Source organism: Heyndrickxia sp. FSL W8-0423, from assembly GCF_038009395.1.
Classification (GTDB): domain Bacteria; phylum Bacillota; class Bacilli; order Bacillales; family Bacillaceae_C; genus Heyndrickxia; species Heyndrickxia sporothermodurans.
This window is the reverse complement of the sequence record NZ_JBBPBE010000001.1, coordinates 2,937,298-3,167,983: the sequence shown is the minus strand read 5'-3', so window position 1 is coordinate 3,167,983 and position 230,686 is coordinate 2,937,298. Positions and strand designations below refer to the sequence as shown.

Sequence of the window (230,686 nt, the reverse complement as noted above, 5' to 3'; positions counted from 1 at the left end):
TTCTACAAATGAGAATGTTTTTATAACGAATAAGGACAATGTAGATAGGCAACAAATAATTGATCAGTTGATGATGGAAGCAGAAAAGCAATCATATGAAAAATTCGGCAGAAAAATTACACCGGTTATTGAGGATGAATTTCGGGAAATTATTCTTCCAAAAATACAAGAAGCTATTGAAATGACCATTGCTCAATATCCGAAAGAAGAGTTGTCATCATTAGCCATCACAGAAACACCAAGTGCAGGGGTTAGTGAAAAAATCTTTCATATTTATAATGTGAAAACAAGGGAAGACATTATTCGTTTCCATGTAAGAAGAGATCACCCGCCAATGGATGGATACTATTTTAATTTTCATTATCATACACGTTTTGATGAATACCAAACACATCACGATTTGGGAGAAATCTATTGGGATAAAAATACTCCCCCAAAATGGATGTCTATGTAATAGATAATAGATTCATTAAAAGTCGGCGATTCAGCCGATTTTTTTTATGCTACTCGTAACCTATGATATAATTTAATAAAAAAATTAGTTTTCGAGGAAGTGCAACCGATGAGACAATATTTAAATCTTTGTAAGCATGTACTAGAACATGGTGTAAAAAAAGAAGACCGTACCGGTACGGGAACCTACAGTATATTTGGCTATCAAATGCGTTTTGACTTGCAAAAGGGTTTCCCGCTTCTAACAACAAAGAAGCTTCATATGAAGTCGATTATTTATGAGTTGCTTTGGATGTTAAATGGGGACACGAATGTTCGTTATCTCCAGGATAATGGTGTGAGAATTTGGAATGAATGGGCAGATGATAATGGGGATTTAGGTCCTGTATATGGACATCAATGGCGTTCTTGGACGGCTCAAAATGGGGAGACGATTGATCAAATTTCTAACGTTATTCATCAAATTAAAACTAATCCCGATTCTCGAAGGCTAATTGTTAATGCATGGAATGTTGCTGAAATAGAGGATATGGCACTTCCACCTTGTCATTGCTTTTTTCAATTTTATGTTGCTGATGGAAAGCTTTCATGTCAATTATATCAACGTTCTGCAGATATATTTCTCGGTGTGCCTTTTAATATCGCTTCATATGCTTTATTAACAATGATGATTGCACAAGTTTGTGATCTTGAACCAGGAGAATTTGTTCATACACTGGGTGACGCGCATATATATACAAACCATATTGAACAAGTGAAACTACAATTAACACGAGAACCGAAAGATTTACCAAAAATGTTGATTAATCCCGAAGTTAAAGATATATTTAATTTTAAATTTACCGATTTCGAAATTCATGATTATAATCCACATCCACATATTAAAGGAGTAGTAAGTGTATGATCTCTTTTCTCTGGGCACAAGATGAAAAAGGTGTAATAGGTCGAAACAACCAACTTCCATGGTATATTCCCGAAGATCTAAAATATTTTAAAAAAACAACTATGGGCCATCCAATCGTAATGGGAAGAAAAACGTTTGAATCAATCGGTAAACCTTTACCAGGAAGACAAAATATTATCATAACACGAGATGAAAATTTTCATGCAAAAGATTGTCTTGTATTCCAATCAAAGCATCAATTATTAAACTGGGCTGATCAACAAGATAAAGAAGTTTTCATTACAGGTGGTGCCGAAATCTTTGGTTTACTTATGGATAAAGTTGATCGACTGTATGTAACGAAAATATTTGCAAATATTGAAGGAGATACGTATTTTCCAATTATCGATTGGTCGGAATGGGAATTAATATCTAGTGAAAAAGGCCCTAAAAATGAAGAAAATCCTTATGACTACGAATTTCAAGTCTACGAAAGAAAATAAACAGTTATACTTTTTGTGAAGAAATGTTAGCTCCCATTATGGAGCTTTTTTTTATAGACAAACTTTAAAATGTTCTCTTCTTACATAAATGTAAGTAAGGAGATGATGAAATGGCTAAAAGGAAGAAAATCCTCTTTTTTAGTGATTTTGGTGTAGATGATATGGTTGCGGGGTTGTTTAGCTATTATAGTAAAGAATTAGAGTTTGTCGGTGTTGTTGCGGATTATGGCAATATTTCTAAAGAGGATGCCTTGCGAAACGTTGAGTTTTTTAAAAATTTAACAGGGATTTACGATATCCCAGTTTTCGGAGGGGCAGAAATTCCTCTAACTGGCGATTTGCCGACATATTATCCCGAAATTCATGGTCCGTCCGGATTAGGCCCTATTATTCCTGAATTTTATACGGATGGTACATTAGAAAATTTTAATAATATTAATGATTTAATTAAAAAATATGAAAATGAAATTATTATTTTTAGTGCTGGAAGATTAACTTCTTTAGCTACTATGTTTATTTTGTATCCCGAGATGATGAAAAAAGTAAAGGATATCTATTTAATGGGAGGGGCATTTCTTACTGCAGGGAATGTAACTCCTGTTGCCGAGGCGAATTTCTTCAGTGATCCTTACGCTGCAAATCTTGTCATGCAATTGTCACCCAAAAAAATTCATATCGTTCCATTAGATGTTTCAAAACATGCAGTCTTAACACCAGATTTCGTTAATAAACTAAACGAGCATTATTTAAAAACAAATGATAAAGTAGGTCAAATTATTAAACCGATGATTGATTATTACTATAAATTCTACAAAAAAATGAATCCAAATTTAATAGGGAGTCCCATTCATGATTTACTTGCTATGTGGGCAGTTAGCGATCAAAGTAATATGGAATATATTGAAGTGCCCGTCAAAATTTCAGTTGAAAAAGGAGAATCGTTTGGACAGAGTATGGGGGATTTCCGGGAAACGATTATGAAGGCCCCGTGGCCCGTCCACCGTCTTGCATATCAATTTGATTATTCATTATTTATTAATCAAATATATACGACACTTACTAGTAAAAAAGTAAGATGATCGTTTTATTGGAAGTAAAAAAATGTTTGCCCCTTAATATTACGTGTTATAATAAAAAGAATGTAAAAGCGGGGTGACAAAAAATGAAAAAAATCCTCACTTTACTTTTGGGAATTTTGCTTTTCTGCAGCGGATGTACGTTCGGAATAAAAGAACATACAATGAAAGAATTGAATGTTACGAATAAACCTGTTCCTAAGGATTTAGCGATCGTATCTGTCGGTGATTCACTAACACAAGGTATTGGAGACAGTACAAATAAAGGTGGATATATTCCTTATTTAGCAAAAGATCTTGAAACGATGCGTATGATAAAGAAAGTAAATTTTCAAAATTTCGGAGTTAGAGGAAATAGAACAGATCAATTATTAAAAAGACTTCAGCAAAAAGAGCTAGGTGCATCGATTTCTAAAGCAGATTTAGTCATTATTACAATCGGTGGCAATGATATTATGAAAGTATTTAAAGATAATTTCTCTAAATTAGAAATGTCAAAATTTAATCAAGCTCTAATCGGTTACAAACAAAGGTTAAACAATATAATCAAAACTATACGAAAGAAAAATCCGCATGCTGGAATCGTTTTAATAGGGTTATACAATCCATTTATTAAGTGGTTTTCCGACATAAAAGAAGTGGATGAAATTATTTATGAATGGAATAATACAAGTAAACAATTAATAAATAACTATAAAAAAACAATGTTTGTACCTGTTGCTGATATATTTGCTAATCAAGAAGAAAATTTGCTTTACTCAGATAATTTTCACCCGAACGATCACGGATATGAACTCATTGCAAAAAGAATTTATAGCTTTTTAAATAATGAGAGGAAACTTAAAAATTTAATTGAGTAAAGTGCAATGGGAGAAGGGCGGCAATGAAAAATCAACATTGGAAAATTGCATTTTTTAGTCTATTAGCTATAAACATTATAATTGTATTTACTATATGTTACTTTATATTTATACCAGGCACTTCGACCATTCATAAACAACCTTCGAACGGTGGTAAAGTAAATTTTAAAATAAACACCGATAAAAATAATTTAACAAAATTAATTAATCATTATATTCAAAAAGAAGGTTTAAATGGTCCAATTGACTATAGTGTTCAATTGAGCGACGAAGTGGAATTATATGGTATAATTAAAGTTTTCTCACAAGATGTCCAATTAAAAATGACTTTTGAACCAGAAGCACAAAAAAACGGGGATTTACTGTTAAAACAGAAATCGATTTTAATTGGAAATCTGAATCTCCCTGTAGAATTTGTATTAAAATTTATTCAAAAATCATATAAATTTCCTGATTGGGTAACGATTCAACCGAATAAAAAAACAATCTATGTTGCTTTGCAAAGCATGAAAATAAATAATGAAATGATCGTTCATGCAGATCGTTTTGATCTAAAAAATGATGATATTTCCTTCACTTTACAAATTCCAACAGAATAACAAGATTGAGGATACCTAATGAGGTATCCTTTTATAATATTGCAACGTTTTTAAAAAAACTTTAACTAAATAACAATAGTGAGCCATCAATTAATACGAGACTATAGGCTAAATTCGGTTTAAGAGTGATGTTTGGATAGGTTTTTATTATTTCTTTTGTTATTGAATCCATTATTTCGATCGTACCTGTCATAGGGGTTAATGATATATAGTCAGTTGCTTGCATATATGCGACATTCGTAAAAAGTGTCTTGTCATTTTTAATTTTTACATCGACATGTTGATGAGGTCTTCGGAGATTAATAAAGCGAACAGATGTAATCGGGGATTCGATGGCTTTCTTATCGAAATATTGTATGAGTTGATATTTATTATTTGAACCGACAATTGTTAAGGTATAGTAAGTATTTGGTTTAAAATCCACTGTTTTATTAATAAGAGTGGATAACTGTGTACCTGCTGGATAAATGTCAATATGATATTTTCCTGTTGGCAATGTAATATATTGACTAATTTTTTTGAAATCGATATCCTTTAAAACTCTTTTTCCGTTTAAGTAAATATCAATTTTGCCAATATGGTCCGTTGCACAAAGAAAACGAACATACGAAGGTTGTTTATATATTTTTTCTCTTTTCATTTTATTAGCTAAGTTTAAATAATGTACATGCTTTTGATAGCATTGTAGATGTTTTTCCGGATCTATATGTTTATAAAAATTAGTTAATAACTCGTATTTTGCAGCCTTTTGGAAATACCTCCAAATATCTGTCATTATTTTCGCTCCCTTTTTCTATAAACTTCATCATTATATGCGTCCAACTAGTGCTTTGTGAGATAATGTATTAAAATACTTTAATAAAGCCAATAGGGAAGTGAAAAAATGAAAGTAGAAAAGGCAACATTTGCAGGTGGCTGTTTTTGGTGTATGGTTAAACCTTTTGATGAGCAACCCGGGATTGAAAAGGTAATTTCCGGTTATATAGGTGGGACAAAAGAAAATCCGACGTATGAAGAGGTCTGTTCCGGTACAACTGGACATACAGAAGCAGTTCAAATTACTTTTAACCCCGAAGTTTTTCCGTATGAGCGATTATTAGATGTTTATTGGCAACAAATCGATCCGACGGATGCTAACGGTCAATTTTTTGATCGAGGGGTATCATATAAACCGGCCATTTATTATCATGATGAAAATCAGCGGCAAACAGCATTAAAATCGAAAAAACAGTTACAAGAGAGTGGACGTTTTCAAAAACCTATTGTTGTCGAAATAATCCCGGCTACGACCTTTTATCCAGCAGAAGATTATCATCAACATTATTACAAAAAAAATGCTCTGCACTATAATGCCTATAATGAAGGATCAGGTAGGGCTTCGTTTATTAGAAAACATTGGAGTGATATATATGAAAAATAATGAATTGAAAATAAAATTAAATCCTTTGCAATATGAAGTAACTCAAAACAACGCTACAGAACCTCCATACCATAATGAATATTGGAATCAATTTGCTGATGGGATATATGTTGATATCGTATCCGGAAAACCATTGTTTAGTTCAAAGGATAAATTTGATGCAGGTTGTGGCTGGCCAAGCTTTACTAAACCAATCGAGGAGCAAGAAATAATAGAAAATACAGATACAAGTCATGGAATGGTGCGAACAGAGGTACGTAGTAAAACAGCAAATTCCCATTTAGGCCATGTGTTTAATGATGGTCCAGGTCCTACGAAGCTTCGATATTGCATCAATTCGGCATCTTTGAGATTTATTCCTAAGTTTAAAATGGAAGAAGAAGGGTATGGTCATTTATTATCTCTATTTAACGAAAGTGAAAATGAAAGATAATTTACTTAAAAATAATAAAAGGGTGGATAAAATCCACCTTTTTATATTTTAAAGTTTGATATAAGTTCTCGTAAGTTTTCAGCTTGTTTTGATAGTTCAGATGCTGAGGCTGTAACTTCTTCCATTGCAGCGGATCCTTCTTCTGAAGCTGCGGCCGTCGTTTCTGTATGTCCAGCAGTAATCTCCGCAATTTCACTTACTGAAGTAAAAGAGGATGTTACTTCATTACTTAGCAATAGAGTTTGTTCAATCTGTGAAACCATTTCTGCGATAACATTACTTGTATCGTTAGATTGTTGAACTATTTTTTGCAGAGATTTATTCGTATCATTGGATATTTCAACCCCGGATAATATTGCTTGAACACCTTGTTTGTTTTGCTCAATAATTTTTTGAACCTCGTCTTGAATGGAATGAATAATTTTTGTTACTTCCTTCGCCGCAGTTTGGGATTGTTCTGCTAGTTTTCTAACCTCATCGGCAACAACAGCAAAGCCTCTACCATGTTCACCGGCACGGGCAGCTTCAATCGCTGCATTTAATGCTAATAAATTTGTTTGTTCTGAAATACCGGTGATTGTATTGATGATTTTTGTAATATCTTCTGATTTTTTTCCTAATGCATTAACAGTAGTGCTAGTATTTGCCATCGTTTTTTCAATACCCATAATTTCGTTGGACGCATCCAAAACGGACAAGCTTCCTTCCTCAGCAGCACGTTGCATATTTAACGCAGACGCCTTTACTTTATCTGCATGAATATTTAATGTTTTTACAACATTTTCCAAAGACTTCATTTTTTCTAACGATTCTTCCATTTGGGAGGAAGTTTGCTCACTACCTGCAGCAATTTCACTCGAAGTCTCGGCTATTGACATAATTGTTTTTGATGTTTCTTCCGCTGAAGCTAATAGTTCTTCACTACTTGCAGAAACATTCTCCGACATCATTGATACCTTCTTGACTAAGTTTGCTATTCCTTCGATTAAAATATTTGTATCGCGAGCAAGACCTGAAAGTTCATCATTCGCTTTTACTTCAATCCGCTTCGTTAAATCTCCACCCGCATTTGCAATATCAAGTATGGAAGTACTGATTTTCCTAACACTAGTTTTGATATTTTTGGATAAAATGATTGCAAGCAGGATTGATAAGATTAGTGCAAATAATGAAAATCCAATTGTTACTGATTTAGCGATAGTAGCTTGAACATGTAAATTTTTGATTCTTTCATTCGTTGAAGCAGTTTCCGAATCTATAAATAACTGAATATTATTCGTCATTTGTTTTATATAATCTTGACCTCTTGCGGATTGGACTTCCTTACCAGCTTCAGCAATGGACCAAAAATCTCTAATTTCCACTACCTTTTTAATCCATCCTACCCAAAAATGATAAGCATTTTCAATACCGTCCAATTTTTTTAATTGTGAATTGTTACCTTTGAGCAACGACTTCAAATCCTTCACCGTTTGATCGACATGATCCGTTTCTTTTTCTAACGATTTTAGGAAGGATTTGTCTGCAGTTAAAACATAACTTAGTTCTGCTTTTTCAATCATGAGTGAAGAATTTTTAATATTATTCACTTTCTCATGAACGACTAAATCTTGCTTTACAACTCTATTAATTTCTGACTCTAGTTTTGTCATATTAACATAGGATGTTATTGTTAATCCGATTAACAAAACGGTAAGTATACCAAAAGAAATAATAACTTTTCCCCTAATCGTTTGAAAATAATTAAAAACCTTACCCTTTCTCTTTAGATTATTTGAATTTCGAAAAAGGTCCGTTTTCTTAGCTTTTTCTTTTTTTGATTTAGCTGTTTTTCCTTTCTCGGTAGTATTCTTTCCTTTTATCAAACCTTTTCCCCCTTATATGTACAGAATTATGTAATTATTACTAATTATTATTCTAACCGTACTTCGCTGAATTATCTACAAATAATTAAAAATTTTGTCGAAAAAATAGAAGTTTTATACGATAAAAGTAATAGAACCTTTATCACGTATTCCATTAAAATCGGAGTTGAAATATAATTAATAGAGAAAGGTATAGATAAACCATTAGAAAGGCGTGATTAAATGAATAAATCCTTTTACCATTACTTAATGAAATTTCGCGACCCAAAGCCTAAAGATAGTATTTCTGAATTTGCTAATCACGCGTACAAAGACCATTCTTTTCCAAAAGGACTATCGACTTACAATGAACTAAGTACCTATTTAGAACTTAATGGAGATTATCTAACATCAATGACAGTCTTCGACCAAGTTTGGGAATTATATATAGAAGAGAAAAACTATAATAGTTGATAAAATAATCAAAACTATTTTGATGACAAACAAACGGTTCAAAACAGCATTTTAATCAAAACCCTTCACCTTGAAATTGCATATACTAACTAATAATACTTAGGTTGTGTTTCAAGGAGACGGGAGGAAATGAAAAATCACAAAAATCCAAAGTATGAAATAGGTGATATTGTAGTAATAACGAAGTATGGATCGGTAGGGAAAATTACAAATATTAAACTTATTGATGGACAATATTTATACGAAGTAAATGATAGCGGTGGATTATTTAAAGAAAATGGAATTATGTTACTTACTGATTATAAAGGTGAATTGTTTGATAAAGAACAAATCGATATCGAGTATAAATTCTTTTTTGGCGATTTAGTTCAAGTAAAGGGTTATAAAGACGAATTATTTAAAGTGGTTGGTTTTCGGACTGAAATTTGGCGTTATCAAGAGGATGCCTGGGAAGATATAATTTATGAGCTTACAAGGATACATGATGGGGAATGGCTTGAGGCTGATGAAGCAGAACTCATACTAATTGCAGATTCCGAGCATGCAGACGCGTTTTTAAGGAAATTTGGCTTTGTCTATCCAGCAATAAAAACAAACAAACCATTATTAATCCCTCCACCAAATGAACAATTAGGTCATAAAATTGATTGCCTACTAGATAAATACAATGATTACAAAACATTATACTTAATGTTTCACGATGAAAATTATGTTTCGACCCTTCGAACAATTGAAAGGCAACTGTTAAATCTATCGTATTTTTTGAATGGCAATTTAGAAAAAGACAATGTAGATCCCTAACATGATAAAAGAAATAATGAAGGCTGTAAATAAGATAGATAAGATGTTTTCCATTGCATGTACAATTTTTTGTTCAAATAATTCGGAATGTATCCACGTTTTTAATCCGTGTATGCGGCCCATAATCATACTTCCCTTCAAATTAATTGTGATTAATAAATCAATATGCTTGTCCCGCAAAAATGATGACATTAAATTTCGATTGCTTAATATTTATTTAAATAACATACATTTTTAAACTAAGGAGGCGATTTTTATGAAAGAAATTGAAGTGTTTATTGACACTGAGGAGATAGCTGAATTTTTCTTTCAAGAATTAATTAAAAGAGGGTATGCTCCGAATGAAGAAGAGGTTGAAGAAATCGCCGACATTACATTTGATTACTTAATTGCAAAATCAATTATTGATGAGGAACCAGAGGAAGACACATATTAAGCAAAAAAGCTTTCCAAATGAGGAAGGCTTTTTTGCTTATTTGAAAACAATATCATCTTTTTCGTTCTTTAGCAGAGAATTCCTTTTCATGAGCTATTTGTTCGGCAACAATTTGGTCTTCAGGAATATGATTATTTTTCTTTTGTCCATTGATTCGATTGCGATTTTTCTTGCCCAAAGAGTATCCCTCCTTCTTACGTTTATACTATATATAGTGCCCAAAAAGAGATTAGACATGACTTTCAAGAATTTATTTGCATCCTAATAAGGAAAACAGTAAAATTAAAATACTTGATTTTAGAGGAGGAATATTATGAGTGTCCATATTAATGCGAAAGAGAATGCAATTGCTGAAACCGTACTACTGCCGGGTGATCCGCTTCGTGCAAAATACATTGCAGAAACATTTTTAGAAGATGTTACATGTTACAATGAAGTTCGTAATATGTATGGATTTACCGGAACATATAATGGGAAGAAAGTGTCTGTTCAAGGAACAGGAATGGGAGTCCCATCAATATCTATTTACATAAATGAATTAATGCAAAGTTATAATGTGCAGAATCTAATTCGGGTCGGTACATGCGGTGCTATTCAAAAAGATGTGAGAGTACGTGACGTTATTTTAGCTATGACCGCCTCAACTGATTCGCAAATGAACCGTCTGACATTTGGTGGAATTGATTATGCACCAACTGCCAATTTCGATTTGCTGAAAAAGGCTTATGATGGTGGTGTTGCTAAAGGACTGAACTTAAAAGTCGGAAGCGTGTTTACTGCAGATATGTTTTATAATGATAATGCAGAACATGAAAAATGGGCAAAGTATGGTATTTTAGCAATCGAAATGGAAACAGCAGCATTATATACACTTGCAGCTAAATTTGATCGTAAAGCATTATCTGTATTAACTGTTAGTGACCACCTGCTAACTGGTGAAGAAACCACAGCAGAAGAAAGACAAACGACGTTTAATGAAATGATTGAAGTTGCTTTATCTACTTTGGTTTAACGGCTATAATATAAAGAGTGAGCTTTTAGAGGCTAGCACCCTGTTAGTCTCTATTTTATTTTGCGACTACGTTGATTAAAGAAGAAAGGTGAAAATATGAAGCGAATTATTACGATAACATCAGTGCTTCTACTACTTAGTGGTTGTAGTTGGGGACAGAACGATCATACAATATCTAAGGATAAAAATGAGTCTATTCAAACGAACAATAAAACACCTGAAAAGAAGGTTGAAGGAAATTTATTGCTAGAATCGAAGTACTTTAATCACATTAAAGACGTGAATGGACAGAAATTAATAGAAAATAATTCGAACATCTTAGCTCTTGTTAATAAGACCTATTCAATTGGTAATTATATTCCTAATGATTTAGTTCGTCCAAAAGTACTATTTTCTTTTGGTGATCAAGATATTGAAAAAAGTTATATGAGAAAAGAAGCAGCTGGTGCTTTGGAAAAAATGTTCCAAAATGCGAAATCAGATGGCATCGATTTATATGCTTCCTCCGGATACCGATCATACAAACGGCAAAAAGAAGTACTGAATGCTGAAATTGCAAATGTCGGAAAAGAAAAGGCGGTTCAAGCGGTGGCTATTCCGGGTCAAAGTGAACATCAAACCGGATTAGCAATGGATATCACAAGTAAAAGTGTGAATTTTCTCCTAACAGAATCATTTGAAAAACAAAAAGAAGGGATATGGCTTCGAGAACATGCCCATGAATATGGGTTTATCCTCAGATATCCGAAGGGAAAAGAGAAGATTACCGGATATGAGTATGAGCCATGGCATTTCCGCTATGTTGGTAAAAAGGTTGCGACAATAATTTATAAAAATAACTGGACTTTAGAAGAGTACTTTAAGCATGTAAAGAAAGCATAAAGCAGGCGCAGCCTGCTTTTTTTACCCGTAATGCAGACAAAAAAGCTTTTCTTTCTTAAAAAGGTAAAAGCTGATAAAATAAAGAAGTTAGTATTTCGATTTGTAAACCTCGTAATGTAAATGGGTATGAAAGTGGTGAAGCTCTTTGGATAAAGAAGAAAATAAAGATTTCGATTCAAAAGAAGATCAAACTAATGGCTACATAAGAATTAGAAAATTTAAATTTGTTATGCTTATTTTTGTGCTTATTTTTGCAACTGCAGGTATAACCACCTTTGCTTTAGCTTTTGGGGATGAAAAGGCTGTAAAGGTAGGTGTTAATCAGAGGACGGAGTTTAATAAATTATATGATACGTATGATGAATTAAACAAAAAATATTATAAAGATATAGATAAAGAAAAATTAATTAATGGTGCGATAAATGGAATGCTGGATTCATTAGATGATCCATATTCTGACTATATGACCAAGGAAGAAGCAGAGAAATTTCATGAAAGCATTTCATCATCGTTTCAAGGAATAGGTGCTGAAATACAGGAGAAAGATGGAAATATAGTAGTAGTATCTCCAATAAAAGGTTCACCTGCTGAGAAAGTTGGCATTAAACCTAATGACAAAATATTAGCGGTTGACGGAAAAAGTATTCGTGGGATGAGTGCAAACGAAGCTGTTCTATTAATACGAGGTGAGAAAGGGACAAAAGTGACCCTAACTATTCAACGAGCAGGCTCCCATGATACGACACAAATGACCATCACTAGGGATGAAATCCCGGTAAACACTGTATACGCTGAAATGTTGAAAGACGGTATTGCTAAGATTCAAATTACAAGCTTTTCAGAGAACACATATAATGAGCTATTAACTGCATTGAATGAAATGGATTCAAAAGGCATGAAATCACTCATTATTGATCTTCGTCAAAATCCTGGTGGCCTTCTTGACCAAGCGATTGAAATTTCTAATCTATTTATTCCAGAAGGAAAGACAATACTTCAGGTGGAAGATAAAAATGGAAAGCGCGAAGTTATAACTGCCAAAGACGGTAAAAAAATTAAAGTACCATTAGCAGTCGTAATCGATAAGGGAAGTGCTAGTGCTTCGGAAATCTTTGCCGCAGCAGTAAGTGAATCCGCTGGAATACCTTTAGTTGGAGAAAAATCCTTCGGTAAAGGGACTGTTCAAACAGCTACTGATTTTAAGGATGGTTCCAATATGAAATTCACAACGGCAAAATGGCTAACACCAAATGCTAATTGGATACATCAAAAAGGGATCGTACCAAATTATCAAGTAAAAATGCCGAAATATGCTGAATTACCGCTAATCAATCCGGATTCTAAATATAAAGTTTCATCATTATCGAATGAAGTTAAAGCTGCTGAAGAAATGTTGAAAGCTCTTGGTTACAATCCTGGAAAAATAGATGGATATTTCGATGAACATACTAAAAAGGCAGTAATGAATTTCCAAAAAGACACGAAATTAAAAGCTAACGGAAATTTACAAGGGGATACTACGATTCAATTAATGAATAAGATAAGGGAAAAAATCATTAAAAATGATACACAAGTAAATAAAGCGATAGAATTATTAAAAAAATAAAAAGAAAAGAAACTGACATTAATTATATGTCAGTTTCTTTTCTTTTATAGCGGTTTCATTTAAATTTTATTTATAGTAGAATAAAATGAATGGGGGAAAAGAAAGGAACGCAAATGGATGGATAATGAACTATACAAACTTGAATTAATATTCCGAAATATATATAGAAAGATGAAGGAGCAATTTAATTCAAGAATGAATGAGTATGTAACGACAAATGAATATATGGTTTTAAAATTGATGTATAACGGAAAAATGCGTGTAACTGATCTTTCTAAAACTTTGGAAGTATCAGCAAGCCATATTACAAGTATAACTGACTCCTTAGTACAAAAAAATTTAATTGAAAGAAGTCGTTCAAGTAAGGATCGCAGGGTTGTGGATTTAGAATTAACAACTGAGGGAAGAGCACTAATTAAAAATCTTAATCAAATTACTTCAAATTATATGCAGGAAATGTTCGGTGTATTTACAGATGATGAAAAAAAAGAATTAATCACACTTTTACATAAGCTTGAAAATCAATTATTCAATGAAACGAAAGAATAAATACTTTGCAAAATGAAAAAGGAAATTCCAATAGTAAAGATACCAAACTTTCTTAAAAAAGCATGTTTGAAAATGGATACGATTCGATACTTTTGGAACATCCTTTTTAGTTTATTTAATGTTTTCGCCAAACTTTAAAAACGTCATCTCATCTTCCACAAGTCCACATGCGCCACATTGCACTCTGTATTCAGGCCCTTTATAAGAAATGTGGAAAAGATCGGATGAATGATTTCCATAATCTTCAATAATTTCTCCTGATTTCGGATCCATTTTTACAGCTTGTGGAACTTGTTGTATGATATTAAATCGAGTTCGGTTTGTTTTGCAATTCGGACAGCAATATGGACCGTGCATAAATACAACCTCCAATATTATATATTTTAAGTTCAAGTGGTTTTAACTTTATCATAACCAATTTACAATCTATTTATGTCTACAATTAAAGGATGAGAATTAGTGGATTATTCAAAACTATTAGAAGCTTATTTAAGCATTTGGAACAATAGAATCGATTCCGACGATACACTTTCACCTAAAGAAAAACTCCATGAATTAATAATAATGGAGCTTCATGACGAGCAAACCCACCCTCGAACAAGAAAAACAAAAGAAGTGAAATTTTACCTTGCGATCAAACGAGTAGCGAATTCATCGTTAACAGACTCTGAAAAAATCGCATTAATTCGATATTATACTGAGGTAATGGAAGAAATCAGTCATTAGTAATCCTAATGGCTTTTTTTTATGAGATAAAAATTATTGAAATCTATTTGAAATAATTGATATATAAAAACGTGGAAATAAAATTTGTCAATAGCTAATCTTTGTTATTATGTGGAAGCAACTAAGAAAATATGGAAATTTAGCTAATGAAAGTTAGTGCTATATTTAAATTAGAAAACCGATAAAATAAGGATATTAGTAGAATACAGTTTTTGAAAATTAATAGTTAAAATTAATTTCTACGATTTTAGTATTCTCTTCCAAAATTATTACAAAAAACATATGATATGATTTTCTTGCAAGACAAAATCAGACATTGTAGATAACAAGGAGGAGACTTACATCCATGAAAAAAACATTCATTACTACAGCAACTGCATTAACACTTCTTGCAGCACCATTGATGAATAAAGCAGACGCTGCTACAATTCAAAATGATTCAAATAAATCTATTAAAATCGCACAATATCAGTATAAAGTTAATAATATAGATGAAGCACAATCAATAATTAATCAACTATTGGCTAAATACAATGTTAATGGCAAACATACGAATAATATTAAAAATGAAGTAAATCAATCCAAACAAAATGTACAAAAGAAGGCAACACCGGCTGATCATTCTACAACAACAGCGAAAAAACCTACGGAAAATGCAAAACATGCTAATCAAAACAAACCAAAAACTGGAGAATCAAGCAATACAACTCCAGCAAAATCAACAACACCGACTACTTCAACTACACAAAAAGCTGATTATAGTTTAAACGCTTTTGAAAAGCAAGTAGTAGATTTAACAAATAAAGAACGTGCGAAAAATGGTCTTCCTGCACTTAAGATTGATACGGAATTAAGTAAAGTAGCTCGAACAAAATCTAATGATATGGCAAAAAATAAATACTTTGATCATACAAGTCCAACATATGGTTCACCATTTGATATGATGAAGAAATTTGGTATTTCCTATCGTTCTGCAGGTGAAAATATTGCAATGGGTCAACGTTCACCTGAAGAGGTAGTTAATGCTTGGATGAACAGTGCAGGTCACCGTGCAAATATTTTAAACAAAAACTATACACATATTGGTGTTGGATATGTAGAAAATGGGAACTATTGGACTCAAGAATTCATTGGTAAATAATGTATTTATCAAAAAAACCTTCTTTTCAAGAAGGTTTTTTTGTCTTTTGAATCTAAAAGGCATCATATTTCGCAAAATTAGCGCATATAGTTTAGGGACAAGTACTAATTTTGGGGGATTGATATTATGGCATATAAATATTCTAAAGGATGGTATGTTCAGAAGTTAAAAGAAAAAGGAATCCGCTATCACCCAATAGGAAGAAAAAAACTAGAGTTATACAAAACATGGGTAGTACGGAATCTTTATAATGAGCAATTAAAGAAAAATTAATATAAAAAAAAGAACTCGCTTTTTGCGAGTTCTTTATGCTTCAAGGGCATGTGTTTCATCGTTAGCTGTTTGCTGCCGCATCATATAGAGTGAATAAAGATCTTTTGAAATTTCATATAAATCATATATATATTCTTTTGCATTTAATTGATCAAATACAACTTTGCGAGATTCATTCGCTTTTATTACATATGGAAGTTTTTCTGCAGCTTTTATAGAACGAATATTTTCTTTACGAATTCGCATGAAAATCGTTTCAATACCTAATTCATAAAATACCTCGTTAAAAAATGCCTCTTTTGCATGTTTATTATACCCTTTCCCATGATACGGTTTTCCGATCCATGTACCTAAAAATCCAGCACCATTTTCAATATCGTATAAATTAATCGTGCCTATAGGATTTCCCCATTCATCAATTATTGTTCGCGAAATGAGTTCTCCTTTTTCTTCAGCTTCTATTGTATGTTTCGTTAAAAATAGAAACTCGTCATGGGAATTTGCTTTATGACGAACAAAAGGAAAGACTTCCGGGTGTACCATCAAATCGAATAGAATGTGGCTTTCTTGACCAATTAATTCGCGTTTCTTGAGCATGACGATCCCTCCAATGAGGGCAGTTTTCCCCTAAGTAGGAAGATCCACCCTCGAAATTTTTTAAAGTTGCGTAAAAAATTTCGGGGTGGGAATCGAACCCACTAGGACCAGTCAAGAAACTTTTCTGGTGGCGCACCATTTGCCTTCCCTAAATGCTGTATATAAACTTGTGTAATTATTTTCTGATTGTATATTACAATAAATTTCAGCAATTGAAAATAGGTTTTTTATTAATTTTTTTTGACTATTTATCCCTCGTTTCGACAAATTATTTTTACTTCTTCTTTTTGATAAAGTAATGATAACTAAAGTAAAGTAATAAAGAAAAACAAGCAATTAATATAATTGGTTTTATGTAGGCAGACGCTACGACACTTATCGAATTCCAATGCTGGTTTAATTGCATCCCTATTAAAAGAAAAAGAATGGTCCAAGGCAGCATAGCCGCAATCGTATAGATTAAAAATTGATGAAAGGGCATCCTTGCAATGCCTGCTGGAATTGAAATCGCATGGCGTACGATAGGAATAAATCTCGCCGTAAAAATAACGATCGTTCCATATTTATTAAACCATAATTCAGCAGCATCTAAATGACTACGTTTTATTAACAAAAACTTTCCGTATTTTTCAAAAAAAGGACGTCCGCCATACACACCGAGCCAATAAAGAAAAAGTTGGGCGATCGTTCCCCCAATTATTCCCGCAAGTAAGGCAGCAAAAAAGGATATGTCCCCATTAGAAATTAAATAGCCACCATATCCTAAAACGACTTCGCTTGGTATAACTTCAATCATTAAAGCAATAGTAATACCGAAAAAACCATATTGACCAAGTAGTTCAAGTATATTTGTGACCCAGTCAGCAGTCATATTATTCAACTCCAATTAAAAAATTCCTAAAGTTTGTAATAGAATAATCGAGATTCCAAGAATCCAAACATAATAGGCAAAGATTTTAAGAGATCGCTTCTTTAAAAAATTCACCATTCCAACAATTGCTAAATAGCCAAAAATAGCTGAAGCAACTGTCCCAAAAAGAAGTCCAGTAAGTGTTACAGACTCTACTTGTCCAGAAAAAATATCTTTCCCTTGTAACACGATCCCACCTAGAATGGCTGGTGTAGATAATAAAAATGAAAAATATGCTGCCGTTTCCCTATCTAATTTTCTAAATAGTCCTGCTGCAATCGTCAAACCTGATCGAGACAATGCTGGGAAGATTGCTGCTGCTTGAAATGATCCAATGATAAAAGCATCTGAATAACGTATATCTTCTAAATTTTTTTCGCCTTTTTTTGCTTTTTCTGCAAACCAGAGGACGAAACCAGTAACTAGAAATTCCCAACCTATTGTGCTGCCAGTCTTCGATATTTCATCAAAATAATCTTTAAATAAAAGACCGATAACAACAGCTGGTATTGTACCGACTATCATTACAAGTGATAATTTACTAAAAGGATTGCAAATCATTTTCCATAATTCACTTTTATAAACGACAATAATGGCTAATAATGTCCCCACATGTAGCATCGTATCAAGAAAAAGTCCTGCCTCATCCAACCCAAATAAATGTCTGCCGATATACAAATGCCCGGTACTCGAGATTGGTAAAAACTCGGTTAAACCTTGGATAATTCCTAATATGAACGCTTGAATATTCGATAACAAAAAATCACCTACTTTATGTATTGTAAATTTGGACAACTATTAAATACATATGCAAAGCATTCTAAGAAAATAATGAAAAAAATTATTTAGAAAAAGAAATTAATAAGTTGTTTAAATGTGAATAAACTCTATCAATTTTCATATAATAGACTGATACTTCTTGGATAGGGTGAAAAGAAATGAATATAAAAGAGTATTATTCCTCTTTGAAGAATGTGTATTTTAATCAATTAGTTATTATTGGCGTTTCGGCAACAATCTGCATATTTATTATGATCTATTTTGAAATAACGATATTTCATAAATTGATTTTTATTTCGATCGGTACATTATTAGTCTATTTCTATAGTAAATACTTTTATTTTTCATATCGAGAATCAAAAGCATCGAACCTTTTAAACTCGCAAGAAAAAGTATTGCAACATAATCAATTTTTATTATTCCAGGAAACAAACCCTAGTTTTCAATTAAAACTTTTTAAAAGTAATGGGATTTGTGAATGGGAAATTTCTGAAGTTAAAAAAGGCTCAATGATGAAAACAAAGTATCGGTCCCATTTATTTGAGTTAAAAAAACGGGATGGAAGTACACTAGCACTATTTAAAATCCCTCGTTTTCAAAAATCAGAATTAGAAATAATCGCTTCGGGTAAAAAAATGAGACTTAATTTCGTTACCAAAGGGAAAGGCAAAGAAATTTTTTCCTTAAATCAACAACAATTCTCAATCGATAAAAATTCTTCAATCCTTCAACTGTTAAAAGATGGAACTGTGTTAATGAAAAGTGAAATCGGGTTAATGCCGCTTAATTGGCAAAAGCAGTTTGCGCCCAATACGCCAATTATTGAAATGAACGAAAAAGTTGAATTGCTAGATTTTTATATTGCTGTTTGTCTACTTATCTATTGCCTACAAAAGTATAAAAAGTTGTAACTCACATCTATAGGTTTTAATTTTGTTGCTCCTATAGATTTTTTTATGGACTTTAAACCTAGTTCTTTGGTATTATTTCTTTGTGATTTCACATTAATAGGAATAATTTACATCGAATAAGGGGAGAATTTCATGGAAGTTTTTGTTGCACGACAACCAATTTTTAATGAGAATGAAAAAGTAATATCGTACGAATTACTTTACCGTAATAATAAAGTAAATGCATTTCCTAATATTGACGGAGATCAAGCAACAGCTGATGTCATCATAAATAGTTTTTTAAATATCGGTATTGATAACCTTTCATCCGGATTACCTTGTTTTATAAACTTTACAGAAAATCTACTTCAACAAAAAGTTCCCACCTATTTCCCCCCGAGAGAAATCGTTGTTGAAATACTAGAAAATATTTTACCGTCCCCCGAACTTCTTACCATTTGTATGGAGTTAAAAAATCAAGGTTATCGAATCGCTTTAGATGATTACATATTCCATGAGAAGAATATTTATTCGTTGGAATTATTAAAAGTAGTCGATATTGTGAAAATAGATTTTTTGAATACAGATACAGTGAATCGAAAAAAGATTGAAACGATTGTTAAACAGTTTAATCTAAAATTATTAGCGGAAAAGGTTGAGACTCGAGAACAATTTGAACTTGCAAAAAGAAGCGGGTACAGCTATTTTCAAGGTTATTTTTTTAGTAAACCTGTAATTGTTTCAACATTTGATATTCCCGCGTCATTTAACTCTTATTTTCAAATTATAAATAAATTATCTTATGAAGACGTAAGTTTTGAAGCTGTAAGTCAAATCATTGAACAAGACTTATCTTTATCGTATAAATTGCTAAAATTAATCAATTCCCCCGCATATCGACCAAAACATAAGATTCATTCCATACCTCAAGCAATAATATTATTAGGTTTAATTGAGATTAAAAGGTGGATTTACGTGTTAGCCGTCAGAGAAAATGCTGGATGGCGTCAACAGCTTTCAGATGAGGTAAAAACTATTTGCTTAACAAGAGCTAAATGTTGTGAAATTATTGCGGAAAAATATATCGGAAGGGGCCAGTCGCCAAGTTATTTTTTATTGGGCCTTTTTTCCTTAATGGATACTATTTTATCCATTCCGATGGAAACGATATTAGATAAACTTCCACTTGAAGACACGATTTATAATGCTTTATGTGGGGAAGAAAATGAAATGAGAGAAGTACTGGAATTGGTTATTTCAATTGAAAAAGGGGAATGGGAACTCATGGAGCGATTATTAAATAAAAGCGGTATAGATTCTAGTAAGCTACCATCTATTTATCAACAGGCATTGCAGTGGAGTGTGAATGTATTAAATGAAGACTATTTAGATTGAATCTTGATTGAATTCTTTTTTTGTGGCACCCTTAATAAATAAGAAGTAAAGTACTGTTTTGTGGGGGATTAAATATGAATATACAAATTAGAAAATGCCACGGTTCGGGAAATGATTTTTTACTAATTGATGAAATGTCCTCTCAGTATCATTTTAGCGAGAAGGACCGACAAAATTTAGCTATCGCTTTATGTGATAGAAAGTCATTATTAGGTGCGGATGGTATTCTTTTTACGATGAATAGTGATCATGCAGATGCAAAAATGCGTGTATTTAATGCAGATGGCTCCGAAGCTTCGATGTGTGGAAACGGTTTACGTTGCGTAGGAAGGTACGTTTGTGAGTTGCTCCAAAAAGATGAGATCGCTATTGAAACGATGAAAGCAACACTTTTAGTAAGTAAAGCTGAACCAATCTTTAATGAAATTCCAACTTATTGTGTTGAAATTTCTCCGGTTCTATTTTCTTTGTCTGCCTTACCGATGAATATGGATAAAAATCATCTAATAAATGAGAAAATTGTTGAATTGTCGGATCAATTATTATTTTCCGCTGTAGCTGTCCCTAATCCGCACTTAATTAGTTTTGTGGATAAAGATGTGCTGCGTGCTAATACGCAAGAAACGATTGCAAAATATGTTAACGGTCCGAATCCATTATTTCCGGATGGAGTCAATGTGAGTTTTGTTAAAGAGTTGGAAAAGGGAGAAATTTTTGTTCGTACGTATGAAAGAGGGGTTGGTTTTACGAATGCGTGTGGAACCGCGATGTCTTCATCCTCGCTTATTTCTTGTCTACTTTCAATGAATGAATTTGAAAGTAGTATAGAAGTTTATAATAATGGCGGAAAAGTTCGATGTGTCGTACATAAGCTTGAAGATCAATATAAAATTGATTTAATTGGAAATGCTACCTATATTTACGATGCTGAAATTAAACTAGACCGACTAAATCCCGAGTTGTTTCAATTGATCCATAAATCAAGTTTTGATGAGCAAAAGTATTATGAAGAGCTTGAAACATATGCTAATAAACGAATTGAAAAGGTACTATTAGGATAAATAAAAAACATCGACGAGTGTCGATGTTTTTTATTTACTTCTTTTCAAAAAGTTTAAAATAGGTTCAAATGGTTGACTTTCTTTTGCTGAAAAAAAGTTTCCAAAAGGGCAAGGTAATTTTTTTATTCGTTGTAAAACCGTTTGCATTGTAAATTGTTCTGGATGAAGATGTTCATTCACTTCGTTCCAAAACAACGGTGTTGCAACAAGTGCATCTTCATGACCACGCATTGAATACGGAGCAATGATTGTTTTTCCTTCTGCATGCTGAACAAAGTCAACATATAGTCTACCTTTTCGATTTTTTTTCATTCGTTCAATAGTGAATAGATCTGGCTTTTCTGTAATTAAATAGTTTGCAATAAATTCAGTAAATAAGCGTGTGTCATCCCAAGTGAATTTCCTTTCGGGTAAAGGTATATAAACCTGTAGACCTTTATTTCCCGATGTTTTAATGAAACTTATTAAGTCTAATTGGTCAAATATTTTTTTCATCATTTGACTAGCTTTGATTGCTAGGTGGAATTCCTTTCGCGAAGGTGGGTCAAGATCAAAGACAATTTCGCTTACATATGGGTCTAATATTGTTTGAAAGGGTATATGGTATTCAATTGATAATTGGTTCGCAAGCCACATTAACGATTTTAAATCGTTGCAAACGATATAGTCGATTCCATCTTTTGCATGTGTTTGAATAAAATCAGGTGCATATTCAGGACAATTTTTTTGATAAAAAGGCTCACTAAATATTCCGTGGGGGAATCGAATGACTGTCAATGTACGATTTTGCAAAAAGGGCAGCATGAATGACGAAATCTTTCTCATATAGCGTACAAAATCTAACTTGGATATTGCATCTTTTTCCCACAACGGTTTATCCGGATGGGTAATTGATATATCTGGAATATGTGCTTCGTCTAGTAAAAATTGATCATACGTACATTCTTCCGGAGATAAATCAAAGCGAAAAGCATGAAAATGCGGTTCTCGTAGTTTTTCTTCAAACCACTCCAAATAATGTATATCAATGCAAATAGATGGGTGGATTTTAAGTAAACCATTATTATTCGCGTATGAATTCTCTTTGATTACCTTGTTTAAGACTTGTTTTTTATCCGCGTCAAGGCTAAATAAAAATAAACCAAGAGGATAAACAATTTTACCCTTGTATACACCAACATGATAATATCCGTTAGAAGAATCCAACCCTATAATAAAGCATGATACTTTTTTCCAATTTTTTAGTTTAATCCATGTTTCAGTTCTTTTCCCTTCCTCCCATTTGCTATCAATTGTTTTGGCCACAACACCTTCTCCATCAAATGATTTTACGCGATTCCATACTTTCTTAAAATCCTTTTCACTCGAAATTTGTTGGATTAACGCTGGGCTAGCATTTGTAGGATTAGTCGGTACTTCGATCTTATCGATAATGTTTTTCAGCTTTTTTTTTCTTTCTACTAATGGGTGATTTCGAATCGATAGCCCATTAATTTCTAATAAATCAAACACTAATAATTTGCATGGTCGCCTTCTTGCAAATTCTTTTATTCTGTCCTTCGATTTCATACGCCCTCTAATTTGTAATTCCCCAAAATTTGCAAGTCCTGGATTTTCTAAAACAACTAATTCTCCATCTAATATTAAAGGAAAAAAATCCTTAACACGTTCGTTAATACATGTTAAATACGCTTCTATTTCAGGAAATTGGGGAAGTAGATCCTTTTCATTGCGACTCCATAAGTGCATAACATTGTGATTCCATTCTAATATCGCGCGAAATCCATCATATTTAATTTCGTATATCCAGTTACTATTCAATGGAGCGTCGGATTTCAGCGTAGGAAGCATCGGTTTCATTGATCATCACCTTCCGTTATTATTCCCACAAAAGCTTGCAGTAGTATTTCCAAAAAATTATAAGCATGAAATTCTTAATAAATTTAATGCTTATATTAAGTAGGAATTTAGGAAGGGTGAGATAGATGCATACGATATGGAAAGGAAGTATTAGCTTCGGTTTAGTAAATATACCGATTAAATTGCATGCAGCAACAGAAGATAAGGATATTAAGTTGAGAACTCTTCACAAAAAATGTCATACACCGATAAAATATGAAAAAATATGTCCAGTTTGTGAAACAGAATTAGCGATGGATGATATTGTTAAAGGATATGAAATAACAAAGGGTAAATTCATCATATTAGACGAATCGGAATTAGATGAACTAAAAAAAGCGACAGAAGAAAAAGCCGTTGAAATAATAGACTTTATAAAAATAGAAGAAATCGATCCCATCTATTTTAATCGAAGTTATTATATGTCACCGAATGAAGGAGGAATGAAAGCCTACGGTTTATTAAGAAAGGCATTGTTGGAAACAGAAAAAGCAGGTTTAGCAAAAATCATTATGCGCTCAAAAGAGCAGCTAGCAATTATCAGAGTATATGAAAATACGCTGTTAATGGAAACCATTCATTTTCCTGATGAAGTGAGGAATGTTGGGGATGTACCGAATGTTCCGGCAGATGACCAAGTATCTAAAAAGGAAATTGACACCGCCATTTTGTTAATTGAACAATTAACAACTAAATTTGAGCCGGAAAAATATACCGATGAATATCGAACAAAACTGATGGAATTAATAAATAGTAAACAAGTAGGAAAACAAGCCGTAACTCCAAAGGAAAAAGCGCCGACGACAAATGTTACTGATTTGATGGCGGCACTTCAAGCATCCATTGATAAAACAAAACCAAAGGAAGAAAAAAAAGCGCCAACGAGAAGAAAAAAAGCTCCTGCGAAAGCAAAAAAAGCACAATAATGGACCTGTGTATAGAAAAGAAACAACCTCTAAGTATATGCTAAGATAGAAAAGAGATGCAGGAGGTTAGCTGTATGAGGAAACGAACATTAACATTAGGGATTAGTGCCATTTTTCTTATCGTAATTTTTATTTGGGCTTTTTTTGAAATTGCGACCGGATTAAACGGTACAGAAATTAGGAGTTTTGATAATCAAATTATTTCATTCGTTCAAGGAAAAATATCCGATAGACTAACATCAATTATGTTGGTTATTACTTTTTTTGGTTCGGTTAAAGGTGTAGCAACCATCACCTTCTTAGTTATCTTATTACTTTTTTTCTCTCGCCATCGATTATTATGTTTGTTTTTAGTCATAACAATTGGTATTGGTGCCGGAGTATTTAACCGGATATTAAAATTGTACTTTAAGCGTGAGCGACCGGATATTCATCCGATTATCCAAGAAAATGGTTTTAGTTTTCCGAGTGGCCATTCAATGGGATCGATGATCTTATATGGGAGTCTCGGTTATATATTAGTTAAGTTGGCCAAGCATAATTGGTCAAAAATTTTTGGATTATTAGTTGGATTGATCATTATATTTGTTGTCGGTTTAAGCCGAATTTATTTAGGTGTTCACTATCCAAGTGATGTTGTAGGGGGATATATTGCTGGAGCTTTTTGGCTGTTAATTTGTATATCTATATTTGAAATCGTTGAAAAATGGCATAAACGAAGAAAAAGAATATGATCCTTGGAATCATGTCTTTTTCAATTGTTCAAGTAGGCATTCGTCCATTTTTGCCCAAAATTAAAAATAAATATTCCCAAATACCTATATATGAATATGATGCTAGGGAAGTTTTAAATAAGGGAGGAATGACCAGATGAGCGGTGCTGTTGGTGGTGTTGGTTACGGTGGCGGCTTTGCCTTTATAGTCGTCTTGTTTATTCTTTTAGTCATTGTTGGCGCAGCGTATGTTGGCGGAGGATTCAGCGGATACGGCGGCTACGGTGTTGGACCAGGGTATGGGTACGGATACGGTTGCGTTTGTTAATAATCATGTACAGTCGTTTAGAAAACTGTTTTCCTAATAATTTCAAGCACCTTTTCATAGGTGCTTTTTTTGTCTTTGGGTCTATTTTGTTTATGAATAAGAGCGGTAAATATCCCTTATTTTTCCTTGATTTTTTTTATTGCCTGTTTTAAAATAATTAATAAATATAAAATAAAAAGCAATTATTATTTTTAAGGATGCAAATACGGTTTTAGATTCACATGTTATAAAGAGTGTCTACTTTTTTGTGTGGATATTCCTTATAATATGTGAATTTTTATTTACTTCGTAAATATAAGTAACATATTAAAAAAATATTGGAGGTTGTCTATACATGACACAAGGTACAGTTAAATGGTTTAACAGTGAAAAAGGCTTTGGTTTCATTGAAGTTGAAGGTGGGAATGACGTATTCGTACATTTCAGCGCAATTGTTGGTGAAGGCTATAAAACACTAGATGAAGGTCAACGTGTAGAATTCAATATTGTTGAAGGTCAACGTGGACCACAAGCTGACAACGTAGTAAAGCTTTAATCTTATAAACAAAAAAACTGCCAACTTGGCAGTTTTTTTATTTATAAGATTAATATAGTTTTCGCCAATTTTTGACAAGGAAATCATTTGAATATAAATATTTATCAACATTGTGTTATAATGAACATATCAATGAAATCTAAGGATAGTAACTGAAATGAAATCATTAAAATGTCGATTAACCAAAAAATTAATCGATTTTTTTATGTAGTACGGAAATACTGATTTAAATAAAAAGACTTGATTTTTTCTTAGAAAGTAATAAAATAATTGAGTATCAAATGATCTTGTGCCAATAATTAGTTTAAAAAACGTCACCTTGGGTCATTAAATGACTAATAGGAGGTATACTATGGGAAATATTAAATCTAAAATTCATAGTTTGTTAAATAAAAAGTATTCGTTATTCTATTTAATTGTAATTCTTTTTTGGTTAAAGTCTTATGCTGTGTATCAAAGTGAATTTAATCTTGATATTAAGAATAGTATGCAGGAGTTTTTATTGTTTTTTAATCCAATAAGTTCTGCATTATTCTTTTTCGCATTTGCCTTGTTCTTTAAAGGACGTGCTCGTTCTATAGCATTGGTCGTTATCGATTTAGTGTTGTCGATCCTTTTATATGCAAATGTGTGTTATTACCGCTTTTTTAATGATTTTATTACGATTCCTGTTCTTTTCCAAACGAAGAACTTTGGTGATTTGGGCGGTAGTGCGGCAGCATTGATGAAACCATATGATGTTCTTTATTTTCTTGATACAATTATTTTAATTGGATTGCTTGTCTTTAAAGTAGTTAAATCTCAATCAGAAAAAATGAATCGTCGCTCTATATTTGCAGTATTTGCAGCTGCAATTGCGTTTTTTATTATTAATTTAGGCCTTGCCGAAGCAGATAGACCTGAATTGTTAACACGTACTTTTGACAGAAACTATATCGTAAAGTATCTTGGCGCATATAATTACACCATTTATGATGCTATTCAAACGACTAAATCTTCAGCGCAACGTGCGTTTGCTGATAGTAGTGATGTTGTTGATATTGAAAACTATGTTAAAGCCAATCATGCTGAACCAAATAAAAAATATTTTGGTGCAGCAAAAGGTAGAAATGTAATTTATATTTCATTGGAATCTTTTCAAAACTTCCTAATAAATTATAAACTTGATGGGCAAGAAGTTACACCGTTCTTAAACAAATTAACACATGATAAAAATACATTTTATTTTGATAACTTCTTTCATCAAACTGGACAAGGAAAAACTTCTGATGCGGAATTTATGATGGAAAATTCATTATTCCCGTTACCAAAAGGTGCCGTATTTACAACGAAAGCAGCAAACACATATCAAGCAGCACCTGCTATTTTAGGGCAAAAAGGATATACATCAGCTGTGTTCCATGGAAATTATAAAACATTCTGGAATCGTGATGAAATGTATAAATCCTTTGGTTATGATAAATTTTTTGATGCAAATTATTACGATATGAGTCCGGAAAATACAATAAACTACGGTATGGAGGATAAGCCATTTTTTAAAGAGTCTATGCCTTATCTTGAAAAGCTTCCACAACCGTTTTATACAAAATTTATTTCTTTATCAAACCATTTTCCGTTTGAGTTAAATAACGATCCGAATTTCCCTGAAGGTGACTTTGGAGATACTATTGTTAATAAATACTTCCAAACAGCACATTATTTAGATGAATCAATTGAACAATTCTTTAATGACTTAAAAGCATCTGGTTTATATGATAATTCTATTATTGTGATGTATGGTGACCATTATGGTCTATCTGAAAATCATAATAAAGCTATGGCGAAGGTTATGGGAGTAGATGAGATTACACCTTATATCAATGCTCAATTACAAAGAGTACCATTATTCATTCATGTACCTGGTGTAAAAGGAAAAATTGATCATACGTATGGTGGAGAAGTTGATGTACGTCCTACATTAATGCATCTACTTGGTATTAATACAAAAGATTATATTACTTTTGGAACAGATTTATTGTCAAAAGAACATCATGAACTTGTTCCATTTAGAAACGGAGATTACGTTTCGAAAGAATATACACAAATTAGCGGTGAATGTTATAGTAATCCTTCAGGAGAAAAAGTAGATAACAAACTTTGCCAAGATAATGACAAAGTTGCAAAAACGGTACTTGAACTTTCGGATAAAGTCGTTTACGATGATTTACTTCGTTTCTATACGCCAAAAGGGTTTACACCGGTAAAACGTGAAAATTATGATTATACAAAAGATCAAACGATAAATGATACAAACAACAATAATAGTAGTAAATAAAAAATAATCCCCTTTATTAAAGGGGATTATTTTTTATTTGGTATAGCAGAGAGGATTCGTATGAGTAGAATGTTTTAAAAGAATAAAAGTATAATCGCTTCTTTTCCGAAATAAATTCCAAAGCCAATTAAACCTAGGCCGGAAACAAAAGATATCCACGTTAACAGACGAGAGCTTAACCATTTTCGAAAACTGCTAGCTACAACGGCCATTGTTACATCCCATAGAAATAATCCAATGAAAATGGCCATACTATGTAGGATAATATCGTGTGAATGAGCGGTTTGAATGGATTTAGCTAAAACAGAACCATAAATTCCAATCCAAAAAAGAATAGAAAGTGGATTGGATATCGACATAATAAAACCGGATGAAAAAGATTTCCGTAATGAATCTTTTGACCGATGATTAGTAGAAGAAAGGTTTTTTGCAGCAAACATACTTTCGATACCAGTGTAAATTAAAACAAAACAGCCAAATAAATAAAGAAAAATCTTTAAAATAGGTACCTCCAAAAAGTTTACGAATCCAAAATAAACACATAACATATAAAAGATATCTGCTGTCATCGCTCCGATGCCTAATACCCAAGAATGAAGGAAACCATTTTTTATTCCCTTATCCAATTGAGCAGCATTAATTGGACCAATAGGAGCTGCCAAGGATATACCTAAAATAATATAACTGAAAAAGACAGACATTCATGCAACCCTCCAAATATCATAACTAATATAGATTATTCAGAGGTGGTAGCTTGTACGACAAATTATAATTTAAAAAAATGAAAGGTGGTCTTTATGACCACCTTTTCAATTTCTCATCTATTAGTTTTCGTCTTTTGTCTCTTTTTTTTAGGTGTAATTTCCTCCGAAGCTTCCGTTGCATAATGCATTGCTGAGATCCGCCGTTTGCTTATTTGCTCTTGAGGATAAAATCTTCTAAACAGATAAATGTGAAAAAAGTACTCACAGAAAGCAATACCCAATCCACCGGTAATTGAAGCCCAAAACAATGCACGATAGTTGTCAATGTTCCCGTACGAGACGATTGACCATATGATCAGAAAGGACAAACCAAAATCGACGGAAGTTGCCACTACGTTATTGGTGCGGGGTAAAAGCAATTTATCCCCAATAATATATGAGATTACACCAATAACAGCAGTAATTAAAATGACACTTTGAATTGACATGCCGTAGAATAACCCGAGTATAACAAACAGAGCGATAAAGGAAGCAATGAACTTAATAGCTAATGCAGTTAATGTCTTCATTGTATGAACCCCTTTTAGGATGATATGCTGTTATTTTTTTATTAAATCGTTCATTTTATTCATAAAAAAACTACTTAACCAAAATGATTAAGTAGTTTTTTTAAACTAAGAATGCGTAAAACTATTCATTGTCGCTCTCAGTAATTTTATATTTTAAATAATTATAATTATCGGTAGGGACGGTTTTGTCGATCGTTCCATTTTTATTCTTATAAATTTCATATTCTCTATATGTTTCAACCACATAACCTTCCTCTTTATCTTTTTTTGAATTGACGAGTTTATATTCCAAAATAGGATTTAAATCATTCGTAATTGTTTTTTCATTTTCGATTGCATTTACAGGCAAACTCACATGAACATTATTTATTTCACTTTCGGTAATCGTATTTATATAAGCAAGAAAGACCAATACCCCTATTAAAAATATTGATGTAATTATTTTATATTTTTTTCTTTTCAAATTCTCCCACTCCTAACTTTATCGTAAAAACAGAAACTATCTATCAGAACCTATGCAAATTGACAAGTGTTTATGCAATTTTAATTTGTTCACCCTTTTCTTTTTTCATATTTCAATTAAATTCGTAAAAACTAGTGGTAAAAATTTAAAAAGGAGCCGATTATGCCAGTTGCTATTTGTGGGAATTCAAAGATATTTTATGACGATTATGGAGTAGGACCTGCTATTTTATTTGTTCATCCACCTGGAATGGGGAGGAAAACATTTATGAAACAATTAGCTCTTCAAAGCAAATTTCGTTTACTAATACCTGATTTTTCAGGGCATGGAGACAGCACCTCATCGGATGGAAGTATGACCATATCACTTTATATGAAAGAAATAGAAGCGGTACGAAAACATGCTGAAGAAAGTGCATTGTTTTTATTTGGGTATTCTGCAGGTGGTATAATTGTACAAGAATATGCAATTCAATACCCAATGAATGTAAAAGGTGTTATATTATCAAGTGGGTACCCAAAAATCGCAAATGAATTGTTGAAAGTAGAACATCAAATAGGGATTAATATGGTTATGTTTGCGCCAAAAATATTAGCCAAAATATTATCTATTAGCCATTTTAGTGAAAAAGCATTGCAATTAGAGCTATATGAACATATTTTGAAATCAAACCGGTTTACTTGGAGACAGTTTTATATTGAATCATTATACTTTAATTGTGTAGGAAGATTATCTTTATTAAATGCACCATTATTGCTAATGTATGGAACGATGTCAGATGTAATTAACCATCATGTTAAATTATATCCGAAAATTATTGACACTGAAATTCACTTTATTAAAGGAGCGGGACATCAGTTACCAACGAAAAAAGATAAAAAGGTGAATGAATTAATTACTTTGTTTATTAATAAACAAGTGAATAATAATTTGATTATGTAAACTTAATTGAAAAGTTTTCCATTTTTCTATGGACAAGTTTAAATGGTAAGAAAGGGGGGACAAAAGTGAATGATCGCCGATATAAGATTGCTCATAGGGAGGCATGGATTGGTGTTGGACTTGCTATCATCCATTTCCTTTGGTGGTTTGGATTTGCTTATGGGTTTGGAAGTGGAAAGGTAGAAGAATATACATATATTTTAGGATTACCTGCTTGGTTTTTTTATAGTTGTGTTATTGGCTTTATCGTTATTGTATTTTTAGTATTTATTGCAGTTAAGTTTTTTTTCAAGGAAGTTCCTTTTGAAAATGAGGAAAGTGGTGGAAAATGAATATTCAAGTAATTATTCCTCTAGTTATATTTTTACTATTATTTTTTATTGTAGGTTTATTAGCGTCACGTTATATAAAAAGCACTGATTCTTTTATTCAAGAATACTTTTTAGGTAGTAGACAAATGGGCGGTTTTATATTAGCGATGACAATGGTTGCGACTTATGGTAGTGGAAGCAGCTTTATCGGTGGCCCTGGGGCTGCATATAATTATGGATTAGCATGGGTGCTATTGGCTATGACACAAGTTGTTACCGGTTATTTTGTATTAATGGTTTTAGGTAAGAAGTTTGCGATTATTTCACGTAAATATAATGCGATTACACTGATTGATTTTTTAAAAGCAAGATATCAGTCAAATTGGGTTACAATCATTGCAGCCATTAGTATTGTTATCTTTCTGTTCTCATCTATGATTGCTCAGTGGGTAGGCGGAGCGAGATTAATGGAATCAATATTAGGTGTTTCCTACACGACTGCATTATTTATTTTTGCTGTATCTGTACTCATTTATGTTATTATTGGGGGATTCCGTGCCGTTGCTATAACCGATACTCTCCAAGGAATCGTCATGCTTGGAGGAACAATTCTATTATTAGTCGCTACTTTAATTGCAGGTGGCGGTATTGAAAATATTATGGCTGATTTGAAACATCAAAATCCAAATTTATTGAGTCCTTATGGCGCGGATCGATCATTAACTCCTTTGTACATCTCTAGTTTCTGGATTCTTGTAGGAGTCGGTGTCGTAGGGCTACCGCAAATTGCCGTTCGAGCAATGTCATATAAAAATGCAAAGGCGATGCATCGGGCAATACTAATCGGAACAGTTGTTATTGGAATCATTATGTTTGGGATGCATTTAATCGGAGTCCTCGCAAGAGCAATTGCACCAGGAATTGAAGACGCTGACACAGTAATGCCTATTATTACAATGAAGGTTCTACCTGCCTGGGCTGCCGGCATCGTTCTTGCAGCACCTATGGCAGCAATTATGTCAACGGTAAATTCCGTATTAATACTTGTTTCATCGGCGATCGTTAAGGATTTATACATAGGTTTTATAAATAAGGAGCCAAGCATTAAAAAAGTAAAACAAATAAGCTTTTTTACGACTTCTATTATCGGCATCGCAGTTCTAGTACTTGCCATTCATCCACCTGAACTCTTAATATGGTTAAATTTATTTTCTTTTGGTGGGTTAGAAGCTGTATTTATTTGGCCAATTGTTATGGGGCTTTATTGGAAAAACGGAAATAAGTATGGAGCCTTCTCTTCTATGATAATAGGAATGGGGTTATATATATTTTTTGATCGTTTCCATCCTAATCCGTTCGGCATGCATACGGTTGTGATCCCGATACTATGTTCGTTATTTATTTTTATAATCGTTTCCTTGTTTACAAAAAACAAAGCCACATTATAGGTGACTTTGTTTTTTTATAAACTGGAAATGAAAAAAACCATTCAATAAGAAATTATTATTTCTATAAAATATTTCTCGCATAATAGAATCATATTTTTAATATGTTAAAAAAAGGATGTTTTTTGCATTCTTTTTTTATTTAGGTAAAACATTCTGAAAATATTTTATAAAAACTATTTTCAAATAAGTTAAAAGAAGGTAGAATATTTAAAAATGACATTAAATTTATGATATTTAAATAGGACTAGCTTATTTAAGAGATTTTCTAAATTTCTAAGCTATCTTCATACAACGATGAAAACCAATTGGTGGAAAGGAGCGAAATAGTGGAAAATCCAGTCCTAGAAGTAAAGGCTTTACGTACTACGTTTATAACAGATGATGGTACGATACCTGTTGTAAACGGTATTGATTTCCAATTGCAATCGCAAGAAATTTTAGGAATAGTAGGGGAATCAGGCTGTGGTAAAAGTGTCACATCATTATCTATTATGGGATTAATTCCAACTAGTAATGGAAAAGTTGAAGGTGAAATTCTTTTTAATGAAGAAAATATAGCGAAGGCTACAGAGAAGAGAATGAGAAGTATACGCGGTAATGATATTGCGATGATATTCCAAGAGCCGATGACTAGTTTAAACCCTGTCTTTACAATCGGTGAACAATTAATAGAAGCCGTTCAAATACACCGGAAATGGCCAAAGAAAAAGGCAAAAGAGCATGCGGTACAAATGCTTAAAAAGGTGGGCCTTCCTAGGGCAGAGCAATTAATCAATGAATACCCACATCAATTATCCGGAGGGATGAGGCAGCGTGTCATGATTGCAATGGCACTTGCTTGTGAACCGATGCTTTTAATTGCTGATGAACCCACAACTGCCTTAGATGTAACTATACAAGCACAAATTTTAGATTTAATGAAAAAATTAAACAAAGAAACGAATACAGCCATTATCATGATAACTCATGATTTAGGGGTTGTTGCAGAAATGTGTCAGCGTGTTATTGTCATGTACAGCGGGAAAATTGTGGAAGAGGCAGATGTTAAAATTATTTTTAAGGAGCCCAAGCATCCTTATACAGTTGGTTTAATACAATCAGTACCTGATATGAGAGTGAAAAAGGAGCAATTATACTCGATACCAGGCAATGTTCCGAAGCCAGGTTCTATTGAAGTTGGCTGTCACTTTGCACCGCGCTGCCCACACGCGCATGCACGTTGCTATGATGAAACACCAAATTTAAAAGTACTTGATAATGGACAAAAAGTAAGGTGCTGGTTATATGAGGAAGGGAAGGTGGGCGTAGTAAATGAATGAACCACTTTTAAAAATTGAAAATTTAAAAAAGAACTTCCCTATTCGAGGAGGTGTTTTTGGTAAAAAAGTTGGCGAGGTTAAAGCTGTAGATGATATTTCTTTTGTCATCCAAAAGGGGGAAACATTGGGTCTTGTTGGTGAAAGTGGTTGTGGAAAATCAACAACAGGCAGAATGTTATTGAGATTACTCGAACCGAGTGAAGGGAAAATTATTTTCGAAGGCAATGACATTACTACTCTTTCTAAACAGGAGCTTCGGAAAATTCGCGGGCAAATGCAAATGATCTTTCAAGATCCATACGCCTCCTTGAACCCAAGACATACAATTGAACGCATATTAGAAGAGCCGTTAATCGTTCATGGGGTCAAAGAAAAATCAGCTCGCAAAAAAAAGATTCGTGAGTTGTTGGAAATCGTAGGGTTAAACAGTTATCATGCAAATCGTTATCCCCATCAATTTAGTGGTGGTCAGCGTCAAAGGATTGGAATTGCCAGAGCATTGAGCCTGAATCCAAAACTAATCGTTGCGGATGAACCGGTATCAGCTTTGGATGTATCCATTCAAGCCCAAGTTCTTAACCTGCTTAAAGACCTTCAGAAAAAGTATGATCTGACTTATCTATTTATTGCCCATGATTTAGGGGTTGTCAGGCATATTAGTGACCGTGTTGGGGTTATGTATCTTGGTAGATTAGTAGAGCTTGCTGAAAGTGAAGAATTATACCAAAATCCGAAACATCCGTATACTCAAGCATTACTTTCAGCAGTCCCTATTGCTGATGTGGATCATAAAAAAGAAAGAATTGTACTTCAAGGGGATGTTCCAAGTCCTGCAAATCCACCAAAAGGATGCTCTTTTCATACGAGATGTCCACTTGCGATGGATAAATGCTCTGTTGAAAGACCAATATTTAAAGAAGTAGATAAGGGTCACTTTGCAGCATGTCATCTACATGGATGATTTTGCATATAAATTTTTTTGATAGCTATTAAAAATTGGGGGGAAGAAGATGAAGAAAAAACTAACAGGATTACTCATTTTTGTCCTGGTACTTTCACTTGCTTTAATGGGATGTTCATCATCAAAATCAAATGGTGAAAAGGGGAAAGACGATGGAAAAGAAAAATCAGGTGGTGTATTAGTTTATGCACGTGGTGGAGATGCAGTAAAACTGGATCCTGCTACAGTAACTGACGGGGAATCATTAATTGTTGCAGAACAAATATTTGATACTCTAGTAAATTATAAAAAAGAAACAACTGAAATTGAACCAGGGTTAGCAAAATCTTGGAAAGTTTCTGACGATGGATTAACATACACATTCAATTTGGAAGAAGGTGTAAAATTCCACGACGGAACTGATTTTAATGCAGAAGCAGTCGTAAAAAACTTTGATCGCTGGGCAAATGGTAATGTTGAAAAGTTTCCGTATTACCAATCACAATTTGGAGGTTATAAAGGGGAAAAAGCCGCAGTTATTAAAGAAGTTAAAGCAATCGATCCAAAAACTGTTGAATTCACCTTATTCAGACCACAAGCGCCATTCTTGAAAAACTTAGCAATGACACCATTTGGTATTTCAAGTCCTGCAGCAATTGAGAAATATGGTGATAAATATATCGAAAATCCAGTAGGTACTGGTCCGTTTAAATTCAAAGAATGGAAAAGAAACGATACAATTACTGTCGTTAAAAATGAAAACTACTGGAAAAAAGGATTACCAAAGCTTGATACAGTTATTTTGAAAGTAATAAAAGATAACTCCGCACGTTTAAATGCGTTAATTAAAGGTGATGTCGATTTAATTGATGGTATGAATCCAAGTGACATTGAAAAAGTTAAATCCGATAAAAATCTACAAATCTTTGAAAGACCTTCTATGAATCTGGGGTATCTTGGATTTAATGTTACGAAAAAACCATTTGATAATGTAAAAGTACGTCAAGCATTAAGTCATGCAGTTAATAAAGAAGCATTAATTAAAAACTTCTATGAAGGAACTGCAGAACCGGCTAAAAATCCAATGCCACCTTCTGTAAGTGGCTATAACGACGATATTGTTGACTATGATTATGATCTTGATAAAGCGAAAAAATTATTGGAAGAAGCAGGCTATAAAGATGGATTTAGTGTAGATTTCTGGACAATGCCGGTTGTTCGTCCATACATGCCTAATGGACAAAAAGTGGCAGAAGCTATCCAAGCAGATTTCGCAAAAATCGGTGTAAAAACGAAAATCGTTACGATGGAATGGGGAACATATTTAGAGAAATTAGCTAAAGGTGAAGCGCCAATGTATATCGTTGGTTGGACTGGTGACAATGGTGATGCTGATAACTTCTTGTATGCATTACTTGATAAAGATGCAATTGGATCTAATAATAACTCCCAGTACGCAAACGATGAAGTACATGATCTTTTAATTAAAGCACAAACAGAAACAGATGAAGCGAAAAGAAATGATTACTATAAAAAAGCACAAGAAATCATCCATAATGATGCACCTTGGGTTCCACTTGCTCACTCAGTTCCACAATTAGCAGGTAAGAGTACAATTGAGGGATTCTTCCCACATCCAACTGGCTCACAAAGCTTTGTTGACACATCTGTTAAATAATTATGGGGGAGTATTTACTCCCCTTTTTCATTCGAAAAATAATACATAAATTATTGGAAGGGGTGAAGGTGTTAATGGTTGCCTACACAATACGTCGATTATTACTACTCATACCAGTTCTACTTGGAATGGTAATCATTGTTTTTTCATTAATTCACGCCATACCCGGAGATCCGGCTAGAACGATTTTAGGACAATTGGCTACAAAAGAAGCAGTTGCCGACCTTACTAAACAATTAGGGCTTGACAAACCACTTTTTGTTCAATTTTTTGATTATATTAAGGATTTACTTACTGGAAACTTAGGAACTTCGTTGAAAACGCAATCACCTATAAGTGAGGAAATTTGGCCATATTTTGGAGCTACTGTTGAATTAGCTGTTGCCGCTATGATTATTGCTATTATCATCGGAGTTAATGCAGGAATCATTTCAGCATGGTTTCAGAACTCATGGTTTGATTATATTGTTATGTTAATTGCATTAATTGGAGTTTCTATGCCTATTTTTTGGCTAGGTTTAATGGAGCAATATGTATTTTCAATTAAGTTGGATATGTTGCCGACAACGGGACGAGATGATATACGCAATCCTGTGGAAGCAATTACCCATTTATATTTGTTGGATACATTATTACAAGGAAGATTTGATCAATTTATCGATGTTATAAAGCATTTAATCCTACCAAGTCTTGCTTTAGCTACGATACCAATGGCGATTATTGCTCGTATCACTAGATCGAGTATGCTTGAGGTTATGCGTTCTGATTACATTCGAACAGCACGTGCTAAAGGAATGAAAATGTTTTGGGTAGTCTATAAGCACTCGTTAAAAAATGCGTTTATTCCGGTCCTAACAATTATTGGTTTACAAACAGGGCTCTTATTAGGTGGAGCGATATTAACCGAAACGATTTTCGGTTGGCCAGGGATGGGAACGTATATTTATGAAGCGATTGAGTTTCGAGATTACCCTGTCATACAATCAGGTATTTTGATACTTGCACTAGTGTTCGTACTAATAAATTTAATCGTGGACTTATTATATGCAGCAATTGATCCACGTATCAAGTATTGATAGGGGGTTCATCAATGCCAGAACTTTCAACAAATGTAACGCAGGCAACGGCGGTCGAAGAGCCATTGATATCTCCGTGGAAAGAAGGCTGGAGAAATTTTAAGAAAAATAAGGTCGCCTTATTCGGCCTTGGTTTAGTCATCTTTTTTATCCTTATTGCTATTTTTGCAAATATTTTAGCACCGTATGATGCTATTGAACAAAAGCTCGGGGACAAGCATTTGCCTCCTTCTGCAAAACATTGGTTTGGGACAGATGACTTCGGCCGAGATATTCTAAGCAGAGTAATCTTTGGGGCTCGTATCTCATTAAAAGTCGGGTTCTTCTCAGTAATTGGATCAGCTATTGTGGGAACTACTTTAGGTATTATTGCCGGTTATTATGGTCGATGGGTTGATGGAATTATTTCGCGGATATTTGATATTTTGTTAGCCTTTCCAAGTATTTTACTTGCTATTGCTGTTGTTGCAATGCTTGGACCATCATTACAAAATGCCTTAATCGCGATAGCTATTATTAATGTACCAACTTTCGGTCGTTTAGTTCGTTCAAGAGTGTTATCCGTAAAGGAAGAAGAATACATTACAGCAGCGAAAGCTATTGGAATGGGTGATGCAAGAATATTATTCCATCATATATTTCCAAATAGTATGGCTCCGATTATAGTACAGGGGTCACTTGCGATTGCAACAGCAATCATCGAAGCAGCTGCATTAGGTTTTCTTGGATTGGGAGCACAAGCGCCAACACCCGAGTGGGGTAAAATGCTTGCTGATTCAAAAGATTTTATCATTCAAGCACCTTGGACCGTGTTTTTTCCGGGAATTGCTATTATGTTAACCGTACTTGGTTTTAACCTTATGGGTGACGGCCTCCGTGATGCCCTTGATCCGCGGATGAAAAATTAAAAACAGCAAGGGAAAATCCCCTGCTGTTTTTGACTATAAACCATTAAAACCATTATCTACAAAGTTACATTTCTCATGAATTTCTAATGTATCTTTCATGTACCTTTAGGATTCTTTCGATACTATTAGCTATGTCCTATAAGAATAAGCCGAATAGTTGTTACCCAATACATATAACTATTGCGGAATTCTTATTAATTAACTCATTATAAAGTTCTTTCTTTAAACCCGGCCATCGTGCCGGTTATTTTTTTATCAGACATTTATATAATTTTAATCGAATTTTCATTTATTACTGATAGGATTATATTCAAAATAAAGGAGGCGCATATTCATGATGTGGGTACGATTTATTCCGATTGTATTCTTTAGTCTGACAGCGATAACTCTGTTTGCCTTCCAATCAGTTGAAATTGTTCATGCTGCACTTGATTTAATTTTATCAAAATCTCGGTTAAAATAAGATTATGAAGTAAATGAATGATTGAAGCAGGTGTGAATGTGAAACGTATATTGATAATAGAAGATGAAAAAAATTTAGCAAGATTCATTGAACTTGAACTTAAATATGAAGGGTACGAAGTAAGTGTTGCCTATGATGGGCGAGAAGGTCTTCAGTTGTCGCTTCAGGAGGATTGGGATGTAATTTTGCTGGATTTAATGTTACCAAGTTTAAATGGTTTGGAAGTTTGTCGGAGATTGCGGCAAGAAAAAGATACCCCAGTTATTATGATTACCGCTCGTGATAGTGTGATGGATCGTGTATCCGGTTTAGATCATGGTGCTGATGACTACATTGTAAAGCCGTTTGCCATTGAGGAACTATTAGCAAGACTGCGGTCGATTTTTAGAAGAATCGACATTCAAGAACCGAAATCACAGCTTACATCGTATACTTTTCGCGATCTCTTTGTAGAAAAGGAAAGTAGAATTGTAAAAAAAGGCGACAAAATAATTGATGTGACGAAACGAGAATATGATTTATTATTAACTTTATTAGAAAATAAAAATATTGTGTTAACTAGGGAAGTATTATTAAATAAAGTTTGGGGCTATGAAACAGAAGTAGAAACGAATGTAGTCGATGTGTATATTCGTTATTTAAGAAATAAGATTGATAATCAAGGTGAGGAAAGTTATATTCAAACCGTTCGTGGAACAGGGTATGTGATGCGTGAATGAAGTTTCTGCGGAATTGGTATCATACATCATCGCTTAAGGTGAAATGGTCGGTTGGAACAAGTGCGGCCATCTTTTTCACCTTCTTTCTTTTTAGTTTTAGCCAGTATCATGTGATTAATAAATGGATGCTTTATGAGGAAAAAAATAATCTTTTACAAGCACTAAATGAAATCACAATTTTTGTGAAGCAGAGTGGATCTTTAGACGAAAACCTTTCGGAAAATAAAGAGCTACAAAATCAAATTTATGAGAAGGATCAAATTATTAGGATATTATATCCGAATGGGAGTGAGTATAGAGTTTATAATGCCGATACGGATACACCAAAATATTATATTCCTTTTCAACCTGTTCATCACAAAACAGTTACTTTATTAGAAACCGATAATAAAAAAATTTATTTAGGCCGCGCTCCATTTCATATAAATGGGTTTACCGGCTATATTGAAATTATTCAGCCATTAACAAGGTACCATCAAATGATGGGGAGTTTGTTTTTTATCATGTCAATATTCGGCGGATTTGCCTTAATTCTTAGTGGATTATTCGGTTTTTTAATGGCAAAAAGTTTTTTAAAGCCATTACAAAAGCTATCTATTACGATGAAAAAAATACGCAAAAAAGGTTTCCATGAACGAATGGAACCGAGTAATTCAAAAGATGAAATGGGGGAATTAACAAGCATTTTTAATAATATGATGGATCAAATTGAGCATTCATTTAATCAGCAAAAGAGATTTGTGGAAGATGCATCTCATGAATTACGAACCCCTGTTCAAATTATGGAAGGTCATTTAAAGTTATTAAACCGATGGGGTAAAAATGACCCGATTATTTTAGATGAGTCCCTGCAGGCATCCATTCAAGAATTGGAACGAATGAAAAAATTAGTTCAAGAGCTTTTAGATTTGTCAAGAGCTGAACAAATTGAATCAAAAGGTTCTGATAGTAGCGCTTTGTTATTAAAAACAATACAACAAGTAATAAAAAACTTTGAACTGATTCATGAGGATTTTACATTTGAATTTGAAGTATATGGTGAAAATCTAGACAATCCTTTAGTACGAATTAGTGAAAATCATTTAGAGCAAATATTAATTATCATTTTAGATAACGCTGTTAAATATTCGGATCAAATTCATAAAATAGATATTAGTCTTGAAGAAGAAAATGGCATGGTGAAAATTACAGTAAGAGATTATGGTGTAGGTATACCAGATGAAGACTTAGCGAAAATCTTTCACCGTTTCTATCGTGTCGATAAAGCAAGGAGTCGGGCAAGGGGTGGAAATGGTTTAGGTTTATCAATCGCTAAACAATTAGTGGAAAGCTATTCAGGAGAAATTTATGCATCAAGTACACTTGGGAAAGGGACAAGTATTACGTTTACCTTACCATTAATCGAAAACCGATGATCCTTTCATCGGTTTTCCTTTTTATAATTTTTCCGCGACGTCCACTTCCGTATATTGCATATCTGCATTTTTTGTCATTTTAATTTCTAACATTTCATCTTTATATTGTGCGACTGTTCCTTTTTTCTTTATTAAAGATGGTAAAGTAATGACATGCCTATGACCGACTTCAGGTATATTTTCAATAATCACTTGGTTCGATGTATGGAAAATTTTCACCCGCTTTAACCATTCTTCATCTTTAATTGGAATACGAACATAAATATCGTCAAAGGTTTCGAAAACATTTACGTCAAATTCTGTAGGATTTGAAGATGGTTGCTGGTCCTGTGCAGATGAGCTTGTTGTTGAATTCGTTGTATTTTGATCTGTATTTTGAAACATTGAAGTTGCTCGTTTTAGCATCTCTTCATGATTAAACATTCCTTCCCATTTTCCCGGCATAAATTGGGATAACATATTTTGGACTTGCTTTTCTATATCTTGAGGGTTTAGTTGTTTCATAAGATTGTTTTTATTAAAAGGGAACATATTCCAAGGAAACATAAGATTGTAACCTCCCGAACTATCAACTATATAATAATGTATTCAATCTTTAAGTCGATGTTATTACAGAATAAATATTGTTAGCGACTTTTAACGAATAATAGCAATCAACAGTTGAATATTTTGTAATTCGTAGTATCATTGGAGATGAAATTGGACAATTATATAATTGAAGAAAAGTCATTGGAAATTATTAGAGTTTTCTTTGTTTGTTAATTTACCCTGCTTGAGTTTAAAGCAGAATATTATTCTTTATATCAGGTTTATTGAAGAATGAATTAGTACTCATTTTAATTTTAAAAAAGTTGGTTTTTATTCTTTATATTATTACTTTACAGTGATAGAATTGTGACTGTAAGCGTTTTGGCTTATTGAATTTTTTATTACATATCTGTTTTATCCTTTTAATAAAAATTATTAGGCTTAATTGCTGGAGGTTTTTCGAAATGAAACAACAAGCATCAAAAGGTTTTTGGGAAAGTTTTTCCGGCCCTAACCTTGGTTATGTTATGGAAGTTTACGAAAAGTACGTAAACGATCCGGAAAGTGTAGATCCAGAAATGAGAGTTCTTTTTGAAGAGTGGGGAGCACCCACTATTTCTGAAGAAGGATTATCGACACATGGGCAGGCAGATATTTCGTTCCAATTGCCAACCAACCCAACAGTATTTAGTAAAATGGTAGCTGCTGTAAAATTAGCTGATAATATTCGGACGTATGGACATTTAGCAGCAGACATTAATCCGTTAAATGACCGTAATAAAGATACACGTAGAATTGAATTATCAGAGTTTGATTTGACTGAGGAAGATTTAATCAATATTCCTGCATCCTTTATTTGTCCGGACGCACCATCAAGTGTAAAAAATGGCTTAGATGCTATAAATCATTTGAAAACGGTTTATACAAATAAAATGGCCTTTGAATTTTATCAAGTCCATAATTTAGAGGAAAAAAATTGGTTGCAACGTACAGTTGAATCTGGCAAAGTACTTTTAAATCTTTCGAAAGACCAAAAAATCGGTATTTTAAAAAGATTATCCGAAGTAGAAGGATTTGAGAAATTTCTACATCGTACCTTCGTTGGACAAAAGCGCTTTTCAATTGAAGGATTGGATACATTAGTACCGTTGATGGATCAAATTATTAGTTCTTCTGTTAAAACAGGAGCAAGAACTGTAAATATAGGTATGGCACATAGAGGACGCTTAAATGTTTTAGCTCATATTCTTGAAAAACCATATGAACTCATTTTTGCGGAATTCCAACACGCACCTAATAAGGATTTAATTCCTTCAGAAGGATCTATTGGGATTACCTACGGCTGGACGGGTGATGTTAAGTACCATCTTGGAGCTGATCGTCAAGTAAAAGCTGAAAACACGACTAGCGCACGAATCGTTTTAGCTAATAATCCAAGTCACTTAGAAGTTGCCAGTCCAATTGTCGAAGGATATACAAGAGCAGCACAAGATCAAAGAAATGTAGCAGGCTATCCTACACAGGACCATGATAACTCTTATGCAATATTAGTACACGGAGATGCGGCATTCCCTGGACAAGGAATTGTAGCTGAGACGATGAATATGAGTGGGTTGAAAGGTTTTAACACAGGTGGTTCAATTCATATTATTGCTAATAATATGATTGGTTTTACCACTGAAAGCTATGACTCACGTTCTACTAAATATGCTTCGGATACAGCAAAAGGATTTGAAATTCCAATTATCCATGTCAATGCTGATGATCCGGAAGCTGTAGTAGCCGCCGCTGCTTTTGCTTATGAATATCGCAGAAAATTTCATAAAGACTTTTTAATTGATTTAGTTGGATACCGCAGATTCGGCCATAACGAAATGGATGAACCGATGACTACTAATCCAATGATGTATCATATTGTTCATAAACATCCGACTGTTCGTGAATTGTATGCAGATCAATTGATTAATGAAGGTATTATTACTAAAGAAGAAGTTGCTTCAATGGATCAAGAAATTCAAAGTAAATTGAAAGCTGCATATGATAAAGTACCAAAGAAAGAAGAAGATCCGGATACAATCATGAATCCTCCAAAATTTGTAGTTAGCGGATTTCCAAAAGTAGCAACAGCTGTTGATATAGAGGAAATTAAAGCGATAAATTCAGAGCTATTAAATTGGCCGGAAGACTTACATGTATTTAAAAAGTTAGCGAAAATATTAAAACGACGTGAAAATGTATTTGACGGTGAAGGTAAAATTGATTGGGCGCATGCAGAAACATTGGCATTTGCTACAATTTTAAAGGATGGTACACCAATCCGCTTTACAGGTCAAGATTCGCAGCGCGGCACATTTGCTCAGCGTAATCTAGTATTACATGATGAGAAAACTGGGGAAGAATATATTCCGCTTCATCACATTAAAGATGCTAAATCATCATTTGTTGTTTATAACAGTCCATTAACTGAAGCTGCCGTTGTCGGTTATGAATATGGATACAATGTATTTTCTCCGGAAACACTTGTTATTTGGGAAGCTCAATTTGGAGATTTTGCGAATATGGCTCAAGTAATGTTTGATCAATTTATATCCGCGGGTAGAGCTAAATGGGGACAAAAATCTGGCTTGGTTATGCTTTTACCACATGGATACGAAGGTCAAGGGCCAGAACATTCAAGTGCAAGATTAGAACGGTACTTACAACTTGCAGCTGAAAATAACTGGACTGTAGCAAATCTTTCAACTGCCGGACAATACTTCCATATTCTACGTCGTCAAGCTGCGATGCTTGCGAAAGATGAAGTTCGTCCGTTAGTTATTATGACTCCGAAAAGCTTGCTACGCCACCCACTAGCATCAGTAGATGGCGTTGAACTAACTAATGGTGAATTTATGCCGGTTCTAGAGCAAAAAGGATTAGATCATAATCCGGAAAAAGTGGAAAGAATTATTTTATGCAGCGGAAAAATTGCCATTGACTTTGAAGAGCGAATTAAAGATGAAGAAATTGACTGGGCTCATATATTAAGGGTAGAAGAACTATATCCATTCCCTAAAACCGAAATCAAAGAAATCATTAGTAAGCATAAAAAATTAAAAGAACTTGTTTGGGTACAAGAAGAACCTAAAAATATGGGTGGATGGACTTTTGTAGATCCATACTTAAGAGACCTTGCTCCAAAAGGTGTAAGTGTTAAGTATGTTGGACGTCCAAGACGTTCAAGTCCTTCGGAGGGAGATCCTATCGTTCATAAGAAGGAACAAACTCGTATCATTACTGAAGCATTAACAAAATAGAAAAATAGAAAAAGGAAACACATATCAAGGGAGGACAACATTGTGGCTGAAATTAAAGTGCCGGAGTTAGCTGAATCTATTACAGAAGGAACTATTGCAGGATGGTTAAAACAACCGGGAGATCGTGTTGAAAAAGGTGAATACATTGTTGAACTAGAAACAGATAAAGTAAATGTTGAGGTAATCTCTGAGGAAGCAGGGGTTATCCAAGAGTTAAAGGCAGAGGAAGGTGATACAGTTCAAGTTGGACAAGTTATTGCCATTGTTTCCGAATCTGGTGAAGCAGCTGCCCCTGCACCAGCTAAGGAAGAAAAAGCACCAGAAGTAAAAACTGAAGCACCAAAACAAGAAACAGCAAAAGTTGAATCTTCAGATACCGATAAAAAAGATCGTCCGATTGCTTCACCCGCAGCACGAAAGCTTGCACGTGAAAAAGGAATTGATTTAAGCGCCGTTTCTACTGTTGATCCAATGGGTCGTGTGCGTGTCCAAGACGTGAATGCATATTCAAATCAACCTAAAGCCGATGCAAAACCTGCTACACCTAAACAAGCTGCACCAGTTTCACAGGAAGATGGGAAACCAGTCGAAGTAGTTCGTATGTCCCGCCGTCGTCAAACAATTGCAAAACGTTTGTTAGAAGTTAAGCAAAATACGGCAATGTTAACAACTTTTAACGAAATTGATATGACAGCAGTTATGGAACTTCGTAAACGTAAAAAAGACAAGTTCCAAGAAGAACATAATGGAACTCGTCTTGGATTCATGTCATTCTTTACTAAAGCTGTAGTTGCAGCATTAAAGAAATATCCAGCAGTAAACTCTGAAATCATCGGTACGGATCTCGTATTGAAAAAGTATTATGACATTGGTGTAGCCGTGTCTACTGACGAAGGTCTTGTTGTTCCGGTTGTTCGTGATTGCGATCGTAAAAACTTTGCGGAAATTGAAGCAGATATTGCTGGATTTGCGAAAAAAGCTAGAGACAATAAGCTATCCCTTGGAGATTTACAAGGTGGGACATTTACTATCACTAACGGTGGTGTATTTGGGTCATTGTTCTCAACGCCAATTATAAATGGTACTCAAGTTGGTATTCTTGGCATGCATACGATCCAAAAACGACCTGTTGCTGTAGGAGATAATGTTGAAATTCGCCCGATGATGTATATTGCTTTATCCTATGATCACCGCGTTATTGATGGTAGTGAAGCTGTTGGATTCTTAGTAACAGTTAAAAAATTACTTGAAAATCCAGAAGATCTTTTATTAGAAGTATAATTATCATATATGAACCCTTTCCTCTGTTATGGAAAGGGTTTTATTGTGTCCCAAGCTTGAATACTCCAAAAAAAATGTGCATTCAAATTATGAATGTACAACCAAATTTTTAAGATTATTTTTGCAATTATTTATATGGTGTTAATCCTCTTTTCAAAAGTTCGTTTTTCAAAATCTTTATCCACTCACGATCTTGACCTTTTTTTTCAGCGTCTCGATAGGCTGCTACCAACATTTCATTACTCATGATTTTCATGATACAACCTCCTAGTGGAATTTATTATTTTCTATATTTTCTAATCATTGTAACGCTTTTTATTCTAGTTGAAAAGGGTTTTGGCAAAAATATTTTAATTTCTAATTTTTAATTAAGTGATTTTATATTTGAATATTCGGAAAAAGATGATAACATAAGTATGAGTAGAGTTATCCGGAATCATCATGATTATCCTCTTTGGCCTAAGTATTGTCATTCTACTCAAATCAGTTGTTAAAGTATTGTCATTCTACTCAAATCAGTTGTTAAGGAGGATATAAAATGTCATCTTTATTAAACGTTACAGTTGGTGAGTTACTTAAGCAAAAGGCTGAATTACATCCTGACCATGAAGCAGTTGTATATGCTGATCGGAATTTACGTTTATCTTATAAAGAATTTGATGATCAATGTAATTTAGTTGCAAAGGGTTTAATGAGATTAGGAATTAATAAAAATGATCATATAGCTATTTGGGCAACGAATACACCTGAGTGGCTTACCTGTCAATTTGCCACCGGAAAAATGGGCGGGGTACTTGTAACTGTCAATACAAACTATCGTACGTCAGAACTTGAATATTTATTGCGTCAATCAGACAGTAAGACGATTATATTAATGGAAAACTATCGTACGGCATCATATATTGATATGATTTATGAAATTTGCCCTGAACTAAAAGAATCTGAAGCAGGAAATTTAACAAGTACACGCTTGCCCGAACTCAAAAATGTTATTGTTATGGGGGAAACTCGCTATCCGGGTACATATAATTGGAATGATCTATTATTATTAGGAAATGAGGTAACAGATGAAGAGTTAGAAAAACGTTTGGTGTCATTAGATCCAAATGATGTTATTAATATGCAATACACTTCAGGTACGACTGGTTTTCCGAAAGGTGTTATGCTAACTCATAATAATATTGTGAACAACGGATACAATATTGCCAACTGCATGAAACTAACAAAGGAAGACAGGCTTTGTATACCTGTGCCATTTTTCCATTGTTTCGGTTGTGTGTTAGGCACGATGGCTTGCGTTTCGGTTGGTGCTACGATGGTGCCGATTCAAGAGTTTAATCCTAAAGAGGTATTACAAACTGTCCAAGATGAAAAGTGTACTGGTTTACATGGTGTACCAACAATGTTTATCACTGAATTAAATTTAGCTGATTTTGATAAGTATGATTTATCTTCGTTGCGAACGGGAATTATGGCAGGATCAAATTGTCCAATTGAGGTCATGAAAGGCGTAATTGAAAAAATGGGGGCAACTGAAATAACGATTGCTTATGGACAAACTGAATCTTCTCCAGTAATCACACAAACTAGAACGAATGATCCAATAGAGCTAAGAGTGGAATCTGTCGGTAGAGCATTACCTAATGTAGAAGTGAAAATTGTTGACCCACTTACAAATAAAATTGTAAAAAATGGGGAACAGGGTGAATTATGCACGAGAGGTTATCACGTAATGAAAGGGTATTATAAAAATCCTGATGCAACGAAAGAAGCAATAGACGAAGAGGGATGGCTTCATACAGGTGATTTGGCGGTGATGGATGAAAATGGCTATTGTCGAATTACAGGTAGACTAAAGGATATGATCATTAGAGGGGGAGAAAATATTTATCCGAGAGAAATCGAAGAATTTCTTTACACTCATCCGAAAATATTAGATGTCCAAGTTATTGGTGTCCCTGATGAAAAATACGGGGAAGAAATAATGGCCTGGATTATTCCTAAAGAAGGGGAAAATATTTCAATTGAAGAAGTGAGGGAATATTGTAAAGATAAAATTTCCCATCATAAAATTCCACGTTATGTTGAAATAACAGATAGTTACCCTATGACAGCATCTGGTAAAATTCAAAAGTATCTTTTACGTAGGCAAGCGATAGAACTTGTTGGAAATAAAAATCATTAAAATAAAAAAGAGCCTAAGGCTCTTTTTTTATTTTAATGAAAGCCAGACGCTCTTCACTTCTGTATAATTATTTAGTGCATAGGATCCCATTTCTCGGCCAATACCAGATTGTTTAAAGCCACCGAAAGGCGAGGCTGCATCGAATACATTATAGCAATTTACCCAAACTGTACCTGCACGGAGGCGATTGGCAATATAATGAGCATTCGCTACATCTCGTGTCCATAAACCCGCTGCTAACCCATATTCACTATTGTTTGCACGATTAATCACTTCATCTAAATCTTCAAAAGGTAATGCAGCAATGACAGGACCAAATATTTCTTCCTTTGCGATTGTCATTTCATCATTAACATCCGCAAAAATAGTAGGTTCAACAAAGTAACCCTCATCACGTGGTTTTCCACCACCTGTTAGTAATTCGGCACCCTCGTTTAATCCTTTTTCAATATAATTTAATACACGACTCTGTTGTTCTGTTGAAACAAGGGGACCCATTTGTGTTTGCTGGTCTAGCCCAGCCCCTTGTTTAATATTTTTTGCGTGTGAGACCATATCAGCAACGACATTATCATAATTCTTCTTTTGAATGAATACTCTGGAACCTGCACAACATACCTGACCTTGGTTAAACATTACACCATTTAATGCTCCAGGAATAGCCTTAGATAGGTCCGCATCCGGTAAAATAATATTTGGAGATTTTCCACCCAGCTCTAGCGTTACACGTTTTAACGTTTTTGATGCTCGTTCCATGATGGACTTGCCAACGACAGTAGACCCTGTAAATGCAATTTTATCAACTAGTGGATGATCAACTAATGGTTGACCGGCAGTTTCTCCAAATCCGGGCACAATATTTATTACTCCGGGAGGGAATCCTGCTTCTTCCGCAAGTTCTGCCAAATAAAGGGCAGAAAGTGGTGTTTGTTCAGCTGGTTTTAATACGATAGTACAGCCGGTTGCCAAAGCCGCACCCATTTTCCACATTGCCATCAGTAAAGGGAAATTCCAAGGGATAATTTGACCAACGACGCCAACCGCTTCGTGTCGTGTATAATTGAAAAATGGCCCACTAACCGGAATTGTTTGACCAGTTATTTTATTTGTCCATCCCGCATAGTAACGCATATGTTCAATAGCCAGGGGCACGTCGGCATTCATTGTTTCATTTATTGGTTTTCCATTATCTAAAGTTTCTAGTTGTGCTAATGCTTCTTTATGCTCTTCCATTAAATCTGCTAATTTATACATTAGACGTCCACGAGCTGCAGCACTCATTTTTGACCATTTGCCACTATCAAAAGCTGTGCGGGCAGCTTTTACCGCACGATCAATATCTTCAGAACCGGCTTCATATACAGTAGCTAAAACCTCGCCTGTTGCAGGATTCGGTGTATCGAATGTTTTCCCTGAAGCACTTTCAACGAATTCACCATTAATATAGAGCTTTTTCTTTCCTTGTAAAAATTTTTCTACTTTTTCATTGACTCCTACTAAAACTTGACTCATTTAAATGCCCTCCTTAAAGAATTCAAAGTTTGCTAGAAGGTATGTCTTGATGCAATAATTTTTACACTATCTGCGAGCGCTTACATATTAATCCTACAAGTTTATTCGAATCATTTCAATGAATATTATTTAAAAATTGAAAAAACTTTTCTACAAAATTAGTAAAGTATCGACAAAAAGAGCGTAGATTAAAGTTAATAAAAAAGCTGACAAATAATGTTGTTATTTGTCAGCTTTTTTATTATTTAGATGCTTCTTCTTCTTTTACAGGATGAGTTTGATAGAATTTTTTAGATAAGTATGTTTGTCCTATTAAGAAGGCACCACCAACAGCCCAATAGAGTGGTAAAGCCGCCGGAGCACTAAATGATACTATCAAAATCATAATTGGCGAGAGAAGACCAAACATTTTCATTTGCTTTTGTTGATCTTCAGGTAAACCGATAAGTGACACTTTTGATTGGAAATAATACATAATACCCGCAATAATTGCCATTGGAATATCTACGTGTCCAAGATCAAACCATAAGAATGAGTGAGATGCTATTTCTTTTGAACCACGAATTGCGTAATAGAATCCCATTAAAATAGGCATTTGAATAATGAGAGGTAAACAGCCCATATTTAAAGGGTTTACATCATGTTTTTTGTAAAGTCCCATCATTTCTTGTTGTAACTTCATTTGTTCTTCTTTTGATTTTGCCTGTTTAATTTTGTTTTGGATTACTGTCATTTCAGGCTTTAACTTTTCCATTTTCACTTTCATAATTTGTTGTTTTTTGAATGTTTTCATCATAAAAGGCATTAGTATTAAGCGAATAAGGATGGTTATTAAAATGATGGCAAGTCCATAGTTACCACCGAATAATTCAGCAGTAAAATGTATAACCTTTGCAAATGGTACTACAAAATAATCATGAAAAAATCCTGAATTACCCATTCCTTTTGAAGAGTTCCCTTGACATGCCGATAGTAAAAATACAATTCCAATCATTAATAAAGAAAATTTAAATAAACGTTTCATCAATTATCCTCCTAAATTAAATTAAAAATTAAAGTCAACGGATAAATGATGGTCTGGGTCCTCATTAGGCGCATCTTTTCTTCTCACACATTTCATAATCCATATTATTAGTAAATGTTGTATTTTTAATCTATGAATTAACCGTTGCTGCGGATTTATTAATTCTTCAGCAGTTGCCTCGGTTGCTATATAAGAATAGGGATTAACGATAAAATGATTCCATATATAGGCTAGGCCAATTGTAAGTAAGATACTAACATAAAAGGAGCAGACAACGGGATCGTATGTAAGGTTCAATAAATATTCCATTAGTTTTTCATCACGCACCTTAACTACTTCGTTAGATAGCATAGTATATCTTAAATAATGTGTTTTTTCAAATACACATCTACAATATTATCATATGAAACAAACTACCGTACAAATATATTATTCATTTTATTATACTCTTTGCATTTGGGCAATTATTAGCCTAAAATACTAAAGGATGTTTATTTACATTTAGGAAGGAAATAAATATGTTATTTAATCAATTTTCATTACCAATTGAAATACAAAATAAATTAAAAAATAGAATAAGTAGTTTTACATCAGAGTATGAACAGTCAGTTAGTAAAAATGGGTATATTCCTTCAGATGACTCAATTTTGCAAGATGCTTTGATCGCCATCTTACTTGGCAAAAATATTTTATTAAAAGGACCTACTGGTTCTGGTAAAACAAAATTAGCTGAGACACTTTCATCGTTATTACATCAACCGATGCAAAGTATAAATTGTTCAATTGATTTAGATGCAGAAGGTCTCCTCGGATATAAAACAATTGCCCAAGAAAATAACCAAAGTAAGATAGAATTTGTACCAGGTCCTGTTATTAATGCAATGAAGGAAGGCCATCTTTTGTATATAGATGAAATTAATATGGCTAGACCAGAAACCCTACCAATTTTGAACGGAGTACTTGACTACCGACGTCAAATTACGAACCCTTTTACTACTGAAGTGGTAAAGGCGGATAGTAATTTTGGAGTGATTGCTGCTATTAACGAGGGATATGTCGGAACTGTTCCCTTAAATGAAGCACTTAAAAATCGATTTATCGTTATAAATGTACCTTATATTCAAGGGGAAACATTAAAAAATGTATTGCTATCTCAAAGTCAATTAAAAAATGAAGAATTAATAAATAAATTTGTAACCTTTTCTAGCGATTTAATTTCACAGGCCCAAATGGGGAAAATATCAGAAGAGGCAGCTTCGATAAGGGCATTAATTGATACATGTGATTTGGCCCTATTTTTACCGGCATTAAGAGGGATTCAAAGAGGGATAATCGATAAGCTTGAGGACGAAAGAGAGAGAGCTGCGATTAGAAATATTGCCGAAACATTGTTTGAATAGGGGGCGTTTAAATGCAACGCTTTATCCAATTTAATGATGAAAAAGTTGATTCGATGATTGTGATGGAAATGGCAGATTTAGTTACAACCTTAACGAGGAACCCTGAGTACGAAGTTGATTTTGGTGTTCACTCTTATCTAGATCAATCCATAAAAAAAATTTATGTCAGTCATTTTTGGAATCATCGGCCGCAACATCTATTAATAGATGGTATAAAAAGTGATGTGTTTTTGAGAGCAATAGGAAATTTGAAATATACTGATCCTCAACAAATTCAAAGATATATAAAAAGTTTAGATAATATGAATTTAAAAAGTTTTGCTAAACAATTATTTATTGTTACAGAAGATCTTCGAATAGAGGAATTGATAAAAAAAGAACGGCCCGGAACGAAAAAAGTATTTTATCATCGAAAAAAGGTCTATCAAAAACATTTTCAATCACAGTTAAATGTTAATCTCGTAAAAAGTGTATTTACTGATGCCTTATTTAATAATATATATCTGCTTTTACATTCGGAAACTCCGATTGAAACCATCCCACATTATAATGAATCAATTGATTTAGTGATTCCGTATGTACGCAATACGATTTCTAAGTTTTTTGAAACAAAATCAACAATGGATACGGTTTCGGTATGTTTAGAAATGCTTGAAGTACTTGATGAAGTGTTGGAAGAGGATATGCTGAATGAGTATTTTCATTTACCTGAAAAGGGATTTGCGTTAGAAGAAGAAAATGGCTTGACATTCGATGATCTAAAGCGTAAAGACCCACTTCAAAATTGTGATGTTATGGATAATAAAGCGAATGACGATGAGGAGATCATGAATGAAGAACTACGAACATGGCATCGTGAAACAAGTGAATTAAGCAATAGTTACCTACAGTTTGATTTAGATCAAGGGACAGGAACAGATCTATTAGGTGAGGGAGTTAGAGAAGGGGAAACGGGTGATCAAGCATTAGCAATCGTCCAAGGAAGTGTGCAAAAAACTAGTCGGAATGATTATTCCAAATTAGAAGCAAAAGAACAAAAAAGAAATAAGACCGGACGAAATGATAACGAATTTGGAAAGGAAAATCGCTTTGCACATCCGATTTTTCTAAGCTTAGACAACCCAAACAATGAAGAAATTAAACAATATCATTTATATAAAAAAGAGATAAGCACTTATCAAAAAAAATTAAAAAAACTCATTGAAAAAACGCTAGAACATAAAAGGATTGCTCCGAGAAATGATTTACAATTTGGAAGATTGAGTAAAAAGCTTTTACCGTATTTCACTGATACTAATCCAAGATTATTTTATAAGAAGCAGGAGCCCACGAGTGAAATCGATGCCGCCTTCGCATTATTAGTGGACTGTTCAGCCTCGATGTATGACAAGATGGAACAAACGAAGCTTGGTATTACGTTATTTCATGAGGCATTAAAATCGGTAAAAGTTTCACATGAAGTAGTCGGATTTTGGGAAGATACAAGTGATGCAACGAAGGAATATCAACCGAATTACTTTAAACCAGTTATAGATTTTCAAACATCTTTGCTCGGATTTTCCGGACCGGAAATTATGCAGTTAAAACCGGAAGAAGACAATCGGGATGGTTTTGCTATTCGATTAATGACAAACCGGCTTATTACACGCATGGAAAAACAAAAGTTTTTACTCGTATTTTCGGATGGGGAACCTGCCGCCTTCGGTTATGAGCAAAATGGAATCGTTGATACACATGAGGCAGTTTTACAAGCAAGAAAAAAAGGTATTGAAGTATTTAATATCTTTTTGTCAAACACGGATATTGAAGAAAGCCAGAAAAAAGTGTTGCAAGATATTTATGGTAATTTCAGTATATTAGTTTCAAATATCGCGGAATTACCAAATGTTTTATTTCCAATTTTAAAGAAATTGCTTTACAAAAGCATATAAAAAGAAATCGGCTATCGACCGATTTCTTTTTATATTCTTACCAAAGGTAATCAGTAATTGATTCGTGAAATAAATCAGTATCAATATTGCATGTTTTAGCATCAATTCCATATTGCCAACCATATAGCAACGAATTTTTCGGTCCAATGGGATTGAAATTTGGGGCTTTTTCTTTAGAAGAAATTCTTTTATTAGGAGCAGCTGTCCATAAAATAGTTTGATCCTTTATCTTTTTGTTATCCTTACTAGCTTTATTAAATTGATTATAAAGCTTTGCATCTTTATCAAATATTCCATAGATACCGGGATGGTAATGCGATTTTTCAATCGTATCAACCCATCCTTGTATAAATGCTGAATCGACCGGATATTTTGGTTCAATATCTGCGAAGATCACCGTTCCTTTAGGTGCATTGATTTCTTTTGCCAATTTTATTGCAGTTTCGGCTTCCTTAACTCCAGCTTTTTTTGTCGTGGCATTTGAAAAATGATTATAAATTAAAAGAATTTTTACCTTTTTTTCATGTAAAAATTTAATCTCCTTTTTTGTTAGACCTGTCGATACATTTCCATTGGACCCTAAATATCTTCCCCAAATAGCTGGTTCCCCATAATTTTCTTTTACACATTTGTACATTTCGTTAGTCGTTATATTTGCCGAATCTACTCCCCATATTATTTTTTTACCTTTTTTTTCGTTACTTTCGTTCTTTTTTGGTGCTTCTGATTTTGAGTGGTTAGATGGTTGCTTCATTTGTTGATAGGCAAGGGGAATAATAAGTGCTAGGACGATGGAGGCAAGTACAATAATAAGAATTTTCCATTTGGAGTTATTTGTTTGATTATTCACTTTTGCCACCTCCTTTGCTCGGATATATTATTCAAGCAATTGAAGGAAAGTGAGGGCAAAGTGAGCTTACATTTCACTATTTAAAAATATAAACTGTATTTTTTCATTTATATTACATTTTCAACTTTGTAGTAAAAAAGTTTGATCAATTCTGATAGAATGAAATTTGGAGAAATTTGCAGATGGATGTGTCGAATAATGAAGAAATGCGTTATGATTATGTTCGTTTTATGTTTATCTTTGCATATTAGTATGAACGTAGAGGCTGTAAGTCCAAAAAAACTGTCACTTGCAAGCAAGTCGGCGATACTAGTAGATAGTACAACCGGACGAGTATTATATGAAAAAAATGGATATGAACGGATGTACCCTGCAAGTCTAACAAAGATTGCCACAGCAATTTATGCCCTCGAAAATGGGAATTTGAATGATATTGTTACAATTAGTAAAAATGTAGAACATACCGATGGCACGAAGGTTTATTTAGTAGAAGGGGAACAAGTTACGTTAAAGCATTTAATTCAAGGTTTATTAATAAATTCAGGGAATGATGCTGGAGTTGCAATTGCGGAGCATATGAGCGGAAGTGTATCCGAGTTTGCGAAAAATCTTAATACTTTTCTCATGGATAAAGTAGGAGTATCAGCTACACATTTTGTTAACCCTCATGGATTATTTGCGAAAAATCATTATACAACAGCATATGATATAGCTAAGATCACAAATTATGCTATGAAAAATAAAACATTTCGACAAATTTTTGGAACGAAAGAACTCTCGTGGAATGGGAAGGAATGGAAAACGGTTCTAATTACCCATCATTTAATGCTAAAGGGTGAATTAGAATATAAAGAGGTAACAGGTGGCAAAACAGGTTATGTGAATGAATCAGGACAGACATTAGCAACTACAGCAGAAAATAAAAACATTCGATTAACCGTTATTACAATGGATGCAAAAACGAAATTTGAAGCTTATAATGACACAAAGAAATTACTTGATTATGGATTTAAATATTTTGTAACGTCTAGTTTACCGAAAGGAATGACATATAAAAAGGGAGAAGAAATATATATAATCCCTCATAAAATCATGTTCACAAAACTAATTAATAGTAATGTATCCGAACATGTTTCTAAAAACGGTGAACTTAAAATTACTGATAGAAAAGGCATGTCATTAGAATCTTTTCAACTGTCCCCGATCAAGGTGAAGGCCGAAGAAAAGGAAAATACACGAGATACTTTGAAGGAATCTGATAAAAAGAAATGGTATTCCTATCCACTCATAATGATCATTGTAATAGGAAGTGCGGGATCTATCATTAAGCTATTTCGCTCCAAAAGAACAAATTTTTAAGTTTTTCATACTAAAACAGGCACTAGGTTAAAAGTAGCCTAGTACCTGATTCATTGTATAGTGCAATAGATTGCGGGACAGTCTTCACAACATATCGCGTCTTTTAAAAATTGCAAATCGTGAATCGTAATTTTCCCTTTTGAATAAGAGATTACACCTTCTTTTTTTAAATCACTTAAAGCACGATTTACATTTTCACGAGAGGTACCACAAAAGTTTCCAAGAACTTGGTTTGTTATAGGCAAATCGATGAGTATACCATCCTCTTTTTTTACTCCATAACTATTTGTCATGCGAATGAGGGTAGAGTAGAGTGCACCTTTTTTGCCATGAAGGATAAGATCACGAAACATCGTTTGTGTTTTTCTATATTGGTCACTCATCCATTTCATAAATTCAAACGCTAGAGAACTATTTTTGAATAATTCATTTTCTAGAATATCTTTTCTGATGAGAGCAACTTCTCCATCTTCTATAATCTTTGCGTTTAATAAATGTTTGGGTGAATATGAGAACAAAATTGCCTCTCCGATAATGTCATTTTTACTACAAATTCTAAATGTTAATTCTTGTCCATCAGAAGTAATCTTACTTATTTGCACTTTCCCTGACAAAATTATATATATTCCCTCACCTGTCATTCCTTCTTGAAACAGGTAATCCCCTTTTGAGATATTCATTTTTTTCTCAGTAAAACAAAGTAAATCAACTATTTGAAGAGAATGTACGGTTTTTGGCGAATGTTTTAGATGGCTCATTCATCATCACCCTTCTTTGCATATCTCATTTAATCATTTTTATAAGATAATCTATCTATAAACTACGCTAAAATAAGTAAAATGTATATATGAAATTAACGCCAAGAGTATTTTCTTGTTACTTTACTGTCTTTAATCCACATTTTCAGCATAAATTTAATAGCAATAACATTTATTATGAAAGTATTAAAAATGTTATAAAAACTGCTAAACTATATGTACAGGATGTTAGATTCAGAGGAAATTTAGGAGATGAGATTATTGTCTAAAATAATTACTGATAAATTGGACCGACCGCTTCGTGATTTGCGAATTTCCGTAACAGACAAATGTAACTTCCGATGTAATTACTGTATGCCTGCTGAAATTTTTGGTCCAGATCATCCATTTCTTCCTAAAAATGAGGTGCTTACCTTCGAAGAAATCGAAAGGCTTGTTGGAATATTCGCCAATCTAGGAGTTCGGAAAATTCGATTAACAGGTGGGGAACCGTTACTGCGGAAAAATCTTTCTAAATTAATTAAAAACTTGGTAAATATAAAAGGGATAACAGATATTGGATTAACAACGAATGGAATTTTTCTCCCTAAGCAAGCCCATCATTTATATGCAGCTGGTTTAAGAAGATTAAATATTAGTCTTGATGCATTAAATGACGATATTTTTAAACGCCTTAACGGAAGGGGTGTCAGTTCAAAGACTGTTTTAAAAGCAATTGAAATGGCAAAAGATATTGGGTTTGATGTAAAAATAAATATGGTCGTTCAAAAAGGAGTCAATGATCAGGAGATTATTCCTATGGCGAAATATTTTTATGAAAACGATATTACATTACGTTTTATTGAGTTTATGGATGTAGGCAATACAAATGGATGGAATCTTGAAAAAGTGATTACAAAACGTGAAATTTTCCATTTACTTTCTAGTTCGTTTGAACTAGAAGAAGTTGAACAAGCGTATTTTGGAGAGGTAGCGAAGCGATATAAATATAAGGAAAAAAATGCAGAAGTGGGCTTTATTCCTTCCGTATCTGAGTCCTTTTGTTCAAGTTGTACAAGAGCTAGAATATCAGCTGATGGCAACTTGTATACATGCTTATTCGCGAGTAAGGGGTATGATCTTAAAAAGATACTACGTAATGAGAAGGACGATGATAAAATCAAAGATGAGATTATCTCAATTTGGAATCATCGAAAAGATCGTTATTCTGATGAAAGAATGAGTCGCCCAAAAGAAAAAAAGCAAAAAATCGAAATGTCCTATATTGGTGGCTAATCTGATATATTTTTATTTTTAAATAATTTTACAAGCAGTATTTAACATACTTCTTTTATTGTTTTGGGAGGGAGTTCGGTAAAGTGGAAAGACGCCGACCAATTTGGGTGAAAGATGCCATTGAAAAAGTAATGGAATGGAAACGTTTAGGAAGCGTTGAATGGATATCAATAAATGAGTGTGATAACCGCTTTCTTGGTGAACCATTAATTTCAGATCACGATGTACCTCATTTTGATCGATCCCCGTACGATGGATTTGCAATCCGGTCAGAAGATACACTAAATGCAACTAGTGAAAATCCGGTATGTTTTGAAGTGATAGATGAAATTGGGGCTGGACAAGTTAGTCCGCTAAAAGTCAGTCAATTTCAAGCAATTCGTATTATGACAGGAGCGGCTCTCCCGCAAGGTGCCGACTGTGTCATTATGTTAGAACTTGTTAAAGAAGAACAACAGGAAAATAAAAAAACAATTATGATCAAAAGAAAAGTAAAAACGGGAGAAAATGTTTCATTTAAAGGGGAGGACGTAAAAAAAGGAGATCGCTTAATCCCGAAAGGAACAATTATTACCCCTGGAGTAAAAGCATTGTTGGCAACTTTTGGATATAGTCGAGTTCCGGTTATTAAAAAGCCTATAATCGGAGTAATTGCAACAGGCAGCGAACTTTTGGATGTTGATGAACCATTAGAACACGGGAAAATCAGAAATAGTAATGGCTATATGATTGAATCACAAATCGTTCGAGCAGGGGCTGAAGTTAGAAAGTATGAGAATCGAGCTGATGAAATTAAGTCGCTTTGTACCGCGATTGAAACAGCATTATCAGAATGTGATTATATTATTACTACGGGTGGAGTGTCTGTAGGTGATTATGATTATCTCCCTGAAATTTATAAACGTTTAGGTGCTAATGTTCTTTTTAATAAAATCGCTATGCGACCGGGAAGTGTAACAACAGTAGCGAATTTAAATGACAAATTATTATTTGGATTATCCGGGAATCCTTCTGCGTGTTATGTCGGTTTCGAATTGTATGTCAGACCAATTATCCGTTTTTGGCTTCATTCAGAGAAACCCTACTTAACAAAAGCAAAGGCAACATTACGAACGGATTTCCCTAAACCCAATCCTTTTAATCGATTTGTTAGAAGTAGGGTCACTTTTGACATGGATAAATTAGTTGTTGAGCCTGTAGGACTTGATAAATCGAATGTCGTTTCATCGATAGCGTGGGCTAATTGTTTAATGGTTATTCCGGGGGGGACTCGGGGATATAAAGTAGGAGACGCTGTTGATGTATTATTATTCGAGGATCAAACGGGAAGTGATGAACCATGGATAGAAATCCACAAATCTTCCAAATTGTAGGGTATCAAAATAGCGGGAAAACAACGGTAATTCAAGAAATCATTCGATATTGGACTGAGCATAATTTGTCAGTGGGAACAATTAAACACCATGGACACGGGGGAACACCTAGTACAACAAACAGGTTGAAAGATTCAGATAAACATCGAATAGCTGGCTCTATGATTACTGCTGTTGAAGGCAAAGGTGAGTTATTATTACAAAATAAAGATCGAAAATGGGCTCTTCAAGATATATTAAAAATTTATGAATTATTACCGATAGACCTTATTTTGATCGAAGGATACAAATACGAATCTTATCCTAAGGCAGTAATTATACGAAATAAAGAGGATATTAAACTTCTGGACAAATTAAATAATATTAGTGCTGTACTTACATGGATTCCACTTACAATTAGACATTCATATCCGGTTTTTCCTATTACAGAATATAAAATTTTTCATGAGTGGTTGTTTGAAAATTTATCTAAAAACGAATAGATGACTTTAGAAAAAAAGTAATTCTCAAAAAAGAAACTGGTTGAATAGACCAGTTTCTTTTATTACATTTAATTAAATCAATCATTATGGAAGTTTACTTTCAACTTTATGACATATTTCATCAGCAGAAAGCCCCGTTGCATCAATAACTGATCCCTCTATAATAACATCTTGGATTCCCATTACATTATTATCTCCGCCAGTTACAACACAACAGTCGCACCCTTTTGCATCCTGTTCATTTTTCAGTTCAACAACTTCATATCCTTTTTGTCTAAGTGCTTCTGACACATTTGTAAGTGATTGTTCAACACCAATTTTAGTCATAATTGACACCTCCTCATTATAAAATGCCTAATTTATTACTGAATTATTCCTATAAATGTGTAGAAGGTTATCTTCCATGTTTTTTTCTTGATGCATCAGCCTGAACTTGGCCTGTCTCCATATTAGTTGTTCCCTGTCCTTTCACATTCGGATTACTTAATCCTGTTTTTGATGGATCTTTTTTTCTTTTACCCATACAATCACCTCCAATACTATTTTCTAACATTTTCATAATAGTATGTATGTATCAATTTTGAAAAAATTTATTTCGAGTAGCAAAAAAAGTTGTATAATCAATCTATATAAAAATGCTAATTGGAAAGAGAGATGTTTAATGGCAGTTGCGGCAAAGCAAAAAAAGCAAAATATTGGGTTAAATACGATTTACGGAATTTTGTTCGCTATTGGAACAGGGCATTTTTTTAATGATTCCATCCAAGCGGTAGTACCTGCAATGTTTCCAATACTGGAGAAAACATTAAGTTTAAGTTATTCACAAATAGGGTGGATAGCGTTTGTTGTGAATATGACTTCTTCAGTAATGCAGCCTGTATTTGGGTATTACGCGGATAAACGGCCAAGTCCATTCTTACTTCCACTAGGAATGTTTATGAGTATGATTGGGTTAATTGGGTTCGGTTTGTCTCCTAATTTCTTTGTCATATTATGCTCGGTGTTTTTTATAGGAATTGGTTCAGCTGTTTTTCACCCGGAAGGATCAAGAGTGGCATATATGGCCGCAGGAGGAAAGCGGGGATTAGCACAATCTATTTATCAAGTTGGAGGTAATTTTGGTCAATCACTGGCACCGGTATTTACTGCACTTATATTTTATCCGTATGGTCAAAAAGGAATTTTATCCTTTACTTTAGTAGCAGCTTTGGGAATTATCCTTTTAGTTTATGTATCAAAATGGTATCAGCGCCAAATTACAATAGGAGTAAAGACGAAGAAAAAGATAGTATCAAATTCCAAAAATGCAATTAATCCAAAAATTAAACTTGCAATGGCTTTACTCGTATTTATCGTTTTTGCACGCTCATGGTATTCAGCAGGGATATCAAACTTCTACCAATTTTATTTAATTGAAGATTATGGTATTAGCATAACACATGCACAATTATATATATTTATTTTTATGATTGCAGGTGTAATGGGGACATTTTTAGGCGGACCATTAGCGGATCGATTTGGAAAACGAAATATAATATTGTTTTCACTTGTCGGAGCTGCACCGTTGACACTTATTCTTCCATATATACCGTTATTCTTGGTTATTCCAATGTTTTTCTTAATAGGATTTATCGTTACGTCAAGCTTTAGTGTAACTGTTGTTTATGCTCAGGAACTTATGCCACAAAAAATTGGAATGGTTTCTGGTCTAATTGTCGGTCTTGCCTTTGGCATGGGAGCAATTGGAGCAGTCATTTACGGAAATCTAGCAGACTTGTTTAGTATAAAATTTGTGATGATTTTTTGTAGTTTACTTCCTTTATTTGGATTATTAACGTTTTTATTACCAAGTGATCAGAAAGTACGTGAGCTTAACGAAAACCACTAATTAAAGGTGCCAGTCCATTTTTTCTGCTAAAACTATGGTATATTAGACTGTACATAGTAAGAAAAGGAGTTTAAGAAAAATGGCAAAAAGTGTAGTAATAGCTGAGAAACCCTCAGTTGCTCGTGATATAGCAAGTGTATTGAAGTGTACGAAGAAAGGAAATGGATTTATCGAAGGCGACAAATATATTGTTACATGGGCACTGGGACATTTAGTGACTCTAGCAGATCCTGAGGCATATGACAATAAATATAAAACATGGAATCTTGAAGATCTGCCTATGCTTCCGGAACGCATGAAATTAGTAGTTATAAAACAAACTGGAAAACAGTTTAATGCTGTGAAAGCACAATTAAATCGCAGTGATGTGAACGAAATTATCGTGGCTACTGATGCAGGGAGAGAAGGAGAATTAGTAGCACGTTGGATAATTGATAAAGCGAAAGTGCATAAGCCTGTCAAACGACTTTGGATTTCTTCCGTAACAGATAAAGCGATTAAAGATGGTTTTAACAACTTAAAACCTGGTAAAGCGTATGAAAACTTATATGCTTCAGCGGTGGCACGTTCGGAAGCCGATTGGTATATCGGTTTAAATGCAACACGTGCCTTAACTACTAAATTTAATGCACAGTTGAATTGTGGACGGGTTCAAACACCTACTGTGGCAATGGTTGCAGCACGGGAAGAAGAAATAAAAAACTTCAAACCGCAGAACTATTATGGCATTGAAGCCCGAACAGATACTGTTAAATTAACATGGCAAGATAGGAATGGTAATAGTCGTAGTTTTAATAAAGAAAAAATCGAGAAAATCATTCAATCACTTGGACAAAAAGATGCGACTGTTATTGCCATTGATCGAAAACATAAGAAAACATTCTCACCAGCTTTATATGATTTAACAGAATTACAGCGTGACGCTAATAAAATCTTCGGCTTTTCAGCTAAAGAAACATTGAATATTATGCAAAAATTGTATGAGCAACATAAAGTATTAACCTATCCTCGAACAGACTCACGCTTTTTATCAACGGATATCGTCAGTACGCTGCCAGAACGATTAAAAGCATGTAGTGTCGGTGAATACCGTTCACTTGCAAGTAAGATTTTAAAGAAGCCTATTAAAGCGACAAAAGCATTTGTAGATGATAGTAAGGTAAGTGATCACCATGCCATCATCCCCACTGAAGGATTTGTGAAATTCTCAGCATTTACAGATAAAGAACGTAAAATTTACGATCTTGTCATAAAACGTTTCTTAGCTGTATTATTCCCTGCCTTTGAATATGAACAACTAACCGTGCAAGCCAAAATTGGCGAAGAAACGTTCATTGCGAAAGGGAAAACAGTTATTCATGCTGGGTGGAAAGAAGTATACGAAAACCGTTTTGATGATGAGGAATCTGGTGATGAAGTTAAAGAGCAATTATTGCCGCGCCTCGAAAAAGGTGATGTATTAAAAACTAAATTAATTAACGAAACATCAGGGCAAACAAAACCACCTGCACGTTTTACAGAAGCTACCCTGCTATCCGCAATGGAAAACCCTTCAAGGTTCATGGAAGCAAACGACAAGAAACTTACGGATACGTTAAAGTCAACAGGCGGGCTCGGTACAGTAGCAACTCGTGCTGATATAATTGAAAAATTATTTAATTCATTTCTAATTGAAAAACGCGGTGGGAAAGAAATCTTTATTACTTCCAAAGGCCGTCAACTGTTAGATTTAGTACCGGAAGAATTAAAATCGCCGGCGACAACTGCCCAGTGGGAACAAAAACTTGAACTGATAGCCAAAGGAAAACTGAAAAAAGCCGTTTTTATTAATGAAATGAAAGAACATACAAAAGAACTGGTAGCTGAAATAAAAGCAAGTAATAAAAAATATAAACACGACAATATCTCAACAAAGTCTTGTCCGGACTGTGGGAAACCGATGCTTGAGGTTAACGGTAAGAAAGGGAAAATGCTTGTTTGTCAAGATCGTGAATGTGGATATAGAAAGAACGTAGCACGTATAACGAATGCTCGTTGTCCACAATGTAAAAAGAAAATGGAACTTCGAGGTGAAGGAAAGGGTCAAATCTTCGCATGTAAATGTGGATATCGAGAAAAGTTATCTGCTTTTGAAGAGAGGCGCAAGAAGGAATCAGCCGGAAAAGTAGATAAACGAACCGTCCAGAAATACATGAAACAACAAAGAGAAGAAGAACCAATAAATAATGCACTTGCGGAGGCATTGAAAGGCTTTAAATTCAAGTAGGATGTGATTGATACTTAAAAACATCTTGCACGAATTACTTAATTTGTATAAAATGTACTATTGTAAGAGAAAAGTGTACAACCTAAATACATTTATATCTTGCAAATATAAATAGATAGGTGGTAGCATCGATGAGTGAAAAAACAAAACCATATCGAGTGTTATTGTATTATTTTTATACAAAAATTGAGAACCCTGAAGAATATGCAGCACAACATTTAGCCTACTGTAAGGATTTAGGCTTGAAAGGTAGAATTCTCGTTGCTGAAGAGGGGATTAACGGAACTGTATCAGGTACAGTTGAACAAACAGATCAATATATGCAGATGATGAAAAATGATCCACGATTTGACGGGATTATATTTAAAGTGGATGAAGCCGACGGACATGCATTTAAAAAAATGCATGTAAGACCAAGAAAAGAGCTTGTCACTTTACGTTTGGAAGATGATATAAATCCTAATGAACTAACAGGAAAATACTATAGTCCAAAAGAGTTTTTTGAAGCAATGCAAGACGAAGATACAGTTGTTTTAGACGCAAGAAATGATTATGAGTATGATCTTGGGCATTTCAGAGGGGCTATCCGTCCTGATATTGAAACATTTAGAGAACTTCCGGATTGGGTTCGCAAGAATAAAGATCAATTACAAGGTAAAAAAATATTAACATATTGTACTGGTGGAATTCGTTGCGAAAAATTCTCAGGCTGGTTAGTTCGAGAAGGCTTTGAAGATGTAGCACAACTTCATGGCGGAATTGTCTCTTATGGGAAGGATCCTGAAGTACAAGGTGAACTATGGGACGGACAATGCTATGTATTTGATGAACGGATTGCGGTTCCAATTAATCATAAAGAGCATGTCATTGTAGGTAAAGATTATTTTACAGGGGAACCATGTGAACGCTATGTAAATTGTGCAAACCCTGAATGTAATCGTCAAATGTTGTGTTCAGAAGAAAATGAACATAAATATTTACGCAGTTGCTCACATGAATGTCGAGTACATCCAAGAAACCTTTATATAAAAGAACACGAATTAACAAAAGAAGAAGTGGAAAGCAGACTCCAAAAGCTTGAAGAAGAGAAATCTGTTACATCATTAGGTTAAACTTAATTGGAAAAAATGCTCAAGTAGTAATACTTGGGCTATTTTTTTATACGAAAATACCTCATAGCGAATATATTTTCTTTATTTAATTAAAATACATAATGATTTTTCATGTTCAACAGCTTGTTATAATGATATTTTTTCAACGTATGAAAGATGGTGTTACCTTGAAATTAAGTAAAAAAAGGTTTATATCTTTTTTAAAAATTGCATTTCCAATTGCCCTTTTAGTGTTAATTATTTTTGAATCGAAAAAAATGGTAAAAGATATCGATATAAATTTATTGAAAAATAATATTTCTGAACTTACGCCTTCGCATATTTTATTAATTGTTATTTTAGGGTTAATAGCCATTGTTCCTATGCTATTTTATGATCTAATTTTATGCAAAATCTTAAAGTTAAATTTAAAAGCAAAGGAATTATTTTCCTATTCATGGATTGTAAATACGTTTTCGAATTTTCTAGGATTCGGCGGTGTGATCGGTCTTAGTTTACGCACTTTTTTTTATAAAAAATATTATAAAGAAAAAGATGTGATTTTAAAAAATATCGCGAAAGTGTCAATCTTCTACATTTCGGGAATATCCATTTTATGCTGGTTAGTGGCAATAGGAGTATTTAAACCGATTTTTTTAGTGGAATTGAAATGGTTGAAAATTGCCGTTTGGGCGATGGCTTTGTATATTCCATTTTTAATAATAAGCTTTCAATGGAAAAATATAAAAAATGCAAAGTTTTCCTTTAAAAATAATTATTTGATTGAACTTATGGTGATTTCACTATTTGAATGGATGAGTGCGTTATTGTTTTTTTGGGTAATTGCACTATTAGTCAATGTCCCTATAAGTTTCACACAGCTATTTCCGATTTTCGTTGTTGCGTCAACTGCAGGAATAATAAGTATGATTCCGGGTGGATTAGGTTCATTTGATTTCGTCATTTTAATGGGTCTTGAATTTTATCATATAGAGACAGAAAAAATTTTATTAGTTTTATTACTTTATCGAGTTTGTTATTATTTTATTCCGTTTATTGTTGCAATCGGTTTATTTGTAAGATATTTTTGGAAACAGTTGGATGAGCAATATAAAAAAATAATTTTTGTCATCTCAAAAAATATGAGTCACTGGATACTAACAATATTAGTATTTTTCTCCGGAATCGTTTTATTACTTTCGGCATCATTGCCAGGAGTTCTTGACCGAATTAAGTTTTTAAGAGAATTCTTATCTTCTCCATTAATGGGTTTTTCACATCAATTGACAATCGTTACCGGATTTTTATTAATTTTGTTATCTAGAGGGATAGAGTACAGAGTAAGATGGGCATATTACTCGACACTTGTACTGTTAATTTTCGCTTCCTTGCTCTGCCTTGTTAAAGGGTTTGATTATGAAGAGGCCATTTATTTAGGCTTTGTAGCGGTTATGTTAGTTGTTTCCAAGAAGCGTTTTTATCGGTTGAATTTCGTAGTTACATGGGGTAGAGCTGCATTTGATTTAATGGTCATCCTTTTCTTTACATTGTTATATGTGTTAATTGGTTATAATAATTTACCTGAGAGTAAGTTGAAAATTCCTCGTTTTATTCGAAAATATGTGATTATTGATGCGAGTGATTTAATTTTGAGTGCAATTACCGGTTTATTGATCGCCGCAATAATTATGTTAATCACCTATTTTTTTATGAGACCAAGGACACCAGGATCCTATCAAATCGATGAAAACAAGGTGATGGCTCATTTAAAAAAGTATGGAGGAACCGTTCTTTCACATTTAGTCTTTTTACATGATAAAAAAATATTTTGGAATGAAACAGGGCAAGTAATGATGATGTATGAGCAATATGCTGATAAACTAGTTGTCCTAGGTGATCCAATAGGGAAAAAGGAAGAATTTTTTCATTCCATCGAAGAATTTCATGATTTTGCAGATTTATACGGATATACACCAGCTTACTATCAAGTAACAAATGAACTAATTCCTAAATTACATGAAAATGGCTACGATTTTTTTAAATTAGGTGAGGAAGCTTTTGTGGACTTACAAACTTTTTCTCTATCGGGTAGTAAAATGAAGGGCCTTCGAGCGACGAAAAATAAATTTGAAAAAGAAGGGTATACCTTTCGGTTACTTGAACCTCCCTTTTCTAAAGAAGATTTTCAAGCATTAAAATCCATTTCTGATCAGTGGTTGAACGGGAAGAGAGAGAAAGGATTCTCACTTGGATTTTTTGATAAAAGCTATTTGGAAACAGCTCCTGTAGCAATATTATTGGATCCGGATAAAAATATTATTGCATTTGTTAGTATTATGCCGGTTTATGATAATCACACAACATTATCAATTGATTTAATGAGATATATCCCGAATGTAACATCGGGAACGATGGACTTTATTTTCATTAATTTATTTGAATGGGCAAAATTAAAAGGGTATAAGCGGTTTAATTTAGGAATGGCGCCGCTCGCAAATGTAGGACTTTCAAAGTATTCCTTTATGGGGGAAAAATTAGCATCACAAATATACACGCATGGTAATTTTGTCTATCATTTCAAAGGATTAAAGAAGTTTAAGGAAAAGTATGCAAGTTCATGGGAACCAAAATATTTAGCATATAGAAAGAAAACATCATTACCAATTACAATGATACAAATTGCTTTACTTATAGCAAAAAAGCGCTCCAATTCGTAATGGGGCGTTTTTTTATTAGGATATATTTTCTAATTATAAAATTAATCCATTTTCATAAACTAACATCGTTCAGTACGAACAAAAGTCAAACTACACCAAAAAGGGGTTATGATCATGACGGTTATTAACAATATTAAGCAAACCATTTCTGGATTGAAGAGTGCTCAAGCGAATTTAGAAAGTTTTTCTTTAGCGACAGACAATAAACAAGCAAAGCAACTTTATCAATCCTGCGCTCAACAAACACAATCAATTATTGACACACTAACACCACGAATGAATGAAGTAGAGCAAGAAGAACCACAATATAAACAACAATAAGAAAAAAAAGGATGATATGTACCATATCATCCTTTTCTAAAAGGGGTTTAAAGAAAATGACAATTGCTTCAGATATTAAGAATTGCATCGCGAGTCTTAATGGTGCTAAAAGCAATTTAAGCCGCTTCGCATTATTGAGTACAGATGCTAATGCACAGAAAGTTTTTCATGAAAGTATGTTAGAAGCAGACGAAATCATTACAGATTTACAAAATAGATTAGTCATACTTGAACGTGAGGAGCCTCAATATAAGAGTTAAGGGAAGGTGTAGAAATGGGACCGAATTGGCTCGAAGTTATTTTACGATCGATCATTACGCTAATCGTTTTATTCTTTTTAACCAAAATGCTAGGAAGAAAACAAATTAGTCAATTGTCCCTTTTTGAATATATTATCGGGATAGTAGTTGGCGGCATTGCTGCGGAGATATCCACAGGTGTGGGACAAAACTTTTTAAATGGAATGTACAGTTTACTTATTTGGGCTTTAATTCCCGTATTATTAACATATCTTTCCTTGAAGAGTAAAAAAGTTCGAGATTTTCTTGATGGTGCTCCTGTTGTTGTAATTAAGGATGGAAAAATACAGGAAGATAGTTTAACGAAAGAAAAACATACGGTCGATGACTTGGCCTCGCTTTTAAGAAAGAAAAATGCTTTTAATATAGCTGATGTGGAATTTGCTGTACTTGAACCGAGCGGTGAATTGAACGTATTGTTGAAAAAAGAAAAACAACCAATCACTCCAAAGGATATTCAATTGCAAGTTGCACCAGAAAAAGAACCTAAAACTGTCATTTCTGAAGGAATGATCTTAGATGAAGCACTTGGATTTACAGGTTATAATCGATCTTGGTTAAAAGCTGAATTAGAAAAATTAAATGTTGCTCTTGATAATGTTTTTCTTGGTCAAGTTGATGCTTATGGAAAATTAACAGTGGATATTTATGATGATAAAATTCAACTTCCTAAATCGCAGGAGAGAACATTGTTATTAGCGACTCTAAAAAAATGCCAAGCAGATCTTGAATTATTTACTTTAGCTACTGAATCAAAATCTGCCAGTGAAATGTATCAAAATAATGCACAAAGGTTGGAAATGATGGTAGAGAAATTGAAGCCTTACCTCAAAGAATAAGATTATTGATTAACTTAGAAAATCGTTTATCATCTTTACATAGGACTCCTTCGGATAACTATTGTAAAGTCCCATACCCATCCTAACTGGATCACCAAAGAAAAATCGTTCAAACTGCGTTTGTCTGGTGCCGAAGCTACTCATGCAAAGGTCCCAGGCGAGTCTGAAAATTTTTACACGATCGGTAGCATTTACGTTAGTAGCTTGTAAATAATTATCAAGATAGGAAGATATCGTTGATTGGAACTGTTCTTTAGTAGGGAGGAGGATCATTCCACTACCACCTAAAAGTTGTATAATTTCAATTAATCGGGGGTAAATTCTCGGATAATAATAAATGGCGACATTTAATGGTTTGTAATCAGGGACCATTGTATTAAAATGATCGAGTGATGAATGAACTCGAGAAGAGAGATGTAAAGACTTCATAATTTCGAGAGTAGAAATAATTTCACTAAGTTTGTCTTTTACGTGCTGATACTCAATAATATTAATAGAATGTACAATGGTCTCTGCCAATCCAAGAATAAATTCTGTTTTAACAATCATTCTTGTAATCGCTTGGTACAAAAGCATTGTATTAAACTTAGTTTCCGAAAACATATTACATGCTATATCTAAATTTTTGTATAAAAATACGCGTTCCCATGGAACGAGAACATCATCGAAAACAACAATTGAATCCATTTCTTCAAATTTAGAAGTTAACGGATAATCAAAATGAGATTCGCCATTGACGAAAGATTCTCGGCAAATAAATTTTAAACCAGGTGTATTTGAAGGGATGGAAAAGGCGTATACATAAGCGTCCTCAATAAAGTTTCCTCCAGAAGGAAGCACTAATACTTCATCGGTAATACCCCCTTGAGTAGCTAAAAGTCTCGCACCTTTTACGATGATTCCATCGCTAGTCTCACGAATAACTTTAGCTGCAATAATTTTATCGGAATCTTCATAATAGCCAATTGAACGATTTACTTGCGGATTAATAAATGTATGAGTAAAGGAGAGATCATTTTCCATTGCCATCTTGTATATGTTAAAAATATTAGTATCATAATTCTTCTTATCTTCATGAAAGATAGAATTAGCAACACCTAAAGCCATTATTCCGGTGTTTACATAATCGGGAGAACGTCCCAATAAACCTAAATTTGTTTGTGCCCATTTCTTTGTTGCCACAAATCTATTTTCCAAATCTTCTTTCGTATTTGGTTGTTGAAAAGCAAAGTTTACTTCAGAATTTACAACAGGGGATGTAAAAGTGAAAGTATCCTTATTGGAATTAGAAAGATCATATAATGCCGCTTTACTTTTTAAAACTCCTCTAAATGCAGGATGCTCCGAAATTTTTCCTTCTACCCGTTTTCCATCTATCCATACTTCATTGTGTAAGTTGTCAATTCTAGATATATACTCCTTACCAGTAACAGTCAAAGTCAATCACCTCACAAAATTTATGTCTCCAACATAAATATATGCACAATAGTAAGAGGGACAATCAAAAAAATTTTTAGACTAAATAAAAAAGGAAATCAAATCACGGTTTGATTCCCTTTTTACCAATTATTATTATTTATATAATTGTTCTAATTGCTTTTGTATATCATTATTTTCCAAGTATTCATCATAGGTCATTACTTTATCAATCATCCCATTAGGTGTAAGCTCTATGATTCGATTTGCGATCGTTTGAATGAATTGATGATCGTGTGACGCAAAAATCATTGACCCTTTGAAGCGAATCAATCCGTTATTTACCGCTGTAATTGATTCTAAGTCTAAATGGTTGGTTGGTTCATCTAATAACAGAACATTTGCACCGCTTAACATCATTTTGGAAAGCATACAACGAACCTTTTCTCCTCCAGATAATACATTTGCCTTTTTTAATACCTCTTCACCAGAGAAAAGCATTCTCCCTAAAAATCCTCTTAAAAAGCTTTCACTTTGATCATTCGGGGAGTATTGGCGCAACCAATCAACAAGATTCAAATCACCATTTTCAAAGTAACTTGAATTGTCTTTTGGGAAATAGGATTGTGAAGTTGTCACACCCCATTTAAATGATCCACTATCTGGTTCCATTTCACCAGCCAATATTTTAAATAGAGTCGTTTTTGCTAGTTCATTTTGACCAACAAGTGCAATTTTATCATCTTTATTCATGATAAAGCTTATATTATCAAGAACTTTAACGCCGTCAATTGTTTTTGTTAGCCCTTCAACACGGAGTAAGTCATTACCAATCTCACGTTCCGGCGTAAAGTGGACATAAGGATATTTTCTAGAAGATGGTTTAATATCATCTAATGAAATTTTGTCCAGCAATTTTTTACGTGAAGTGGCTTGTTTAGATTTAGAGGCATTTGCACTAAATCTGGCAATAAAGCTTTGTAATTCTTTAATTTTCTCTTCTTTTTTCTTATTAGATTCTTGGGCCATTTTTTGGGCTAGTTGACTGGACTCATACCAAAAATCATAATTTCCTACATATAGCTGAATCTTACCAAAATCTAAATCAGCAATATGTGTACAAACTTTATTTAAGAAATGTCTATCATGCGAGACAACAATTACGGTATTTTCAAAGTTTATTAGAAATTCCTCTAACCATTGAATAGCTTTTAAATCAAGATGGTTTGTAGGCTCATCTAGTAGAAGAATATCCGGTTTTCCAAATAGGGCTTGAGCAAGTAATACTTTTACTTTTTCAGCTCCTGTTAGTTCTGCCATCTTTTTCGTATGCAGTTCTTCTTCAATACCAAGCCCTTTAAGTAAAATAGCTGCTTCCGATTCAGCTTCCCAACCATTTAACTCAGCAAATTCACCTTCGAGTTCAGCAGCTCTCATCCCATCTTCATCAGAAAATTCTGCTTTCATATAGATGGCTTCCTTTTCCTGCATCACTTCAAATAAACGGGTATGTCCCATAATGACAACTTTTAGGACTTCCTCTTCTTCAAATTCAAAGTGGTTTTGCTTTAATACAGCTAGTCTTTCACCAGGAGTAACATGAACATCACCTGTTTGTGCATCTAATTCACCGGAAAGAATTTTTAGAAAGGTAGATTTACCTGCTCCATTAGCACCGATTAATCCATAACAGTTACCTGGTGTAAATTTAATATTAATATCTTCAAAAAGTTTACGTTCACCAAATCGTAAGCCAACATTGTTAACAGTAATCAAAGACAAATACCTCCAAAACAGTAATATCCTATTGATTATAACATGACTTGAACGAAAAGGGGAAAGTACACTACACAACTTATACTCAAATTATAAATTCTCGTTTTGTTGTTTAATTTCATCGCCTGTAAGGATTGTATTTGCTTCTGCTATGTTTTTATGTTCTTCAACCGATCCACCTGGATAATATGGTTTTTGATTGATCGTGCTCATAGCAGTATTTATTGTAAATTTTTTCGTTTTTGGTGTATCGGTTACCCTTTTTTCATTACTTTGATTTGTCATACTTACAACTCCTAGTATTTATTTAAAATAAATCTATTTAAGTATTATTGCAAAAAACACATGAAAATAATCCTTTGTGGTAAATATAGTTATAAATATTAATTTGGAGGATTAATAAATGTCAAACGAACAAGTGAATATGCCGCAATTTCCTAAACCCATTTGGAAAGAGGGTGTTGAGTTACCTCGTTTTTCAACTTTAAATGAAGATATTGAAGTAGATGTCGCAATTGTTGGTGGAGGCATTACTGGAATTACAACTGCCTATTTGTTAACGAAAAAAGGGTACAAAGTGGCAATTATTGAGGCGGGTGAGCTGCTAAATGGTACAACTGCGCATACAACTGCGAAAATCACTGCACAGCATGGTTTAATCTATGATGAACTAATTCAAAATAATGGAAAAGACCAAGCGAAATTATATTATGAAGCTAATATAGATGCATTCAAATTTATTAAAACGACGATTGACGAACTACAAATTGATTGCGATTTTAGTGAAGAGGATGCTTATATATATACGAATAGTGAGGATTATATTAGAAAATTAGAAGCAGAAGAAAATGCCTATAAGGAACTTGGTATTAATGGTGAATTAATCAATGAAATTCCAGTTGATTTTCCTATAAAAGCAGCTCTTATTATGAGGAATCAAGCACAATTTCACCCATTAAAATATTTAAAGCCACTACTTGATTATATACAAAAAGAGGGTGGATTGATTTTTGAAAAGACGACAGCTACAGATGTCGATTATTCAGATCAGCCAATTGTTATTACGAAAGAAGGTTTAAAAGTAAAAAGTAAATTTGTTTGCGCATGTTCACATTTTCCGTTTTATGATGGGCTAGGTTTTTATCCGACCCGAATGTATGCGGAGAGATCTTATTTAATTGCAGTTAAAACGGATAAGGATGTTCCACGGGGAATGTACATTAATGCGGAACAGCCGACAAGATCCTTCCGAACAATGACGTTGAACGGAGAAAAGGTCCTATTAGTCGGCGGTGAAAATCATAAAACAGGCCAAGGAATACCGACAATTCTTCATTATGAGGCGTTAGAAGAGTATGCGGAAAATGCATTTGGAATTAATGAATTTTTATTCAGATGGTCTGCTCAAGATTTAACTACATTGGACAAGATTCCGTACATTGGGCGGATTACGAATAATCATGATCAAGTTTTTGTAGCGACAGGATTTAGAAAATGGGGTATGACAAGCAGTACAGTTTCAGCCATTTTACTTACTGATCTTATTTCGGGAACTAAAAATAAATATGAAGATCTATTCTCCCCATCAAGATTTAATGCAAACCCAAGTGTAAAAGAATTTATCACGACAAATCTTGATGTGGCCAAACATTTAATTGAAGGTAAATTGGAGTATCCTTTGCGAGACATTAATGATTTAGCTAATGATGAAGGTTCAGTTGTCAATGTTAACGGTAAACGTGCGGGCGCGTATAAAGATGCTGACGGTAAAGTTTATGTAGTCGATACGACATGTACACATTTAGGCTGTGAAATTGAGTGGAATTCCGGTGATCGGACATGGGACTGTCCTTGTCACGGTTCACGATTTTCAATTGTCGGGGATGTGATTGAAGGACCTGCAGAAACACCATTGGGGAAAGTCGATTTAGATTAAGCAATGACCACCTAATGTTGGTGGTTCTTGTTTTTGAAAAATTTAAAATGAAACTTAAAGGAGTTTTGCAACGTAAAAATTAGTTGAAAGTTATTTTAATGAAAGAAGGTTTCTTTATGAGTGATAAAGGATGTATAAAATGTGGAAGTACGGATGCTGGAAAAAAGGAAGTGGCCATGACAGGAACTGGACTTTCGAAAATGTTTGATATCCAAAATAACCAATTTATCGTTGTTTACTGTAAAAACTGTGGCTACTCGGAATTTTACAATAAACAATCCTCGACCGCCTCGAATGTATTAGACTTTTTCTTTGGAGGCTAATAAAAAAAGGAGTTTCCTTTAACTGTTCTACAGTTAAGGAAGCTCCACTTACCTATTGATTATTTTCATACCAATCTGAGAATAACCCACTGCCATTACACCCCGGGCAATCAAAAACATTTGTTACATAAAATTCATTAAGTGCTAGAGAATTGATGCCCTTCCCATAACAATCCGGGCATATTCCTTTAGACTCCATTTTTGCAATTTTTTCTTCATATTTATTTGCTTTCCACTCTTGAAATGTATTGAATAGTCCCAACATATCCACCCCATCCTTTTATTTTTAGGATGGATAGGATTTGGGAAATTTATACGCCTATTTATTAAAGCCTAAGTTCAATTAATGGTTTAGTGTATTTTTTAATTAAATAACTTCCGAGAGTTAAACAGACGACAAATGAAAAAATGAAAAGCAAGAAATAATTTTGCGAAATTGATTCAAGTGTTTCGTCTGAGACAGCTGTTTCAATAATCTTAATAATAAAACCATGTAATAAATAAATATAAAGTGTTCGTTGTCCTATAATCGTTAATTTTGATCCGGTCGCAGGTACGAGTGCAAAAAATCCAAAAATAACGATTAATGTTAACAAGTATTGAAGCATACGGAAAAGCCCATCAAACCATTCAGCATTGCCCATATCTGCGTAAGAGGAGGAACCAAGCAACCATGGAACCGCATCCTTAGGAAAGGATAAACCAAATAGCAGAAAAGTTGACAATATGATTAAAACACCTATTACTGCTGAAAATTTCATGTTCTTTATCCAATTAATATGCTTTTGTTCAATTAAGAATCCTAATAGAAAATATGGGAAAAAGACAAAAGTTCTTGACAGACTTAAATAGTTCCCAACTTGATCCACATATCCTATTGCGATTCCTATTGCTACAGCAACTATAAGACCAATCCATTTTAACTTTGCAAAGGCATAAATAAGTACATTCCAACAAAATAAACTCAATAAAAACCATAAAGTCCAGTGTGGCTGTAAGAAATCAAATGTTAGGGATTTTTCATCGCCATTGATAAAATAAAAAAATGAATAGATGGCCTGAAAAATTAAATAGGGTAATAATATTTTTTTTACAGATTTAAGTAGATACCCTTTTTTGCGATATCCTTTCGCAAAATAGCCAGATATTAAAATGAAGGCAGGCATATGAAAGAGAAAAATGACTGTATACAAAGTGAAAAGAAGATCATCATTTCCTTTTAAAGGACTAATAACGTGTCCGAATACGACTAAGAAAATAAGGATTAACTTCGCATTGTCAAAATAAAGACTTCTCTTTGAAGTAGAAGCCATGCTAACACCTCCGAGAAATATTATTTTAAAAAATATTCTAGTGTTGTATTCTTAACTTACCATTAAAATATATAAAGTTTAGCTTGAGAATTTTTACATTGAAAAATCAACCTTTCTATAAGCAAATTTTATCATTTATATACCACAATTCAGTTACGCTAATCTAAAATCTAGATTAAAAAATATTATTGTATGATTATTTTTTTTACAAAAAGATTACATGTCTCTAAGTTAGTGAATTTAATAGTATTTCTTTCATGTGATGAAATATAGTAAAATATAGTATGAATATAATGCTAGATACCAAAAGAAAGAAGGTTTTTGGAACTAATGACTATTCCATTAATCATTGCCGAAAAGCCAGATCAAGGAATGAAACTTGCCGCCCCTTTTCCTCATAAGAAAATGAAAGGCTACATCAAAATCTCTCCAAATCAAACATTTCCAGATGGTGCTTATTTAACTTGGGCAGTTGGTCATTTATGTGAACTCATTCCTCCGGAAGAATATAACCCGAAATGGAAAAAGTGGTCCCTTGATACATTGCCTATTCTTCCTGAATCCTTTCAATATAAAGTAAAAAAGGACAAGTGGAATCAGTTTACGATCATAAAAGATTTATTAAAGCGTTCTGACATTGACGAAGTGATCATGGCGGGAGATGCGGAACGTGAAGGGGAAGCAATCATACGGATTATTTTAAAGCAATGTCATAATCGAAAGCCGGCGAAACGATTATGGATTTCCTCCCTCACTGAAAAGGCTGTAGTAAATGGTTTTCACCATTTACTAAGTGAAGAAGAAACAAGAGCTATTTACTATGAAGCAATGAGTCGTGCATGTGCTGATTGGCTAATTGGGATGAATGCATCGAGGGTCTATACATTATTGCTACAACGAAAAGGGATACGAGATGTGTTTTCAACTGGACGTGTGCAAACACCAACGTTAGCTTTAATCGTTAAAAGAGAAAAGGAGATTGAAAATTTCAAAAGTGAAACATTTTGGGAAGTCAAGGCTATTTTTCAAATGACAAATAAAAAGTATGAAGGCACATGGCATATCGATTCCGAAACGAGATTAAAAGAAGAAAAGAAAGCAATTGCCATCGCAAATTTTTGTAAAGGGAAGTCTGCTAAAATTGATGAAATAGAAAAGGAAAGAAAAGAATTTCAACCACCATTATTATTCAATTTGTCATCCCTACAAGCAACGGCGAATAAATTATTTAAGTTTTCACCAAAGAAAACATTAGATATTGCTCAAAAATTATATGTAAAAGGAATTATTTCATATCCGAGATCAGATTCGAGCTATGTTACAAAAGAAGAAGCAGCATTATTCCCTGAAATATTAAATCAAATTAGTCGTATTGAATCATATAAAGGATTTTTCCCGCTTCCTAATCAATCAGTTATGAATAATAAAAGATTCGTAAATGAAAAGAAAGTGACGGATCACTATGCAATTATTCCTACAGAGCAAGTGGTAAATCCGTTAACATTAGAAAAGGATGAAGAAAAAATCTATGATTTAATCGTTAGGAGATTAATTGCTGCTCATTTTGAAAAGAGTATTTTTGACTATACAACTGTTCATACAATTGTAGATGAGCGGGCAACATTCATTTCTAAAGGAAAACAGATGGTACAAGAAGGATGGAGAAAGGTCATCTATCAAATGGAAGAATCAAAGGAGGATAATGAGCAAGTTCTTCCTAATTTAACGAAAGATGAAACTGGTATTGTTTCGAAAGTAATGGTTAAAGATGGCAAGACACAACCTCCTAAGCGATATACGGAAGGGCAATTAATCACATTAATGAAAACGGCTGGTAAGTTTATTGAAGATACGCAAATGCAAAGTATTTTAAGAAAAACAGAAGGATTGGGAACAGAGGCAACCCGTGCGGGGATAATTTCCGTTCTTAAAGATCGAAAGTATATAGAAGTGACTAAGAATGTAGTGTATCCCACTAAAAAAGGAATTTTGCTAATTGATAGTATTGGAAATAGTATTCTAGCTTCTCCGGAAATGACAGCTAAATGGGAGCAAAGACTTCATGAAATAGGAGAGGGAAAGGCTTCACCGAATGTTTTTTTGGAACAGGCAAAGAAGTTGTCAGTTAAATTAATTGATGATGCGAAAATTGCAGAATCAAAATGGGCATTTCCCACGAATCTTCTTAAAGAAATATCCGCTAATACAATTGCGGGCAAAAAGGGGAAAAGAGTAAAGGCTAGGCTTGGACAATGTAAAAAATGTGATGGAATGTTGATTGAAAAAGGAAATTTTTATGGTTGTACGAATTATCAAAAGTCAAAATGTGATTTTACTATTTCAAAGAAAATTCTTGGCAAAACAATTTCTCAAAAAAATATTTCAAAACTATTAAAAGAAGGGAAAACGGATTTGATTAAAGGATTTAAAAAGGGTGAAAATACATTTGATGGCTATTTAGAATGGAATCAAGAAAAACAAGTGATTCAATTTGAATCGGCATCTATAAAAAAGTAGTGGGGCGTATTTCGCTCCACTACTTTTTTATAGATGCTATTCCACTCTTTTTGATAAGCAGTGTTCGCATTCTAAAATATATGATTCTGCCTGATCCTCTACATATTCACCGCATTCTGGACAAATCTTTTTTGATAAATTCAGAAAAAACTCGACTGGATTTTGTAACATATAAACCCCTCCGTAAATTTAATTTAAAATAGTGAAAACATGAAATATTTTTATATTTTAACACTAATATAATACAGTTGTAAATAAGTTATTCTGTTATGATACAGATTATGTTGAAAAGTATATGATTGTGCATAGACAAAATGCCCTTTTCTATTTAACAATAGAAAAATATTTGGTGGATTCATTATTTTTTCTTTAAGGAAACTTTCTTTAAATAGCACATATAATTTTACAACAACTATAAACTAGGTGGTGTTAAGCATGAAAAAAGTTATTTTTTACACAATCCTTTGTGAAAAAATTGGACTTTTATCAAAAGAAGAAACAACAAAAATTTTAAAAAACAATTCTGTAAGTATAATAGAACATCATTTAAAAAATGAAAACCAGAACTAATCCAAATAAAAAATAGTTGACTAAAGAAAATATTTACAGTATTTTTTCCTTAAGGAAACTTTTTTGCGAAAGAAAGTAGATTTTTTTAAAACAAAAGTTGCGTTAGTGAAACAAAGTGTCATTAATGAAAAAGGAGGAGTGTTATTCAAGAGTGTGAACTTAATCATGCACTTATCCACTAAGGAAAAGAGGGGAAAAAATGAAGGAAACGAAAATGTTTTTTCTAGGGTTATCAATCGTAGTATTCTTACTTTCAGCCTGCACAAAAGCTTCAACAGACAGTAAACCAATAGATGGGAAGATCAAGGTAACGACAACGATAGGGATGATAAAAGACATAGTTGATCACGTAGGAGGAAACTATGTCAAAACAATTGGATTAATGAAGTCAGGTGTGGATCCACACTTATATAAAGCATCTCAAGGTGACATAAAAAAATTAGAGGATGCGGATATGATTTTTTATAATGGGCTGCATCTTGAAGGGAAAATGGTCGATATCTTTGAGAAGCTGGCAAAGAAGAAGGCAACTGTACCTGTATCCAAAAACATTCCGGAAACAGATTTACGAACATGGGATGATGGGACAGAGGGGCATGATCCTCATATTTGGTTTAATGTAAAGCATTGGATAACAGCGACGGAAACCGTTCGTGATGCATTAATAAAATTTGATTCGAAGCATAAAGAGAATTATGTAAATAATGCTGACGAATATATTGAGAAATTAAAGGAACTTGATCAATATACGACTGAAAAAATTGCAAGCATTCCGAAAGAATCTAGAGTATTAGTTACCGCACATGATGCGTTTGGTTATTTCGGGGATGCATATGAAATAAAAGTTATGGGTTTACAAGGTATTAGCACAGCCTCCGAGTATGGGGCTAAAGATGTTAGTCAGCTACGTGACTTTCTTGTTGATAATAAAATTAAAGCTGTTTTTGTTGAATCGAGTGTTCCGAAAAAAGCGATAAATGCAGTTGTCGAAGGAGCAAAGAAAAAAGGTCATGAAGTGAAAATTGGCGGTGAACTTTATTCTGACGCAATGGGAAAGGAAGGAACGGATGAAGGTACGTATATTGGAATGGTTAAACATAATGTCGATACGATTGTAAATGCACTGAAATAAGGAGGTAAGAAAGATGAGTTCACCATTATGTATAAATAATTTAACTGTAGCCTATCAAAAAAATCCAGTATTAAAAAAAATTTCTTTCACTATTCCTGAAGGCAATTTAATTGGAATTATTGGTCCGAATGGAGCCGGAAAATCCACATTAATCAAGGCGATATTAGAATTGATTCCAACTATTGCTGGTGAAGTATCTATTTATGGAAAACCATATAAAGACATGCGAAAAATCGTTGGTTATGTTCCCCAACGGGAATCAGTTGATTGGGATTTCCCAACAAATGCTTTGGATGTTGTGTTGATGGGAAGATACGGACATCTTGGGTGGATTAAACGACCACGTGAAAAAGATAGGCAAATAGCTTTGGATTGTTTAGAAAAGGTAGGTATGGAAGCCTACGCACAAAGACAAATAAGTCAATTATCGGGAGGACAACAACAAAGAATCTTTTTAGCAAGAGCGTTGGCACAAGATGCGAAAATTTACTTTATGGATGAACCATTTGTAGGGGTAGATGCAGCAACTGAGAAAGCAATTATTACTCTTTTAAATGATTTGAAAAGGCAAGGAAAAACAGTATTAGTCGTACATCATGATTTAAATACAGTGAAAGAATATTTTGATTGGACGATATTGTTAAATGTTCATTTAGTAGGCGTTGGACCGACGGAAAAGCTATTTACGAAGGAAAATCTTCAAAAAACATATGGTGGAAAATTAACGATGCTTGATTCAAATTCTTCACCTTTAATTATAAGTTGAGGTGGATCAGATGAATGTAATTGCTTTGTTACAAGACCCAAACACACTTTGGATATTAGTAGGCTCAATTCTACTTGGAATAAGTAGTGGAGTGATTGGTTGTTTTGCTTATTTAAGAAAACAATCTTTGATGGGCGATGCATTGTCACATGCGGCATTACCGGGAGTGTGCTTCGCTTTTATCCTAACTGGTACAAAGTCAATCTTTTACTTTTTAATTGGTGCGATTATAGCCGGAATTATTGCCACCATTTCGATTGGTTACATTACAAGGAAAACGCGTATTAAACAAGATTCCGCTTTAGGAATTGTCCTTACCGTATTTTTCGGGGTTGGTATTGTATTATTAACTCAAATTCAACATAGTGCAAGTGGGAATCAAAGTGGATTAGATAAATTTTTATTTGGTCAGGCAGCATCCATGGTACAATCTGATGTTTACACAATGGCTGGCATAGGTCTTTTCGTAATTGCTATGTGTACTCTCTTTTTTAAAGAATTTAAGCTTCTTTCTTTTGATTCCGGTTTTGCTAAAGGGATCGGCCTTCCAATCACTTTGCTTGATCAATTAATAATGATACTTATGGTAATTGCTGTTGTGATTGGCATACAAGCTGTTGGAGTAGTGTTAATGGCCGCCCTACTCATTACACCGGCAGTATCAGCTCGTTATTGGACTGAAAAATTGCATGTAATGGTGATGCTTTCAGGCTTATTTGGTGCAATTAGTGGTTTGATAGGGACTATCTTGAGTACACAAGTGAATAATTTACCGACTGGGCCATTAATTGTTTTAGCAGCTACATGTATTTTTGTTCTATCCGTTGTAATTGCACCAACACGAGGAGTGATAGCAAAGATTGTAAGTCGAAAGAAATCAAAAAATGCGTTCTTGAAACAGCATATAAAGCATAGTGTAAAGGATAGAAGTACGATATGAATCATTTATGGATTATCTTAATTGGTGCATTAGTCGCATCATCTTGTAGCATTGTTGGATGCTTTCTTGTTTTAAGGAAAATGTCAATGATTGGGGATGCTATAAGTCACGCAATCTTGCCAGGGATAGTCATTGCCTTTCTCCTATCCGGAACAAGAGACTCTATCGTAATGATCGTGGGGGCAACTTGTATCGGTTTAATTACAGTCTTTTTAATCCAAATGTTTCAAAATAGCGGTGTACAGTCGGATGCATCGATTGGGGTGGTCTTTACTGCACTCTTTGCCGTCGGTGTTGTATTAATAAGCCTTTTCACTAGACAGGTTGATCTGGATTTAGATTGTGTATTATATGGTGAAATTGCTTATGCTCCATGGGATACATTGGAGATTGGGGGAAGGAATTTAGGACCAACAACGGTATGGGGAGTTGGAAGTATTTTTTTCGTAAATATTCTTGTCATCAGTTTATTCTATAAGCAATTTAAACTTTGTTCGTTCGATCCTACTATGGCGGCGGCGTTAGGAATACCTGTAGCGTTTTTTCATTACTTATTAATGAGTCTTGTTTCCATAACTACAGTATCTTCTTTCGAAAGTGTTGGAGCAATACTTGTTGTAGGAATGATAATTGTTCCAGCAGCCACTGCATATTTACTTACCGATAAACTGAATCGAATGATCATTTATAGTATGATCATTGGTATACTCAGTTCTATTATTGGATATTATGTAGCATATTTAGTAGATGCATCGATTGCAGGATGTATGATCATGATTGCTGGTTTACTATTCTTAGTTACCCTATTTCTTTCGCCAAAGCATGGGGTTCTTTTGAAAAAATGGAAACAGCAAAAAGTTGCCGTGTAAATATTTTTAAACTTCCCGTAACTTTTTAAAGATAATAAACGTTTATTAGTTAGAGGTTCAAAAGGAGTGATCACTTTGAAAACCAAGCTTGGTTATGAATCGATGAATAAACAATTGCAATTAATAAATTGGTATCCTGCTTTGAAGAGGTATTGCCGGAGTATAACGAGAAGTGAGTGGGATGGAGATGACCTTGCCCAAGAAACAATGATAAAAATGTATCGTTCGTATGTTGGGAAAGACTGTAATAGTAATAAAATTAGTCTTACCCTTCTTTATAAAATCGCACATAATCATTGGATAGACCAACTAAGGAAAACAAAAGAAACGACCGCTACACATAAGGAACTATCCTATGAGCCAATGAAAGGTCTGCCTGATTTATATTCAAATATTGAAAAACTGGTAAATCATTTGACGCCAAAACAAACCATCATATTTCTTCTAAAGGATGTATTTGAATATAGTTTAGCCGATATTTCTGCCCAATTAGCTATGTCGGAAGGCTCTATAAAGGCGTCTCTATTTAGAAGTAGAAACTGGTTGAAATCCATTGAAATAAAGGAAGAATCCGAAAATCCTTCAATAATAAGTGATGTTAAAGATCAAATGTTTCGTCAAACGATACTCGAAGCGATAAGAAAAGAAAATCCATCTGAATTAATTAAACAGTTCTATGAGATAAAAATGAAAGAAACAGGTTCAGTTCCGTCACAATCTTCACACTTCAAACCGGAATGCCTCCTTTTACAAGCAGCATAATAGGAGGAAGCAAAAATGAATGCAATTCCATATGTCATTGAACAATCATCACATGGGGAAAGATCATACGATATTTATTCTAGATTATTAAAAGACCGAATTATTATGATTAGTGACGAAATAAATGATACAGTTGCTAATAGTGTTGTCGCCCAATTGCTTTTTCTGGCAGCTGATGATCAAGAAAAGGATATTTCACTATATATTAATAGTCCTGGTGGTTCCACCTCGGCTGGTTTTGCCATCTTAGATACGATGCAATACATTAAACCCGATATTCAGACGATATGTATTGGAATGGCTGCGTCATTTGGAGCGATGTTGCTTTTAGCCGGGACTAAGGGAAAGCGTTTTGCGCTACCAAATAGTGAAATTATGATTCATCAGCCATTAGGTGGTGTGCGTGGTCAAGCAACGGATTTAGAAATTTCCGCGAAAAGAATATTAAAACTTAAAGATCGTTTGAATCATATGATTGCGGAGCGAACAGGACAATCGATTGAAAAAGTAGCACATGATACAGACAGAGACTATTTTATGTCAGCTGAAGAAGCAAAAGATTATGGGATAATTGATAAAATTATATACGAAAGATAAGAAATAAAGGGGTACACAGTTAAAATGTGTACTCTTTTTTAGTATACCTTGTAGTTTTATTTAAAAAATGGATTGACCAATAGTTTTCTATTGTGATATTGTATTAACAATTCAAATACTTTAGTATATTAGAGTGATAATATGATAAAGAACTTAGGAAGTGAATTAAAATGTTGTTACCAATTGGAAGTCAGGATGATTTTGGAAAAACGGTTGCAAACAGAAATTTTGTCTTCGAAGCATTCCGAAAGGTTACTACATTACGAGGGTATGAGGAAATCTCTACCCCAGTTGTTGAATATGCGAGTATATTTACAAACAAGCATGTAGGAATGTCCCTTCAAAGTTTAATGAAATGGTTTAATAGCGAAGGAGAAATTGTAGTATTACGTCCTGATTGGACGACTGCGATTGCACGAGCCTTAACAAAGCATAGTAAATCCCCTGAAAAATGGGCCTATCAAGGATCAATATTCAAAAATAATAAACTTGGTGTTGAAAGTCGACAGGTAGGTATCGAAATTATTAATTTTCCTAATTTTCAAGGGGAAAGTGAATGTTTATTACTGACAAAAGACTTTCTCGATGAATTAACTATTAACCATTACATAATTGAATTAGGACATACTGGTATTTTTGAGTTTCTAATAAACCAACTTGATTTAAATGATGGAGAAATAGAAACACTACAGCTCGCCATGCATGATAAAAGAAAAGACAAAGTTTATGAATTAGCGGCACGAAACGGAAAAGAACATATTGCATCGGAATTAGTTGTTTTAATTGATGCTTTTGGCCCTTTTGATGAGGTATTGAATGAATATGAGATACGATGGAAAAATCGCCCCGCTCTTCTAAAAATCGTTAAACATATTAAAAAGTTAGCAAAATTACTAAATGAATCGGGCAAGATACATGTCATCGTTGATTTAGGAATGGTTAAAAAATTACCTTATTATTCAGGAATCATATTTAGGGGGTTTTTAGAGGGAAATGGATCAACATGTTTCTCGGGTGGACGTTATGATAAGTTATATGATCAATTTGGAGAAAACAAAAATGCTGTAGGCTTGGCCTTTGATGTCGACATTTTAGCTGAACAACTGAGAATTGATAAAATACCAAAAAGAGTGTGCATTATTGCATCAGATGAAACATTGTCTTATGCAGAAAAAATTAGAAAAAACTATGAAAATTTCATTGTAGAGGTATTTTATGATGATGGAATGATTAATAAAGATGACTTCCATAAGGTACTTTACATACTTCAAAAAGACGGAACATATGAGGTGGTGGAAAAATGAAAATATGTATTGCTTTAACAAAAGGTAGGCTAGAAAATCAATTTTTAGAGTATTTTCAATCACTTTCATATAACTTAGAACCATTGTTGCATAAAGGGCGGAAGCTTTCAATTGAGACAGAACAGTTTCATTTCATTTTTGCAAAAGGAGTGGATGTAGCCACTTATGTAGAACATGGGATAGCTGATTTAGGAGTTGTTGGAGAGGATATTTTACTTGAGTATCAGCCGGATGTGTATAACCTATTGGCACTTCCTTTTGGAAAATGTCAATTTGCCCTCGCAGAGCGAAAAGATCATTCACCAACAGTGAGTAAAAGAACAATCGCCACGAAATATCCATTTGTTGCAACAGAATATTTTCGAAAAAAAGGTGAATCAGTGGATATTGTCAAGCTTGAAGGTTCTGTTGAACTAGCACCAATTCTTGGATTGGCTGATGCGATAATCGATATCGTCGAAACCGGGACTACATTAAAGGCTAATGGATTGATTGTTAAAGAGACAATCCATTCAATATCTGCACGATGTATTGCTAATCGCTCCTCATTGAAAATAAAAAGAGAAAAACTAGCCCCTATTATCGAATTGTTGGAGTCAAAGGAGTTTATTAAATGATTCGTACATTCACAAGTGAACAATTTATTGAAACATTTATTAGATCGAAAAATAAAGCTAAATCATTAAGTGATGACACGTTAAAAATTGCTAAACAAGTCATTGATCAAATTCGTTTGCAGGGTGAATCAGCTTTAAAAGAATATGTGCAAAAGTTTGAAGGATATCTTCCTTTAAACTGGGAAGTAACAGATGAAGAAAGAAAACAGGCATGGTCTAAGGTTGATGTAGAAACAATTACATCTCTACAAAAAGCTGCCGATAATATAAAGAAATTTCATTCAAAGCAAATTCAACAATCTAAAATAATGGAACTAACTGAAGATATCATTGCTGGGCAATTATATCGTCCGATTGAACGTGTAGGCATTTATGTACCCGGTGGGACTGCTTGTTATCCTTCAACCGTTTTAATGAACGCTATACCTGCTGTGCTAGCGGGTGTTAGTGAGGTCATCATGACAACACCTGTACGTGAAGAAGATTCCATTGCACCTATTCTTTCAGTAGCCGCAGATATTTCTGGAGTAAATAAAATATATAAAATAGGTGGAATTCAAGCGATAGCAGCACTAGCGTATGGAACAGAAAAGATTGCACCTGTTGATAAAATCGTTGGACCAGGTAATAAATATGTTGCTGCAGCTAAATCACTCGTATTTGGTGATGTTGGCATTGACATGATTGCCGGTCCTTCGGAAGTGGCGATCATTGCTGATGAAACAGCAAATCCAAAATATGTAGCAGCGGATTTAATTGCCCAAGCTGAACATGATGAAAACGCACGTACATTCCTTTTAACCACTTCTGAAAAACTTATAAATGAAACGAAGATAGAAATTGTAAAGCAATGTGAAAAATTACCGAGAGCAACAATTGCAAAAAAATCATTATCTACGCAAAGCGCAAGTGTACGGGTAAGTAAAATTGATTTTGCATTTGATCTTGTAAATAAATTAGCACCTGAACATGTAGAAATTCAATTAGAAAATCCTTTGTCGTATTTAAGTAAGGTGAAAAATGCAGGTTCCATTTTTTTAGGTTCTTATACACCTGAAGCAATCGGTGATTACTTTGGTGGACCAAACCATGTATTACCAACATCAGGTACAGCAAGATTTTCCTCAGGTCTGTCTGTTGATGATTTTATGAAGAAAACGACTTACTTATATTATTCTGAAAAAGCATTGTGTGATGCCGCCCCACATGTTGTAAACATTGCTTCAGAAGAAAAATTAATTGGTCATACTCGTGCAGTACAAGTTAGGTTGGGAAAAGATTAATCGTAATATTGGAAGGGTGAAGAATATGCGGACGGCCGAGAAATCTAGAAAAACGAATGAAACTGCCATTTTTATTTCATGTAATTTAGACGATTCAAGTGATACTTCAATAAACACTGGCATTGGATTTTTTGATCATATGCTTGATTTATTTGCAAAACATGGCCGGATTGGATTAAACGTTAAGGCTGATGGAGATTTACATATTGATGGTCATCACACAGTGGAAGATGTTGGAATTGTTCTAGGTCAGGTAATTAAGGAAGCCTTAGGCGATAAAAAAAGTATCACCCGTTATGGAACTGCTTACGTACCTATGGATGAATCATTAGGATTTGTAGCTATAGATATTAGTGGTCGACCATTTTTACATTTTGAAGCCGAGATTACTAATTCAAAGCTAGGTGATTTTGATACGGAATTAGTGAAAGAATTCTTAACTGCTTTAGCGTTTCAATCAGGTATAACACTTCATGCACGAGTTTTATATGGTGATAATACCCATCATAAAATTGAATCTTTATTTAAAGCACTAGGTAGAGCATTTTCACAGGCAATTCAGATTGACCCGATGATTACAGGAGTCAATTCGACGAAGGGGTTCATCGAATGATAGCAATTGTGGATTACGGAATGGGAAATATCGCCAGTGTTTCAAACGCATTTAAAAGTCTAGGGTATGATGTTTGTATTACTGATAATTATGATGAACTAGCAAAGGCATCACATATTATCCTACCGGGGGTTGGCTCTTTTCGTGCAGCTGTAACAGAAATAAACCGCAGAGACCTGAAAGATTCATTACGTGAGTTGGCAAAGCGAAAACCTGTTCTAGGTATTTGTTTAGGCATGCAATTATTATTTTCTGATGGATATGAAGGTGGAAAGTCGAAAGGGCTTAACCTCATACCAGGAACCGTTGAAAAAATACAAACGAATCTTATCTTGCCTCATATTGGTTGGAATACATTGAATATACAAAACTCGCAATTTGAAAATCTACAAAATAAACATGTATATTTTGTCCACTCATACGAAGTGAAAACGAAAAATGAGTATATAATGGCTACGACTAATTATGAAGTGAAAATTCCCGCAATCGTTCGAAAAGATAATGTCTATGGAATGCAATTTCACCCCGAAAAAAGTGGGGCTGTAGGAAGACAATTGTTAAATATATTTCTTCACTCTACACAGGAGGTACGAATGTGAAAATAATACCAGCGATCGATTTAATAAACGGAAAATGTGTACGTTTATATCAAGGAGACTTTAGTAAAACGACAGAAGTTGGTAGTGATCCGGAATCCCAATTATTACGTTTCATCCAGGATGGAGCTGAAATGATCCATATTGTTGACCTCGATGGGGCACGCGCAGGAAAACCAAAACAATATGAATTAATTAATAAACTTTGTTCCCTTTCAACTATTCCTATTGAAGTCGGAGGAGGGATACGGGATATTGAAACAATTGATAAATACGTTTCTATCGGTGTATCTCGTATTGTACTAGGTACCGCAGCTTTAGAACGAGAAGACTTTTTAAAGGAAGCACTTGATAAATATAATCAATATATTGTCATCGGCATTGATGCGAAAAAAGGTAAAGTAGCAACGAGGGGATGGGAAACAGTTTCAGAAATTAAATATATTGATTTTGCAAAAAAAATAGAGTCACTTGGGGTACAAACGATTATTTATACAGATATTTCAAAAGATGGGACGATGGCAGGACCAAATCTTGAAGAACTTAAACAAATTTCTAATGAAGTAAGATGTAATATTGTGGCATCTGGAGGTATTCGAAACATGGAAGACTTGCAGGGATTGGAAAAAATTGGGATCACTGAAGCGATTGTCGGAAAAGCAATCTATGATGGACAAGTGAAATTAATTGGAGAACGAGTATGATTGCAAAGAGAATTATCCCCTGTCTAGATGTAAAAAATGGCGAGGTCGTTAAAGGGACCAATTTTGTTTCGTTACGTAAAATGGGTGATCCGGTAGAAATGGCAGAATATTATTCAAAAAATGGTGCTGATGAACTTGTGTTTTTAGATATTTCAGCTACAAATGAACGTAGAAAAACGGTAATAAATATGGTAAGAAAAACAGCCGAAAAGGTGTTTATCCCCTTTACAGTTGGAGGAGGGGTTCGCACAATAAATGATGTGACAGCATTATTGACTGCGGGAGCGGATAAAGTTGCGATTAATTCAGCAGCTACCCAAAATCCAGAATTAATAAAGGATGCTGCCTTTCGATTTGGATCCCAATGTATTGTTGTCGCGATTGATGCAAAAAAGATATCACATGGATCTTGGCATGTGATGTCCCATGGTGGGAAGAAAGATACAGGTTTGAACGTAGTTGAATGGGCGAGAAAGGTAGAAAAATTAGGTGCTGGTGAAATTCTTCTAACTAGTGTTGATTGTGATGGGGTAAAGAATGGTTTTGATATCCCACTGATAAACGCAATAGTCAATTCTATATCAATCCCCGTGATTGCTTCAGGCGGTTGCGGCCAACCACAGCATTTTCTTGATCTATTTGAACATACACAAGTATCTGCAGGACTTGCCGCGTCTATTTTTCACGAAGAAACGTTTACAATTAATCAAGTTAAACAACTTTGTATAAAGAATGGGGTGAATATTAGAAATGATCAATTTTTCTAAAGGTTTAATTCCGGCAATTATTGTTGATATACATACAAATAATGTATTAATGCTCGCTTATATGAATAAGGAAGCATTTGATAAAACAATAGAAACAAAAGAGACTTGGTTTTATTCACGATCGAGAAAGACATTATGGAATAAAGGAGCAACATCAGGAAATAAGCAAAACGTCATCTCAATAAAAACAGATTGTGACGAAGATTCTTTATTAATCTATGTAGAACCACTTGGACCAGCTTGCCATACTGGAGAGTATACATGTTTCTACAAAAACATTTTAGAACAGAAAAACATAAACGATTTTTCAACGTCAATATATACACAAGTTATGAATGAAATTATTGATCGAAAAACAAATACAGTTGAAAATTCATATACAAATTATTTGTTTGATAATGGAATTGACAAAATTGGAAAAAAGGTGATTGAAGAAGCAGGTGAAGTTGTTATCGCTGCAAAAAATAAAAACAGCCAAGAAATAATAAATGAGTGTAGTGATCTCCTTTATCACACATTTGTTCTTTTAGCTAATCAAAATATCCAATTAGAAGAAATTGAAGAAGAATTAAAGAAGCGCTTTGCTAAAAAAGGAAATAGTAAAGGGGAGCGTAAGGAAATTGTGAATTGGTAGTTAATGTTTTTTGCTATAACAGAATTGATCGGAGTGTTCATCTTAGTTGGTTTGCATTTAGCACTAAGTGGATATCCCCTTAGTGCAAAACCATTATTAAGGTGTAGTAAAGTCTTGTAAAAATAATGTTGCTGATAAATATTTTCTTGCATACATTTGAAAATACGCAGTGTAAACAGATAGGGTAGCAATAACAATGGTATTTCTAATTGCTTCCTTTTGTTGTTTACTTAAATGTGTATACTCATCAACCATTTGTTTAGCAGAAGATTCTATTATATTTTCAATGTCTTTAATTGAATAATTTGTCATTTTATAAGTACCGTGATTGATATGGTCAAATAATGTAGAATAACATGCATATAGGTGTACTGGATTTATAAGATCATCATTCTCGTTTTCGGGATCATTAACGACCAGTTTCAAAAGCTTTCGAATGGAATCAAAATCTAAGGCTGTTTTTAAATCTTCAACGAGAAAAAGTAATGCTGTTTGTTCTAATGAATACTTTTTTCCTATTTGAGGAGAAGAAATCATTTCTTTTAAATCTCTTTTTACCCAATTTTGTACAGCGGTCGTCGTAAAGTTTGTATTTTCAATTTGGTTTCCGAGTGCGACAATCTCATTGATAGAAAAAGCCGGTTCTGCCTTTTCAAATTTAATGACCTTGTCCAAAATCGGCGCTAGAATTGTTGTAATAAAGGCTGTCATCGGTTTTTCATTTTCAATAGAAATTTTGTTTGACCGAATCCATGCATCCCGCAAAATAGTTAGAGGTTTTTTATTCCCCCATCCTTTTAGAGCTACCAAGATGTCAGCCATCTCTTTCCTCGTTAATTGAAATGTGAGCATGAGTTCATCTCCATCTTTTAAGTTCTTTTGACCTTATCTTATGATTAGTATTTTGAATTGTCAAATGCTCTTTTTTAAAGAGTTGTGACAATTTTTTTGTATGTAGGGAAAATACTTGCATTTAATAAAATAAGTTCATATAATAAGTTCATAGGAACTTAAAAAGTTTAAGAGAACAATAGAAATAAACTCTCTTAAAAACTTAAATAAAGGAGAATTGATTTGAGAAAAAAATTATTAATGTTTTTAACTGTATTTACACTCATTTTTACCGTAACTAGTATAGGATATGTAGATGATGCTGCTGCAAAAGGGTATCGTTCTGGTAAAAGATCTTTCAGCCCGTCACATTCTAATCAATTTTCACCAAATAAGAGTACAACGAATAAGTTTAAACAAGATACTAGAACGAATTCAACTAATAAATCATTTACGAATAATAGCAACAAAGGTGGATTTATGAAAGGAATGCTACTTGGCGGTTTAGGTGGATTATTAATCGGTAATTTATTTGGACACCTTGGAATGGGAGCATTTGGCTCAATTTTAGCTGGATTTGTTAATATTATCATTTTAATAGGTGTTATTATGATCATTGTTCGGATATTTAGTTTCTTTAAACGAAATAAAACAAAAAGGTATAATTAATATGGAAAAGACGGCTATTTATGAACAAGATATTATCAATGCGATTTGTATTTATATTGCAGACAAATATTATATTCAGCCTGAAGAAGTTTCTGTTGAATTAATTTATGATGACGAAACTGGCTTTTCAGCCGAGATTGAAATGAATGATCGAATCCAACAATTATCTGAACTTAACCTAATTGAGGCACTTCGTCATTGGCTTGGCACAGAGCATGGTCTAGATTCAATGTCGGTTGCATTAGAATTAGAATTAAATGATGATGAAGGAATTATAGCTTATGTTAGTTAAGTAATAATGACTTCATACTTAATGAAAAAAAATCTAGAGAAAAATTCTCTAGATTTTTTTTCATTTAAAGAATATTCTTGTTATATAGTTTTTTAATGGAGGGGACCAATCAAATGCGAGCAATTTTATTAGGTATCGCTGCAGCTTTCTTTTTTGCTGTTACGTTTGTCCTTAATCGTTCCATGGAATTATCGGGTGGAAATTGGTTATGGAGTGCATCCTTACGATATTTTTTTATGATACCGTTTTTATTCATTATTGTTATGTTAAGAAAGAATTTAAAAGAGTTATTTGTTGAAATGAAAAAGCATCCATTTCAATGGTTCCTTTGGAGTTTTATTGGATTCGGATTATTTTATGCACCTTTATGTTTTTCTTCGGCTTTCGGACCTGGCTGGCTTGTAGCAGGAACATGGCAAATCACCATTATATCTGGATCATTGCTCGTACCTTTTATAAGTGAAACTGTGCAAACTGAAAATGGTCCGATAACTATAAAAGGTAAGGTACCACTAAAAGGTTTAGCAATGTCTGTAATTATTTTACTTGGCGTGTTTTGTATGCAGTTGGATCAAAGTCAAGGAATCTCTTTTAAAAGTACTATGCTTGTCGTTATACCAGTTGTTATAGCATCATTTGCGTATCCTCTCGGTAATCGTAAAATGATGCAGATTTGTAAGGGAAGACTTGATGCATTTCAACGAGTCCTTGGCATGACCATTGCCAGTTTGCCATTTTGGATCGTTTTGTCTATCTACGCTGTTCTAACTGATGGATTACCTTCTATTAGTCAGACTAACCAATCTTTAATTGTAGCAATTTCCTCAGGAGTAATTGCGACAGTTTTATTTTTTAATGCTACTGACTTAGTAAAAGATAATTCCTCGCAGCTTGCTGCCGTTGAGGCAACTCAATCAGTTGAAATATTGTTCGCGCTAATTGGTGAAATAATCATTTTGCATACATCGTTGCCTTCTAAGTTATCATTATTTGGAATTCTACTCGTTATTATTGGAATGATCTTACATAGCTATGTATCGCGCCCAAAAACAAATGTGATAAATGATAGCATCAGTGCATAATCGCAATTAAATGAATGTATGAATTTTTGTTTATAATCCAATATAAGTGGAAGAAGTATTCAAATTAAAAAATGAGGTGATTTTTTGGACACGACTTTAGCTTATTTACGAGAATCTTTATCAAATCATTTAAATCATTCGATTTGGGAAGAAATATACAAAAAGCTACAAGCAAATACCAACCAAAACGAGATGGAATTTGTTCGTACCTTGTCAGAAGAAGAGACAGCTTTTCTAAATTCAGTGTTGGAAAAAGAAATACGATATGCTCAAGACGAACAGGATCAAATACGTGTTACTCAATTAAATGAAGTGTATGAATTACTTATATAATCTTGAAGGGAAATGAATAATATGGGGGCAATTGAGAGAAATGGTTACGTATTCGAACCTGAATTTAGTGTAGTAAATCAAGATGGTGCAATTCATGTTTATAAAAATGGACAATTCATTGAGGAAATTCAATTCGATTTTACTGGTGATTTTCCAGAACATGATCAAATTGAAGAATTAGTTAATCACTATTGTTCTCAGAAAAGTAAGAAGTAGATTGTAATCAGATTATGTTAACCAATAACGATGTTATCCATTACCCAGGTAGTCAAATAATCATTTGACTACCTTTTAATTAGTATAAATTGTTATGAAATAGTGGAATTATTTGATACTATTTATAATAGATTAGCTTTAAAAGAGGGTGTATTTTTGATTACATTATGTGCAATCGAGATTGGCGATATTGCTAAATAGGAATACTCAGCAAAATTAGACAAAATGAGTTAGTGAAGATATAAAAAATGGATTAATTTTTTTTAGAAAAGGAGTATGTACTGCATGGGTAAGTTTAATGAAAATTATGTTATTACGATGAAAGATATCGTAAGAGAAGGTGCACCGATTTTACGAAAAGTGACGGATGAGGTTGACATCCCACCGAGTGAAGAGGATAAAGAAACATTATTATGTATGCTTCAATATTTAAAAAATAGTCAAACACCTGAAATAGCTGCAAAATATAAACTACGGTCAGGGGTAGGATTATCTGCAAATCAAATCGGTTTAGATAAACGAATGTTTGCTGCTTATATTGTTGATGATAAGGGTGAACATGAGTACACTTTATTCAATCCGAAAATTATTAGTCACTCACTAACAATGATCTATTTACAACAAGGTGAAGGGTGCCTATCTGTTGATCGCGCTGTCCCGGGATATGTGCCAAGATATGAGCGTATAAAAGTCAGAGCATATGACATTACCGGGGAAGAAGTAGTACTTAAACTAAGTGGTTATCCTGCAATTGTTTTTCAACATGAAATCGATCATTTAAATGGAATTATGTTCTATGATCATATTAATCCTGATAATCCATTTCAACTTCCGGAAAATGTAGAAATAAAAAGCGTTTTTTAAGAGTAGGACAAGTAGTAAGATTTATAAATAAAAGAGGAGGAAAACGATGCGTATTGATCTTTTGTTTGATAAATATTCAAACCGCGTCCCGTCCATAATTGGTGAGGAAAAGTTCGCAAAATATGCGGTTTTTCTTCCCGTTTTAAAAAAAGGTGACGAATATCATATATTATTTGAAGTACGTGCCTTACATATGAGAAGACAACCAGGAGAAGTTTGCTTCCCTGGAGGAAAAGTTGATAAAGACGATGTAAATTCGATGGAAACAGCGCTTCGCGAAACAAGAGAAGAGCTTGGGATACAAAAAGAAAATATACAACATATTTTTCCGTTAGATTATATAATCTCTCCATATGGTACGATAATCTATCCGTATGCAGGCCTTATTAACGAAATCCAAAATATTCAACCGAATCCATCTGAAGTAGCCGAAATCTTTACTATTCCATTATCATTTTTTGAAAATATAGAACCCGAGTGTTTTAAAATAAATTTTAAAGTAGAACCGGAAAAGAACTTTCCTTTTCATTTGATCATTGGTGGTGAAAATTATAATTGGCAAACTAGACAAATGGATGAACTATTTTATTATTTTGAAGATAAGACAATATGGGGTTTAACAGCAACCATCTTGAATAATTTTATTAATTTAATAAAAAAAGATAATATGTAAAATTAACTAATAATAAATATATAGAAAAAAATACTTGCAAATAAGAATGATTACGTATTATTATATATAAGGATCATTTAAATAGAAAATCTTTTTGAAAATATAAATCGTAATGATTTTGTTTTATCGATTTTTGCAGTCTTTAACTAGATTATTCGAAGAAAAAATGCTAATTGTCTATAAAAAGATTAATAGCTAATATTTATGAAAGCTAAATCGTAATAATACCGATTAACAATTCCAAATTATTTATAGAAATGGGGAGTATGTTTGAGAAAAAAGAACTATTCTATTATTTTATCTCTATTACTTTTGACTTTTTTAATTGTTGGTGGGTGTGGCACTATCAATCAAGTAAGCAATAAAAACGCTTCAAGTAATAATAAATTACAAATTGTTACTACATTTTACCCAATGTATGAATTTACTAAAAACATCGTTAAGGATAAAGCGAACATAGAGTTATTAATTCCGTCAAACGTTGAACCACACGATTGGGAACCTACACCGAAAGATGTTGGAAAGATTCAAAAAGCGGATATATTTGTTTTTAATAGTAAATATTTCGAGACATGGGTTCCTTCAATCAAAAATAGTGTAAGTAATGAAAATCTTTCTTTTGTTGAAGCAAGTAGTGATATTCATTTAATGAATGGGGATGGACATCATCAATTTGATCCCCATGTTTGGTTAAATCCAGTGTTGGCACAGCAAGAAGTAAAAACGATCACTAAAGCTCTAATAAAGGCTGATCCGGAAAATAAAGAGTTTTATCAAAAAAATAGTGATGCGTACGTCGCAAAACTTGCAAAACTTGATCATCAATATCGTGAAACCTTAAAGGATGCTAAGAAAAAGGAGATTATCACTCAACATACGGCATTTGGATATTTAGCAAAAGAATACGGAATGAAACAAATCCCAATTGCTGGATTGTCGCCTTCACAGGAACCAAGCCCGGCAAGATTAGGGGAACTAAAAGAATTTGCCGTTAAACACCATGTTAAAGTAATCTATTTTGAAGAACTGGCATCACCGAAAGTTGCCGAAACATTGGCTAAAGAAATTGGTGCAAAAACGGAAGTACTTCATACGTTAGAAGGATTAAGTAAGGAAGAGCAAGATAAAGGAATGAATTATATTAGTGTCATGCAAAAAAATCTTGACGCGATTAAAAAGTCCTTATTTGATTAAAATGATAGTTAATGTATATTTTTATTTTTCTTACAGCGTGTGTCATCCTAATTACGCACGCTTTTTCTTGTTTTTTTGTAGAAAGGATGGTCGATATGAAATTAGCTTCATTACATAATATTGTTTTTGGCTATACACATGTACCAGCATTAAATGGGGTTTCCTTTGAATTAAATAGCGGGGAGTTTGTAGGAATTACAGGCCCGAACGGCGCTTCTAAATCAACTATGCTTAAAGTAATGCTCGGCTTACTGAAGCCTTGGGAAGGCGAAGTTAACATTAGTAAGAAAAATTGTGATGGAAAGCGCCTAACTATTGGATATGTACCACAACAAATTGCCTCTTTCAATGTAGGTTTTCCAAGCACAGTGATAGAACTTGTGCGGTCTGGAAGATATCCAAGAGGAAAATGGTTTAAACGTCTTGATGAAAATGATGATTTACAAGTTAAGAACGCTCTTGAGATGGTTGGGATGTGGGAGTATAGACATCATAAGATTGGAGCATTATCCGGTGGGCAGAAACAAAAAATTTGTATTGCTCGAACATTAGCTTCAGAACCTGACTTATTAGTTCTAGATGAACCTACAACAGGAATGGATTTCGAAAGCAGGAAAGGATTCTATGAATTTATGAGTCACCAAGTAAAGAAGCATAATCGAACAGTCGTAATGGTTACACATGATCAAGACGAGGTGGAAGATTATCTTGATAAAATCATCCATTTAGAGAAAGGGGAGCAAGGCGGTTGGAAATGTTTAACCTTGAATTCATGCAACGGGCGTTTTGGGCTGGCGGATTAATCGGGATCATTGCTCCACTGTTAGGTGTCTTCCTCGTTTTAAGAAGACAAGCATTAATGGCAGATACACTTTCACATATTTCTTTAGCAGGGGTAGCCATTGGATTTTTTATTCATTCGAATATAACTTTTTCAACAATTGTCGTCGTAGTAATAGGGGCGATTGGCATCGAGTATATGCGTAGAGCGTATCATACTTACTCTGAGGTTTCGATAGCGATATTAATGGCGGCTGGTCTCAGTTTTGCTTTATTTTTAATGAGCATTACAGATGGGGGGATGACAACAAATATTGATCAATTCCTATTTGGTTCCATCGTAACGATTAGCGCAACGCAAGTTTATACGATGGTAGGTGTGACTATTGTTATATTATTGTATTTCTTTATTTTGCGAAGACCATTATATTTAATGACTTTTGATGAGGATACGGCATTTACAAGTGGAATTAATACGAATCTTCTTTCTTTATCATTTAGCATTATTACCGGTTTAGCGATCTCGATAATTATACCAACCATTGGCGTACTTCTCGTCTCAGCATTATTAGTTTTACCTGCAGCATTTGCGATACGATTAACGAAAGGGTTTAAAATGGTCTTTGCCACAGCGATGATCGTTTCTTTATTTAGTATCTTTACAGGTCTTATCTCATCATACTCGTTAGGGACTCCACCAGGTGCAACAATTACATTATTATTAGTGGTGATTTTGTTAGTCGGCTTTACATGTCAAAAAATAATTTTGCATTTTACAAGAAGTATAAAGAGAAGGTCACATAAAAGGCTGAATTATTAAAGATTAATTTTAAAATTAACAAAAAATTGTTTACCAATTACTTGCTAAATTGAATTACTTCTGTTATTCTAAAGAAGAATTATTTTTGTTCGGTATGTAAGGAAAAGATAGTGTTTTCAAACTTATCGCCTAATATCACTTGAGCAAGGATAGTAATACAATGTGTGTATTGCACACTAGGAGGAAGATTTACATGACACAAGGTACAGTTAAATGGTTCAACAGTGAAAAAGGATTCGGCTTCATCGAAGTTGAAGGCGGAGACGATGTATTCGTTCATTTCTCAGCGATCCAAGGCGAAGGTTACAAAACACTTGAAGAAGGTCAAAAAGTAACTTTTGACGTTGAACAAGGTCAACGTGGAGCTCAAGCTGCTAACGTAGTAAAAGCATAATAATGCTTAAAAAAAACAGACTCATTTGAGTCTGTTTTTTTTCTCTGAACTTATTTTTCTTCGTTCCAATGTGCCGAAATAAATTCATCACGACCTGATTTCTTCCTATCATCCATGTAGTCATCTTTATTCTTCTTATAATAATCCTGATGATAATCTTCAGCAGGATAGAAGGTAGCAGCAGGAAGTATTTGCGTCACAATTGGTTTTTTAAACTTTCCACTTTCACTTAACTGTTGTTTTGATTTTTCTGCTAATTGCTTTTGTTCTTCAGAATGATAGAAAATCGCTGTCCGGTAGGAATCTCCGCGATCATGAAATTGGCCACCATCATCAGTAGGATCGATTTGCTGCCAATAAATTTCAAGTAATTTTTCGTAAGGGAAAATGCTTGGATTATAGGTAATCTGAACAACTTCATAATGTCCGGAGTTACCTGCTTTAACCTCCTCATATGTTGGGTTATCAATATGACCTCCAGAATAACCGGAAACCACTTTTTCAATTCCATCCCATTGGTCGAATGGCTTGACCATACACCAAAAACAGCCGCCTGCAAAAGTTGCTTTTTCTACTTGATTGTCCATTATGTACCTCCATAAATATCGAGCTTAATCGGATAATATCATTTTTAGCGTAAATATAGCAATAAATAGGTTTGAAAAATAAGAATATAAAACTAATTTTATATATAAAGCAGAATACGGTAAAATATATGGGTTCAATCAAATTGACCTGATTCAAAATATTTAAAAGGGATTGCAATACCAATGACTATAAATACTAAGCTATTAATAAAAGAATGGCAGCATGCTTTACAACTAGAAATTCAACATTTGAAAAAATACGGGAGTACAAAATATCATGTTTCAAATGGTTTTTTAGTTTCTAATGATTCATCATATACTTATTATTTTGAGACGGCTGTAAGTTTGAAAATTCCAATTGGTGCATCTGTACGTCTTGAATGGGAGAAAAATAAGTATAACGGAAGAATCCTCTCTTCAGAAGGAAAAAACATGATAATAAGTTTCGATAAATATATCGGTGATCTTATCAGCACGGCTTTTCTTTACCATGATCCATGGGAATTATTAGAACAACTTATAAATCGTTTAGACGAAGCGAAGAAAAATAAGCGAAAAAGAATTAGTATAAAGCAGTTAATGGATCCTGGAAGCCAAGTTAAACACCCAACAAACAAAATAAAAAGTAATATTCATGAGTTAGTATTACGATCAAAATATAATCCTGTTACATTTGTCTGGGGGCCACCTGGAACGGGGAAAACCTATACATTAGCAAGAGTTGCAGCAAACAAGTATTTTAAAGAAAAAAGAGTCCTTATACTATCCCATAGTAATAAAGCCGTAGATGTGTTAATGAATGAAATATTATCATTTGTTCAACAGAAGAATCGTTTTTTTGAAGGTGATGTTATACGGTTTGGCATGGGTGGAGATTTACGGGAAGAGAACCAATTAACAACGATGCATTTACTTGAAAAACGAGAACCTGCTCTATTTGAAAAAAAACAACAGATTTCCCTTCAGAAAAAAGGAATAAAGAAAGATTTAGGCAATTCATTTAGCAATCGGGATACAGACAAGCTTTTAGAGGTAGAAGGAAAACTTGCGAAAATATTAGAAACGATCCGGCGGAAAGAAGTTGAATATGTAAAAGAGGCTAGGATTATTGGAACAACTTTAGCAAAAGCAGCTGGAGACCCCACGATTTATGAGCAAGAATACAATCTAATAATTATTGATGAAGCAAGTATGTCCTATATACCGCAAATTGCTTTTGCAGCGACTTTAGCCAAAAGAGTCATTGTTTGCGGTGATTTTAAACAATTGCCGCCAATTGCATCTTCAAGACATTCTTTAGTCAACAAATGGCTAAGAGAGGATATCTTTCATAAAGCTAATGTCGTTTATACGAATAACGAAGATCAATTGCATCCACATTTATTTTTGCTAAAAGAACAAAGAAGAATGCACCCGGACATTTCCGCTTTTACGAATCGATATATTTATCAATCATTGGTTGGGGATCACGAAAAAATAAGAGAGATGCGAAAGTCGATCGCGCGGAATTTTCCCTTTCCTAACCGCGCATCTATTTTACTGGATACAAGTTTTTCAGGTTCATATTGTATTAGTGAACGAATATCAAAATCAAAAATAAATCCATTTCACCTCTTGTTATCTTTTCAGTTAATCCATGAATCTCTTGTCTCCGGCATTTCTTCGATAGGATTTGTTACCCCATATCGGGCACAAGCTACTCTAATGGATCAATTACTGATGGATCTTTATCCTGCAGAAACGCTTAATGGAGATATTGTTTCGGCAACTGTACACCGTTTTCAAGGTAGTGAAAAGGATTTAATCATATTCGATACGGTTGATGGATCACCTCAAACACGTCCAAGTATGCTTCTTTCCGGGAGTGAAAGTGAACGTTTAATAAATGTCGCAATGACTAGAGCAAAGGGAAAGTTTATCCACATAGCCAATAAAGATTTCATTCGCCATCATGTATTTCGTAATAAAACAATAAGACAATTAGTAGAACATCAAGATCGGTTAGGCCAAACGGTTTCACTGAACGATATTGGTAAGTGGGTGAGACACTCACATCCTAAGTTAAAGTGGATCTATGCACGTAAATTGGATCAAGTATTTATCGATATTCATACTGCACAGGACATTATCATACTCTCATTGCCAAAACATGCAACTCTTTCTAAGCAATGGGAAGATGTACTAAATAACAGGGATAAAAAAGTTAGATTGCTTATTATTTCAACAAAGGAATGGAAAAATATCCAGCCAAACGAACAGATTAAAGATCATTTGCCATTCCCATTTGTAATAATAGACCAAAATATTTTTTGGTTAGGTCTCCCTCTTGAAGGGATGATAAATATTAAACCTCCATATATTACAGCAAGACTAGAATCGGATGCTTTTGTTAATTACTTCATTAAACAATTGCCGATAAGTAGAATGATATAATCCATTTTTTAGCCAGGATAATTTACTGGCTATTTTTTTTGAAATTTTGTTGACACCAAATGTGTATTACACATATAATACACATATGAAGTGTATGAACTGAATAATACATACATCTTTCTAATCAAAGTGTATGAACTAATTAATACACACAATAAATAGGAGATGTTTCAATGAAAATAAACTTTAATAATCGTGATCCTGTATATGCTCAAGTAGTAAGGTATTTCAAGGAACAGATAGCGATTGGAAATTTAGGGGCGGGGCAAGAAATTCCATCTCGAAGGGAGCTTGCATCCATGTTAAAGATTAATCCTAATACAGCTCAACGGGCGTATAAAGAAATGGAGGAACAAGGGTTGATTCATACTGAAAGAAACCACCCAAGTCGAATAACAAATGATGAAGCGATACTAGGGAAATTAAGATCAGAACTTATTGTGGAAGCTGTTGATTCTTTTGTGGAATCAATACGGGCGATTAATGTGCCGGTAGAGGAGATTCTCACCTTAGTAAAAGATAAATACACTTCTACAGAAAAAGGGAGGATGGAAGCAGAATGATTGAAGTAAAAAATGTCACGAAAAAATTTGGTCGCAAGAAAGTACTAAATGGCATATCTTTCACTGCCAATAAAGGCGAGATTACTTGTTTAATTGGGATTAACGGGGTAGGTAAAACGACCACATTAAAAGCGATTTTAGGACTCACACCGATAAATAGCGGCACGATCTTAATTGATGGAGAAAAGTTAACAAAATCAAGTTATGAAAAAATTACGTTTATCCCTGATGCAATTACGATGCTGCCGCAAATGACGATTCGTGAAGCGATGGTATTTATGAACGACTTTTATCAAAATTGGAATCAAAAACGAGCAGATGATTTATTAACGTTTTTTAAGTTAGATAGGCATACACGAATATCCGATTTATCGAAAGGAAACGTAGCAAAGGTTAATTTATTATTAGGACTTTGTCTTGATGTTGATTATGTATTAATGGATGAACCTTTTTCAGGAATCGATATTTTTAGTCGTGAACAAATAGCGGAGGTTTTCACAAGTCATCTGATTGAGGATAGAGGAGTTATTATCACTACCCATGAAATTAATGATATTGAACATTTAATTGATAAAGTTGTATTAATGGATAATGGTGTTGTTCTAAAGGAATTTAATACAGAAGAAATTCGATTCTCTGAAGGGAAATCCGTTGTTGATGTCATGAGAGAGGTGTACCAACCGTGAACAAGTTTTTAAAATTAGTTAACTTTGAAATGAATCGTTTTAAAAAGATATACATTGTCCTACTACTGATTACAGTTATCTTTCAATTTGTTGGCGTATTTGTCATATCATTAAGTTTTATGAATGATTCAAAGCGTATGATGCACGATGAATCTTTGTCTGTTGTTCAATATGTCCATAAGTATGGATTGTTTGATTTTACTCATATATTACGGAGTTTGTGGTTTTTCGCACCAATCGGTATTGGCGTTACAGCTATATTATTCTACATTTTTTTCATCTGGTATCGCGATTGGTTCGGAAAAAATACTTTTATTTATCGACTATTAATGCTTCCAACCTCAAGATTAAATATTATTTTGTCAAAAGGATTGACAATTCTTATATTTGTTCTTGGTTTAGTTGCCTTTCAACTAATTTTACTTCCAATTGAAAACGCAATGGTAAATTGGCTTGTTTCGATTGAATTTCTTAATAAAATGAACGTACAAGAAATTTTAGGATCATCATTTGAATTATCTTTATTAATTCCAGGCTCTTTTATTGAATTTATACTTTATTATGCAACAGGATTAATGGCAGTATTTGTTATCTTTACTGGTATTTTATTCGAGAGAAGTTATCGAATAAAAGGAATCATTTTTGGAGTATTGTATGCAATTGCGGCATCTATTGTCTTCTTTTCTCCTTTCCTTGTGGAAATGATTTTACAAAAAGATTATTTATATGGGATTGAAAAACTACTACTATCAATAGTAATGGGGATTATCGTTTTTATCGGTTCATTACTTGTTAGTAATTTCCTATTAAAGAAAAAGGTATCAGTTTAAGGGAGGATCATATGAAACGCTATATTAGTTCAATTGTTATTATAGCAATAATGTTTTGTACCATCGGTGCATTTTATATTTATACTGCAGCAGCAAATTCTTTACCAGAAGTGAAAATCGTCAAAGTTAGTGGAAATGATGATGAACTGAAAAATGTCGTAATAAGCGGAAACTATCATATTGGCAATACGAATGAGAATTTTGAAGCTACGAAGAAGGGAACAACATACTTTAGTGAAAGATCTATCTTTGAAAGGCTAGATTTAGAAAAAGGGAAGCTTTTAGAATTAAGGAAAAACTATCGGAATTTTATGAGGGGAAAACATGACCTTGATTCAATATATGAAGATAATGAATTACTCATATATACAGAATTAAATCCACGTTACAATAAATATTCATTGGATTTCTCAATTTTAAATAAAAAAAATAAAAAGAAAAATTCCTTTAAAGTTGAAATTCCAAACTATAAAGAATTCACAGAAGTTTATTTTCATGACGTACAACGTGTAGGAAATGAATTAAAAGTAATTACGGAAAATAACCGACGTTCTGATCAGGACAAAAATAAAATTGAATTACATGTCTATACCATTGATTATGAACAGAAAAAGATAATGAAAGATGATATTATCGCTTCTAAATTTATGGGAAATGAACACACTGGATACCAGTACGTTACGATTTATTCAACAGACCCAACAATAACTAATAAATATTTTGCCATTCAAGATAATGACGTGAAGGTTCAAGAACATCAAGATGGGGGAATTGATGAACAAATCGTTAAAAGTGAAATTGTTACTTATAATTATGAAAAAGAAAAGATAGAAAAAATAAAAGTTCCTAAACAATATTACGATGCGCAAATAGTCAATGATAAAGATGGTACTATTTATTTCATTTTAACAAATGAAAAAGATGTAATAGTGTCAAAAGTAAACATTGATAAGCATTCAGTAGAAAAAATCAGAAAAATTTCATTACCAGAAATGGGAGGGAATCAGCATCAAGTAATAAAAATTAATAATGGAAAAATATATATTTTAACCTCAAAAGCAGATGCAAATGATAAAAATACATTCTTTGTAATGGATATACGAAGTGGTCAAAATCTATACCAAGGAAAAATTACTCAGTCCAAACAAAAAAAGAATAGTAATATTGAATTATTTGACTTTGAAATAAACTAAACAAATGATGTAAAAAAAGAAATTTTTAGAATAAATGCAACTTTTTGAGCGGTTATTACGTCTAATATATATGGAGATATTTTGAAAGCAAATTAACGTTTTTTCATTATACTATAGCAGGGGGGATTGACTTGATTGTTCGGAAGAAAATTGATAAAAAAATAAAACGAATTCTATCTCCGGTTTTGAAGGAATTTGGATTTTCAAGTATTAACAGCCGAAATTATTACGCACTTCATAATGATTGTATATGGGTTTTAAATATTCATCATGTGGGGAAATACACTTCCGAATTATCAGGTTGGCCTGCTCAATCACTAAATGCGACGGTAGGGATATATTATGATTTTATCCCTCCATTATCGGATGACATTGAAAGGATTGAAAATTTCCCGAAATATTATGAATGCCAATTGCAAATGGAATTATGTTGTCAAAATAATGAAATTTATGACCAAATTACAGATAATAAAAAGTTAGAAAGTATATGGTGGTTTCATCCAAATGGAAGTAATATTGAAGATGTAGTTTATGATATTAGAAATGCTTTTGTTAATACAGGTTTACCTTGGTTAAAAAAATACTCCAATTTGGAACGCGCCTTTGAAAAGATTGAAGGTGAACTGAATTCGTATCATAAATTTTATAAAGCTAAGTTTTTTGCAAAATATTTAAATCAATGGGATAAATATGAGAAGTATAACCAATTATTTAAAGTCGAAGCAACTAAATTTGGTGAGTAAAAGTGAGGGAAATAAATTCCTTCACTTTTTTATTTATTAATCTTTTTCATCTGTCAATATATAAATGGTCATCAAACCAGCTGTTAAGAATATGATAAGGTGAAAAGTTTTTGGAGGTGAAGTGATGGCGGTTGTAAAAGCGACTGATTCAGATATTGCCCTATTAGCAAGGCTGTTACGAGCGGAGGCGGAAGGAGAAGGCGTTCAAGGAATGCTTCTTGTTGGGAATGTGGGAATAAACCGAATAAGAGCAAATTGTTCCGATTTCAAAGGTTTACGGACGATACCTCAAATGGTTTACCAGCCACATGCATTTGAAGCAACCATTCATGGATATTTTTATCAACGAGCAAGAGAAAAAGAAAAACGATTAGCTCGAAGATCCATTAACGGTGAAAGTTTTTGGCCGGCTAAATATAGTTTATGGTATTTTAAACCACCTGGAAATTGTCCTTCAACATGGTATAATCAGCCATTAGTGGCACGGTATAAGTCTCACTGTTTTTACGAACCAACAGCGGAAACTTGTCAAAACGTTTATAATACTTTTTAATTCGTTTCATGCACAAAATTTAAAAAAATGAATAACTCCCATTTCTAAATAAATAATAACATAGTAAATATTTTTATTTATGGAGGAGTTATTTATGGAAAATCAACAAAATCAAAACCATCAGAACATGCATACTGGTAGTATTCCACAGCAATTGAATCATGGTGGCCATGAAGTATTAGATGTTGGGGAAGTACTTTCAGGTGCGATTGGTACAATGAATACCTACACACTTCTTAAAGATCATGTGCAGGATCAGGAGCTGCGCGGGATTCTTGATCGGCAGTATCAATTCATGCAACAAGAATATAATACAACAGTTGATTGCTTTAAGACTGGTCAAGATCCACAAGTACCAACTCAAAGTTATAAGATGCAACAAAATAATGACTTTATTTATGGTCTGCAACCATCTCAACCTAAAAAACCGATACAATCTGCCAATGAGCTAACAGATGAATGTATTTCTGGATTAATGCTTGGAGCTGTTAAATCATCTGCATCGATGAAAGCAGTTGCTGCATGTGAAACGACGAACCCTGTCGTCCGCCGGGTATTAGCAGATTCAATTCCAAATTGCATCGAAATGGCTTATGAAATTTCTCTTTATCAAAATAAGCACCATTATTATCAAGTACCACAATTTTCACAACAGGATATGCAACAAATGTTAAATGCCTATGCTCCTGCACAAGGAACAATGCAACCACCAAATAATTATATGACTCATTAAGACAAAGAAAACACCATTTCAAAAGGAATGGTGTTTTCTTTCTTTTGAACATACGTGAAAATATTTCACTTTTTTGCTAAAATATTAAATGATATCTATAATAAAAGAATTTCAGTATGAAAATGAAGGAGAAAACGATGGATAAAGTATTAGTATTTGGACACAAAAACCCGGACACAGATACAATCTGTTCGGCCATTGCTTATGCACATTTAAAAAATAAGTTAGGAATTGAAGCTGAGCCTGTTCGTTTAGGCGATGTAAATGGGGAAACGAAGTATGCCCTTGATTATTTTAAAATGGAAGCACCTCGTTTTGTTGAAAAAGTTGCAAATGAAACGAATGGAGTGATCCTAGTTGATCATAATGAACGTCAACAAAGTGCTGACGATATTGATCAAGTAAAAGTACTGGAAGTAATTGATCATCACCGCATTGCAAATTTTGAAACGAGTGATCCGTTATATTATCGTGCAGAACCTGTTGGCTGTACAGCAACGATTTTAAATAAAATGTATAAAGAAAACGGTGTAGAAATTAGCAAAGAAGTTGCAGGATTAATGTTATCTGCAATTATTTCAGATTCGCTTTTATTTAAATCACCTACATGCACAGAACAAGACATTGCTGCAGCTAAAGAACTAGCCAGTATTGCAGAAGTAGACGTTGATAGTTATGGTTTAGCTATGCTTAAAGCAGGAGCGGATTTAAGCGATAAGACGATTGATCAGTTGGTTAGCTTAGATGCAAAAGAATTCCAAATGGGGAACCACAAAGTTGAAATTGCTCAAGTAAATGCTGTAGATATCAATGATGTGTTGAATCGTAAAGAAGAATTAGAATCGAAGCTAACATCCGTGCTTGCTGAAAAGAATTTAGATTTATTCCTTTTTGTTGTTACAGATATTTTAAATAGTGATTCTACTGCTGTTGCAATTGGACAAGCGACAGATGCTGTTGAAAAAGCATTCAATGTGAAGCTAGAAAACAACAGTGCTTTACTAAAAGGTGTCGTATCACGCAAAAAACAAATCGTTCCACAATTAACAGATGTGTTGAAATAAAATAAAGTCGGGGATATCCCGACTTTATTTTTAATATTCAACTTTATCTCGTAAATGTGTTTTGTTAAATTCGTTCATATTTGGTTGGAAATATTTATCGGTATATTTTGCTACAAATTTATCATTTTGAACAAAACCTGCACCCCAAGTTGGATCCATCGTTAACCACTTTCCATTTATTTTTGCTTCTATCCATGCATGATTTTCTTTTAATAACCCTGTACCGGCTTTTCCTGTTATCACTCTTGCCTCAATATTACTTGCGCGTAAAAGTGCTCCTGCAAGATACGCATAATCTTGACAAACACCCGTTTTTAATTTTAAAGTCTTTAGTGCATTGTCATCCCATTCAAATTCATTGTTTTTAAATTTAGCAACATCATAGGAAATTGTTTTTGCTGTATATTCATAAATTGCTTTTGCCTTGTCAAAATTGTTCTTTTTATTTTTCGTAATTTTTTTTGCTAGATTAATAATTTTTGGGTCATCAGACGGAATTCCACGTGAAGGTAATAAATCTCGTTTATCTTCGTTTGCCATATTCTCGACGGAAAATGATGCAACGGAAAAATAGCGGAAATAGTTCGATTTTTCCTCTTTAATTTCCGGAACGTTTATCGATACTTCATATTCACCTGGACCAAATCGAAGATAAATCGAATCATCAAAATTAAAGTGTTTTACTGGAATAATGTCAAGTGCTTCATCATTACCTTTTTTTGTTTTTACATAAATATGAGAAGTTTCTTTAGCAAATTTGGCACTTGGATCGATCTGTCCTTTTATATGGTAGGAAAGTTTTGCTTGATCTCCACCAAATTGAGGGGTATCAAGTGTAATTCCTCTTTCTTCATAGGTACGATAGTATTCGATAGGTTTCATTGTTCGATCGGATTGATTATCGACAAAAAGTGTTGTGCCATATTGATAATAATTTTCTCTTTGCTGATCCGGAACTAAAACATTAATTTGATGGATGCCTTTTCCATAAAAAAGAGGAACTTCATAAGAAAATTTCCCATTTTTAATAGGAATTTCGTGTTTCCACTGATTGCTATCTTTTTTTACTTCAATCATAATATTCTTGGAAGATATTTGCCCGTTGATTGTGCCCCCAACCGTTATTAATTCCTTCCCTGACATAAAACCGGATTTAATAGTATCGAGGGTTAATTGTGCTTCTTGAGCAAACGGGGTATAAGTAAGGTCTCTTTGTTTTATTGGGTTAACATTCACTACTTCAAATGTGGAAAGATCATAATAATAATTTTCGCGATCTGTTGCAGGAAGCATTACATGTACGGAATATTTGCCTTCCCCATTATAAAAATGGATTTTGTCTGAAAACTGTCCATTTTTTATAGGAATATAGTATTCTTGTACTGAATTAGAATCAATCACATCGAGAGAACTGACTTTTACCCAAACATATTTTTCTTTTAATAACTCGTGTTTTTCAATTTTACCCGTTATTTCAAGTTCTTTATTAACTGCAAAAGCATTATATTTTGGATTGGTAATTGTCGCTCCTACTTTTTCACTATAGTTAGTCAAAGTAATCGGTTTTAAATCTAATTCACTATTTTTTTCTTTTACAAGCGCAGCATATTTCGCATTTTCTTTTTCTGCCTTTGTTTCTTGTTTGTTTTCTTTCTTGCTGCTTGTTTTTGAATTCGCATCATGGCTACATGCGGCAGCAGAAAGAAATAAAACAGAAAGCAGACCATATAAGAATATTTTTTTAATAGGCATGCCATTCCTCCTAGTGATTTCCCACATCTTTATTAGTTATATCACAATTTGGGTAACAGTGAATATAAGCGGAAAAGACTATTTTAAACATATGCTCTTTGAAGGAATAATTATTTTTAACTTAATAATAACAAAAAGACGCACATGGCGTCTTTTTTGTTCATTTCTTGTATGTTCCTTACCAAAAATGTGCTTTAGCGTTACTTCTTAAAATGATTGTGTTTTGAGTAACTTGAGTTTGTCCATTCACTTGAGATTTCGTATGTTTTCTTCTCGTAGTATGATGGTGAAATAGCTCAGAGTGGGGATCCAAATGGTTTTTATAACTCATCTAAAATCACCTCTTTGGTAGGATTTATACTTCGAAACATCGATATTCAAATAGAATATCTGTATTATCTTGTGAAGGTTTAACATAAAAAATACATCAACCTAAAAATTCAATGTTCTATAAAAAACAATGTTATAATTAATTTTATCTAATTGAAAAAATCGTGTTAGGAGTTTTTAAAAGTGAAATTGGTTTCATGGAATGTTAATGGAATTAGAGCGTGCATAAAAAAAGGTTTTTTAGATTATTTTAATGATATAGATGCAGATATTTTTTGTATTCAAGAAACAAAATGCCAAGATGGTCAGGTCACATTAGATATACCAAACTATCATCAATATTGGAATTATGCTGTTAAAAAAGGGTATTCCGGTACAGCTGTTTTTACGAAGAAAAAACCTTTATCTGTTAAGTATGGAATTGGAGAGAATGTTGAAGAACCTGAAGGTCGAATTATCACATTAGAATATGATCAATTTTATTTGGTCAATGTGTACACACCTAATTCCCAAAGAGATTTAGCAAGATTAGATTTTCGCTTATCTTGGGAGGAGCGGCTTCGCGAGTACTTAATTGAATTAGATCAAATGAAACCAGTCATTTATTGTGGAGATTTAAATGTTGCTCACAATGAAATTGATTTAAAAAATTCAAAGTCGAATATTGGAAATTCTGGTTTCACCAATGAAGAACGTGAGAAAATGACAAAACTTTTGAATAGTGGATTTGTTGATACGTTCCGTTATTTATATCCTGATAAAGAAGAATCCTATTCTTGGTGGTCATACATGAATAAGGTTAGAGAGCGGAACATCGGTTGGAGAATCGATTATTTTATTGTTTCTAGTAGATTAGTAGAGGCTGTTAAAGATTCACACATACACTCTCATGTTTTTGGGAGTGACCATTGTCCTGTTGTGCTTGAAATAATACAATAAATACATTCACCCCTTTCAGTTATTACTAATATTGTAATTGAAGGGGGGAACTCATGGTAAAATTATACGATTCAATTACTGCAACTCAGAATTTACTTTCATGGAAAAAAGATGCACTATATTCTTTTCATCGAATGATGATGGATAAAAGAAGAAAATTTCCATGTATCCCTGCATATCAAGGGTATGTCTTAAATCACTTACGGTTTGGATTCGTCAGCGATCCGAGAAATTCAAAAGCCGTTGTTGAGCTTGTTGGATTAATGAAGGAGTATGGTCGAACATCTGAAGAATATGGGGATTATACTGCCTTAATAATCATTTTTGAAACACCTGAAAATTTAAAAGCATTTAGTACACATGAATTTGAAGAGATTTTTTGGCAATTATTAAATCAGCTTTCTGCTTTAGATGACAGTGAATGGCCAGAGGAAATTTCTTCAGCTCCTTCACATCATTCATGGGAATATTGTTTTAATAAAGAAAGGTACTTTTTTTATTGTGCTACTCCAGCTCATAAAAAAAGAAAAAGTCGCTATTTCCCATATTTTATGTTGGCAATAACACCTAGATGGGTGTTGGATAAATTTAATCGATCATCTATTCAATCGCAAAAAATGGAAAACCAAATACGTAAAATGCTAACAGTTTATGATGAGCTTTCACCCCATCCGGATTTGAAAAAATATGGTGAAAAAGATAATTATGAATGGAAACAATATTTTTTGCGAGATGATAATACCACTATTACAACGTGTCCTTTCCATACAAAAAAGATTAACAAATCTTAATAAGTATCGTACATCCAATTTTACGTTGGATGTTTTTTTGTTTTTATATACAAGTAGTAAATGTGAATTGGTCAGTTTAATTTTATTGAAGGATGTTTTGCATTTTTTCGCGAATATATATATAAAGTGTTATAAAATTAATTATTTCGAATAGTATTTCGGAGGTAATCATGGAGTTTCCTGTTTATGTATTTGGTATCCACCCTCATTTTTTATTTGAAGCAATAGCTTATTTTATCGGTTTTCGCGTTTATTTATATACAAGAAATAAAGAACGAATTCCGATGGATAAAGCGATGTGGGTAATTGTAGGTGCTATATTTGGGGCAGCATTTGGTTCAAAATTTCTTTACTGGTTTGAAAATCCGATCAAAACGATTGAACAATGGGATAATTTGAAATATATGTTAGAAGGAAAAACAATCGTAGGTGGATTATTAGGAGGACTAATAGGTGTTGAATTAGCAAAGAAATGTATTGGATGGAAAAGATCAACCGGCGATGACTTCGTTTTGCCCTTAACTGTTGGAATGATGCTTGGAAGAATTGGCTGTTTTCTTACCGGGATCGATGACCACACATACGGAACAGCAACGACATGGATTACAGGGGTAGATTTTGGTGATGGAATCGAAAGACATCCAACTCAGTTGTATGAAATTGCGTTTTTATTTATTTTAATTATCATCCTTCTCACGATAAAAAGGAAGAATGCAATTAAATGGGAAGGTTATTTATTTCAACTTTTTATGTTGTCCTATCTTGTTTTTCGATTCAGCATAGATTTTATTAAACCTACACCACATCCGTATTTTTCCTTAAATAATATTCAAGTAGCAAGCTTAATAGGAATAATCTATTACATTACATTAATGAGAAGAAAACGACAACAGCATCAACATTACATAAAAAGAGAGGAACAAATTCATGCCAAATAGACCGTATACTTATTACGATTTAACGATTAGTATTTGCACAAAGTGTTTGAGGAAAGTAGAAGCGAAAATTATTTTTGAAAATGGAAACGTTTATATGGTTAAAACATGTATGAAACATGGAAGGGAAAAGGTATTAATTTCGACTAATATCGAGTATTACAAATGGTGTCGAGACTTTATTAAGCCGTCTGAAATGCCGCATCGCTGGAATACTCCAATAAAATATGGTTGTCCATATGATTGCGGCCTCTGTCCAGACCATGAACAACATAGCTGCCTCACTCTGTTGGAAATTACGGAAAGATGCAATTTAAAATGTCCAATCTGTTATGCTGAGTCTTCCCCGCAAAAAGGAACTTTTCGATCTTTAGAACAAATTGAGTTTATGTTGAATGCGATTGTTGAAAATGAAAAGGAACCGGACATTATTCAAATCAGTGGGGGCGAACCGACTATTCATCCACAGTTTTTTGAAATATTAGATCTTGTAAAATCAAAACCAGTTAAACATATTATGGTCAATACGAACGGATTAAAAATTGCCAATGATAAAGAATTTGTTAAGCGCTTGGCAACGTATTTACCCGGTTTTGAAATCTATTTACAATTTGATAGTTTTGAAGCGGATGCATTGAAAGAATTAAGGGGAGTCGATCTTACTAAGATAAGACAAAAGGCGATTGATCGGTTAAATGAATACAATATTTCAACAACATTAGTGGTCACATTAAAAAAAGGCTTAAACGATCATGAAGTAGGTAAGATAATCCAATATGGTTTAGAGCAAAAATGTGTTCGGGGTGTTACGTTCCAGCCAATTCAAAGTGCTGGCCGATTAGAGGATTTCAATCCTGAAACGGATCGCTTAACATTAAGTGAAGTTAGACAAATGATTATTGATCAATCGGGTGTGTTTGGTGAAAAAGATATGGTTCCAGTCCCTTGTCACCCGGACTCTTTAGCGATGGGTTATGCTTTTAAGAAGGACGGTATTGTTACCCCGTTAACCGGGATGATTGACCATAATATTTTATTAGAGGGTGAACGGAATACAATCGTTTTCGAACAAGATGAAAATATTCGCAATATGATCTTTAATTTATTTTCATTGAATCATTCACCTAGCTCATCCGCGTTATCCTTTAAAGATTTACTTTGCTGTCTTCCGAAAGTCGATATTCCAGGTGAAATCGGCTACGATAATGTTTTTCGCGTTATCATCATGCAATTTCAAGATGCTCATAATTTCGATGTTCGTTCGGTCAAAAAATCTTGTGTACACATCGCTCATCCAGATGGAAGAATTATTCCTTTTGATACATATAATTTATTTTATCGGGATGAAAAAGAACTGGAATTAAAAAAAATACAAGAAGAGATCATGTTAACACGTTAATTTCAACTTTATAAGAATAGGATTCTATTAAAGGGGGATAAGAATGAATAACGAAGAAGAGGGAAGTATTAGGCAAAGTGATAAGAAAGATGAAGGGAATGTATGGCTAGGAATTGGAATAGGGTTCTTAATTTATTTAATTCCTTCGTTATTTACAATTTTCGGGCTATTTCCGGTGGCTTTTATCGCTCCGATTATACATGTTGCGGCCATTATCTACTTTTTCTCCAAGAATAAGAAGATGACTGGAATTGGCCTTTTGATATTCGCTGGTATCGTAATTTTGTTAATTACTGCTTGTTTTGGTTTTGTTATATTTAGTTTGAATAATTATCAAGGATAAACATAAAGCAGGTAACGGATCACTATAAATTGAAACTTTTCTCAAAAATCCTCGTCTAACATTTATAGTTGTTGTCACTTGAAGGGGGTTCACATGAAAATAAGAATGATCATTACTGCCATTTCCGTTCTTCTTTTAATTGCGATTGTCTGGGCAAGTTATACTTTTAGTCAAATAAAGAAAACCGCGAGAGAAGAGCCACCTAATGATATTCCATATATACTTATTCTTGGTGCAAAGGTAAATGGAGAAAAAATGTCCAAAGCGTTGACCGAACGGGCAAAAGTGGGACTAGAATATTTAAGGGAAAACAAAAATTCAAAGGTTATTGTTACCGGTGGCCAAGGCCCAGATGAGAAAATTACCGAGGCAGAAGCGCTTCGTCGCTACATGCTTGACAATGGAATATCTGAGGATCGTATTTTAATGGAGGATAAATCCGTTAGCACTTATGAGAATATTAAATTTGCTAAAAAACTGTATTCAATTGATGAAGCCGTCATAGTTAGTAGCGATTTTCATTTGTACCGTGCAATCCAATTGGCGACAGAACAAGGGATAAAAGCATACCCACTTGCCGCAGAGACGCCAAAGGTTGTAAAAGTGAAATTATATGCAAGAGAAATATTGGCCATACTAAAGTGGAAAATTATCGGTGATTAAAGTTTCCCTTTACCGAATATTCAAACTTTGTTAAAATGAAAACAATACATTAATAAAAAGGAGTGGTAAAGGTCTTATGAGTATGTCTGTTGTTTTTCAAATGGTTTGAGCATAGAACGGGATAAGTCTGCCTATTTTTTGCTAAACCAATCGTAAAACAACGGATAATCCGACCTTTACTCTTTAAAAACGTTCGTGTTTTAGAATACTTCATTCTAATGGAACAAAGATGTAGGGGATTTCCCTGCCTTTTTTTATAGAAAATTGAATAAAACTAAACGAATGATTTGAATTGGTCTTCGATCTTTGCATCCTCCATGTTTTACGATTGGTTCTATTTTATTAGAACTTTGTGGAGGGAAAATAAATATGAGTATTTTAAACGTAGAAAAATTAACCCATTATTATAGTGATCAATTGGTGTTTCAAGAAATTGATTTTCGTTTATTAACAAATGAAAGGGTTGGCTTAGTCGGTCCGAATGGGGCTGGGAAAACAACATTGTTAAAGATTTTATCCGGCACATTACTACCTGATCATGGAAAGATTGAGAAATTGCCTAATATTCGGATAGGTTATTTAGAGCAGCATATAAATTTAAAAGAAGGATTAAGTATACAAGACTATTTACGAAGTGCATTTAAGCATTTATACGAATTAGAAAATGAAATGCTTCAACTAACCGTTGAAATGGCTTCAAGTCATTCCGAACAGTTAAAATCTCAATTAGATAGATATTCACATATACAGGAGCAGTTGGAGTTTCATGATTTTTATTCAATTGATAAAAAAATCGAAGAAATTTCATTCGGTTTAGGGATTCATCTCTTAGGTATGAACACGGATGTATCAAACCTAAGCGGAGGTCAGAGGACGAAATTATTGCTTGCCAAGCTTTTATTGAGTGAACCGGATATTTTGTTATTAGATGAACCAACGAACTATTTGGATTATTCCCATATTCAGTGGCTGAAGGAGTATTTATTAAATTACAAGAACTCCTTTATTGTGATTTCACATGATACTGATTTTCTAAATGAAATTGTAAACGTCATTTATCATCTGGAACATACACAGTTAACAAGATATGTAGGGAACTATCAACAATTTACAGAAGCTTATGAACTCAGGAAACATCAATTGCACAGTGCCTATGAAAGACAACAAGAAGAGATTCAAAAGCTTGAAACATATATTCAAAAGAACAAGGCACGTGCATCCACTACTAAACAAGCTAAATCACGCGAAAAAAGATTAATGAAAATGGAGCGAATGCAAAAACCGATAGAAGTCCCAACACCTAGATATATATTTACATTATCTGAACGACCAACTAGTGTAATTGTTGAAACAAAAAAATTGATAGTTGGTTATACAAAACCTTTACTTTCCCCTCTAACGGTCAAAATAAAAAGGGGAGAAAAAGTGGCAATAAAAGGGCATAATGGAATCGGTAAATCTACGATGTTAAAGACTATCATCGGGGAGATTGCACCTCTTGGAGGAGATATTAGCTTCGGACAGAATGTAAAACCTGCTTATTTTTCACAAGAATGGAATACTTCTTCTAATATGACTCCATTAGAGTTTATTTGGTCATTAAATGAAGGAATGATGCAAAAAGAAATCCGCCAGGCCCTTGCACGAGCTGGAATAAGAAACGACCATATGTTTCAATCATTACATTCTTTAAGTGGCGGGGAACAAACGAAGGTGAGATTGGCTCAATTAATGCTGGAAAAAAGTAATTGGCTAATTCTTGACGAACCAACCAATCATCTAGATGTCCAGGCAAAGTCTGCACTTTCTGATGCATTAAGAAAATACGAGGGGACTGTTTTAATCGTTTCACATGAGCCGGATTTTTATGCAGATTGGTGTACACAGATTTGGGATTTGGATAAATACTGCAACTAATAATCTATAAGGTCTTCATTTGAAGACCTTATAGACTTTGATAGGAATTACTAATTGATATTATATATCAGAATCAATAATTGCACCTTGTTTCACATAACGAATAATTTTTTTCGATTCCAATTCAACGCGTTTCCGCATATAGGGATGTTTAAACCAGCTATCTTCTATGGAGGTTTGATTATCAACTGGACAAAGTGAATAATCAATCCAATTCGGCATATAGGTTTTCAAATTAAGGTACATTCTTCGCATGTGCGGAAACGTCGTTACAATAAGTAATCTTTGAATCTTGTGTAATTGAAAATCCCTATCTAGGACAAGTAAAGAGGCAAGAACATTTTCTTTCGTATGCATGGACAATGTTTCAACTAATATATCATTATCTGGAATTCCTAACTCAATCGCTTTTGATTTTAAAAGTAAAGCTTCACATAAACCAGAGTTATTCCAAATTACACCTCCTGAAAATAAAATTTTCTTTGCCCTTCCTTGTTGATATAACTGAATGGCTTTTGGTAAACGATACTGAACAGCTGATTTGCTGCCGGGTACGAATATACACTCGCCTTTTTTCATGTCATCAGAAATATTGGAATAGATCAAGCGAGTCATTAATTCGTCAGTTAAGTTATTTTCATCTAATTCCGATATTCTCATTTTTTCACCTCTGAATTTATACATAAATTTATATATGCTTTAAAACAAATTTGATGTTACTTCATTAAATAAATTAGGTAAAAGACTCATTTACAACAATTCAAAAAGGTATACAGTTCCACGGGATGAAGCAGAAGAGAAAACGCATTGTTTATAAAAATATTATTTTATACAAACCATTTCATGTGTATAATAATCAAAGTATACTAATTTATATAGATTTTGAAGGGACGGCAGTCATAAATGAACATTACAGGATTTACAATAGAAAAGCTTGAAGACCCGACAGGAATATTAGTTGGAGACCGTTATGAATACATAATTGATATCGAAGTACCGGAAGATGATGAACTTTTTTCTGAAAATGGATTATATGTTAAAGTTATTTATGTGGTAAATGGTAATGAACAACGAATTGCGCAATATCAAATTTTTGAGAATATTACACACACGTATTTAGACTTTGAACTTGAGGAAGAAGAATTACAAATGTTACATGTATTTTGTAAAGAAAATCTTGAATAATTTTAAATACAAAAGGAATAATTTCATATATCATAGACGAAAAAAGCAGGTATTTCCTGCTTTTTTAATTTTTTTCAATTTCAGCTAATAGTGAATCAATACTAATTTTCCATCGAGAAAGCGGTGAGGTTCTCATTAATTGAAAAGATACTCGAGTTTTTAGTGCTCCTTCTTCTTTTATATACATTTGAAGATTAACAGGTACAGTATATAAAAGAAACTGTTCATCTTCATTCTTCGCCGCTTGACTATCCCATCGAATGGTATCAATTTGATCCAGTTTTTTAATCTTTTTTTTAATATTTTTATGTTTGCTGACAGCAATTTTTTTGATTAGCCCTTCATCTCCATTCTTAATAAAGACCATTAGCGCGTCTGTGACTTGGTTTGGTGTAGCATTGGCTAAATATTCGTCAATTTTCCCCGCGGCTTTAAGTATCATTAATTGATGTGATAAATCTGATCTTTCCGTTTTGTGTGTCGTACTCCCAATGAAATGAATACAAAAGTGACCAGGAAAACCATTTTGAAGGGCACCAGCACCGTGGGGCATTCCGTGCATGGAAGCTGTGATTAAACGATCCTTTGCTAATATTAATATCGCTCTTCGACGCCAGCTCCAGTGTCCATGATAAATATTTTTCATAATTTTTGTATCTTTCCTCGTTAACGGCTGTACATCCGCATGATGCTTTCCGGCCCTTCTTTGCACATCAAAACTCTTCCCGGATTCCACATCAATTACAGTGAATTTTGACATTTTTGGGATGATTTTATTTACCTCTTTCCAATGTTGCGTTTCAATCTGAAAATTTATTGGAAAACCATAAGGCTGCAAACTACTAGCATATGCATTTGTGTAAAAGGGATAAATGGTTAGGACAAGGAATATAGACAGTAGAAGTTTTATCATTTTAGTAACTCCACCTTCATTTTGATTGATTTATTTGTATTTTTTCCAATCATATTGATTGAATAGCTTTAAATTGTTGGAAATTAATGCATTGAAATAAGAAGAATATTTCTTGTAATATTTGAACTTTCTATTCGTCTAATCAGTAAAGGAGGGGAGACGTTTGGGGGGATATTCAATTGAAGAGTTATTTCAGAAATATGAGCAAGATATCACAAGTTATTTAATTTATTATACAGGTTCTGCGGATGTAGAGGATTTAGTACAAGATACTTTCTTGTTAGCAATGAAGAATTTATCAAACTTCAAAGAGAATTCACATCCAAAAACATGGTTAATCTCAATTGCAAGAAATATCGTTATCGATAAGTTTCGAAGAAGACTACTAGGGGTACCGTCAGGAAAATGCGGATTTACAACGCTAAGCCCATTTTCAAGACGATTCCCCCAGTTTTAACAACGTTAAGAAAGTTTCAATGGTCTTAAAGAATCTAACGAGACCATTTTCTCCGAATTAAAATGGTATTCTCCAAGTAAATTAATATGTTCCCAACCTAGAGGTGACATATGGTGCAATAATTCTTCATTAAAACTACCTGACCGTTTTTGATATTCAACTGCCTTTGTTAGATGTAAAGTATTCCAGATACTGATGGCATTGATAATTATGTTTAAGGCACTGGCCCTTTGCAATTGATGCTGTATGGTTCGTTCCCTAAGCTCGCCTTGTTTTCCGAAGAAAATAGCTCTTGCCAGTCCATTCATGGCTTCTCCTTTATTCAATCCTTTTTGTATTTTTCTTCTTAATGATTCATCCGAAATATAATTCAAAATAAAGATCGTTTTTTCTATTCGGCCCATCTCACGTAAGGCTGTAGCCAAGCTGTTTTGTCTTGAATAAGAACCTAATTTCCCCATAATAAGGGATGCTGAAACTGTTCCTTCCCTTATAGAATGAGCTAATCGCAAAACATCCTCATAATTCTCTTTAATGACCTTTGTATTTATTTGTCCACGTAAAATGACTTCTAATTTTGGATACTCACTTGCCTTATCTATTGTAAATAATTTTGAGTCTGATAAATCTCGTATTCTTGGAGCAAATTTAAATCCTAATAAATGGGTCAGTCCGAATATTTGGTCTGTGTAACCAGCTGTGTCTGTATAATGCTCTACTATATTTAGATCCGTCTCATGGTGTAACAAACCATCCAAAACATGAATCGCATCCCTTGAATTAGTATGAATAATCTTTGTGTAATAAGAAGAAAATTGATCACTTGTAAAACGATAGATGGTGGCTCCTTTTCCAGTTCCATAATGTGGGTTTGCATCTGCATGTAGCGATGAAACGCCTATCTGCATTCTCATACCATCGGACGAGGATGTTGTACCGTCTCCCCAATAGGAGGACAATTGCAATTTGTGATGAAAATTTACTAATACGGCTTGGGCTTTATTCATTGCATCTTCATACATGCGCCATTGTGATACATTGGCCAATTGCTTATATGTAAGTCCGGGTGTTGCTTCAGCCATTTTGCTTAAACCAATATTCATTCCCATTCCTAAAAGAGCAGCCATAATAATAATTGTTTCTTCTTTATCCGGTTTTCGATTATTGGAAGCATGAATAAATTGCTCATGAAATCCTGTTATATAAGCAATATCCATCAGTAAATCGGTTAATTTTATTCTTGGTAGCATCTGATACAGGCTTGCACTAAATTTTTTTGCTTCTTCTGGAACATCTTTTTCTAAGCGTGCAATTGACAGCTTTCCTTTTTCAAGAGAAACCCCGTCTAACTTGTTGGAATTGGTAGCTAACCACTTTAACCTTTTGTTAAGGCTGCTGGTTCTCTCCGTCATATAATCCTCGAATGATAAACTAACTGATAATCTTGTATTCTCCTTCGTTTGATTCCATGTATCTTCTGAAAACAAATATTCTTCAAAGTCTCTATATTGTCTGCTGCCAACAATGGAAACATCTCCTGCCCTAACATGCTCCCGAAGTTCTGTTAAAACAGCCATTTCATAGTAATGACGATTGATTGTTGTACCATCATCCTCGTATAAATGCTTTTTCCAACGTTTTGAAATAAAATCCACAGGTGAGTTATCAGGCACTTTTCGCTTTCCGGATTCGTTCATTCCACGGATAATCTCAACAGCTTGTAAAAGTGGCTCATTTGCTTTTGTAGAATGAAATTCCAATACCCTTAATAGCGTTGGCGTATATTTTCTAAGTGAATAAAATCGTTTTTGCAGTAAGTCTAAATAATCATAGTCGGCAGGGCGTGCAAGCTCCTGAGCTTCTTCGACCGAAGAGACAAAAGAATTCCATTCGATAACGGATTCTAAAACCTCAAAAACGTCTAATTTTTCCTTTTTTGCTTTGATTAAAGCTTGTCCGATGTTCGTAAAGTGTATAACTTTCTCATTCAGCTTTTTACCGTTTTGTTTCTGAATTTCCTCTTGAGCCTTACGGCCTTTTGATAACAGACTAAGTATTTGTCTATCATGAATTTCAAAAGCTTTATCCGTTAACTCTTGAGTAAGATGTAATAAATAGACGGTTAATATCGAATATCGCTTATTTTCTTGAAAGTCACGGAATGCATATGGCTCATATCTTGAGCCTAAGCGAGATAGTTGTAACAGGCGATTGCGATGCAAATGACTAATTTGTACCGTTTCTAATTCCATTCCTCGTATGTATTCGAGTCGTTCTATTACTTTTAGAAATGTTTCGGGTGAAGGATGACCCGGCGGTTCCTTTAACCAACCCAATATCGTTTTATTGGATTCGGATGGATGCTGCGAAGTAATGATCTCTTCAAGCTTTCCTTTTTGTTCATTTGTAAGAGATTGACTAACAGTATTAAACAGTTTCTTTTCAGCCATTGCCCTTGCCTCCCACACCATTCTTTCAAGTGTAGTAATAGCAGGCAGTATGATTTTGTTTTTTCTTAGAAAATCTATACATTCATGTAGTAGATGTATGGCATCGCCATTTTCAAAAGCTAATTGATGAAGATGCTTAAGTGCTATTCGATATTCTCTTAGAGTAAAAGTTACAAAGTCGTATTCACTTCGAAGTTCTTTCAAATGATCCCAAAGTGTATTTTCTCTTTGAGGATAAAGACTAATCGAAGATGGAGTGGCACCGATTTGTTTCGATATATAATGTATGACTGATTCCGGGATGCTTTTGATATGAGTGTATGGCCAACCGGGATACCGAAGAACAGCTAATTGAACAGCAAACCCTAAACGGTTTTCTTCTCTCCTTCGCTTATTAACTATTTCTAAATCCCGTTTGGAAAAAGTGAAGTAGGTCCCCAATATCCATTCATCTTCAGGGATTTGCATAAAATCCTGCCTCTGTTCCAGTGTAAGCAATTCTCTACCTCTCGCAATTTTCATTCAGTATCATCCCATTTCCATAATTATTCAGTTAATTAGTTCAATTATATATCAATAGAGTGTACTCTATTGATACGAGTGTAGTAGACTGATAAAATCATAGTTAAGAGTGTCTCATAAGACTTGTCTCAAAAACGAGGTGATATTTTGCGAAAAATCGGTTATATACGTGTCAGTTCGACTAGCCAAAATCCTTCAAGACAATTTCAGCAATTAAACGAAATCGGTATGGATATTATTTTTGAAGAAAAAGTTTCTGGGGCAACAAAGGATCGCGAGCAACTTCAAAAAATGTTAGAGGATTTACAGGAAGGCGACATTATTTATGTTACAGACTTAACTCGGATCACTCGGAGTACGCAGAACTTATTTGAATTGATTGATTTAATACGCAGGAAAAAGGCAAGCTTAAAATCACTCAAGGATACATGGCTAGATTTATCAGAGGATAATCCATACAGCCAATTCTTAATTACAGTAATGGCTGGTGTGAACCAATTAGAACGAGATCTTATCCGTATGCGTCAACGAGAAGGGATTGAGCTGGCTAAGAAAGAAGGGAAGTTTAAGGGTCGTTTAAAGAAATATCATAAAAATCACGCAGGAATGAATTATGCAGTAAAACTATATAAAGAAGGCGGTATGACTGTAAATCAAATTTGCGAAATTACTAATGTGTCTAGGGCTTCATTATATAGAAGGCTATCGGAAGGAAACAAATAGTTTGTCCTGATTCTATCAAAAGGTTTATTTTTTTGATACCAACATTTTTAGGCATGAAATGTCGACAATTATTATCTATTTTGTTTTAAAGTAAATATTGAAAGGAAGTAAATTTATGGATTGGCTAGAAAGAATGAACAATGCGTTAAACTACATTGAAAATAGCTTGAATGAAGAAATAGACTACAAAGAGATTGCAAAAGCAGCTAATTGTTCAGAGTTTCATTTTTCAAGAATGTTCTCTTCAATCTCAGGTATATCGCTATCAGAATATATTAGACGTAGACGGTTAACACTCGCAGCATTTGAAATTCAAAAAAGTGATATCCGGATCATTGATGTGGCAATTAAATATGGTTATGTTTCTTCTGATACTTTCTCACGTGCTTTTCAAAAAATGCATGGAGTAACCCCTTCCAATGCTCGTAATAGAGGGGTACAGTTAAAAGCCTTTCCCAGAATTTCCTTTCAAATTTCTATTAAAGGAGATACCGAAATGGAGTACAGAATTGAAAACCTTGATTTTGAATTAAGAATTGTTGGAAAAAGTAAGCCAGTAAAAACAAGCAGAGCATTTAAAACAATCCCTACGCTTTGGAACACTGCGAAAAAAGATGGATTTATGCAAGAACTAGTAGATATGTCATGGGAAAATCCAAAATGCACGCTTGAAAGCCTTCTGGGGGTTTGCGGAAAAGAAGCCGCCATAACAGATGAACAATTTTCCTATTTTATGGGCGTAAGATACGATGGGGAATCCCCAGAAAATATGGAGACGCTTATTATTCCCGCAAGTACATGGGCAGTTTTTCCGAACATAGTGGATGCATGGAAACGTTTATATTCCGAGTGGGTCCCTACCTCCGAGTATGAACTTGCAAATTTACCGTGTATAGAATGTTATTACGGTCCGAAGCATAAACCAAGACACGAACTCTGGGTCCCTGTTATCCCGAAGTAAATTACATATTCAGTAATAGAATGCTGTTTATGGAGTAACGAAAAAAGAGCCGAATTTCTCAATTTAGGTGATGGGAAATCAGGCTTTTTATATTGGAAATTCCTTATCGTTGTAAATCCGCATTTTCCTGACGCTACCCCTACATGAGGTAACATCTAATCCATTCGATAATATTTCGAAATTTCCTTAACGTATATTTTCCGTTTTGTAGATTGAACCCTTTTAAATCTATATAACTCTCATTTTTGTTTATAAAGAATGCATTCGATTTCATGTTTAAAGGTTGCCCTTAAAGGCAACCTTGATTAATTTTATTTACTATTTTAAAATATGGTATATCTCTTTGGTAAGCTATGACAAATTAATCTCCTTAATTACCTTTAGAATAATTATATGTTTTATTATCTGTATGCTTTTCTATATTTCCATTATGTGCATATTTATAGACATTAATATAAATATAAATGATAAAAATCCCAATACAAATAAAAATATAAGTTACCCCTATTTCAGGAATATATTTCATCCCCCATATAAATAGACTAGATAACATTCCTCCCAAAGCTCCTATTAGTCCAAGAATTGATAAATGTGTTCCTCTAGTTTGTTCAGGTATGGATTTAGCTGTAATAGCTTGTAAAGTAGGTAGGTAAATTAATCCTCCAACTGATATAAATAACATTCCTAACATTAATAATACAGGATGAATAAAATAACTTAAAAAGATATAACCTAATATAAATAATAGTAAGCCCATTATTAAAGTAGTTTTTTCTGATAATTTCTTAGTAAGTTTAATAATTAGGCCAGCTGCTAAGGTTACTATTATAGTGTCTTCTAAGTTTAAGTATCCAATTATTTTATATCTTGATATATTAATATTTTCCAGAGGGTATTTTGACACTATTCGTATACTTAAATAATTAGGGAATTGTTCTTTTAAAATATTTAATAATAGTTGACCTATACAAAGAAAAAGAAATAATTGGAATGTGAATATACTAAGTAGATTGAATTTTTCCTTTTTTATATTTGTTTTGTTTTCCTCTATGGTTTGTACTATTTTGCTTGTTTGAGATAAACGATTTTCTTTTATTAAAATATATGTAAAAATAGCAGAAATAAATGAAGTAATGCCTACTATAAAAAATAGCCAAACTGAATAATCTTCAAAAAGAAATCCTCCTAATAGACTTCCTATAGCAAAAGCTACACTTGAAATCCACATAAAGTATGTATATATTATTTTCCTATTACTTTCATTACTTGCATCAATTATTAAGGCAGAATATGCAGGATTTGCAGTGCTTTCAAAAAAATATATAAAGCTAAATGATAGTAATATAGGTATAGAGTGAAAATGTTTTAACGAATCAAAAAAACTTACTACTACGAATCCGATCCCAGTAATTATTTCGCTAATTATTATAACTTTTTTTCTACCGATACGATCAGTAGTTCTTCCTCCAATAAGATATCCCAAAATACTGATAATTCCAATTATAAAAATCATTGTTGTTGTTAATGAGGGGCCAATTTTTTCGGAAAAATATACAACAGTATATGGCATTACCATTGTTTGAGTAATTACAGTAAAAAATTTCAATAGCAATCGGACACGAATAGTTTGATTAAATGATAATAATTGTTTCATTTTTTAACCCCTTTTGGTTATTTTTGCATAATAATCATATATTTTTTTCCGAAAATGTCAACAAAGTTGAAAAAAAATATATTAAAAATGTTTAGAAAACATTGATAAAAGTAGGACATTTATGTAATATATTGGTATATCCAAATTTAGGGAGAAGGTGATACTATGAAAAAAGTACTGAATTTACAGGGTATGAAAAATACACAACCTATCCGTGAAAATAACACAAGTGTATGTAAAGCGACAGATGCTTAACGTTAGAGTTTCTTATGTTTTATAGTAAAAACACTAATATATTTACACATAAATCAATAGTTTAATCAGTCAGAAAAAAACAAATTTATGTAATATATTAAAAATTTGATTAAATATATTGACCAATTTTATCTATTTATGTAATATATTGGTGTACCCAAAATAAGGAGGTGTTACTTTGAGAAAAGTACTAAAACTACAAGGTATGGAAAATTCACAACCTATTCGTGAAAACAATACCAACAAATGTAAAGAAACTAACTAATTCATGTACTTAATCAGTACATAAGAGCGAGAGGGTATGATGCTAGACTAAATAGTAGACACAGATTGTTATAATAAAAATATCAACTATAACGAGGTGTGTCAGGATGGCAAGAGGTAACGGCAATCGATACGAAGAGGCATTTAAAATTGAAACAGTTAAGTATATCAATGAAAACCATAAGTCTGTAGCTCAAGTTGCTAGAGAAGTGGGGGTCAATGAAAATACTTTATATAGCTGGTTGAAGAAATACGGCCAAAAACCAGAGATTAAAGCTGTAAAATCTTTTTCCTCAGAATCAGCTGAATTAAGGGCCCTTCAGAAAGAAATTCGTGATCTACAGGAGGAGAATGAAATTTTAAAAAAGGCGATGCACTACTTCGCAAAAAGCCCTCGGTAAAATATGAATTCATTCATGAAAATCGCTCCCAATTCCGAGTGGAGAAGATGTGCAGCGTTCTGGGAGTTTCTAAAAGTGGTTACTTCAAATGGTTAAAACAACCGATAAGTAACAGGAAGAAACAACACGAGAAATTATCACAAATGATTTTACAGACCCACCTAGAATTCAAGCAACGTTACGGCAGTGTGAAAATTGCTAAAACGCTCAATAGTCGTGGCGTAAAAGTAAGTGTGCGTACGGTCTCACGTATTATGACAAAGAACCAATGGAAGTCTTGTATAGTCAAAAAATACAAGGCTACGACCAATTCGAAACATGCACATCCAGTAAGTGAAAATGTCTTAAATCGACAATTTAAACCTTGTAAACCAAACCAAGTGTGGGTAACGGATATAACTTATATCCCGACCAATGAGGGCTGGTTGTATTTAGCAAGTGTAATGGATTTATATTCTCGTAAAATAATAGGTTGGGCAATGGGCAAAACCATGACAAAGGAATTGGTTATCTCTGCATTAAAGATGGCTTACAAGCGTCAAAAACCCGGAAAAGGTGTTATTCATCATTCAGACAGAGGTGTTCAATATGCTTCTTCTGAATATCAAAAGCTATTAAAAAAATACCATATGGTTGGTAGCATGAGCCGAAAAGGAAACTGTTATGACAACGCTTGTATCGAGTCCTTTCACGGTATTCTTAAACGTGAGCTAGTGTATCAAATAAAATATAAAACTAGAGAAGAAGCGAAGAAATCATTGTTCGAATACATCGAGTTCTTTTACAATTCAAAGCGGATCCATTCAACGTTGGGATACTATACGCCGAATGAATTTGAGCGAATGTATAGAAAATCTGCAGCTTGATTTTACCTTCATAAAAAAGTTTAAATCGCACTTTATTTAAACTTTTTTATGAAGGCAACCAAGCGAAAGCGCGGTAGAAAAATCTGTGTCTATTTTCTTGACGTAGTATCAGTTGGCTAAAAAATGAGTTTTTAACTTGGGAATGGTGGATACTAGTCGTTTTTTTAGTTGTGCCTTGGGTTATATGGGCTAAACTTGTTAAACGAGACATTATTTTAGAAATTTTGTTATTTGGTACCATAATTATCTTGACAACAACCTTATTAGATATATTTGGTGCACAATATAGTTTTTGGGATTACCCCATTGCATTCCTACCTTTTATTCCTCGGGCCTTTCCTTTTGATTTTTCAATGATACCTGTAGCTTACATGTTGTTATATCAATATTTTAGAACATGGAAATCTTTTATTTTAGCCCAGCTCATTATGGCACTAACATATGCCTATATAGGTGAACCCTTTTGCGAGTGGATCAAACTTGTTAATTATTTAGAGTGGAGATACAGATATTCATTCATATATTACATCATTGTTGGAATTGTAACTCGAGCTTTAATACTAAAACTAGCCTCTTTATCTAAACCACAAGATCTTACAACTAAGTAAAATTTAAATTGGAGGAAAAAACTTTGGAAGAAGTTAATATTGGTTTACTGACGATCAAAGTCATCGTTGGTTTTGCAACTTTATTTTTTATCATTATCATAACAGGCAGAACATCCATCTATCAGTTAACCCAGTTTCACTTAGTTTTTGTGTTAGTACTTGGAGATTTTTTAGGAAATACCATTTATGAAGATAAGGTAGGGATTTTTCATTTTTTATATGCCATCGGATTGTGGACGTTTCTTATGTTGGGAATAGAGTTTATGACTCTAAAAAATAAATCGACACGTTCTCTCTTATTAGGCAATCCTAACATCATCATTCGAGATGGTGTTATGGACAGAAAGTTACTTACAAAGCACAAATTGGATGTAAATCAAGTATTGAGTATACTCCGTCAAAATAATGTCTTTTCAGTTCGCGAAGTCAAATACGGTATATTGGAAGCTAATGGGCAAATAAGTTTATTATTAAAATCCAAGTATCAAAAACCAGACAAGCAAGATCTCAATCTTCCAGAAAGTCCAGTAGACCTCCCAACATCGTTAATTATAGATGGGGAAATTTTATGGGATAATTTACATGAACTCGGATTTGATCAACAGTGGTTAGATAACCAATTAACTACCAATGGATATGATAATGTAAAGCGTATACTTTACGCAGATTGGCGAGAGAGTGAAGGCATACATGTAAGTCCTAAATAAAATTTGTTAGGATAAGAGCACATCAATTTTCTTGGTGAATATAAACTTTAGTCTTCAACAATCAGGCGCTTTAATGAAGTAACTAAAGCGTAAGCCCCCATTCAAACAACGCATATAAACACGCAGCACCTCCTGGTACGATACATGTATAAATAAAAGGAGGTGCTTTTCCTATGCCACAACAAAAACTAACCATTGTTCCCGTTACATTACATACCGAAAACGAAAATAATTCTGCAACAAAGCCAACAGTGCTTTCCTCCAATCCTACTTGCACGATTAAAACAGCAAACGCTGAAATTTCCTTCTTTAACGGTGTAGATGAGCATATCATCCAAGCGGTCATGAGGGAGTTGAAAAATGGGTGAAACACGACTATACAAGTGTTAAAAACATTTATATCATTTGCGGTAAGACAGATATGAGAAAAGGAATTGATGGGCTTGCCACACTGATTCAAGATTCTTTCGAACTTGATCCATATGGCGATTCCATTTTCTTATTTTCAGGGTGGAGTAAAGACCGCTATAAATGTCTGTATTTTGATGGTGATGGCTTCGCCATGCTGTATAAGCGTTTGGATAGTGGAAAACTTCAATGGCCAAAAGATGAAAATGAAGTACGCCATCTTTCACAACAGGAGCTTCGCTGGCTCCTTGAAGGGTTATCCATTCAGCAGCCAAAAGCCATTCAACCATCGCCAAAAGGTGCGTTCTAAATTCGTTCAAGTCGTTATTTTTATCTTTATTTTCACTGTTCGAACTGATTATAATAGGAGGAACGAAACTGAACGAAACTGAACGAAACTGAACGAAACTGAACGAAAGTGGTGAATGATGTGACGAACGTTTCTTCTACGAATGAAAATCAATCTGAGAAATTAATTCGATTGCTTGAAGATCAATTAGCTCATTCGAATCAACAAAATAAAGAGTTATCGAAAAAGTTGGATCAATCGTTGAAACAGATTGAATCGTTAACGCAACAACTTTAACACTTAACCAAGCTCTTATATGGCTCTAAAACAGAAAAATCCAAATACAATACGCCCGACGGGCAAGTGTCCTTATTTGAGGATGACCCGTCTTTTACTGATCCTGAGCACACAGAAGAACAAAGCCAACAGACCATTTCTTATACTGTTGTACGAAAAATTCAACCAAAAAAACGAAATGATTCCTTGCGTGAAGATATTGAAATAGAAGCTATTCACCATCATCCAGCAAATACAATCTGTGACGGTTGCCATGATCAAATGATAGAAATGGGCAGTACAATCGTGCGTGAAGAGGCGAAATTTATTCCTGCGAAAATGATGAAAGTTCAACATATTGAACACGCTTATGAATGTAAAAAATGCAAAAGCGATTCATTACAAAAAGGGCAGATTAAACGTGGTAAAGCGCCACAACCTCCCATTCAACGTAGCATCGCAAGTCCTAGCGTATTTGCCAAAGTGATGTATGATAAATTTTCACAATACTTACCTCTTTACCGTCAGGTAAAGGAATGGGAGCGTTATGGCCTGAACACGAATGATAAGAACCTTTCCAATTGGGTCATTCGTGCCTCACACGATTGGCTATTGCCTATTTACGAACGAATGAAGTCTTTGATGATGGCTAAAACCATTCTACATGTCGATGAAACGTATTCACAAATTATCAACCGTTCCGATGGCAAATCTGGTCAGTCTAACGCCTACAATTGGGTCTATCGAAGTGTGCCCAGTCAAGGTCCAACGATTGTCCTGTTTCAAAGTTCATTATCACGTGCTCGGTCTGTTCTCGAAAGCTTCATTGAAGATTATTCCGGAACGATTGTCTGTGATGGTTATTCGGCCTATGACAAAATAGAAGGCGTCACCTTCGCAAATTGTTGGGCGCATGTTCGCCGTTATTGGATGAAAGCGAACAGCAAGAACGGACAAATCGGTGTCAGCTATTGTGATGCTTTGTATCGACTTGAAAGGAAATTCAAGCATCTGTCTCCCAGTAAGCGAAGAAAGAAACGTCAAAAGTTTGCGTTGCCAATCGTTAAGAAATTCCTTGACTGGGTTGAAAAATCACCATTCTACGGCAAAAATGCGCTTGCAAAAGCAGCTGAATATACTCTGAACAGAGCGAATGGACTAAAAGCATTCTTGAAGGATGGCCGTATCGAAATTGATAATAATCCAGCCGAAAATGCCATTCGTCCAAATGTGATGGGTCGAAAAAACTGGCTCTTTTCCGTCAGTGAAGCTGGTGCAAAAGCCAACGCCATCTGTTTAAGTATCGCAGAAACGGCAAAAGCAAACGGAGTGGATTTCTATCGTTATCTCTTGAAGTTACTGACGGATTTTCCGAATCTTGATATCTATCAACATTCGGAAATTTTAAATCAATATATGCCTTGGTCAAAAATGATCCAAGCAGAATGTGGCAGATAAAATGAAATCACCGTATATCTGATTAAAAAAATCATGATATACGGTGATTTATGATGCGTACGGTTAAGGTATGCTTATTTTTTATAGTTCGGGCTTACAAAAGAAAAGCATTACCTCAAAGGAAGTAATGCTGGTAGGAATTTTTAATATTATTAGTCAGCTCATTTAAAATAATTTTTTTCTTTGCCTGAGGTAAATGGCAGCTTAAAATTAGCAAATCAACTAGGTCAGGTTGTTCCTCAGCAATTTCCTGCAAGTAATCCCTGCCAAACTCTTTCATAACAGGTAGCAAACTGCTCATTTTTAATGGAAATCCACATCAATTCTCTTTTTATTTGTTTGAGTTTGTTTAGGCATGATAACTTCTAGTACACCATTCTTATAAGAAGCCTTTATACCTTCCTCAGAAACAGGAGTTGGTAGTGTAATAGCTCTGTGAAAGCTACCTGTGTATCTTTCTCTCCTATGCATATTCTCTTCTTTAATCTCATTAGTTCTGTTAATTGAGCCACTAATTCTCAATACATTATTTTCAATATCAATGTTTACATCTTCTTTACTCTGTAAGCCTGGAATGTCACAAGTTGCTACTACCTCTTTATCTGTTTCATGAACATCCACTCTTATATTCCCCAATTGATTCATTTCATTGTCTAAATGAAAAGGGAAATCATTGAATAATCTGTCAAAATCTCTCCTAATGTTAGTTAATTGTCTAAATGGATCATAAGGTATTAATGCCATTTGTATCATCTCCTTAGTTATTTTTAACAAATATATTTTTTACATTTACTATGTAATTATTCATTTAAGGGATAAGCTGAGTCAGTTTTAGAAAAGCATCCTATTACAGAAAAAGGAGAGCCTAATTAGCTCTCCTCAGTGTCATTAGTTTTAACCTCATATCCAAAAAGCTGTGACCTTTCATCAGGTATCCATTTTCCATCTCTAATCCTGCTCAAGCCCTGATACAAAGAGCCTCCTATAATATTCTCTAACCATTTGGAGCATTCAGTCATAGTATCAAAATCATGTAAGTATACTCCATTTTTATACAGTGAATACTTTTTATGTTGCATACTAACACCTCCTTTGATTGATACATGTATCGTACCAGGAGGTGCTGCGTGTTTATATGCGTTGTTTGAATGGGGGCTTACACTAAAGCCTAATTTTTCACTTATAACACCGAGAAATTAGACTTTTTATATTTTGATTTCCTTAACGTTGTAAATCCGCATTTTCCTGACGCTACCCCTACTATGGCGGAAAATCAAAAATATATTATCGTCTGAACAAAACATGTTAGATACCGTTGAAATGGAAATTATCAAAAAACAAGAAAATAATCAACTATATAAGGCAATTTATAAGCTACCTACACAATATAGAGAGGTAGTCATCCTCCGTGGAATAATGGAACTATCATCAAAAGAAGCGAGTGACATAGTAAAATGTAGTCCTAATAAAGTGAATGTTATGTACCATCGTTCCTTAAAAAAATTAAGAGAAATTTTAAAGAAGGAGGGATATACTTATGGAGGAAATGAAAGATATACAGGAAAGTCTAAAAAATCTTCCTAAATATTCTTTAAATACTGAGCAAAAGCAGAAAATATTACATTCGCTACAGACAAAACAACTGCCAATGAAGAGAAGGCAATATAAGTTACCAATCATTTCATTTGCAGCATGCTTATCTATCCTATTTTTATTAATTTTTACCCAGCTACCAATAAGTAATCAACCACATCCTCAAAAGACTTTAACCCAGTTAAATGGTCAAAAAGGAAAGATGTTTACACTTCCTGATACGAAACAAGAAGTATTAGGGATTGAAAATAAAGTAGGGATTTTAAATGTATTTAATCATTTTGTTGCAAAAGACGAGAGAAGGGTTGCAAAGCTAATGCTCTTTTTCTGGGGAAACCCAAATGCACTAGTATCAAAAACATATCGTGTTGAAGCAGTTAATCAATTTGGCGAAAAATTATTACTGTCTGAAGGAGAGCTTTCTTCAGGTTTAAATAATGAAGATGCACATACATTAACGCAGTTTTCCCCATTTCCAATGGAGGGAAAGTGGCAACTCTCATTTTATGTTGATGATAAATTATATGATGAGTTTACACTTGATGTTTTACCGCCATTTCCGAAGACTAAACATTATATGTTAAATGATTCTCCAAAGGAATTGATCATTGGAAAGCAAGAGCAGATTAGTATTGAGAGTTCCTGGAAAAATAAAAAAGAAATAACCGTAAAGCTAGTTGATGATAAAGGTAAAGTGGTTGATCAACAAATCTTCGAGAGAGAAGAAATGAATTATCGTGAAGCTAGTTCAAATGATCTCATTTATTTCTTTAATGGAAAGCTTACATTTCCGAAGAAGTCTATTTGGACGTTAGAAATAGATGGAGAAAAAACAAAATTTTTCAGCAACTGAATGCCCTAAAAGGATGCGAGTAATAATGTGGGAAGGTATGTTCTAATCAATGAAGGAAAGGGCTTTTTTCGTAATTGCTGCCAGTTCAAGTCTTTCGAGCGTTTTACAATATTCATGTTCAATCTCTCCACCTACATGTTCTTTTGAATTAATAAGATAATAGATTACTTGCCAATTTGAGTACCAGTCGCCAACTTCGGCATCTTGATGAACCTGATTTTTCCAAGCGTATTCTAATCTCGGACTATAGAATCGGGGGGATTTAGGAAGTAATTGACAGGATTTTAACCTTGCTTTTACAAGTCGACCGGGTGTTTCCTCATTAACATCATTAAATATTTGGGGCCAATAGTCTTTTCGCGATGCTGTGTGCGGATGGTTAATAGCCCATTTTTCAGTTAAAGTTAAAAGATTGCGGTTATTAAATAGGATGTTATATAAACGCTTCCCTAAGAGTATTCGCTCATGTAAATTTAGAAAATGGTTCAATGTTTGTCCTGATAAATATAGTTGTTTATTTCTAATATAAGGGAATAGGATTTGGTTCATTGAAAGGAAATCTTGTATTTTGAACTCAATTGTACCGAAAACGTCTTTTTTAAATACTGGATTATTTATCACCCTTTTTTCCAAATAATTTTGTTCGTTTACAATTAAAGCAATGGCTAATGGATATGGATCTTTATCCTGCCAAAATTGATTCCAAACTGCGACCATAAATTTAGAAACATGAAAATGGGGGAGGAGATGAAAGAGGTTTTGTCCTTTCATTTTACTTTCTTCATAAACTAGAAATTGTGGATATGCATCTTGAAAGATTAACCAATTCCCTCTTTCTAGAAATGTAAAAAACGAAGTAGCTTCTTTGTTTGTCAGCAGTTTTGATAAAAGGCTTCCTTTTAGGTCCGTCATATTCCATCCACCATTTCTTGATACCATATGGCCTAAAAATGCCCAATGAATTTCGGGATGCCGTAGATAAAAATCAAGATAGGCATTCGTTCTAGTAATATTATTTTTGTTTAGCAGCCTTGTTTGTTCTACAATACTCTTAATGATGGCTTCTTCTTTTGGAAAAAGATTAATCGTTACTTTCTTATTTAATTCCTTTTTTATATTTATAAGGGGTTTAGAAAGAAATTTCCTTTTTTGCTTATTAAACGTTAGCAAATGATTAATTCCCTCCTCGAACAATTAGCTTTATTAAATGAAGAGGATGTAAGCAGTGAATTTTTTACCTGTTTTTGTATATTTTATTATGTAGATTTGAAAGAAATGATTAATTTAACTATTTCAGCCGATAAAAAAGCTAGAGGCATGAATTTTTCCTCTAGCTTTTTTTGATTTTTGATGGGTTGTTAATTTTATAATAAACGGGAGCATCAATGATGTATTTTTCCTCAACATCTTTTCCTTTAGGTAATTTCTTTTTTACTATTTTTCCATTAAAATCTAGTGTGTCACCTGGAACGAGCTCCAATTTCTTTAATGTTTTCGAATGAGAACACCAACAAAGATCAATTTCAATCGGAGTCTCTTCATGGATAACAACATTTTCAAGAATAATGACTTCATCATTTTCTTCATTAAAGTTATTCCAGCTTAATGCAAATTGCTTAACTGCTGCTGTAAAATGTACTTTTTCTTCTGGTAATTGGATCTTTGCAGGCTTCTCTTGCTTTTCTTTCTTTGTAGTTGTTTCTTTATGTAATCTTTCTGATTTATTTTCTTTAGTCTGAGATGCTTTCGGTTCCTCTTTTTGTTTAGGTGGTGATTGTTCACTTTTGTTAGAAGCGACATAAACCTTTCCGAAACTTGGTGATTGCATTTCCTTTAAATAGGCGGGGTGAATACAGCATAAATTCCCATCTTCAAATTCAATAATAACAGTATTATATTCCTCAGATTTACCATATACCTCATAACCGATTATTTTAACTATGCTCTGTTGTGTATCATCCTTAAACCAAAATTGTTTTTTTACTTCTTTAGTGGTGGATAAACCCCATTCCCGAACTTTTTCTTCATAATGGTTTTCATCTATAAACTTAGAATAGTCTCCCTTTGGAGGAAGATACATTGTGTTATTTGTCACCTGAGTCACTTCCTTTCTTACCTATTGTACACGATATTCATTCTCGTAGAAAATTGAAAGCAGGGAATAGATAGATGAATAGCATTCCTCAACCGATGAACCGTTTTATTTTAACTCTTGAATAAGTGCTCTTCCTGCTTGGCGACCAGTAAAGAGGCAACCACCTACGAATGTTCCTTCAAGTGAACGATAGCCGTGTACTCCGCCGCCACCAAAACCGGACACTTCCCCAGCTGCGTATAGTCCATTAATTGGATTTCCCGAAGAGTTTAAAACACGACCAGACAAATCAGTCTGTAATCCTCCGAGTGTTTTTCGACTTAAAATATTTAATCGAACAGCAATTAACGGACCATTTTTCGGATCGAGAATTTTATGTGGTTTTGCAACACGAATAAGTTTATCGCCAAGATATTTACGAGCACCACGTAAAGCAGTAATTTGTAAATCCTTTGTAAATGTATTTTCCATTTCTCTATCCCTAGCAATGATTTGACGTTCTATTTCTGCAAACTTGAGCAAGTTCGTACCAGTTAATTTATTCATTCCATCAACAAGTGCTTGTAAGTTATCTGCAATGACGAAATCTTCGCCTTTATCCATGAAAGCTTGAACAGGAGCGGTGGCACCTGGTTTTACACGAGACAATACTTGTCTTATACTTTTACCTGTTAAATCGGGATTTTGCTCTGATCCAGAAAGTGCGAATTCTTTTTCTATAATTTTTTGGGTTAAAATAAACCATGAATAATCATATCCGGATGCTTGAATTGACTCTAACGTTCCTAACGTATCAAATCCTGGAAAATTTGGAGCCGGGAAACGTTGGCCTTTTGCATCAAGCCAAAGGGAGGAAGGACCTGGAAGGATGCGAATGCCATGCATAGGCCAGATCGGATCCCAATTTTTAATTCCTTCTGTATAGTGCCACATACGATCCCTATTAACGATTCGGCCGCCAGCCTTTTCAGTTATGGCCAACATACGGCCATCCACATGTTCTGGTACGCCACTAATCATATTTTTTGGAGGAATACCTAATCTTTTCGGCCAATTCTTCCTAATTAGCTCATGATTCGCACCAATCCCGCCGCTTGACACAATAACTGCTTGGGAATGAAATTCGAAGTCACCTATTACTTCCCGTGAGCTTGATTGACCACGAGCGGCAGTGCTAGCTACTAGTTGGGATCCTTGTACTCCTACGACCGGACCATTTTTAGTTATTAATGAATCAACTCTATGTCTAGGTCGATAATCAACGAGACCATTTTTTATTGCATTTCGAACTCGTGTCTCAAATGGTTTCACAATCCCTGGACCTGTACCCCAAACAATATGAAATCGAGGGACAGAGTTACCATGACCTTCAGCTAAATAACCTCCACGTTCGGCCCAACCTACTACAGGGAAGAATCGTACACCTAATCCATATAACCATTCTCGTTTTTCACCGGCTGCAAAGTCAACATAGGCTTCGGCCCATTTTTTTCCCCAGTAGTCTTCGTCGTCTCTATCAAATCCCGCAGTCCCTAACCAATCTTGCCAAGCTAGATCCCGTGAATCCTTTATTCCCATTCTGCGTTGCTCGGGTGAATCCACTAGAAATAATCCGCCAAATGACCACCAAGCTTGGCCGCCTAAAGAGTTTTCAGGTTCTTGATCGAGAAGTAACACGCGTTTATTTGCGTCTGCGAGTTCGGCAGTTGCAACCAAACCAGATAAACCAGCCCCTATAACAATTACATCATATTCCATTTATATCCCCCTAAAATATGGTTATTATTAGAATATACGAATTTATCTGAATTATAATATGCTATTTATATTATAGTCGGGTGCCAATCTTATGTAAATGTAACAAAACTTTTTAAAGTGATGTGGAAATTTGGAAGTAAATGTTGAAGTTTGTAATTTTTTTGTCACCTTTTTTTTGGATTTACCCATTATACTAGTTGAAGTAGAAAAACTCGAAGGTGATTAAATGACTAACAAGCAAAACCAGAGAAGAAAAAGAATGATTTATGAGATTGGAGCAATAATAATCATCTTACTATTTATTGTCGGATTTTCTTTTAGAGGAACGGAAGATGATGTAATGGTGGCTGTTAAAAAACAAGGTCCTCCGAATGAAATTCCTATGATGGAAAATGCCCCTCAACTAAAACAAACGATGAAAGGTTCAATTTATGCAACTTCTATAATTCAGAAAGAAAAGGAACTAATTCAACAAGAGGAAAATCAAAAGATTGTTTATTTAACTTTTGATGATGGGCCTTCATCTGATGCGAACGAGTTACTTGATGTTCTCGACCATTATGGTGCAAAAGCTACGTTTTTCATGCTAGCTCCTCATATAAAAGCATATCCCGAAGTTGTTAAACGGATGGTAAAAACAGGATATGCTGTAGGTCTACATGGTGTAACACATGATGCCCGTCAATTTTATCATTCAAAGAAAAGTCCATTGCATGAAATGCAGGAGGACCAGAAAGTGCTTGAGAAAATTACTGGTGTGAGATCGACACTTATTCGAACCCCATATGGAAGTGTTCCGTATATGTTGGATTCGTATCGAAAAGAAATTGAATCATATGGATTCCAGCTGTGGGATTGGGATATCGATAGCGATGATTGGAAATCAAATAGTAAGGCATATGTTTCACGTGTTATAAACGGAATTAAATTTATGGATAGTATTGGAAAGCATCCTGTTATATTATTACATGATCGTGGGCCAACAATTAAATATTTGCCAATATTATTAAATTGGTTAAATAAAAATCATTTTGTTACAAAAAATCTTGAAGAAAGTATGGACGCATATAGTTTTAAATGTAATGACCGTTGTCATCCTTATGGTTCATAATATAATAGATTACCAGAAAGGGGGATAAAGGTGAAAAAAAAGGGTACGATAAAAACAATTGTTCTCATTTTTGCAATTGTCACAGCAAGTATAACAATTCTTGTAGGGTGTGAATCGGCAAATAAGGAAATTGCTACAATTTATCTTCACTTGGAAAAAGCCGCAAATAAAGAATCGAGTTTAAGTAAATATCAAAATGAACTGAATAACTTGCAAAAAGAAGAAAATAAACTGTATACATCAATACTTAATTTAAAGGTTACGAGTAAAAAAATAGATCCAATACTTGATAAAGCGCGTGAATCATTACAAAAGCGGCAAAAGCTTATTCAGAAAGAAAATACTATTATCGAAAACTCGTATAATGAAGCAAAAAAGATTAAGCCAATTATGAAAAAAATTGACGATCAAACCCTTCGAAATAAGACGAAAAAAGTGGCAAATTCTATTAATAAACGTTATGAAATATACAAAAAAATTTACAATTTATCAAATGAAAATATAAAAGCTGATCAAAAGTTATATAATTATTTACAACAAAAAAACATTCATATTACAAATTATGATAAACAAATTAAGAAATTTAACAAGGATAATAAACAATTGAAAGACCTTAAAGAACAGTTTAATCTTTATACAAAGCAGTATAATAAGGAGAAAATGACGCTTTATAAAGCAGGAAATTTGAAATGGTCTTCAAAATAAAAAATGATAATCTTAGTTAAATTATAAAAAGGGATATACGTATTTCTACTTTATAAAAAATTATTTGGGGGGGTATGAATGAGTAATAATAAAGAAAATGTTATATTAATTGCCTCCGCTTCAAAAGAATACGGGAAAAAAGTTGTTACCAATCGATTAAATCAAATGAAACGTGATCGTGCAAATCTACAAAATAAATTATCTAATATCAAGACAACAACACGTTATGTAAACTAATATATAATTGCCTTTACGAAGATGTTCCCTGTAACAGGGGCATCTTTTTTTTGACAACTTATTGCAAATAAGAACGTGTATTCGTATAATGGAAGAAACAGATTATTTTTGTACATCCTTTGTTTTAAATATATTTTTTATTTTTCCAAAGGAGTGATGTTATGCCTAGAAATCCAGGTATTACAGATGAGATTATTGTTAATATGTATAAGAGTGGTATGTCATATAGTGAAATGATTCCTATAATTGGTTTATCTGATCGAGGCATTCGAAATGTTCTTTATAAACATGGAGTGAAAATGAATCGCGAAAAATCATCTGGACAACCCCGCAAGCATTCAGTTAATGAAAACTTTTTCAAAGTTTGGTCTCATGAAATGGCATGGGTCTTAGGACTTTTTTTGACGGATGGACATGTTCATAAGCAAACTCATACTATCTCATTTTCCCAAAAGGATGAAAAAATTCTTCGATTAATTGCAAAATTAATGGAAGCTGACTATGTCTTAGCGCCTTTTGGAAAAACGAAAACAACACCTACACTAAATATTTACTCAAAATCTATCAAGATGGACCTTAAAGCACTAGGAATTATTCCAAATAAATCCTTAACTGTTCCGTTTCCCGCTGTTCCTAAAGAGTATTTGCCTTCTTTTGTAAGAGGAGTAATAGACGGAGATGGGTGGGTTCAGCATACGGGGTATGTAATGAACATCACAACAGCAAGTTCACAATTTGCAAATGGACTTTTTAATGTATTCCAGACATGGGATTTACGTTCAGAGATAACAATCACAAACAGTAAGTCTGGGAATGTAATCTATCGTGTCTGGGTGAAAGGGAAGTTTGATTTACCTAAACTAGCTGATATTATATATAAAGATGCAAATGATTATTTTATTCCATATAAAAGAAATTTTATGACCCTTCATAAAAAAATGTAGCATGAAATAAGGAGTGATATTAATGTGGAAATTAGTAAATGGAAGTTTGGTTCAGGTAACAGATACTTCAAGAGTAAAATTCAGAACAAATATTAGCAAACGTTTATTAGATCAATTAAATGCTTTGGCCGAAGAACATGACACTCATGTAAATTATCTAATTGAAAATGGATTACAACATGTGCTTTCACAAGGAGTAATTTTGTTTAATAAAAAAGAGAGACCTAAAGATCGGATTCAGTATAAAACTACTTATGATAAAGAATTATTAAATTGTGTAAAAGAATTTGCTAAAAATCATCAATTATTTATAAATGATGTTATTGAATATAGCGTTAAGTATATCGACACAAAAAATATAAAAAAAATTGGTCATAAACACAGGGTAGAATAGGTTGTTAACATATTTATCTTAACGCCCCCACCATAATATATATTATCGGAAGTTAATTAATGAAAATTAATTCCGTCTCAATTCAAAAGAATACTCGTTATATTGAGACGGAATTAATTTTTTTATAGTGTTCCAAAGTTCATCAGTATTAAAATAATTAATGTGCAGGATAATGTTATACCCGAATTTGACATTTACTAAATCAAAAAAATACTCTTCGCTTTTTTATTTTTTAGTCACTACTAATATCCTTATTAAGTTTACATAATATTCTCATCCGTTTGTTCCTCATTGTATGTATTATCAACAATTTTAGGATTTATTTGCTTTAGTTCATAAATAAACTCGGCTTGATTTTTTGGCGAAATGATGATCGTATGCCATTTGTTATATTGAATTTCGATTCGATCCATTGATAACGCCGGGCTTGAGATAATGTTTTTTGTGCTTTCTATCGTTTTAATTTCATTTATGTCGATTATTGCATATTTAAACGGACCAGCAATAATTTTCAGCTTTCCGTTATTAATTTCATAATATGTATTCATCCATAACCAAGTAACAAAAACAAGCGAAATACTTACAATGATTAAGCCGAAAATTGAATCTGAGTCTTCGAGCCCATGAATTAATAAAATAATAATTGTCCCAAGCAAAACTATGAATAAACTCCAAGTAATAATAGTAATGATAGGTCCTTTTTTAGAATAAAAACGCATAACTCTATATTCCCCCACTTTTTATCTCTACTATTGTGTATACGAATCACAATCATAATAGTTTCAAATAAATTGGCTTTATAAATAATCAAAAAAACACAGGTAATCACCTGTGTTAAGAATTGACCGATTCTTTTTTTAAATATTTCCTTGCTGTACCCATATATAGTGTTCGATAGAACTCAGGATATTTTGCTTTTATTTCAATGTGTATCGGTGCATCCAATAGCAACGGATGATAATGTAAGAATCGCTTATCTGCGTCAATAATATGTGCGATGAGCTGAGGTAACTCTTTTTGATAAATCATATAACGAACTTGATCTAGTTTGTCGTTATAGCTATCTGAGTTTATGTTTATTCTTCCTAAAAGAATGTATTCCCCCATTTTAGTTGTCCACTCTGCCTCAATTACGCTGAAAAGACCATTTGTTAACTTCGTAAACGGAAATTGTGTTCCGATTGACAAATACCATTCACCGGTTGCTTCAGAATGTGTTAATGTGTATTTTCTTCCTTGTAAGGGATTTAAATCTGTCGCCGGTGGAATGATATTAATAGATAAATTGTCTAAATGATCCATGATAAGCATCCCCTCTTTATCTATGCTTAACATATTGTATGATACTTGCCTATAAAAGGTTACCGATCTTTCCACTTTGTTTGTATTTGATTCCATTTTCCGTTTTCATAATACCAAACAGATATAAGTGTTCCTAACGCATCTGCATGGTAGGCCCCACTAACCCTGCGATAAGATTTTAATCCAAATCCTTTTTCTCCTTTAACTTTAATAATTCTATACACGTCTACCGGATCAATCATTAATTCTGTAGGCTCGTTTAACGTTCCGTTTTTTTGAAATAGTCCTAAGCGAATATAATCTTTTTTACGATTTGATAATTTAAATTTTTTAGTAAAGCTAATTTCCGGTATTGTGAGACTGGCTTTGAATTGATCTTCAAAGTGTCCCTGAACATTTAATGCAGGCGGCATTGGGATATCAATTGCTTTATTATCTTTTAAAGTCGTTAAACGATAATTATATAACCCCCCACTTCCACCTGTACCACTAGATTCTAATAAATCTAAAACATTATCATGATTTAAATCCGCAAATTCAATTTTTGGCTTATATCCCGGTTCATAGTCAATTCGAAACTTTTTATTGTTGGATGAAGTTATTTCCGCCCAAATTTTCTCCATGTACATACTACTAGCATCGACTTGTATCCCTTTCAGGATAATTTTATCTGGCTTTCGGTCACCTGTAACATCAATTTTATATTCTTGTAGTATCTTTTCATTTGTATTGGCTGATTCTCCGGCGTATGATATTGCAACAGTACTAAGAGACATAAAGAAAAAGGCAAATACAGCAAGTACATATTCTTTTTTCATCGTCGATTCTCCTTCATTCCTTTTGCTCATTATTGTTTCCAATAATTTTTTGGTTATGTAAAAATAACCATTGATAAAACAAAAAGCATTTGCCCGAAATTTTGGACAAATGCTTTTTTATGCTTTATTCTTCTATTGTTTTATTATTAGGCTTTTCTTTCCAAACTTCTTTCACAACGCCATTTTCACTTTCATCAATAACGAAAGAACCATTTGTATATCGGTCATTGAAACGTAAAGTTGCAACGGCGATTGATTCAAGTACATCTTTTTCTGTTTGAAGCCACATTATATCTTTTTCTTTAACAATATCTAAACCGATTATTCGGTGTGGATTGTTTTTCAATTCGCGTAGCATCACTACGCCGCGTTTTGCACGTGTTGCTTTTTCAAACTCACTCAATTTCATTTTTTTAACAGCACCACGCTGGGTTGCAATAAAAACGGATTCTTCTTTGGTGTTTTCTAATATTTTACCTGATGTAACATAATCTCCATCCTTTAAGTTGATCCCCTTTACTCCAGCTGCACGAGCCCCGACGATATTTACTTCTTGTTCATCAAACCATAAGCCATAGCCTAAATGAGTAGCTATAAATATATCTTTAGAACCGTCGGTAAGATGGACATCAACTACTTCATCTTCGCCCTTTAAATTAATGGCTACAAGAGGTTTAGAATACCTTTGGGCATTATATTGATTAATTTCCGTCTTCTTAGCCATGCCGTTTTTAGTAATAAATAATAAATAGTTCGATGCATTAAAATCTTTAATTTCAATTACTTCAACAATTCGTTCATCTTTTTCAATAGGAATAATATTTGTAATGTGTTGTCCTAGATCTTTCCATCGAATATCAGGAAGCTCATGAACGGGACAGTATAAGTAATTCCCTTTGTTAGTAAATAAGAGAACGACACTTGTCGTATTAATTTCTTCTTGGAATAACACTCTATCCGTTTCTTTTATCGCAAGATCCTGTCCATTTGATGCCGAATATGACCGCATACTCGTTCTTTTAACATATCCATCCTTCGTAACTGTGACCATCACATCTTCGTTCGGAATCATAACCTCTAGGTTAATTTTGATTTCCTCAATTTTTTCCTCAATAAGAGCCCTTCGATCATTTACATATTTCTTTTTAATTTCTTTAAGTTCTTTTTTGATGACGTTTAATAAATTTTTTTCGCTATCTAGTATTGATGTAAGTTCTTCTATTTTTTTTCTAAGCTCTTCTGCTTCTTTTTGCAATGCTGTAATATCCGTATTTGTTAAACGATATAGTTGCAAAGATACGATTGCTTCAGATTGTGCTTCAGTAAATTGGAATTTCGCAATTAGATTATCTTTAGCATTGCGTTTATCCTTAGATGCACGAATCGTTGAAATCACTTCATCGAGTATTGATAAAGCTTTCATCAATCCTTCAACAATGTGTTGACGTTCTTTTGCCTTATGTAAGTCATATTTTGTCCGATTAGTTACGACTTCTTTTTGATGACTAATATAAGCATCTAATAACTCTTTCAATCCCATAAGTTTCGGTCTGCGATTAGCAATGGCCACCATGTTGAAATTGTAGGTTATTTGCAAATCCGTATTTTTAAATAAATAATTCAGAACTCCATCTGCGTGGGCGTCCTTTTTTAATTCAATGACAATGCGGAGACCCGTACGATCGGTTTCATCACGTACTTCGGAAATTCCTTCTACTTTCCGATCTAAACGTAACTCATCAATTTTTTTCACCATATTTGCCTTATTCACTTCATATGGAATTTCAGTGATAATGATTTGCTCGCGGCCGCCACGTACGGATTCAATTTCTGTCTTACCACGAACTACTATTTTTCCTTTACCAGTTTCATAAGCTTTTCTTATTCCGTCAATCCCTTGAATAATTCCACCAGTAGGGAAATCAGGTCCTTTAATGACTTTCATTAAATCATCTACGGAACAATCAGGTTTTTCAATACGCATGATCGTTCCATCTATCACTTCACCTAAATGATGCGGTGGGATATCTGTTGCATAACCTGCTGAAATTCCTGTTGATCCATTAACCAAAAGATTAGGGAATCTTGCTGGTAGAACAGTGGGCTCCTTTGATGTATCATCAAAGTTTGGGATAAAATCGACTGTATCCTTATCAATATCGCTTAAAAGCTCGGATGCAATCGCTGATAATCTCGCTTCAGTATAACGCATCGCAGCAGGAGGATCTCCATCAATACTTCCATTATTACCGTGCATTTCAATTAAACCATTTCTTACTTTCCAATCCTGGCTCATCCGAACCATTGCTTCATATACAGACGAATCACCATGCGGATGATAATTACCGATTACATTACCGACCGTTTTTGCTGATTTTCGGAAACCTTTATCATTTGTGTTTCCTTCGACATGCATCGCATATAAAATACGGCGTTGGACAGGTTTTAAACCATCACGGGCATCCGGTAATGCACGATCTTGAATAATATATTTACTATACCGTCCAAAACGATCACCTAATACTTCTTCAAGGGGCAGGTCTTGAAATTTCTCTAAACTAGTCATCAGTCTTGGTCCCCTCCTTCAACTGATAAATTTTCATTTTCTAAAATGCTTTGATCTTCTTCTAAACCAAAGGCAACATTGTTTTCAATCCATTTTCGACGCGGTTCAACTTTATCACCCATTAAAGTTGTTACACGTCGTTCTGCACGAGCAGCATCATCAATTCGTACACGTATCAATGTTCTCGAATCAGGATTCATCGTCGTTTCCCATAATTGGTCGGCATTCATTTCACCTAATCCTTTGTAACGCTGAAGTATATAACCTTTTCCTACCTTTTTCGTTACGCTTGATAGCTCATCATCCGTCCAGGCATATTCAATTATTTCCTTTTTTCCCGTCCCTTTACTCGCTTTATACAAAGGAGGTAAGGCAATATAAACCTTTCCGGCTTCGATAAGTGGTTTCATATAGCGATAGAAAAATGTAAGCAGTAACACTTGAATATGTGCTCCATCGGTATCTGCATCGGTCATGATAATCACTTTATCATAATTGACATCTTCTAAGTTAAAGTCTGGTCCAACACCTGCACCGATCGTATGAATGATTGTATTAATTTCTTCATTCTTAAAAATATCTTGCAGTTTTGCTTTTTCCGTATTGATTACCTTACCACGCAATGGGAGAACCGCTTGGAACTTTCGATCACGCCCTTGTTTCGCTGAACCTCCTGCAGAGTCACCTTCGACAAGATAAAGTTCGTTTTTTTGTGGATTCCGCGACTGTGCCGGAGTTAATTTTCCAGATAAAAGACTTTCCGACTTTTTGCGTTTTTTTCCACTGCGAGCTTCTTCGCGTGCTTTTCTTGCTGCTTCTCTTGCTTGAGCAGCTTTAATCGACTTTTTAATAAGCAAATTACTTGATTCGGGATTTTCCTCTAAAAAGTAGGCAAGATGTTCAGAAATGACAGCATCGACAGCAGATCTTGCTTCACTTGTTCCAAGCTTACCTTTCGTTTGCCCTTCGAATTGCAGTAACTCTTCCGGAATTCGGACTGAAATAACAGCTGCTAGTCCTTCACGAATATCGGTACCTTCCAAGTTTTTATCCCGCTCTTTCAATAAATTAACTTTACGGGCATATTCATTGATCACTCTTGTCATTGCTGTTTTTGCGCCAACTTCATGAGTTCCTCCATCTTTTGTTCGTACATTGTTAACAAATGAAAGCATATTTTCCGAGAATCCATCATTAAATTGAAAAGCATATTCGACCTCGATCTGACCTGCTTCTCCTTCAATAAATACGACAGGATGAAGAATGTCCTTTCCTTCATTCAAATATTCAACAAAAGCTTCGATTCCATTTTCATAAAAAAATACATCATTTTGATCGTAGCGTTCATCAATAATTTCGATTTTTAATCCTTTTAGTAAAAATGCAGACTCGCGTAAACGTTCACACAACGTATCGTAATTATACGAAGTCGTACTAAATATGGTCGGGTCTGGCTTGAAATGAATGAGTGTCCCTGTTTGGTTTGACTTTCCGATTTTTTCCAATGTTGTTTCAGGTTTTCCACCATCTTTAAATTTTTGTTGATAGACATATCCATCCCGTTTAATTGTAACAATTAGCCATTCGGATAATGCATTGACGACAGATGCACCTACTCCGTGCAAACCACCACTTGTTTTATAACCGCCCTGACCGAATTTTCCACCCGCGTGTAAAACAGTAAAAATTACTTCAGTAGTAGGCTTTCCTAGTTTATGCATACCCGTAGGCATTCCACGACCTTTATCTTCAACACTAATACTGTTGTCTTTATGTATTTTAACAATAATGTGATCTCCGTTTCCCGCTAAAGCTTCATCAACGGAGTTATCTACTATTTCATAAACTAGATGATGCAACCCGCGAGCATCTGTTGAACCGATATACATTCCCGGTCGTTTTCTTACGGCTTCCAGGCCTTCTAATACCTGTATCGCATCATCATTATACTCAATCAAGTTTTGTTTCTTTGCCACAAATATTCCCCTTTCAAAACAACACTGCTCTCTATCTACTTTCCTTATTATTTAAATACAGACGAAAAAACAAACAACTGTTCGTATATTATTATAGCATTTTCCGGACAAACGTCTAACAACTATTTTAGCGATAAATTAATATTTAGCAAACTTCTTTTAAAAATGCTTTATTAAACTATGCAAAGATAAAATAAAAAAACAAAGCAAGCGTTAAAACTACACGCTTGCTGCTAACAAAAAAGTCTATTTGGTTAGTGCATGCTCTACTTTAATACAACGATCCATTATTACTGTTTTGCCTTTTTCTTTTAATAATTGATAGGCTTCCTCATTTTCCACACCGAGCTGTGCCCAAAATACATCGGCATCAATTTCCAGAAACTCTTTAGCAAGTTCAGGTAAGTATTCGGACCGCCTAAAAATATCCACAATATCGATGTGCCCCTCAATTTCCTTTAGTGTAGATACTGCCTTAACCCCTAAAACCTCGTCCACAGTTGGATTTACTGGTATAATTTCATACCCGGCTTTTTGCATTGCTTCAGAAACCATATACGATGTACGTTCTGGATTATTACTTAAACCGACAACAGCAATTCGTTTTGCTTTTTTAAGGATTTTTCCAATTTCTTCGCGACTAGGATTTTCAATAGACATAAAAGGTCCTCCCATCTAATATTCACCTTTTTTTCTACACTTATCGTACTTCAATCTTTTAAGAACTGCAAATTAATGACTAGACACTTCCTTACGTTTCTTCCAAAGTAAATATTGCTCAGTTACAACGGCTGTAATAGTTCCTAGAATGAGACCGTTATTGATTAATGATGCAATAACTACCGGAAGACCCTCAGTTGCTCCCGCAGGAAGAAACATTACCCCTACCCCAATTAAAAAACCAATTCCTGCCGACGTATAAGTTATTTTTAGATCATTTGCTTTTTCGATTTCCGATAAAGCGATACCAACCATTTTTGTAAATATAACAAAAGTGACTGAATAACCTACAGGAGCTGGCAAAGCGGCCATAATGTTCATCAATGGGGGAAGAAGAGAAATCACCGTGACAAACAAACTTCCTAAAATGAATGGCTTTAAGGCTTTTATTCCTGTCTGGCTAACAAAACCAGCGGAACCAGAAATGGGTACTGATCCAATACTAGAGAAAATCCCGCCGGCAAATTGATTAATACCGGAAATGATGCCTGCTTGTTTAAAGCGATTCGCTTGTTTATGATCTTTTTTTAATACCTCTTCCATCACACGTATTGATGCAATCATATTTGTAACTAGTAAGATTGTAATAAAGAAAGAAGTAACAATTATCCCAGAATCTAATTTAGGAAATCCGAATGATAAAATATCCGGGAATGAAAACCAATGCCTGCTTTTTAGCACACTTGGAGATAATCCAAAAATGATAAATAAGATCCATCCGAAAATCATTCCGAGCATAATCGAAAATTGTTTAATCCACTGAATTTTAATTTGTCCTAAGTAAAAGGTTAGAATAATGATGATAAAACATAACAAAGCAGTAATAGGCTGAATAACATGGACACCATCGGTGAGACCGAGCATCCCTTTCATGAAAGAGCCGCTTAATTGTAGAATCAGCAAAAACAAATAGATGAATGTAACGGTTGGTGTGAATAATTTAGCCAACTTTTGAATTAAGCCGAATGCGGATAAGATAATAAAAAATACTCCACTAAGCATCAACCCACCCGACAATTCACGGAGTGTTTCAATATTGGAAGTATATAACGTTCCAACAAAACCGGCATAAATCGTGAAAACACCCCACCATAAACCTGCTGGACCTTCACTAATTGGCAAACGATGTCCAATGATGCCTTGCAATAAACCGGCAATTCCTAAAACAAAAATAGTTCTTTCAACAAAGGCTGATGTTTCAACTGGATTTAAATGGTATAAATCTGCTATTGCGATAGGAGCTGCAATTGCTCCTGCAATCATAAAAGCCATCCATTGGATGGCAGAAATAGTTGTTTTCACTTTAAGAACTCCTTGCTGTATGATCTTTTACCTTATTTATTATACATTGTGCCACGGTTTCATTAAACTATAGATGTTTGGAGAGGCGTAACAAAATCATTTATTTATTGCTCAATGCGGATAATGAGGATTGAAGTGCTAACCAAGCTGATTTGTCTGCAAAATATCGCGACCAGGAGGCAATTCCTGCTAGTTGATAATTTGCGGCTAATTTCGCCCGTTTATTCAAAGATAAATTGTCCTCTAGCCACATTTTATAAACAGCATTGGTTTTTGCGTCGGTATATTCAACATAGTTTTGTCCTGAATCGGCATCTTCAATTGCTGTTAATTTTCTTTCTTTCATCCATGCATTTGCTTGATCCATCGATAATGCTTTAGAAGAAACCGAAAGTTTTCCCTCTTTCATTTCTTCTTTCCATAAACGAGTAAAGAATGGGACACCAAGTATTAATTTTTCGTTCGGTACCTCATTTAACAGTTGTTTCAAATTCGATTCTACCCATGGAAGACTTGCTACACTTCCGGCTGTTTGCGCTCCCCCCCAATGTTCATCGTAAGCCATGACAATCATATAGTCGACAACCGAGGAAAGTTTTTCTCGTTCATAGAATTCAGACCAATTACCATCGGCGATAAATGTAATATCCATGGATACATATTTATGATCGTTATGGAGATAGACTGCCGCTTCCCGAACGAATTGTGTAATGAGTGGACCATCCTTAGGATCCACATTTTCAATATCGATATTTAAACCATCTAATTGATAGGTTTTCATATAACTTCGTAATTGATTAATAATTTTTGTTCGTGTTTCATAGTTGCTAAGTGCAACTTTCGTTAATTCGGGATCAAATGAGTTTGAAAAAAGTGCCCATACGTGATATCCGTTTTTTTTGGCCCACTTGACATAATCCTTTGAAGCTAAATTTGTTACATCACCATGATTATTCTTTAATTTAAACCAAGTTGGTGATACAACATTTACTCCAGGCATTTTTGGCAGTTTTGCCGGATCAGGATTTTTAGTATAAACTGCTTCCCATGTTAAATGGATAGGTACATTCATTTGCAGATTTGATTTTTTCTCCGGACGGGTTTTCGTCGCTAAACGAACTTGTTCATTTTTAACTACATATTTTTTCTTTATATAGCCGCCAATTCCTTCCTCTGTTCGTATAAGATAGAAATCCTTTTTTTGTTTTTCAATTCTTACGTTTTCTCCCTTATTTACGACTGCAACATATGGTGATTGCAAATCAGGGGTCGTACGAAGTTTTAAATAGGCTTCTTTCACCTTTTTATCGATAATCTTCCCCTTGTAATAGGTAGAATTATTTTTTTCAATCCAGACAATTTTACTATGCTTCGTCACTTTTGTTTGAATAGGATAAATTGATGTTAAAGTTTTCAAGTCTATAAATAACTGATTGTTCATATTTTTAATAATAGGTTGTTGCGCATGAACAGGTTTTTGATTAATAAAATAGGTCTTTTTATTAATAGGAATTTGGATCACTTTTTGGTTTGTCGTTATGATAACTGATTGCTTTTCAGTAAAAACGGAATCATCAATTCCACTATGGACCACTTTAATCGGGATATAAATGTTTTTCCCTTCTATCAACGCTTGATCTTGTATTTTTCCATTAAGCAAAATAGAATATTTTTTGTTCACATACGGTTCCTTCTCAGAAGATGCAAAAGGATAAAGATAGATTAGTAGACCAATGGTGCAAAGAATAAACAAAACTACTATTCCAAACATCACTTTTTTCATTCGATTGGTATTGGTTTTAACTTCTATTGTTTCCATATCATTTCCTCCCTATTTCATCCTACATGAGTACTTCATACAAGAAAAGGGGAAAATTGATAAATAATTATTTTTTTCTATCTATGCTGTACATGTGATACAATAAAAAAGCCTTAATGATATGTTTTTAAAGGGGTTATGTTAATGACGTATGCACTTATTATTATTTTAGCTTATTTACTTGGATCGATTCCTTCCGGATTAATTGTAGGGAAATTATTTTACGGAATTGATATTCGTCAACATGGGAGTGGGAACCTAGGTGCCACAAATTCATTTCGGACACTAGGAGTAAAAGCTGGTACCGTAGTAATAGTAGCTGATATTTTAAAAGGTACACTTGCTACATTATTACCTAAATTTTTCGGGGTTGATGAATCAATCCATCCGTTATTAATTGGATTAGTGGCAGTCATCGGTCATATGTTTCCTATTTTTGCGGGGTTTCGGGGAGGAAAAGCAGTAGCTACATCTGCTGGTGTATTACTTGCCTATGTACCATTACTATTTTTATTTCTTGTTGTCGTATTTATTATTAGTTTAAAAATATGTAAGTATGTATCCTTATCTTCGATGATTGCTGGTATTTTCGCAATTATTTATGCGCTAATCCGGACTTTTCTAACTGGTGATTGGCCATTATTAATTGTGGTGACTGCTTTAGCATCCTTTGTAATTTATCGACACCGAACTAATTTATCACGAATCAAAAATAAAACCGAACCAAAAGTTAAATGGCTATAGTAATTAAAGGACTCCATTATTTATAGAGTCCTTTAATTTTTTTTCAATACTTTTTAAATTATCTTAAAAAATAGTTTAATATGTTAAAATAGAAGAGATCACGAAATAAAGGCTGGTAAACAGATGACTAAAAAGCGAAATTTCCTTTTATTTTCGATAGTTACTATTTTAATAGTGTCAATTTTGGCGTTAAGCTGGATACAATATAACCAATGGAAACATTCATTTTCAAAACGAATACACTCTTCCCTTCCCCATGCTTCGAGAACATCAGGTATGGCTCCGAAGGATTTTCAATATAGTGCCGTTATCGGTGGAATTGGTGATATTCTTATACATGATTGGGTATATAAAGATGCCAAAACAGAAAAAGGGTATAATTTCAAGCCAATGTTTCAACCAGTAAAATCGATTCTTCAGAAACCTGACTTCTTAATTGCAAATCAAGAATCTATTCCTGGAGGAGAAACGCTTGGATTATCTACTTACCCTTCTTTTAACAGTCCGTATGAAATCGCCGATGCCATTATAGATGCGGGAGTGGATTTTGTATCAACGGCTAATAACCATGCATTAGATAAGGGCGAAGCAGGAATAAAGAATTCAATTTCATATTATGATAAAAAGAACTTACCATATGTAGGGACATTTAAAAATGAACAAGATCAAAATACCCTTCGGATACAAAATGTTAACGGAATAAAAATTGCGATACTTGCTTATACATACGGGACAAATGGAATTCCCGTACCGAAAGGGAAAGATTACTTAGTAAATATTATTAATAAGAAAAGAATCTTGGAGGAATTGTCTAGAGCCCGTAACAAAGCTGATTTAGTCATTCTCAATTTACATTGGGGTATAGAATATATGAGGATCCCAAATGAAGAACAAAAGGAACTAGCAAAAACCTTCACTGATGGAGGTGCTGATGTCATTCTAGGTCATCATCCTCACGTATTACAACCTATTGAAAAGCTACATACAAAAGATGGTCGGAATGCTGTTGTAATTTATTCTTTAGGGAATTTTATTTCTGGTCAAATGAGGGATTATAAAGATATAGGCGGGATGATTGATTTCAAAGTCTCTAAAAAGGTAACAAATAACGAAAACAAGGTTAAAATAAGTGATATTCATTTTACACCGACCTTTGTAGACAATAAAAACCATCATCATTATCGCGTGTATCCATTAAAGGAAGCCTATAAAAAAGGTCTAATCGATCATTCCTACAATGAAATTATGGAACATATGACAGAAAGCATGAAATAGTTGTAAGCATTTTGTTAGAATGATTCTTTTCAAAAAGCTTATAATGATAAATATTGATACTCTTTATGTGAGAGGGGACAACTTCATGGAAATACGTATAACAGATGAAGCAGTAAAATGGTTTCAGGATGAGATGTTTTTAAAAAATGGAGATAGTGTTCGATTTTTTGCAAAATATGGCGGCTCATCCCCCGTACAACAAGGATTTTCTTTAGGGATTTCAAAAGAGTCACCAAGTGATCCAGTCGTCACTACTGAACATAAAGGGATTCTTTTTTATATTGAAGAAAAGGATCTTTGGTATTTTGATCAGCATAATTTGCTTGTGGACTATGACAAAGAATTAGATGAACCTATTTATGAATACAAAAAAGGCTGAATCACAAAAAACATGCCATCCCAATCAATGGCATGTTTTTTGTGTAAGATTAAATTTTAAAATATCATCTGTCAATCCTTCAATATTTAATATTTCATATTGTTTATCGCCTAATAAATCAAAATGGGAATAGCCATCTTTCCGATGATGGATCCATTCCTCCTTTAATCCAAATTTAGCTCCCCAGTTTGCAAGTTTTTGTAAGTCTTTACATCCCACTTTCGTTACTGAGGTACTTTTCGGAAAACGCGGATCAAGCCAAAAATGAGTAATAAACGCGATTTTTCCTTCGTCTATTTCTCGTTTCCATTTTGAAAGTTCCTCTTTTGTGATTCCAAAAGCCAATAATTTTTCCCTCCCTATTATTATTTTTTTGCATTTTCATATGCACGATGCCAGTCTGGGAAAAACTTTCGAATGGACACTGGGCGAAACGACTCTTTTTTTACACATGCATGTTTTGATTTTGCTACGACAGATACTTCGCCTTTCTCCGTTAGCACTTCATAACCGTATGTAACACGTATGCCATCATATTCTTCAATCCACGTCTTTACAATAGCCGTTTCCCCGTAGCGAACAGGCATTTTATATGAAATCTCAATATCAATAACTGGGGATAAAATCCCTTCGTTTTCCATATCAGCATATTTAAATCCTAAATCTTCGATTAACTTTGTCCGCCCAAGCTCAAGCCAAACTAAATAATTGGCATGATATACAACTCCCATTTGATCTGTTTCCGCATATCTGACTTGAATTTCTGTTTCCGAAATAATCATTGTAATCCTTTTCACCTTTCCAATAAAATTCTATTTTTATCTTATCACTATTATAATTTTTGAACAAAAAATAAAGCCAGCATGTTGCTGGCTCTATTTTTCTTACTGGTAGTTATTATTTTGTGCTTGTGCTTCGTCTTTCACTTCACTGCGCATCGCCTCAATACTTTCACGACGGCGTTCATTCTTTGCTTCAATATTAGCCCGTTCTTCATTACTTGAAAGGCTTGCCGTTTCTTCAGCTTTTTCGATATTTTCAAGTGTGTTATCAATCATATTTTGCAATTTCTCTACATTATCACTACGATCATCCGGTTTTGGTTTATTCCATGCCATTTCTTCTTACCTCCTGAAATGAGTATAATGAACCACTTTTACAGCGGCACAATGTTAGTATGAGTTTTTTTAGAAAAAAAAGTATGGTGTTTATTTCTAAAAATAATTCGACTCTAAAGGGTTACTCTCCCTTAGTTTGCATTACCTGTGCATGCTGTCCAGACTTATCTTGCATTTGTTTACCTTTGTTGCCACCGAAGGATCGTGGCTGGGTTCCAATATGGTTTGGCACATAATATTTGCTTTTCTTATTTGGATTACTCATCATAACTCCCCCTTTAGTTATAAGATTTGCAAATAAAGGCGGATTATGAATGCTAAAAATCGGTTTATTTTGCTAATTTCATCGAATGCTTTTGCTCTAATTTTGTTTCGATTCTTTCTATTGCTTCTTGATCTTTTAGTAGTGCTTGTTTATTTTCTAATACTAAATCTGAAAAAGATTTTTTATTTGTTTTTCTCATTGAATATTCTACTCCTTATTATTGTAAATTTCTTTTTTTATAGTATGATCATAAAATTAAAAATTTATAATTGTTTTAGGCATTTATACAAAATAATTATCCATTTTTGCAAATTCTCAACAAAAAAATAAACACCATTATAGGTGTTTATTGGGGATTAAGCATTTTTTTCAATTGATCTTCATTTAATTCTCCAATTTGTTTGTTTATAATAATGCCTTTCTCATTCAGTAAAAACGTTGTGGGAATAGCGATAACTTGGTAATTTTCATTAACTTTTCCTCTTTCATCAATAAGGATAGGAAAAGTTAATCCAAGTCTATTGACATACTTTTTCACATTTGCCCTAGGATCAATATTAATAGCAATGATATTTAAATCGCTTTTATGTTTAATAGAAAATTTTTCCAACAATGGCATTTCTGTTTTACAAGGCGTGCACCATGTAGCAAAAAAATTGATAAGTGTTTTTTTGCCCTTTAGATCCGATAATTTCATCGTTTGTCCATCTAATGTATTTAATTGAAACATGGGAGCCTTTAATCCTATATTTAAACCTTCTTCAGGGTCCTGATCTGGTTCCTCAATTTGTGATGACATAATATCATTGTAGAGTTTGTCTAAAGCTTGATCGCTAGCAGCTGTCGGCAGTTTTTTTCCCTTTTGTACATTCTGATCTTCTTTATCTTTTTCAACTGCTTGTACAACCATAACACCGACTAAAATAAGAATAATGGCGAGTGGAATGATCTTTTTTAACATGTCATCCTCCTATAATATGAAATCGTTTATTATATTATATGTAGGTGACTAAATATTAGTATGAAAAAACACACTCTGTAAGTAACAGAGTGTGTTTTTAGTAAACAATTATGCTTGAAGTTTATCGCGAAGTACCATTTGAAGGATACCACCATGACGATAGTAATCAATTTCAACATCAGAGTCGAAACGTACTAATACTTCAAATTGTTTTTTGTTTCCTGCTTCGTCTGTAGCAGTAACAGTTAAAATATCGCGTGGTTTTACAGTTTCATCGATTTGCACATCAATTGTTTCTTTTCCAGTTAAGCCAAGAGTATCGGCATTTTCACCATTTTTGAATTGAAGTGGAAGAACACCCATCAATACAAGGTTAGAGCGGTGAATACGTTCGAAGCTTTCTGCGATAACTGTTTTAATACCAAGAAGATTTGTTCCTTTAGCTGCCCAGTCACGAGATGAACCCATACCGTAATCTTTACCTGCTAGAACAACAAGACCAGTTCCATCTTCTTTGTATTTCATACATGCGTCATACATGGAAGTAACTTCATTTGTTGGCCAGTAAGTAGAGTAGCCACCTTCTGTTCCAGGAGCAATTTGGTTACGAATACGGATATTTGCAAATGTACCGCGCATCATTACTTCATGGTTACCACGACGGGAACCGTAAGAGTTAAATTCACGAGGTTCAACACCTTTTTCACGCAAGTATTTACCTGCAGGTGTATCTTTACCGATTGCACCAGCTGGTGAAATATGGTCAGTTGTAACTGAATCACCAAATTTACCTACTACACGCATTCCAGTTAAAGGTTTTACTTCTTCTGGGTTTGGTGAAAGGTTTTCAAAGAATGGTGGGTTCGCAATATACGTTGACTCTTCATCCCAAGTGTACAATGGTTCATTGCTTGTTTTAATTTCGTTCCAGCGTTCATTATCAGCGAATACATTTTCATATTCTTTACGGAATAATTCAGGTGTAACGCTTTGTTTAACCGCTTCATTAACTTCTTCAGTTGTTGGCCAGATGTCTTTCATGAATACATCATTGCCATCTTTATCTTTTCCGATTGGATCGTTTACAAGGTCAATATTTACTGTTCCAGCTAACGCATATGCCACTACAAGTGGTGGTGATGCTAAATAGTTAGCTTTTACAAGTGGGTGAATACGGCCTTCAAAGTTACGGTTACCGGAAAGAACTGAAGTAACGAGTAGATCATTTTCAGCAATTGTTTTTTCAATTTCATCTTTAAGTGGTCCAGAGTTACCAATACAAGTTGTACAACCATATCCAACAAGGTTAAAACCAAGTTGATCGAGGTAACCTAATAAACCGGAATCTCTTAAATAACCAGTAACAACTTTAGAACCAGGTGCTAGAGAAGTTTTTACATATTTAGGAACTTCTAAGCCTTTTTCTACCGCTTTTTTCGCAACTAAGCCCGCTCCTAACATAACGTAAGGGTTAGAAGTATTTGTACAGCTTGTAATTGCAGCAATAGCAACGGCACCAGTTTTCATTGTTGATTGATCACCATTAGTAAATGTAACTACTGCTTCTTTATCGATTTCCGATTCTTTTAATCCAAATCCTTGATTTCCAACAGGTGCAGTTAATGCATCTTGAAATGCTTTTTGCATTTTAGATAATGGAATTAAGTCTTGTGGACGTTTTGGACCTGAAAGATTTGCTTCGATTTCAGATAGGTTGATTTCAACAACATCTGTATAGACTGGTTCTTCGTTTTCTGGAGTAAAGAACATATTGTTTTCTTGTAAATATTTCTCAACAAGTTTGATGTGTTCTTCTGGACGTCCAGTTAAACGTAAGTATGCCAAGCTTTCAGCATCCACTGGGAAGAAACCACAAGTAGCACCGTATTCAGGAGCCATGTTAGCAATTGTTGCACGGTCAGCAAGCGGTAATACTGCTACACCAGGACCGAAGAACTCAACAAATTTACCTACTACACCTTTTTGGCGAAGTACTTGTGTTACTTTTAAAGCTAGGTCAGTAGCAGTTGCTCCGTTTGGAAGTTCACCAGTTAGTTTTACACCGATTACTTCCGGAATTGGGAAGTATGAAGGTTGTCCAAGCATTCCTGCTTCCGCTTCAATACCACCAACACCCCAACCGAGTACACCGATACCATTAATCATTGTTGTATGAGAGTCAGTACCTACTAAAGTATCAGGGAATGCTTCAAAATCGCCTTCAGTTGTTTCAATTGCATGAACAACACTAGCTAAATACTCTAAGTTAACTTGGTGAACGATACCAGTTGCTGGTGGAACCGCACGATAATTATCGAACGCTTTAGTAGCCCAGCTTAGGAATTGATAACGCTCAGCGTTACGTTCAAATTCGAAATCCATATTTGCTTTTAACGCATCAGGAGTACCATATTTATCAACCTGTACTGAGTGGTCAATAACAAGGTCTACTGGAATTTCCGGATTAATTTTATCAGGATTTCCACCTAAATCAGCCATTGCTTTACGTAAAGACGCAAGATCAACTACTGCTGGAACACCAGTGAAATCTTGAAGAATAACACGAGAAGGTTTGAATGGTACTTCTGCATCTTTAACTTCTTCAGATCCCCATTTTGCTAAATTTTCAACATGTTCTTTTGTAATTACACGGCCATCCAGTTGGCGAATTACAGATTCTAATAATACTTTTACGGAATATGGTAAGCGTGAAACTTTCGCAATACCAGCTTCTTCAAGAGCCGCAAGACGATAATAATGATAACGTTTGCCTTCTAAGTCAAAAGAAGTACGTGCGTTAAAAACGTCATTTTTAGCCACCCGAGATTCCCCCTTTTTCAAAAATTGTCATAATCAATTAGCATTTTGACGAAAAGCTCGAATGTTGTTCCCTCACTTTTCACACATTAACATCTTAATACAAGAAATTACATAAGTAAATAAAAAGAATGTTATCGTCTTTCATAAGTAAATCTTATTGGACCTATTTGAATACTTTTATAGTTTTTCACTAAGTCCACATTAATATGATTCATTTGAAATTTTGGCAGATTATTTTGCTATTTGTTTGTATGAGTGCAATTTTTAATTTATATCATCAGTTACGATGAAAGGATCCCATAACCTCAGTTGTTTCAGTAATATTTACAAATGCATCCGGATCAGTATCTTTTATCAATGACTTAACATCCGTTAATTGGTATCGAGTGATGACTGTCATTAATATTTTTCGATTCTCTCCTGAATATGCTCCTTCCCCATCAATTAATGTGATTCCGCGATATACACTTGAAAGGAGCTTTTCTTTCATTTCTTTCCCTTTATTCGTAACAATCATTAAAGTTAATTTGATATGCTTTGTATGAATTGTATCTACTACTTTTCCAGTTGCATAAATAGCAACCATTGTATTTAAAGCAGCATCCCAGCTAAAAATAAATCCGGAGACTAACACGACAACGGCATTCATTGCTGACAATATTGCGCCTAATGGAAAATCCTTTTTTTGGTTTAATAACATAGCTAAAATGTCAAAACCACCAGAAGAACCTGAAACACGAAAAATCAGACCGATACCAACTCCTGTTAAAACCCCGCCAAATAAAGAAGATAAAATAGGTTCCGTAGATACCTGTCTAATTGGAACAACATATAATCCTATTGAAATAACAACTACGGAGAGAATGGTATAGAAAATAAAACGTTTGCCAAGTTTAAAAATCCCAAGAATGAGTAACGGAAGATTAAGTACAAAATTTAATATTCCGGTATTGATTGGTGTTATTAACCCTAACATTATGGCAATCCCACTTAGTCCACTGCTTAGTATTTCATGCGGAATGAGAAAAAAATTATAGGCCACACTCACGATTAATGACCCGATGATAATAGTAAGTATTCTATTCATAACCCAACCCCTTTTTAAACAAAGTTTCTATTACGTTGATTATAGTTGAGAAATAAAGAAATAAAGATAAAATAGTTTTTTCAGAAATTCCGGTCAATTGTTTCAACAAGAGTATTTTCATTAATGAATGCAAAGAATAATAGTGGAGGTGAAGTAGCCAATGGTAAAAAGAAAAGCAAATCACATTATTCCAGGTATGAATGCAGCAAAAGCTCAAGGAAAAGGAACGGGATACAATGAGGAAATGTCAAATGAACCGTTAACTGAAGAGCAAAAACAAAACAATAAGAAACGTAAGAAAAACCAATAAAAAAACTCGCTTTCGGCGAGTTTTTTATTCTAAATTTACCTCATTTACTATTTGCTCGATATCGGAAAGATATTTTTCTAATTGTTGACGTTGCGTTTCGCTAGCAACTTCCATTGCATTTTCAATTTGTTGATAGGTTTCGTTCACCTCTTGTTTTAAGTGCTTTAATTGTTGACCATAAGAGGCATCATCTTGGACCAAATTATTATATACATCGTCTAATTGCTTCATTCCTTGTTGTGCTGCTTGGAAAGCTTGCTGTTTATTTTTATGATATGGCATGATTTTTCTCCTTTTCAAAGATTATTGATACTTATATTGCTCTTACTTTTTATAATTTATACCGTATAAAGAGTAACGAATAGCACATTCTATGAAAAGGGAGGGATTTATTTTATGGCTAATAAAAACGATGCAAAAGCATTAAGAAAAAATTCTTCCGGACAACCGGAACCATTAAGTGGATCAAAGAAAGTAAAAAACCGCAATCACACAAGACAAAAACATAATCAGGGACATGATATGTAACCAAAGGCACTAGGTTTCCTAGTGCCTTTGATTTGTTCACTCAAAAAGTTTAAACATCTCCCTTAATGGTAATAGTATAGAACAAGTTAATAAATGAGAATAAACAATTGACAAGGAGGATAAAATGATGAGTTTTATTTTTTATTTAATTGTTGGTGGTATTATCGGATGGATAGCAGGATTAATTTTAGGTAAAGATATACCGGGTGGAATTATTGGAAATATTATTGCCGGTATAATCGGTGCTTGGCTTGGTGGGCTTCTACTAGGAGACTTCGGTCCGACGATTGCTGGTATTGCATTGATTCCGGCATTGATTGGTGCAGTTATCGTCGTTTTCATTGTAAGCTTAATTTTAAGAAGTATAAGGAAATGAATGTAAAATAGGGAGATAATTTCTCCCTATTTTACATTTTCGTTCATGATTGCTAATACGCTTTTTTATAAAGGGTAATATAGTGCATAACATCCTTTACATATTGTTCACTATGGTTGTATGAAAAAATCGCTTTTTTTAATTTTCCATTTGCTGCGCCATTTTGAGATAAATAATTTGCCGCACTAAAGATTGCATCTTCGTCATTCCATACGTCCGCTTTTCCATCACCATTAGCATCGACACCATATCCCCCATATTTTTTAATCATTTTTGGATCTTCCTTTTCGCTTTTCGAAAATTTTCCTTTTCCGTTTCCTTCACAGGATGGATGGCTCCAGCCAACAAACGTGCACGGCATAAATTGCATCGGACCTTCTGCACCAACGGGCGAAATCATTGGATTCATTGTTGAAAATCTTGTTTCGACTCTATGGTGTGCAGCAAGTACATACCAAGGGACTCCATATTTCTTTTCGGCCGCTTTATAAATAGGAATGAATTTTTCGGGAATTAAATAACCGTCAATCTCCAGCTTTTTTGGTTCTTTTATTTCATAATGCACAATACAATATAAGGATAGTACTATAATTGGAACAAGTAACAGTATGAATGGTGATTGCCTTTTCACCTTTCTTTTTTTATACTTTTTACCTTTCTTTTGTTTCATTAAGAGAAAATTTCCTTTCAAAAAATAAAATGACATAACTATCTACTATACCAATTATACATAAATATTATTTCCTAATAAAAGAATTGATAGATTATCTTTAGGATAAAACAAAAAACCTACATCTAAATGCAGGTAGATAAAAAATATTTATAAACTTTTTCCCATTCCTTTTAGAAATGCCAATAAAAAAGTTATTGCCCGATTAATGTCCGGGTCTTTCATTAGCTTCATCAATTGAAAAGTATTAAGTTCTTTTCCTGCGTTTAGTGATTCCATACTTGATTCAACACCTTTTTTTATTCCATTTGTAATCTTTCCAATTTCAGTTGAGTCATTATTGTCATTTTTAGTAAGAATAGCAGTGATCACAGGAAGAATATTTTTTTCTTTTAATACTTTAATGATTTCGACAAGATCATAAAGATCTTCTTTGTGATTCAAAAGTTCTTTATCAAAAAGTTCATGAGAATTCCCTCTTACCTTATTATTAATGACTGCTTTCCCCATCATTTCACCATGCTTTCATAAAATTAGTAATTTTATATCTTATGCCGGTGCCTATCACAAAATGTATCTTACTTAAAAATAAAAAGACCTAGGATTTTCCCTGGATTTTTTAGTCATCTCATTTTTAGGTACAAATTCAAAAATTTCTTTACTTTCAAATGTATGGCTAAGCGATTCAACCAATCGTAATAATCAATCCATTTGTTTGACTAAGTACAGAAGGTAATTTAATAGGAAACAGGAGGAAAGAGCAGGAATATTAAGAATTCTACTTATAAAGTTCATGCAATTATTTCTTTACGTACTTTACAAACTGAATATTAAGGAATTTCGCGTTTGTTTAGAGGATTGTTTATTCGTTACACTTAATAAGTGTTAAAAAAAAGGAGGACAACATGACTAGTGAAAACCCAAAAATAAAAATTGATGTGAAAAATGTTACAAAAGTTTTCGGTAAACATCCGAAAAAAGCTTTACATTTTTTATCAGAAGGAAAAACGAAACATGAAATTTTAAATGCGACTGGTGCAACCGTTGGTGTTAACCAAGCAAACTTCCAAGTTTTTGATGGTGAAATATTTGTCATTATGGGACTTTCCGGTAGTGGTAAATCAACCTTAGTTCGTTTATTAAATCGATTGATTGAACCAACTTCGGGAGAAATATTACTCGATAATGAAAATGTAACGCAAATGAATAAAGACCAATTACGTGCTATTCGTCGTAAAAAAATAAGTATGGTATTTCAAAAATTTGCTCTCCTCCCTCATCGTACAATTCTCCAAAATACTGAATATGGATTAGAGATTCAAGGAGTAGAAAAATCAAAAAGAGAAAAAACGGCAATGGAATCCCTTAAGCTGGTCGGATTAGAAGGCTATGAAAATCAATACCCCGATCAATTGAGTGGTGGAATGCAGCAGCGTGTAGGTCTTGCAAGAGCATTGGCGAATAATCCAGATATTTTATTAATGGATGAAGCGTTTAGTGCATTAGATCCGCTAATTAGAAAAGATATGCAAGATGAATTACTTGAACTGCATAATACTGTTGGAAAAACGATTGTATTTATTACACACGATTTAGATGAAGCCCTTCGAATCGGTGATCGTATTGCATTAATGAAGGATGGCTCTATTGTACAAATAGGAACACCCGAAGAAATTTTAATGAATCCTTCGAATGAATATGTCGAACGCTTCGTTGAAGATGTAGATTTTTCCAAAGTGTTAACAGCTGGACACATTATGAAACGTGCAGAAACCGTACAAGTTGAAAAAGGACCAAGAGTCGCCTTAACACTTATGAAAAATCTAGGAATCTCTTCGATCTATGTAGTTGATAAACAAAATCGACTACTAGGCGCTGTTACCGCTCAAATAGCTCGAGAAGCTGTTGAAATGGGTAAAACCTTGCACGAAGTTCTTCAACGTAATATTACCACTGTTCAGGAAGAAACTTTATTAATGGATATGTTCGAAATGGTTTCAACAGCACAGATACCTATTGCGGTAGTAGATGAAAAAGAACGAATGAAAGGGATTGTTATAAAAGGTGCCTTAATCGGTGCACTTGCTGGAAATGACACATACATTCATTCATCTGAAACATATGAAACAATTGATCCTTCTTTAAGGGAGGTGAATTAAATGAATAATTTGATTCCAAAAATCCCTTTAGCAAGCTGGATTGATCAGTTTGTAGATTGGTTAACTTCAAAATTTGGTGGTATTTTTGATGGTCTAGCAACCGGATTAGAAAATATTGTGAACGGAATTGTTACTGGACTTGGTTTCATCCCCCCTATCCTACTCGCAATTTTAATTAGTTTACTTGCCTGGTGGTTAACCAAAAAAAGCATTGCCTTATTTTCTTTAATCGGTTTTCTGCTTATAGATTATTTAGGCTATTGGAATGCAATGCTTGATACGCTAGCACTTGTTTTAACATCGGTAATTATCTCAGTAGTAGTTGGAATTCCAATTGGAATATGGGCTTCCCAAAAAGATACAGTTCGGAAAGTAGTTACTCCTATCCTTGACTTTATGCAAACTATGCCGGCATTCGTATATCTACTTCCAGCTATTTTCTTTTTTAATATTGGTGTCGTACCTGGGGTCGTTGCATCGGTGATTTTTGCAATGCCGCCAACTATTCGTTTAACAATATTAGGAATTAAACAGGTGCCTGAAGACATCATTGAAGCAACCGAAAGTTTTGGCTCCACTACCAGTCAAAAATTGTTAAAAGTGCAACTACCTCTTGCTACACCTACAATAATGGCGGGAATAAATCAAAGTATTATGCTTGCTCTATCTATGGTGGTTATCGCATCTATGGTCGGAGCACCGGGATTAGGTGAACAAGTTTATCGAGCTGTTACTCAATTAAAAACAGGCGTTGGTGTTGAGGCTGGATTGGCCATCGTTATCGTAGCAATTGTATTAGATAGAATTACACAAAATGTGGGCAAGAAGAATCAGAGGGGGAATTTGTAATGTGGAAGAAGATTATAGGAATTGGCGCTGTAGCCGCTTTAACAATTGGGCTAACGGCTTGCGGCAGTGATAAAGCAAACTCCGATAAGGATGGTTCTGTCGGTGATAGCGTTCATTATAAAATTACAGGTATAGATCCCGGAGCGGGAATTATGACAGCAACAGAAAATGCAATAAAGGATTACAAACTTGATGATTGGCAATTAGTGACTGGTTCAAGTGCAGCCATGACTGCCGCATTAAAAAAAGCATATGATAAAAAAGAACCAATCATCATTACAGGTTGGAATCCTCACTGGATGTTTGCAAAATATGATCTGAAATATCTTAAGGATCCGAAAGGTGTATATGGAGAAGCGGAAGAAATCCACACAATTGCACGAAAAGGATTAAAGGATGATCATCCAACAGCATATAAAGTACTAAGTCAATTTAAATGGTCTGAAGATGATATGGGTGCAGTTATGCTAGATATTCAAGAAGGAACAAAGCCTGAAGAAGCTGCAGAAAAATGGGTAAAAAATAACAATGAAAAAGTTGCGGAATGGACAAAAGGCGCTGAAAAAGTAAATGGTGAAAACATTAAACTCGCATATGTTGCGTGGGATAGTGAAATTGCCAGTACAAATGTGATAGGAAAAGTACTAGAAGATTTAGGCTATAAAGTCACGCTTACACAAGTAGAGGCTGGACCTATGTGGACTGCTATCGCTGACGGTAGTGCAGATGCATCACTTGCAGCATGGTTACCATTAACTCACAAAACATACGCGGAAAAATTCAAGGGAAAATATGAAGATATCGGAACAAGTATGACTGGTGTGAAAATTGGTTTAACCATTCCAAAATATATGGATATTGATTCGATTGAAGATTTAAAATAAAACAGCCTTGGGGCTGTTTTATTTTTTGTTGAATTTGTTTTTATGGGAATACTACTACGCAAAGGAGGGAAAATCATGTCCAGAAGAAGGAAATCGCTCGTTCCGGGGGCTAGAAGTGCGTTAGACGACTTTAAGGGAAAAGTCATGGCTGAAAAAGGTTACAAAGTAGATCCGACCAAACCAAATAATGTGAAATATGAAGTAGCTAAAGAACAAGGTGTGCCACTTAAAGAAGGTTATAACGGTCAGTTAACGTCAGAGCAGGCTGGAAAAGTCGGTGGACCAATTGGTGGCAACATGGTTAAAGAAATGATTCGAATGGCGCAAGAGCAGCTTAGCCAAAAAAAATAATGCCGGGTTAGCTCGGCATTATTTTTTTCACTATCGATCATTACCACTATGTACTTGGTAACGAAAGATAGTGAAAAAGCTGTGTTTTTGTAAAATGATCGCTAATTCCAGGTTGTTTCAAAAAATAGGACACAACCTCTTCAATACTTAACCCAATTTCAAATAAACCTTTTGAAATTGTTATTAAATATGTAGAGGGTGGTAAATTAAATGATTGGTCCTTGAATGCTTCGTTACTCGTAAAGGTAAACATCGGTGAACCATCTTTAAATCCTAGAAACATAATTCTCCCGTACCAACCGTCATTAATACGAGTGAATTTATTTGCAATCACTTCCAATAAGTCTATTGTTATTTGCTCCATATTATTTTCTTGGGCAACTACATCACAAAATTGAGAGTCTGTAATTAAATACATTCGTCCATAAGTGTTATACAGTCCATTTGGTTCGTGATCAATAAATGCCACCCCACCTTTTCCCCACTTACTTCGTTCTTTTGCAAAGTAAAGTTGATATGGAATTTCTATACTCTCTACTCTTCTTGGAGGAGATTGATCATTACATCCTTTTTCTTTTTTATTCGAACCTTCAGGCTTCTCCCCTTTTATATAACACATAAAACGTTCATATTTAATATTTGAACCATAGCTGACATACCAAACATTCATGATTCAATCACCTCTTGATTTTGCAATAAGATACTTTACAAGTATTCTATAAAGCGTAAAAAAACCCTTTTAGGTCCATGACATTGTGGATAAAAATTTTTTTAATTGAAATTGGAATAAAAAACATAAAGATACCAATTGCACTGAATACGACAAACTTGAGAATATTATTTCCATTTGTCAATGGTTTTGTGTGAAGCTGACTATCTAATTGTGGGTTTGGATTTGCCATCCCTATTTCCCCCTTTGTTTAAACTCAGGCTTCTCTCTATGAGAGAAGCCTTTAGAACTCTTACTTCTTTCTTTTATAAACGCCTGATAAAAATGAAAGAAACACATGTGTTCCCGCTTTGACAGTGGGCTGAACAGTACCATCACGTGTCGGATCAAGGCAAACGATGTCCATTGCCCCAACCTTTGGATGAAGCCCGGCTGCAAAGACTGCTTCAAATAATTCATCCGTTCTCATGCCACCAGGTGTTGAAGCCGGAACTCCAGGTGCATAGGCAATATCTAATACATCCATATCTACTGTTAAATATATTCGGTCAACTTTTTTTGCTAATACTTGAAGTGCTTCTTCTACGGTCTCCCGTATACCATTTCTTCTCGCTTTAGTTAAGGTAATATAATTCACACCATATTCTTTGGCATATTCTACTAATGACGGAGCGTTGAAAAATCCATGCAAACCAATGTTATAAACATTTTCCCCTTTGATTGTTCCACTCTCTATCAAATTTCGGATAGGTGTACCATTTGTCGGTCCGTGATCCTTTAAATCACGAAGATCAAAATGCGTATCCAATTGGAGTATCCCTATCTCTTCATTTGGATACGTTTCTTTCAAGCCTTTAACAAGCATGGCTGTGATCGAATGGTCCCCACCAATTGTTACTGGGAAAGAATGCGCGAGTTCCTTCGTCACACCATGAAAAGCATCTTTAATATATTGGTGGCTTAATAGAATGTCAGTATAATGCATTTGCACATCACCAATATCGATGACTTTTAAATCACGTAAATCCAATTCTTCATCTAAATTATAAGTGTTAAAACCTTTCCATGATCGCCTAAACCACTCAGGAAATTCAGATGCTCCTGAAGCACTAATAGATGACCGTGAAAGTGGAACACCCATTAATACGATATCCCAATCATTTTGTTTCTCATCTTTATCTAAATGATGAATAGATTGAATCCATTCATTGACTTTAACATCCTTACCAGGAGTTGTTTTCTTCCAGGAAAAAGATGGACTATCTATTGGTAACTGGTTGATAATTTTCAGCATAATTGACCACTCTCAACTACAATTTTTCCATTTTTGATAACCATATCCGTATGGTTCATTCCATAATGATACTGAAGCTGCATATAATTTGGCACATTCATCATAACGATATCAGCTTTTTTACCAACTTCAATGCTGCCTATTTCTTTACTGCGATTAATCGCATGTGCCGCATTTATAGTACAAGCTGTGATTGCTTCGGCCGGTGTCATACCCATTTTCATACATGCTAGATTCATAATAAATGGAAGTGAGGTTGTCGGTGATGAGCCAGGATTACAATCCGTAGAAAGTGCAACTGGTACTCCTTCATCTATCATCTTTCTTCCTCTTGCTGATTCCGCCATTAAAAAGAATGCTGTCCCAGGTAAAAGTACCCCAATTACCTCTTTTTCAGCCATCTTTTTTATTCCATTATCTGACGCTCTTAATAAATGCTCGGCAGAAATGGCCCCAACTTCAGCTGCTAACTCAGCTCCCTCATATGGTTCAATTTCGTCTGCATGTATTTTAGGAATAAGACCATATGTTTTACCCGCTTCAAGAATTTTGCGACTTTGTTCAGGTGTAAAAACTCCTCTTTCACAAAAGACATCATTAAATTCAGCTAAATTTTCTTTTGCCACTTGAGGAAGCATTTCTTCGATTACGATTCTTACAAATTCATCTGGATTTTCTTTATAATTTGCAGGTACAGCATGGGCACCCATAAATGTCCGGACAACATCAATTACATGTTCTTCATTTAGTTGCTTTGCTACTTCTAGTTGTTTTTTTTCCGTATCCCAATCTAAACCATAGCCACTTTTTGCTTCAACGGTCGTTACTCCATGTTTTAAAAATGAATCTAGTCTTGCTTTGCTTTCTGAAAGCAGTTCTTCATAGGAAGCTGCACGCGTCCTTGTCGTCGTAGCGTGAATTCCACCGCCATTATTCATGATTTCCATATAGGTCGCACCATTTAATCGCATATTAAACTCATTTTCACGACTTCCTGCATAGACAAGATGTGTATGGGGATCAATCAAACCTGGTAATACGATTTTTCCAGTCGCATTTACAATAATTGATTCATTCAAACGATCGCTATATTTGCTTTGTATTTCTTCAGTTGTTCCAACAGCGATAATCTGTCCATTCTCTATCCAAAGTCCGCCATCTTTGACAATACGAAGATTATTCATCTCTTCTCTTTTAAATGGTTTATCCGATCCACCAGCTACTGTAATTAATTCATTTGCATGTTTAATAAAAATTGGTTTATCTGACAATTTAGTCCCTCCTTATTTCTTCGTTGATTCAAGCATTGGGATGTGGATCCCTTTTTCCTTCGCTGTTTTAATAGCTAAATCATAACCTGCATCAACATGACGAACAACACCCATTCCAGGATCAGTCGTTAATACGCGTTCTAGTCGCTTCTCTGCTTCTTTCGTTCCATCCGCAACGATGACCATACCCGCATGTAAGGAGTAGCCCATTCCAACACCACCGCCATGATGAACCGATACCCAGCTTGCTCCACCTACCGCATTAATCATTGCGTTTAATATTGGCCAATCTGCTACTGCATCACTACCGTCCTTCATGCCTTCTGTTTCACGATTTGGTGAAGCAACAGAACCTGAATCTAAATGATCACGCCCAATAACAATTGGGGCCTTTAACTCACCACTTGCTACCATGTCATTAATAATTTTTCCAAATTTCGCACGTTCTCCATAGCCAAGCCAGCAAATACGTGACGGCAGTCCTTGAAATTGAATTTTTTCTCTAGCCATTTTAATCCAGTTGCACAAATGCTTATTGTCACTAAATTCGCGTAAAATGACTTCATCTGTTTTATAAATATCCTCAGGATCACCTGATAATGCTACCCAACGGAATGGGCCTTTTCCTTCACAAAACTGTGGGCGAATATATGCTGGTACGAATCCCGGAAAATTAAAGGCGTTCTCAACACCTTCATCCTTTGCTACTTGACGAATATTGTTACCGTAATCAAAAGTGATGGCTCCTTTTTCTTGCATGATAAGCATTGATTTCACATGTTCCGCCATACTTGCTTTAGATTTTTTTACATATTCCTCGGGATGTTCATTTCGAAGTTGCGCTGCTTCCTCTAAACTATACCCAATCGGGATATATCCATTTAATGGATCATGTGCCGATGTTTGATCGGTTAGAACATCCGGAATAAATCCAAGTGCAATCATTTGTGGCAAAATTTCGGCTGCATTACCTAATAAACCAATGGATAATGCTTTACCTTCTGCCTTTGCTTCTTTTGCTAATTGAATAGCTTCTTCTAAAGATTTCGTCTTCACATCTAAGTAGCGAGTTTCAATTCGGCGGTCAATTCTTGTTTCATCAACTTCAATCGCAATACAAACCCCTTCTGCCATTGTAACAGCTAACGGTTGTGCACCACCCATTCCTCCAAGTCCTGCTGTTACTGTTATTGTTTGCTTTAGTGATTCACCAAAATGCTGCTTAGCTAATTCAGCAAACGTCTCATATGTTCCTTGAACAATCCCTTGGCTACCAATATAAATCCAGCTTCCTGCCGTCATTTGACCATACATCATTAAACCTTTTTTATCTAACTCATGAAACGTATCCCAGTTTGCCCAAGCAGGTACTAGATTGGAGTTTGCAATTAGAACTCGTGGCGCATCTGTATGGGTTTTGAATACAGCAACAGGTTTCCCGGATTGTACAAGTAATGTTTCATCAGATTCTAATTCATGTAATGTTTTTACGATGGCATCATAGCAGTCCCAGTTCCGTGCAGCTTTACCAATTCCCCCGTAAACGACAAGATCTTCAGGTCTTTCCGCTACATCTTTATCTAAATTGTTCATTAACATTCTTAAAGCTGCTTCCTGGACCCAGCCTTTAGCATGTAATTCAGAACCTTTGTATTGATGGATTTCCCTCTTTGTATCCGTTTTCATTTAAATTCCTCCTCATACATTGTTATATCTATATTATAAAGACAAAAAATTCAGTAAAGAGATAAAATAATATTCGTTCTTTTATACTTATTTTGTATTGGTTTGGAAATTTTTAAAATATTTGTTTTAATCTTTATATTTTTATGCTATTTTTATAATTTTATATTCTTTGTTTAGCTGTTTTCCAAGTAAATAATCATTTTTGTAAAATATTTATTTCATGTTTATTTACAAACTTAAATCGTGAATGCTATAGCTTTTAATAGATTCAGAATTATCTTAATATTATGTTGACAAGTTTGTTTTATTTACTTTACGATTATATTGTGGGAGAAATTACAAATAAAGGAGTGTCGACATTGGGGAAAAACATGCAAAAACGAATTGATTATGAAAAGATTACAGAAAGCAATGGATTTAAAAATTTAATAACCTCAAAGAAAAAATTCATCGTGCCATTAACCATTTTCTTCTTAGTATTTTATTTTGCTTTACCTGTACTAACATCCTACTCAACAGTCCTCAATAATAATGCATTCGGAGATATTTCTTGGGCATGGGTTTTTGCTTTTGCACAATTTATCATGACTTGGGTTCTTTGTATCGTTTACGTAAAAAAAGCATCATTTTTTGATAAGCTAGCAAACGAAATTATTGAAGAAAACTTTGAAAAAGGAGAAAAAGGTGCATGAGTCCTACTGTTATTATTCTATTTTTAATTATTGTTGGAGTGACGCTAGTAATTACCTATTATGCTGCCAAACGAACAAAAACAACAAGTGAATTTTATACTGCCGGTGGTGGGTTAACCGGCTGGCAAAATGGATTGGCAATAGCCGGTGATTATCTATCTGCAGCATCATTTCTCGGGATTGCTGGAATGATCGCTTTAAGCGGTTTCGATGGATTTTTTTATAGTATAGGGTTTTTAATCGCATATTTAGTCGTTATGTTTATCGTAGCTGAACCACTTAGAAATTTGGGTAAGTATACTTTAGCTGATATGATTAATTCCCGATTTGATGCAAAAAAAGTACGTGGCGTTGCAGCGTTAAATACAATTACCATTGTTATTTTCTATATGATCGCGCAATTAGTTGGTGCGGGTGCGCTTATTCAATTATTATTTGGAATCGATTATTGGATTGCTGTTTTAATAGTTGGAATTATGATGACGGTTTATGTCCTTTTCGGAGGTATGACCGCTACAAGTTGGGTTCAAATTATTAAAGCTGTATTGTTAATGATTGGTACGATTATCATTTCTTTTATCGTTTTGGCGAAATTCCATTTCAATATTTTTGATATGTTTAGTGAAATGAAAACGGCCACACCACTCGGAGCAGACTACTTAAAACCGGGCGTAAAATATAAAGTACCATTAGATACGATTTCCTTAATGCTTGCACTCGTTCTTGGTACTGCGGGTTTACCACATATTTTAATGCGATTTTTTACTGTAAAGGATGCGAAAACAGCAAGAAGTTCTGTTGTTACCGCTACATGGATCATCGGTATTTTTTATGTATTAACCATTTTCCTTGGTTTTGGTGCAGCATACTTTGTTGGATTTGATACGATCAAAGAAGCAAATGCAGCTGGAAATATGGCGGCACCATTACTTGCAGGTGAACTTGGCGGCGATTTTCTAATGTCCTTCGTATCTGCCGTTGCTTTTGCAACGATTTTAGCAGTTGTGGCGGGGTTAGTTTTATCAGGAGCTTCCGCATTTGCACATGATATCTATGCACAGATCATAAAAAAAGGAAAAGTGACAGAGAAAAAGCAAATGCTCGCTGCTAAATACGCTTCCATCGGAGTCGCTGTTTTATCCATTTTATTAGCATTGTTCGCTCAAAAAATGAATGTAGCATTTCTTGTTTCTCTAGCATTTTGTGTCGCAGCGAGCGCTAACCTTCCAGTAATCATCTTTACGATTTATTGGAAAAAATTTAATACGGCAGGTGCTATTACTGGAATGCTTTCCGGTTTATTGTCATCATTAATCCTTGTTATTGTTAGTCCAAATGTATTCTCCCCCATTGAAGGTGCGGCGATTTTTGTCGGGGAGCCACTAATATCTTTAACGAATCCCGCCATCATTTCGGTTCCATTAGGGTTTATCGGAGCGTATGTTGGTACGGTTGTTTCGAAAAAGCAAGATGTAAAACGTTTTGCGGAAGTAATTGTAAAAGCTAACACAGGATATAAAGAATAATGTCAAAAAGAGCGAGTTCTTTAAAATGAACTCGCTCTTACTTTATCTCATAATTAAGAACGAGAAAAGTGTTCCAAAGACTCCTTCGTTCGAAATTGCTTTGGAGGCATACCGACACTGTTTTTAAAAACTCTCGAAAAATAGTATTGATTTTGAAACCCGGTTAATGAGGCAATTTCTTTCACAACCATGTCGGTCTCAATAAGGAGTTTTTTTGCTTCTTTTATTCTTATATCAGTTAAGCATTCCCGAAATGTTTTCTTTGTTTTTTCAACGAATAAATGGCTTAAATAGGTTGAATTCCTTCCCACAAAAGTAGACAAATCACTTAAAGCAAAGTCTTTTTTCCAATAATTCAATTCCATATATTTTATACATTTCTCAATGGTATCTGTATATGAATTTTTGCTTATATCGGCAGCTGCATCTATTATTTTCGAGGTAAAAATAATTAGTTTTTGAATGATACGAAAAATGATAGATTCATATAATATCGTATCAAAAATCGTTAAGTATTCTTCCTCATATAATTTATGATCTAGATTAGTGGATTTCATGTGCCTTCGAATTTGTGCTAATATGCTCGTTAAACGAATACGGAGTAAACTTGGATCCGGAAATGGATCGGTAAATTGCAAAAATTCCCGGGATAAAAAGCTTGAAATCTCCTCTTTATTCCCTTCATTTAAATAGCTTATCCATTGCTTTTGCTCGCTTGGTGTTAAAAATGGGTCGATAAATTTCCATTGCAATTCACTCGTAAACTCTAAAACCTGCCGATAACCTACAAAAAAAGTAACCTCAGTCATTTTTTTCGTATGTAAATATTTTTCGTGTAATGATAAGTATGGATTCTCCTCTAAATTAATAATAATGACAATAGATTCGCTTTCAAATTGATCCCAATCATACATAAAACGCTTACATAGAGAATTCCAATCTAGTTCCGCTTGTGAATTAAATAGACAAATCGTCATATCACTTAATGGAAAGATCATTGGAGTAATTGGAAAGAGATATTCTTTTAAATATTGGTTTAACTTTGGAAGTATACTTACTTTTTCTGGTTGAAAAGCGACAAATACATAGGGCTCGATAAATGAACTTTCGTCTAAGAATAAATGTTCATATACTACATTTTGCTTATCGGTATTAAAGATTCTTTCTAGTTTATCTTTAGTTTGCCGTTCAAGTTCTCGAATAATTAAATTGATATTATTTAATAGTTCCTGTGGTGAAAAGGGTTTAATTAATAGGAATTTAGTACCTATATCAATTGCTTTTTTGGCTGCCTCGAATGTTGCCTCCATCGTTATAGAGATAATGTTTGGTTGATTAATCTTAATCGCCTTCAGTAATTCTTCCCCTATTCCGATATTCGTTTCATATATAAAAATATCAGGCTGTTCGTTTTCAAGAATCATTACCGAATCAATTAGGTTATGTGCTAATTTAACATTGACATTAGAGATGGAAGATTCAATTAGCCACTTCATTCCTTTAGCTTCAAATTCGTCCTTGTCTGCAATCAATAAGTTGTACATTATATCCACCTCTTAATTAAGTATACATACCTCCATTAATGTGTAACACTTGCCCATTCACATAATTTGCTAGTGGTGAGGCTAAATAAAGAATTGCAGATGCTGCTTCTTCGGGAGTACCTGCTCGTTGTTGCGGGATTGAATGTTCAAACATTTTTCTTACTTTTTCGGGTATTCCTAATGAAACACCATTAAAAGATTCCCCTTTTTCCTTCGATTGTGTTAGACGTGTATCGATTAAACCAAAAGCTACAGCATTACAATTTACATTATATGCTCCCCATTCTTTGGCGACTGTTTTAGTCAAACCAATGAGCCCGGCTTTTGCAGCAGCATAATTAGCTTGACCGATATTCCCCATCACACCTGCCACAGAGGATACATTCACTATTTTGCGATATATTTCACTTCCTACCTCTTTTCTCATATACGGTGCAGCTGCACGAATCAATTTAAATGGTGCAATTAAGTGGATATCTAGCATTGCTTGAAATTGTTCATCACTCATTTTATGAACCATGCCATCCCAAGTATATCCGGCATTATTTACTAATATGTCTAGCCCGCCAAAGGTTGTTACTGCTGTCTCAATAATATTTTCAGCAAAATGATCACTTGTCACATCACCCGGAAAAGAAACAGCATGACCGCCCTTTTCTATAATTTCGGTAACGACTGCATTTGCATGCTCTTGATCAAGATCGGAAATGACTACGTTCGCCCCTTGTTCGGCCATTAAATTTGCTACTGCTCTTCCAACACCTCGACCAGAACCTGTGACGATAGCCGTCTGATTATTTAACATCATCCTTCTTCACGCTCCTTCTTAACATGAAATTCTCCTTTTAATTTTGTTTCCCCGTCGCTATTTTTTACAAATAATTTGCCTACATATCTTAATTCTCCATCCACTTCTATTTCCTCGACGATCCTTCCTTCAATCGATAAACTTTCACCTGGTTTCGTCATCGAAGAAAAGCGTACTTTAAATTTACGTAAATTTTTTCTAGGGAACCATTTACCTAAAGCCTCCCCTGCCATACCCATAATTAACATCCCATGTGCAATTACATCACCTAACCCTGCTTTTTCTGCAATTGGGACAACTGTATGAATCGGATTAAAATCGCCTGACGCCCCTGCATACTTAACGAGCTGGGTATGCGTAATCATTGGTTTATGAACAGTATCCAAATGCTGCATGTGATCAGCCCTTTCTTTCGATAATATTTGAACGACTGATGAGAATGACTTCCTCTTCTCGTTTATAAACACTCTCAATTGTTATTAAATCCATTCTCTTTTTTTCTACATGTGAAGTAACTTTTGCAAAACAGGAAATGGTATCACCCGCATATATATCAGAAAAATATTCATATTCTTGTTCACCATGTAGAACCATTAGTGGATTTAAATCAAGTTTACGTATTATTGTTTCAAAATCGAGACCTCCCCACATTTCAATGACCGTTGGAAACGTTGGAGGGATTGGAATATCCCTAAATCCTTCCTTTTTTGCTGCTTCAAAATCATAATAGATGGGATTGTCGTCACCAATTGCTAAAGCAAATTCCTTAATTTTGCTCCGCTCGACAGTGAATGATTCGATTGAAAAGGTTAAACCCGTTCTATCCATTGAATCATCTCCTTTTATGTAAAATAAATCGTTTTCTCCTATGAAATATTCGTAATTATCTTTCTAAAATCCTGCTTTCTTCTTAATCAAAAATGAATTTCCGGTATTTCCTATGTTGAAATTGTCATAATTTGACGAAAACAACCAGGTTATTGGGTAAAATAATAAGTAAAAATTGTTTACATTTTAATCATTATTGAATAAAATAGTATCAAATCTTAATTTTTCCCTAAGGAAACTTTTTTGTTTAAGGTTTACATTTAGGTGGGGAGGAAACAAATGATGCGTGATAAAACATTAGATAAAAAATATATCCCAAAAATAAGTAAAACAAGGGTATCTGCAGATGCTGTCTTAAGGGGCGAGGTAACGGGGATAAAGAAAATTCTCCCTTTTTTAGGTCCAGCATTTATTGCAGCTGTCGCTTATATCGATCCTGGAAATTTCGCGACAAATATTACTGCGGGTTCAAAGTATGGTTACCTCTTACTATGGGTAATCGCTTTTTCTAACCTAATGGCGGTATTAATTCAATCATTATCGGCCAAATTAGGAATTGCGACAGGTAAAAATCTACCTGAAGTGGCAAGAGATCGTTTTCCAAAAGGGGTTTCCATCTTTTTATGGATTCAAAGTGAATTGGTTATTATCGCTACAGATTTAGCTGAATTTATTGGTGCTGCCCTCGGGTTATATTTATTATTTGATATACCGATGATCCCGGCTGCGCTTATTACAGCGGTAGGTTCATTTGCGATTTTAGAATTACAAAGAAGAGGTTTTCGCTCTCTGGAAGCTGGAATTGCAGCAATGGTACTAATCGTTGTTCTCGCATTTGCTTTTCAAACATTTTTAGCAAAACCGGATATGGGAGCGGTACTAGGCGGAATGGTTACTCCTAAGTTTGAAGGAGTAGATAGTATCTTACTCGCTGCCGGTATTTTAGGGGCGACGGTAATGCCACATGCAATCTACCTACACTCTTCACTAACACAAAATAGAATTGTTGGAAAAAATGAAGCAGAAAAGAAAAGAATCTTTAAATTCGAATTTATTGATATCATTATTGCAATGATTATTGCCGGAGCGATCAATATGTGTATGCTCATCGTTTCAGCGGCATTATTTTTTAAAAATGGGTTAGTTGTTGAAGATTTAGATGTAGCATTCCATCAATTTGGCCAGTATGTCAGCCCAATAGCTGCGATTTCATTCGGTCTTGGGTTACTAATTGCCGGCTTATCAAGTTCTTCAGTTGGGACGATGTCTGGTGATGTCGTCATGCAAGGATTTATTAATGTACGTATTAACTTATATTTACGACGAGCGATAACAATGATCCCTGCTCTTGCTATAATAATTTCTGGTGTGAACCCAACAAATGCATTAGTCATGAGTCAAGTCGTTTTATCATTTGGTATTGCCTTTGCATTAGTACCGCTTATTATGTTTACAAGTAATAAGAAGCTTATGGGAGGACTTACAAACCATCGTGTAACAACGATCATTTCATGGATAGTTGCAGCGTTAGTGATTTTATTAAATATCTTTTTACTTATTGAAACAGTATTTTAATAATAAATGAAAAAAGTCGTGTTCAAATACACGACTTTTTTATATACTTAGGTGCTAATTCATTCATTTTTTTCCATTGCATTGAATAATACTGAAAATCATCCCCTCCAGTGGGTCATACATATTTATCAATACCAATTACATCAATGTGTGCGTAAAAGGAAATTGTCACAGTATTTTACCTTTTAATATAGTGGCTCTCGATATACAATAACTATAGAATTTCCAAGGAGTGAAGCTACTTTGAATAATATATGGATTCCAATCCTAAGTATCATGGTCATCATTTATATCGTAATTGGTATATTCCTCGTTCGGTTTATTAAAAAAAATAAGCGTTGACGTTTTTCACCTATTCGTTTGTGTGCCTAAATTGCGATGCAGTTTACGTATAAGGTGAAAAAAAAGTAATGCGATACATTGAACAAACAAATAGACACTTTGGGAATAAATTAATTTCCAACCATGATAATTAAATACGTGTAAAACCTTATTAAGATGTTCGTAAAATGTCGCACCTATCGTGCATATTAGAAGATATAAAAGTACCCAATAACCTTTTATATTATATTTGTCATAGACATAGACAAATATATACGCAAATGGAGCATAGAGAATATATGTAATCAAGTCAAATAACTCATATTTTTCGGTATCCATGACAGTATACAAATCAAGTTTTGAAATCGCTAATAAATAATCGGAGATCCTTGCAACTGTAGTTCCAAATAACATTATTAGTATCGTTATACTTAATGGAAAACGTTTCGGTAAGAATAATATTATGGCGTATGAAATAACAATTGAAATAACAATACACCATTCGTTTTGATCAAATTTTTGTGGAAATGGTAGCATTTATTTTTCTATCCCTTCTAATTTTAATTGTTTTTGAAAGAACAATAATAAAATGTAAACAATGGATAGAATGACTAGCTGTATAATAAAGGACCCCCAATAATGCCAATTTTCATAGGTTATTACTCCCCATATTTTTAACCAGTATTCCAAAACATAAAGTACTCCAGTAAATATAACCGTATAAATCCATTTATTTATTGGGGGTTCACTTCTCAATACCACATTGAAATACAATAGGTATAAAAAAGGGGTAACGATGACCACATAAATTCGGTAAATAATGAACAATGCTATATCATCACTAATTTTCCACAAACTTAAATTTACAGTAAGAAAAGAACTATAAGTTGTTATTAAAAATTCCAAAATCATAAAAGTAAAAAAATTTACCAGTGGATTAATTTTTCTCTTAAGCATAAAAAATGATAGAAGTAGAATGATTGCTGCGTCTATAAAAATGGAGAGTTCCATTTATATCATCCCTTAAATAATTTTTCTTTCTAGTACTAGTTATTTCTCCTCTGGCATACCATCATTTCCATTTTACATGTCCATTTATAAAATATAATAAGTATTAAAAGTAGAAACGGATCAACGATTGCGGAGATCCCTAAATTCCACCATCCATAATGAAAATAACCCCAAGGTTCAGGAAGTAAAGCTACCTTTTCATAAATTAAAATGAATACATACCAACAAATAAAATATATAATTCGCTTAAATAATCGAGATTGATTTGGATACCAATTTAGAAATATCAAATTAACCGGGGGAACGATTAATGCGATTGAAGGAATAGATGTCCATTCAATTTCTTTATCAAAATACCAATAACCTTGATATTTCACATCAACAAACAAATCCACCATCATTTGCAGCGATACTGTGAAACACCAGATATGGATAATCTGATTTAGGGAAAGTTTTTTGTTGGTAGTAAAAGCAATTGTATTAAAAAGGATAATCGCAATAATAAAGCCAATCATAGAAAACGTCCTTTTTAGTTTTAAATTAACCTTACTTTGTTGTTCTAGTAAATCATTATCTGCATAAAGCCAAAAAGTATTGGATGAAATATAATATTTTCATCCAATAACAGGATTAGTAATCCTCTTTTCTTTCCTTTTGCTAATTAATTATTATTCATAAGCAAGATAAGCGTTAAATATCCAAATATGCTTTTCAAATTTTCCTTGTAATTCGTTTAACAAATCAATTGTCGGTTGATCTTGTTGCTCTTCAGCTAACTTTCTTCCTGTTTCATTCAATTCTCTTACCATTTGCCCATAATCACTGATTAATTGAGAAATAAGCTCATTTTCCTTGTCATCCGCCTGTGCCTCAACAAGAGTCGTTTCTTCTAGAAATTTGCTCATTGTTGCTAATGGCTTTCCCCCAATTGCAAGAATTCTTTCTGCAAGTGTATCTATATCTGCTGCCATTTCGGTATATAATTCTTCAAATAATTTATGTAAGTGGAAAAAATGTCTTCCTTGTACAAACCAATGGTAGCGATGAAGTTTAATATACATTACAGAGAAATTAGATAATTCTTGATTTAAGAAATTGATTAATTTTTGATTAGACACGACAACTTCTCCTTTTTCCTATAGTTTCATTTATTTTCTCCTAAATAAAATTTTTTACCCAACATTACTTATTGTTGTTTTTTAAAATAATTAAAAGGCGATTTCTACATCGCCTTTTTATTGTTCTTTAGTATTCTATTTCTTCATAATCTTTTGGTTGTGGTAAAGGATTATTAGGCTGTCTTATGTTTGCCTTTGGTTTCGCCTTATTTTGATTCGGAGTAGAATTCTTTTTACTTTTACTCAAAATTACTCACCTCAATGTATATTCTTGAGTCCAATGATCTTTTTTATACTTACCGAATATTTGTAAATTCGGTGTGTCCTTTACTAAGGCTTTTAATATTCGTATAAACAAGCAAAAACACTAAGTAGCCTAGAACACCACCAATTGTATTTAAAATAATATCATCAACATCAAAACCGCCTACATGATAGGTTAGCTGGATCGATTCAACAATGACTGTGGTGAAAAATGATAAAAATAGAACCTTTAAAAATCCGTTCAATCGTTTAATTAATAAAGGAGCAAGAAAACCTAACGGCATAAAGGCAAGAACATTTCCGAATAGATTGGAAAACCAAATAGTAAAATTAAAATGGTCATAGTAATCAATATACATTTTTATTGTTTTAAATGGGATTATATTATAATTTTCTTGTGTTGCAGGTATCCGATATCGACCTAAGAAAAGAATGTATAACATATAGCAAAAATAAACGAAAAAAATAAGCCAAAAAATGATTTTAAGTATTTTTCTTACCTTTTTAAGATTAATGATTTGGAACATCTTTCTCCCCCAACATTCTCTATTACTAAAATGTATGTATCATTTACAAAATGATGCATTACCTATTATAGACGATTTTTTTCTCTTTTTTACACAAAATCGGTAATTACCATAAATTCTATTAAAAAAAGGCAATGATATGTATATCATCACCGCTGGGATTGTTACCTTGCATTTACCTTATTTAAAAATTGCAAAAGACGAGGATTATTCGATTGTCCAAACACTTCATTAGGAGTGCCCTGTTCAACGACTATCCCTTGATCCATAAATATCACCTGATCGGCAACATCTCGTGCAAATTGCATTTCATGCGTGACAACTACCATAGTCATTCCTTCATTTGCTAAATCTTTCATAACTTTTAGCACTTCTCCAACAAGCTCAGGATCAAGGGCGGATGTTGGTTCATCAAATAATATGACTTCAGGATCCATCGCCATTGCTCGTGCAATCCCAACACGTTGCTGCTGTCCACCTGAAAGTTGATGTGGATACATGTCACCACGATCTTTTAGCCCTACTTTTTCTAACAATCCTAATGCTTTTTGCTTTGCTTCTGCCTTTGAACGTTTCAATACTGTAACTTGTCCTTCCATGATGTTTTCCAGTGCTGTCAAATGCGGAAACAAATTATACCCTTGAAAAACCATACCTGTTTGTTTGCGAATAGCCATTATTTCTTGAAGCTTTATCTTTCTATTTTCTTGAAATTCCAGTTTTCGATTTCCAATCGAAAGTGAACCTTTATCTGGAGTCTCCAATAGATTTAAACAACGAAGAAGAGTTGTTTTTCCTGAACCAGATGGTCCAATGATAACAGCAGTTTGCCCTTTTTCGATTGAAAGTGTAATCCCTTTTAAAACTTCTAAATCATGAAAACGTTTATGCAATTGTTGGATAGAAATCATTCTTCGTCCCCCACTATTTTGCTACCGTTCGATTATATCGCCTTTCAAGCATAGATTGACCAAACGATAACACAGTACTAAATAGTAAATAAATGAAAGCTACTTCTATATATAGCCAAAGCGGCTCATAAGTGGCAGCAACGATTTGCTGACTTTTTTGGAACATTTCAGTAACAGTTATCGTTGCAGCAAGTGACGTATCTTTCACTAAACTGATAAAAGAATTCCCTAAAGGTGGCAAGGATACACGCATTGCTTGTGGTAATATAATTCTTCTCATCGCTTGGGATTTCTTCATCCCTATTGAGTATGCTGCTTCCCATTGGCCTTTTGGAATAGATAAAATGGATGCCCGAAAAATTTCGGAACTATATGCTCCCACATTTAAGGTGAAGCCGATGATTGCTGCAGGAAACGGATCTAACGTAACCCCTAATTTAGGCAATCCATAAAAAAGGATAAACAATTGAACGAGTAAAGGGGTCCCTCTAAAAATCCATAAATAAAATTTAGCGAGTAAGATTAATGGTTTAATTGTAGAAATGCGAATAATCGCTATCAGAAATGCTAGTACCGTTCCTAATATAAATGTAATGATTGAAAGAGGAATAGTAAAATATATGCCTGCTTTTAGTATAGGAAAAAAGGAATCACGCAGGATTCCGAGTATTCGGATGGTAGATTCATCTGTGAACATCTTTAATCGATCCCTTTACTTCGACACATCTGTGCCAAACCATTTTTTTGAAATTTTCAAATAGGTACCATCTTTTTTCATATCTGCAAGTGCTCCGTTTACAGCCTTCACTAGTTCATCTGAATTTTTCCGAAAAAGAAAAGCATTACTCGTCGCATTTTTTTCTTCATAGACGACTTTTATAGGCAAATTGGGTTGGTGTTTTTTCAAATCTAAATAAGAAAGACTATCGTTTATTGTTGCGTCAATTCGTTTTGAAGTGATCAGATCAATTGATTGATTGAATCCATCTACAACCGTATTTGTTGCACCATGGTCTTCTGCAATTTTTCGATAATTACTATCTAATGACTGCCCTACTTTTTTTCCTTTTAAGTCATTTAACGTTTTTATGTCATGATTATCTTTTCCTACAATTAAAACAGCTTTCGAGACGATATATGGATCTGACATATCATATTTTTTCAATCGATCCGTTCGAACAGCTACTTCATTGGCAACTAAGTCATAACGTTTCGCATCTAACCCTGCAATCATACCGTCCCATTTTGTTTCAATATATTTAGGTTTTATCTTTAATCGTTTAAATACCTCATTTGCAATGTCGATATCAAAACCTGTAAGCTTTCCAGATTGGTCATGATAGGTAAATGGTGAATAGGTCCCTTCCGTTCCAATGTTTACGACTCCTTTGTCTTTAATTTTGTCATAAAGGTTTTTTTGCTCGTTTTTATTATCATTGTTTGTCCCACAAGAACTTGTAATTATTGCAAAGGTTAAAATTATGAGTGTAAATAGTAATTTTTTCATCAAGCATCCCTCATTTTTGTATTTATCATTTATTCTCGTAGTTTTGCCCTATGCAAAAAGGGATATGCATCTTGCCTATTATGAAGTATGTTCAATCATTAATTTTACTTCTAAAAATCACACTTATTTTTGTTTGTACATATAATATGACAAGGAGGTGGTTAACTATGGTTCAATTGTTTTTAGCTACAATACTTGCAGGATTTGCGTTACTTGGCTTAAGTCTGCTTGGTGTGGTTACGGGGACATTAGCTACAGTAGTTGAATTCATTGGAGCAGGTGCCGTTATTCTGTTCGCTATCGTCTTAATTGTTAAAGCAATTATGGCTTTACTAGGAAAACTGAATGTATAAACCTTTTCCTTCATAAAATATGGAGGGTGCCCAAGCTTCTTTTTATACGGACTTATCAATATATTTTTCATTACTTGAAAAAGTGGGATGTCCCACTTTTTTTTATCTTATTTAACTTACATACTTTTTTACATATCAAAGGAAAATAAATCAAAAGGAGGGACAAACTTTGGTTAATCAAAATTTCGAAAAATTTCATAAACTACAAGAAAAGCATAAGTCGAGTTATCTCGGAAAGGATACGGACCAAAAACAATTAAATCCAGATCCGGAATATAATAATCAATCAAATACCGATAAAGCAATTGGAGCAACAGGAAGAGAACTAAAATAAGCTAGGGGTTATCCCCTAGCTGTTTCATATCAATGTTAAACATAAATTCAACTTTTTTAACGAATTAAAAATACATACAATACAACTTTATAATGGCCATTCTTCTTGGTGATAGACCATATCCCAGAACATATATTCAAAGCGAGATGTCATTTGAAAATGTTTCTCTAAGGATACCAGTTCATGTTCCCGAGTTCCTTCAGTTAATTGATTCATTAACTTGATTAACCAAAGGGCAACCGATCCAAACTCATCTGATGAATAAGTTTCTATCCAATGTGAATACGGATTTGATTTTATTTGATGGTGATGCTGTTTTTTTAAAAGCTTACCAATCTCCCAATAATCCCATGCACAAGGAAGCAAACAAGAAACTACTTCCGCTAATGACCCATTTAGTGATACGTTTACCATATAATTTGTATAAGCTAGATTTATAGGTGTTGGTTTTACCTGTTCTAATTCCTCTTCAGATATCCCAAATTCTTTAGCATATTTTCTATGCAAGTCCATTTCAAAATGTAGAATTGAGTGTAATGAGTGGGAAAATTTTTGCATTGTTTGTAAATCTTTTGCTTTTTGAGTACCTATTGCAAATAACTTCGAATACTCAATTAAATACACATAATCCTGTTTCATATAATAAGCAAAAAGTTCAATTGGTAAAGAGCCGTCACCAATACCTTGAACAAATGGATGTTGATGATTTTTATTCCAAATGGGTTGAGCATTTCTATATAATCGATCGGTAAATAGCTTCCCTTGCGTCATTGTCATATTCTCCCTCTCTATTTTGCACATTGCAAATTTATTTTTTTACTGAAAAAGTTTTTTCGCTGCTTCCTTTGGGTTTTTTGCCTTCATAATTGCAGAAACTACCGCAATTCCAGAAAAATTTATTTCTTTTAATTGATGAAAATTATCTAATGTTATTCCTCCGATTGCTACAGCTGGTATATTTACAGAATCTTTAATTGCTTTTAAGGTTTCCATAGATAACACAGTTGCATCTTGTTTTGTTTTAGTTGGAAAAGCAGACCCTATTCCAATATAATCAGCTCCAATTTTTTCAGCTAATTGGGCCTGCTCGATTGTTTGCGTAGACACACCAATAATCATTGACTTGGGAACTATTCGCTTTAAGGCAGAAAGCGGTATATCGTCTTGACCAACATGTATACCATCAGCTCCTACCGCTAACGCAATATCTACACGATCATTTATAATTAGAGGCACTTGATAGCTTTTTAACAACGCTTTTAAATGTTTTGCTTTTTTATAAAATGTGAGTCCATCGCTATTCTTTTCACGAAGTTGAACGATGGTCACACCACCTTGCACAGCTTCTTCAACAATTGATAAAAGTTCGCCTATTGGGGTTCGTTCATCGGTAACTAAATAAAGATTGTAATTAACATTCATGAATTTTCACCTCTTTAGCAAAAACTTCCTCATTCATTCGATAGATTTCATCCATCAGCTTTATTTTATATGTTCCAATTCCTCCATCTGTTGCCAAGTGTTTCGTTGCACGTTCCCCTGAAAGTGACATAATTGACATTCCCGTGATGGCGGCACCTAAATAATCAGATGTTACGCCAGAAAAACTGCCTATGAGTGAAGTAGACATACATCCTGTTCCTGTTATTCTTGTTAATCTTTCATCCCCATTTGATAGATAATAGTTCTTACTTCCGTTTGATACAACGTCTACTTTGCCGCTTATGCCAATAACACATTGGAAAGCGTTGGCAGCTTGCTGAGCTATTTCAATCGATGGTACAGATCCTTCACCCGCGTCGACTCCTTTTGTTCCACCTGTACCACCAATTAATGTATGTATTTCACTGCTATTCCCACGGATGATAGCCATCTTTACTTTTTCTAATAGTTCCATAGATCGTTCTGTTCGATAACTTGTTGCGCCAACACCGACAGGATCCAATATAACTGGAATTCCTTTCTTATTAGCAGCAATCCCTGCATGTAGCATAGATTCGAAAACAACATCATGAATCGTTCCTAAATTGATAATTAGTGCATCAGCTAGTTGAATCATATCTTCCACTTCTTTAATCTCTGTAGCCATTACTGGTGAAGCTCCGATTGCAAGTGTGACATTAGCACAATCATTTATAGTTACCACATTTGTCATATGGTGAATAAGTGGTTTTTTTTCTTTTACTAATGAAATTAACCGTGTCATTTTTGAAATTTCCATTGGAATCCCTCCGCTATTTATTGTCTACTAGTCCAGCACGTTCATATAAATGGTAAAAATGATTTGTTGGACCATGTCCACTGCCAAGTTCTAAGCTATGTTGAATTGCTATTGTAATATAATCTTTTGCTTTCTTAACTGCACTCAACAGGGTTTCTTCCTGAGCAACAAAAGCGGTGATAGCTGAAGATAACGTACACCCTGTTCCATGAACATTTTTCGTATGAATTCTCTTCCCTGGCAACCATGTAAAGTGATGTCCGTCAAAAAATAAATCATTTGGATCCCCTTCTAAATGGCCACCTTTTAATAAAATTTTATTGGCACCGAGTTCCTGTAATTTGAGGCAGGCAGTATACATGTCTTCAATCGTACAAATCTTTCTGTCTGTTAAACTTTCAGCCTCAGGTATATTAGGTGTAATTAATGTCACCATTGGAAGCAATTTTTCTTTTAACGCATCTATCGCATTTTGCTGTAATAAATGGTGACCACCTTTTGATATCATGACTGGATCGAGGATGATATGCTCTGTACGGTATATATTCAATTCCTTTGCAACCACATCAATATTTTCTTTTGTTCCGAGCATTCCAATTTTAACTGCATCAACATGAATGTCGTCGAAAATAGCAGATATTTGATCACTGATTATTTGTGAATCAATCATTTGTACAGATTTTACTTCCATTGTGTTTTGGGCGGTAACTGCAGTAATAACCGACATTCCAAACACACCTAAGGAAGAAAATGTTTTAATATCTGCTTGGATCCCAGCTCCACCTCCTGAATCAGATCCTGCGATTGTAAGTGCTGTTTTCATGAATGATTCCTCCAAACGTTTGATTTCGTAATAATACTTTCATTAAAAATATGGCAATTAGTGCTCCTGCAAAGGAACTAACTATAAATGAAGGGATAAATCCAAATAAAGCTACATTCTTTCCTAATAGTAGCCTTGCTACTGGATATGCTGCGAGTGCCCCAAGAATGCCAGTTCCAATAACTTCACCCGTAAACGCCCAACTAAGCTTTCTTGTTTTCATAAACAAATAGCCTGATAGAAATGCACCAATCATACTTCCGGGAAAAGCAAATAGGGAGCCGGTTCCTGTGAAATTTCGGATGATTGACACGATAAATGCTTGTGCAATTGAATAAAACGGACCCAATAGGATAGCGGTTAATACATTAGCCATATGTTGGATAGGGAAAATTTTTGCAAATCCCACTGGGATAAAAACGATATTACTTATTAAAGTAGTTATCGCAATAATAACTGCAGTTATCGTCATTTTTTTTAACTTATTCATCTTTACACACCTCCATCATTTGATTTTTGTGAGGAAGCTTTTCTTTCTCCAACAAAAAAACCGCCTTCCTCAATAGAAAGCGGCAATAACAACTGTAACTAGAAAATACAGAATAGCTATTTAGACCGCTTCCCTACGCCGGTATAATCCGGATCAGGTACAAAGGGTTTCAATCAATGATATCTCTCAGCCTATGGCTCCCCTAGCAGAAAAAATTATGAAATTGTACACAAAAAAGCCCATCGTAAGCAGTTAGATGGGCAGAATTGATTATATCTCTTACTCCCACTTCCTTACGCCAGCATAAACTGGATCAAGTTCAAAGGGTCCAGAACATCTCTGTCTCAGTCTTATTTAGACTCCCCTAGCGATAAAATTATTCATTTATGTATATGTTAGCATAAATTAGATAAAAAGAAAGGATAATTTTCCTTTTTAAAATTTGGTTCTTATTATATAATTCCATACATTATTCTCTGTATAAAAAAACCAGTTCCCGATTGGAAACTGATTTGGAAGTTGTCATTTATAAGGCCGCCTTTGCCGTATGAGTATTAAGAAAGTTTTAAACCACCACTCCTCAAAGTGGGTGTTTGCAGAAACGTTCTTGCTTGTCTTCCATGCCATGTAGGCGAAAGCTTGTCATTCCAGTTTCAATATAAAACTCCCTGTTACAGCTTAAAGGTTAAAACTTTATTATCAATACGTACAATGCAGCTTGTATTGTTATATTACTTTATTTTTATCATTTTTTCAAGTGAAATGATTTACTGGAATAATAAACTACCTCATTTTTATGAATTCCTTTGCAATATTATTTTGCAATTATTAAGGATGGTCGTCTAAATCCACTGACTTGTTTGATATCTGCGGTTATAATGTTTTTTTAATCCAACGGCTAAAAGTTGAAATGATACAATCGCAAACAGTAAGCATACTAATGGAATGAAAAGAACGAACTGATTTCCCCACAAATGATCCCTTGCCTGTCCTACTAAACCAGCCCATTCTTTCGTAATCGAATGATATAAAGTTGGTGAGGTTTCTAGCTTCGTTCCTCCTATAAAAATATTAAATAATGCTAATTGTCCCATCACAGTGATTGCGGTAACAATTTCGAGAACAAATAATATAACAATATCTTCTATTAAATGTGGAATGATGTGGCGCTTAATTATTTTCCATTTTGAAGACCCTGTCGTAATGGCGGCTTCAATAAAAGGCAAGCGATACACTTGTATCGTTTTTTCCCGAATCGATGCGGCTACACTCGGAAATCCGATTATGGTCGATACGATGATAAATAATACGATTAATGATATAGGCTTAATAGTTGGATTAAAAGAAATCGGCCACAAAACGAAATAAATGATTAAAAACGATGGAATATACGATAAAGAATGTTCAAATGACTCCCAAATGTGGAGCCTCTTTTTCATTATCCCTGTAAATAATCCAATTCCTAAACCAAGAGCAATTTTTAATAAGGCAATCGAAATTGAAATAAAGACAGTATATTTTGCACCATAAATTAGTAATGTAAGTAAATCGTATCCCCATTTGTCTGTTCCTAACGGATATTCTTTGTATGTAAAGGGGGCTAGCGGTGGAAATGCCATATTTTTTTCCCCATATTGATAAATCGTAATACTGTCTGTTAATTTATGTGGGGCAAACAATGGACCGACTATTGATATTGCGAATAAAAAAAATACCATAATTACGCTGATGATTAAATATGGATTCCATGTTCTTTTTTCATGCATTGATAAACACCCGCTCAATAAAATAGAAAAGTAATTTGATAAACAAATAGCAAAGAGTTGCAATGGTCAATAAGATTAATAATGATAAAAAGACTTTCTGAAATTGATAATCATCAAAAATAAAAATGGTTAATCCTTTTATATTAAACAAATATTCGATAATAAATAAATTTCCTATTGTAAATGATATGGCTTTTTTTAAATCAGCAAAAATATAAGGAATTAAGTTTTTCAATATATGCCGGCTATTAATATAGTGTCTATTCAGTCCTTTGCCTACGGCTGTTCTTATGTAGTCCAATCCGGTTATTTCTATATATCTAGCAGAAATCATTTTAAATAAATAAAATGTTGGCATTAATGAAAGGATGGCAATCGGAAACCATAGATTGACTGAATCGGAAAATGGGGACAACGTAATTACACGTATATCTGTCCACTTGTAAAATTCAACAGCAAGTGCAATCGATAAAATAATAATGATAAAATCTGGAACTAGGGAAAATATATTTATAATCCAACGAAACAGTTTTGTGATTTTTAAGGAACTTAAGAATACACCAAAGCTAAGAGAAAATAATAAAGCAACTAAGATGCTTGAAAATAAAAGAATTCCCGAGTTTATCGAAAATGATTGAATATCGTTTAGTACAGAGTGTGAGATACCATTTATACTGTATGTGCCAAAAGTTCCATCTTGAAAGGACGTAAAAAACACTGGAATATTCATAATCATAACTTCGGGATGAAATTGTAGGTATGCCTCTCCATGATTGTTACTAACTATAAACATGGATGGAAGACTAGTCACTAAAAAGATGATTACTACTATTAAAAAGATTTGCAAAAACTTTTTTATCAAACACCATCACCTCCATCATTGTTACATTAGTTCATTTGGATTATATTTTACCAAAATACGTAGAATTTTTGTTCTATTTAAAAAATATATAATTAAACTTAATGTTATATGCAGATGAATCATATGAAGGCTTTTTCCTAATAAAAAACCCTACTTTTGTCATGATGTACAGATTGATTAAATTTATATAAAATAGACATTGGGGCGATTTTGTGAGGTATCTAATCAATCAATTCCAATTAAAGGTTATTGTTTGAATATTATATTTTTATTGGATATAATAAGAAAAGATAAAAAAAGAACATTGGTTGGGAGCCAATGTTCTTACACAGCATACCTGCATGGAAGTGCAGTGGCCCTATAAGGAAAGCTTGGAACCTACCCTAAAACCATGGCCTGGCAGGGTGGGTTATTTCTTTTTTGTAAGAGAAATAACAACGGTAATCACGGTAACGATTAATGACCCAAACATCATCATTAGTGACAACGCTTCGTAAAATGTGACCATCAGTGATCTCCCCCCTTTAATTTAGGAGTAACCACCACCACCCTGCTATACTGTGCTAATAACATTATAGCACAAGCTTTTAAATTTTTTAGAAAATTTTTACAAAATTAATTCCATAGACCTACAATTTATGTTAAAATAAGATGTTTGGTCTATTAAAATGTGTTTACATAATAAATTTTGTTAAATAAATACTATACCTTATTCAAAAAAACGACTAAAACAAATAATGTTATAGCCGTTTTATGAGTAACAATTAGATTATATTAATTTTACACTAAGTTGATCGCGAATATGCTTGATAGCTTCTTCAACATTTTTTGCTTTAATATAAATCTTACTTTTTTCTGGATATTGTTCCGCTGTATGTTCGTATAAAGGATCATAATAATATTCTAAGAGCAATTTAACGGCTGAAGAATAATCACCTAATTTTAAATCTGTCTCAATCTTGCTTGCAATTGGTGTATGGATTCGTCTTTTTATTCTTGAAAAAGCTTCAAAGCATTCCTTTTCATAATTCCATGGCTGATAATCCTCTAAAATATGACGTACCCGCTCTTCAATTGGTATTTCAATAAATAACTGTACTCCCTGCTCTTTTTTTTCGATTAAAAAATCTGGTAAGGAGACTTTTCCAATTCTTTTGCTTTCCCCTTCAAATAGGATATATGGCGAATGATTAAGTGAAAGAATCTCTTCAAGAAGCTGTGCATCAAATGTTTTTTGATTATTTGGTTCCAATCCGATTTGACCAAATATTGAACCTCTATGTTTTGCCAACCCTTCTAGATCCAGAACTGGATACCCCTCCTGATCAAGGCGATGAAGAATCGTTGTTTTCCCTGAACCGGTATAACCATTTAGGATATAAGCTTTCGGTCGTAATTCGAACGTCTCAAGTGTATCTACTACCCAATTTCTATATGAACGATAGCCGCCAATTAAACGAATAACATTGATGCCCATTAGTCCAAGAACAGTTGCTGTTGTTTTACTCCGCATCCCTCCACGCCAGCAAAATACCGCTTTTTTACCATTTAGTTTTGCAAATTCCTTTACAAAACCCGGCAACTTTGCCGACATAATTTCAAGCCCGCGTTCCTTTGCAGCTTGCGGACTTATTTGTTTATAAATAGTACCAATTTCAGCTCTTTCATCATCATTAAAAAAAGGAATATTTATGCTTCCCGGAATCGTTGCATCTTTATATTCAGACTGCGAGCGAACATCAATCACAGTTAGCTCATTGTTATTTTTTAATGCTCTTAATTCTTCAATTGATATGTCATGGAACATAATGTTCCCACCTTTCCCAATCACACTAGTCTATAATACGACGATATGCCCTGGATTTTCCTCGTTCACCTCACCAATAATTGCTGCTTCTACCCCAGCATTTATTAAATCCGTGAGAAGTTCTTCTGCTTCTTCACCAGCCACAGATATTAATAGTCCGCCAGATGTTACCGCATCACATAAGATCCATTGATCGATTTGATCCATAGTTTCAGGGTAAGTGACATCTCCTTCAAGGTGAGCAAAGTTATTTTTTGTTCCACCTGGAACTGCTCCCGCTTCAGCTAGTTCTCTAACTCTAGGAAGCATTGGTACTTGATCTTTATGGATATGAAGTCCAACACCACTGCCTTTTGCCATTTCTGACGCATGTCCTAATAATCCAAATCCAGTAACATCGGTACAGGAATGTACATTATAATTCCCCATCGTTTCAGCGGCAGTTTTATTTAATGTTGTCATTACATTTGTTACACGGTTGATTTCTTCCTCAGATAATAAATCACGTTTAATTGAAGTAGTTAATATCCCAACACCAATTGGTTTTGTTAAGATTAATTTATCTCCCGATTTTGCTCCTGCATTAGTACGTACTTTATCAGGATTGACGATTCCCGTTACGGCTAAACCAAATTTTGGTTCTTTATCATCAATTGAGTGTCCCCCAACAAGTGTTGCCCCTGCTTCTTTTAATTTATCTCCTGCCCCGCGCAGAATATCAGCTAATATTTCCTTTTCTAATGTGTGTATTGGAAAGGCCACAATATTTAATGCAGTTAATGGTGTTCCTCCCATGGCATATATATCACTGATCGCATTTGCTGCTGCTACTTGTCCAAATGAATAAGGATCATCCACAATCGGTGTGAAAAAATCAACTGTTTGGACAATAGCTAAATCGTCTGTTAAACGATAAACACCCGCATCATCACTAGTATCTAATCCGACTAATAAATTTGGGTCTGGTGTAGCAGGTGGCAACGTTCGAATAACGGCAGCTAAATCAGCTGGTCCGATTTTACAACCACAACCGCCTTTCGAAGATAATGAAGTAAGTTTTACTGTACTTGTCATATGATAACAACCTTTCGATTATTTTTTGCTTTAATTATAGAACAGGAAAATAAAAAATGCATATTTTAGGATTTAATTTGGGGATTCATTAAAAATCTTTCAACGAAAAAATATAAATTATGATATAATATAATGTCTTTATTATTATTTTACCATTATTTGGAGGTTGTTTTTTATGCCACAGCTTGATCATTCTTTACAACCACATCAAGCATATAAGAAAAAAACGTTTTGGCTCGCTTTTGCTTTTATCATTATCGCCGCTGCCGGATTGTTTTATGTGAAGTGGTGGCCATATTATCATAAGGTAATTGTAGCGGCTAATACACATTCAATCGGTTCATCGATTTTAGGTGATCAATCAAAAGGGGCCTCAACATGGCAAACAGCTTGGGACTATGCAAAGGCTTATTTTCAATCCGTTTGGAAAGCGGCCGTATTAGGGATTTTATTAGGTTCCTTACTCCAAGTCTTACTACCGGCAAAATGGCTTTTGAAAGTGCTTGGTAAAACTTCGTTCGGAAGTACTGCCGTTGCGGGGCTTGCTTCGATTCCCGGGATGATGTGTACATGTTGTGCAGCACCTATGGCTGTTGGACTCCGTAAAAAAAATGTATCGGTTGGAGCAGCACTAGCGTTCTGGATCGGTAATCCAATGATTAATCCGGCCACACTCGTCTTTATGACGTTTGTATTGTCTTGGAAATTCACTTTATTACGTTTGATTATTGGTCTCGTATTAACTTTCGGTGTGAGTTATGTAGCGAATCGATTTGTAAAAGATGTACAACCGATTGACATGGATCAAGTTATTCGTTCTGATGAACCTAGAGGTCATTTTTTCTCTAGATGGATGAAAAGCATTTGGATGATGATCATATATATTGTTCCTGCCTATGTTCTCTCAGTACTCGTTTTAGGTGCTGGTCGCGTTTGGCTGTTTCCACATTTAAGTGATTCGATGGCGAATAGCCTTATAGGAATCATTATATTTGCGATTGCGGGAATGCTTTTCGTAATTCCTACTGCTGCAGAAATTCCAATTATCCAGACTTTTATTACTATGGGACTTGGCGGAGGACCTGCCGCAGCACTATTAGTTACATTACCTGCGATTAGCCTACCGTCTTTATTAATGGTTGCAAAATCATTTCCGAAAAAAGTGTTGTTTTTTGTGATATTATCCGTTGTTGTATTAGGAATAATTAGCGGCGTCGTAGGAAAGTTCGTTTTATAATATTTTTCAATTATATTTCGATTTTTTGGTTTTTTTATTTTTAAAGTCCAATTCTTATGAGAATTGGACTTTAACTTTATGAATGAAATATTTGATTTCCTTTCATTCCTACCCATATATCTGATTGTTCCATTTCACTAGCTATTCTTAATAACCAGTCTTCTCTTCCTTTTGGTGCCATGAATTGAACACCTAATGGCAATCCATTTACAGTTAAGTGGATAGGAACGGAGATTGCTGGTTGACCAGTAAGATTAGCTAATTGTGTAAATGGTGTATAAGTTAGACTTGGTTCAAACATTTCATAAACGAGCTTTTGTTGTTCAAATTTATTTAGCGTAGATATTTTTAAAAGCTCTGCTATTTCTTTTTCGGAATGGGTTAATTCTCCTACTTGTGGAGCTGAATAAGCCGTCGCCGGTGTCAGGTATAAATCATAGCTTTCATGAAATTGTGCCATTTGCGCCGCGGCTACATCCCACTCGGCAATACTTTGTGTAAATTCCGCTGCTGTAACAGATTTACCTGCAACCGTTAGTACCCATGAAACGATCTCCATGTCGCTTGCAGTAATCGCTCTCCCTAATGCTTTTTCCATTGAATCTACCATACCGGCCATTTCACCATTATTCATGATATAATAATTTTCCATTAAACGGATGCCGTCGACATTGTTCTTTTTTTCTTCCACAATATGACCTTGTTCTTCTAGCCATTGAACTGTTTTATATACCGCGTGTTTTGCTTCCTCACAGACTGGTGTTCCCACCGGTGATTCCGTTGTGAAAGCTATTCGAAATTTTGGGTTGGTTCGCTTTGTGATTTCATTTAAGAAGCTACCCGGAAATAATGGCGTCTGAAATGCAGCCTCAGGCTGTACTGTTTGTAAAACATCTAAAAGCGCGGCGCTGTCACGAACGGAGCGAGATAAAACGAAATCAATGGATGCACCTTGCCATTGGCGGCCAACACCCGGGCCAACCGGTGTACGTCCCCTTGTCGGTTTCAAACCTACAAGACTTGTAAAAGATGCCGGAATCCGAATTGATCCTCCGCCATCGCTTGCACCTGCAATCGGAACGATTCCGGCAGCTACACTTGCAGCCGCGCCACCACTTGAACCACCTGATGAATAATTCGTATTCCATGGGTTTCGTGTCGGTCCATGGATCTCTGGTTCTGTTATATTTTTTAACCCAAATTCCGGCGTATTCGTATGACCGATAAATAGAAAACCTGCTTTACGAAGTCGTGCTACAAAATTTGAGTCCCTTCTTGCAATATTATCTAAAAACAGCTTTGATCCTGATGTAAGTGGTTCACCTTCCACTGCTTGTGAAATATCTTTTAAAACGATAGGAACTCCTGCAAAAGGCTGTTCCCCAATATGTAAATCGTCCATTTCTTCTAACACTTTTTCTTTACGTGTACGCACCACGGCATTTAATTGCGGGTTTACCTCTTCGATTCGATTATATGCCGCTTCTACCAATTCCTTTGGCGATACTTTTTTCTTTTTTATTAATTCAGCCAAACCAATCCCATCTTCTGAAATATACGAATGCTTGTCCATTTCTCCACCTCTTAATTCATAGTTCTTCAATTATTTTCTAATAGAAACTAACAATTTACAAATCATTTATTTCTCACATTTAATTACAGTCAAAAATAAAGCAGTGAAATCAAATTCTATTTGAACTTCACTGCTTCGGATAGTTTATTATTGCAGTTCCACATTCCTTGTTTCTTTTCCTAAAAAGAGAACGGATGCAGCTCCAATTAATACTGATATACAGAAAATCGTAAATATGATTGTAAATGAAATATTTTGCTCAACTAGATACGGAACTAATAACGGCCCAAGAATACCTCCGACGCGTCCAAAAGACGTAGCCATTCCTGTACCTGTTCCCCTAATTTTTGTTGGGTATTGTTCAGGCGTATAGGCATATAATGCACCCCATGCTCCAAGATTGAAAAATGATAATAGGATTCCTGAAATAATTAATAAAGATAACGTACCGGCTGTACCAAATAAATAGGCGCTTAATGCTGTACCGATTAAATAAACAACAAGAACAAATTTTCTACCAACTTTTTCAATAAGCCATGCTGCTGTAAAATATCCCGGTAATTGGGCAAGAGTCATGATTAACACATATTCAAAACTCTTTATCATACTGAAACCTTTCATTACCATCACACTTGGTAACCATAGGAACATTCCGTAATATGAAAATACTACACAAAACCAAAGTATCCATAACATAAGGGTTGTTCGAGTATACTTTTTTGACCAAACCGCTGTAATGCTTTGAATAATTGTTGGCCGTTCTTTCTTTTGTATCGTTACAAAACGATCTGAATCTGGTAAGTGCAGTCGCAAGTATAATGCATAGAACGCGGGAATAACACTAATTAGTAAAGCAATTTGCCAGCCAAAGTGCGGAATGACAAAATAAGAAATAATGGCAGCAATCAACCAGCCAAAGGCCCAAAAACTTTCTAATAATACGACAATTCTTCCTCGTTTTTCAGTAGGTACACTTTCTGATACAAGTGTTGAAGCAACTGGCAGTTCTCCCCCAAGCCCCATTCCAATAAGAAAGCGTAAAATTAAAAAAATCGAAAAAGAGGTTGTGAATGCTGATGCTCCGCTCCCTAACGAAAATAATAATAATGTAATAATAAAAACATGCTTTCGTCCAATTCGATCCGCTAGTAATCCGAAAAGAAAAGCACCCACAGCCATACCGATAGAATTGATACTCCCAATCCATCCCATCTGCCCGACGGTTAAATCCCAATCCACCTTCAAAGCAGCGATAATAAATGAGAGCATTCCCACATCCATCGCATCAAACATCCATCCTAATCCGGCAATCCCTAGTAGTTTTTTGTTAGAAATCTCATTTTTACTTACCATTTTGTCCTCCGGTTTTCCATATTAATAGTAGTTTACCCCTTTTATTCTATCTACATAAAATCGGTAAATCCACATAAATATTAACATGTGTCTTTACACTTGTCACCACCTTTTTTATTCATCATTTATTGCTTCACTCCGTTCCAGTGACAGAGAATCTTTTCTATTTGCTCTATTTTTATGATAAAATGCATGTAGGAATTGACGAAAATAAAGAGATGGAGCCGTGAGATGTCTGATTACAAAATTATTTTTTTAGATATTGATGGAACAGTGCTAAGACCAGATGATCAAATTGAGAACTCAACGAAAACAGCGATTGCGGAAGCTCAACAAAAGGATATCGAGGTATTTCTTGCAACAGGGCGTCCGTTACATGAGATTTCGGATATTGCAAAAGAATTACATATTGATTCGTACATTGGCTATAACGGTGCATATGCAATACATAAAGGAAAAGACGTATTAAAAGAACCAATGAAAACGAGTACCGTAAACCGCTTTTTAACAATTGCGGAAGAACAAGGAAACGAAATGGTTCTGTATACGAATAAAAAGAATCTTTTCACATCAATGGAAGACCCTGAAGTACAAAAGTTTATGAAAATTTTTCATATGAATAAAAACGAGCGATATTCTTCAGAAAATCTTGATCCAATACTTGGCATCACATTAATAAAGTTGAGTGAAAATGATCCCCTTCTTTATGAAAAAGTAGATAATTTACATTTGTCACGTGTAAATGTAAATGGATTAAATCATTGTTTTGATGTCATTCGAGATACTGTTAATAAGGGATTTGCTGTTACTCAAATACTGGAATATTTGAATATAGATAAGGAATCTGCGATCGCCTTTGGTGATGGCATGAATGATAAAGAAATGTTATCGGTTGTTGGTGAAGGTTTTGCAATGGGGAATGCTGATCCGAATCTTTTTGCCTATGCAAAGCATAGAACGACTGAAGTAACTAATTCGGGAATATACAATGGGTTAAAAACGCTTGGTATACTAAGATAGCCCTATTATTTGAAAAGTTTAAGAGAAAAGGATAAGTAAAATGGAGAAAATTATCATAGTTGGCGCAGGAATTTTAGGAGCTTCGACCGCTTACCATTTAGCAAAAGCGGGCACTGAAGTGATTGTCATTGATAAGAACGATGAAGGTCAGGCAACAGACGCTGCCGCTGGCATTGTTTGTCCTTGGCTTTCCCAGCGGAGAAATAAGGCATGGTATAAGCTTGCTAAAGGTGGAGCAAAATACTATCCTACCTTAATTGCGAGTTTAGAGAGAGATGGAGAAACTGATACTGGTTATGCACGAGTTGGGGCTATTAGCATCCACACAGACACAGAAAAATTATCTGCGATGGAAAAGCGTGCGATAAAAAGAAAAGTAGATGCACCAGAAATCGGTGAAATAACAGTACTTAATCATGAGCAAACAAAAGCATTATTCCCTCCTCTTGCTGACGGCTACAGTTCCGTTCATGTTAGTGGCGCTGCAAGGGTCAATGGACGAGCATTACGTTATGCATTGCTAAGAGGGGCCACTAAACATGGGGCAGTAATTATATCCGGCAATGCTAGTTTACTATGTAAAGAGAAAGAAGTTACGGGAGTTATTGTCGATAAAAAAGAAATTACTGCAAATAAAGTAATCGTCACAGCAGGAGCATGGGCAAATCAAATCATCGAACCACTTGGTATACAGTTTCAAGTTACATCACAAAAAGCACAAATCATGCATCTACAAATTCCTAATGAAAGTACAAGTAATTGGCCGGTCGTGATCCCTCCTTCTGATCAATACATACTTTCTTTCGAAGATCAACGAATTGTTATCGGGGCAACCCATGAAAATAATGTAGGGTTTGATACACGTGTTACTGCCGGAGGGTGTTATGAGATTTTAAATAAAGCTTTACAAATTGCACCTGGGCTTGCAGATTGTTCAATACTGGAAACACGGGTCGGTTTTCGACCATTCACCCCCGACTTTTTACCTGTCATTGGACCTCTTCCAGGGTTTTCCGGAATTCTCGTTGCCAACGGTCTCGGTGCATCCGGTTTAACGATGGGACCTTTTATTGGCTTGCAATTAGCTAAGTTAGCACTTGGTAAGGAACTAGATATTGAACTTAGTCATTATGATGTGGCAAGTGCGGTTTGCAAATAGCCTATCCTATCTTAAGGATAACTAGCAAACGTTTTTCATATATATTTCAAGGGATGGTAATGCATATTCAATAAGAAAGGAGTTTCAAATGACTCAAGAAAAACAACAATGGTCTTCAAAACTTGGTTTTATTTTATCCTCTGCTGGTGCTGCGATAGGATTAGGTGCGATATGGAAATTTCCTTATGTAACTGGAATGAGTGGGGGCGGAGCTTTTTTTCTCATCTTTGTTATTTTTACATTAATTATTGGACTCCCCCTTCTTATTTCTGAATTCATCATTGGACGTGGATCAGGTAAAGAAGCAATTAGTGCGTATAAAGTGCTGGCACCTGGAAGCCCATGGAAATGGGTTGGCAGAATCGGTGTCCTTGGCTGTTTCTTATTATTATCGTTTTATAGTGTTGTCGGTGGCTGGATCATCATTTATAGTGGATTATCTATTCCGGGAAAGATTATTGAAGAAGGAACGAAGTACCCGGATCTCTTTGGAATGATTACAAGTAGTCCACTAATTTCTATTGGTGGATTAGCTCTCTTTATTTTAATTAATGTTTTCGTCATTTCGAACGGAATTCAGAATGGAATAGAGAAAGCAAATAAATATATGATGCCTATCCTTTTTATCTTTTTTATTGTCCTTGTCGTTCGATCAGTCACATTAGACGGGGCATTGGAAGGAATTCGCTTTTTTTTAAATCCTGATTTTTCAAAAATAACAGGTGAAGCTGTTCTATATGCACTTGGTCAATCTTTTTTCTCATTAGCTGTTGGATTCTCCTGTATGGTCACATATAGCTCATATTTAAAAAAGGATGTGAGCATACCAGCATCAGCTACTTCTGTTGTATGGATGAATATTTTTGTCTCTTTACTTGCAGGTTTAGCCATTTTTCCGGTTGTTTTCGCTTTTGGATTAGAGCCAACTGAAGGACCGGGCCTACTATTCATCGTATTGCCAACAGTTTTTTCACAAATGCCATTAGGCCAATTATTTTTATGTTTGTTTTTAATTTTATTTTTATTTGCAACCTTAACGTCATCATTTAGTTTATTAGAAATCATTGTTGCCGCCTTTACTTCAAATGGAAAACATTCAAGGAATAAAGTTTCATGGATTTCCGGTTTAATTGTATTCCTTGCTGGCATACCTGCCGCACTATCTTTCGGTCCATTGAAGAATAGTAAATTATTTGATAAAACGGTTTTCGATGCTACTGATTATCTTGTAAGTAATATTTTGCTACCGATTGGTAGTATGCTCATTGCTCTATTTATCATTTATCGAATGGATCGCTCGCTTGTTAAACAAGAATTTTCATTAGGTAATTCCCTTTCCTCAACCTGGTACAATTCTTGGAGAATACTAATGAAATGGGTTGTTCCTATAACCATTATTCTCGTATTTTTAAGTTTAATTGGCTTTTTTGGAGATTAATTTAATGACAATTGTAACTGGACTTTCTGTTAGGAAGTCCGTTTTTTTTGTATATTTAAAAAGGAAACTTAACTCCGATGGCGAATATAATTTGTTAAGGGGGTTGATGTGATGCATACAAATAAAGTATTAGAAATACGTTGTACCAATCCAAATTGTAAAACTTGGTTTCCTTCACCATTCACACATGGGAATTTAAACGGATTTAATGTAAACGTTTTCAAAGGGTTGAAAGCTCAATGCCTAATTTGTGGAAAAATGGTGTCAGGCACCATTAAAAATGTCCGCATTCGAACTGTTAGTGATAATCTTCGATTCGATAAAACCTCATAAATGAAACGAGGCAGTCTCTCATTAAGTAGTTTTGAGAGGCTGCCTTTTTTGTTTTTATCATTATCAAATTCTATAGATTTAATTTTAATGGTTGCCGTTCTCCACTAATTGACCAAACCATTGAGTGGACATCCCAGGCGTAATACGAATACGATGAAGTGTATACATCCCCTGCTCACTAGACGCCGCTCCCGGTTCAGTTGTCACCCCCATTTTATACCCTGACTGTTCTGCATACGTTTTTGTTACTTCATTATAGCGACCTACAGGATAACAGATAATACTTGTTTCTTGGTCCAATAATTGATCAAATAATTGTTTCGAACGAGTTAGATCATCTAATTGTTGTGAGTCTGATAAACGAGGTAATTCTAAGTGATTAAATGTATGGCTTTCGATCGATATACCATTTTGATTCATTTCTTTCATTTGCGCTTCAGTTAAGTGATTTTTTTTATCAATGTATTTTCCAATCATAAAGATTGTTGCTTTTAAACCATATTCTTTTAAGATCGGATATGCATCTATGTAATTATCCTCGTATCCATCATCAAATGTAATAAAAACCGTTTTTTCGCTTGGTTTTTTATTTTCGGTTAATACGATGTACGCCTCCTCCGGTGTAAGAGTGTAATATCCATTATCATGGAGCCATTTCATATGTTCTCTAAATTCTTCCCGCGGCACACGTAAACTATTTCCTGAAGAAATACTATGATACATAAGGATAGGGATACGAGCAGGTGCATCTACATCAATCCAAGTAGACGTATCTATTTCTTGAGAATCAACTGTTTCAGGAATTTCTACATCCTCGACTTTCGGCTTTTCATTTGTTATCGGTGTTTGCTTTACATCTTTCTTTGGTATTTCCGCCTCTGCCTTCATTGTACAACCAGATAAAACGACAATTAGTAACATAAAGACAAATAACACGCTATATTTCTTCATAATTCTCCCACTTTCTCACTATCTACCAATCTATTATACATGAAAGTAATTTTTGTGAAATAAAAAAGTGAGTAAAAATTACTAACAATTCTAAAATACAATGCTTTTATAGGTATAGTTTTTCAAGGACAACCCTCAATTATTCCCATTGTCAACTGTTATAAATTAGCAGTTTTTAATATTTAAAATTTTATTTTTAATTTATTCATATTTTACTTTGACAGATAGAGTAATTTACTGTAGTATTACTCTATCAGATAGAATAATCATTATTGCGGAAGGTGACTTATGATTAGAAGTGACATTATCCGTGGACATTTAGATTCGATCATTCTCTGTTTGATTTTGGAAAAAGATCAATACGGATATGAAATATCTAAACAAATCAGTCTACGTACCGAAAATCGATTTCAAATTAAAGAAGCGACCCTTTACGCGGTCTTTCAAAGATTAGAAAAGAGAGAACTAATTGAATCTTATACAGGTTCGATTACTCATGGAGGAAAAAGAAAGTATTACCGAATTACAACGTTAGGAAAGGCATTTTTAAAGGAAACGGTAAAAGAGTGGCAGGAAACAAAGGAAATTGTCGATCTATTTTTGGAGGGATTACAGTGCGAAAAATAAAAGACCATGTGGATGAGTTATTCAAAAAAATTCCTGATAGTGAACAGAAAGAACTCGTCAAACAGGAAATTTTGGATAACCTCGAAGAAAAGGTATACGATCTTATGGCACAAGGCAAAGAAGAGGAGGATGCGGTTAATAAAGCCATTATTGAGTTTGGAGATATTGATGAAATTGAAAAGGAACTAGGTATCAATAAACCAGTAAAGAAAAATATGTCTAAATTAGACCTTGGTTTTTCGATTTGGGGAAGCATCCTAATCATTGCTTTATTTATTTTTATCAATTTTTACTATACTCCAAATACGATTTGGTTTGTCTATCCTACATTCGGTGTCCTTTGGTGGCCGTTAAGTATGTTCTATAGATGGTTACGTCAAAAATAAGGGAGACAAAAACATGCGCAAACAGGATGTGATTTCTGCTTGGTTAGGAAGCATCATTAGTATTTTATTTTTTATTATTGTTAATTTCTTAACCAGCCCTAATTACCTTTGGTTTATTTATCCTTCTTTCTTTCTATTGCTTTGGCCGTTAAGCATGCAATCTTTTAAATATGGAAACTATAAAATCCACTCGGTTATTGTGAGTACTTTAATTATTTTCTTTTTGCTTGCGATTAATTATCTTCACAGTCCTGAACATCCGTGGATATTATATGTATGGTATCCAATTATTTGGTGGCCGCTTCTTATGCTTTTAGAAAAGAAAAGAACTACAGTCTCATTAGGAATTGTGGCAAGTATCGTTACGATTGTCTACTATTCATTTTTAAACATAATAATATCGCCTGGTTACCCGTGGGCCATTTATCCAATCTTTGCAGTCTTATGGTGGCCTATGGCATTATACTACACAAAAGAGAAAGACTACTTTAAATTTTCCATTTCGGCGAGCGTGTTAATCATTTTATTTTTTATAACAGTAAATATGGTTTCCTCCCCGCATGAAATATGGGCTGTTTATCCGACATTTGTAACACTGTGGTGGCCATTAAGTATGTATCATTACTATTACCGTTTTCGCACAAAGTAATATTAAAATTATCGTCTGATAAAAAGTGAAGCAAAGAACCTAAAATCATTTATTAAGGAAGGTGTTTCTATGGGAAAGCATTCAAAAAATAGTCTACGTGATTGGAAGAAAAAATTAGCGTCATTTGAACGGCCGAGGTTATCGACCAGTGTTGGGCAGGTGGTTACATCGGTTGGTCCATTCCTTATTTTGTGGGTGTTAGCATATTTTAGTCTAAATATATCCTTTTGGCTGACACTTTTATGTGCTATTCCGGCAGCTGGATTTTTAGTTCGCACATTTATCATTTTTCATGATTGTACACATTATTCCTTTTTCAAAAATCGCAGAGCGAATGAAATTGTTGGAATAGTTACGGGATTGTTTACATTTTGTTCATATGAACAATGGAAACATAGTCATTCCCTCCATCACGCAACGAATGGACATTTGGATAAACGTGGTGACGGAGATGTATGGACAATGACATTACAAGAATATGCGGGAGCTTCAGTTCTTAAACGGGTATGGTATCGCATCTATAGAAATCCATTCATTATGTTCATCATCGGACCGTTGTATCTCTTTTTAATCTCGTACCGTTTTAATAGAAAGAAAGCTACGAAAAAAGAAAAAAGGCATGTGTGGATGACAAATATTGTTTTACTTTTTGTTGTGCTAGTTCTTGGATTTACACTAGGATGGAAAGCTTTTTTATTAGTGGAATTACCTATATTTTATATTGCTTCATTTGGAGGCGTTTGGTTATTCTATGTACAGCATCAATTTGAGGATGGATACTTCGAAAGTGGTGAAAACTGGGACTATGTTGAAGCAGCCCTTAAAGGAAGCTCCTATTATAAACTTCCGAAACTTTTACAATGGTTCTCAGGGAATATTGGATTTCACCATGTGCACCATCTAAATTCTCGTGTACCAAATTATTATCTTGAAAAAGCCCATAAAAGTGATCCAAGTCTTCAAGATGTACCGACATTAACGTTATGGACAAGTTTGAAGTCCCTTACCTTTAAACTATGGGATGAAAAATCCAAAAGATTCATCGGAAACCGCGAAATCCACCGCTTTATTCGCGGATAACATTTAATATATTAATAAATTAGTAGGCTGACCAATTTGTAAAAAACAAATCGGTCAGCCTACTTTTTTCATAATATTACTTCAAAATCCTCGAAAAAGTCCTTCTGTGGAAGACAAATGTCCAAACTCGGTGCCTGACACCTAAGTAACACCTAAATTAGTAGATGGAAAAGGCTGCTGTCTTTGTTTAGTTCGGTGAATGGGAAGCCTTTTTTCTTCATTCGTTCGATGAGGGATTGGTAGTCTTGGCTTCGTTTTAATTCGATGCCGACGAGTCCTGGGCCGCTTTCTTTATTGTTCTTTTTCGTGTATTCGAATGTTGTTATATCATCGTCCGGTCCTAGAACATTATCTAAAAATTCCCGCAGTGCTCCTGCCCTTTGTGGAAAGTCCACGATAAAGTAATAGAGTAAGCCTTCATGAATGAGCGATTTTTCTTTGATTTCTTGCATTCTGCCAATATCGTTATTTCCTCCACTAATGACACAAACGATGGATTTCCCTTTGATTTGCTCTTTATAATAATCAAGTGCGGCAATTGGCAGTGCCCCTGCTGGTTCGGCTACGATCGCATGTTCATTATATAATTCTAAAATGGATGTACAAACCTTCCCTTCCGGAACAGGAATAATATCATCTACTAATCGATTACAGATTTCAAAGGTTTTTTGACCTACACACTTTACCGCGGCACCATCAACAAATTTATCGATATGGGAAAGTGTATGTACAGACCCATTTTGGATGGATGCCTTCATGCTTGAAGCCCCACTAGGTTCCACTCCAATCAGCTTTGTTAAAGGAGTGACACTTTTTATGTATGTACTAATTCCGGACATTAATCCTCCCCCGCCGATACTGGCGAAAACATAATCAGGTGCTTCTTCCACATCATTTAAAATTTCGACAGCAACCGTTCCTTGACCGGCAATGACATTTTCGTCATCAAAAGGATGAATAAATACCCTTCCTTCTCGATCCGCACATTCATAGGCACTTGCTGATGAATCATCAAATGTATCCCCGGTAAGAACCACTTCAACAAATTCTCGACCAAACATTTTCACTTGGTCAATTTTTTGTTTAGGAGTCGTTTGCGGCATAAAAATTTTTCCATGTATACCTAAATCACGACATGTATAGGCTACTCCTTGGGCATGATTCCCAGCACTTGCGCAAATCACGCCTTTTTCCCGCGCAACATTTTCAATCGATTTGATCTTATAATAGGCACCTCTAAGTTTAAATGAACGAACAAATTGTAAGTCTTCTCTTTTTAAGTACACATTACATTGATACTTTTCTGATAATCGTTCATTTTTTTGTAATGGTGTATGCGCCACAATATCTTTTAGCTGTTGATACGCAATGAGAATGTCTTCCACTTGTACTGTTTTTGCTTTCACCATTTCTTGACTCATCCTTTTACCTTCCTTCTGCAGAATTTTCCTATAATTTTTACATTATAGCACTTTAAATCAAGAAATTAAATACAAATTATCTAAATATTCAGATGAAAGCGTTATCATTTTTTAAAATTAAAAAACAACGCTAAAGAATGCTTACCTTAATAATTCGTTTACTGATTTACGGGATTCTAGTTAAGGGATAAATCACATAGACAAATTGCCGATTTTCTATTACTTTTACACATTTGTCCACTCGAAACTGTTCTAATTTACATAATTTAAAAGTGGATATCTTAAATATGATCTAATTTATTCAGAAGGGGTGTTAAGTATGGACGGAGCCGGAATGGGCTTTGCTTTGATCGTAGTGTTGTTTATTCTTCTTATCATTGTGGGTACTTCTTATATGGGAGGCGGTTATGGTTATTAATAACCGCAGATACCAAAGGTGAGTAATAGAGATAACCGGATTTTGATAAAGCAGTTTTGTTATAAGGAATATCTGATAAATCGCTTGTATGAATTGTTCGTTTTGTTAAGTATTGTTTATCTTTTTAAGTATTATAATTGCCATAAATATTTTATTTACATTGGAGGTGATTACATGTCTTTTCATGGTAGACCCATTCATTGTCCTCCAAGATATGTGGTGCGAGATTTTTACACTCCAAGGATCGTTCCATATATTCATCCTGTCGTGCATATAAATCGCCAAAATATAGTGAATGTTCCACGTCACATTTATCGACCAGTAACAAGAAATGTAGTTGTTGATCCAGGATACCCTAGACGTTGTTGTTGGTAAATTTAAAGGTTAAAATATTTTATACTTTTTGATAATATTTCCTAACACCAAAAAACAATGACTACATTTATATGTAAGCTCCTTATTTGTTAATCTAGAATAAAAAATTTATTAAGCCTTCTAGGAAAAAATGTTTATACGAAGTAAACTTACTAACAAATAAAGCCACTACTTTTAAGGTGGCTTTATTTGTTTACATAATACCTAGAAAGGATTTTAGGTTTTTTCTTTAAAAATTATTTATAAAAAACTTTATCTATATTATATTTCGCTTGTTCTTTATTAATAATATACGTTTCGTATATTTCACGTTCCATTGGATCTTCGACATAGATAACAGCGATTTTTTGTACTTCATCTCGATGTTTTTTAATCGCAGATACATTATCATCAAAATGCTTTGTTACCCTTTGACGGAGCTTTCTAGCTTTTCCGACAAATAAAAGTTCGTCTTTACTGTTATAAAAAAGGATGATTCCACCTTTTTCTCTTGAAATTTGTCGAAAATCTGTAAAACCGTATTCACTACTGATTTTATGATCTTTTACATCCTCTAGTGGTTTCTTTTTCGTAATAATTACATCAGCTTTAGGTATATCGATTTTTATCATTAATGTCACTTCCCATTTTGAATTGAATATTCATTATAGCATAAGTAAATATGAAAAACCCCCATGTCGATGGATAAAGAGGACATGAGGGCAGATTTTATTTTTTCGTAACTAGCTTCAGTGGGACCGGAATATTCTTTTCAACTTTCTTCCCTTGCAAAATATCACCAGCTGCGTTTACCGCAAGTTTGCCGATTAGTTCTGGTTGTTGGGCAACGGTTGCATTTAATTTCATTTCTTAAGACATCCTTCCACTTCAGCTCTTGAAGGCATTCCACCTTGCGCACCAAATTTCGTAACCGAAAGCGAAGCGGCTCGATTAGCAAACCGAACACTTTCTTCAATCGATTGTCCTTCAGCCAATGCAACAGCAAAAGCTGCATTAAATGTATCCCCTGCCCCGGTTGTATCAACGGTTTCAACTTCAAACGTCGGAATGAGCACCACTTTTTCACCGTTATGATAGCGAACACCTCGGATGCCTTCAGTTATGAATAATTTATTAGGATATTTTTTTAAAACATCCCCAATCTTTAAACCCTTAAATAGTATGGATGCTTCATGCTCATTCGGAGTTAAATAAGCCACTTTTTCGATTACAGATTGACTTATCACCCTTGCCGGTGCCGGATTTAACAAAAGTGGAACATCCAACTCTTTACACATATCAGCAACAAATTCTACTGTTTCTTCGGGAATTTCTTGTTGAATTAACACAATTTCCGCACTTTCAATAATATTTCTGGCTTGATTGACATACTCAGGAGTTACATAATTATTCGCCCCTTTAACAACAATAATGCTGTTATCACCTTCAGCAAGTGTTATATGTGCTGTACCACTCTCAACACCCGTAACCGGTTCCACACAATCGATAATTACTTCATTTTCTTTAAAATTATCAAGTATTACTTTCCCGAAGTTATCATCACCTACACAGCCAATCATATAAACTTGAGCTCCTAAACGACTTGCTGCAACTGCCTGATTCGCCCCTTTTCCACCTGGAACCGTTTTAAATGATTCCCCAATAATCGTTTCACCAGCTTTCGGTCGTCTCTCCGCTGAAACGACCAAATCGATTGATGAACTACCAATAACGACAATTTTAGACATCTTGATCAACCTTTCTCGTTGTACTTCTTTCGATAAACGTAACTGGTAATTGAATATTTTGTTCTTCATCTTTTTTGTTCTTTATCTGTTTAATCAATAGTTTTGCTGCTTCTTTCCCCATTTCATAGGCGGGTTGTCTAATCGTTGATAACGGAGGGAATAACAATGCACTATGCGGAATATCATCAAAACCGATAATTTGTATGTCTTCAGGTATCGATCTTCCTGAACGTAATGATTCATGTAAAACCGCAGTTGCCACAATGTCATTACTAGCAATAACCCCATCGGTATCTCCATATTTTTCAAACATCTCTTTCGCCCACTTTTCGGCGTCATTAAAAGAAAAGGAAGACGTTGACATTACATAAAAGTTCACATCAGAAGAACTTAGCACTTCAAGTGCTCCCTGAAAACGATCTCTGGCAGTCTGCAAATGGGACGGACCTTTAATTAATGTTATTCGTTTGCTACCTCTTTTAATCATTTCCCTTGCAGCGATTCGTCCTCCCTCCATACCATCTGCATATACGGACGGAAGGCTCGTAGATGTTCGATCTAGAAAGACAACCGGAATCGACAAATCATCATATGTCGATTTACTTAAGTTATTTGTCATAGATATTAGACCAATAACATTATTCTGTTGAAATGTTTGGATATAATCTTTTTCTTTTTCGGTATCTTCATCCGTATTTCCAAATATTAGACGAAAATCGTGCAATCTCATTTCATCCTCTACACCACGAGCTAATAACGGAAAAAAAGGATTTGTAATATCAGGTAATAAAAGTCCGATAAGTTTTGATTTTCGTTTAAATAATGAACGTGCTACCTCATTCGGACTGTAATTTAATTTTTCAATCGCTGCATTAACAGCCTTTCTTGTATCCTCACGCACGTAACCGGTTTCATTTAACACTCTAGAAACCGTAGCAACTGATACACCAGCTGCTTTCGCAACTTCACGAATTGTTGCCAGTTCGCTTCACCCCTTTTTATGTAACCGTTTCCACGTACAGAATATCACACTCAAATTTAAATAACAAGGAATTTTTTTCAATTCATACGAACAATTGCTTCAATGAATGTCAGTTAAACTTTTTCTAATAAAACAAAAAACCTACTTTTCAAAAAAGTAGGTTCAACATTCGTTTATTTTCTCTTAGAATATGTTTCAGCAATCTTTATAACTTCGTGAATTTTTTCTGGGTCAATATCTTGATAAAAACTATCTTGAAAACGAACTCCAGTGCCAAAATGAATTTCCGAAACGTGAACATCATCTAAAAGTTGAGTAATATTACTTGGTTTCAACCCTGAACCAGCCAAAATTTCCACTCTATTTGATTTTTCAACTAATTGTTGGAGTTGATTAGTGGCTTCGATCGCTTTAGCTTTCCCACCAGATGTTAATATCCTAGATATTTCCTCGTGTTGATCAATAATACTTAATGCTTCAAATTGATCGTGAACTTCATCAAAAGCTCGATGAAAAGTAATATCTAATCCCTTTGATGCGGAAATTAAATAGTTTAAGGCATGCTCGTCAACATGCTTATCTTCCGTAATAGCTCCAAAAACGACTCCCGCTGCACCCAAGTCTCTACAAATTTTAATATCTTGTGCCATCATTTTCAGTTCATCCTCGGTATAACAAAAGCTTCGGCTATGCGGTCGAATCATAACATTAACGGGAATTGTAACGGACTGACATACACTTTCAATTAACCCATAACTAGGTGTAAGTCCACCTTCTAATACCCCTGTAATTAATTCAATTCGATGAGCTCCTGCTTGTTCAGCAATTATTGAATCATGCTTCGAATCCGTAATTACTTCGATGATCATTTTATAACCTCCTCGGTGTAAGAACTGTCTTCAATTATTTATAAATCTGTTGTTTGTTATGTTTATTGCGTTTTGCTAACTTTACTATTGTAAACATAAAAATAATTATAGTAAACCGTACAAAGACTGTGCTTACCAACGATTGAAAGAGCAAATAACGATAATTTGGTAATTTATATAACAACTTAAATTGGGGATAAATCATAGCAGAATACATTTGATTCACTCGTATAATTTGTATATACTGAAGATAACAGAAAATAATAAAAAGGAACATTGGTTGCACCCAATGTTCCTAACACAGTAAACTGCAAGAAGTGCAGTGGCCCTAGATGGATAACCCACCCCTTGACTCACGGCCTTGAGCAGGGTGGGTTATTTCCGTTTAATAAGAGAAATAACAACTGCAATCACTGCAACGATTAATGATCCGAAAGTGATCATAAGTGAAATGGCTTCGTATACTGTGATCATCAGCAATCACCTCCTTCACGAGGAAGTGACCACTGCCCACCCTGCAAACTATGTCTTCTTTATTATAGCACATACGTTCGTATTTTATATCATTTTTTGATAAATCCTACAATTTTACTAGGAGCCAAAAAGAAAACTGCTTTAATTTAAAAACTCGGTTTCTTAACGTATGTGAATTCGATTTTATATTATTTTTTTGAAATGTTCTTTTTCTTTTTTTGTTTCTAAATAAATTAAGAACCAGATAAAATCTGTCAATCCGTATTTACAAAAAGTATTCATATTTAACAATTTCTATTGTAAAATCTTCATGATGAGTTCAATCGAATGTGGATTATTTAAAGACGATGATGGAATATCTTGAAGCATTAATCCGGTAATAACAGAAAAAAAGAGGTATAAAAGCTCATCAGGATCTCCTTCACAAAATTGACCTATTTGTTGTCCTTTAACGAAAAGAGGGATCAACTCATCGATAATATTTTTGGTAGAATATTTTTTCAAAAGGATCGTAACGTCATTTGGGACATTCGGTGAAATGTTTGCCTGTTGGAGAATGAGAAAATAATTTTTATGATTTTCCTCGAGCATTCTTCTAGTTAACACCCTCATTTGATCGATTGGCGTACTTGAATATGAATGTATATTCTTGATTGTGGTGTGCGCTTCTTCGACTGCTTCCTGAACAAGTTCAGTAAAAAGGACGTCCTTTGATTGAAAATAGCGATAAGTTAAGCCTTGACTAATACCCGCTTCTGCAGCAATCATACTCATTTTTGTTCCAGTCAGCCCATGATGTGCAAATACTTTCAATGCCGCTTTCTTTATTTTAGATTTTCTTTCTTCATGAGCAGGATCTATTTTTTGACCATCTACTAATGACAACCGTATTCACTCTCCAATATAATTAATCTAACTAATCAGTTTAAGAGAATGTTGCACTTGATCCTCGCTTATTTTCCACAATTTCTTAGCAGAATCAATATTTTGAGCTTGAACAGATGGTGTCGCCACTTCCATATCCGCATAATAAAGACCACTATGATCGGTTACCTCATCTGAGTCGGCGAGCCATACTAATGTTTCAGCACCTTTTTCAGGCGTTCGTGAAAAGATCTTCATCACAGCCATCGTACTGCGAGCTAACCATCCATTATTTTGATTAAAATTGGTGGCTACTAATCCGGGATCGAAGCAATAAGAAGAGACGTTGGTCCCCTTAAGTTTTTTGGCTAATTCTAAAGTAAATAAAATATTTGCAAGTTTTGTCTCTGCATAACGCAAAGTTGGACCGCCGAAGAATTTTTTTGGAGATTTATAAAGTTTCTCTGCACTTAAATCATCGAAATTAATGCCTGTTTTAGCCATCTTATGACCATGTGAAGCGGTTGTAATAATACGTGCATGCTCATTTTCTTTCATTCTCTCGATTAATAAAGAAGTAAGTAAAAAAGGAGCTAAATAGTTTACCGCCCAAGTCATTTCAATTCCATCCTCAGTAAGCTGACGTTTTTCAAATAATGCTCCAGCATTGTTAATTAAAATATCTATTTTAGGACATTTCGTTAGAATTTCCGCTGCTGCTTTTCGTATTGATTGCTGAGAAGCCATATCTGCAAGAAATACATCAATGTTTTTCTTGTGACCTAATGATTGTTTTAATTCGTTCGCTACCTTATTTGCTTTGCCTTGATTTCGCGCAATGATTCCTATATTTGCACCACGAGAAGCTAACTCCTTAACAGCCGCCAAACCAATCCCACTCGTAGCTCCAGTAATTAAAACATATTTATCTTTTACAGACCAAGTTGAATTATCCAATATCATTTGCCCCTTCCTAAATGGACCCGTGAATGAATGGTTCATTTACTTTTTATTTTACTTTGAAAATACCGAAGGGTTTACATATACTTATCATCTTTTTCTTCTCTTTTTTAACAATATTAGTGGAAATCTGACCTCATTAGCTAAGTCAATAAATATTAGTTTAGTTTGTAAGAATTAGTTTTCAACAAGTGCTACACTTAACATACTCCATATTCACCTCATTTAAAAAAATATTTATTTTTTTGCAACCCAATGATCCAAAACACTATCTAATAGGTGAAAGGAGGATGAAGGATGGATGAAATAAAGCGAATTAAAAAGGCGCGTAAAGGTGACAGTAAAGCTTTTGAAGAGCTTATTGGCAAATATGAAGAGCAATTATATCGTACCGCCTACATCTACGTACATAACAAAGAGGATGCACTTGATGTTGTTCAAGAAACCGTTTATAAAGCTTACTTGTCATTAGATAAATTAAAAGAACCGAGCTATTTTAAAACATGGTTAATGCGCATTTTGATCAATAATGCCTATGAATTATTACGTACGAGACAAAAAGTAGTAAAAATCAACGAAGAAAGCAAATTTGCCGCTGAATCCATAACTAAGCCGATACAGTCTGAGCAAAATATCGATTTACAAGTAGCAATTCAACAATTAGAGGTAAATTATCAAAAGGTGATTCTCCTCTATTATTACCACGACCTCCCTATACGGCAAATTGCTTGGCATATGGAGGTACCCGAGGGAACTGTGAAATCGTATTTACACCGTGCCAGGAAATCATTAAAGAAATTATTAGAAGGAAGTGATGATTCATGGATAAACAGTGGATTAATGACGAAATGAAGAAGATTGATGTGCCACATAATGAAGTTCGATCGGTAATCAAGAGTGGAATATTAAAAGCTCAAAGAGAAAAAACCACTAAACCGAAAATGAAACAATTCGTAATTCCATTGATTGCTTCTTCTTTAATAGTTGGTTTTTTCGGTTCAGGATTTGTTTTTCCACAAATGGGACGTGTTCTGGCAGATGTACCAATCATGGGGAAAATTTATTCTTCCTTTCATGATTCAGTTGGTGAAAATCTAACAACTAGTAAACTGGTAACCCAATTAAATCAACAAGCGGTCAGCAATGGTCTAGGTGTAACCGTCAACGGCGTGTATTATGATGGTGGGAGAATTAGTGTAACTTTTAAGGTCGATCACTTTCGACCAAAATCAAATGATTTTTGGTATGATGTAAAAATTGCGGACGGCAGTTATAAGTGGGATCTGGGAGCTCAGTACGGTGGAAAAGTTACATCAGATGGGTGTGTTGGTCAGATCCTTATTGATTATCCAGACAAAGATCTTCCGCAACATATGACGTTGCCGCTCACTTTTACATCCTTTAATGAGGTAAAAGGAAAATGGAGATTTGATATTCCAATTCAACAATTGGCTAACAAAAAGGTGAATATTGGGGAGTCTATACAAAGTATTGATAATGAACAAAAAATAAATTTCGAAACAATTACGATCGGAAAAGGATCGGCAGTTTTAGACTATAAAGCCATCTATTCACTTTCCGGCAAAGACGACATGGCGCGGATTGATAAAGTTATAGATGATAAAGGCAATGAAATCCCAGTATTAAGTTCAGGGATCGAATTCGGCAGAAAAAAAGTTAATAACAGGATTGAATCCGAGGAACGCTCGACTATTGGTAAAATAACTGAAAACACAAAGTTTCTAAAAATTTATCCTTATATTAGATTTTCTGAATCTTATACTACCCACCCGCTAAATGAAAACGGGTTTGAAATGAAAAGTAATCGTGGTAATGCAACATTGAAGGTTCATCGAATTCAACAAAATAAAAGAAAATTAACTATGCAATACTCACTAGATCATATAGATACAAAAAAATTAAGTTATGATTTAGAAAATTTCGGTGAAAATATGAAGCTTATTGATTCTTCAGAAATTGGCAAGGATCGACCGGCAATGGGACACTTTGTTAAAGGAAGTACAATCAAAGTGTTGGACAGTGATAATCTACAATTCCAAGCAACATTTAAATTGGATGGAAAATATGGGATAGATAATTTCAACATGGAAAACTATTCATTAGCAGTGCCATTTTCTATGTTATTACCTGAAAAAAGATTACCGCCAATAACAGTGAAATTAAAATAGATAAGCATAATACAAAGATTTAGGAACATAGGCAATCTCCTATGTTCCTTTAATATGTTACACAGTTAATTCTCGAGATTGGTTCACCTCTTGATTCTTTTCCTTAATCATCATCCCACCAACTAGCCCAAAAAGTGAAAAGACAACTGGAATAATAAAGCCATAGTGATATCCTATAGAACCCGCGTGAAAATAATCTAATACTTTTCCAAAAATACTCGGTAATAGGACAGCACTTAAAAATCCTCCGGTATTTGCAAATCCTGAAACGACACCAACCTCCTTGATTGGAAATGATTGGCGAACGACTGCAAAAGTTAAAGCACTTGCACCATTACCATATCCTATGATTAAAAAAAGGATGATAACCAGGTAGTATGGTGGCTTACCTCCACATAAGAAAAAAGTAACCCAACTGCACAACGTAAAAATATGAACGACTAAATATGGTCGCTTTATCATATTCAAACGATTCGTAACCCAGCCTGTTAAAGGGGCACCAATAATCGCACCGATTAATCCAATCATAATTAATTGACTTGCTCCTGACCGTGTCATTCCATACATGTTCATCCCAAATGGAACTGCCCAAGATCCAATAAAACCTACATACGTTCCGACAACACCAAAATGGCATAAAAAAGTTGCCCATGCTTGACGACTGGAAAACAGTCGTCTTAGAATAACAATCGTTTTATCACCTTTTTTACTGGAATGATCAATAGAACGATTCACGTTTTTCGGTGTAATATTCATTTGTATCGGTTTTTTTACTAGAACAATATAAAGAAGAATCCCAAAAATACATAAAAGGCATCCTATGATAAGAAATGGGGCTCTCCAGCCGATGAGATCGATAGAAGCGGAAAATGGAACAGTTGCCATTAAAAATCCTAAGCTCCCACTCATTCCCGCAAATCCTAGTAATTGTACGAATTCATTTGCTTTAAACCATTGACTTAAAATAAGTACTAAATTAACCCAAATCGCTGCATCACCTATACCAACTAACAATCTTGCAAAAAGTAAAAACCCCTCGTTTGGTGCGATACTATATATTAAGGTACCTATACCATTAAGAAGTGTTCCGAAAATAAGAAAATAATTAGGGCCAAAACGATCGGACAAAATTCCAATCGGTATTTGTAGACCTGAGTAAGCTAAAAACTGAATACTCGTTAATAATCCTATAACTGCAGCTGAAACATGAAACTCCTTCATTAATTGCTCTGAAATTAAACCAGGAGCGGTACGTTGACTCACTATAAGAAAATAGGAGAACAATACTACACCAAAAACGACCCATCTATAACTGCTCTGTTTCTTCAATGACCTCTTCCCCTATTTACATTTTTTTATCATTATACTCCTATTTTTAAAGGAAAGAAGAAGAAAATTTTATGGAGGCGTTTACATTATAAAAAGGAAAGAGATTCTCTAGTAATCCATACAGATACAAGGAAAAATACGTAAAACAGCCCTTCCTAGCCAAGAAGCGCTGTTTTACATAAAATTTCTACTATGCTTTTAGGGCATTCAAACCAATGTTAGCTATTTTAGTATTCAGCATTATTCAAAATAAAGTCAATCGCCCATTCACCATTTTGATTAAAAATCCCATCAGTCTTAAATGTTACATGAGGTTTTTCCGGTCTGTATTGATGAAGTTGGGCTTCTATCGTCCCTTTATATTCGTTTTTACCTACTTTTTTAAAAGTATCGGAAGTTTCACGAACTAACGTGTGTGCCACCCATATATGCGGACTTGCCATTAGGCTCTTGGCGTTTGGATTTACTTGAATATCCGATTTTGAATGTATCGTATAATACAGCCTAATGTTTTGACCGTGGTTTACGATGGAATATCCATTGATTGTCAGCTTAATTCCGTTAACTTCTGCCGAACCTAAGCCTTGATTTGACATGGATTCGGCACTAGTCAAGGTTGGAGAAGCAAAGCCAATGAGCAAGCAAATTAATAAGGCGACACCACCACTGAATCGCATGGTATTTTTCGATAGGTTCCTCATTTTACACCATCCTTATTTATCGTTTATAGGTTTCACCACTGAAAATAAAACTATATGAGCCCGAATGAAGAAATCGGGCTCGGATTGCTTCAGAAATTGACCGCTTTTATGAAGAAATTCACTTTCTCCGAAACATTATTTCTTTTTCGATAACCATTCTGCTAGTGCTTCTGCTTCGGCACCTTTAGCCAGTCCTGCTGGCATGCGATCGCCGCCGTTTAAGATTTGATTCAATATTTCTTCTTTTGACATTGTTTTACCTACATGTTGAAGGTTTGGAGCTGTTGCGCCTTGAAGATTATCTCCATGACAGGATATACAACTTTTTTTGTAAACCTCTTCTGGTTTGACAACTACGTCGGCTTGCCCTTGTAATTTTGCATTCTTATTAGTGGTCGCAATTTTTTCCTTACCGCCAAGTCCATAAACGACAACTCTCGTTCCGCCCGTAATCACCGCAACATATTGCTTGCCGTCAACCATATAAATGGAAGGCGCCATTTTAATTGCTTTTCCGCCACTTTTCATGCTCCATAATACTTTACCTTTTTTAATATCGAGAGCATTCACTGCTCCGTCCATTTCCCCGTAAAAAGCGAGACCGGTAGCGGTACTTGTGAATCCGCCATACATCGGATCGTCAGTATTGATTTGATATACTTTTTTCCCGGTATTAACGTCTATAGCAGTAATGTTACCGGATGGAATAATATTTTTTGGTAAAGGGAGTATCTTCGTTCCAGGAAAGGTATTGTTATCTTTGGCAATCTCTTTCCGATCTTTCGCTGATAACATTACATTCGGGCTATTAATACCCGGAATAAGCACATAGTTGGTTTCAGGATCATAAGTCTCAGGAGCGTAACTCTCTCCACCTGGTGTACCCGGCCATTGAAGTTGAACTTTATTCGGGTCACTTGATGGTTTCGAATGTTTAATTTTCACAAACGGTACACCATCGTAAATGGTTTTTCCAGTTTTGGCATCCCATGCATACCATTTTCCATTCTTGCCGCCTTCAACCACAATCTTTTGTTTTTTCCCGCCGACCTTGGCATTGAGAACCATCGGTGTCGCGGCAGCATCGTAGTCCCATACATCGTGATCAACTTGGGAGGATGCCCACTTAAATTTTCCTGTTTTACTATCCAAAGCGACAATGGAATCCGTATATGGATTTTTCCCTTTTCTGTCTTCATCGTAAAAGTCAGGAGCTGGATTTCCTACAGCAAAATACATCATATCTGTATCCGGATCGAATGACATCGGTGTCCATACGGAACCTCCACCAGTATATTTACCTTTCACCCATCCCTTTCCTCTTTCTGGAATGGTCCAAAACGGTTCCTTCCATAGCGGTTCAAGGGTATCTGCTTTAAACGCCCAAACGAAGCCTCGTGTACCATTATCACCGCCGCTGCTTCCAACGTAAACGTTGCCATCATAATACATTGGGGCTGAGGATTCGTAGTATCTATTCTCTAACTTAATGGTAGGTTCATAATCCCAAAAGTTGACCATTTTCTTCAGTTTACCTGTTTTCGCATCAAGTTTGGCCAGCCGATTGTCTATCATTAAGACATATACATTTCCTTCGGCTACAGCGACACCTCTACTTGCGACATTGGATTGCCATGGCAAGCTATTAATATGATCAAGTACCTCCTTAGGAGGTGTCCATGCCCATAGTTTCTTTCCGCTTTTGGCATCGATTGCAAACACATGATTTTTGGCACTAGTCACATACATGACCCCGTTTTGTACGATAGGAAAATCCTCTTGTAAATTCGGAACATCCTTATTCCATTCTAAAATATCCTGTTGCCAAACAATCCCCATTTTTTTTACATTATCTTTTGTAATCTCTTTATAGGGCACATGACGAGTATGTTGAAGGTCATAACCCCAATTAGGGAATCCGGTATCCTTAACTTGATTTGCCTGATTGTTATCGGATTTATTGGTCCCGTTATTATTCGATTGACAGCCGACAAGAACCATTCCGGCCAACAAAACAGAACCTGCTGCCTTTAAATAACGTTTCACGAAAATACCTCCTCATGCTGTGAAATCTTAAAATAGAGTGAATAACTAATGATGAAATATTTCAGTTTGTTCCCTCCTCGTAAAAACAATCTTATTTTGATAAGAACAAAGATATATTGTCCTGAAAATACCTAAATTATACAATCTGTGAAAAATCGACCTCTTCAGCAAAAAAAGTAATCGTATTATCTTGTTTATTACCAGATAATCACCACTGTGGAACCTCCAATATCCAGTACTTTTCATACTTCGACGGATAGTCGTGTCTGTTTTTTTCTTGTACAACAAAAAAAGTGACATGTGAACGTTCACATATCACTTTTTTGTATGAGATTGATAAATGTCTTATTTAATGTTTGTTTAATCCACACGGATGGTTTCACCTAATTTCAATAAAAACAATGAGGATTTGTCTAATTTTTTTCTTTCCCATTCAATCAATAATCGATCGAGAGCTTCTTTCGGTGTATCATCAGCCAATCGAAATGCACCGTAATGCATTGGGATAAAGTAGCGCCCCTTTACATCTATAAATGCTTTCACCGCCTCTTCCGGATTAATATGTTGGGACGACATAAACCATTCAGGCTCGTAGGCACCAATCGGGATTAATGCATAGTCGATTTTGTACTTTCTACCAATTTCTTTAAATCCGTCAAAATAACCGCTATCACCCGCAAAATAGATTGTTTTCTCACTTGCTTCAATAATCCATCCACCCCAATGGGATGTATTTGTATCAGTTAATGACCTTTTCGTCCAATGTTGCGCGGGAACAAAGGTAAACTTTACATCATCTATGAAAGTACTATCCCACCAACTAAATTCCTTTACATTTTGGAACCTTTTTCTTTTTAATAGAGGTTTTAGCCCAATTGGAACGAAATACATTGTGCTTCCTTTTAACTTTTTTAATGAAGGGATGTCAAGATGATCATAATGACTATGGGAAATTAAGACAACATCAATTTCCGGCATTTCATCGGGTTGTATGCCGGGATTCGTTAAACGTATGTCCAGCCCCATCCGATTTGCCCATACGATATCTGTTACAATATTCAATCCATTCATTTGAATAAGAAAGGATGAATGTCCGATCCAAGTAATGGTTGCTTCATGTCTATTCGACTGTAAGTAGTCAATCTTTTTATCGGAAGCTTGAGGAACGATATAGGATAAATCTTTCTTTTTCATTCGACGTTCTCGCTGCCATTTGAGCAAATCATTGAATGAATTAACATTCCTATTTCCGTTTAAATTTGTATATCTTTCTCTTCCCATTAGGATGCCTCCCGTGATTCCTTTTACCTTGTTTTTCCCACAATTTTTATACAGTTTTCGAAAAAAAGCAACTAATAAATAGTCTTCTTTGCGTAAAAAACACTTAAATGATAAACTATTCATAATATTTCAATTAGAGGAGTGGTAGATTTAAAGTAAATTCAATTTTTCTATTAAGTAATGATAAAAACGATATGATAAGATAATCATTGGAAAACATCAATAGAAAAAGTAACAGAGGTCTTGTCATGAAAAATATTTTACTCGTATATGCAAGTATGACCGGTAATACCGAGGTCATTGCGGAAATAATTGAAGAAGCGATAAAAGAAGAAGGAATTGAAATTACCGTACGCGAATCACTTCGTGCGAATCCAAAGGAAATGCTAAAATATGACGGAATTATTCTAGGTTCCTACACATATGAAGGTGGCGTCATTGCTGATGAATTTATGATCTTTTATGAGGAAATGGACGCATATGATTTAACTGGTAAAACCGCCGCGGTATTTGGATCTGGTGATTCTTTTTACGAAAAAACATTTTGTGCAGCGGTAGATTTGATTTCTGAAAAATTAACAGATATTGGTGCAAATGTCGTCTTAGATGGGCTGAAAATTGATTTGATGCCCGAAGACGGAGAAGAAGAGCGTTGCCGTCAATTTGGCAAAGATTTTGCCAAAATAATGCTAGAAACAACAAATAGGTAAAATATTAAACTTTTGGAGGGAAACAAAATGGAACTAACTGTATATCTTGCCGGCCAAATTCATGATGATTGGCGTGAACAACTTATTCAAAAAGCGAAGGAAAAGAAATTGCCACTTCACTTTGTTTCTCCACAAACGAATCACGACAAATCAGATGATATTGGGGAAGAAATTCTTGGTGAACAACCAAATCAATTCTTTAGAGATGATGCCGCATCAAGTATTAATAATCTTCGTACGCAGGTTCTTATGCAAAAATCCGATGTAGTTATTGCTCTCTTCGGTGAAAAATATAAACAATGGAATACAGCAATGGATGCAAGTGCAGCAATAACGATGAATAAACCAACGATTATTGTTCGCCCTGAGTCTTTAATCCACCCTTTAAAAGAACTTTCAAACAAAGCGAATGTAACGGTCGAAACAATCGAGCAAGCATTAGAAGTGTTAGCATACATTTTCGAATAACTGGACAAGGGGTCAAACCCTTATCACATAGTAGGTGAATGATTAGAATGGAAATTTCGGAACGTTTGAAAAATTTACCGGTTCAATTTTTTGCATCACTTGTAGGGAAAGTAACTAAGGCTATTGAGGAAGGTCGGGATATTATTAACTTAGGTCAGGGAAATCCCGACCAACCAACTCCCCTACATATTGTTAAAGCCTTGCAAGCTGCTGCAGAAGACCCTAGGTCACATAGATACTCGCCCTTTCGTGGTCTGAGCGAATTAAAGCAGGCTGCAGCTCTCTTTTATAAAAACCAATACAATGTCAGCATTGATCCGGAAACCGAGGTGGCGATTCTGTTTGGTGCCAAGGCAGGATTAGTCGAATTGCCTATGTGTCTACTAAATGAAGATGAATTAATGCTATTGCCGGACCCAGGATATCCCGATTATCTTTCTGGAACCGTTTTAGCTAATGTTCGGTATGAAACCTTTCCATTAAAGCCCGAAAATCGGTTTCTGCCAGATTACGAGTCGATTCCAAATACACAAAAGACTGCTGCAAAATTAATGTATTTAAATTATCCAAACAACCCTACTGGGGCAACAGCGGATCTCAATTTTTTCAATAAAACGGTTGAATTTGCGAAAGAACATCAAATTACGATCCTTCATGATTTTGCCTACGGGGCTATCGGTTTTGACGGTAAGAAGCCGATCAGCTTCCTCCAAGCGGATGGTGCGAAAGATGTTGGTGTTGAAATGTATACACTATCAAAAACATATAATATGGCTGGATGGCGGGTTGGTTTCGCAGTTGGGAATCCAGTAATTATTGAAGCGCTTAACCTCATACAAGACCATTTATATGTCAGTCTTTTCCCTGCTATTCAAAAAGCAGCTGTTGAAGCCTTAACCGGTGATCAACAATGTGTGAATGAATTGGTTTCTTGCTATGAAAGTCGTCGAAATGCATTGCTTCAAGCCTGTCAGAAAATTGGCTGGGATGTTCAAGCGCCTGCGGGATCGTTTTTCGCCTGGCTTCCTATCCCAACTGGCTTCACAAGTGAAGAGTTTGCTGATTTTATCCTCGAACATGCCGATGTAGCTGTAGCGGCCGGCAAGGGATTTGGAGAATATGGCGAAGGATATATCCGAGTTGGTTTGTTAGTATCGGAAGAACGATTAACTGAAGCGATTGAAAGGATTGGAAAGTTAAATCTATTTATTTAGCCCTTTTTTAAAAAACCTCAAGAGTTTGCATAATTTTAACATCAACACTCCCCTTTTATTAATTAATTCCGCTCTAATCTATGTCATGCAAGCATAGTTAATGGTATAATTCACATAAAAAAGGGGATAATAAAAACATGGACTCACTATTACGTTTTTATAAAATCATCATTGGTTTTGTTGAATTGTTTTTCGGAATACCATTTATCGGAGGAGCTATCATCATCGGTCATGCATGGGCACCGCTTGGAGCGTTAATATTTTTTCATTTTATTGGTTTGGTTTTATCATTTATAGCTGTAAAAGCTAAATCTGCTTCTGTTTTTGGGATAATCGGGAATATTATTGCTTTTATTCCAGTTGTCGGAATGATCATGCATATATTAATTGGATTAGTAAATGTATATCAAGGAATTAAGGACAAATAAAAATAACCATATAAAAGTAAAAAAAGCTAACCAACGTGTTAGCTTTTTTTGTTTGTAGCAATGAAATGGCACTCTAGTTCCATCTAGTAAGGAAATTTAGAGGAATTACGAAACTGTTCATCTGCTTCCAGCTGATTTAAACTTTTCTCAGAACGTTTTGTCCCTTTTTTATAAAATATAAATGAAATGATTAAAAACAAAATGATTGCTCCCCAAAAAATCCATCCGAATAGTGTCATAGCCCCACCCGTTCCACATTAAATTGTTTGATCATTCATTTTATGGGGATACTATTCTTGTTGATTCCATTCATTTGCCAGCATTCCATAGACTATATGATCGACGAAATGATCATACAGCCATTCCGCCTGCCTGATACATCCTTCATTCATAAAGCCGAGTCTTTCGGCTATCCCCCGGCTTTTATTATTTTCTGCGGCTGCCCTAATTTCGACTTTATTTAGCTTCAGCTCTTTAAATGCATAGTCGGTTAATGCTTTAGCCACTCTTGTCATTATCCCTTTTCCCTGAAAATCCTCGCTTAACCAATATCCTATTTGTCCTGTTTTATTGGACCAGTTGAGTTGATTGAAGCCAGCAGTTCCGACAATTTCGCCATCGTAAAGAATGACCGTAGTTAAACTTTTATTTTCACTATAACCTTTTAAGCAGCCAGAAATAAAATTCTTCGTATCTTCGATCATCGTAGTTGAATCTAGCCATGGCAACCATTCACGTAAATAACCTCGAGATTGATTCGTTAGCTCAAATACCTTTGCTGCATCATTTAATTCGATTAATTTTAATGACAACTCATCATCTATTTTATAAATAAACATGTTCTCCCTCTTTTCTAGGATAAGACCTATCTGAAAAAAGTAGTCGTGGATTTTCACTTCATATGTAAAATGATATAATTAAAAATCCACCTGTTATTTTAGAAAAAAGGTCTAAAATTTGTTACTCTTCATCTTCGAACTCTTCTGGTTCATTGTCAATATAGACCGTTTTAGAATTATAATTGAATCGTAGTTTTAATCCCCATGAAGAACTAGTAGTTTCAAAGGAATCATCATTAATCGCAAATTGGATTAAAATGTCATTATCCCAATCTAGCAAAACATATTCGTTGTCATTTGAATATAATTTGCAATTAATATGTGCAACTAGATTCCATCCATCCTTTAACTCATGAAATACTGTTTCCATTGCATTCATTCCTTTACTTTTTGTTTTATATTTTTATCTAATTCAATTATAACAGAAGTCCCAATTCTGCGAGTAAAAATAATATTAGTAATTCGGACTCCATTATTTGAAATCGATACGATAAACTTGTTATTCTTAATATGTAATGAATAAATTTAGGGAGTGATGCTGAATGAATCATGTTACGTTAAACAATGGTGTAAAAATGCCTCAGCTTGGTTTTGGGGTTTGGCAAGTGAAAGATGATGAAGCTACAGCTGCTGTTACGAAAGCGATTGAAGTGGGATACCGTTCTATTGACACCGCAATGATTTATGAAAATGAAAAAGGTGTTGGAAAAGCACTCAAACAAACATCTGTACCTCGAGAAGAACTTTTTATTACAACGAAAGTTTGGAATAGTGATCAAGGTTACGAAAATACGTTGCGTGCATTCGATGAAAGCTTAGAAAGATTAGGACTTGATTATGTTGATTTATATTTAATCCATTGGCCAACTCCTGAATTTGATCAATATGTCGATACATATAAAGCACTAGAAAAGCTTTATCATGATGGTCGTGTGAAAGCAATTGGTGTTTGTAACTTTGAAATTGAGCATTTAGAACGTCTACTAAAAGAATGTGATGTCAAACCTGTCCTTAACCAAGTTGAATGCCATCCTTTCTTATCTCAAAATGAATTGAAAGAGTTTTGTGCAAAGCATGAGATTTTCGTTGAAGCATGGAGTCCACTTCAACAAGGCGGAGAAGTATTAAATCACGAAACAGTACAACAAATTGCCAAAGCACATGGCAAATCACCAGCACAAGTAGTTTTACGCTGGCACTTGCAAAACAATACAATTGTCATTCCAAAATCAGTTACACCATCTAGAATCGAAGAAAACTTTAACGTATTTGACTTCGAACTTAATACCGATGAAATGGAATCAATTAACAAACTAAACAAAAACGAACGTAAAGGTCCACATCCAAACGAGATGAACAACCGATAATTACGAAACGAGTGGGACAGATCAACTGTCCCACTCTTTTAATAGATTTTGTTTTACTGAATGAACGACTTACAGATTTACTATTACACTTTTCAGAAAAACAGGTGTATTACACCCACCACATATTTGCTGGTTGCTCTTCAATAAGTACAGATTGAAGGTTTTTCACCGCTCGTTTGAAGCCCTCATCGATTGACATGATTGGATCCTCGTGTTCAATGCTTACAACATAGTCATAACCATATGTACGCAGAGCACTCATCATGTCGGACCACTCTTGAAGTCCATGACCACAGCCAACAGAGCGGAAGGACCATGCTCTTGATCGAACTTCACCATATGGCTGCATGTCAGTTAACCCGTACATATTCACATTGTCTTGATCAATATAGGTATCTTTTGCATGAAAATGATGAATCGCATTTTCCTTAGCTAATATTTTAATCGCACCGACTGGATCAATTCCTTGCCACCAAAGATGACTCGGATCAAGATTCGCGCCAATGGCATCACATGTCGCTTCACGTAATTTTAAAAGTGTATACGGAGTATGAACTAAGAAACCTCCGTGTAGCTCAAGTCCAATCTTTACATCATGATCTTTTGCGAATTGCCCCCATTCCTTCCAATATGGAATGAGTTTTTCTTCCCATTGCCATTTAAAAATTTCCGTATATTCGTTTGGCCATGGTGCAACTGGCCAATTGGGGTATTTGGCACCTTCATGATCCCCAGGTGTACCGGAAAAACAATTGACAACGGGTACCCCCATTAAAGAAGCTAATTTTACCGTTTTAACGAAGTCGTTGTGACATTTATCCGCAAACTCTTTATCAGGTGATAATGGGTTACCATGACAGCTCAAAGCACTGATTTCTAATCCTCTTGACCTAATCTCACTTAAATATTCTCCTCTTTTTGTTTCACTTTCAAGCAATTCATCTAGTTTACAATGAGCGTCTCCCGGGTATCCGCCCGTTCCAATTTCAACCGCTGTAAGACCAGCATCTTTAACATAATCAAGCATTTCTGTAAACGATTTATCTGAAAACAAAACTGTAAAAACACCTAGTTTCATTTGTATTCCCCACACTTTCGTTTATAATTGAACACTTTTTTGATTTTCGCTGCTTTTATAAATAGCTTCCATAATTTGCGATACTTGTAAAGCTTCTTTAGGTTTCACAATTTGTTCAGCACGATTTAATATCACGTCTACGAAGTTCTTCGCCTGCAAATACCCGGGATCCTCTGTTTCCGGCATCCAGGTCGCATCACTGTTAAATAACATCCCATGCTTAGCATAGTTTAGTTTCAATGGAAATACTTCAATGCCCCCTTGGTCTCCTGATATGCTTACACTTTCTTTGTCACTTTCAATATTGGCAGACCATGAAACTTCTAATAGCATCGATGCTCCGTTAGCAAATCGAACATATCCTGTGACATGATCATCCACATTAAAGGTTTCATGATTGAAATTTCCCCATTGATTCACCTGTCCGGGCTGGTTGCTTAAAGCATGATACGTGGTGCCTGACACCTCTACAGGATTCGGATTCCCCATTAACCATAAAGAAAGGTCTAATAAATGACATCCGTAATCAATCAGACTTCCGCCCCCCTGAAGGTCCTTATTTGTAAACACACCCCAACCTGGAACCTTTCGTCTTCTTAATGCTTGGATTCTAACAACTAGGGGATGACCAATTTCCTTTGCAACCATGATACGTTTTGCACCTTGTGATTCCTTCATAAAGCGATAATGAAATCCAATGCTTAAGACTTTTTCAGCTTTTTTTGAGGCATCAATCATCGCTTGGCATTCCTCTACTGTCATTGCCATTGGCTTCTCACATAGGACATGAAGTCCGGAATTAAGGGCAGCAACAGTAATTTCTGAGTGAAATTTATTCGGTGTACAAATAACAACAGCATCAATTACTGTAAACATTTCCCGATAATCGTTATACGCATGTGGAATGCCAAAACTTTCAGCCACTTCTTGAGCACGTATGAAATTAACATCACAAACCGCTTCAATTGAAACATCATCATTTAACCTTAAAAAGGCGGGGATATGTCTATCAACTGCAATTCCACCTACACCTACAATTCCTAGTTTTATCTTACTCATTTTGCACCTCCCCTTCCTCTATCAAAATATGAGTTAATTGTACGTATTATTTAAAGTGCATCTATAATTAGTTCACATTTATCTCTTCACTTTTTCAACTTTCCCCGTTTTACTTGATTCCAATGCAGCAAGTATGACGTTTAACGATTTCATACCTTCGTCTCCGTTTATTGGTACTTCACTGTTATCAATAATACTATTAATAAAGTTTTCTATTACATGGGTATTGTTTTGACCACCATCTTCATTAGACTGGATTTTTCCTAATTCGTATTTAACAACTTCACCATTTTTGTATTGCACGACTAATGAATACTCCGGATGATCTTCCAGACGAAGAATGGCATTTTCCCCATAAATAATCGTTGAGTTGTCCTCACTTGAAACATACGACCAACTTGCAGCAAGTGTTCCCATAATTCCGGTTTCTGTTTTCAAAATGCAAACAGCATTATCGTCAACGGTTGTTTCCTTTTTAGCAACTGTATCAACAAAAGCAGCAACTTCTACAATGTCTTCGTTTAATAAATAACGAAGTAAATCGGTTTTGTGAACACCTAAATCACCCATTGCCCCGATAAATGCTTTTTCTTTTTTGAAAAACCAACTATTTGAACCATCGGCACTCCATCTTTCCGGTCCGCCATGACCAAATGCCGTCCGGAAACTATAAATTTTCCCGATTTCACCTGATTCTATTAATTTACGAGCTTTCACATGAGAGCTTACAAATCGTTGATTATGAGCAATCATCAATTTTTTGCCATTTCTTTCTGCTGCTTCAATCATTGCTTTTGCTTCTTCTTCAGATGTAGCCATCGGTTTTTCACATAAGACATGCTTTCCTGCGTTTAATGCTGCAATAGAAATGGGTGCGTGAAGATAGTTTGGCGTACATACACTAACAGCCTCAATTTCATCATTAGCTAGGAGTTCTTCATAGTTCGTATAAAATTTCGTTCCATATTGCTCCGCTCTTTCTTTAGCTCGATCCTCAACGATATCGCAAACCGCAATAATTTCTACATTTTCATTCAATGCATATTCGGGTAAATGACGATGTGTGGCAATACTTCCGCAACCAATAATACCAACTTTAATCTTACTCATATTTTTTCCTCCTCGTATAATAAGTTTTAGAAATTGCTTTTATTGTTCTTTGATAACTAAATAATTAAGATATTGCTATCTATGATGGAGGCAATGCTGCTCTCTCTTTATATTCATAAATAGCACAACCCGAATTGCTTGGATACTGGGGGATATCCCTGGATAATAGACATTGGAATGGATCCAACTGGGAATATGCTGTTTCCTCCTGTAGTTCGACTACGATTAAAGACTGTGACCCAGACAATGGTTGTACTGCAAACACACAAGCTGTATCGGTGTATTTCTATACCAATGTTAGTGGACATTGGGGCAGCTTTTAGAGACGCACCTTTT

General features: G+C 34.4%; 254 protein-coding genes, 1 other RNA gene, 2 pseudogenes and 2 riboswitches (1 of these 259 cut by a window edge). Of the genes and pseudogenes, 148 read left to right on the top strand and 109 right to left on the bottom strand.

Annotation, left to right across the window (positions count from 1 at the left end; all coding sequences use genetic code 11):
• The 6 genes from MKY81_RS16200 to MKY81_RS16175 all read left to right on the top strand — a co-directional run.
• A protein-coding gene (locus MKY81_RS16200) for a YpjP family protein (RefSeq protein WP_341118333.1) crosses the window boundary here: on the top strand, positions 1-454 show its 3' portion. It extends 146 nt beyond the left edge of the window; 454 of the gene's 600 nt are visible here — the last part of the coding sequence; its start codon lies off the left edge, out of view; it ends in the stop codon at positions 452-454.
• Positions 455-562: 108 nt separating this feature from the next.
• A complete protein-coding gene (locus MKY81_RS16195; RefSeq protein WP_108071452.1) occupies positions 563-1,357 on the top strand; it encodes a thymidylate synthase in 795 nt (264 codons plus the stop codon).
• Positions 1,354-1,839, top strand: coding sequence for a dihydrofolate reductase (locus tag MKY81_RS16190; RefSeq protein WP_108071454.1), 486 nt, complete (start codon positions 1,354-1,356; stop codon positions 1,837-1,839). Before MKY81_RS16195 ends, MKY81_RS16190 begins: the two co-directional genes overlap by 4 nt.
• Positions 1,840-1,949: 110 nt before the next feature.
• Positions 1,950-2,918 carry a nucleoside hydrolase gene (locus tag MKY81_RS16185; protein WP_108071456.1) on the top strand — a complete coding sequence of 323 codons (969 nt, stop codon included), beginning with the start codon at positions 1,950-1,952 and terminating at the stop codon, positions 2,916-2,918.
• 161 nt (positions 2,919-3,079) lie between these two features.
• Positions 3,080-3,775: an SGNH/GDSL hydrolase family protein gene (locus MKY81_RS16180; RefSeq protein ID WP_341118332.1), complete on the top strand. Its 696-nt coding sequence runs from the start codon at positions 3,080-3,082 to the stop codon at positions 3,773-3,775.
• A 23-nt stretch (positions 3,776-3,798) separates the two neighbouring features.
• Positions 3,799-4,374, top strand: a complete 576-nt coding sequence (locus tag MKY81_RS16175) for a YpmS family protein (protein WP_108071460.1) — start codon at positions 3,799-3,801, stop codon at positions 4,372-4,374.
• A 61-nt stretch (positions 4,375-4,435) separates the two neighbouring features.
• Here MKY81_RS16175 and MKY81_RS16170 read toward each other — a convergent pair whose 3' ends face one another.
• On the bottom strand, positions 4,436-5,149 hold the full coding sequence (locus tag MKY81_RS16170) for a DUF4397 domain-containing protein (protein ID WP_108071462.1): 714 nt from the start codon (positions 5,147-5,149) through the stop codon (positions 4,436-4,438).
• Positions 5,150-5,257: 108 nt separating this feature from the next.
• Between MKY81_RS16170 and msrA (MKY81_RS16165) the strand changes: the two genes are divergently transcribed.
• Together msrA (MKY81_RS16165) and msrB are read left to right on the top strand one after the other, a co-directional pair.
• Positions 5,258-5,794 carry a peptide-methionine (S)-S-oxide reductase MsrA gene (gene msrA, locus MKY81_RS16165; RefSeq protein ID WP_066229863.1) on the top strand — a complete coding sequence of 179 codons (537 nt, stop codon included), beginning with the start codon at positions 5,258-5,260 and terminating at the stop codon, positions 5,792-5,794.
• Positions 5,784-6,227 (top strand): peptide-methionine (R)-S-oxide reductase MsrB, encoded by a 444-nt coding sequence (gene msrB / locus MKY81_RS16160; RefSeq protein WP_066229862.1) that lies wholly within the window; start codon positions 5,784-5,786, stop codon positions 6,225-6,227. Before msrA (MKY81_RS16165) ends, msrB begins: the two co-directional genes overlap by 11 nt.
• A 41-nt stretch (positions 6,228-6,268) precedes the next feature.
• On the opposite strand, the gene MKY81_RS16155 is transcribed toward msrB, so the two are convergent.
• A complete protein-coding gene (locus MKY81_RS16155; protein ID WP_108071464.1) occupies positions 6,269-8,092 on the bottom strand; it encodes a methyl-accepting chemotaxis protein in 1,824 nt (607 codons plus the stop codon).
• Positions 8,093-8,314: 222 nt separating this feature from the next.
• On the opposite strand from MKY81_RS16155, the gene MKY81_RS16150 reads away from it, so the two are divergent.
• From MKY81_RS16150 to MKY81_RS16140, 3 genes are all read left to right on the top strand, one after another.
• A complete protein-coding gene (locus tag MKY81_RS16150; protein WP_107921455.1) occupies positions 8,315-8,545 on the top strand; it encodes a YozE family protein in 231 nt (76 codons plus the stop codon).
• 129 nt (positions 8,546-8,674) lie between these two features.
• The gene (locus MKY81_RS16145; RefSeq protein WP_107958467.1) at positions 8,675-9,346 is read left to right on the top strand and encodes a hypothetical protein; all 672 of its coding nucleotides are present in this window, start codon (positions 8,675-8,677) and stop codon (positions 9,344-9,346) included.
• Positions 9,347-9,602: 256 nt separating this feature from the next.
• On the top strand, positions 9,603-9,782 hold the full coding sequence (locus MKY81_RS16140; RefSeq protein WP_066229854.1) for a YozD family protein: 180 nt from the start codon (positions 9,603-9,605) through the stop codon (positions 9,780-9,782).
• A gap of 52 nt (positions 9,783-9,834) precedes the next feature.
• Here the strand turns inward: MKY81_RS16140 and MKY81_RS16135 are convergent, their stop codons facing one another.
• On the bottom strand, positions 9,835-9,960 hold the full coding sequence (locus tag MKY81_RS16135) for a hypothetical protein (protein WP_235598292.1): 126 nt from the start codon (positions 9,958-9,960) through the stop codon (positions 9,835-9,837).
• A gap of 135 nt (positions 9,961-10,095) precedes the next feature.
• Here MKY81_RS16135 and deoD point away from each other — a divergent pair, with 135 nt between their 5' ends.
• From deoD to MKY81_RS16115, 4 genes are all read left to right on the top strand, one after another.
• A complete protein-coding gene (gene deoD / locus MKY81_RS16130) occupies positions 10,096-10,794 on the top strand; it encodes a purine-nucleoside phosphorylase (RefSeq protein WP_107921239.1) in 699 nt (232 codons plus the stop codon).
• Between the two features lie 96 nt (positions 10,795-10,890).
• On the top strand, positions 10,891-11,676 hold the full coding sequence (locus MKY81_RS16125) for a M15 family metallopeptidase (RefSeq protein ID WP_108071466.1): 786 nt from the start codon (positions 10,891-10,893) through the stop codon (positions 11,674-11,676).
• A gap of 145 nt (positions 11,677-11,821) precedes the next feature.
• The gene (locus MKY81_RS16120) at positions 11,822-13,282 is read left to right on the top strand and encodes a lmo1851 family serine protease (RefSeq protein WP_325946192.1); all 1,461 of its coding nucleotides are present in this window, start codon (positions 11,822-11,824) and stop codon (positions 13,280-13,282) included.
• A gap of 195 nt (positions 13,283-13,477) precedes the next feature.
• Positions 13,478-13,831: a MarR family winged helix-turn-helix transcriptional regulator gene (locus MKY81_RS16115; protein ID WP_341118331.1), complete on the top strand. Its 354-nt coding sequence runs from the start codon at positions 13,478-13,480 to the stop codon at positions 13,829-13,831.
• 111 nt (positions 13,832-13,942) lie between these two features.
• Here MKY81_RS16115 and MKY81_RS16110 read toward each other — a convergent pair whose 3' ends face one another.
• Positions 13,943-14,188 carry a DNA alkylation repair protein gene (locus MKY81_RS16110; protein WP_108071470.1) on the bottom strand — a complete coding sequence of 82 codons (246 nt, stop codon included), beginning with the start codon at positions 14,186-14,188 and terminating at the stop codon, positions 13,943-13,945.
• 102 nt (positions 14,189-14,290) lie between these two features.
• On the opposite strand from MKY81_RS16110, the gene MKY81_RS16105 reads away from it, so the two are divergent.
• The 3 genes from MKY81_RS16105 to MKY81_RS16095 all read left to right on the top strand — a co-directional run bounded on the left by MKY81_RS16105 (position 14,291) and on the right by MKY81_RS16095 (position 15,971).
• Positions 14,291-14,557, top strand: coding sequence for a hypothetical protein (locus MKY81_RS16105; RefSeq protein ID WP_108071472.1), 267 nt, complete (start codon positions 14,291-14,293; stop codon positions 14,555-14,557).
• A gap of 346 nt (positions 14,558-14,903) precedes the next feature.
• Positions 14,904-15,698 (top strand): CAP domain-containing protein, encoded by a 795-nt coding sequence (locus tag MKY81_RS16100; RefSeq protein WP_341118330.1) that lies wholly within the window; start codon positions 14,904-14,906, stop codon positions 15,696-15,698.
• 126 nt (positions 15,699-15,824) lie between these two features.
• A complete protein-coding gene (locus MKY81_RS16095; RefSeq protein WP_341118329.1) occupies positions 15,825-15,971 on the top strand; it encodes a DUF2639 domain-containing protein in 147 nt (48 codons plus the stop codon).
• Positions 15,972-16,004: 33 nt separating this feature from the next.
• Here MKY81_RS16095 and MKY81_RS16090 read toward each other — a convergent pair whose 3' ends face one another.
• From MKY81_RS16090 to MKY81_RS16080, 3 genes are all read right to left on the bottom strand, one after another.
• Entirely contained in the window at positions 16,005-16,568 is a 564-nt protein-coding gene (locus tag MKY81_RS16090) for a GNAT family N-acetyltransferase (RefSeq protein WP_341118328.1), read from the bottom strand.
• A 274-nt stretch (positions 16,569-16,842) separates the two neighbouring features.
• Positions 16,843-17,439, bottom strand: coding sequence for a DedA family protein (locus MKY81_RS16085; protein WP_066229826.1), 597 nt, complete (start codon positions 17,437-17,439; stop codon positions 16,843-16,845).
• 15 nt (positions 17,440-17,454) lie between these two features.
• A complete protein-coding gene (locus MKY81_RS16080) occupies positions 17,455-18,237 on the bottom strand; it encodes an undecaprenyl-diphosphate phosphatase (protein WP_066229824.1) in 783 nt (260 codons plus the stop codon).
• 179 nt (positions 18,238-18,416) lie between these two features.
• Here MKY81_RS16080 and MKY81_RS16075 point away from each other — a divergent pair, with 179 nt between their 5' ends.
• The 3 genes from MKY81_RS16075 to dapF all read left to right on the top strand — a co-directional run bounded on the left by MKY81_RS16075 (position 18,417) and on the right by dapF (position 21,604).
• The gene (locus MKY81_RS16075) at positions 18,417-19,169 is read left to right on the top strand and encodes a hypothetical protein (RefSeq protein ID WP_108071479.1); all 753 of its coding nucleotides are present in this window, start codon (positions 18,417-18,419) and stop codon (positions 19,167-19,169) included.
• A gap of 132 nt (positions 19,170-19,301) precedes the next feature.
• Positions 19,302-20,543, top strand: coding sequence for an EAL and HDOD domain-containing protein (locus MKY81_RS16070; RefSeq protein ID WP_341118327.1), 1,242 nt, complete (start codon positions 19,302-19,304; stop codon positions 20,541-20,543).
• 74 nt (positions 20,544-20,617) lie between these two features.
• Positions 20,618-21,604: a diaminopimelate epimerase gene (gene dapF / locus MKY81_RS16065; protein ID WP_108071483.1), complete on the top strand. Its 987-nt coding sequence runs from the start codon at positions 20,618-20,620 to the stop codon at positions 21,602-21,604.
• Between the two features lie 30 nt (positions 21,605-21,634).
• Here dapF and MKY81_RS16060 read toward each other — a convergent pair whose 3' ends face one another.
• Positions 21,635-23,464: a DNA ligase D gene (locus MKY81_RS16060; protein WP_108071485.1), complete on the bottom strand. Its 1,830-nt coding sequence runs from the start codon at positions 23,462-23,464 to the stop codon at positions 21,635-21,637.
• 125 nt (positions 23,465-23,589) lie between these two features.
• Between MKY81_RS16060 and ku the strand changes: the two genes are divergently transcribed.
• The 5 genes from ku (at position 23,590) to MKY81_RS16035 (ending at position 28,319) form a co-directional block, all read left to right on the top strand.
• Entirely contained in the window at positions 23,590-24,429 is an 840-nt protein-coding gene (gene ku / locus MKY81_RS16055; RefSeq protein ID WP_066229811.1) for a non-homologous end joining protein Ku, read from the top strand.
• A 74-nt stretch (positions 24,430-24,503) separates the two neighbouring features.
• A complete protein-coding gene (locus MKY81_RS16050; protein WP_066229808.1) occupies positions 24,504-25,163 on the top strand; it encodes a phosphatase PAP2 family protein in 660 nt (219 codons plus the stop codon).
• 136 nt (positions 25,164-25,299) lie between these two features.
• Entirely contained in the window at positions 25,300-25,470 is a 171-nt protein-coding gene (locus MKY81_RS16045) for a YjcZ family sporulation protein (protein WP_108071487.1), read from the top strand.
• Between the two features lie 334 nt (positions 25,471-25,804).
• A complete protein-coding gene (locus MKY81_RS16040; protein ID WP_066229805.1) occupies positions 25,805-26,005 on the top strand; it encodes a cold-shock protein in 201 nt (66 codons plus the stop codon).
• Positions 26,006-26,336: 331 nt separating this feature from the next.
• On the top strand, positions 26,337-28,319 hold the full coding sequence (locus tag MKY81_RS16035) for an LTA synthase family protein (protein ID WP_376066103.1): 1,983 nt from the start codon (positions 26,337-26,339) through the stop codon (positions 28,317-28,319).
• Between the two features lie 74 nt (positions 28,320-28,393).
• Here MKY81_RS16035 and MKY81_RS16030 read toward each other — a convergent pair whose 3' ends face one another.
• From MKY81_RS16030 to MKY81_RS16020, 3 genes are all read right to left on the bottom strand, one after another.
• Positions 28,394-29,020: a LysE family transporter gene (locus tag MKY81_RS16030; protein ID WP_108071489.1), complete on the bottom strand. Its 627-nt coding sequence runs from the start codon at positions 29,018-29,020 to the stop codon at positions 28,394-28,396.
• Between the two features lie 116 nt (positions 29,021-29,136).
• Positions 29,137-29,592 (bottom strand): YndM family protein, encoded by a 456-nt coding sequence (locus tag MKY81_RS16025; RefSeq protein WP_108071491.1) that lies wholly within the window; start codon positions 29,590-29,592, stop codon positions 29,137-29,139.
• A 121-nt stretch (positions 29,593-29,713) separates the two neighbouring features.
• Entirely contained in the window at positions 29,714-30,055 is a 342-nt protein-coding gene (locus MKY81_RS16020; RefSeq protein WP_066229798.1) for a hypothetical protein, read from the bottom strand.
• A gap of 162 nt (positions 30,056-30,217) precedes the next feature.
• On the opposite strand from MKY81_RS16020, the gene MKY81_RS16015 reads away from it, so the two are divergent.
• The 11 genes from MKY81_RS16015 (at position 30,218) to MKY81_RS15965 (ending at position 41,274) form a co-directional block, all read left to right on the top strand.
• Complete coding sequence (locus MKY81_RS16015) at positions 30,218-30,997, top strand: alpha/beta hydrolase (protein WP_107919995.1); 780 nt, start codon at positions 30,218-30,220, stop codon at positions 30,995-30,997.
• A gap of 65 nt (positions 30,998-31,062) precedes the next feature.
• The gene (locus tag MKY81_RS16010; protein ID WP_066229794.1) at positions 31,063-31,329 is read left to right on the top strand and encodes a YhdT family protein; all 267 of its coding nucleotides are present in this window, start codon (positions 31,063-31,065) and stop codon (positions 31,327-31,329) included.
• The gene (panF, locus tag MKY81_RS16005) at positions 31,326-32,756 is read left to right on the top strand and encodes a sodium/pantothenate symporter (protein WP_066229792.1); all 1,431 of its coding nucleotides are present in this window, start codon (positions 31,326-31,328) and stop codon (positions 32,754-32,756) included. Before MKY81_RS16010 ends, panF begins: the two co-directional genes overlap by 4 nt.
• A gap of 326 nt (positions 32,757-33,082) precedes the next feature.
• The gene (locus MKY81_RS16000; RefSeq protein WP_376066095.1) at positions 33,083-34,075 is read left to right on the top strand and encodes an ABC transporter ATP-binding protein; all 993 of its coding nucleotides are present in this window, start codon (positions 33,083-33,085) and stop codon (positions 34,073-34,075) included.
• Positions 34,068-35,036: an ABC transporter ATP-binding protein gene (locus tag MKY81_RS15995; RefSeq protein ID WP_341118324.1), complete on the top strand. Its 969-nt coding sequence runs from the start codon at positions 34,068-34,070 to the stop codon at positions 35,034-35,036. Before MKY81_RS16000 ends, MKY81_RS15995 begins: the two co-directional genes overlap by 8 nt.
• Positions 35,037-35,085: 49 nt before the next feature.
• On the top strand, positions 35,086-36,693 hold the full coding sequence (locus MKY81_RS15990) for an ABC transporter substrate-binding protein (protein WP_341118322.1): 1,608 nt from the start codon (positions 35,086-35,088) through the stop codon (positions 36,691-36,693).
• Between the two features lie 74 nt (positions 36,694-36,767).
• Positions 36,768-37,769: an ABC transporter permease gene (locus MKY81_RS15985; RefSeq protein WP_108071497.1), complete on the top strand. Its 1,002-nt coding sequence runs from the start codon at positions 36,768-36,770 to the stop codon at positions 37,767-37,769.
• A gap of 14 nt (positions 37,770-37,783) precedes the next feature.
• A complete protein-coding gene (locus MKY81_RS15980) occupies positions 37,784-38,677 on the top strand; it encodes an ABC transporter permease (RefSeq protein WP_108071499.1) in 894 nt (297 codons plus the stop codon).
• A 334-nt stretch (positions 38,678-39,011) separates the two neighbouring features.
• A complete protein-coding gene (locus MKY81_RS15975; protein ID WP_258223508.1) occupies positions 39,012-39,140 on the top strand; it encodes a hypothetical protein in 129 nt (42 codons plus the stop codon).
• Positions 39,141-39,178: 38 nt separating this feature from the next.
• Positions 39,179-39,859, top strand: a complete 681-nt coding sequence (locus tag MKY81_RS15970) for a response regulator transcription factor (protein ID WP_341118792.1) — start codon at positions 39,179-39,181, stop codon at positions 39,857-39,859.
• The gene (locus MKY81_RS15965; RefSeq protein ID WP_341118320.1) at positions 39,856-41,274 is read left to right on the top strand and encodes a HAMP domain-containing sensor histidine kinase; all 1,419 of its coding nucleotides are present in this window, start codon (positions 39,856-39,858) and stop codon (positions 41,272-41,274) included. The genes MKY81_RS15970 and MKY81_RS15965 overlap by 4 nt, the downstream gene beginning before the upstream one ends.
• 21 nt (positions 41,275-41,295) lie before the next feature.
• On the opposite strand, the gene MKY81_RS15960 is transcribed toward MKY81_RS15965, so the two are convergent.
• On the bottom strand, positions 41,296-41,820 hold the full coding sequence (locus MKY81_RS15960; RefSeq protein WP_327990571.1) for an Hsp20/alpha crystallin family protein: 525 nt from the start codon (positions 41,818-41,820) through the stop codon (positions 41,296-41,298).
• A gap of 446 nt (positions 41,821-42,266) precedes the next feature.
• On the opposite strand from MKY81_RS15960, the gene MKY81_RS15955 reads away from it, so the two are divergent.
• Together MKY81_RS15955 and odhB are read left to right on the top strand one after the other, a co-directional pair.
• Positions 42,267-45,098 (top strand): 2-oxoglutarate dehydrogenase E1 component, encoded by a 2,832-nt coding sequence (locus tag MKY81_RS15955; RefSeq protein ID WP_107919988.1) that lies wholly within the window; start codon positions 42,267-42,269, stop codon positions 45,096-45,098.
• A gap of 42 nt (positions 45,099-45,140) precedes the next feature.
• Complete coding sequence (gene odhB / locus MKY81_RS15950) at positions 45,141-46,379, top strand: 2-oxoglutarate dehydrogenase complex dihydrolipoyllysine-residue succinyltransferase (protein ID WP_107919987.1); 1,239 nt, start codon at positions 45,141-45,143, stop codon at positions 46,377-46,379.
• A gap of 127 nt (positions 46,380-46,506) precedes the next feature.
• Here the strand turns inward: odhB and sda are convergent, their stop codons facing one another.
• Positions 46,507-46,635 (bottom strand): sporulation histidine kinase inhibitor Sda, encoded by a 129-nt coding sequence (gene sda, locus MKY81_RS15945; RefSeq protein WP_107919986.1) that lies wholly within the window; start codon positions 46,633-46,635, stop codon positions 46,507-46,509.
• Between the two features lie 282 nt (positions 46,636-46,917).
• On the opposite strand from sda, the gene MKY81_RS15940 reads away from it, so the two are divergent.
• Positions 46,918-48,564 carry an AMP-binding protein gene (locus MKY81_RS15940; RefSeq protein ID WP_108071505.1) on the top strand — a complete coding sequence of 549 codons (1,647 nt, stop codon included), beginning with the start codon at positions 46,918-46,920 and terminating at the stop codon, positions 48,562-48,564.
• A 27-nt stretch (positions 48,565-48,591) separates the two neighbouring features.
• On the opposite strand, the gene MKY81_RS15935 is transcribed toward MKY81_RS15940, so the two are convergent.
• The 3 genes from MKY81_RS15935 to MKY81_RS15925 form a co-directional block, all read right to left on the bottom strand.
• Positions 48,592-50,076, bottom strand: a complete 1,485-nt coding sequence (locus MKY81_RS15935) for an aldehyde dehydrogenase family protein (RefSeq protein WP_066229754.1) — start codon at positions 50,074-50,076, stop codon at positions 48,592-48,594.
• Between the two features lie 241 nt (positions 50,077-50,317).
• On the bottom strand, positions 50,318-51,100 hold the full coding sequence (gene yidC, locus MKY81_RS15930) for a membrane protein insertase YidC (protein ID WP_066229749.1): 783 nt from the start codon (positions 51,098-51,100) through the stop codon (positions 50,318-50,320).
• A gap of 21 nt (positions 51,101-51,121) precedes the next feature.
• Positions 51,122-51,451 carry a hypothetical protein gene (locus MKY81_RS15925; RefSeq protein WP_066229745.1) on the bottom strand — a complete coding sequence of 110 codons (330 nt, stop codon included), beginning with the start codon at positions 51,449-51,451 and terminating at the stop codon, positions 51,122-51,124.
• 167 nt (positions 51,452-51,618) lie between these two features.
• On the opposite strand from MKY81_RS15925, the gene MKY81_RS15920 reads away from it, so the two are divergent.
• Together MKY81_RS15920 and MKY81_RS15915 are read left to right on the top strand one after the other, a co-directional pair.
• Complete coding sequence (locus MKY81_RS15920; protein WP_341118314.1) at positions 51,619-52,500, top strand: ATP-binding protein; 882 nt, start codon at positions 51,619-51,621, stop codon at positions 52,498-52,500.
• Between the two features lie 11 nt (positions 52,501-52,511).
• Positions 52,512-54,431: a vWA domain-containing protein gene (locus MKY81_RS15915; protein ID WP_341118312.1), complete on the top strand. Its 1,920-nt coding sequence runs from the start codon at positions 52,512-52,514 to the stop codon at positions 54,429-54,431.
• 37 nt (positions 54,432-54,468) lie between these two features.
• On the opposite strand, the gene MKY81_RS15910 is transcribed toward MKY81_RS15915, so the two are convergent.
• The gene (locus tag MKY81_RS15910; RefSeq protein WP_107919983.1) at positions 54,469-55,281 is read right to left on the bottom strand and encodes a glycoside hydrolase domain-containing protein; all 813 of its coding nucleotides are present in this window, start codon (positions 55,279-55,281) and stop codon (positions 54,469-54,471) included.
• Positions 55,282-55,479: 198 nt separating this feature from the next.
• Between MKY81_RS15910 and MKY81_RS15905 the strand changes: the two genes are divergently transcribed.
• Positions 55,480-56,640, top strand: coding sequence for a D-alanyl-D-alanine carboxypeptidase family protein (locus MKY81_RS15905; RefSeq protein ID WP_341118309.1), 1,161 nt, complete (start codon positions 55,480-55,482; stop codon positions 56,638-56,640).
• A 50-nt stretch (positions 56,641-56,690) separates the two neighbouring features.
• Here the strand turns inward: MKY81_RS15905 and MKY81_RS15900 are convergent, their stop codons facing one another.
• Positions 56,691-57,398 carry a Crp/Fnr family transcriptional regulator gene (locus MKY81_RS15900; RefSeq protein ID WP_066229727.1) on the bottom strand — a complete coding sequence of 236 codons (708 nt, stop codon included), beginning with the start codon at positions 57,396-57,398 and terminating at the stop codon, positions 56,691-56,693.
• A 252-nt stretch (positions 57,399-57,650) separates the two neighbouring features.
• Here MKY81_RS15900 and moaA point away from each other — a divergent pair, with 252 nt between their 5' ends.
• The 3 genes from moaA (at position 57,651) to mobB (ending at position 60,528) form a co-directional block, all read left to right on the top strand.
• Positions 57,651-58,673, top strand: coding sequence for a GTP 3',8-cyclase MoaA (gene moaA, locus MKY81_RS15895; RefSeq protein WP_108071513.1), 1,023 nt, complete (start codon positions 57,651-57,653; stop codon positions 58,671-58,673).
• An 83-nt stretch (positions 58,674-58,756) separates the two neighbouring features.
• Positions 58,757-60,046 (top strand): molybdopterin molybdotransferase MoeA, encoded by a 1,290-nt coding sequence (locus MKY81_RS15890; protein WP_142406519.1) that lies wholly within the window; start codon positions 58,757-58,759, stop codon positions 60,044-60,046.
• On the top strand, positions 60,013-60,528 hold the full coding sequence (mobB, locus tag MKY81_RS15885) for a molybdopterin-guanine dinucleotide biosynthesis protein B (protein ID WP_066229722.1): 516 nt from the start codon (positions 60,013-60,015) through the stop codon (positions 60,526-60,528). Before MKY81_RS15890 ends, mobB begins: the two co-directional genes overlap by 34 nt.
• Positions 60,529-60,612: 84 nt before the next feature.
• Here mobB and MKY81_RS15880 read toward each other — a convergent pair whose 3' ends face one another.
• Both MKY81_RS15880 and MKY81_RS15875 read right to left on the bottom strand, forming a co-directional pair.
• Positions 60,613-60,855, bottom strand: a complete 243-nt coding sequence (locus MKY81_RS15880) for a YkuS family protein (protein WP_066229719.1) — start codon at positions 60,853-60,855, stop codon at positions 60,613-60,615.
• Positions 60,856-60,922: 67 nt separating this feature from the next.
• The gene (locus MKY81_RS15875) at positions 60,923-61,051 is read right to left on the bottom strand and encodes a YuzL family protein (RefSeq protein ID WP_084347544.1); all 129 of its coding nucleotides are present in this window, start codon (positions 61,049-61,051) and stop codon (positions 60,923-60,925) included.
• A 138-nt stretch (positions 61,052-61,189) separates the two neighbouring features.
• On the opposite strand from MKY81_RS15875, the gene MKY81_RS15870 reads away from it, so the two are divergent.
• From MKY81_RS15870 to MKY81_RS15840, 7 genes are all read left to right on the top strand, one after another.
• Entirely contained in the window at positions 61,190-62,416 is a 1,227-nt protein-coding gene (locus tag MKY81_RS15870; protein WP_341118306.1) for an MFS transporter, read from the top strand.
• A 79-nt stretch (positions 62,417-62,495) separates the two neighbouring features.
• Entirely contained in the window at positions 62,496-64,682 is a 2,187-nt protein-coding gene (locus tag MKY81_RS15865; RefSeq protein WP_341118305.1) for a DNA topoisomerase III, read from the top strand.
• 131 nt (positions 64,683-64,813) lie between these two features.
• Complete coding sequence (gene trhO / locus MKY81_RS15860; RefSeq protein WP_107920938.1) at positions 64,814-65,794, top strand: oxygen-dependent tRNA uridine(34) hydroxylase TrhO; 981 nt, start codon at positions 64,814-64,816, stop codon at positions 65,792-65,794.
• 101 nt (positions 65,795-65,895) lie between these two features.
• Positions 65,896-68,490 (top strand): bifunctional lysylphosphatidylglycerol flippase/synthetase MprF, encoded by a 2,595-nt coding sequence (gene mprF, locus MKY81_RS15855; protein WP_236023214.1) that lies wholly within the window; start codon positions 65,896-65,898, stop codon positions 68,488-68,490.
• A gap of 114 nt (positions 68,491-68,604) precedes the next feature.
• Positions 68,605-68,811: a DUF1657 domain-containing protein gene (locus tag MKY81_RS15850; RefSeq protein WP_066229705.1), complete on the top strand. Its 207-nt coding sequence runs from the start codon at positions 68,605-68,607 to the stop codon at positions 68,809-68,811.
• A gap of 56 nt (positions 68,812-68,867) precedes the next feature.
• Positions 68,868-69,071 carry a DUF1657 domain-containing protein gene (locus MKY81_RS15845; RefSeq protein WP_066229701.1) on the top strand — a complete coding sequence of 68 codons (204 nt, stop codon included), beginning with the start codon at positions 68,868-68,870 and terminating at the stop codon, positions 69,069-69,071.
• Positions 69,072-69,085: 14 nt separating this feature from the next.
• The gene (locus MKY81_RS15840; RefSeq protein WP_341118303.1) at positions 69,086-69,949 is read left to right on the top strand and encodes a DUF421 domain-containing protein; all 864 of its coding nucleotides are present in this window, start codon (positions 69,086-69,088) and stop codon (positions 69,947-69,949) included.
• Positions 69,950-69,958: 9 nt separating this feature from the next.
• Here the strand turns inward: MKY81_RS15840 and hpaB are convergent, their stop codons facing one another.
• From hpaB to MKY81_RS15825, 3 genes are all read right to left on the bottom strand, one after another.
• Entirely contained in the window at positions 69,959-71,386 is a 1,428-nt protein-coding gene (gene hpaB, locus MKY81_RS15835) for a 4-hydroxyphenylacetate 3-monooxygenase, oxygenase component (RefSeq protein ID WP_341118302.1), read from the bottom strand.
• Positions 71,387-71,521: 135 nt separating this feature from the next.
• On the bottom strand, positions 71,522-73,141 hold the full coding sequence (locus MKY81_RS15830; RefSeq protein WP_341118301.1) for an ABC-F family ATP-binding cassette domain-containing protein: 1,620 nt from the start codon (positions 73,139-73,141) through the stop codon (positions 71,522-71,524).
• Between the two features lie 90 nt (positions 73,142-73,231).
• Positions 73,232-73,426 (bottom strand): hypothetical protein, encoded by a 195-nt coding sequence (locus MKY81_RS15825; RefSeq protein WP_341118300.1) that lies wholly within the window; start codon positions 73,424-73,426, stop codon positions 73,232-73,234.
• A gap of 118 nt (positions 73,427-73,544) precedes the next feature.
• Between MKY81_RS15825 and MKY81_RS15820 the strand changes: the two genes are divergently transcribed.
• Together MKY81_RS15820 and MKY81_RS15815 are read left to right on the top strand one after the other, a co-directional pair.
• The gene (locus tag MKY81_RS15820) at positions 73,545-75,077 is read left to right on the top strand and encodes an FAD-dependent oxidoreductase (protein WP_066229686.1); all 1,533 of its coding nucleotides are present in this window, start codon (positions 73,545-73,547) and stop codon (positions 75,075-75,077) included.
• Between the two features lie 116 nt (positions 75,078-75,193).
• Positions 75,194-75,400 carry a zinc ribbon domain-containing protein gene (locus MKY81_RS15815; RefSeq protein WP_066229683.1) on the top strand — a complete coding sequence of 69 codons (207 nt, stop codon included), beginning with the start codon at positions 75,194-75,196 and terminating at the stop codon, positions 75,398-75,400.
• Positions 75,401-75,452: 52 nt separating this feature from the next.
• Here MKY81_RS15815 and MKY81_RS15810 read toward each other — a convergent pair whose 3' ends face one another.
• Both MKY81_RS15810 and MKY81_RS15805 read right to left on the bottom strand, forming a co-directional pair.
• Entirely contained in the window at positions 75,453-75,665 is a 213-nt protein-coding gene (locus MKY81_RS15810) for a methionine aminopeptidase (protein ID WP_235993038.1), read from the bottom strand.
• A 61-nt stretch (positions 75,666-75,726) separates the two neighbouring features.
• Positions 75,727-76,713, bottom strand: coding sequence for an acyltransferase family protein (locus MKY81_RS15805; RefSeq protein WP_108071525.1), 987 nt, complete (start codon positions 76,711-76,713; stop codon positions 75,727-75,729).
• Between the two features lie 336 nt (positions 76,714-77,049).
• On the opposite strand from MKY81_RS15805, the gene MKY81_RS15800 reads away from it, so the two are divergent.
• Positions 77,050-79,230 carry a DNA topoisomerase III gene (locus MKY81_RS15800; RefSeq protein WP_108071710.1) on the top strand — a complete coding sequence of 727 codons (2,181 nt, stop codon included), beginning with the start codon at positions 77,050-77,052 and terminating at the stop codon, positions 79,228-79,230.
• A gap of 36 nt (positions 79,231-79,266) precedes the next feature.
• Here the strand turns inward: MKY81_RS15800 and yhfH are convergent, their stop codons facing one another.
• Positions 79,267-79,401, bottom strand: coding sequence for a protein YhfH (gene yhfH, locus MKY81_RS15795; protein ID WP_108071527.1), 135 nt, complete (start codon positions 79,399-79,401; stop codon positions 79,267-79,269).
• 264 nt (positions 79,402-79,665) lie between these two features.
• On the opposite strand from yhfH, the gene MKY81_RS15790 reads away from it, so the two are divergent.
• The 15 genes from MKY81_RS15790 to hisIE all read left to right on the top strand — a co-directional run bounded on the left by MKY81_RS15790 (position 79,666) and on the right by hisIE (position 91,384).
• On the top strand, positions 79,666-79,800 hold the full coding sequence (locus MKY81_RS15790) for a hypothetical protein (protein ID WP_280523956.1): 135 nt from the start codon (positions 79,666-79,668) through the stop codon (positions 79,798-79,800).
• A gap of 199 nt (positions 79,801-79,999) precedes the next feature.
• Positions 80,000-80,932, top strand: a complete 933-nt coding sequence (locus MKY81_RS15785; RefSeq protein WP_108071529.1) for a metal ABC transporter solute-binding protein, Zn/Mn family — start codon at positions 80,000-80,002, stop codon at positions 80,930-80,932.
• 13 nt (positions 80,933-80,945) lie between these two features.
• The gene (locus MKY81_RS15780; protein WP_108071531.1) at positions 80,946-81,698 is read left to right on the top strand and encodes a metal ABC transporter ATP-binding protein; all 753 of its coding nucleotides are present in this window, start codon (positions 80,946-80,948) and stop codon (positions 81,696-81,698) included.
• Positions 81,699-81,708: 10 nt separating this feature from the next.
• Positions 81,709-82,638: a metal ABC transporter permease gene (locus MKY81_RS15775; protein ID WP_108071533.1), complete on the top strand. Its 930-nt coding sequence runs from the start codon at positions 81,709-81,711 to the stop codon at positions 82,636-82,638.
• On the top strand, positions 82,635-83,507 hold the full coding sequence (locus tag MKY81_RS15770) for a metal ABC transporter permease (protein WP_108071535.1): 873 nt from the start codon (positions 82,635-82,637) through the stop codon (positions 83,505-83,507). The genes MKY81_RS15775 and MKY81_RS15770 overlap by 4 nt, the downstream gene beginning before the upstream one ends.
• Before the next feature lie 75 nt (positions 83,508-83,582).
• Positions 83,583-84,269 carry a sigma-70 family RNA polymerase sigma factor gene (locus tag MKY81_RS15765; protein WP_108071537.1) on the top strand — a complete coding sequence of 229 codons (687 nt, stop codon included), beginning with the start codon at positions 83,583-83,585 and terminating at the stop codon, positions 84,267-84,269.
• 15 nt (positions 84,270-84,284) lie between these two features.
• Positions 84,285-84,866: an ATP-dependent Clp endopeptidase proteolytic subunit ClpP gene (clpP, locus tag MKY81_RS15760; RefSeq protein WP_108071539.1), complete on the top strand. Its 582-nt coding sequence runs from the start codon at positions 84,285-84,287 to the stop codon at positions 84,864-84,866.
• 170 nt (positions 84,867-85,036) lie between these two features.
• Entirely contained in the window at positions 85,037-86,170 is a 1,134-nt protein-coding gene (locus tag MKY81_RS15755) for an ATP phosphoribosyltransferase regulatory subunit (protein WP_108071540.1), read from the top strand.
• A complete protein-coding gene (hisG, locus tag MKY81_RS15750; protein WP_108071542.1) occupies positions 86,167-86,787 on the top strand; it encodes an ATP phosphoribosyltransferase in 621 nt (206 codons plus the stop codon). The genes MKY81_RS15755 and hisG overlap by 4 nt, the downstream gene beginning before the upstream one ends.
• Entirely contained in the window at positions 86,784-88,070 is a 1,287-nt protein-coding gene (gene hisD / locus MKY81_RS15745) for a histidinol dehydrogenase (RefSeq protein ID WP_108071544.1), read from the top strand. The genes hisG and hisD overlap by 4 nt, the downstream gene beginning before the upstream one ends.
• A 25-nt stretch (positions 88,071-88,095) precedes the next feature.
• Positions 88,096-88,683: an imidazoleglycerol-phosphate dehydratase HisB gene (gene hisB / locus MKY81_RS15740; RefSeq protein ID WP_108071546.1), complete on the top strand. Its 588-nt coding sequence runs from the start codon at positions 88,096-88,098 to the stop codon at positions 88,681-88,683.
• Positions 88,680-89,282: an imidazole glycerol phosphate synthase subunit HisH gene (hisH, locus tag MKY81_RS15735; RefSeq protein ID WP_066229665.1), complete on the top strand. Its 603-nt coding sequence runs from the start codon at positions 88,680-88,682 to the stop codon at positions 89,280-89,282. The genes hisB and hisH overlap by 4 nt, the downstream gene beginning before the upstream one ends.
• Entirely contained in the window at positions 89,279-89,983 is a 705-nt protein-coding gene (hisA, locus tag MKY81_RS15730; protein ID WP_108071548.1) for a 1-(5-phosphoribosyl)-5-[(5-phosphoribosylamino)methylideneamino]imidazole-4-carboxamide isomerase, read from the top strand. Before hisH ends, hisA begins: the two co-directional genes overlap by 4 nt.
• Positions 89,980-90,750 carry an imidazole glycerol phosphate synthase subunit HisF gene (gene hisF, locus MKY81_RS15725; protein WP_108071550.1) on the top strand — a complete coding sequence of 257 codons (771 nt, stop codon included), beginning with the start codon at positions 89,980-89,982 and terminating at the stop codon, positions 90,748-90,750. The genes hisA and hisF overlap by 4 nt, the downstream gene beginning before the upstream one ends.
• A complete protein-coding gene (gene hisIE, locus MKY81_RS15720; RefSeq protein WP_108071552.1) occupies positions 90,734-91,384 on the top strand; it encodes a bifunctional phosphoribosyl-AMP cyclohydrolase/phosphoribosyl-ATP diphosphatase HisIE in 651 nt (216 codons plus the stop codon). The genes hisF and hisIE overlap by 17 nt, the downstream gene beginning before the upstream one ends.
• A gap of 96 nt (positions 91,385-91,480) precedes the next feature.
• Here the strand turns inward: hisIE and MKY81_RS15715 are convergent, their stop codons facing one another.
• The gene (locus MKY81_RS15715) at positions 91,481-92,236 is read right to left on the bottom strand and encodes a DUF1836 domain-containing protein (RefSeq protein WP_066229650.1); all 756 of its coding nucleotides are present in this window, start codon (positions 92,234-92,236) and stop codon (positions 91,481-91,483) included.
• 222 nt (positions 92,237-92,458) lie between these two features.
• Between MKY81_RS15715 and MKY81_RS15710 the strand changes: the two genes are divergently transcribed.
• The 11 genes from MKY81_RS15710 to MKY81_RS15660 all read left to right on the top strand — a co-directional run bounded on the left by MKY81_RS15710 (position 92,459) and on the right by MKY81_RS15660 (position 99,532).
• Positions 92,459-92,884, top strand: a complete 426-nt coding sequence (locus MKY81_RS15710) for a hypothetical protein (RefSeq protein WP_066229647.1) — start codon at positions 92,459-92,461, stop codon at positions 92,882-92,884.
• A gap of 1 nt (position 92,885) precedes the next feature.
• Positions 92,886-93,176: a DUF2653 family protein gene (locus tag MKY81_RS15705; protein WP_066229871.1), complete on the top strand. Its 291-nt coding sequence runs from the start codon at positions 92,886-92,888 to the stop codon at positions 93,174-93,176.
• A 113-nt stretch (positions 93,177-93,289) separates the two neighbouring features.
• Entirely contained in the window at positions 93,290-94,258 is a 969-nt protein-coding gene (locus tag MKY81_RS15700) for a DMT family transporter (RefSeq protein ID WP_066229645.1), read from the top strand.
• An 84-nt stretch (positions 94,259-94,342) separates the two neighbouring features.
• Positions 94,343-94,591 (top strand): sporulation protein, encoded by a 249-nt coding sequence (locus MKY81_RS15695; RefSeq protein WP_108071554.1) that lies wholly within the window; start codon positions 94,343-94,345, stop codon positions 94,589-94,591.
• A gap of 21 nt (positions 94,592-94,612) precedes the next feature.
• A complete protein-coding gene (locus MKY81_RS15690; protein ID WP_066229639.1) occupies positions 94,613-94,807 on the top strand; it encodes a YbxH family protein in 195 nt (64 codons plus the stop codon).
• Between the two features lie 285 nt (positions 94,808-95,092).
• On the top strand, positions 95,093-95,671 hold the full coding sequence (def, locus tag MKY81_RS15685; protein ID WP_066229636.1) for a peptide deformylase: 579 nt from the start codon (positions 95,093-95,095) through the stop codon (positions 95,669-95,671).
• 46 nt (positions 95,672-95,717) lie between these two features.
• Positions 95,718-96,344 (top strand): NUDIX hydrolase, encoded by a 627-nt coding sequence (locus MKY81_RS15680; protein WP_066229633.1) that lies wholly within the window; start codon positions 95,718-95,720, stop codon positions 96,342-96,344.
• Between the two features lie 270 nt (positions 96,345-96,614).
• A complete protein-coding gene (locus MKY81_RS15675) occupies positions 96,615-97,538 on the top strand; it encodes a metal ABC transporter substrate-binding protein (RefSeq protein WP_107920331.1) in 924 nt (307 codons plus the stop codon).
• A gap of 95 nt (positions 97,539-97,633) precedes the next feature.
• Positions 97,634-98,341: a metal ABC transporter ATP-binding protein gene (locus tag MKY81_RS15670; protein WP_066235330.1), complete on the top strand. Its 708-nt coding sequence runs from the start codon at positions 97,634-97,636 to the stop codon at positions 98,339-98,341.
• The gene (locus tag MKY81_RS15665; protein ID WP_066235328.1) at positions 98,287-99,138 is read left to right on the top strand and encodes a metal ABC transporter permease; all 852 of its coding nucleotides are present in this window, start codon (positions 98,287-98,289) and stop codon (positions 99,136-99,138) included. The genes MKY81_RS15670 and MKY81_RS15665 overlap by 55 nt, the downstream gene beginning before the upstream one ends.
• A 193-nt stretch (positions 99,139-99,331) precedes the next feature.
• A complete protein-coding gene (locus MKY81_RS15660) occupies positions 99,332-99,532 on the top strand; it encodes a cold-shock protein (protein WP_058006790.1) in 201 nt (66 codons plus the stop codon).
• Between the two features lie 50 nt (positions 99,533-99,582).
• Here the strand turns inward: MKY81_RS15660 and msrA (MKY81_RS15655) are convergent, their stop codons facing one another.
• Positions 99,583-100,119 (bottom strand): peptide-methionine (S)-S-oxide reductase MsrA, encoded by a 537-nt coding sequence (gene msrA, locus MKY81_RS15655; protein ID WP_107920332.1) that lies wholly within the window; start codon positions 100,117-100,119, stop codon positions 99,583-99,585.
• Between the two features lie 183 nt (positions 100,120-100,302).
• On the opposite strand from msrA (MKY81_RS15655), the gene MKY81_RS15650 reads away from it, so the two are divergent.
• The 9 genes from MKY81_RS15650 (at position 100,303) to MKY81_RS15610 (ending at position 108,917) form a co-directional block, all read left to right on the top strand.
• Entirely contained in the window at positions 100,303-102,552 is a 2,250-nt protein-coding gene (locus MKY81_RS15650; protein WP_341118298.1) for an AAA domain-containing protein, read from the top strand.
• Positions 102,553-102,725: 173 nt separating this feature from the next.
• Positions 102,726-103,115 carry a GntR family transcriptional regulator gene (locus MKY81_RS15645; RefSeq protein WP_107920334.1) on the top strand — a complete coding sequence of 130 codons (390 nt, stop codon included), beginning with the start codon at positions 102,726-102,728 and terminating at the stop codon, positions 103,113-103,115.
• Positions 103,112-103,801: an ABC transporter ATP-binding protein gene (locus tag MKY81_RS15640; RefSeq protein ID WP_107920335.1), complete on the top strand. Its 690-nt coding sequence runs from the start codon at positions 103,112-103,114 to the stop codon at positions 103,799-103,801. Before MKY81_RS15645 ends, MKY81_RS15640 begins: the two co-directional genes overlap by 4 nt.
• Complete coding sequence (locus MKY81_RS15635; RefSeq protein ID WP_066235318.1) at positions 103,798-104,631, top strand: hypothetical protein; 834 nt, start codon at positions 103,798-103,800, stop codon at positions 104,629-104,631. The genes MKY81_RS15640 and MKY81_RS15635 overlap by 4 nt, the downstream gene beginning before the upstream one ends.
• 11 nt (positions 104,632-104,642) lie before the next feature.
• The gene (locus MKY81_RS15630; RefSeq protein WP_107920337.1) at positions 104,643-105,824 is read left to right on the top strand and encodes a hypothetical protein; all 1,182 of its coding nucleotides are present in this window, start codon (positions 104,643-104,645) and stop codon (positions 105,822-105,824) included.
• Between the two features lie 131 nt (positions 105,825-105,955).
• On the top strand, positions 105,956-106,567 hold the full coding sequence (locus tag MKY81_RS15625; protein ID WP_170112423.1) for a DUF4304 domain-containing protein: 612 nt from the start codon (positions 105,956-105,958) through the stop codon (positions 106,565-106,567).
• 124 nt (positions 106,568-106,691) lie between these two features.
• Positions 106,692-107,120: a cell wall hydrolase gene (locus MKY81_RS15620; protein WP_108071566.1), complete on the top strand. Its 429-nt coding sequence runs from the start codon at positions 106,692-106,694 to the stop codon at positions 107,118-107,120.
• Between the two features lie 94 nt (positions 107,121-107,214).
• Positions 107,215-107,853, top strand: a complete 639-nt coding sequence (locus tag MKY81_RS15615) for a spore coat protein (protein ID WP_341118297.1) — start codon at positions 107,215-107,217, stop codon at positions 107,851-107,853.
• Positions 107,854-107,990: 137 nt separating this feature from the next.
• Positions 107,991-108,917: a manganese-dependent inorganic pyrophosphatase gene (locus tag MKY81_RS15610; protein ID WP_341118296.1), complete on the top strand. Its 927-nt coding sequence runs from the start codon at positions 107,991-107,993 to the stop codon at positions 108,915-108,917.
• A gap of 30 nt (positions 108,918-108,947) precedes the next feature.
• Here the strand turns inward: MKY81_RS15610 and MKY81_RS15605 are convergent, their stop codons facing one another.
• Positions 108,948-110,669, bottom strand: a complete 1,722-nt coding sequence (locus MKY81_RS15605; protein ID WP_341118294.1) for a transglutaminase domain-containing protein — start codon at positions 110,667-110,669, stop codon at positions 108,948-108,950.
• A 178-nt stretch (positions 110,670-110,847) separates the two neighbouring features.
• On the bottom strand, positions 110,848-111,000 hold the full coding sequence (locus tag MKY81_RS15600) for a YpzG family protein (protein WP_066235306.1): 153 nt from the start codon (positions 110,998-111,000) through the stop codon (positions 110,848-110,850).
• 182 nt (positions 111,001-111,182) lie between these two features.
• Here MKY81_RS15600 and MKY81_RS15595 point away from each other — a divergent pair, with 182 nt between their 5' ends.
• The 7 genes from MKY81_RS15595 to MKY81_RS15565 all read left to right on the top strand — a co-directional run bounded on the left by MKY81_RS15595 (position 111,183) and on the right by MKY81_RS15565 (position 117,986).
• Entirely contained in the window at positions 111,183-111,938 is a 756-nt protein-coding gene (locus tag MKY81_RS15595; RefSeq protein WP_108071575.1) for an exodeoxyribonuclease III, read from the top strand.
• A 53-nt stretch (positions 111,939-111,991) separates the two neighbouring features.
• Complete coding sequence (locus MKY81_RS15590) at positions 111,992-112,729, top strand: YqcI/YcgG family protein (RefSeq protein ID WP_341118292.1); 738 nt, start codon at positions 111,992-111,994, stop codon at positions 112,727-112,729.
• A gap of 170 nt (positions 112,730-112,899) precedes the next feature.
• On the top strand, positions 112,900-113,667 hold the full coding sequence (locus MKY81_RS15585; protein ID WP_341118291.1) for a prolipoprotein diacylglyceryl transferase: 768 nt from the start codon (positions 112,900-112,902) through the stop codon (positions 113,665-113,667).
• Entirely contained in the window at positions 113,657-115,063 is a 1,407-nt protein-coding gene (locus MKY81_RS15580) for a radical SAM protein (protein ID WP_066235299.1), read from the top strand. The genes MKY81_RS15585 and MKY81_RS15580 overlap by 11 nt, the downstream gene beginning before the upstream one ends.
• A gap of 43 nt (positions 115,064-115,106) precedes the next feature.
• Positions 115,107-115,406 (top strand): hypothetical protein, encoded by a 300-nt coding sequence (locus MKY81_RS15575; RefSeq protein ID WP_066235297.1) that lies wholly within the window; start codon positions 115,107-115,109, stop codon positions 115,404-115,406.
• A gap of 93 nt (positions 115,407-115,499) precedes the next feature.
• Positions 115,500-116,069: a YdcF family protein gene (locus MKY81_RS15570; RefSeq protein ID WP_235598374.1), complete on the top strand. Its 570-nt coding sequence runs from the start codon at positions 115,500-115,502 to the stop codon at positions 116,067-116,069.
• A gap of 369 nt (positions 116,070-116,438) precedes the next feature.
• Complete coding sequence (locus tag MKY81_RS15565) at positions 116,439-117,986, top strand: ABC-F family ATP-binding cassette domain-containing protein (protein WP_341118289.1); 1,548 nt, start codon at positions 116,439-116,441, stop codon at positions 117,984-117,986.
• A gap of 60 nt (positions 117,987-118,046) precedes the next feature.
• Here MKY81_RS15565 and MKY81_RS15560 read toward each other — a convergent pair whose 3' ends face one another.
• On the bottom strand, positions 118,047-118,646 hold the full coding sequence (locus MKY81_RS15560) for a YdcF family protein (protein WP_341118288.1): 600 nt from the start codon (positions 118,644-118,646) through the stop codon (positions 118,047-118,049).
• 243 nt (positions 118,647-118,889) lie between these two features.
• On the opposite strand from MKY81_RS15560, the gene MKY81_RS15555 reads away from it, so the two are divergent.
• Positions 118,890-119,171 (top strand): DUF6509 family protein, encoded by a 282-nt coding sequence (locus MKY81_RS15555; RefSeq protein ID WP_066235292.1) that lies wholly within the window; start codon positions 118,890-118,892, stop codon positions 119,169-119,171.
• 64 nt (positions 119,172-119,235) lie between these two features.
• Here the strand turns inward: MKY81_RS15555 and MKY81_RS15550 are convergent, their stop codons facing one another.
• Positions 119,236-120,084 (bottom strand): hypothetical protein, encoded by an 849-nt coding sequence (locus tag MKY81_RS15550; protein WP_108071581.1) that lies wholly within the window; start codon positions 120,082-120,084, stop codon positions 119,236-119,238.
• A gap of 163 nt (positions 120,085-120,247) precedes the next feature.
• Here MKY81_RS15550 and MKY81_RS15545 point away from each other — a divergent pair, with 163 nt between their 5' ends.
• Positions 120,248-120,541 carry an RNA polymerase sigma factor gene (locus tag MKY81_RS15545; RefSeq protein WP_341118287.1) on the top strand — a complete coding sequence of 98 codons (294 nt, stop codon included), beginning with the start codon at positions 120,248-120,250 and terminating at the stop codon, positions 120,539-120,541.
• A 5-nt stretch (positions 120,542-120,546) separates the two neighbouring features.
• Here the strand turns inward: MKY81_RS15545 and MKY81_RS15540 are convergent, their stop codons facing one another.
• Positions 120,547-123,513 carry a Tn3 family transposase gene (locus tag MKY81_RS15540; RefSeq protein ID WP_126649190.1) on the bottom strand — a complete coding sequence of 989 codons (2,967 nt, stop codon included), beginning with the start codon at positions 123,511-123,513 and terminating at the stop codon, positions 120,547-120,549.
• Between the two features lie 147 nt (positions 123,514-123,660).
• On the opposite strand from MKY81_RS15540, the gene MKY81_RS15535 reads away from it, so the two are divergent.
• Together MKY81_RS15535 and MKY81_RS15530 are read left to right on the top strand one after the other, a co-directional pair.
• A complete protein-coding gene (locus tag MKY81_RS15535) occupies positions 123,661-124,236 on the top strand; it encodes a recombinase family protein (protein WP_341118791.1) in 576 nt (191 codons plus the stop codon).
• 115 nt (positions 124,237-124,351) lie between these two features.
• Positions 124,352-125,197 carry an AraC family transcriptional regulator gene (locus tag MKY81_RS15530; protein ID WP_010731423.1) on the top strand — a complete coding sequence of 282 codons (846 nt, stop codon included), beginning with the start codon at positions 124,352-124,354 and terminating at the stop codon, positions 125,195-125,197.
• A 370-nt stretch (positions 125,198-125,567) separates the two neighbouring features.
• Here the strand turns inward: MKY81_RS15530 and MKY81_RS15525 are convergent, their stop codons facing one another.
• Positions 125,568-126,851 (bottom strand): MFS transporter, encoded by a 1,284-nt coding sequence (locus MKY81_RS15525; protein WP_341118286.1) that lies wholly within the window; start codon positions 126,849-126,851, stop codon positions 125,568-125,570.
• A gap of 626 nt (positions 126,852-127,477) precedes the next feature.
• On the opposite strand from MKY81_RS15525, the gene MKY81_RS15520 reads away from it, so the two are divergent.
• The 6 genes and pseudogenes from MKY81_RS15520 to tnpC all read left to right on the top strand — a co-directional run bounded on the left by MKY81_RS15520 (position 127,478) and on the right by tnpC (position 132,383).
• Positions 127,478-128,637, top strand: a protein-coding gene (locus tag MKY81_RS15520) for an IS3 family transposase (protein ID WP_341118285.1) whose coding sequence is annotated in 2 segments (ribosomal slippage) — positions 127,478-127,739 and positions 127,739-128,637 — 1,161 coding nt in all. Because the reading frame shifts where the segments join, the coding sequence is not laid out codon by codon here.
• A 170-nt stretch (positions 128,638-128,807) separates the two neighbouring features.
• Positions 128,808-129,245, top strand: coding sequence for a CBO0543 family protein (locus MKY81_RS15515; protein ID WP_321198721.1), 438 nt, complete (start codon positions 128,808-128,810; stop codon positions 129,243-129,245).
• 23 nt (positions 129,246-129,268) lie between these two features.
• Positions 129,269-129,952 carry a DUF421 domain-containing protein gene (locus MKY81_RS15510; RefSeq protein ID WP_341118284.1) on the top strand — a complete coding sequence of 228 codons (684 nt, stop codon included), beginning with the start codon at positions 129,269-129,271 and terminating at the stop codon, positions 129,950-129,952.
• Positions 129,953-130,125: 173 nt separating this feature from the next.
• Positions 130,126-130,320 (top strand): hypothetical protein, encoded by a 195-nt coding sequence (locus MKY81_RS15505; RefSeq protein ID WP_039238838.1) that lies wholly within the window; start codon positions 130,126-130,128, stop codon positions 130,318-130,320.
• The gene (gene tnpB / locus MKY81_RS15500; protein ID WP_140384346.1) at positions 130,317-130,670 is read left to right on the top strand and encodes an IS66 family insertion sequence element accessory protein TnpB; all 354 of its coding nucleotides are present in this window, start codon (positions 130,317-130,319) and stop codon (positions 130,668-130,670) included. Before MKY81_RS15505 ends, tnpB begins: the two co-directional genes overlap by 4 nt.
• Positions 130,671-130,790: 120 nt before the next feature.
• A pseudogene (tnpC, locus tag MKY81_RS15490) lies at positions 130,791-132,383 on the top strand (IS66 family transposase).
• A 115-nt stretch (positions 132,384-132,498) separates the two neighbouring features.
• Here tnpC and MKY81_RS15485 read toward each other — a convergent pair.
• From MKY81_RS15485 to MKY81_RS15475, 3 genes are all read right to left on the bottom strand, one after another.
• The gene (locus MKY81_RS15485) at positions 132,499-132,684 is read right to left on the bottom strand and encodes a hypothetical protein (RefSeq protein ID WP_058005451.1); all 186 of its coding nucleotides are present in this window, start codon (positions 132,682-132,684) and stop codon (positions 132,499-132,501) included.
• 2 nt (positions 132,685-132,686) lie between these two features.
• Positions 132,687-133,127 (bottom strand): Hsp20/alpha crystallin family protein, encoded by a 441-nt coding sequence (locus tag MKY81_RS15480; RefSeq protein WP_039238847.1) that lies wholly within the window; start codon positions 133,125-133,127, stop codon positions 132,687-132,689.
• Between the two features lie 125 nt (positions 133,128-133,252).
• Complete coding sequence (locus tag MKY81_RS15475; protein ID WP_025910116.1) at positions 133,253-133,462, bottom strand: hypothetical protein; 210 nt, start codon at positions 133,460-133,462, stop codon at positions 133,253-133,255.
• A gap of 223 nt (positions 133,463-133,685) precedes the next feature.
• On the opposite strand from MKY81_RS15475, the gene MKY81_RS15470 reads away from it, so the two are divergent.
• Entirely contained in the window at positions 133,686-133,967 is a 282-nt protein-coding gene (locus tag MKY81_RS15470) for an RNA polymerase sigma factor (RefSeq protein WP_066234285.1), read from the top strand.
• Positions 133,921-134,829, top strand: coding sequence for a hypothetical protein (locus MKY81_RS15465; RefSeq protein ID WP_066234287.1), 909 nt, complete (start codon positions 133,921-133,923; stop codon positions 134,827-134,829). The genes MKY81_RS15470 and MKY81_RS15465 overlap by 47 nt, the downstream gene beginning before the upstream one ends.
• A 42-nt stretch (positions 134,830-134,871) precedes the next feature.
• Here the strand turns inward: MKY81_RS15465 and MKY81_RS15460 are convergent, their stop codons facing one another.
• The 3 genes from MKY81_RS15460 to MKY81_RS15450 all read right to left on the bottom strand — a co-directional run bounded on the left by MKY81_RS15460 (position 134,872) and on the right by MKY81_RS15450 (position 138,682).
• On the bottom strand, positions 134,872-135,999 hold the full coding sequence (locus tag MKY81_RS15460; RefSeq protein WP_108071585.1) for a DUF2515 family protein: 1,128 nt from the start codon (positions 135,997-135,999) through the stop codon (positions 134,872-134,874).
• A gap of 160 nt (positions 136,000-136,159) precedes the next feature.
• Complete coding sequence (locus tag MKY81_RS15455) at positions 136,160-136,924, bottom strand: hypothetical protein (protein WP_244913475.1); 765 nt, start codon at positions 136,922-136,924, stop codon at positions 136,160-136,162.
• Between the two features lie 105 nt (positions 136,925-137,029).
• Entirely contained in the window at positions 137,030-138,682 is a 1,653-nt protein-coding gene (locus MKY81_RS15450) for an FAD-binding dehydrogenase (protein ID WP_108071586.1), read from the bottom strand.
• Between the two features lie 226 nt (positions 138,683-138,908).
• Here MKY81_RS15450 and MKY81_RS15445 point away from each other — a divergent pair, with 226 nt between their 5' ends.
• From MKY81_RS15445 to MKY81_RS15425, 5 genes are all read left to right on the top strand, one after another.
• The gene (locus tag MKY81_RS15445) at positions 138,909-139,793 is read left to right on the top strand and encodes a polysaccharide deacetylase family protein (protein ID WP_108071588.1); all 885 of its coding nucleotides are present in this window, start codon (positions 138,909-138,911) and stop codon (positions 139,791-139,793) included.
• 30 nt (positions 139,794-139,823) lie between these two features.
• Entirely contained in the window at positions 139,824-140,498 is a 675-nt protein-coding gene (locus MKY81_RS15440) for a YkyA family protein (protein WP_181294637.1), read from the top strand.
• A gap of 78 nt (positions 140,499-140,576) precedes the next feature.
• Positions 140,577-140,735, top strand: a complete 159-nt coding sequence (locus MKY81_RS15435) for a hypothetical protein (protein WP_181294638.1) — start codon at positions 140,577-140,579, stop codon at positions 140,733-140,735.
• Between the two features lie 161 nt (positions 140,736-140,896).
• Positions 140,897-141,679, top strand: a complete 783-nt coding sequence (locus tag MKY81_RS15430) for an LAGLIDADG family homing endonuclease (protein WP_108071592.1) — start codon at positions 140,897-140,899, stop codon at positions 141,677-141,679.
• 22 nt (positions 141,680-141,701) lie between these two features.
• On the top strand, positions 141,702-142,073 hold the full coding sequence (locus tag MKY81_RS15425; protein ID WP_066233640.1) for an rRNA methyltransferase: 372 nt from the start codon (positions 141,702-141,704) through the stop codon (positions 142,071-142,073).
• Positions 142,074-142,333: 260 nt separating this feature from the next.
• Here the strand turns inward: MKY81_RS15425 and MKY81_RS15420 are convergent, their stop codons facing one another.
• From MKY81_RS15420 to MKY81_RS15385, 8 genes are all read right to left on the bottom strand, one after another.
• On the bottom strand, positions 142,334-142,792 hold the full coding sequence (locus MKY81_RS15420) for a PH domain-containing protein (RefSeq protein ID WP_066233643.1): 459 nt from the start codon (positions 142,790-142,792) through the stop codon (positions 142,334-142,336).
• Between the two features lie 115 nt (positions 142,793-142,907).
• Positions 142,908-143,375 (bottom strand): staygreen family protein, encoded by a 468-nt coding sequence (locus MKY81_RS15415; protein WP_066233646.1) that lies wholly within the window; start codon positions 143,373-143,375, stop codon positions 142,908-142,910.
• Positions 143,376-143,434: 59 nt separating this feature from the next.
• On the bottom strand, positions 143,435-144,193 hold the full coding sequence (locus MKY81_RS15410; RefSeq protein WP_108071594.1) for a hypothetical protein: 759 nt from the start codon (positions 144,191-144,193) through the stop codon (positions 143,435-143,437).
• Between the two features lie 124 nt (positions 144,194-144,317).
• The gene (gene parC, locus MKY81_RS15405; RefSeq protein ID WP_066233652.1) at positions 144,318-146,759 is read right to left on the bottom strand and encodes a DNA topoisomerase IV subunit A; all 2,442 of its coding nucleotides are present in this window, start codon (positions 146,757-146,759) and stop codon (positions 144,318-144,320) included.
• Positions 146,759-148,735, bottom strand: coding sequence for a DNA topoisomerase IV subunit B (gene parE / locus MKY81_RS15400; protein ID WP_066233655.1), 1,977 nt, complete (start codon positions 148,733-148,735; stop codon positions 146,759-146,761). Before parE ends, parC begins: the two co-directional genes overlap by 1 nt.
• A 246-nt stretch (positions 148,736-148,981) precedes the next feature.
• The gene (locus MKY81_RS15395) at positions 148,982-149,395 is read right to left on the bottom strand and encodes a CoA-binding protein (protein WP_066229354.1); all 414 of its coding nucleotides are present in this window, start codon (positions 149,393-149,395) and stop codon (positions 148,982-148,984) included.
• Between the two features lie 72 nt (positions 149,396-149,467).
• Positions 149,468-150,757: a purine/pyrimidine permease gene (locus MKY81_RS15390; RefSeq protein ID WP_066229356.1), complete on the bottom strand. Its 1,290-nt coding sequence runs from the start codon at positions 150,755-150,757 to the stop codon at positions 149,468-149,470.
• 100 nt (positions 150,758-150,857) lie between these two features.
• A complete protein-coding gene (locus tag MKY81_RS15385; protein WP_108071596.1) occupies positions 150,858-152,576 on the bottom strand; it encodes a glycosyl hydrolase family 18 protein in 1,719 nt (572 codons plus the stop codon).
• Between the two features lie 144 nt (positions 152,577-152,720).
• Here MKY81_RS15385 and plsY point away from each other — a divergent pair, with 144 nt between their 5' ends.
• The 3 genes from plsY (at position 152,721) to MKY81_RS15370 (ending at position 154,974) form a co-directional block, all read left to right on the top strand.
• Positions 152,721-153,320: a glycerol-3-phosphate 1-O-acyltransferase PlsY gene (gene plsY, locus MKY81_RS15380; RefSeq protein WP_066229368.1), complete on the top strand. Its 600-nt coding sequence runs from the start codon at positions 152,721-152,723 to the stop codon at positions 153,318-153,320.
• Between the two features lie 174 nt (positions 153,321-153,494).
• Positions 153,495-154,595, top strand: coding sequence for a CapA family protein (locus MKY81_RS15375; protein ID WP_341118257.1), 1,101 nt, complete (start codon positions 153,495-153,497; stop codon positions 154,593-154,595).
• Positions 154,596-154,680: 85 nt separating this feature from the next.
• Positions 154,681-154,974, top strand: coding sequence for a HesB/YadR/YfhF family protein (locus MKY81_RS15370; protein ID WP_066229375.1), 294 nt, complete (start codon positions 154,681-154,683; stop codon positions 154,972-154,974).
• Positions 154,975-154,998: 24 nt separating this feature from the next.
• On the opposite strand, the gene MKY81_RS15365 is transcribed toward MKY81_RS15370, so the two are convergent.
• The 8 genes from MKY81_RS15365 to MKY81_RS15330 all read right to left on the bottom strand — a co-directional run bounded on the left by MKY81_RS15365 (position 154,999) and on the right by MKY81_RS15330 (position 161,225).
• Positions 154,999-155,319, bottom strand: coding sequence for a hypothetical protein (locus MKY81_RS15365; RefSeq protein ID WP_066229378.1), 321 nt, complete (start codon positions 155,317-155,319; stop codon positions 154,999-155,001).
• A gap of 20 nt (positions 155,320-155,339) precedes the next feature.
• Positions 155,340-155,756, bottom strand: a complete 417-nt coding sequence (locus tag MKY81_RS15360) for an acyl-CoA thioesterase (protein ID WP_066229381.1) — start codon at positions 155,754-155,756, stop codon at positions 155,340-155,342.
• A gap of 102 nt (positions 155,757-155,858) precedes the next feature.
• The gene (gene tlp / locus MKY81_RS15355; RefSeq protein ID WP_066229384.1) at positions 155,859-156,092 is read right to left on the bottom strand and encodes a small acid-soluble spore protein Tlp; all 234 of its coding nucleotides are present in this window, start codon (positions 156,090-156,092) and stop codon (positions 155,859-155,861) included.
• Positions 156,093-156,213: 121 nt separating this feature from the next.
• Entirely contained in the window at positions 156,214-156,357 is a 144-nt protein-coding gene (locus MKY81_RS15350; protein WP_066229388.1) for an acid-soluble spore protein N, read from the bottom strand.
• A 64-nt stretch (positions 156,358-156,421) separates the two neighbouring features.
• Positions 156,422-156,556 (bottom strand): FbpB family small basic protein, encoded by a 135-nt coding sequence (locus MKY81_RS15345; protein WP_084347521.1) that lies wholly within the window; start codon positions 156,554-156,556, stop codon positions 156,422-156,424.
• 147 nt (positions 156,557-156,703) lie between these two features.
• The gene (locus MKY81_RS15340) at positions 156,704-157,318 is read right to left on the bottom strand and encodes a TlpA family protein disulfide reductase (RefSeq protein WP_066229391.1); all 615 of its coding nucleotides are present in this window, start codon (positions 157,316-157,318) and stop codon (positions 156,704-156,706) included.
• 108 nt (positions 157,319-157,426) lie between these two features.
• Positions 157,427-160,138 (bottom strand): aconitate hydratase AcnA, encoded by a 2,712-nt coding sequence (gene acnA / locus MKY81_RS15335; protein ID WP_066229395.1) that lies wholly within the window; start codon positions 160,136-160,138, stop codon positions 157,427-157,429.
• A gap of 277 nt (positions 160,139-160,415) precedes the next feature.
• Positions 160,416-161,225 (bottom strand): YitT family protein, encoded by an 810-nt coding sequence (locus MKY81_RS15330; RefSeq protein ID WP_108071600.1) that lies wholly within the window; start codon positions 161,223-161,225, stop codon positions 160,416-160,418.
• Positions 161,226-161,385: 160 nt separating this feature from the next.
• On the opposite strand from MKY81_RS15330, the gene sspO reads away from it, so the two are divergent.
• A complete protein-coding gene (gene sspO, locus MKY81_RS15325) occupies positions 161,386-161,535 on the top strand; it encodes a small acid-soluble spore protein O (protein ID WP_066229400.1) in 150 nt (49 codons plus the stop codon).
• Between the two features lie 24 nt (positions 161,536-161,559).
• On the opposite strand, the gene MKY81_RS15320 is transcribed toward sspO, so the two are convergent.
• Positions 161,560-161,817 carry a hypothetical protein gene (locus MKY81_RS15320; protein ID WP_066229402.1) on the bottom strand — a complete coding sequence of 86 codons (258 nt, stop codon included), beginning with the start codon at positions 161,815-161,817 and terminating at the stop codon, positions 161,560-161,562.
• A gap of 114 nt (positions 161,818-161,931) precedes the next feature.
• Between MKY81_RS15320 and MKY81_RS15315 the strand changes: the two genes are divergently transcribed.
• The gene (locus tag MKY81_RS15315; RefSeq protein WP_066229405.1) at positions 161,932-162,063 is read left to right on the top strand and encodes a small acid-soluble spore protein P; all 132 of its coding nucleotides are present in this window, start codon (positions 161,932-161,934) and stop codon (positions 162,061-162,063) included.
• Positions 162,064-162,190: 127 nt separating this feature from the next.
• On the top strand, positions 162,191-162,439 hold the full coding sequence (locus MKY81_RS15310) for a GlsB/YeaQ/YmgE family stress response membrane protein (RefSeq protein ID WP_066229408.1): 249 nt from the start codon (positions 162,191-162,193) through the stop codon (positions 162,437-162,439).
• 52 nt (positions 162,440-162,491) lie between these two features.
• On the opposite strand, the gene MKY81_RS15305 is transcribed toward MKY81_RS15310, so the two are convergent.
• A complete protein-coding gene (locus tag MKY81_RS15305) occupies positions 162,492-163,109 on the bottom strand; it encodes a lytic transglycosylase domain-containing protein (protein ID WP_066229410.1) in 618 nt (205 codons plus the stop codon).
• 150 nt (positions 163,110-163,259) lie between these two features.
• On the bottom strand, positions 163,260-163,553 hold the full coding sequence (locus tag MKY81_RS15300; protein WP_202299705.1) for a DUF1641 domain-containing protein: 294 nt from the start codon (positions 163,551-163,553) through the stop codon (positions 163,260-163,262).
• Positions 163,554-164,014: 461 nt separating this feature from the next.
• Between MKY81_RS15300 and MKY81_RS15295 the strand changes: the two genes are divergently transcribed.
• The 4 genes from MKY81_RS15295 (at position 164,015) to MKY81_RS15280 (ending at position 167,352) form a co-directional block, all read left to right on the top strand.
• On the top strand, positions 164,015-165,268 hold the full coding sequence (locus tag MKY81_RS15295) for a quaternary amine ABC transporter ATP-binding protein (RefSeq protein WP_341118249.1): 1,254 nt from the start codon (positions 164,015-164,017) through the stop codon (positions 165,266-165,268).
• Complete coding sequence (locus MKY81_RS15290; RefSeq protein ID WP_066229418.1) at positions 165,269-166,117, top strand: ABC transporter permease; 849 nt, start codon at positions 165,269-165,271, stop codon at positions 166,115-166,117.
• Complete coding sequence (locus tag MKY81_RS15285; RefSeq protein ID WP_066229421.1) at positions 166,117-167,001, top strand: glycine betaine ABC transporter substrate-binding protein; 885 nt, start codon at positions 166,117-166,119, stop codon at positions 166,999-167,001. Before MKY81_RS15290 ends, MKY81_RS15285 begins: the two co-directional genes overlap by 1 nt.
• Positions 167,002-167,076: 75 nt before the next feature.
• Entirely contained in the window at positions 167,077-167,352 is a 276-nt protein-coding gene (locus tag MKY81_RS15280) for an alpha/beta-type small acid-soluble spore protein (RefSeq protein WP_066229424.1), read from the top strand.
• A 46-nt stretch (positions 167,353-167,398) separates the two neighbouring features.
• Here MKY81_RS15280 and MKY81_RS15275 read toward each other — a convergent pair whose 3' ends face one another.
• From MKY81_RS15275 to hutU, 5 genes are read right to left on the bottom strand one after another with little or no spacing between them, the layout of a single operon-like run.
• On the bottom strand, positions 167,399-168,022 hold the full coding sequence (locus MKY81_RS15275; protein WP_066229428.1) for a hypothetical protein: 624 nt from the start codon (positions 168,020-168,022) through the stop codon (positions 167,399-167,401).
• Positions 168,023-168,068: 46 nt separating this feature from the next.
• Positions 168,069-168,254, bottom strand: a complete 186-nt coding sequence (locus tag MKY81_RS15270; protein ID WP_341118243.1) for a hypothetical protein — start codon at positions 168,252-168,254, stop codon at positions 168,069-168,071.
• A 60-nt stretch (positions 168,255-168,314) separates the two neighbouring features.
• Positions 168,315-169,316, bottom strand: coding sequence for an agmatinase family protein (locus tag MKY81_RS15265; RefSeq protein WP_108071605.1), 1,002 nt, complete (start codon positions 169,314-169,316; stop codon positions 168,315-168,317).
• The gene (gene hutI, locus MKY81_RS15260) at positions 169,310-170,587 is read right to left on the bottom strand and encodes an imidazolonepropionase (protein ID WP_066229434.1); all 1,278 of its coding nucleotides are present in this window, start codon (positions 170,585-170,587) and stop codon (positions 169,310-169,312) included. Before hutI ends, MKY81_RS15265 begins: the two co-directional genes overlap by 7 nt.
• Positions 170,588-170,599: 12 nt before the next feature.
• Entirely contained in the window at positions 170,600-172,273 is a 1,674-nt protein-coding gene (gene hutU / locus MKY81_RS15255; protein ID WP_066229437.1) for a urocanate hydratase, read from the bottom strand.
• A 371-nt stretch (positions 172,274-172,644) separates the two neighbouring features.
• On the opposite strand from hutU, the gene MKY81_RS15250 reads away from it, so the two are divergent.
• Complete coding sequence (locus tag MKY81_RS15250) at positions 172,645-172,965, top strand: DUF485 domain-containing protein (protein ID WP_066229603.1); 321 nt, start codon at positions 172,645-172,647, stop codon at positions 172,963-172,965.
• Positions 172,962-174,491 (top strand): solute symporter family protein, encoded by a 1,530-nt coding sequence (locus MKY81_RS15245; RefSeq protein ID WP_066229440.1) that lies wholly within the window; start codon positions 172,962-172,964, stop codon positions 174,489-174,491. The genes MKY81_RS15250 and MKY81_RS15245 overlap by 4 nt, the downstream gene beginning before the upstream one ends.
• A 53-nt stretch (positions 174,492-174,544) precedes the next feature.
• On the opposite strand, the gene MKY81_RS15240 is transcribed toward MKY81_RS15245, so the two are convergent.
• From MKY81_RS15240 to MKY81_RS15225, 4 genes are read right to left on the bottom strand one after another with little or no spacing between them, the layout of a single operon-like run.
• Positions 174,545-176,035, bottom strand: a complete 1,491-nt coding sequence (locus tag MKY81_RS15240) for a helix-turn-helix domain-containing protein (RefSeq protein ID WP_108071607.1) — start codon at positions 176,033-176,035, stop codon at positions 174,545-174,547.
• Positions 176,036-176,051: 16 nt separating this feature from the next.
• Complete coding sequence (locus MKY81_RS15235) at positions 176,052-176,843, bottom strand: SDR family NAD(P)-dependent oxidoreductase (RefSeq protein WP_108071609.1); 792 nt, start codon at positions 176,841-176,843, stop codon at positions 176,052-176,054.
• The gene (locus tag MKY81_RS15230; RefSeq protein WP_108071611.1) at positions 176,840-177,238 is read right to left on the bottom strand and encodes a MaoC/PaaZ C-terminal domain-containing protein; all 399 of its coding nucleotides are present in this window, start codon (positions 177,236-177,238) and stop codon (positions 176,840-176,842) included. The genes MKY81_RS15235 and MKY81_RS15230 overlap by 4 nt, the downstream gene beginning before the upstream one ends.
• 4 nt (positions 177,239-177,242) lie before the next feature.
• Positions 177,243-177,671: an FAS1-like dehydratase domain-containing protein gene (locus tag MKY81_RS15225; RefSeq protein ID WP_108071613.1), complete on the bottom strand. Its 429-nt coding sequence runs from the start codon at positions 177,669-177,671 to the stop codon at positions 177,243-177,245.
• A 282-nt stretch (positions 177,672-177,953) separates the two neighbouring features.
• Between MKY81_RS15225 and MKY81_RS15220 the strand changes: the two genes are divergently transcribed.
• On the top strand, positions 177,954-179,246 hold the full coding sequence (locus MKY81_RS15220) for an Nramp family divalent metal transporter (RefSeq protein ID WP_107920651.1): 1,293 nt from the start codon (positions 177,954-177,956) through the stop codon (positions 179,244-179,246).
• Positions 179,247-179,594: 348 nt separating this feature from the next.
• On the opposite strand, the gene MKY81_RS15215 is transcribed toward MKY81_RS15220, so the two are convergent.
• From MKY81_RS15215 to MKY81_RS15180, 8 genes are all read right to left on the bottom strand, one after another.
• Complete coding sequence (locus tag MKY81_RS15215) at positions 179,595-180,104, bottom strand: hypothetical protein (protein WP_108071615.1); 510 nt, start codon at positions 180,102-180,104, stop codon at positions 179,595-179,597.
• The gene (locus tag MKY81_RS15210) at positions 180,105-180,479 is read right to left on the bottom strand and encodes a hypothetical protein (protein WP_341118238.1); all 375 of its coding nucleotides are present in this window, start codon (positions 180,477-180,479) and stop codon (positions 180,105-180,107) included.
• Between the two features lie 134 nt (positions 180,480-180,613).
• Positions 180,614-181,093, bottom strand: a complete 480-nt coding sequence (locus MKY81_RS15205) for a hypothetical protein (protein WP_108071619.1) — start codon at positions 181,091-181,093, stop codon at positions 180,614-180,616.
• A gap of 153 nt (positions 181,094-181,246) precedes the next feature.
• A complete protein-coding gene (locus MKY81_RS15200) occupies positions 181,247-181,696 on the bottom strand; it encodes a Dps family protein (RefSeq protein WP_341118236.1) in 450 nt (149 codons plus the stop codon).
• Between the two features lie 296 nt (positions 181,697-181,992).
• Entirely contained in the window at positions 181,993-182,487 is a 495-nt protein-coding gene (locus MKY81_RS15195) for a VanZ family protein (protein WP_066229464.1), read from the bottom strand.
• Between the two features lie 164 nt (positions 182,488-182,651).
• The gene (locus MKY81_RS15190) at positions 182,652-183,398 is read right to left on the bottom strand and encodes an amino acid ABC transporter ATP-binding protein (RefSeq protein ID WP_341118231.1); all 747 of its coding nucleotides are present in this window, start codon (positions 183,396-183,398) and stop codon (positions 182,652-182,654) included.
• A gap of 13 nt (positions 183,399-183,411) precedes the next feature.
• Positions 183,412-184,095, bottom strand: coding sequence for an amino acid ABC transporter permease (locus MKY81_RS15185; protein WP_066229474.1), 684 nt, complete (start codon positions 184,093-184,095; stop codon positions 183,412-183,414).
• A gap of 15 nt (positions 184,096-184,110) precedes the next feature.
• Positions 184,111-184,905: an amino acid ABC transporter substrate-binding protein gene (locus MKY81_RS15180; protein WP_108071623.1), complete on the bottom strand. Its 795-nt coding sequence runs from the start codon at positions 184,903-184,905 to the stop codon at positions 184,111-184,113.
• A gap of 167 nt (positions 184,906-185,072) precedes the next feature.
• Between MKY81_RS15180 and MKY81_RS15175 the strand changes: the two genes are divergently transcribed.
• Positions 185,073-185,258, top strand: coding sequence for a hypothetical protein (locus MKY81_RS15175; RefSeq protein WP_066229479.1), 186 nt, complete (start codon positions 185,073-185,075; stop codon positions 185,256-185,258).
• Positions 185,259-185,427: 169 nt separating this feature from the next.
• Positions 185,428-185,592, top strand: a complete 165-nt coding sequence (locus MKY81_RS15170) for a hypothetical protein (RefSeq protein ID WP_181294639.1) — start codon at positions 185,428-185,430, stop codon at positions 185,590-185,592.
• A gap of 87 nt (positions 185,593-185,679) precedes the next feature.
• On the opposite strand, the gene tenA is transcribed toward MKY81_RS15170, so the two are convergent.
• The 11 genes from tenA to selD form a co-directional block, all read right to left on the bottom strand.
• A complete protein-coding gene (gene tenA / locus MKY81_RS15165; protein ID WP_066229482.1) occupies positions 185,680-186,369 on the bottom strand; it encodes a thiaminase II in 690 nt (229 codons plus the stop codon).
• A 39-nt stretch (positions 186,370-186,408) separates the two neighbouring features.
• Entirely contained in the window at positions 186,409-187,014 is a 606-nt protein-coding gene (gene thiE / locus MKY81_RS15160) for a thiamine phosphate synthase (RefSeq protein ID WP_066229485.1), read from the bottom strand.
• Entirely contained in the window at positions 187,004-187,813 is an 810-nt protein-coding gene (gene thiM / locus MKY81_RS15155) for a hydroxyethylthiazole kinase (RefSeq protein WP_327991866.1), read from the bottom strand. Before thiM ends, thiE begins: the two co-directional genes overlap by 11 nt.
• A 13-nt stretch (positions 187,814-187,826) precedes the next feature.
• Complete coding sequence (thiD, locus tag MKY81_RS15150; protein ID WP_066229491.1) at positions 187,827-188,636, bottom strand: bifunctional hydroxymethylpyrimidine kinase/phosphomethylpyrimidine kinase; 810 nt, start codon at positions 188,634-188,636, stop codon at positions 187,827-187,829.
• On the bottom strand, positions 188,605-189,126 hold the full coding sequence (gene thiW, locus MKY81_RS15145) for an energy coupling factor transporter S component ThiW (protein ID WP_066229494.1): 522 nt from the start codon (positions 189,124-189,126) through the stop codon (positions 188,605-188,607). The genes thiD and thiW overlap by 32 nt, the downstream gene beginning before the upstream one ends.
• Positions 189,127-189,239: 113 nt before the next feature.
• A riboswitch (TPP riboswitch) is annotated at positions 189,240-189,340 on the bottom strand.
• 59 nt (positions 189,341-189,399) lie between these two features.
• Positions 189,400-189,502: riboswitch (TPP riboswitch) on the bottom strand.
• A 151-nt stretch (positions 189,503-189,653) separates the two neighbouring features.
• A non-coding RNA gene (gene ssrS / locus MKY81_RS15140) (6S RNA) lies at positions 189,654-189,849 on the bottom strand.
• Between the two features lie 119 nt (positions 189,850-189,968).
• Positions 189,969-190,892 carry an ABC transporter permease gene (locus MKY81_RS15135; RefSeq protein WP_066229498.1) on the bottom strand — a complete coding sequence of 308 codons (924 nt, stop codon included), beginning with the start codon at positions 190,890-190,892 and terminating at the stop codon, positions 189,969-189,971.
• Positions 190,885-191,754 carry an ABC transporter permease subunit gene (locus tag MKY81_RS15130; RefSeq protein WP_341118215.1) on the bottom strand — a complete coding sequence of 290 codons (870 nt, stop codon included), beginning with the start codon at positions 191,752-191,754 and terminating at the stop codon, positions 190,885-190,887. The genes MKY81_RS15135 and MKY81_RS15130 overlap by 8 nt, the downstream gene beginning before the upstream one ends.
• A gap of 409 nt (positions 191,755-192,163) precedes the next feature.
• Positions 192,164-192,262, bottom strand: coding sequence for a putative holin-like toxin (locus MKY81_RS15125; RefSeq protein WP_219909935.1), 99 nt, complete (start codon positions 192,260-192,262; stop codon positions 192,164-192,166).
• A 261-nt stretch (positions 192,263-192,523) separates the two neighbouring features.
• Entirely contained in the window at positions 192,524-193,561 is a 1,038-nt protein-coding gene (gene mnmH, locus MKY81_RS15120; RefSeq protein ID WP_341118211.1) for a tRNA 2-selenouridine(34) synthase MnmH, read from the bottom strand.
• Positions 193,562-193,591: 30 nt separating this feature from the next.
• Positions 193,592-194,635, bottom strand: coding sequence for a selenide, water dikinase SelD (selD, locus tag MKY81_RS15115; RefSeq protein ID WP_341118209.1), 1,044 nt, complete (start codon positions 194,633-194,635; stop codon positions 193,592-193,594).
• 175 nt (positions 194,636-194,810) lie between these two features.
• Here selD and MKY81_RS15110 point away from each other — a divergent pair, with 175 nt between their 5' ends.
• Positions 194,811-195,872, top strand: a complete 1,062-nt coding sequence (locus MKY81_RS15110) for a permease (RefSeq protein WP_341118207.1) — start codon at positions 194,811-194,813, stop codon at positions 195,870-195,872.
• Positions 195,873-195,948: 76 nt separating this feature from the next.
• On the opposite strand, the gene MKY81_RS15105 is transcribed toward MKY81_RS15110, so the two are convergent.
• Together MKY81_RS15105 and MKY81_RS15100 are read right to left on the bottom strand one after the other, a co-directional pair.
• Positions 195,949-197,445, bottom strand: coding sequence for an amidase (locus tag MKY81_RS15105; protein WP_341118205.1), 1,497 nt, complete (start codon positions 197,443-197,445; stop codon positions 195,949-195,951).
• Between the two features lie 147 nt (positions 197,446-197,592).
• Positions 197,593-198,798 carry an MFS transporter gene (locus tag MKY81_RS15100; protein WP_066229516.1) on the bottom strand — a complete coding sequence of 402 codons (1,206 nt, stop codon included), beginning with the start codon at positions 198,796-198,798 and terminating at the stop codon, positions 197,593-197,595.
• Between the two features lie 231 nt (positions 198,799-199,029).
• On the opposite strand from MKY81_RS15100, the gene MKY81_RS15095 reads away from it, so the two are divergent.
• The 4 genes from MKY81_RS15095 (at position 199,030) to MKY81_RS15080 (ending at position 202,748) form a co-directional block, all read left to right on the top strand.
• The gene (locus MKY81_RS15095) at positions 199,030-199,818 is read left to right on the top strand and encodes a Cof-type HAD-IIB family hydrolase (protein ID WP_107920265.1); all 789 of its coding nucleotides are present in this window, start codon (positions 199,030-199,032) and stop codon (positions 199,816-199,818) included.
• A gap of 40 nt (positions 199,819-199,858) precedes the next feature.
• Positions 199,859-200,977: an NAD(P)/FAD-dependent oxidoreductase gene (locus MKY81_RS15090; RefSeq protein ID WP_341118200.1), complete on the top strand. Its 1,119-nt coding sequence runs from the start codon at positions 199,859-199,861 to the stop codon at positions 200,975-200,977.
• An 88-nt stretch (positions 200,978-201,065) separates the two neighbouring features.
• Entirely contained in the window at positions 201,066-202,415 is a 1,350-nt protein-coding gene (locus MKY81_RS15085) for a sodium-dependent transporter (RefSeq protein ID WP_341118198.1), read from the top strand.
• A 111-nt stretch (positions 202,416-202,526) separates the two neighbouring features.
• Positions 202,527-202,748: a hypothetical protein gene (locus MKY81_RS15080; RefSeq protein ID WP_107920262.1), complete on the top strand. Its 222-nt coding sequence runs from the start codon at positions 202,527-202,529 to the stop codon at positions 202,746-202,748.
• Positions 202,749-202,832: 84 nt separating this feature from the next.
• Here MKY81_RS15080 and MKY81_RS15075 read toward each other — a convergent pair whose 3' ends face one another.
• Positions 202,833-203,699: a polysaccharide deacetylase family protein gene (locus MKY81_RS15075; RefSeq protein ID WP_445663931.1), complete on the bottom strand. Its 867-nt coding sequence runs from the start codon at positions 203,697-203,699 to the stop codon at positions 202,833-202,835.
• 288 nt (positions 203,700-203,987) lie between these two features.
• Between MKY81_RS15075 and MKY81_RS15070 the strand changes: the two genes are divergently transcribed.
• The 4 genes from MKY81_RS15070 (at position 203,988) to MKY81_RS15055 (ending at position 206,441) form a co-directional block, all read left to right on the top strand.
• Positions 203,988-204,326, top strand: a complete 339-nt coding sequence (locus MKY81_RS15070; protein WP_341118196.1) for a PadR family transcriptional regulator — start codon at positions 203,988-203,990, stop codon at positions 204,324-204,326.
• Positions 204,314-204,712 (top strand): permease prefix domain 1-containing protein, encoded by a 399-nt coding sequence (locus tag MKY81_RS15065; RefSeq protein WP_066229538.1) that lies wholly within the window; start codon positions 204,314-204,316, stop codon positions 204,710-204,712. The genes MKY81_RS15070 and MKY81_RS15065 overlap by 13 nt, the downstream gene beginning before the upstream one ends.
• Before the next feature lie 13 nt (positions 204,713-204,725).
• Entirely contained in the window at positions 204,726-205,361 is a 636-nt protein-coding gene (locus MKY81_RS15060) for a hypothetical protein (protein ID WP_341118194.1), read from the top strand.
• Between the two features lie 69 nt (positions 205,362-205,430).
• The gene (locus MKY81_RS15055; protein ID WP_066229544.1) at positions 205,431-206,441 is read left to right on the top strand and encodes a fatty acid desaturase; all 1,011 of its coding nucleotides are present in this window, start codon (positions 205,431-205,433) and stop codon (positions 206,439-206,441) included.
• Between the two features lie 152 nt (positions 206,442-206,593).
• Here the strand turns inward: MKY81_RS15055 and ilvA are convergent, their stop codons facing one another.
• Positions 206,594-207,862: a threonine ammonia-lyase IlvA gene (gene ilvA / locus MKY81_RS15050; protein ID WP_066229547.1), complete on the bottom strand. Its 1,269-nt coding sequence runs from the start codon at positions 207,860-207,862 to the stop codon at positions 206,594-206,596.
• Positions 207,863-208,196: 334 nt separating this feature from the next.
• On the opposite strand from ilvA, the gene MKY81_RS15045 reads away from it, so the two are divergent.
• Both MKY81_RS15045 and MKY81_RS15040 read left to right on the top strand, forming a co-directional pair.
• A complete protein-coding gene (locus tag MKY81_RS15045) occupies positions 208,197-208,280 on the top strand; it encodes a YjcZ family sporulation protein (protein WP_162492896.1) in 84 nt (27 codons plus the stop codon).
• 174 nt (positions 208,281-208,454) lie between these two features.
• Entirely contained in the window at positions 208,455-208,655 is a 201-nt protein-coding gene (locus MKY81_RS15040) for a hypothetical protein (RefSeq protein ID WP_084347529.1), read from the top strand.
• 236 nt (positions 208,656-208,891) lie between these two features.
• Here the strand turns inward: MKY81_RS15040 and MKY81_RS15035 are convergent, their stop codons facing one another.
• From MKY81_RS15035 to MKY81_RS15000, 8 genes and pseudogenes are all read right to left on the bottom strand, one after another.
• The gene (locus MKY81_RS15035; protein WP_066229550.1) at positions 208,892-209,266 is read right to left on the bottom strand and encodes a nucleotide excision repair endonuclease; all 375 of its coding nucleotides are present in this window, start codon (positions 209,264-209,266) and stop codon (positions 208,892-208,894) included.
• Between the two features lie 97 nt (positions 209,267-209,363).
• Positions 209,364-209,498: pseudogene (locus MKY81_RS15030) on the bottom strand (D-ribose ABC transporter substrate-binding protein); the annotation flags it as partial.
• Positions 209,498-210,382 (bottom strand): ribokinase, encoded by an 885-nt coding sequence (gene rbsK / locus MKY81_RS15025; protein ID WP_341118193.1) that lies wholly within the window; start codon positions 210,380-210,382, stop codon positions 209,498-209,500. The pseudogene MKY81_RS15030 and the gene rbsK, both read right to left, overlap by 1 nt.
• Positions 210,375-211,364, bottom strand: coding sequence for a LacI family DNA-binding transcriptional regulator (locus tag MKY81_RS15020; RefSeq protein ID WP_108071650.1), 990 nt, complete (start codon positions 211,362-211,364; stop codon positions 210,375-210,377). Before MKY81_RS15020 ends, rbsK begins: the two co-directional genes overlap by 8 nt.
• 173 nt (positions 211,365-211,537) lie before the next feature.
• Positions 211,538-212,233 (bottom strand): copper homeostasis protein CutC, encoded by a 696-nt coding sequence (locus tag MKY81_RS15015; protein WP_108071652.1) that lies wholly within the window; start codon positions 212,231-212,233, stop codon positions 211,538-211,540.
• Positions 212,234-212,608: 375 nt separating this feature from the next.
• Entirely contained in the window at positions 212,609-212,707 is a 99-nt protein-coding gene (locus MKY81_RS15010) for a putative holin-like toxin (RefSeq protein ID WP_084347531.1), read from the bottom strand.
• Between the two features lie 294 nt (positions 212,708-213,001).
• Positions 213,002-213,592, bottom strand: a complete 591-nt coding sequence (locus MKY81_RS15005; protein ID WP_341118191.1) for a TetR/AcrR family transcriptional regulator — start codon at positions 213,590-213,592, stop codon at positions 213,002-213,004.
• 27 nt (positions 213,593-213,619) lie between these two features.
• Positions 213,620-214,534, bottom strand: coding sequence for an SDR family oxidoreductase (locus MKY81_RS15000; protein WP_066229559.1), 915 nt, complete (start codon positions 214,532-214,534; stop codon positions 213,620-213,622).
• 294 nt (positions 214,535-214,828) lie between these two features.
• On the opposite strand from MKY81_RS15000, the gene MKY81_RS14995 reads away from it, so the two are divergent.
• Together MKY81_RS14995 and MKY81_RS14990 are read left to right on the top strand one after the other, a co-directional pair.
• Positions 214,829-215,383 carry a sigma-70 family RNA polymerase sigma factor gene (locus MKY81_RS14995; RefSeq protein ID WP_108071658.1) on the top strand — a complete coding sequence of 185 codons (555 nt, stop codon included), beginning with the start codon at positions 214,829-214,831 and terminating at the stop codon, positions 215,381-215,383.
• Positions 215,353-216,720, top strand: a complete 1,368-nt coding sequence (locus tag MKY81_RS14990; RefSeq protein WP_108071660.1) for a DUF4179 domain-containing protein — start codon at positions 215,353-215,355, stop codon at positions 216,718-216,720. Before MKY81_RS14995 ends, MKY81_RS14990 begins: the two co-directional genes overlap by 31 nt.
• 57 nt (positions 216,721-216,777) lie before the next feature.
• Here the strand turns inward: MKY81_RS14990 and MKY81_RS14985 are convergent, their stop codons facing one another.
• From MKY81_RS14985 to MKY81_RS14970, 4 genes are all read right to left on the bottom strand, one after another.
• The gene (locus tag MKY81_RS14985) at positions 216,778-218,049 is read right to left on the bottom strand and encodes an MFS transporter (RefSeq protein WP_341118187.1); all 1,272 of its coding nucleotides are present in this window, start codon (positions 218,047-218,049) and stop codon (positions 216,778-216,780) included.
• Between the two features lie 227 nt (positions 218,050-218,276).
• Positions 218,277-218,750 carry a hypothetical protein gene (locus MKY81_RS14980; protein WP_066229567.1) on the bottom strand — a complete coding sequence of 158 codons (474 nt, stop codon included), beginning with the start codon at positions 218,748-218,750 and terminating at the stop codon, positions 218,277-218,279.
• Positions 218,751-218,885: 135 nt separating this feature from the next.
• Positions 218,886-220,796, bottom strand: a complete 1,911-nt coding sequence (locus MKY81_RS14975) for an outer membrane protein assembly factor BamB family protein (protein ID WP_066229569.1) — start codon at positions 220,794-220,796, stop codon at positions 218,886-218,888.
• A gap of 360 nt (positions 220,797-221,156) precedes the next feature.
• The gene (locus MKY81_RS14970; protein ID WP_108071664.1) at positions 221,157-222,077 is read right to left on the bottom strand and encodes an MBL fold metallo-hydrolase; all 921 of its coding nucleotides are present in this window, start codon (positions 222,075-222,077) and stop codon (positions 221,157-221,159) included.
• Between the two features lie 248 nt (positions 222,078-222,325).
• Between MKY81_RS14970 and MKY81_RS14965 the strand changes: the two genes are divergently transcribed.
• From MKY81_RS14965 to MKY81_RS14950, 4 genes are all read left to right on the top strand, one after another.
• A complete protein-coding gene (locus MKY81_RS14965; protein ID WP_108071666.1) occupies positions 222,326-222,787 on the top strand; it encodes a flavodoxin in 462 nt (153 codons plus the stop codon).
• Positions 222,788-222,814: 27 nt separating this feature from the next.
• Positions 222,815-223,255 (top strand): YtoQ family protein, encoded by a 441-nt coding sequence (locus MKY81_RS14960; protein WP_066229580.1) that lies wholly within the window; start codon positions 222,815-222,817, stop codon positions 223,253-223,255.
• 47 nt (positions 223,256-223,302) lie between these two features.
• Positions 223,303-224,469 carry a pyridoxal phosphate-dependent aminotransferase gene (locus tag MKY81_RS14955; protein WP_327991859.1) on the top strand — a complete coding sequence of 389 codons (1,167 nt, stop codon included), beginning with the start codon at positions 223,303-223,305 and terminating at the stop codon, positions 224,467-224,469.
• A 137-nt stretch (positions 224,470-224,606) separates the two neighbouring features.
• Positions 224,607-224,897, top strand: coding sequence for a hypothetical protein (locus tag MKY81_RS14950; protein WP_066229585.1), 291 nt, complete (start codon positions 224,607-224,609; stop codon positions 224,895-224,897).
• Positions 224,898-224,980: 83 nt separating this feature from the next.
• Here MKY81_RS14950 and MKY81_RS14945 read toward each other — a convergent pair whose 3' ends face one another.
• The 3 genes from MKY81_RS14945 to MKY81_RS14935 form a co-directional block, all read right to left on the bottom strand.
• A complete protein-coding gene (locus tag MKY81_RS14945; RefSeq protein WP_165797825.1) occupies positions 224,981-225,136 on the bottom strand; it encodes a hypothetical protein in 156 nt (51 codons plus the stop codon).
• A gap of 51 nt (positions 225,137-225,187) precedes the next feature.
• Positions 225,188-225,736, bottom strand: a complete 549-nt coding sequence (locus MKY81_RS14940; protein ID WP_066229588.1) for a GNAT family N-acetyltransferase — start codon at positions 225,734-225,736, stop codon at positions 225,188-225,190.
• A 121-nt stretch (positions 225,737-225,857) separates the two neighbouring features.
• A complete protein-coding gene (locus MKY81_RS14935; protein ID WP_066229591.1) occupies positions 225,858-226,106 on the bottom strand; it encodes a hypothetical protein in 249 nt (82 codons plus the stop codon).
• A gap of 172 nt (positions 226,107-226,278) precedes the next feature.
• Here MKY81_RS14935 and MKY81_RS14930 point away from each other — a divergent pair, with 172 nt between their 5' ends.
• Positions 226,279-227,103 (top strand): aldo/keto reductase, encoded by an 825-nt coding sequence (locus MKY81_RS14930; RefSeq protein ID WP_066229594.1) that lies wholly within the window; start codon positions 226,279-226,281, stop codon positions 227,101-227,103.
• Positions 227,104-227,212: 109 nt separating this feature from the next.
• Here MKY81_RS14930 and MKY81_RS14925 read toward each other — a convergent pair whose 3' ends face one another.
• The 3 genes from MKY81_RS14925 to MKY81_RS14915 form a co-directional block, all read right to left on the bottom strand.
• On the bottom strand, positions 227,213-228,181 hold the full coding sequence (locus tag MKY81_RS14925) for a sugar phosphate isomerase/epimerase family protein (protein ID WP_066229596.1): 969 nt from the start codon (positions 228,179-228,181) through the stop codon (positions 227,213-227,215).
• Positions 228,182-228,202: 21 nt separating this feature from the next.
• The gene (locus tag MKY81_RS14920; protein ID WP_107921257.1) at positions 228,203-229,240 is read right to left on the bottom strand and encodes a Gfo/Idh/MocA family protein; all 1,038 of its coding nucleotides are present in this window, start codon (positions 229,238-229,240) and stop codon (positions 228,203-228,205) included.
• A 78-nt stretch (positions 229,241-229,318) separates the two neighbouring features.
• Positions 229,319-230,350: a Gfo/Idh/MocA family protein gene (locus MKY81_RS14915; RefSeq protein ID WP_107921258.1), complete on the bottom strand. Its 1,032-nt coding sequence runs from the start codon at positions 230,348-230,350 to the stop codon at positions 229,319-229,321.
• Positions 230,351-230,686: the final 336 nt, after the last annotated feature.

Bases quoted from the DNA above. Each gene is read 5' to 3' on its own strand.
- MKY81_RS16195 (WP_108071452.1), top strand. From the start codon at position 563: ATGAGACAATATTTAAATCTTTGTAAGCATGTACTAGAACATGGTGTA.
- MKY81_RS16190 (WP_108071454.1), top strand. From the start codon at position 1,354: ATGATCTCTTTTCTCTGGGCACAAGATGAAAAAGGTGTAATAGGTCGA.
- MKY81_RS16185 (WP_108071456.1), top strand. From the start codon at position 1,950: ATGGCTAAAAGGAAGAAAATCCTCTTTTTTAGTGATTTTGGTGTAGAT.
- MKY81_RS16180 (WP_341118332.1), top strand. From the start codon at position 3,080: ATGAAAGAATTGAATGTTACGAATAAACCTGTTCCTAAGGATTTAGCG.
- MKY81_RS16175 (WP_108071460.1), top strand. From the start codon at position 3,799: ATGAAAAATCAACATTGGAAAATTGCATTTTTTAGTCTATTAGCTATA.
- MKY81_RS16170 (WP_108071462.1), bottom strand. From the start codon at position 5,149: ATGACAGATATTTGGAGGTATTTCCAAAAGGCTGCAAAATACGAGTTA.
- msrA (WP_066229863.1), top strand. From the start codon at position 5,258: ATGAAAGTAGAAAAGGCAACATTTGCAGGTGGCTGTTTTTGGTGTATG.
- msrB (WP_066229862.1), top strand. From the start codon at position 5,784: ATGAAAAATAATGAATTGAAAATAAAATTAAATCCTTTGCAATATGAA.
- MKY81_RS16150 (WP_107921455.1), top strand. From the start codon at position 8,315: ATGAATAAATCCTTTTACCATTACTTAATGAAATTTCGCGACCCAAAG.
- MKY81_RS16145 (WP_107958467.1), top strand. From the start codon at position 8,675: ATGAAAAATCACAAAAATCCAAAGTATGAAATAGGTGATATTGTAGTA.
- MKY81_RS16140 (WP_066229854.1), top strand. From the start codon at position 9,603: ATGAAAGAAATTGAAGTGTTTATTGACACTGAGGAGATAGCTGAATTT.
- deoD (WP_107921239.1), top strand. From the start codon at position 10,096: ATGAGTGTCCATATTAATGCGAAAGAGAATGCAATTGCTGAAACCGTA.
- MKY81_RS16125 (WP_108071466.1), top strand. From the start codon at position 10,891: ATGAAGCGAATTATTACGATAACATCAGTGCTTCTACTACTTAGTGGT.
- MKY81_RS16115 (WP_341118331.1), top strand. From the start codon at position 13,478: ATGAATGAGTATGTAACGACAAATGAATATATGGTTTTAAAATTGATG.
- MKY81_RS16110 (WP_108071470.1), bottom strand. From the start codon at position 14,188: ATGCACGGTCCATATTGCTGTCCGAATTGCAAAACAAACCGAACTCGA.
- MKY81_RS16100 (WP_341118330.1), top strand. From the start codon at position 14,904: ATGAAAAAAACATTCATTACTACAGCAACTGCATTAACACTTCTTGCA.
- MKY81_RS16095 (WP_341118329.1), top strand. From the start codon at position 15,825: ATGGCATATAAATATTCTAAAGGATGGTATGTTCAGAAGTTAAAAGAA.
- MKY81_RS16090 (WP_341118328.1), bottom strand. From the start codon at position 16,568: ATGCTCAAGAAACGCGAATTAATTGGTCAAGAAAGCCACATTCTATTC.
- MKY81_RS16085 (WP_066229826.1), bottom strand. From the start codon at position 17,439: ATGACTGCTGACTGGGTCACAAATATACTTGAACTACTTGGTCAATAT.
- MKY81_RS16075 (WP_108071479.1), top strand. From the start codon at position 18,417: ATGAATATAAAAGAGTATTATTCCTCTTTGAAGAATGTGTATTTTAAT.
- MKY81_RS16070 (WP_341118327.1), top strand. From the start codon at position 19,302: ATGGAAGTTTTTGTTGCACGACAACCAATTTTTAATGAGAATGAAAAA.
- dapF (WP_108071483.1), top strand. From the start codon at position 20,618: ATGAATATACAAATTAGAAAATGCCACGGTTCGGGAAATGATTTTTTA.
- MKY81_RS16060 (WP_108071485.1), bottom strand. From the start codon at position 23,464: ATGAAACCGATGCTTCCTACGCTGAAATCCGACGCTCCATTGAATAGT.
- ku (WP_066229811.1), top strand. From the start codon at position 23,590: ATGCATACGATATGGAAAGGAAGTATTAGCTTCGGTTTAGTAAATATA.
- MKY81_RS16050 (WP_066229808.1), top strand. From the start codon at position 24,504: ATGAGGAAACGAACATTAACATTAGGGATTAGTGCCATTTTTCTTATC.
- MKY81_RS16045 (WP_108071487.1), top strand. From the start codon at position 25,300: ATGAGCGGTGCTGTTGGTGGTGTTGGTTACGGTGGCGGCTTTGCCTTT.
- MKY81_RS16040 (WP_066229805.1), top strand. From the start codon at position 25,805: ATGACACAAGGTACAGTTAAATGGTTTAACAGTGAAAAAGGCTTTGGT.
- MKY81_RS16035 (WP_376066103.1), top strand. From the start codon at position 26,337: ATGACTAATAGGAGGTATACTATGGGAAATATTAAATCTAAAATTCAT.
- MKY81_RS16030 (WP_108071489.1), bottom strand. From the start codon at position 29,020: ATGTCTGTCTTTTTCAGTTATATTATTTTAGGTATATCCTTGGCAGCT.
- MKY81_RS16025 (WP_108071491.1), bottom strand. From the start codon at position 29,592: ATGAAGACATTAACTGCATTAGCTATTAAGTTCATTGCTTCCTTTATC.
- MKY81_RS16015 (WP_107919995.1), top strand. From the start codon at position 30,218: ATGCCAGTTGCTATTTGTGGGAATTCAAAGATATTTTATGACGATTAT.
- panF (WP_066229792.1), top strand. From the start codon at position 31,326: ATGAATATTCAAGTAATTATTCCTCTAGTTATATTTTTACTATTATTT.
- MKY81_RS15995 (WP_341118324.1), top strand. From the start codon at position 34,068: ATGAATGAACCACTTTTAAAAATTGAAAATTTAAAAAAGAACTTCCCT.
- MKY81_RS15990 (WP_341118322.1), top strand. From the start codon at position 35,086: ATGAAGAAAAAACTAACAGGATTACTCATTTTTGTCCTGGTACTTTCA.
- MKY81_RS15985 (WP_108071497.1), top strand. From the start codon at position 36,768: ATGGTTGCCTACACAATACGTCGATTATTACTACTCATACCAGTTCTA.
- MKY81_RS15980 (WP_108071499.1), top strand. From the start codon at position 37,784: ATGCCAGAACTTTCAACAAATGTAACGCAGGCAACGGCGGTCGAAGAG.
- MKY81_RS15975 (WP_258223508.1), top strand. From the start codon at position 39,012: ATGATGTGGGTACGATTTATTCCGATTGTATTCTTTAGTCTGACAGCG.
- MKY81_RS15965 (WP_341118320.1), top strand. From the start codon at position 39,856: ATGAAGTTTCTGCGGAATTGGTATCATACATCATCGCTTAAGGTGAAA.
- MKY81_RS15960 (WP_327990571.1), bottom strand. From the start codon at position 41,820: ATGTTTCCTTGGAATATGTTCCCTTTTAATAAAAACAATCTTATGAAA.
- MKY81_RS15955 (WP_107919988.1), top strand. From the start codon at position 42,267: ATGAAACAACAAGCATCAAAAGGTTTTTGGGAAAGTTTTTCCGGCCCT.
- sda (WP_107919986.1), bottom strand. From the start codon at position 46,635: ATGAAAATCATGAGTAATGAAATGTTGGTAGCAGCCTATCGAGACGCT.
- MKY81_RS15940 (WP_108071505.1), top strand. From the start codon at position 46,918: ATGTCATCTTTATTAAACGTTACAGTTGGTGAGTTACTTAAGCAAAAG.
- MKY81_RS15935 (WP_066229754.1), bottom strand. From the start codon at position 50,076: ATGAGTCAAGTTTTAGTAGGAGTCAATGAAAAAGTAGAAAAATTTTTA.
- yidC (WP_066229749.1), bottom strand. From the start codon at position 51,100: ATGAAACGTTTATTTAAATTTTCTTTATTAATGATTGGAATTGTATTT.
- MKY81_RS15925 (WP_066229745.1), bottom strand. From the start codon at position 51,451: ATGCTATCTAACGAAGTAGTTAAGGTGCGTGATGAAAAACTAATGGAA.
- MKY81_RS15920 (WP_341118314.1), top strand. From the start codon at position 51,619: ATGTTATTTAATCAATTTTCATTACCAATTGAAATACAAAATAAATTA.
- MKY81_RS15915 (WP_341118312.1), top strand. From the start codon at position 52,512: ATGCAACGCTTTATCCAATTTAATGATGAAAAAGTTGATTCGATGATT.
- MKY81_RS15905 (WP_341118309.1), top strand. From the start codon at position 55,480: ATGAAGAAATGCGTTATGATTATGTTCGTTTTATGTTTATCTTTGCAT.
- MKY81_RS15900 (WP_066229727.1), bottom strand. From the start codon at position 57,398: ATGAGCCATCTAAAACATTCGCCAAAAACCGTACATTCTCTTCAAATA.
- moaA (WP_108071513.1), top strand. From the start codon at position 57,651: ATGAGATTATTGTCTAAAATAATTACTGATAAATTGGACCGACCGCTT.
- mobB (WP_066229722.1), top strand. From the start codon at position 60,013: ATGGATAGAAATCCACAAATCTTCCAAATTGTAGGGTATCAAAATAGC.
- MKY81_RS15880 (WP_066229719.1), bottom strand. From the start codon at position 60,855: ATGACTAAAATTGGTGTTGAACAATCACTTACAAATGTGTCAGAAGCA.
- MKY81_RS15875 (WP_084347544.1), bottom strand. From the start codon at position 61,051: ATGGGTAAAAGAAAAAAAGATCCATCAAAAACAGGATTAAGTAATCCG.
- MKY81_RS15870 (WP_341118306.1), top strand. From the start codon at position 61,190: ATGGCAGTTGCGGCAAAGCAAAAAAAGCAAAATATTGGGTTAAATACG.
- MKY81_RS15865 (WP_341118305.1), top strand. From the start codon at position 62,496: ATGGCAAAAAGTGTAGTAATAGCTGAGAAACCCTCAGTTGCTCGTGAT.
- trhO (WP_107920938.1), top strand. From the start codon at position 64,814: ATGAGTGAAAAAACAAAACCATATCGAGTGTTATTGTATTATTTTTAT.
- mprF (WP_236023214.1), top strand. From the start codon at position 65,896: ATGATTTTTCATGTTCAACAGCTTGTTATAATGATATTTTTTCAACGT.
- MKY81_RS15850 (WP_066229705.1), top strand. From the start codon at position 68,605: ATGACGGTTATTAACAATATTAAGCAAACCATTTCTGGATTGAAGAGT.
- MKY81_RS15845 (WP_066229701.1), top strand. From the start codon at position 68,868: ATGACAATTGCTTCAGATATTAAGAATTGCATCGCGAGTCTTAATGGT.
- MKY81_RS15840 (WP_341118303.1), top strand. From the start codon at position 69,086: ATGGGACCGAATTGGCTCGAAGTTATTTTACGATCGATCATTACGCTA.
- MKY81_RS15825 (WP_341118300.1), bottom strand. From the start codon at position 73,426: ATGACAAATCAAAGTAATGAAAAAAGGGTAACCGATACACCAAAAACG.
- MKY81_RS15820 (WP_066229686.1), top strand. From the start codon at position 73,545: ATGTCAAACGAACAAGTGAATATGCCGCAATTTCCTAAACCCATTTGG.
- MKY81_RS15815 (WP_066229683.1), top strand. From the start codon at position 75,194: ATGAGTGATAAAGGATGTATAAAATGTGGAAGTACGGATGCTGGAAAA.
- MKY81_RS15810 (WP_235993038.1), bottom strand. From the start codon at position 75,665: ATGTTGGGACTATTCAATACATTTCAAGAGTGGAAAGCAAATAAATAT.
- MKY81_RS15805 (WP_108071525.1), bottom strand. From the start codon at position 76,713: ATGGCTTCTACTTCAAAGAGAAGTCTTTATTTTGACAATGCGAAGTTA.
- yhfH (WP_108071527.1), bottom strand. From the start codon at position 79,401: ATGTTACAAAATCCAGTCGAGTTTTTTCTGAATTTATCAAAAAAGATT.
- MKY81_RS15790 (WP_280523956.1), top strand. From the start codon at position 79,666: ATGAAAAAAGTTATTTTTTACACAATCCTTTGTGAAAAAATTGGACTT.
- MKY81_RS15785 (WP_108071529.1), top strand. From the start codon at position 80,000: ATGAAGGAAACGAAAATGTTTTTTCTAGGGTTATCAATCGTAGTATTC.
- MKY81_RS15780 (WP_108071531.1), top strand. From the start codon at position 80,946: ATGAGTTCACCATTATGTATAAATAATTTAACTGTAGCCTATCAAAAA.
- MKY81_RS15775 (WP_108071533.1), top strand. From the start codon at position 81,709: ATGAATGTAATTGCTTTGTTACAAGACCCAAACACACTTTGGATATTA.
- MKY81_RS15770 (WP_108071535.1), top strand. From the start codon at position 82,635: ATGAATCATTTATGGATTATCTTAATTGGTGCATTAGTCGCATCATCT.
- clpP (WP_108071539.1), top strand. From the start codon at position 84,285: ATGAATGCAATTCCATATGTCATTGAACAATCATCACATGGGGAAAGA.
- MKY81_RS15755 (WP_108071540.1), top strand. From the start codon at position 85,037: ATGTTGTTACCAATTGGAAGTCAGGATGATTTTGGAAAAACGGTTGCA.
- hisG (WP_108071542.1), top strand. From the start codon at position 86,167: ATGAAAATATGTATTGCTTTAACAAAAGGTAGGCTAGAAAATCAATTT.
- hisD (WP_108071544.1), top strand. From the start codon at position 86,784: ATGATTCGTACATTCACAAGTGAACAATTTATTGAAACATTTATTAGA.
- hisB (WP_108071546.1), top strand. From the start codon at position 88,096: ATGCGGACGGCCGAGAAATCTAGAAAAACGAATGAAACTGCCATTTTT.
- hisH (WP_066229665.1), top strand. From the start codon at position 88,680: ATGATAGCAATTGTGGATTACGGAATGGGAAATATCGCCAGTGTTTCA.
- hisF (WP_108071550.1), top strand. From the start codon at position 89,980: ATGATTGCAAAGAGAATTATCCCCTGTCTAGATGTAAAAAATGGCGAG.
- hisIE (WP_108071552.1), top strand. From the start codon at position 90,734: ATGATCAATTTTTCTAAAGGTTTAATTCCGGCAATTATTGTTGATATA.
- MKY81_RS15715 (WP_066229650.1), bottom strand. From the start codon at position 92,236: ATGCTCACATTTCAATTAACGAGGAAAGAGATGGCTGACATCTTGGTA.
- MKY81_RS15705 (WP_066229871.1), top strand. From the start codon at position 92,886: ATGGAAAAGACGGCTATTTATGAACAAGATATTATCAATGCGATTTGT.
- MKY81_RS15700 (WP_066229645.1), top strand. From the start codon at position 93,290: ATGCGAGCAATTTTATTAGGTATCGCTGCAGCTTTCTTTTTTGCTGTT.
- MKY81_RS15690 (WP_066229639.1), top strand. From the start codon at position 94,613: ATGGGGGCAATTGAGAGAAATGGTTACGTATTCGAACCTGAATTTAGT.
- def (WP_066229636.1), top strand. From the start codon at position 95,093: ATGGGTAAGTTTAATGAAAATTATGTTATTACGATGAAAGATATCGTA.
- MKY81_RS15680 (WP_066229633.1), top strand. From the start codon at position 95,718: ATGCGTATTGATCTTTTGTTTGATAAATATTCAAACCGCGTCCCGTCC.
- MKY81_RS15670 (WP_066235330.1), top strand. From the start codon at position 97,634: ATGAAATTAGCTTCATTACATAATATTGTTTTTGGCTATACACATGTA.
- MKY81_RS15660 (WP_058006790.1), top strand. From the start codon at position 99,332: ATGACACAAGGTACAGTTAAATGGTTCAACAGTGAAAAAGGATTCGGC.
- msrA (WP_107920332.1), bottom strand. From the start codon at position 100,119: ATGGACAATCAAGTAGAAAAAGCAACTTTTGCAGGCGGCTGTTTTTGG.
- MKY81_RS15650 (WP_341118298.1), top strand. From the start codon at position 100,303: ATGACTATAAATACTAAGCTATTAATAAAAGAATGGCAGCATGCTTTA.
- MKY81_RS15645 (WP_107920334.1), top strand. From the start codon at position 102,726: ATGAAAATAAACTTTAATAATCGTGATCCTGTATATGCTCAAGTAGTA.
- MKY81_RS15640 (WP_107920335.1), top strand. From the start codon at position 103,112: ATGATTGAAGTAAAAAATGTCACGAAAAAATTTGGTCGCAAGAAAGTA.
- MKY81_RS15630 (WP_107920337.1), top strand. From the start codon at position 104,643: ATGAAACGCTATATTAGTTCAATTGTTATTATAGCAATAATGTTTTGT.
- MKY81_RS15620 (WP_108071566.1), top strand. From the start codon at position 106,692: ATGGCGGTTGTAAAAGCGACTGATTCAGATATTGCCCTATTAGCAAGG.
- MKY81_RS15615 (WP_341118297.1), top strand. From the start codon at position 107,215: ATGGAAAATCAACAAAATCAAAACCATCAGAACATGCATACTGGTAGT.
- MKY81_RS15610 (WP_341118296.1), top strand. From the start codon at position 107,991: ATGGATAAAGTATTAGTATTTGGACACAAAAACCCGGACACAGATACA.
- MKY81_RS15605 (WP_341118294.1), bottom strand. From the start codon at position 110,669: ATGCCTATTAAAAAAATATTCTTATATGGTCTGCTTTCTGTTTTATTT.
- MKY81_RS15600 (WP_066235306.1), bottom strand. From the start codon at position 111,000: ATGAGTTATAAAAACCATTTGGATCCCCACTCTGAGCTATTTCACCAT.
- MKY81_RS15590 (WP_341118292.1), top strand. From the start codon at position 111,992: ATGGTAAAATTATACGATTCAATTACTGCAACTCAGAATTTACTTTCA.
- MKY81_RS15585 (WP_341118291.1), top strand. From the start codon at position 112,900: ATGGAGTTTCCTGTTTATGTATTTGGTATCCACCCTCATTTTTTATTT.
- MKY81_RS15580 (WP_066235299.1), top strand. From the start codon at position 113,657: ATGCCAAATAGACCGTATACTTATTACGATTTAACGATTAGTATTTGC.
- MKY81_RS15575 (WP_066235297.1), top strand. From the start codon at position 115,107: ATGAATAACGAAGAAGAGGGAAGTATTAGGCAAAGTGATAAGAAAGAT.
- MKY81_RS15570 (WP_235598374.1), top strand. From the start codon at position 115,500: ATGAAAATAAGAATGATCATTACTGCCATTTCCGTTCTTCTTTTAATT.
- MKY81_RS15565 (WP_341118289.1), top strand. From the start codon at position 116,439: ATGAGTATTTTAAACGTAGAAAAATTAACCCATTATTATAGTGATCAA.
- MKY81_RS15560 (WP_341118288.1), bottom strand. From the start codon at position 118,646: ATGAGAATATCGGAATTAGATGAAAATAACTTAACTGACGAATTAATG.
- MKY81_RS15555 (WP_066235292.1), top strand. From the start codon at position 118,890: ATGAACATTACAGGATTTACAATAGAAAAGCTTGAAGACCCGACAGGA.
- MKY81_RS15550 (WP_108071581.1), bottom strand. From the start codon at position 120,084: ATGATAAAACTTCTACTGTCTATATTCCTTGTCCTAACCATTTATCCC.
- MKY81_RS15540 (WP_126649190.1), bottom strand. From the start codon at position 123,513: ATGAAAATTGCGAGAGGTAGAGAATTGCTTACACTGGAACAGAGGCAG.
- MKY81_RS15530 (WP_010731423.1), top strand. From the start codon at position 124,352: ATGGATTGGCTAGAAAGAATGAACAATGCGTTAAACTACATTGAAAAT.
- MKY81_RS15525 (WP_341118286.1), bottom strand. From the start codon at position 126,851: ATGAAACAATTATTATCATTTAATCAAACTATTCGTGTCCGATTGCTA.
- MKY81_RS15505 (WP_039238838.1), top strand. From the start codon at position 130,126: ATGCCACAACAAAAACTAACCATTGTTCCCGTTACATTACATACCGAA.
- MKY81_RS15485 (WP_058005451.1), bottom strand. From the start codon at position 132,684: ATGAGCAGTTTGCTACCTGTTATGAAAGAGTTTGGCAGGGATTACTTG.
- MKY81_RS15480 (WP_039238847.1), bottom strand. From the start codon at position 133,127: ATGGCATTAATACCTTATGATCCATTTAGACAATTAACTAACATTAGG.
- MKY81_RS15475 (WP_025910116.1), bottom strand. From the start codon at position 133,462: ATGCAACATAAAAAGTATTCACTGTATAAAAATGGAGTATACTTACAT.
- MKY81_RS15470 (WP_066234285.1), top strand. From the start codon at position 133,686: ATGTTAGATACCGTTGAAATGGAAATTATCAAAAAACAAGAAAATAAT.
- MKY81_RS15465 (WP_066234287.1), top strand. From the start codon at position 133,921: ATGGAGGAAATGAAAGATATACAGGAAAGTCTAAAAAATCTTCCTAAA.
- MKY81_RS15450 (WP_108071586.1), bottom strand. From the start codon at position 138,682: ATGGAATATGATGTAATTGTTATAGGGGCTGGTTTATCTGGTTTGGTT.
- MKY81_RS15445 (WP_108071588.1), top strand. From the start codon at position 138,909: ATGACTAACAAGCAAAACCAGAGAAGAAAAAGAATGATTTATGAGATT.
- MKY81_RS15435 (WP_181294638.1), top strand. From the start codon at position 140,577: ATGAGTAATAATAAAGAAAATGTTATATTAATTGCCTCCGCTTCAAAA.
- MKY81_RS15430 (WP_108071592.1), top strand. From the start codon at position 140,897: ATGCCTAGAAATCCAGGTATTACAGATGAGATTATTGTTAATATGTAT.
- MKY81_RS15425 (WP_066233640.1), top strand. From the start codon at position 141,702: ATGTGGAAATTAGTAAATGGAAGTTTGGTTCAGGTAACAGATACTTCA.
- MKY81_RS15420 (WP_066233643.1), bottom strand. From the start codon at position 142,792: ATGCGTTTTTATTCTAAAAAAGGACCTATCATTACTATTATTACTTGG.
- MKY81_RS15415 (WP_066233646.1), bottom strand. From the start codon at position 143,375: ATGGATCATTTAGACAATTTATCTATTAATATCATTCCACCGGCGACA.
- MKY81_RS15410 (WP_108071594.1), bottom strand. From the start codon at position 144,193: ATGAAAAAAGAATATGTACTTGCTGTATTTGCCTTTTTCTTTATGTCT.
- parC (WP_066233652.1), bottom strand. From the start codon at position 146,759: ATGACTAGTTTAGAGAAATTTCAAGACCTGCCCCTTGAAGAAGTATTA.
- MKY81_RS15395 (WP_066229354.1), bottom strand. From the start codon at position 149,395: ATGTCTATTGAAAATCCTAGTCGCGAAGAAATTGGAAAAATCCTTAAA.
- MKY81_RS15385 (WP_108071596.1), bottom strand. From the start codon at position 152,576: ATGGAAACAATAGAAGTTAAAACCAATACCAATCGAATGAAAAAAGTG.
- plsY (WP_066229368.1), top strand. From the start codon at position 152,721: ATGACGTATGCACTTATTATTATTTTAGCTTATTTACTTGGATCGATT.
- MKY81_RS15370 (WP_066229375.1), top strand. From the start codon at position 154,681: ATGGAAATACGTATAACAGATGAAGCAGTAAAATGGTTTCAGGATGAG.
- MKY81_RS15360 (WP_066229381.1), bottom strand. From the start codon at position 155,756: ATGATTATTTCGGAAACAGAAATTCAAGTCAGATATGCGGAAACAGAT.
- tlp (WP_066229384.1), bottom strand. From the start codon at position 156,092: ATGGCATGGAATAAACCAAAACCGGATGATCGTAGTGATAATGTAGAG.
- MKY81_RS15350 (WP_066229388.1), bottom strand. From the start codon at position 156,357: ATGAGTAATCCAAATAAGAAAAGCAAATATTATGTGCCAAACCATATT.
- MKY81_RS15345 (WP_084347521.1), bottom strand. From the start codon at position 156,556: ATGAGAAAAACAAATAAAAAATCTTTTTCAGATTTAGTATTAGAAAAT.
- MKY81_RS15340 (WP_066229391.1), bottom strand. From the start codon at position 157,318: ATGTTAAAAAAGATCATTCCACTCGCCATTATTCTTATTTTAGTCGGT.
- MKY81_RS15330 (WP_108071600.1), bottom strand. From the start codon at position 161,225: ATGAATAGAATACTTACTATTATCATCGGGTCATTAATCGTGAGTGTG.
- sspO (WP_066229400.1), top strand. From the start codon at position 161,386: ATGGTAAAAAGAAAAGCAAATCACATTATTCCAGGTATGAATGCAGCA.
- MKY81_RS15320 (WP_066229402.1), bottom strand. From the start codon at position 161,817: ATGCCATATCATAAAAATAAACAGCAAGCTTTCCAAGCAGCACAACAA.
- MKY81_RS15315 (WP_066229405.1), top strand. From the start codon at position 161,932: ATGGCTAATAAAAACGATGCAAAAGCATTAAGAAAAAATTCTTCCGGA.
- MKY81_RS15310 (WP_066229408.1), top strand. From the start codon at position 162,191: ATGAGTTTTATTTTTTATTTAATTGTTGGTGGTATTATCGGATGGATA.
- MKY81_RS15305 (WP_066229410.1), bottom strand. From the start codon at position 163,109: ATGAAACAAAAGAAAGGTAAAAAGTATAAAAAAAGAAAGGTGAAAAGG.
- MKY81_RS15295 (WP_341118249.1), top strand. From the start codon at position 164,015: ATGACTAGTGAAAACCCAAAAATAAAAATTGATGTGAAAAATGTTACA.
- MKY81_RS15290 (WP_066229418.1), top strand. From the start codon at position 165,269: ATGAATAATTTGATTCCAAAAATCCCTTTAGCAAGCTGGATTGATCAG.
- MKY81_RS15285 (WP_066229421.1), top strand. From the start codon at position 166,117: ATGTGGAAGAAGATTATAGGAATTGGCGCTGTAGCCGCTTTAACAATT.
- MKY81_RS15280 (WP_066229424.1), top strand. From the start codon at position 167,077: ATGTCCAGAAGAAGGAAATCGCTCGTTCCGGGGGCTAGAAGTGCGTTA.
- MKY81_RS15275 (WP_066229428.1), bottom strand. From the start codon at position 168,022: ATGAATGTTTGGTATGTCAGCTATGGTTCAAATATTAAATATGAACGT.
- MKY81_RS15270 (WP_341118243.1), bottom strand. From the start codon at position 168,254: ATGGCAAATCCAAACCCACAATTAGATAGTCAGCTTCACACAAAACCA.
- MKY81_RS15265 (WP_108071605.1), bottom strand. From the start codon at position 169,316: ATGCTGAAAATTATCAACCAGTTACCAATAGATAGTCCATCTTTTTCC.
- hutU (WP_066229437.1), bottom strand. From the start codon at position 172,273: ATGAAAACGGATACAAAGAGGGAAATCCATCAATACAAAGGTTCTGAA.
- MKY81_RS15250 (WP_066229603.1), top strand. From the start codon at position 172,645: ATGCAAAAACGAATTGATTATGAAAAGATTACAGAAAGCAATGGATTT.
- MKY81_RS15245 (WP_066229440.1), top strand. From the start codon at position 172,962: ATGAGTCCTACTGTTATTATTCTATTTTTAATTATTGTTGGAGTGACG.
- MKY81_RS15240 (WP_108071607.1), bottom strand. From the start codon at position 176,035: ATGTACAACTTATTGATTGCAGACAAGGACGAATTTGAAGCTAAAGGA.
- MKY81_RS15235 (WP_108071609.1), bottom strand. From the start codon at position 176,843: ATGATGTTAAATAATCAGACGGCTATCGTCACAGGTTCTGGTCGAGGT.
- MKY81_RS15230 (WP_108071611.1), bottom strand. From the start codon at position 177,238: ATGCAGCATTTGGATACTGTTCATAAACCAATGATTACGCATACCCAG.
- MKY81_RS15225 (WP_108071613.1), bottom strand. From the start codon at position 177,671: ATGGATAGAACGGGTTTAACCTTTTCAATCGAATCATTCACTGTCGAG.
- MKY81_RS15220 (WP_107920651.1), top strand. From the start codon at position 177,954: ATGCGTGATAAAACATTAGATAAAAAATATATCCCAAAAATAAGTAAA.
- MKY81_RS15215 (WP_108071615.1), bottom strand. From the start codon at position 180,104: ATGCTACCATTTCCACAAAAATTTGATCAAAACGAATGGTGTATTGTT.
- MKY81_RS15210 (WP_341118238.1), bottom strand. From the start codon at position 180,479: ATGATTTTGGAATTTTTAATAACAACTTATAGTTCTTTTCTTACTGTA.
- MKY81_RS15205 (WP_108071619.1), bottom strand. From the start codon at position 181,093: ATGATTGGCTTTATTATTGCGATTATCCTTTTTAATACAATTGCTTTT.
- MKY81_RS15195 (WP_066229464.1), bottom strand. From the start codon at position 182,487: ATGTTCCAAATCATTAATCTTAAAAAGGTAAGAAAAATACTTAAAATC.
- MKY81_RS15190 (WP_341118231.1), bottom strand. From the start codon at position 183,398: ATGATTTCTATCCAACAATTGCATAAACGTTTTCATGATTTAGAAGTT.
- MKY81_RS15185 (WP_066229474.1), bottom strand. From the start codon at position 184,095: ATGTTCACAGATGAATCTACCATCCGAATACTCGGAATCCTGCGTGAT.
- MKY81_RS15180 (WP_108071623.1), bottom strand. From the start codon at position 184,905: ATGAAAAAATTACTATTTACACTCATAATTTTAACCTTTGCAATAATT.
- MKY81_RS15175 (WP_066229479.1), top strand. From the start codon at position 185,073: ATGGTTCAATTGTTTTTAGCTACAATACTTGCAGGATTTGCGTTACTT.
- tenA (WP_066229482.1), bottom strand. From the start codon at position 186,369: ATGACAATGACGCAAGGGAAGCTATTTACCGATCGATTATATAGAAAT.
- thiE (WP_066229485.1), bottom strand. From the start codon at position 187,014: ATGAATGTTAATTACAATCTTTATTTAGTTACCGATGAACGAACCCCA.
- thiM (WP_327991866.1), bottom strand. From the start codon at position 187,813: ATGGAAATTTCAAAAATGACACGGTTAATTTCATTAGTAAAAGAAAAA.
- thiD (WP_066229491.1), bottom strand. From the start codon at position 188,636: ATGAAAACAGCACTTACAATCGCAGGATCTGATTCAGGAGGTGGAGCT.
- thiW (WP_066229494.1), bottom strand. From the start codon at position 189,126: ATGAATAAGTTAAAAAAAATGACGATAACTGCAGTTATTATTGCGATA.
- MKY81_RS15135 (WP_066229498.1), bottom strand. From the start codon at position 190,892: ATGCATGAAAAAAGAACATGGAATCCATATTTAATCATCAGCGTAATT.
- MKY81_RS15125 (WP_219909935.1), bottom strand. From the start codon at position 192,262: ATGGTCACATTTTACGAAGCGTTGTCACTAATGATGATGTTTGGGTCA.
- mnmH (WP_341118211.1), bottom strand. From the start codon at position 193,561: ATGTTCCATGACATATCAATTGAAGAATTAAGAGCATTAAAAAATAAC.
- selD (WP_341118209.1), bottom strand. From the start codon at position 194,635: ATGACAAGTACAGTAAAACTTACTTCATTATCTTCGAAAGGCGGTTGT.
- MKY81_RS15110 (WP_341118207.1), top strand. From the start codon at position 194,811: ATGCCACAGCTTGATCATTCTTTACAACCACATCAAGCATATAAGAAA.
- MKY81_RS15105 (WP_341118205.1), bottom strand. From the start codon at position 197,445: ATGGACAAGCATTCGTATATTTCAGAAGATGGGATTGGTTTGGCTGAA.
- MKY81_RS15100 (WP_066229516.1), bottom strand. From the start codon at position 198,798: ATGGTAAGTAAAAATGAGATTTCTAACAAAAAACTACTAGGGATTGCC.
- MKY81_RS15095 (WP_107920265.1), top strand. From the start codon at position 199,030: ATGTCTGATTACAAAATTATTTTTTTAGATATTGATGGAACAGTGCTA.
- MKY81_RS15090 (WP_341118200.1), top strand. From the start codon at position 199,859: ATGGAGAAAATTATCATAGTTGGCGCAGGAATTTTAGGAGCTTCGACC.
- MKY81_RS15085 (WP_341118198.1), top strand. From the start codon at position 201,066: ATGACTCAAGAAAAACAACAATGGTCTTCAAAACTTGGTTTTATTTTA.
- MKY81_RS15080 (WP_107920262.1), top strand. From the start codon at position 202,527: ATGCATACAAATAAAGTATTAGAAATACGTTGTACCAATCCAAATTGT.
- MKY81_RS15075 (WP_445663931.1), bottom strand. From the start codon at position 203,699: ATGAAGAAATATAGCGTGTTATTTGTCTTTATGTTACTAATTGTCGTT.
- MKY81_RS15070 (WP_341118196.1), top strand. From the start codon at position 203,988: ATGATTAGAAGTGACATTATCCGTGGACATTTAGATTCGATCATTCTC.
- MKY81_RS15060 (WP_341118194.1), top strand. From the start codon at position 204,726: ATGCGCAAACAGGATGTGATTTCTGCTTGGTTAGGAAGCATCATTAGT.
- MKY81_RS15055 (WP_066229544.1), top strand. From the start codon at position 205,431: ATGGGAAAGCATTCAAAAAATAGTCTACGTGATTGGAAGAAAAAATTA.
- ilvA (WP_066229547.1), bottom strand. From the start codon at position 207,862: ATGAGTCAAGAAATGGTGAAAGCAAAAACAGTACAAGTGGAAGACATT.
- MKY81_RS15045 (WP_162492896.1), top strand. From the start codon at position 208,197: ATGGGCTTTGCTTTGATCGTAGTGTTGTTTATTCTTCTTATCATTGTG.
- MKY81_RS15040 (WP_084347529.1), top strand. From the start codon at position 208,455: ATGTCTTTTCATGGTAGACCCATTCATTGTCCTCCAAGATATGTGGTG.
- MKY81_RS15035 (WP_066229550.1), bottom strand. From the start codon at position 209,266: ATGATAAAAATCGATATACCTAAAGCTGATGTAATTATTACGAAAAAG.
- rbsK (WP_341118193.1), bottom strand. From the start codon at position 210,382: ATGTCTAAAATTGTCGTTATTGGTAGTTCATCAATCGATTTGGTCGTT.
- MKY81_RS15015 (WP_108071652.1), bottom strand. From the start codon at position 212,233: ATGATCATCGAAGTAATTACGGATTCGAAGCATGATTCAATAATTGCT.
- MKY81_RS15010 (WP_084347531.1), bottom strand. From the start codon at position 212,707: ATGATCACAGTATACGAAGCCATTTCACTTATGATCACTTTCGGATCA.
- MKY81_RS15000 (WP_066229559.1), bottom strand. From the start codon at position 214,534: ATGATATTGGATAATTCAACTTGGTCTGTAAAAGATAAATATGTTTTA.
- MKY81_RS14995 (WP_108071658.1), top strand. From the start codon at position 214,829: ATGGATGAAATAAAGCGAATTAAAAAGGCGCGTAAAGGTGACAGTAAA.
- MKY81_RS14990 (WP_108071660.1), top strand. From the start codon at position 215,353: ATGGATAAACAGTGGATTAATGACGAAATGAAGAAGATTGATGTGCCA.
- MKY81_RS14980 (WP_066229567.1), bottom strand. From the start codon at position 218,750: ATGAGGAACCTATCGAAAAATACCATGCGATTCAGTGGTGGTGTCGCC.
- MKY81_RS14970 (WP_108071664.1), bottom strand. From the start codon at position 222,077: ATGGGAAGAGAAAGATATACAAATTTAAACGGAAATAGGAATGTTAAT.
- MKY81_RS14965 (WP_108071666.1), top strand. From the start codon at position 222,326: ATGAAAAATATTTTACTCGTATATGCAAGTATGACCGGTAATACCGAG.
- MKY81_RS14960 (WP_066229580.1), top strand. From the start codon at position 222,815: ATGGAACTAACTGTATATCTTGCCGGCCAAATTCATGATGATTGGCGT.
- MKY81_RS14955 (WP_327991859.1), top strand. From the start codon at position 223,303: ATGGAAATTTCGGAACGTTTGAAAAATTTACCGGTTCAATTTTTTGCA.
- MKY81_RS14950 (WP_066229585.1), top strand. From the start codon at position 224,607: ATGGACTCACTATTACGTTTTTATAAAATCATCATTGGTTTTGTTGAA.
- MKY81_RS14945 (WP_165797825.1), bottom strand. From the start codon at position 225,136: ATGACACTATTCGGATGGATTTTTTGGGGAGCAATCATTTTGTTTTTA.
- MKY81_RS14940 (WP_066229588.1), bottom strand. From the start codon at position 225,736: ATGTTTATTTATAAAATAGATGATGAGTTGTCATTAAAATTAATCGAA.
- MKY81_RS14935 (WP_066229591.1), bottom strand. From the start codon at position 226,106: ATGGAAACAGTATTTCATGAGTTAAAGGATGGATGGAATCTAGTTGCA.
- MKY81_RS14930 (WP_066229594.1), top strand. From the start codon at position 226,279: ATGAATCATGTTACGTTAAACAATGGTGTAAAAATGCCTCAGCTTGGT.
- MKY81_RS14925 (WP_066229596.1), bottom strand. From the start codon at position 228,181: ATGAAACTAGGTGTTTTTACAGTTTTGTTTTCAGATAAATCGTTTACA.
- MKY81_RS14920 (WP_107921257.1), bottom strand. From the start codon at position 229,240: ATGAGTAAGATAAAACTAGGAATTGTAGGTGTAGGTGGAATTGCAGTT.
- MKY81_RS14915 (WP_107921258.1), bottom strand. From the start codon at position 230,350: ATGAGTAAGATTAAAGTTGGTATTATTGGTTGCGGAAGTATTGCCACA.